This window comes from Flavivirga spongiicola (genome assembly GCF_030540825.1).
GTDB lineage: Bacteria > Bacteroidota > Bacteroidia > Flavobacteriales > Flavobacteriaceae > Flavivirga > Flavivirga spongiicola.
In genome coordinates this window covers 150,343-381,028 of record NZ_JAUOEO010000001.1, presented here as the reverse complement: position 1 = coordinate 381,028, position 230,686 = coordinate 150,343, and the positions used below count along the sequence as shown (strand labels likewise).

At 33.6% G+C, this 230,686-nt stretch carries 144 protein-coding genes and 1 tRNA gene (1 of these 145 cut by a window edge); 117 read left to right on the top strand and 28 right to left on the bottom strand.

Annotation, left to right across the window (positions count from 1 at the left end; genetic code table 11):
* Nucleotides 1–54 precede the first annotated feature (54 nt).
* The 8 genes from fsa to Q4Q47_RS01280 all read right to left on the bottom strand — a co-directional run bounded on the left by fsa (nt 55) and on the right by Q4Q47_RS01280 (nt 12,840).
* A complete protein-coding gene (gene fsa / locus Q4Q47_RS01315) occupies nt 55–708 on the bottom strand; it encodes a fructose-6-phosphate aldolase (RefSeq protein ID WP_303304851.1) in 654 nt (217 codons plus the stop codon).
* 267 nt (nt 709–975) lie between these two features.
* Nucleotides 976–1,974: a GRP family sugar transporter gene (locus tag Q4Q47_RS01310; protein ID WP_303304850.1), complete on the bottom strand. Its 999-nt coding sequence runs from the start codon at nt 1,972–1,974 to the stop codon at nt 976–978.
* A gap of 286 nt (nt 1,975–2,260) precedes the next feature.
* A complete protein-coding gene (locus tag Q4Q47_RS01305; RefSeq protein ID WP_303304849.1) occupies nt 2,261–3,829 on the bottom strand; it encodes an ADP-ribosylglycohydrolase family protein in 1,569 nt (522 codons plus the stop codon).
* Nucleotides 3,830–3,848: 19 nt separating this feature from the next.
* Complete coding sequence (gene rbsK / locus Q4Q47_RS01300) at nt 3,849–4,790, bottom strand: ribokinase (protein ID WP_303304848.1); 942 nt, start codon at nt 4,788–4,790, stop codon at nt 3,849–3,851.
* 121 nt (nt 4,791–4,911) lie between these two features.
* Nucleotides 4,912–6,279 (bottom strand): right-handed parallel beta-helix repeat-containing protein, encoded by a 1,368-nt coding sequence (locus Q4Q47_RS01295; protein ID WP_303304847.1) that lies wholly within the window; start codon nt 6,277–6,279, stop codon nt 4,912–4,914.
* Between the two features lie 11 nt (nt 6,280–6,290).
* Nucleotides 6,291–7,949 carry a carboxylesterase/lipase family protein gene (locus tag Q4Q47_RS01290; protein ID WP_303304846.1) on the bottom strand — a complete coding sequence of 553 codons (1,659 nt, stop codon included), beginning with the start codon at nt 7,947–7,949 and terminating at the stop codon, nt 6,291–6,293.
* Nucleotides 7,950–8,274: 325 nt separating this feature from the next.
* On the bottom strand, nt 8,275–9,807 hold the full coding sequence (locus Q4Q47_RS01285; RefSeq protein ID WP_303304845.1) for a RagB/SusD family nutrient uptake outer membrane protein: 1,533 nt from the start codon (nt 9,805–9,807) through the stop codon (nt 8,275–8,277).
* A 12-nt stretch (nt 9,808–9,819) separates the two neighbouring features.
* Complete coding sequence (locus Q4Q47_RS01280) at nt 9,820–12,840, bottom strand: SusC/RagA family TonB-linked outer membrane protein (RefSeq protein WP_303304844.1); 3,021 nt, start codon at nt 12,838–12,840, stop codon at nt 9,820–9,822.
* Nucleotides 12,841–13,096: 256 nt separating this feature from the next.
* Between Q4Q47_RS01280 and Q4Q47_RS01275 the strand changes: the two genes are divergently transcribed.
* Nucleotides 13,097–14,122 (top strand): LacI family DNA-binding transcriptional regulator, encoded by a 1,026-nt coding sequence (locus tag Q4Q47_RS01275; protein ID WP_303304843.1) that lies wholly within the window; start codon nt 13,097–13,099, stop codon nt 14,120–14,122.
* Nucleotides 14,123–14,356: 234 nt separating this feature from the next.
* Here the strand turns inward: Q4Q47_RS01275 and Q4Q47_RS01270 are convergent, their stop codons facing one another.
* The 10 genes from Q4Q47_RS01270 to Q4Q47_RS01225 all read right to left on the bottom strand — a co-directional run bounded on the left by Q4Q47_RS01270 (nt 14,357) and on the right by Q4Q47_RS01225 (nt 22,540).
* A complete protein-coding gene (locus tag Q4Q47_RS01270) occupies nt 14,357–14,956 on the bottom strand; it encodes a TlpA family protein disulfide reductase (protein ID WP_303304842.1) in 600 nt (199 codons plus the stop codon).
* 304 nt (nt 14,957–15,260) lie between these two features.
* On the bottom strand, nt 15,261–15,953 hold the full coding sequence (locus Q4Q47_RS01265; protein ID WP_303304841.1) for a lycopene cyclase domain-containing protein: 693 nt from the start codon (nt 15,951–15,953) through the stop codon (nt 15,261–15,263).
* Between the two features lie 3 nt (nt 15,954–15,956).
* The gene (locus Q4Q47_RS01260; RefSeq protein WP_303304840.1) at nt 15,957–16,406 is read right to left on the bottom strand and encodes a sterol desaturase family protein; all 450 of its coding nucleotides are present in this window, start codon (nt 16,404–16,406) and stop codon (nt 15,957–15,959) included.
* Nucleotides 16,407–16,415: 9 nt separating this feature from the next.
* A complete protein-coding gene (locus Q4Q47_RS01255) occupies nt 16,416–17,255 on the bottom strand; it encodes a phytoene/squalene synthase family protein (protein ID WP_303304839.1) in 840 nt (279 codons plus the stop codon).
* A gap of 2 nt (nt 17,256–17,257) precedes the next feature.
* On the bottom strand, nt 17,258–18,721 hold the full coding sequence (locus Q4Q47_RS01250) for a phytoene desaturase family protein (protein ID WP_303304838.1): 1,464 nt from the start codon (nt 18,719–18,721) through the stop codon (nt 17,258–17,260).
* Nucleotides 18,722–18,765: 44 nt separating this feature from the next.
* On the bottom strand, nt 18,766–19,665 hold the full coding sequence (locus Q4Q47_RS01245; protein WP_303304837.1) for a MerR family transcriptional regulator: 900 nt from the start codon (nt 19,663–19,665) through the stop codon (nt 18,766–18,768).
* Between the two features lie 277 nt (nt 19,666–19,942).
* On the bottom strand, nt 19,943–20,458 hold the full coding sequence (locus Q4Q47_RS01240) for a cupin domain-containing protein (RefSeq protein ID WP_303304836.1): 516 nt from the start codon (nt 20,456–20,458) through the stop codon (nt 19,943–19,945).
* Nucleotides 20,455–21,078 carry an FMN-dependent NADH-azoreductase gene (locus tag Q4Q47_RS01235; protein ID WP_303304835.1) on the bottom strand — a complete coding sequence of 208 codons (624 nt, stop codon included), beginning with the start codon at nt 21,076–21,078 and terminating at the stop codon, nt 20,455–20,457. Before Q4Q47_RS01235 ends, Q4Q47_RS01240 begins: the two co-directional genes overlap by 4 nt.
* Before the next feature lie 56 nt (nt 21,079–21,134).
* Nucleotides 21,135–21,968 carry a sigma-70 family RNA polymerase sigma factor gene (locus Q4Q47_RS01230; RefSeq protein WP_303304834.1) on the bottom strand — a complete coding sequence of 278 codons (834 nt, stop codon included), beginning with the start codon at nt 21,966–21,968 and terminating at the stop codon, nt 21,135–21,137.
* A gap of 125 nt (nt 21,969–22,093) precedes the next feature.
* On the bottom strand, nt 22,094–22,540 hold the full coding sequence (locus tag Q4Q47_RS01225) for a PaaI family thioesterase (protein WP_303304833.1): 447 nt from the start codon (nt 22,538–22,540) through the stop codon (nt 22,094–22,096).
* A 172-nt stretch (nt 22,541–22,712) separates the two neighbouring features.
* Here Q4Q47_RS01225 and Q4Q47_RS01220 point away from each other — a divergent pair, with 172 nt between their 5' ends.
* The 6 genes from Q4Q47_RS01220 to Q4Q47_RS01195 all read left to right on the top strand — a co-directional run bounded on the left by Q4Q47_RS01220 (nt 22,713) and on the right by Q4Q47_RS01195 (nt 27,287).
* Nucleotides 22,713–24,089 carry an NAD(P)/FAD-dependent oxidoreductase gene (locus tag Q4Q47_RS01220; protein ID WP_303304832.1) on the top strand — a complete coding sequence of 459 codons (1,377 nt, stop codon included), beginning with the start codon at nt 22,713–22,715 and terminating at the stop codon, nt 24,087–24,089.
* Nucleotides 24,090–24,175: 86 nt separating this feature from the next.
* Nucleotides 24,176–24,364, top strand: coding sequence for a hypothetical protein (locus Q4Q47_RS01215; protein WP_303304831.1), 189 nt, complete (start codon nt 24,176–24,178; stop codon nt 24,362–24,364).
* Nucleotides 24,358–25,527 (top strand): MFS transporter, encoded by a 1,170-nt coding sequence (locus tag Q4Q47_RS01210; protein WP_303304830.1) that lies wholly within the window; start codon nt 24,358–24,360, stop codon nt 25,525–25,527. Before Q4Q47_RS01215 ends, Q4Q47_RS01210 begins: the two co-directional genes overlap by 7 nt.
* On the top strand, nt 25,499–26,041 hold the full coding sequence (locus Q4Q47_RS01205; RefSeq protein ID WP_303304829.1) for a sigma-70 family RNA polymerase sigma factor: 543 nt from the start codon (nt 25,499–25,501) through the stop codon (nt 26,039–26,041). The genes Q4Q47_RS01210 and Q4Q47_RS01205 overlap by 29 nt, the downstream gene beginning before the upstream one ends.
* Before the next feature lie 155 nt (nt 26,042–26,196).
* Nucleotides 26,197–26,709 (top strand): Crp/Fnr family transcriptional regulator, encoded by a 513-nt coding sequence (locus Q4Q47_RS01200; protein ID WP_303304828.1) that lies wholly within the window; start codon nt 26,197–26,199, stop codon nt 26,707–26,709.
* A gap of 164 nt (nt 26,710–26,873) precedes the next feature.
* Entirely contained in the window at nt 26,874–27,287 is a 414-nt protein-coding gene (locus Q4Q47_RS01195) for a hypothetical protein (RefSeq protein WP_303304827.1), read from the top strand.
* 137 nt (nt 27,288–27,424) lie between these two features.
* Here the strand turns inward: Q4Q47_RS01195 and Q4Q47_RS01190 are convergent.
* Both Q4Q47_RS01190 and Q4Q47_RS01185 read right to left on the bottom strand, forming a co-directional pair.
* A tRNA-Leu gene (locus Q4Q47_RS01190) sits at nt 27,425–27,509 on the bottom strand.
* 391 nt (nt 27,510–27,900) lie between these two features.
* On the bottom strand, nt 27,901–28,746 hold the full coding sequence (locus tag Q4Q47_RS01185; protein ID WP_303304826.1) for an AraC family transcriptional regulator: 846 nt from the start codon (nt 28,744–28,746) through the stop codon (nt 27,901–27,903).
* 411 nt (nt 28,747–29,157) lie between these two features.
* On the opposite strand from Q4Q47_RS01185, the gene Q4Q47_RS01180 reads away from it, so the two are divergent.
* The 30 genes from Q4Q47_RS01180 (at nt 29,158) to Q4Q47_RS01035 (ending at nt 75,654) form a co-directional block, all read left to right on the top strand.
* The gene (locus Q4Q47_RS01180) at nt 29,158–30,087 is read left to right on the top strand and encodes a dihydrodipicolinate synthase family protein (RefSeq protein ID WP_303304825.1); all 930 of its coding nucleotides are present in this window, start codon (nt 29,158–29,160) and stop codon (nt 30,085–30,087) included.
* Between the two features lie 25 nt (nt 30,088–30,112).
* Nucleotides 30,113–30,244 (top strand): DUF1272 domain-containing protein, encoded by a 132-nt coding sequence (locus Q4Q47_RS23760; protein ID WP_303304824.1) that lies wholly within the window; start codon nt 30,113–30,115, stop codon nt 30,242–30,244.
* Between the two features lie 75 nt (nt 30,245–30,319).
* Nucleotides 30,320–31,846, top strand: coding sequence for an aldehyde dehydrogenase (NADP(+)) (locus Q4Q47_RS01170; protein ID WP_303304823.1), 1,527 nt, complete (start codon nt 30,320–30,322; stop codon nt 31,844–31,846).
* A gap of 132 nt (nt 31,847–31,978) precedes the next feature.
* The gene (locus Q4Q47_RS01165; protein WP_303304822.1) at nt 31,979–33,709 is read left to right on the top strand and encodes a DUF885 domain-containing protein; all 1,731 of its coding nucleotides are present in this window, start codon (nt 31,979–31,981) and stop codon (nt 33,707–33,709) included.
* Entirely contained in the window at nt 33,702–34,712 is a 1,011-nt protein-coding gene (locus tag Q4Q47_RS01160; protein WP_303304821.1) for a 4-hydroxyproline epimerase, read from the top strand. The genes Q4Q47_RS01165 and Q4Q47_RS01160 overlap by 8 nt, the downstream gene beginning before the upstream one ends.
* 10 nt (nt 34,713–34,722) lie before the next feature.
* Entirely contained in the window at nt 34,723–36,984 is a 2,262-nt protein-coding gene (locus Q4Q47_RS01155) for a S9 family peptidase (RefSeq protein ID WP_303304820.1), read from the top strand.
* On the top strand, nt 36,985–38,232 hold the full coding sequence (locus Q4Q47_RS01150; RefSeq protein ID WP_303304819.1) for an NAD(P)/FAD-dependent oxidoreductase: 1,248 nt from the start codon (nt 36,985–36,987) through the stop codon (nt 38,230–38,232).
* Between the two features lie 13 nt (nt 38,233–38,245).
* Nucleotides 38,246–39,475 carry a M24 family metallopeptidase gene (locus Q4Q47_RS01145; protein WP_303304818.1) on the top strand — a complete coding sequence of 410 codons (1,230 nt, stop codon included), beginning with the start codon at nt 38,246–38,248 and terminating at the stop codon, nt 39,473–39,475.
* 597 nt (nt 39,476–40,072) lie between these two features.
* Entirely contained in the window at nt 40,073–42,400 is a 2,328-nt protein-coding gene (locus Q4Q47_RS01140) for a glycoside hydrolase family 95 protein (RefSeq protein ID WP_303304817.1), read from the top strand.
* Nucleotides 42,401–42,540: 140 nt separating this feature from the next.
* A complete protein-coding gene (locus Q4Q47_RS01135; protein WP_303304816.1) occupies nt 42,541–45,834 on the top strand; it encodes a glycoside hydrolase family 2 TIM barrel-domain containing protein in 3,294 nt (1,097 codons plus the stop codon).
* Nucleotides 45,835–46,370: 536 nt separating this feature from the next.
* Entirely contained in the window at nt 46,371–48,632 is a 2,262-nt protein-coding gene (locus Q4Q47_RS01130; protein WP_303304815.1) for a GH92 family glycosyl hydrolase, read from the top strand.
* Complete coding sequence (locus Q4Q47_RS01125) at nt 48,632–50,509, top strand: sodium:solute symporter family protein (protein WP_303304814.1); 1,878 nt, start codon at nt 48,632–48,634, stop codon at nt 50,507–50,509. Before Q4Q47_RS01130 ends, Q4Q47_RS01125 begins: the two co-directional genes overlap by 1 nt.
* Before the next feature lie 345 nt (nt 50,510–50,854).
* Nucleotides 50,855–51,919, top strand: a complete 1,065-nt coding sequence (locus tag Q4Q47_RS01120) for a carbohydrate-binding family 9-like protein (protein ID WP_303304813.1) — start codon at nt 50,855–50,857, stop codon at nt 51,917–51,919.
* 7 nt (nt 51,920–51,926) lie between these two features.
* The gene (locus Q4Q47_RS01115) at nt 51,927–53,045 is read left to right on the top strand and encodes a putative glycoside hydrolase (protein WP_303304812.1); all 1,119 of its coding nucleotides are present in this window, start codon (nt 51,927–51,929) and stop codon (nt 53,043–53,045) included.
* A gap of 7 nt (nt 53,046–53,052) precedes the next feature.
* Entirely contained in the window at nt 53,053–54,072 is a 1,020-nt protein-coding gene (locus tag Q4Q47_RS01110; RefSeq protein WP_303304811.1) for an isoaspartyl peptidase/L-asparaginase family protein, read from the top strand.
* A gap of 77 nt (nt 54,073–54,149) precedes the next feature.
* Complete coding sequence (locus Q4Q47_RS01105; protein WP_303304810.1) at nt 54,150–56,468, top strand: glycoside hydrolase family 20 protein; 2,319 nt, start codon at nt 54,150–54,152, stop codon at nt 56,466–56,468.
* A gap of 104 nt (nt 56,469–56,572) precedes the next feature.
* Nucleotides 56,573–57,898 (top strand): alpha-L-fucosidase, encoded by a 1,326-nt coding sequence (locus tag Q4Q47_RS01100; protein WP_303304809.1) that lies wholly within the window; start codon nt 56,573–56,575, stop codon nt 57,896–57,898.
* A 229-nt stretch (nt 57,899–58,127) separates the two neighbouring features.
* Nucleotides 58,128–59,603 carry an alpha-L-fucosidase gene (locus Q4Q47_RS01095; RefSeq protein ID WP_303304808.1) on the top strand — a complete coding sequence of 492 codons (1,476 nt, stop codon included), beginning with the start codon at nt 58,128–58,130 and terminating at the stop codon, nt 59,601–59,603.
* 19 nt (nt 59,604–59,622) lie between these two features.
* Nucleotides 59,623–61,893: a GH92 family glycosyl hydrolase gene (locus tag Q4Q47_RS01090; protein ID WP_331497667.1), complete on the top strand. Its 2,271-nt coding sequence runs from the start codon at nt 59,623–59,625 to the stop codon at nt 61,891–61,893.
* Nucleotides 61,894–62,457: 564 nt separating this feature from the next.
* Complete coding sequence (locus Q4Q47_RS01085) at nt 62,458–63,321, top strand: AraC family transcriptional regulator (protein ID WP_303304807.1); 864 nt, start codon at nt 62,458–62,460, stop codon at nt 63,319–63,321.
* 265 nt (nt 63,322–63,586) lie between these two features.
* On the top strand, nt 63,587–64,924 hold the full coding sequence (locus Q4Q47_RS01080) for an L-fuconate dehydratase (RefSeq protein WP_303304806.1): 1,338 nt from the start codon (nt 63,587–63,589) through the stop codon (nt 64,922–64,924).
* Nucleotides 64,925–65,030: 106 nt separating this feature from the next.
* Nucleotides 65,031–65,798 (top strand): SDR family NAD(P)-dependent oxidoreductase, encoded by a 768-nt coding sequence (locus tag Q4Q47_RS01075; protein ID WP_303304805.1) that lies wholly within the window; start codon nt 65,031–65,033, stop codon nt 65,796–65,798.
* 95 nt (nt 65,799–65,893) lie between these two features.
* A complete protein-coding gene (locus Q4Q47_RS01070) occupies nt 65,894–66,754 on the top strand; it encodes a fumarylacetoacetate hydrolase family protein (RefSeq protein WP_303304804.1) in 861 nt (286 codons plus the stop codon).
* 3 nt (nt 66,755–66,757) lie between these two features.
* Nucleotides 66,758–68,218 (top strand): sulfatase-like hydrolase/transferase, encoded by a 1,461-nt coding sequence (locus Q4Q47_RS01065; RefSeq protein ID WP_303304803.1) that lies wholly within the window; start codon nt 66,758–66,760, stop codon nt 68,216–68,218.
* 174 nt (nt 68,219–68,392) lie between these two features.
* Entirely contained in the window at nt 68,393–69,811 is a 1,419-nt protein-coding gene (locus tag Q4Q47_RS01060; RefSeq protein WP_303304802.1) for an alpha-L-fucosidase, read from the top strand.
* Nucleotides 69,812–69,820: 9 nt separating this feature from the next.
* A complete protein-coding gene (locus Q4Q47_RS01055) occupies nt 69,821–71,923 on the top strand; it encodes an alpha-L-fucosidase (protein ID WP_303304801.1) in 2,103 nt (700 codons plus the stop codon).
* A gap of 22 nt (nt 71,924–71,945) precedes the next feature.
* Nucleotides 71,946–72,725, top strand: coding sequence for an L-fucose dehydrogenase (locus tag Q4Q47_RS01050; protein ID WP_303304800.1), 780 nt, complete (start codon nt 71,946–71,948; stop codon nt 72,723–72,725).
* 76 nt (nt 72,726–72,801) lie between these two features.
* Nucleotides 72,802–74,133 (top strand): L-fucose:H+ symporter permease, encoded by a 1,332-nt coding sequence (fucP, locus tag Q4Q47_RS01045; RefSeq protein ID WP_303304799.1) that lies wholly within the window; start codon nt 72,802–72,804, stop codon nt 74,131–74,133.
* Nucleotides 74,134–74,142: 9 nt separating this feature from the next.
* Nucleotides 74,143–74,484, top strand: a complete 342-nt coding sequence (locus Q4Q47_RS01040; protein ID WP_303304798.1) for an L-rhamnose mutarotase — start codon at nt 74,143–74,145, stop codon at nt 74,482–74,484.
* A gap of 18 nt (nt 74,485–74,502) precedes the next feature.
* Nucleotides 74,503–75,654, top strand: coding sequence for an alpha-hydroxy acid oxidase (locus Q4Q47_RS01035; RefSeq protein ID WP_303304797.1), 1,152 nt, complete (start codon nt 74,503–74,505; stop codon nt 75,652–75,654).
* Nucleotides 75,655–75,782: 128 nt separating this feature from the next.
* Here the strand turns inward: Q4Q47_RS01035 and Q4Q47_RS01030 are convergent, their stop codons facing one another.
* Nucleotides 75,783–76,418: an RNA polymerase sigma factor gene (locus Q4Q47_RS01030; protein WP_303308430.1), complete on the bottom strand. Its 636-nt coding sequence runs from the start codon at nt 76,416–76,418 to the stop codon at nt 75,783–75,785.
* A 139-nt stretch (nt 76,419–76,557) separates the two neighbouring features.
* Between Q4Q47_RS01030 and Q4Q47_RS01025 the strand changes: the two genes are divergently transcribed.
* From Q4Q47_RS01025 to Q4Q47_RS01000, 6 genes are all read left to right on the top strand, one after another.
* A complete protein-coding gene (locus Q4Q47_RS01025; protein ID WP_303304796.1) occupies nt 76,558–77,709 on the top strand; it encodes a FecR family protein in 1,152 nt (383 codons plus the stop codon).
* A 257-nt stretch (nt 77,710–77,966) separates the two neighbouring features.
* The gene (locus Q4Q47_RS01020; RefSeq protein ID WP_303304795.1) at nt 77,967–81,404 is read left to right on the top strand and encodes a SusC/RagA family TonB-linked outer membrane protein; all 3,438 of its coding nucleotides are present in this window, start codon (nt 77,967–77,969) and stop codon (nt 81,402–81,404) included.
* Nucleotides 81,405–81,422: 18 nt separating this feature from the next.
* The gene (locus Q4Q47_RS01015) at nt 81,423–82,880 is read left to right on the top strand and encodes a RagB/SusD family nutrient uptake outer membrane protein (protein ID WP_303304794.1); all 1,458 of its coding nucleotides are present in this window, start codon (nt 81,423–81,425) and stop codon (nt 82,878–82,880) included.
* A 149-nt stretch (nt 82,881–83,029) separates the two neighbouring features.
* On the top strand, nt 83,030–83,974 hold the full coding sequence (locus tag Q4Q47_RS01010) for a glycerophosphodiester phosphodiesterase family protein (protein WP_303304793.1): 945 nt from the start codon (nt 83,030–83,032) through the stop codon (nt 83,972–83,974).
* 92 nt (nt 83,975–84,066) lie between these two features.
* Entirely contained in the window at nt 84,067–85,410 is a 1,344-nt protein-coding gene (locus Q4Q47_RS01005) for an MFS transporter (RefSeq protein WP_303304792.1), read from the top strand.
* A 72-nt stretch (nt 85,411–85,482) separates the two neighbouring features.
* Nucleotides 85,483–86,712 carry a ComEC/Rec2 family competence protein gene (locus tag Q4Q47_RS01000; protein WP_303304791.1) on the top strand — a complete coding sequence of 410 codons (1,230 nt, stop codon included), beginning with the start codon at nt 85,483–85,485 and terminating at the stop codon, nt 86,710–86,712.
* Nucleotides 86,713–87,053: 341 nt separating this feature from the next.
* On the opposite strand, the gene Q4Q47_RS00995 is transcribed toward Q4Q47_RS01000, so the two are convergent.
* The 5 genes from Q4Q47_RS00995 to phnA all read right to left on the bottom strand — a co-directional run bounded on the left by Q4Q47_RS00995 (nt 87,054) and on the right by phnA (nt 92,783).
* Nucleotides 87,054–88,334, bottom strand: coding sequence for an MFS transporter (locus Q4Q47_RS00995; RefSeq protein ID WP_303304790.1), 1,281 nt, complete (start codon nt 88,332–88,334; stop codon nt 87,054–87,056).
* Nucleotides 88,335–88,338: 4 nt separating this feature from the next.
* Nucleotides 88,339–88,908, bottom strand: coding sequence for a helix-turn-helix domain-containing protein (locus Q4Q47_RS00990; RefSeq protein WP_303304789.1), 570 nt, complete (start codon nt 88,906–88,908; stop codon nt 88,339–88,341).
* Between the two features lie 12 nt (nt 88,909–88,920).
* A complete protein-coding gene (locus tag Q4Q47_RS00985; protein WP_303304788.1) occupies nt 88,921–90,036 on the bottom strand; it encodes a 2-aminoethylphosphonate aminotransferase in 1,116 nt (371 codons plus the stop codon).
* A gap of 83 nt (nt 90,037–90,119) precedes the next feature.
* The gene (gene phnY, locus Q4Q47_RS00980) at nt 90,120–91,547 is read right to left on the bottom strand and encodes a phosphonoacetaldehyde dehydrogenase (protein WP_303304787.1); all 1,428 of its coding nucleotides are present in this window, start codon (nt 91,545–91,547) and stop codon (nt 90,120–90,122) included.
* A gap of 24 nt (nt 91,548–91,571) precedes the next feature.
* Nucleotides 91,572–92,783: a phosphonoacetate hydrolase gene (gene phnA, locus Q4Q47_RS00975; protein WP_303304786.1), complete on the bottom strand. Its 1,212-nt coding sequence runs from the start codon at nt 92,781–92,783 to the stop codon at nt 91,572–91,574.
* Between the two features lie 155 nt (nt 92,784–92,938).
* On the opposite strand from phnA, the gene Q4Q47_RS00970 reads away from it, so the two are divergent.
* From Q4Q47_RS00970 to Q4Q47_RS00890, 17 genes are all read left to right on the top strand, one after another.
* The gene (locus Q4Q47_RS00970) at nt 92,939–94,156 is read left to right on the top strand and encodes an NAD(P)/FAD-dependent oxidoreductase (protein WP_303304785.1); all 1,218 of its coding nucleotides are present in this window, start codon (nt 92,939–92,941) and stop codon (nt 94,154–94,156) included.
* A gap of 348 nt (nt 94,157–94,504) precedes the next feature.
* Complete coding sequence (locus Q4Q47_RS00965) at nt 94,505–95,059, top strand: sigma-70 family RNA polymerase sigma factor (RefSeq protein WP_331497763.1); 555 nt, start codon at nt 94,505–94,507, stop codon at nt 95,057–95,059.
* A gap of 88 nt (nt 95,060–95,147) precedes the next feature.
* Nucleotides 95,148–96,329, top strand: a complete 1,182-nt coding sequence (locus Q4Q47_RS00960) for a FecR family protein (RefSeq protein WP_303304784.1) — start codon at nt 95,148–95,150, stop codon at nt 96,327–96,329.
* A 114-nt stretch (nt 96,330–96,443) separates the two neighbouring features.
* A complete protein-coding gene (locus tag Q4Q47_RS00955) occupies nt 96,444–99,953 on the top strand; it encodes a SusC/RagA family TonB-linked outer membrane protein (RefSeq protein WP_303304783.1) in 3,510 nt (1,169 codons plus the stop codon).
* 6 nt (nt 99,954–99,959) lie between these two features.
* Nucleotides 99,960–101,462, top strand: coding sequence for a SusD/RagB family nutrient-binding outer membrane lipoprotein (locus Q4Q47_RS00950; protein WP_303304782.1), 1,503 nt, complete (start codon nt 99,960–99,962; stop codon nt 101,460–101,462).
* Nucleotides 101,463–101,483: 21 nt separating this feature from the next.
* The gene (locus Q4Q47_RS00945; protein WP_303304781.1) at nt 101,484–103,211 is read left to right on the top strand and encodes a LamG domain-containing protein; all 1,728 of its coding nucleotides are present in this window, start codon (nt 101,484–101,486) and stop codon (nt 103,209–103,211) included.
* A 128-nt stretch (nt 103,212–103,339) separates the two neighbouring features.
* Nucleotides 103,340–103,999 carry an MORN repeat-containing protein gene (locus Q4Q47_RS00940; RefSeq protein ID WP_303304780.1) on the top strand — a complete coding sequence of 220 codons (660 nt, stop codon included), beginning with the start codon at nt 103,340–103,342 and terminating at the stop codon, nt 103,997–103,999.
* A gap of 27 nt (nt 104,000–104,026) precedes the next feature.
* On the top strand, nt 104,027–105,673 hold the full coding sequence (locus Q4Q47_RS00935; RefSeq protein ID WP_303304779.1) for an alkaline phosphatase family protein: 1,647 nt from the start codon (nt 104,027–104,029) through the stop codon (nt 105,671–105,673).
* Nucleotides 105,674–105,900: 227 nt separating this feature from the next.
* The gene (locus Q4Q47_RS00930; RefSeq protein ID WP_303304778.1) at nt 105,901–109,995 is read left to right on the top strand and encodes a T9SS type B sorting domain-containing protein; all 4,095 of its coding nucleotides are present in this window, start codon (nt 105,901–105,903) and stop codon (nt 109,993–109,995) included.
* Between the two features lie 154 nt (nt 109,996–110,149).
* Nucleotides 110,150–111,589, top strand: a complete 1,440-nt coding sequence (locus Q4Q47_RS00925; protein ID WP_303304777.1) for a sulfatase — start codon at nt 110,150–110,152, stop codon at nt 111,587–111,589.
* Nucleotides 111,590–112,859: 1,270 nt separating this feature from the next.
* On the top strand, nt 112,860–116,132 hold the full coding sequence (locus Q4Q47_RS00920) for a SusC/RagA family TonB-linked outer membrane protein (protein WP_303304776.1): 3,273 nt from the start codon (nt 112,860–112,862) through the stop codon (nt 116,130–116,132).
* Nucleotides 116,133–116,254: 122 nt separating this feature from the next.
* Nucleotides 116,255–116,839 (top strand): RNA polymerase sigma-70 factor, encoded by a 585-nt coding sequence (locus Q4Q47_RS00915; protein WP_303304775.1) that lies wholly within the window; start codon nt 116,255–116,257, stop codon nt 116,837–116,839.
* Between the two features lie 488 nt (nt 116,840–117,327).
* The gene (locus tag Q4Q47_RS00910) at nt 117,328–118,494 is read left to right on the top strand and encodes a FecR family protein (protein ID WP_303304774.1); all 1,167 of its coding nucleotides are present in this window, start codon (nt 117,328–117,330) and stop codon (nt 118,492–118,494) included.
* Nucleotides 118,495–119,031: 537 nt separating this feature from the next.
* Entirely contained in the window at nt 119,032–120,861 is a 1,830-nt protein-coding gene (locus Q4Q47_RS00905; protein ID WP_303304773.1) for a LamG-like jellyroll fold domain-containing protein, read from the top strand.
* A gap of 36 nt (nt 120,862–120,897) precedes the next feature.
* On the top strand, nt 120,898–124,158 hold the full coding sequence (locus Q4Q47_RS00900; protein WP_303304772.1) for a SusC/RagA family TonB-linked outer membrane protein: 3,261 nt from the start codon (nt 120,898–120,900) through the stop codon (nt 124,156–124,158).
* Nucleotides 124,159–124,169: 11 nt separating this feature from the next.
* On the top strand, nt 124,170–125,942 hold the full coding sequence (locus tag Q4Q47_RS00895; RefSeq protein ID WP_303304771.1) for a RagB/SusD family nutrient uptake outer membrane protein: 1,773 nt from the start codon (nt 124,170–124,172) through the stop codon (nt 125,940–125,942).
* Nucleotides 125,943–126,373: 431 nt separating this feature from the next.
* Nucleotides 126,374–130,480, top strand: coding sequence for a T9SS type B sorting domain-containing protein (locus Q4Q47_RS00890; RefSeq protein WP_303304770.1), 4,107 nt, complete (start codon nt 126,374–126,376; stop codon nt 130,478–130,480).
* Between the two features lie 287 nt (nt 130,481–130,767).
* Here Q4Q47_RS00890 and Q4Q47_RS00885 read toward each other — a convergent pair whose 3' ends face one another.
* Entirely contained in the window at nt 130,768–131,331 is a 564-nt protein-coding gene (locus Q4Q47_RS00885; RefSeq protein WP_303304769.1) for a helix-turn-helix domain-containing protein, read from the bottom strand.
* Nucleotides 131,332–131,552: 221 nt separating this feature from the next.
* Between Q4Q47_RS00885 and Q4Q47_RS00880 the strand changes: the two genes are divergently transcribed.
* From Q4Q47_RS00880 to purU, 5 genes are all read left to right on the top strand, one after another.
* On the top strand, nt 131,553–134,006 hold the full coding sequence (locus Q4Q47_RS00880; RefSeq protein WP_303304768.1) for a GcvT family protein: 2,454 nt from the start codon (nt 131,553–131,555) through the stop codon (nt 134,004–134,006).
* A gap of 90 nt (nt 134,007–134,096) precedes the next feature.
* Nucleotides 134,097–134,858, top strand: coding sequence for an electron transfer flavoprotein subunit beta/FixA family protein (locus tag Q4Q47_RS00875; protein ID WP_303304767.1), 762 nt, complete (start codon nt 134,097–134,099; stop codon nt 134,856–134,858).
* 18 nt (nt 134,859–134,876) lie between these two features.
* Nucleotides 134,877–135,830: an electron transfer flavoprotein subunit alpha/FixB family protein gene (locus tag Q4Q47_RS00870; RefSeq protein ID WP_303304766.1), complete on the top strand. Its 954-nt coding sequence runs from the start codon at nt 134,877–134,879 to the stop codon at nt 135,828–135,830.
* Nucleotides 135,831–135,926: 96 nt separating this feature from the next.
* Nucleotides 135,927–138,041, top strand: coding sequence for a heterodisulfide reductase-related iron-sulfur binding cluster (locus tag Q4Q47_RS00865; protein WP_303304765.1), 2,115 nt, complete (start codon nt 135,927–135,929; stop codon nt 138,039–138,041).
* A 51-nt stretch (nt 138,042–138,092) separates the two neighbouring features.
* The gene (purU, locus tag Q4Q47_RS00860) at nt 138,093–138,965 is read left to right on the top strand and encodes a formyltetrahydrofolate deformylase (protein WP_303304764.1); all 873 of its coding nucleotides are present in this window, start codon (nt 138,093–138,095) and stop codon (nt 138,963–138,965) included.
* 566 nt (nt 138,966–139,531) lie between these two features.
* Here the strand turns inward: purU and Q4Q47_RS00855 are convergent.
* Nucleotides 139,532–140,092: an RNA polymerase sigma factor gene (locus tag Q4Q47_RS00855; protein WP_303304763.1), complete on the bottom strand. Its 561-nt coding sequence runs from the start codon at nt 140,090–140,092 to the stop codon at nt 139,532–139,534.
* Between the two features lie 105 nt (nt 140,093–140,197).
* On the opposite strand from Q4Q47_RS00855, the gene Q4Q47_RS00850 reads away from it, so the two are divergent.
* The 52 genes from Q4Q47_RS00850 to Q4Q47_RS00595 form a co-directional block, all read left to right on the top strand.
* On the top strand, nt 140,198–141,388 hold the full coding sequence (locus Q4Q47_RS00850; RefSeq protein WP_303304762.1) for a FecR family protein: 1,191 nt from the start codon (nt 140,198–140,200) through the stop codon (nt 141,386–141,388).
* 215 nt (nt 141,389–141,603) lie between these two features.
* Nucleotides 141,604–145,248, top strand: coding sequence for a SusC/RagA family TonB-linked outer membrane protein (locus Q4Q47_RS00845; protein ID WP_303304761.1), 3,645 nt, complete (start codon nt 141,604–141,606; stop codon nt 145,246–145,248).
* Nucleotides 145,249–145,260: 12 nt separating this feature from the next.
* A complete protein-coding gene (locus Q4Q47_RS00840; protein WP_303304760.1) occupies nt 145,261–146,757 on the top strand; it encodes a SusD/RagB family nutrient-binding outer membrane lipoprotein in 1,497 nt (498 codons plus the stop codon).
* A 29-nt stretch (nt 146,758–146,786) separates the two neighbouring features.
* Nucleotides 146,787–147,818: a LamG domain-containing protein gene (locus tag Q4Q47_RS00835; RefSeq protein ID WP_303304759.1), complete on the top strand. Its 1,032-nt coding sequence runs from the start codon at nt 146,787–146,789 to the stop codon at nt 147,816–147,818.
* 38 nt (nt 147,819–147,856) lie between these two features.
* On the top strand, nt 147,857–149,065 hold the full coding sequence (locus Q4Q47_RS00830) for an IPT/TIG domain-containing protein (protein WP_303304758.1): 1,209 nt from the start codon (nt 147,857–147,859) through the stop codon (nt 149,063–149,065).
* 304 nt (nt 149,066–149,369) lie between these two features.
* On the top strand, nt 149,370–151,778 hold the full coding sequence (locus Q4Q47_RS00825; protein WP_303304757.1) for a hypothetical protein: 2,409 nt from the start codon (nt 149,370–149,372) through the stop codon (nt 151,776–151,778).
* Nucleotides 151,779–151,790: 12 nt separating this feature from the next.
* Nucleotides 151,791–152,720: an endonuclease/exonuclease/phosphatase family protein gene (locus Q4Q47_RS00820; RefSeq protein ID WP_303304756.1), complete on the top strand. Its 930-nt coding sequence runs from the start codon at nt 151,791–151,793 to the stop codon at nt 152,718–152,720.
* Nucleotides 152,707–152,832, top strand: coding sequence for a hypothetical protein (locus tag Q4Q47_RS00815; protein WP_303304755.1), 126 nt, complete (start codon nt 152,707–152,709; stop codon nt 152,830–152,832). Before Q4Q47_RS00820 ends, Q4Q47_RS00815 begins: the two co-directional genes overlap by 14 nt.
* Nucleotides 152,833–152,899: 67 nt before the next feature.
* Nucleotides 152,900–154,126, top strand: coding sequence for a purple acid phosphatase family protein (locus Q4Q47_RS00810; protein WP_303304754.1), 1,227 nt, complete (start codon nt 152,900–152,902; stop codon nt 154,124–154,126).
* Between the two features lie 97 nt (nt 154,127–154,223).
* Complete coding sequence (locus Q4Q47_RS00805; RefSeq protein WP_303304753.1) at nt 154,224–155,342, top strand: acyltransferase family protein; 1,119 nt, start codon at nt 154,224–154,226, stop codon at nt 155,340–155,342.
* Between the two features lie 262 nt (nt 155,343–155,604).
* Complete coding sequence (locus tag Q4Q47_RS00800) at nt 155,605–157,275, top strand: beta-N-acetylhexosaminidase (RefSeq protein WP_303304752.1); 1,671 nt, start codon at nt 155,605–155,607, stop codon at nt 157,273–157,275.
* Nucleotides 157,276–157,307: 32 nt separating this feature from the next.
* Complete coding sequence (locus Q4Q47_RS00795) at nt 157,308–159,605, top strand: family 20 glycosylhydrolase (RefSeq protein WP_303304751.1); 2,298 nt, start codon at nt 157,308–157,310, stop codon at nt 159,603–159,605.
* 16 nt (nt 159,606–159,621) lie between these two features.
* Entirely contained in the window at nt 159,622–160,665 is a 1,044-nt protein-coding gene (locus Q4Q47_RS00790) for a family 43 glycosylhydrolase (RefSeq protein ID WP_303304750.1), read from the top strand.
* 301 nt (nt 160,666–160,966) lie between these two features.
* Entirely contained in the window at nt 160,967–162,541 is a 1,575-nt protein-coding gene (locus tag Q4Q47_RS00785; RefSeq protein ID WP_303304749.1) for a sulfatase, read from the top strand.
* A gap of 10 nt (nt 162,542–162,551) precedes the next feature.
* On the top strand, nt 162,552–164,309 hold the full coding sequence (locus Q4Q47_RS00780) for a DUF4091 domain-containing protein (protein WP_303304748.1): 1,758 nt from the start codon (nt 162,552–162,554) through the stop codon (nt 164,307–164,309).
* Between the two features lie 176 nt (nt 164,310–164,485).
* Nucleotides 164,486–166,126: a DUF4091 domain-containing protein gene (locus Q4Q47_RS00775; protein WP_303304747.1), complete on the top strand. Its 1,641-nt coding sequence runs from the start codon at nt 164,486–164,488 to the stop codon at nt 166,124–166,126.
* Between the two features lie 59 nt (nt 166,127–166,185).
* A complete protein-coding gene (moeB, locus tag Q4Q47_RS00770; protein WP_303304746.1) occupies nt 166,186–167,355 on the top strand; it encodes a molybdopterin-synthase adenylyltransferase MoeB in 1,170 nt (389 codons plus the stop codon).
* Nucleotides 167,356–167,434: 79 nt separating this feature from the next.
* A complete protein-coding gene (gene modA / locus Q4Q47_RS00765; RefSeq protein ID WP_303304745.1) occupies nt 167,435–168,910 on the top strand; it encodes a molybdate ABC transporter substrate-binding protein in 1,476 nt (491 codons plus the stop codon).
* Between the two features lie 66 nt (nt 168,911–168,976).
* Entirely contained in the window at nt 168,977–169,735 is a 759-nt protein-coding gene (locus Q4Q47_RS00760) for an ABC transporter permease (protein WP_303304744.1), read from the top strand.
* Nucleotides 169,736–170,389 (top strand): ATP-binding cassette domain-containing protein, encoded by a 654-nt coding sequence (locus Q4Q47_RS00755; RefSeq protein ID WP_303304743.1) that lies wholly within the window; start codon nt 169,736–169,738, stop codon nt 170,387–170,389.
* Nucleotides 170,390–170,391: 2 nt separating this feature from the next.
* The gene (locus Q4Q47_RS00750; protein ID WP_303304742.1) at nt 170,392–170,670 is read left to right on the top strand and encodes a MoaD/ThiS family protein; all 279 of its coding nucleotides are present in this window, start codon (nt 170,392–170,394) and stop codon (nt 170,668–170,670) included.
* The gene (locus tag Q4Q47_RS00745; protein WP_303304741.1) at nt 170,670–171,410 is read left to right on the top strand and encodes a HesA/MoeB/ThiF family protein; all 741 of its coding nucleotides are present in this window, start codon (nt 170,670–170,672) and stop codon (nt 171,408–171,410) included. The genes Q4Q47_RS00750 and Q4Q47_RS00745 overlap by 1 nt, the downstream gene beginning before the upstream one ends.
* Before the next feature lie 18 nt (nt 171,411–171,428).
* On the top strand, nt 171,429–172,568 hold the full coding sequence (locus tag Q4Q47_RS00740) for an ABC transporter permease (RefSeq protein ID WP_303304740.1): 1,140 nt from the start codon (nt 171,429–171,431) through the stop codon (nt 172,566–172,568).
* Nucleotide 172,569: 1 nt separating this feature from the next.
* The gene (locus tag Q4Q47_RS00735; RefSeq protein ID WP_303304739.1) at nt 172,570–173,229 is read left to right on the top strand and encodes an ABC transporter ATP-binding protein; all 660 of its coding nucleotides are present in this window, start codon (nt 172,570–172,572) and stop codon (nt 173,227–173,229) included.
* A gap of 125 nt (nt 173,230–173,354) precedes the next feature.
* Entirely contained in the window at nt 173,355–177,749 is a 4,395-nt protein-coding gene (locus Q4Q47_RS00730) for an outer membrane protein assembly factor BamB family protein (RefSeq protein ID WP_303304738.1), read from the top strand.
* A 128-nt stretch (nt 177,750–177,877) separates the two neighbouring features.
* Nucleotides 177,878–179,458, top strand: coding sequence for an endonuclease/exonuclease/phosphatase family protein (locus tag Q4Q47_RS00725; protein WP_303304737.1), 1,581 nt, complete (start codon nt 177,878–177,880; stop codon nt 179,456–179,458).
* Nucleotides 179,459–179,531: 73 nt separating this feature from the next.
* Nucleotides 179,532–180,620: a hypothetical protein gene (locus Q4Q47_RS00720; RefSeq protein WP_303304736.1), complete on the top strand. Its 1,089-nt coding sequence runs from the start codon at nt 179,532–179,534 to the stop codon at nt 180,618–180,620.
* A 2-nt stretch (nt 180,621–180,622) separates the two neighbouring features.
* Nucleotides 180,623–181,528 carry an endonuclease/exonuclease/phosphatase family protein gene (locus tag Q4Q47_RS00715; RefSeq protein ID WP_303304735.1) on the top strand — a complete coding sequence of 302 codons (906 nt, stop codon included), beginning with the start codon at nt 180,623–180,625 and terminating at the stop codon, nt 181,526–181,528.
* A gap of 104 nt (nt 181,529–181,632) precedes the next feature.
* Nucleotides 181,633–183,414 (top strand): SGNH/GDSL hydrolase family protein, encoded by a 1,782-nt coding sequence (locus Q4Q47_RS00710; RefSeq protein ID WP_303304734.1) that lies wholly within the window; start codon nt 181,633–181,635, stop codon nt 183,412–183,414.
* A gap of 403 nt (nt 183,415–183,817) precedes the next feature.
* Nucleotides 183,818–186,625, top strand: a complete 2,808-nt coding sequence (locus Q4Q47_RS00705) for a GH116 family glycosyl-hydrolase (protein WP_303304733.1) — start codon at nt 183,818–183,820, stop codon at nt 186,623–186,625.
* A 44-nt stretch (nt 186,626–186,669) separates the two neighbouring features.
* Entirely contained in the window at nt 186,670–187,923 is a 1,254-nt protein-coding gene (locus tag Q4Q47_RS00700; RefSeq protein WP_303304732.1) for a DUF6786 family protein, read from the top strand.
* Nucleotides 187,924–187,992: 69 nt separating this feature from the next.
* Nucleotides 187,993–188,832 (top strand): fumarylacetoacetate hydrolase family protein, encoded by an 840-nt coding sequence (locus Q4Q47_RS00695; RefSeq protein ID WP_303304731.1) that lies wholly within the window; start codon nt 187,993–187,995, stop codon nt 188,830–188,832.
* A 4-nt stretch (nt 188,833–188,836) separates the two neighbouring features.
* A complete protein-coding gene (locus Q4Q47_RS00690) occupies nt 188,837–190,900 on the top strand; it encodes an alpha-amylase family protein (protein ID WP_303304730.1) in 2,064 nt (687 codons plus the stop codon).
* A gap of 19 nt (nt 190,901–190,919) precedes the next feature.
* On the top strand, nt 190,920–192,464 hold the full coding sequence (locus Q4Q47_RS00685; RefSeq protein WP_303304729.1) for an aldehyde dehydrogenase (NADP(+)): 1,545 nt from the start codon (nt 190,920–190,922) through the stop codon (nt 192,462–192,464).
* A gap of 14 nt (nt 192,465–192,478) precedes the next feature.
* Complete coding sequence (locus Q4Q47_RS00680; RefSeq protein ID WP_303304728.1) at nt 192,479–193,483, top strand: glycoside hydrolase family protein; 1,005 nt, start codon at nt 192,479–192,481, stop codon at nt 193,481–193,483.
* A 15-nt stretch (nt 193,484–193,498) separates the two neighbouring features.
* A complete protein-coding gene (locus tag Q4Q47_RS00675; RefSeq protein WP_303304727.1) occupies nt 193,499–194,770 on the top strand; it encodes a glycoside hydrolase family 172 protein in 1,272 nt (423 codons plus the stop codon).
* Nucleotides 194,771–194,801: 31 nt separating this feature from the next.
* The gene (locus Q4Q47_RS00670) at nt 194,802–196,541 is read left to right on the top strand and encodes a glycoside hydrolase family 172 protein (RefSeq protein WP_303304726.1); all 1,740 of its coding nucleotides are present in this window, start codon (nt 194,802–194,804) and stop codon (nt 196,539–196,541) included.
* Between the two features lie 91 nt (nt 196,542–196,632).
* On the top strand, nt 196,633–198,621 hold the full coding sequence (locus Q4Q47_RS00665; RefSeq protein WP_303304725.1) for a glycoside hydrolase family 172 protein: 1,989 nt from the start codon (nt 196,633–196,635) through the stop codon (nt 198,619–198,621).
* Nucleotides 198,622–198,649: 28 nt separating this feature from the next.
* Entirely contained in the window at nt 198,650–200,866 is a 2,217-nt protein-coding gene (locus Q4Q47_RS00660) for an alpha-L-fucosidase (protein ID WP_303304724.1), read from the top strand.
* A 50-nt stretch (nt 200,867–200,916) separates the two neighbouring features.
* On the top strand, nt 200,917–203,148 hold the full coding sequence (locus tag Q4Q47_RS00655) for an alpha-L-fucosidase (protein WP_303304723.1): 2,232 nt from the start codon (nt 200,917–200,919) through the stop codon (nt 203,146–203,148).
* A gap of 52 nt (nt 203,149–203,200) precedes the next feature.
* Nucleotides 203,201–204,193, top strand: coding sequence for a family 43 glycosylhydrolase (locus Q4Q47_RS00650; RefSeq protein WP_303304722.1), 993 nt, complete (start codon nt 203,201–203,203; stop codon nt 204,191–204,193).
* A gap of 27 nt (nt 204,194–204,220) precedes the next feature.
* Complete coding sequence (locus Q4Q47_RS00645; protein WP_303304721.1) at nt 204,221–206,851, top strand: GH116 family glycosyl-hydrolase; 2,631 nt, start codon at nt 204,221–204,223, stop codon at nt 206,849–206,851.
* 55 nt (nt 206,852–206,906) lie between these two features.
* The gene (locus Q4Q47_RS00640) at nt 206,907–209,816 is read left to right on the top strand and encodes a GH116 family glycosyl-hydrolase (protein ID WP_303304720.1); all 2,910 of its coding nucleotides are present in this window, start codon (nt 206,907–206,909) and stop codon (nt 209,814–209,816) included.
* A gap of 897 nt (nt 209,817–210,713) precedes the next feature.
* Nucleotides 210,714–211,577 carry an AraC family transcriptional regulator gene (locus Q4Q47_RS00635; protein WP_303304719.1) on the top strand — a complete coding sequence of 288 codons (864 nt, stop codon included), beginning with the start codon at nt 210,714–210,716 and terminating at the stop codon, nt 211,575–211,577.
* A 728-nt stretch (nt 211,578–212,305) separates the two neighbouring features.
* Entirely contained in the window at nt 212,306–212,899 is a 594-nt protein-coding gene (locus Q4Q47_RS00630; RefSeq protein WP_303304718.1) for an RNA polymerase sigma factor, read from the top strand.
* A 332-nt stretch (nt 212,900–213,231) separates the two neighbouring features.
* A complete protein-coding gene (locus Q4Q47_RS00625; protein ID WP_303304717.1) occupies nt 213,232–214,449 on the top strand; it encodes a FecR family protein in 1,218 nt (405 codons plus the stop codon).
* Between the two features lie 154 nt (nt 214,450–214,603).
* Complete coding sequence (locus tag Q4Q47_RS00620; protein WP_303304716.1) at nt 214,604–218,086, top strand: TonB-dependent receptor; 3,483 nt, start codon at nt 214,604–214,606, stop codon at nt 218,084–218,086.
* A 16-nt stretch (nt 218,087–218,102) separates the two neighbouring features.
* Nucleotides 218,103–219,923, top strand: a complete 1,821-nt coding sequence (locus Q4Q47_RS00615; RefSeq protein WP_303304715.1) for a RagB/SusD family nutrient uptake outer membrane protein — start codon at nt 218,103–218,105, stop codon at nt 219,921–219,923.
* A 135-nt stretch (nt 219,924–220,058) separates the two neighbouring features.
* Nucleotides 220,059–223,454: a VCBS repeat-containing protein gene (locus Q4Q47_RS00610; protein WP_303304714.1), complete on the top strand. Its 3,396-nt coding sequence runs from the start codon at nt 220,059–220,061 to the stop codon at nt 223,452–223,454.
* A 13-nt stretch (nt 223,455–223,467) separates the two neighbouring features.
* Nucleotides 223,468–226,791 carry a VCBS repeat-containing protein gene (locus Q4Q47_RS00605; RefSeq protein ID WP_303304713.1) on the top strand — a complete coding sequence of 1,108 codons (3,324 nt, stop codon included), beginning with the start codon at nt 223,468–223,470 and terminating at the stop codon, nt 226,789–226,791.
* Nucleotides 226,792–227,032: 241 nt separating this feature from the next.
* A complete protein-coding gene (locus tag Q4Q47_RS00600) occupies nt 227,033–228,688 on the top strand; it encodes a LamG-like jellyroll fold domain-containing protein (RefSeq protein WP_303304712.1) in 1,656 nt (551 codons plus the stop codon).
* A 138-nt stretch (nt 228,689–228,826) separates the two neighbouring features.
* On the top strand, nt 228,827–230,686 hold the 5' portion of the coding sequence (locus tag Q4Q47_RS00595) for an alpha-galactosidase (RefSeq protein ID WP_303304711.1). Its footprint extends 252 nt past the window's final position; 1,860 of the gene's 2,112 nt are visible here — the first part of the coding sequence; it begins with the start codon at nt 228,827–228,829; its stop codon lies off the right edge, out of view.

Here is a 230,686-nt window from a genome sequence, read left to right as displayed (position 1 = left end):
CGTTTTCGGAATGGCTCTTTATCCGAATATTTCAGAACCAATCAATCCTAACTATTAATTTCCTTTTTTATAATCTTCTAAAAATTTAGCTAAACCAATATCAGTTAAAGGGTGCTTTAATAAGTCCTTAATTGATGATAGTGGTCCTGTCATAATATCGCTGCCAATCTTAGCACAATGAATTACGTGCATGGTGTGACGAATTGATGCTGCTAATATTTGTGTTTCAAAACCATAATTATCATAAATCTGTCTAATTTCTGAAATAAGATGTAATCCATCAGTAGAAACATCATCCAATCGTCCTAAAAATGGTGACACATAAGTTGCTCCCACTTTTGCAGCTAATAAAGCCTGCCCTGCAGAAAACACCAAGGTCATATTAGTTTTAATACCCTGGCCTGAAAAATATTTACATGCTTTAATACCATCAGCAATCAATGGCAGCTTTACAACTATTTGAGAATTCAAACCTGCCAAAGCTTCACCTTCTTTTACCATATCTTCAAAATCAGTTGAAATAACCTCAGCACTTACATTTCCTTCTACTATTTCACATATCTTTTTGTAATGAGCTATTATGTTATCATCTCCTGTAATGCCTTCTTTAGCCATTAATGACGGGTTGGTTGTTACACCATCTAGAATACCAAAAGCTTGTGCTTCTGCTATATCTTCAAGGTTTGCAGTATCAATAAAAAAATTCATATCTATTATCTATCTTTATTTTTGTAATTTAAATATTCTAATATTTGTTGGCTTATTTTTTTACCTGTAAAGTCAAGTTCATCGTCTAATGCCGTAGCCGTTGTAGAGTATCTAAAGTAATCTAACCTGAATACTTTTCATTACAACTTACAAGATCTTCTAAGCTTACTATTATACCAAATAATGGTATATTTTTTGGAATGATCCTATTTTGATAATGAAGCCTCCTTGGCTTCTATGCTATAAATTATAAGGTATCAATAATCCCTATACGTTTTTAGCCATAATAATTAATGACAAGCCAACAATAAATAACAAAAACATCAAACCTATTAAGGTATTGGTTCCCTTTGGCGCATTTTTAAATTCTTTCCAAATAAATATCCCCCAAATGGCAGCGACCATTGTAGCTCCCTGACCTAACCCATATGAAATTGCGAAACCAGCTTCTCCCGCTGCTATCATATTTAAGAGGAAACCAATACACCAAATGACACCACCTAAGATTCCAATAATATGTAGCTTTGGTGTTCCAACTTTAAAATAGTCCTTATAGGTTACTTTTTCGCCATTTAATGGACGATACATAAAAAAGGTGTTAAATAAGAAATTAGAAATAAATATCCCAATGGAGAATACAAATACAGCTGTATAAGGAGTTAAGAGGCCTGTAGTAGGGTTTGAAAAATCTTCTGACATGGAAGCTGCAACGAATCTATAGAAAAACCCCATTAATACTCCTGCTGCCAAAGAAATCATAATTCCTTTGGTGGTTGCTGCTCCACTTGATATTTTCTTATAAGCCAATGCATCTACTACAATTGCCAAAGCCACAAGGCCTACGCCAGCAAACAATAACATAGGATCCCCAACTGGTGCTGCTATATAATTTACAAGTACCCCCAACACTAAAGCAATTCCAATCCCAACTGGAAAAGCTATGGCCATACCAGCAATATCAATTGCCGCCACTAACAACAAATTAGCGATGTTAAATATAATACCACCTAATAGTGCGTAAAAAATGGCATTTAATGAGGCATCTCCAAGGTTTGGCAGAAATGCTTGCCCACTATTTCCATTGCTCCCTAAAGTTAGTCCAAACACAAGAGATAATAAAATTACTCCCAAGGTATAGTCCCAATAGAAAAGAGGAAAACCCCATTTTTTCGATGCCAATTTTTGTGTATTGGCCCAAGAGCCCCAACATAGCATTGTAATTACACAAAGAAATACTGCTAATTGATAATTTTCGATAATAAACATAATCTTTATTTTGGTTGATACTATTTTTAGTTATTTTTTATTTGAGATGTAAGCTACTATAGCTCCCTGATCTTTTAAATAAAAGAAAATGTCTAAACAAATAAAACTAGTCGGGTGCGCATCAAATGTAATCTCTTTGTCATCGGGGTTTACCTTTTTTGTCAATCCTTTATGACCATACAATCCTTTCTTAACTGACGTGCACAATTCCAATTATAAAAAATAGGATTAGAGCTAGATTCTCTAGGTTTATTTTTTGTTTTAGACTTCATTAATTTATGATACTTTAGAGATTCACCTTAAATGGTTTGTCATCATAAACAATAACATGATTCAATTGAACATATACAAAATCAACAGGATTTAAAATTTTAATTAATACTTTATGTTTCCCTTTTGGCAATTGATACTTCCAGAAAGGCGTAAATCTTCGTTTATTTCTTTCTGTAGGTAAATTAATTTTTTCAACAAGCTTCCCATCAATATACATTTCAGTTTGAAATACATGGTTTTTCCCTCCTGGATTTCTTAAATTGGATGGACCAGCTAATGCAAACCCAATACCTTCGAATTCGAAAGAAATTTCATCCTTAGTTTGAACAGGATATAATTTTTCTTTTGGATAGTGACCTTCAAACGATACTTCCAAGGGTATGGTTTTAGGTTGCTGAATCTTTATAGTAATATCATTGTTAGTGACATTTCCTCCATTTTTAACGATCATATCAAGTGCATGCTTTTCTGATAGTGCATAGGCGTCAATTAGTGAGTAATCGGTTCCCATGAAAGGCAAGTTTTCTACCTTTGTCAAGCCTTGTTTCCAGAAATCAGGAATTTTATTAAACCCAACTATAGAGGCCAAAACACCTCCAGCTGTTGCAGGATTGCAATCAGCATCGTCCCCACATCTAGTTGCAATTTCAAATGTTCGCGTAAAATCACCATCTCCATACAAAAGACCCATTACAACCCACGCAGCATTTATTTTCGCATCAATATTAAAGGGTTGGAATACTCCCAATGGTGACCCAATCTCAGAACTCCATTTACCATTTACTTTATGCCAGGTTGATTTCCAATCATTTGGATCTTCTTTATGCCATTTGATTACATCATTAATACATTTTGAAAAATTACTTTCTGATGGAATCACCTTTATAGATTTATTTACAATGCCTTCTATATCATTAACATCATCAGACACCAGCGCTAAAGCATATAAACTTGCAACAAAAACACCCCCGTAGTACCCATCTCCATAATTCATGATATGTCCTACTTTATCACAAATCTCTACTGCAGAGTTTACCATTCCAGGGTTCATTAGTCCCGCAAAATCGGCTTCAATTTGAAAATCTATATCATCAGCACATGGATTATTTGTCCAATGTCCCGATTCCGGTGGTGTCAGTCCATTTAATATATTATACCTTGCTGATTGATTGGCAAACCAAAGTTTATAATTTGCATTAGCAAAAGAAAGTGCAAACGATTGCGCAGGAGCATCTACACCCTCTTCTTCTATAACTTTCATAAACGACAAATCCATATAAATATCATCATAAGTTCCAGGACGTTCTCTATATTCCACTTCAAGGGAGTTCTCATCCCAATTTAGTTTCTGGTAATCTTGGATCATTGTTGAATTGTATTTAAACTCGGCTGGTAGTCCAAAGGTTACACCAACGGTTTGAGCAACCCAAGCTCCTTTAATTTTGTCTTTAAAAGCATCTTTACTTATTACTTTTTCTTGTCCAATATCTATTGTACTAGATATCTTATTATTCGCTTTTTCTCCACATCCTATTCCAAATAGCAGACCGGAAAACAATACAATTATTGTTGGTTTTTTCATGATTTATGCCTTTTATATTTTATTTTATTTCATTTTGAATGGATAATTTATTCTTACTTAGAAATGCACGAACTTCATCTTCTTTTGGAATAGAAGGTTGCGCACCCATTTTCGTAATGCAAATTGCCGATGCAGCTGAAGCAAATATTAAAGAGTTTTCCCAACTATTCCCACGTGCAATTTCAGCTGCCAAAGCTCCGCAGAATGTATCTCCGGCAGCTGTGGTGTCTACTGCATCAACTTCAAAAGCTCCTAAAGACATACGCTCCTCTCTATTTTTATAAAAGCAACCATTTTTTCCAAGTGTTAATACAACAGCTTTTACTCCCTTGTCTAAAAGTATATTGACAACAGCCTCTTCTCCTATATTTTCAATCTTTCCTCCTGATAATGTTTCGGCCTCAGTTTCATTCACCACTAATATATCAACATTATTCAGAAATGCGTTATCTATCGGCATTGCTGGCGCAACATTTAATATTACTTGGGTTTGATTCTTTTTAGCTAGTGCGCAAGCTTTTTTAACCGTTTCATAAGGTGTTTCCATTTGAAGAACCAATATATCAGCTTCTTTAATGATATTTTCAATACTTAAAAGGTAAGTTGGATCGAGCTTATTGTTTGCACCAGGAGTTATAATAATACTGTTTTCTCCATGCTCGTCTACCATAATTATTGCAGTACCCGAAGCTACCTCATTGACTATTAGTGAAGATGACACATCCAATCCTTCCTTTTTATAATATGCTAAGGCATTCTTCCCGTTTTCATCACCTCCCATGCAAGTTATAAATTGTACATTTGCTCCTAATCTATGAGCTGCCATAGCCTGATTAGCTCCTTTTCCGCCCATGGCCTCCATATATTCTTTTCCAACAATCGTTTCTCCTGGCGCGGGAAATTTTTTAACTTTGGTAATCAAATCTGTGTTTGAACTTCCAAGTATCACTATTTTTTTCATTGTCTACTTTATTATTTTATGGTCACATGCTGTTTGTAATTGATCATCTCTATGGATGACAAGTGTTTTAGCATACTAGTTTTATCTAATTTTATTATATAACCTCAACTTCCTTTTTATTTTAGAGTGCGCCCAGACCTATCGCTGGACTATTTATTTTTAATAAAAAATCCTTTCTGCTAGTTGCATTATCATAATTCAAAAACATAGGATCAGAAAATAAAGGTGAATCACCTGGCCCTTCAAAACCAATATCCAATTCCTCAGCATATGACCAATAAAGATTATTCTCGATGATAGTATTTGGCGTCGCACTTTTTTGTCTACCAACATTAAATACAACCACATTATTTTCAGTAATAATAATATTGTTTCGAACCCTATTCCTAGAATTAGTTTGTGTAATATTAAATACACCCCATTCATTTTCATTAACTTTTCTTCTGATGATCGTATTATTTTCTATACTGAAGTTTGCTCCCTGCCATAAAGCAATAAACTGCTGATAGTCATCACTTACATTATGATGGATCGAAAAATCGAGATACAGTGGGTTTTGATCAATATCAGCCCAAGTTACTTCTATAAACCCCTGACAATCGCGAGAATAATTATGATGGATAGAAATATTTGATTTTGCATACCGAGCATCGTCGATTTCAATAGCGCCACCATCGGCTCCCTCTCCATAACCATCTGGCCCCCAGTTGATATTTGGGTTAACTGCACTGTAATTTATAATCCTGTTATAACTTACTTCCTGATTATCACCACCAAGCCATATAGCAATAGGTCCCCATCCCCATTTTTTTAATACCCGGTTACAATCATGTATATAATTATTTTCAATTTTGGCATAAGGACCATAACTTTTAATTCCGACACCACAATCGTACAGTTCATTATTCCTGACAATGCAATTTTGTGCATTTTTGTCGATGTATATTGCACCTAATTCCCACATGGTTAAAAAGCTTCCCGCATTTTGGGGCAAATTGGCTACTGTATGGTGGAAATACATGTTTTCAACAATAATAAAACTTCCTTTTAACCTAATACAATTTCCATATTGATTGCTTTGTGGTTTAAAAACGGGGTTTGTGAAAGCCGGTGATGGTAGGTTTTTATTGCCATAACTGGTCAATAAGATCGGATTTTCGGCAGTTCCTGAATTATTAATTACTAATACGTCACTGAATTCTGAGCCACGCTTAATCTGTATTTCATCGCCAGGATTTAGTTCTGTCTTCATCACCCTATCTAGTGATTTCCAGGCATTGTCTTCAGATAAACCATCACTTTCATCGTTTCCATTGTTTGAGTCTAGGTAATAGGTGACTGGAGTTTTATCTTTACCCTGTTCAATCCTGTCGGAACAGGCACCACAAAGATTTAAACTCAAAAAAGTAAAAATCAGAATTGTTGAAAATCGTTTATAGAGAGCTGTGTATTTTTTATTTTTTCTTAATTTTTGAAGTAGTTCTAACATATAGAAATAATTTATAATAATTCTCGCGCTTCTCTATCTGGATCAACTTTTAATTCGCTTATATCGTCAAGAATCATTGTTACTCTGTTCTTTTCCGAATATTTTTCCCAAACTGGTAATTTATCACAGTTAGGATTACCAGTTTTCATAAACTGTACCAATGAACTTGCCATTTTCTCTGATAGTTTTCGTGGTCTTGCTCCTCCGCCAGTATGTGTGAGCATCAAATCTGTATTATAAAACCAAAAAGAAATATCGAGACAATGAAATGCACGTAAACGGTTGTTAAATAGTGGAGGTTGCCACCAAAACCAAGCTATATAAACTGGTGCAGATTGTTTCGATTTTATATTGGCCAACTCAACGCTTGGTTTTCTGAACCCATTACTATATATGATCGTCAAAAGCTCGGCAGGTGACTTATTTGGGAATATTTTTGCATAAGCATCCACCATTTTATCTGTTTTGTCTCCTGTATTGGATTTAAGCCTCTCTTTTAGTCCGCCCATAGTTAATTTGTCCAACTCTGATTCATGCATTATAGCTTCATTCATGGTAGAACATATTAGCATAGGAATATCGGCCGCAGTTGGTGCTGCTTCGGGTGAGTATGGGTGCTGTGGTAGATAATATCCATCAACTACAGGGCTGAATCCTCTTCTGTTACCTTGCGTTATTTTTAATCTTAGTTTTTTAGAGGCATTATTGGCTAACTGTATATAATCAAGCCATGGAATATCTTGAAGTTTGTTAATCTCTTTCTTTGAAAGTTGAGCTTCACGAAGTATATAAAGTCCGAGCTTTTCCGAGTATTCTTTTTCGCCCGATTTAATTCCAGCACCACTAAGTACCACTGCTTTGTGAAATAATCCTTTTGCTTTGGGCATAGCGGTCAAGGTTGTAACTTTTGCACCTCCACCTGATTGTCCCATAATAGTGACATTATTGGGGTCGCCGCCAAAGTATGCTATGTTATCTCTCACCCATTCCAGGGCTGCCACAATATCTAGCATCCCAACATTTCCGGAAGCTGCATATTTTTTGCCACCTGCGGATGCAAGGTTAGTAAAGCCTAAAGGCCCTAACCTGTGATTGATTGAACAAAATACAACATCTCCAAAACGGCAAAAATTTTCACCGTTATATTCATCTTGCTCAATGCCATTTCCGTTAGTAAATCCACCTCCATGCAACCACACCATCACTGGTCTCTTTTTTCCGTCATTGTACCCGGGTGTAAACACATTTAATTTAAGGCAATCTTCACTTAAATCGGCATAATTAAGGTGACTTAGAAAGCCGTTAAAAAATGATGCGTATTTTTTTTCCATTATTTGAGGTGCTGAATCTCCCCACCAGATTGCCTGAAACACATCGTCCCACGGTTTGGGTTTTTGAGGAGGCATAAATCTGTTTTTACCAGAAGTATCGGCACCATAGGGCATGCCCAAGAAATAATAAATATTCCTTAGCTTATAACCTTTAACTTTTCCGTATTGGGTTTTGGTTAAAGCAATATTGTCTCCAATTAAAAGCAACTGATCATCTTCATTTTTATTACTCTTATTATCTAATACTGTTTCTGTTACTGGAATCTTTGAAAAACCTAATGTCATTCCTGCGGCACCAGCACCCAATGTAGCTATGAAATTTCGCCTATTTTTTTTCATTTTATATTTTTTTCGTTATCACGATTACAGAATAAAGTCCCGAGTTAAATTACAAGAGTCATAAGCTGTTAAGAAGTTTGTGAATTCTCAGAAACATTTATTCCTAAAATACTTTTTACTTTCTGCTTATGATCTACAATAATCAGAGACATTCCTGAAAATAAACAAAACTGAATGACATCTTTATCTCAGATCATCTCTAATTGTTTATTATCATCAAAACCTTCCAAATTGAAATTTAGACTGTAAAAGCGTACTACTCACAGAGTATCGTGTTAATACGTTTTTTACAGTATTAAATCAATTTTCAACAAACCTTTAATATTTAATAACCTGGATTTTGTTGAAGGTTTGTATTGGCATTAAGCACATTATTAGGAATTGGGAATAACTCCTTATAAGGTTCGGATGCAGGTTTGAATTTCCATGCATCTCCCCACTTGCCAAACCGGATCAGGTCTTGTCTTCTGATTTCTTCAAATGCTAACTCCCGACCTCTTTCTGCTAATAATTCATCTAATGTTAGGGTAGCAGTTGTGTAATTAAAATTACTATTACCATAAGCACGCTCTCTTACCTGATTTACTAAACCTAATGCTTCTTCAGATGCAACACCTCCATTGACTCGCATATTGGCTTCTGCTTTCATTAACAATATATCAGCATACCTAAAGAGGGCAAAATCATTATCCATAGTTTCCCATCCGCTTAATCCTTGAGGTATTTCCCATTTAAAACAGCGTACACCTTCTCCTTCAGGAGATTGATCTAGATTGGTTACTGTTTTTGTAAAGGTTAATTGTCCGCCTTCATATCCCCAAACAGGATCTCCATTGAAATAGAACTGTGGCCCGATTTCCCAACCTTCTATACGCTTATCATTTTGGTCAAACGAATCGTACATCGCTTCAGTCATATTTATACCATTCCAGCACCATGTTCCCTGAAGATCATATTTTTCTAATAATGCCCAATGTAAAGTGTACATATGCATTTGAAAACCGAAATCACCAATAACTCTATCGTGTGGCATTGCCCATATAACCTCTCTAGAGCCTTCGTTTTCAATTATAAAATTATCTGCATAGTTACCTTCTAAAATGTAATTCCCTCCATTTACAATATTATCACACATAGCTATGGCTTCATTATACTTTGGCGTTCCAATCCATTTCTCTGCATTCAAATACATTTTGGCTAATATGGCAAAAGCTACTGGACGAGTACACCTTCCGTAATAATCTGTACTGGGTTTTTCTTGTAACAAAGGGTAGGATTCTAACAATTCTTTTTCTATAATATTGAAAGCTTCTGTGCGAGTAATTTGTTTTGGCAAAGAGGTATCCTCAAAGTCTAAATTAACTGGAATATTACCAAATAAATCAAGCGCTTTATATAAAGCCCAAGCTCTTAAAGTTCTTAATTCTGCAATCATACCCTCCTTCCCGTCAAACTGAGCAGGAGAATTTTTTATCTGATAAATAATTTGATTGCAGTTTGCTACTGTATTAAAACAAATCTCCCAGGATGCACTAATGGAGGCTTGATATGGAGTGAAATTGTGCTTATGAAGATCTCTCCATACACCATTATTGTCTAACGACGAACCGTTTGTGTGAACTGGGAGGACTGCTTCATCAGTTGTTACGACTTCTGTTCCGTACAATCCCCAAAGACTTGTGCCTCTATATCTTAGCCCTGCATATGCACTACCCATCGCTAATGCACATTCATTTTCGGTACTATACCATTCATTGGAATCTATTGATGAATATAACGTTTCATCCAAATTTGTACATGCATTACTAAATAGCATAAGTACAAGTATTGCAATCGTAAATTTTATTGATTGTTTCATATTAAATATCTTTTAAAAATTAAATTTTAAGCCTAATAAATAAGTTCTGCTGTATGGATAGCTTAAATTATCCCCTCCGTATTTTTCATAATCAGTATTGATACCAACAGGCACTTGCTCAGGATCATTCCCTTTAAAATTGGTAATGGTCAACAGGTTTCTTCCACTTACATATAATTTCAACATGTTTTGACCAAACTTAAAGTCATATCCAAATACAATATTATCCAGCTTAACAAATGTGCCATCGTCCACGAACCTATCATCAAAACGGTATTCCCCAACGTATTCAGGATGATCTAATATCGATTTCATGGCATTCCGTCCATCTGTCAGACGCTTGACATTTTCATTATTTAATCTATCCCAGTTTATAAGACTCTGACCGAACATTGCCCTGAAAGAAAATGTCAAGAAGAATTTATTATAGGTTAGACTATTTTGCCACCCCATTTCAAAATCAGGATATTCATTACCGACATTTCGTCTATCTCCAATAGAGTTCTCATCAACGGAACCATCACCATCCAAATCTTCATAAATTATTGAGCCGTCTTCTGCTGTCCCTACATATATGGGCACCCAAAAATTACCAACTGCATCTCCTTCTCGTAATAGTTGCGCCCAACTAGTAGCAGCTGGTGTATATTTAATAAACTCAAGTTCATACCCTCTTGACGGATCAGACAATTTAACCATTTCATTCACATTTTTACTCCACGTAACCGAACTGTTCCAATTAAATTTTGGTGTTTTTACAATATCCCCCTTCAACAATATTTCAATTCCCTTGTTTGTCATTTCACCCACATTTGCATATATATTATCATATACATTTGGAGGAACAGGCACATTGTAATACCATAACAAATCGGAAATTGTTCTTTTGTACATGTCAATAGATCCCGAAACTCTATTGAATAAACCAAAATCGAGTCCTATATTATATTCTGTCTTTGTTTCCCATTTTAAATCCGGGTTTGGATTATTGTCTGGAACATATACATTTTGCCAGTTTCCTAAATAATAAAACAATCCACTGCTATCTCCAATTCTGGTGGAAAGTCGGGGAATGGATTGATAGTTTGGTATACTCTGATTACCAGTTACGCCAACACCAGCTCTAATTTTCAGTTCATTAATAAAACCAATATCTTCCATAAAGCTTTCTTGGTTCAGTCTCCAACCCAAACTTAATGCAGGAAAAGTACCCCATTTATTATTTTCTCCAAACCTTGAACTTCCTTCATGTCTTACAGAAGCAGACACCAAATACTTATCTTTGAAATTGTACGAAACCCTTCCATAAAAGGAAATCAATTTGTTTGATTCTTTATAAGTGGAAATATTTGCTAAGCCCTCAATAAGGTCATTACCAGCTGCAATGTTATTATAGCTAAAATTGTCTGTATCATAATTTGCATTTGTAATACTCATATTGCTGCTTACAGATTCATTAAAGGAGTACCCTACAATAGCATTGAAACGATGATCCTCTCCTAAACCGAAGCGATAACGAATACTTGGCTCGAGAATGTAGCTTTTAGTATTCCAAGAACCCACAGAAGCCTGACCTGATTTGCCCAGCAAGGGATAAAATTTCGTAAGATAACTTCCATTTGTTCCCAACCAGCTGTTGTAAGAACCGTTAACATTCAAGGATAAACTTTCCATTAACTTATAATCTGCATTTACCACTCCATTAATAAAATTAACCTCTCTATCAAAGGTACTTTCATTGACCATGGCTACAGGATTCCTACTACCTTGTATGAGATTATCATAGTACCCATTACCTATAATATTTTCAGGATCGTAGATGGGTTCAGTTGGATTTCGTGTTATTGTTTGGCCATATAGACCACCAGGTATATCTGAGCTCGTTGTGCGTGAAAAAAGTAATTTATAATCCAGTGTCAGACGATCACCAAAAGCCTTTTGTGTAACAAAAATAGATGGTGATACTACATTAGAGTAATTTTTTTCAAACAATCCTTCATTGTTTTTATACGTTATATTTGCTCTGAATGCTAGATTTGCTTTGCCTCCTGTTATAGAAAGATTGTAATTCTGATTAATTGGGTTTCTGGAAACTTCATCTAACCAATCTGTGCTGCTCCCTTTGTCAAGATCTGTATAATCAGGTATGAGTGTGTTAGTGGCGTCTCTGTATTCATCCGCTGTGAACCAAAGATCATTTTTTTCAACTACTTCATAAGAAACAAATGAAGAAAATTCAAACTTCACATCTCCCTGCTCTGGCTCTTTTAACGTAATGAGCACCACACCATTTGTGCCTCTTGTACCATAAATAGCGGCTGCAGAGCCGTCCTTCAGGATATCAAAGGTTTTAATCTGTTCAGGATCAATCATTTTCAATGAACCACTCCATACAGCTCCATCAACTATAATTAAAGGTGCTTTTCCGCCGGATAGCGAATTTAATCCTCTTATCCTAATGGTATAATCACTGTTTGGATCACTACCATTACTACTAACAATAGACAATCCAGCCACTTTACCTTGAACAGCTCCTAGTGGAGATGTCATAACTCCTTGTATAAACTCTTCTGAGCGAACACTAGCAACAGAGCCCGTAACTTCTTTCCTTGTAGTTGTACCGTATCCAATTACAACAACCTCATCCAATTTAGCAGCATCTTCCTCTAAAGTTACGACAATGTTAGTCTGGCTCCCTACGATTATTTCCTTTGAAGAGTAGCCTACATAAGAAAATAACAATATTGAATTTTCAGATTGAAGCTTAATACTGAAATTCCCATCAAAATCAGAAGAGACTCCATTCTTAGTCCCTTTTTCCAAAATACTTGCTCCTGGTAATGGCACCCCATTAACATCTATTACTTTGCCATTAGCTACATCACCACTCTGTGCATAAGAGCCGATGCCAATAAAAAATAAGCAAAGTACAACTAAAGCAACGTTCCCAAATCTTTTTTTTTGAGTTGCCTCATCCATTAAATATAAATCTGATACCCGATTTATTTCATTCTTTTTTTGGTTTTGTTTCATGTCCTAGAAGTATTATTTAATTTAGTTTGGGACCAAAATATATAAAAACATTTATTTGCACAAACGTTTGTGCAAATATTTTGATATTTTAACATATTTACAATTAGTAGAAATACATATTAAATACTCTTAATTACATTTAAAAGAAGGGTATACTCTTTATTTATGGTACTTAAAAACACTTTGCTATTGGTTTAAACAATTAATTAAAAATTTATATATTAGCACAAACGTTATTTCATACAAAATAAAGTAGATGTCAAAAAAAACAACAATCAAAGACATAGCTAAAAAAACCAGTCTTTCGACTACAACGGTTTCCCGTGTATTGAATGGAAAGTCTGAAAAATATAGAATTGCTAAAACATCCCAAGAAATAATAGAAGCAGCAGCATTAGAATTAAATTATGTCGCAAATCATTTTGCAGCCAATTTAAAATCAGGTAAAAGCAACACCATAGGGCTAATCATACCATCATTAAGCAACCCCTTTTTTGCTAATATTGCAAGTAAAATAAATTCTGAAGTTCGGAAATTTGGATACACAACTATAATAGCTGATAGCGATGAGAATGTTGAAATAGAAAAAACAGAATTGCAACAATTTGTCTCGCGCAATATTGAAGGCTTGATAATTATTCCTTGTGGGAAAGAAATGGAACATATTGAACAAGTTTACCAAAAAGGCTTGCCTATGGTTTTATTAGACCGATATTTTGAAGGCATAGAAATCCCTTTCGTTTCAACTGATAATTTTGAAGGTGCTTTTATGGCTGCAAACTTACTTATAAACCATGGTCATAATTCTATTTTATGTATACAAGGAGTCATTGATTCTACTCCGAATAAAATGCGAATAAAGGGCTTTAAACAGGCAATGAAGGATGCTGGTATTGATGATTTCAAAGTAGTTGGAGATGCGTTTAGCTCAGAAAACGGCTATTTAGAAACTAAAATGTTACTTCAAAATAAAATTAGACCTACTGCCATTTTTACTTTAAGCAACACTATTGCAATGGGCTGCCTAAAAGCTCTTAAAGAAGAAAACATCAGAATTCCTCAAGACATTTCGCTAATAACTTTTGATGACCATCTGTATCTCGATTATTTAGCAACTCCTATTACCAGTGTTGCTCAACCCGTTGAAATAATATGCAAACTAGCTATGAAAAATCTAATGTCAGCCCTAAGTAATAAAGAGGAAAAAACGATCAAACAAGTTATTTTAAAACCAGAAATAAAATATAGGGAATCCGTCTCTAGGATTAACATTATTGTTTAATAACCCATAACTAGATTCTGTTGCATATAAAAGAGAAAAATCTCATCGTTAAAAATCATTTTCAAATATTAAATAATTTGTGTTCAATTAAAATCAACTAAAAATAAAAACAATTATAGTCTATTTTATAAATGGGTTTATCCAGTGGATGAAGCCATTTATAACACAGACGGTGCGTTGGAGAAATTATGACAACTTTAGATAAATGCAATCCATCATTTTATAGTGGTTTTATTATCCTTCAATTAATTTTTTTAAATGATCTAGGTTTGTAATAGACAACCTAACTATAGCTCCTTTTTTGTGATTTCCTTTTATATCAAAAAAAGCATAGTTTGGAAAACCACTAACTGAGAGCTTCTTCATAAGTTCGTGTTCAATACCAGCTTCTACATATAAATGTGTGCCAGAAAGTTGATACTTATTGATTAATTCCTTCCATTGTTCTATATTAGAAGATATTGTGGTACATAGATAAATAAACTCTACTGGTTTATCCTTAAGATCATGATGAAATTTTTTACTATACGGCATATCCGTTTTGCAAGGGCCACACCAAGTTGCCCAAAAGTCTAAAAGAAGTGCTTTGTCTTTAAAGGCAGATTTTATATTAGACAAAAGCTCTTCGGCTTTTATATCATCAACTTTATACAATTTTGCTCCAAATGGGGTTTCCCCTATTGGTTTTCCTAAACCTATATTTATAACGTTAGAATCTTTAGTAACTATTTCAGCAGTGCTGTTGTTTTTTTCTATTGAAGTACTTTGTGCATAACTGAATCCTATCTGAGCAATTACTATAAAAAATACAGCTTTAAATTTTTTTAGTTTCATCGATATAATTTTTAGCTTAAATATAAGCTATCTAAAATAACAAGTATATCATGTAAAATAGTTAATGTTTTTTTAAAATTTTTAAAATGCGGCTTAAATAAGATTTATGTTAACTTAGAAATAAATTTGTTATTTTAAAGTTATCTCCTTTTCACTATTTAACTTACAATTAGGAATTAATTGATTATTTTCAATTTTAATAGATAAACAAGGGCATATTGTAATGTAATTGGTAAAACTGTTGTTGCAAACTGGAATAGTGCTAGGCTTAGAAAGACTATTGATGTTTTGTTGAAGAAGTCATCTATTTAAGGTTTCTTTTGGCCTCTAAACGATTCATTATAAATAAATTCAAAAGAATAAGCGTAAATGCGTATACAGTATCTTCAATTGGAATGGTGAATAATCTAATATTCAAATTTTCTGAATTATTATACCAAACGACTTCGTCTACAATAAAACTACCCGTTAATATACCATTTACTATAAAAAAAGGAATAAGAATGACTAAAAACGTTAAATAGAAACTACTTAATAAATTAGGATTCTTTTTAATTACAGTGGTAATTAAAATAGTCGCTAACATAAAATTTATAAAAGTATACCATTTAGTGCTATTATAGATAGCAAGTATTAACAGTAGCAATATAAGTAAGTAACTAATTGTTTTAGTTACAGCTGGTGATAATTTTAGATTTGGAAAATAATGCAACAGCGCATAGTGTGTAAAGGTACAAGCATAAGGAATGCATATAAAAAAGAGCCATTCTTCAATAGGTAAAGAAAATAGCTTGAAGCCTAAAAAATAAGTTTCATTAAATCCCCAAATACCATTTATAGTAAAAATAATATCCCAGGGAATAAATACGAGCATACTTATTAGTATACTTATAAATAAAGATTTCCAGCGTTTATAGAATTTTAATTTAGGATGGAAACTAAATAAAAAGGGAACAGATACCGACCCTAAATTTAGTAACAGATATAAATAATCCATCTGTTATTTTTTGAAATATTTAAAGGGAACAAAGAGCATTCCGAAACATTCTCCATCTTCTTTACCCAGATGTTTATGATGCATTTTATGAGCGCGTCTTACACCTTTAGCATACCAATTGTTAGCATTTCTAAATAATTTAAAACGTTGATGAATAAAAATATCATGCACCATAAAATAAGACAATCCGTAAGCAAATATCCCTAAACCAATTGGTAAACCAGCCCAAAAACTAGTGTATTTCCATAGCAGAAAAAAAACAATGCTAACAATGGCATAAAAAATAAAGAAGGCATCGTTTCTTTCAAACCAACTATCGTGATCTTTTTTATGATGATCCTTATGTAAGGACCATAGAAAACCATGCATTATATATTTATGGGTAAACCAGGCCATAAATTCCATAAAGCAATAGGTTCCTAAAAAAATCAATATCCAAAACAGGGTATGCATACTATAAAATTACATTAAATTTAATTGATATTTTACATAACTACGCATCAAGAGTTCTATTTTTTTAGGATTAGAAACCCGTATTCGAGTGTTTTTTATTTGAAGAGCCGGTGTCCTTTTTAGTTTTTTTAATAATTGACGATAGTATCTATAGGCAATAAAAACACCGAATTTAGCCTCAATAGGTAATTTTTTAATGCCACATAAACCTTTAGCAAAGTCAGCTTCAATATCGTCTATGATGTTTTGTTTTGAAGCTTCATCTAAATTGTTTAAATCTGTTTTAGGAAAATAAGTTCTGTTTAAACCATCAAAGTCAGCTTTCAAATCTCTTAAAAAGTTTACTTTTTGAAAAGCTGAGCCTAGCGACATGGCGGTATCTTTAAGAGCTTCATATTTAATACGGTCTCCTTTTACAAAAACTTTTAAGCACATAAGCCCCACCACATCGGCAGACCCGTAAATATAAGATTTGTATTCTTCTTCGGTAAGATATTTGGTTTTGCGCAAGTCTAAGCGCATACTTTTCATAAAAGCATCTACTAAACTTTTATCTAAATTATATTTATGGAATGTATGTTGAAATGAGTTGAGTATAGGGTTTAGACTAATTTTATCTTTTAATGCAAGTTCCAGATCATCTGAAAACTTATTGAAGAGTAGCTCTTTGTTATAATCATGAAAAGAATCAACAATCTCATCTGCAAAACGAACAAATCCGTAGATATTATAAATATCCATTCTAATAGATTTTGCGAGCATTTTTGTCGCTAATGAAAAGGATGTGCTGTAAGTCTTTGTAACAAGCTTGCTACAATTATAAGAGACCGTATCAAATAATAATTTCATAATTAATGATGGTATTTTGTTACTAAATCTGCTACTAATTTTCCTGATATTAATGAAGGAGGGACTCCAGGACCAGGTACTGTTAATTGACCAGTAAAAAACAAGTTTTTTACTTTTCTACTTTTTAATTTAGGCCTTAAAAAAGCAGTTTGTGTTAATGTATTTGCCATCCCGTATGCATTTCCTTTATATGAATTATAGTCTTTAACAAAATCATTAATACAAAAACTCTTTTTAAAGATAACATGTTTTTTTACATTTTGAGAGGTTAAACTTTCAAAACGATCCATAATTTTATTAAAATATGATTCTCTTAATTTAGGAGTATCATCTAGCCCAGGAGCTAATGGAATTAAAAATATACCGGCTTCTTTTCCTTCCGGAGCAGAATTCGTATCAGTTTTACTGGGGAAACTTGCATAAAATAATGGGTTTTCTGGCCATTCAGGGTGGTCGTAAATAGCCTCTGCATGTGTATCAAAGTCCACATCAAAGAATAGTGTATGGTGATCTACATTTTTTAGTTTTTTATTAAATCCAATATAAAATAGGAGCGAAGAAGGTGCAAATGTTTTTCTGTTCCAATAATTTTCTGAGTATTGTCTATAAGGTTTTTCTAAAAGTGTTTCAGTATGATGGTAATCGGCGCCACTTACAACAATATCTGATGTATATGTTTCTCCTTTAGAGATGACACCCTTAGATTCACCATTTTCTACGATAATCTTCTCTATGGGTACATCTGTTTTAATGGTAACCCCTAATTCTTTTGCCAGATTTTCCAAAGCTAAAATCACTTGATACATTCCTTTTTTTGGATGAAATGTGCCTAAGCCAAAATCAGCATAATTCATAAAACTATAAAAAGAAGGTGTGTCGCTTGGTTTTGCTCCTAAAAACAAAACTGGAAACTCAAGAATTTTAATGAGTCTTTCATTCTTAAATTCTTTTCTAACATCTCTTTTTATATTACTAAAAAATTGATTTAACTTTTTAATAGTTACGGGAGTTACTAATTCTAAAGGAGAAACTCCTGGGTTATAGACCAAATCCTTAATAGCGATATCGTAGTTGCTTTCTGCTTGTTTGATGAATTTTTTGAGTTTCTTAGAACTTCCAGTTTCTTCTTTTTCAAAAGCTATAGCTATTTTTTCTAGAGTATCTTCTATGGTTATATAGTCATCTTTTCCAAAATAGACACTATAAGCTGGGTTTAATTTTTTTAAGGAATAATAGTCTTGAGGAGACTTATTAAAGTCTGAAAAAAAGCGCTCAAATACATCAGGCATCCAGTACCATGTTGGTCCAATATCAAAAGTAAAACCTTCCTTAATAAGCTGCCTTGCTCTACCACCAATGGTTTTATTTTTTTCAAAAATGGTGACTTTATATCCAGCTTGAGCCAGATAACATGAAGCTGCCAAAGAAGAGAACCCCGAACCTATTATATTTATAGATAATCTCATATTGTTTAACAAATATAGTTAAAAGTTAAACAAAATAAAAATATTTATAAATCTTTTACTAAATCTTCAATAGAATTAAAGGTATTTACTTTTTTGGGAAGATCTTGAATACTTAAATCAGATATCTTTTTTCCTAATAATAAAAGGTTCGTATTTTCCTTGTTTAGTAATAACTCATTAAACCTATTAATATAGTCAGGGATGTCCTGTTCTGGTGGATATACTGTGAAGTATGATATAAAAGTAACATCATCAAAGAAGTCTAACAAATCCGTAAGACTTTGCATAGGGACACTTTCGCCAAGAAAAATAGTATGATACCCTTTACTTCTTAGTTGATAATTAATGAATAAAAGCCCAATATCGTGAATCTCATTATCTGGTAGAAATAAAACAAAGGTTTTAGAAACAGGTTTGGGTTCTAAAATTTGTAACCTCTCAGTATTTAAAAGTATTTTTTGTTTAATATGAATAGATAAAAAATGCTCATGAGCAGGCGTGATTGTATTTGTTTGCCACAAAAGACCTATTTCATTTAATAGTGGTAAAAAAACGGTATAGAAAATTTCACTGAAAGATTTATTTTCTAGTAAATTATTATAAGTACTGTAAAATAGTACCTGGTCAAAGTTTATCATGGCCATTTTGAATGCATTAATGGCGTGATCTTCAATTTTTGCTCTTGAAGCTATTTCTCTAACCTTAATTGGTATTTCATCTTCTTTAAGATTAGCAATTTTCGAGATTTTTAACCCGTTATTATTTAAGTATGATATATTTAATAGCTTTTGAAAACTAGCTAAACTATAATTTCTAATATTAGTATCAGATCTGTTTGGACTTAGTAAGTCATAACGTTTTTCCCAAATTCTTATAGTATGAGCTTTGATACCTGTAAGGTTTTCTAAGTCTTTAATACTAAAGTTAGCTCTAATATTGTTCATCAATATTTAATTTAAGTTAAACAAAAGTATGTAAATTAATCGATAAAGAGTGAGAAAAGAATAAAAACTATTCTAAAGCTTATAGAAATAGTGAGTGGATTTTAACTGATTTTAATGTATTAGAATTTGTATGAAATGTGTATAAATACTCTAAACAACCACATTGTAGAAGCAGATTTAAAACAGATTACCTACAAGTGTAGTCATTTAAAAATATAAAAGAATAGTGACTTAAATTAAAACTCAAGTCACTATTACTCTTACTTATTTCTATGTCTTACTCTCTTATTGGTAGCATGTTGGAAGTGTCTACAGGAAAGCTATCATACTTATTATATAATTTTAAATACTTTTCAGGATCAATAGGAGCTTCATTTAATGTTTCGTGTAATCCTTTAAAAAAACCTTCACGTTTTTGAGACGGATTGAAAATCAATGTGAGTTTTACCGTTTCATTTGTATCATTTTTAAATCCATGAGGTGTAAATTTTGGTATATAAGCAATGGTTCCCGGTTCTGCATGAAACTCTTTATCTGCAACCTGCATGGTTAAAACACCTTCATTCACTATAAAGGTTTCGTCCATAAATCTGTGGTAGTGTAATTTTGCACCAATAGCCATTGGCGGAAGATAAATCTCATAAATACCTAATTGGTCGTTAGACATTTCACTAGTAACTTTAAATGTTATTGAAATGGTATTTAATTCTAGTTTTTCACCTTCGCTACCTTTAATTATGGATGCGTTATTTTCTAATTTATCTTCAAAGTAATTTTCTTTTTGAGTGATCATGTTTTTATTTGTTTTTTAAATGATTGATTAATTGTTTTTTCTAACATGTTCTTGTTTAGTTTCAGAGTTTGTTTTTCGCTTGATCCTTCAAGCGAAAATATTTCTTGAACTTTAATACCCATGTGCCCGAGAATAGTTTTTAAATAAGGTTCCTGGAAATCATACTGTTCCATGAAAGTACCTTTGTACACACCTCCTTTTACTGTTACTAGATAGGCTAATTTGTTTTCTAATAAACCGTAATAACCATTTTCATTGATATTAAATGTATACCCGATTCTTACTACCTGATCTAAATATGCTTTGAGGTTTGACGGAATATTTAAATTGTATAAAGGGCTGCTAATTAGAATGTCATCAGCAGATTTCAACTCTACGATTAATTCATCTGATAAAGCAGTTGCCCTTTTATTTTCAAGAGTCATATGCTCTATGGGTGTATAAAACCCCTCAATCGTATTGTTTTGAATATGCGGTAACTGGTGTTTTACTAAATCCCTGTAAAGGATCACTCCTTTTGGATTTGCTACTTTCCAATTTTTCTCAAAATAATCAGCTAATGCTCTAGAATGTGAGCCTTTGGTTCTGGAACTACAATCTATTCTTAATAATGTTTTCATTTATTGATTTTTAATTTCAATAGAATGACAAAACAGATCAAGAAAACGTGACAGGTTTATTGAGAAAGTGATTTTAATTTATTAGGATCGACGATAGAAAATATGTTTTTTATTTTATTGTTTTCAAAATCAAACACTTGACAATTGATTAAAGTGTCTTCGTTATAAAACAACAAAGCTATTTGATGATTAATATGCGTGATCTTGATCGTTAAAAATTCTAAATAGGTTTTATAAACGTAAAATAATAATTTTAAAGAAGCTGATTTTCCGATTGTCAATTCTCTTACTACTTTGATATTTTCTCCGCCATCAGCATATAATGAAATGTCTTCAGAAAGCATTTTTTCTAAAAGTTTTACATCACCGTTTTTAATTGTTTGGACGTAATTTTCCATATAAGAAGGTAGGGGAGAGGAATAGTTACTATGGCTTACTGTTTTATTGTTAGCTAATTTAGTTTTTCCTCTACTTAACAATTTTCGGGAATTTTCAATGGTAAGACCGATGGTCTTTGCAATGTCTTTATGTGAATAATCAAATGCTTCTTTTAAAATAAAAACAGCACGTTCCTGAGCTGTTAATTTTTCAAGAAGTACCAGCATAGAGTATGATATAATTTCATCACTATCAATATGATCATCTGCTTTTTCTGTAGATAAAGGTTCAGGCAACCATACCATATTAACTGTGATTTTACTATGTCTCTTTTTAATATTGATCGATTGGTTTATAACCGATTTGATTAAATATCCAATGTCATTTTTTATATGGCTCCTTTTAGCAGAAAGATGTTTGGTTAAAACATCTTGGATAGCGTCTTTAGCATCTTCAGCCGACCCTAAAATGTTATAGGCGTAAGGGAATAATATATTTTGATAATTTTTCAATTGTAAATTTTTTAAGTTCTATAGAAATGACAAATTGTACGACAAAAACGTGACATTTTAATTAAAAATAGCATTTCAATAAAATTGAGCACTATGTAGTTTGCGCTTTGTTAAAATAGTTTTGATTATTTATCAGACTTATTCTTTAACTCAATTAAAGTTGTTTGAGAAGCTGCACAAAGTTTTTCTACGCCATTTTTTCTTATAAAGACTTCTGATCTACAAATTGTTAATGTGCGTCCGTTTTTTAGAACATTTGCCTTAGCGATTAACAGGTCTCCATCACCAGGAGACATAAGGTTTAATTTAAATTCAACGGTTAATACAGATGAATCTTCTTCCATTAATGAAAAACCGGCATAACCGGCGGCATTATCTGCAATGGTGCTTATGATACCGGCATGAAAAAAACCATGTTGTTGTGTTAAAGTTGAATTATATGGTATCTGAATTTCGCAATAACCCGGTTTTACATCAATCAATTTAGCATGGATTAATTCCATAAACTTTTGCCTTTGAAAGCTTTCTTCAACTTTCTTTTTGAAATTGGTGAATTTTGGTTTAAAATTCATTGCTCTAATTGGTAAAGGCTTTGAAAGCGAAGATACAAAAAGGAAAAAATAATTAAATGTGTATTAAATGGTAAATGATTTGTACACAAATGATTTTTGTGGCTTATATTTTGTAACGAATGCATCATTTTTTTAACACGTCGTCCTAGAGAATGAATTAAAATTTAGAAAGATGCAAAATAATAATTTACCCATAGCAATTATAGGAGGTGGACCAGTAGGTTTGTCAGCTGCTGCACACTTAACAAAACAAAATCTATCATTTATTGTATTTGAGGCTGGCCAATCTGTTGGACAAAATATGCTGTCTTGGAGTCACGTTCGTGTATTCTCTCCCTGGAAGTATAATATTGATTCTGCAGCCAAAGAGTTATTACTACCAACTGATTGGAAAGAACCAAATGAGAATGAATTACCAACTGGAAGAGAATTGGTTGAAGACTATTTTCATCCGTTAGCAAACCTTCCAGAACTTAAACCTCATATTCATTTAAACAGCAAAGTGCTTTCTATAGGAAGGAAAGGGCTGGATAAAATGAAAACCTTGGGGCGTGAGGATAAGCAGTTTTCAATTAAGGTTGAAGAAAATGGAACCATTAATTATTACGAAGCAAAAGCAGTAATTGATGCTACAGGAACTTGGAATCAACCAAACCCAATAGGTTCTGGCGGAGTACATGCAGAAGGAGAACAAGAATTAGAAAACCATATTTTTTATGGTATCCCTAATGTAAAAGCTTACCATTTAGAACGTTACAGGAATAAAAATGTAGTCGTTGTGGGTGGCGGGCATTCTGCTATTAATGCTTTATTAGATTTAGCAGATGTTCAAAAAGAATATCCAAAAACACAGCTTAATTGGGTCTTAAGAAAAGACAATATGGACAAGGTGTATGGCGGAAAAAAAGATGACGCTTTAGAAGCAAGAGGTGCCTTAGGAATTAGGATAGAACAATTGGTTAATAGCGGAAAACTAAACGTTTATACACCTTTCCATATTTTAAAATTAATCAAAGATGATAATGGAATTCAAATTATAGGTGATTTAAGTGGGAATAAGGAGACTATTAAAAATGTAGATGAAATTATTAGTAATACAGGTTCTCGTCCTAATTTAGATATGATTCGAGAGGTTCGTGTAGATTTAGATTCATCATTAGAATCCGTATTTGATTTAGCTGAACTTATTGATCCAAATGTTCATAGCTGTGGAACTGTAAGACCACATGGTGAAAAAGAATTACGACACCCAGATAAAGGCTTTTACATAGTGGGTTCTAAAAGTTATGGTAGAGCACCGACATTTTTAATGGCCACAGGATATGAACAAGTGCGCTCTATTGTAGCTTATATGGCTGGTGATAAAGAAGTGGCTGAACGTGTAGAACTTAATTTACCAGAAACAGGCGTGTGTAGTACCGATTTTGGCGATGCAAAGGGAGGCAATGCCGGTGGATGCTGTAGTTCGGAACCTGACTTGGCAGACGCATCTAAATCAAGCTGTGACTCTGAAATAAAAAAAAATGAAAAGACAGGTTCTTGTTGCTAAAAAAACAAAACAGATGTGCATCATTTTTAAAAGAGTACGTCTTAATAAGTGAAAACAATAAATAACGAAATATAAATTTTAATATTATGAAAACAAGAAATTCAAACACGGGAATAGAAACAGTTAAACAAGATGGAGGCTGTTGTGGTTCATTATTAGATGTTGTAGAAACTTCTAACCAAGCTTGTTGTGAACAAACGACAGATGATGGATCACCTTGCTGTGATAAAAATGAGAGTAAAGAAGTAAATATTGAAAAAACAGGTTGTTGTTAGCAGCACAGACAAAAATTAATAAAAAAGAAAGCTCCTCATTTAGAGGAGCTTTACGTGCTAGTGGTGTCATGGCATTTGCAGGTTTAGGGGATGCGCTTCTATATCCTGTTTTACCTGTTTATGGAAAAGAATTAGGTTTTTCTGTTTTTTTTATTGGCGTATTGCTTTCTATAAATCGATTTGTTAGGATTCTTACAAATACGCATATCGCAAATCTGGTAAAACAAATAGGTATGCGAAACATGTTATTAATTACTTCTTCATTGGCTGTGATAACTACTTTTATGTATGGTTTAAAACTAGGATTAATCTCTTTTTTAATAGCCAGAATTCTTTGGGGATTAAGCTATTCAGGTTTAAAAATAGCAACACTTAAATATGCTTCACAAGCTAAAAAGAAAACGGGTTTGGCATTCGGGCTATCGCAAAGTATCAAATCACTTGGAGCATTATTTGTACTTTGGTTTGGACCAATTGTTATAATGGAGTATGGTATTCAAAATGGCTTGTTTATTGTCGCTTCTATTAGCTTGTTAGGGATTGTATTAGCATGTTCGTTGCCAATTATTGCCAATGAAAAGCCATACAATAAGGTTAGAAATAGAATAACATTCTATCCAAGCGCAATGAACCTTTTAGTACTAATACTATCTATTTCCATCGACGGCGTTTTGGTTGTTACATTAGCATATTTATTAAGTTCAAATAGTATGAGTTCAAGTCAATTACTCATGTTATTAGGTTTCTATCTATTGTTAAAAAGATTATTTGTAATTCTATTCTCGTTTGTAGGAGGGATGCTTTCTTTGCGTTATTCTCCATCAAAGTTATTTATAATTGCAGTTTTTTGGTGCTTAATAGCTTTACTTTTAATTGCAGTTAATGTTACAATATTGGGTATTATATTAGCTTTTTTGTTCAACACTATTGTAGTGACTTTTTCACCTTTAGTAGCTATTAAACAACAACAAAACGCTTTGCAGTCAATCTCTAGTGTTAGTACATGGTGGGATTTAGGTGCTGCCATTGGAGCTTTTGTGGGCATCTATGCTATCGAGCTTTTAGGAGTACAAAATCTATACCTATCTTTGTGTATGGCAGGCACTATTTTATTCATGAATTATTATATAAAAAATGCAAAATCAAGTTACACAACTATATAATCCATTACTAGGCTATGTTAAAAAACGTGTTCGCAATCTGGAAGATGCAGAAGATTTAACTCAAGACGTGTTTTTAAAATTATCCAAATCAAATAACAATGGTGTTGATAATCTTAAAAGTTGGGTATATACTATTGCCAAAAATACCATTACTGATTACTATAGAAAGAAACAATTACAAACAAATACAATTGAAGAAGACCGTTTTTTTGATTCTGAAACCAATGAAGGTGCAGGTATGGAGTTAAGTAAATGTGTTAACTCTTTTATAAATCAGTTGCCGGAAGAATATATAGAGCTAATGACATTATCAGAACTAAAGGAGATCCCTCAAAAAGAAATTGCTGAACGGCTTGATATGAACTATGTAACGGTACGTTCTAAAATTCAACGAGGCCGTAAAAAATTGAAGAAGCTGTTCGAGGATTGTTGTACAATTTTACAAGGGGGTAAAGGAAGTATTTTAGATTTTCAGTCTAAAGATGCATGTGATAATCAATCATCCTGTTCCTAATAATTTTTATCATTATAACTAGGTAGCCGTTTTAAACAATAAGGAACCTCATAAAGCTTTGACCCTAACAATAGTCGTGTAAACAGGTTTTATTTAACCTTCTATTTTAAATCATATATTTGCTTGTATAATTAATTTTAAGGCTAAAAAGCAAAATGTTTGTAGAATCTTTACATCATGAAGAGATAATAAAGAAAGGAGATCTTTTTCTTAGATATGGACAAAAGAATTGGAAAATAGGAAAAGTTGTATCTGGAGTATTAAGAGGTTATGCCATAGATGAAATGGGGAATGAAATGACCACTCATTTTTATCGAGAAGGAGACATGGTTTTTGGTAACTATATACCTGATGTTGCTTGTTCTATGAATATTGAAGCCATTGAAGAATCAATAATTACAACAGCAATTTTTAGTGAAATAATGTCACATGTAAATAAAAATGAAGAGATTACTAAAATAATGAATACTTCTTTTCACAAATTAAATACACAATTACAATCAAGACTTATTGCTCTTTCCAATTTAAAATCTATTGAAAAATATACTTTGTTTTTAAAAGAATATCCTAATCTTCTAAATAGGGTGCCTCACTATCATATCGCTAACTTTTTGGGAATAACGCCAACACAATTAAGTAGAGCAAGAAAAGAATTCGCGGAAAAATAATTTTCCATTTCAACATTTATCCATTAAAGAGACCTGAGTTTATACTCAAGTCACTTTTTTCATTTCACATGCTTTCTCAACAAATGTAAATGAAACCAAAGTTTTATGCCTTCATCTTTGCATCAACAAACAATAATCGTATAAATATTATAAAAGTTTAAATTATGCAAAAACATTTTAATCTATCAGATTCAGAATTTAAAGCTCAATTTATTAATTGTGAATTTAATCCCGCTAATTTTTCACATGAAGCACATTTGAGATTGGCTTGGATACATATTAATGAATATGGATTTGATAAAGGAGTAGAGGAATTTCAAAAACAACTATTGAAGTTTGTTGATTTTTCAGGAGTAAAAGATAAGTATAATAAAACATTAACAATTGCGGCCCTGCAGGCTGTGTACCATTTTATGCAAATGTCGGATAAAGATAATTTTAAGGACTTTATAGATGAGCACCAGCAATTAAATGATAATTTTAAAGAATTAATGGCTTCTCATTATAGTTTTGATATTTTTAATTCAGATAAAGCAAAAACAGAATTTATTGAACCTGATTTATTACCTTTTGTTTGAATGAGTTACTTAAAAATAATTAAAATTTGTTCAAGTATATATGTGTATAAACAAAGCCAGGAGGGGAATATTGAGGATAAAAGTAATAACAAATTCTTTACAGGTAATATGAATAAAGAATTTGTTTAAATTAATTGTGCGCACGAGAAGATTCGAACTTCCACATCCTAAACGGATACTGGCCCCTCAAGCCAGCGCGTCTACCAATTCCGCCACGTGCGCATAAATGAACTGTGTAAAAATAGAAAAAGTTAAGCAATGTTGTTTAACTTTTTCTTAGTGACCAGGCTGGGGCTTGAATCTATAGTTCAAACACTAGCAGTGGTCAGATATTAGTTAGTGTATTCTCACAATTGTTGTTGACGAATTGTGAACCTTACTTCAGTGTAAATATGTCAAATTAATTTTCGTTGGCACAAATATAAAATAATATGAATTTTTAATCTTATTAATACTAAAATATATTCAATTTTTATTTGAAGCAAAAACTTAGTTAAGAAGATTCGTTTTTTTTTTGGTATCATAGCATCGCTATAATGTAATAAAAATAAGGGAATAAAGTGGCTCACTCGCTTGCAGAATGAGAATGTGGAGGCTAGCAAATCATAAAAGATTAATTTCTGTTTTTCCTAAAATCAGATGGTGAAAGTTGTTTTAGTATTTTAAACTGTCTATTAAAATTTGATAAATTTTTATAACCAGATAAATCCGCTATTTCATTAATTTGCAGTTCTTCTTTATAAATTAAAAGCTTACAGGCGTGTTCTATTCTTAATTCATTTAAGAACTGAAAATATGTTTTATTTGTCCGTTTCTTAAAGTACTTACAGAATGCATTTTTAGTCATGTTTGCTACGTCGGCAACAGAATTTAAAGTAATATCATCATTGAAATGAGTCATGGTGTATTCAAAAATGTCACGCATTCTTTTTCCTTCAATTTCAGAATATTTTTTATCATAAATAAAAGAGGATAAACTAGTATAGTTAGCAGTTGAACATATTTTTAATATTTCTAGAAATATTAAAAATTGATCAAACTTTGTATTGTTATCAAACTTATTATATAAATTTAGAAGCTGCTCTTTGTTTGATGTTATTTTAAACCCATATTTTGCGCGTTTAAAAAAAGCGTCTACTTCTTTTAATTCCTCAAGATCGAAAAAATAGTCTCCAAAAGCAGACTTTATAAAAAAAAGAGAAAGCATTTTAGAGGTTTTTGATGCTTTTGTATCACTTTTAAAAACATGCGGTAAATGACTTCCAATAACTAAAACATCCCCTTTACTATAATAATTTACAGTGTCACCAATAACAAGTGTGCCTTCTCCTTCAATAATTAGACTTAGTTGGATTTCTTCATGTTGGTGCAATTTATCATAAAAAGACTCGTTAATATCTGTTTGAAAGATAAAAGCTGCGTGCTTAGGTTTTGGTATTTTAAAGGGTAAAACTTTCATTTAAAAAAGTATTGATATCTAAGATATATAAATATTATTCATTTTGTTGTGTCGAAATACTAAAACGGATAATATTGTATCATTTATGAATAAAAAAATATTATCTTTTTTATAAAAACTAGGCTAATTTTACCTCATCCCCCATTGTACAATTAATATTGAGAACCTTTATCTATAGCATGATATGTTGTATTTAAGAATAAAGAAACATGCGAGGATGTTATTCAAAAATTGTTCATTAATTTTTTATTTAATAAAAGTGCCTTTTGTATGTTATTATTATGTAAATAATATTCAATTAAATTAAAAAGTGTAATCATTTGGATTATATAGTATCAATCGTGGATAACGTTTTATTGTTTAAATAAGTGTATTCCATTTAATTTTGCCAGCAAACAAAAATTATAATTTATGAGTATTCAATGGAAGGGAGTAATGCCCGCAGTAACAACACAATTCACAGTTGATGATGCGTTGGATTTAGATTTATTTAAAGTAAATATTAAAACACAGTTAGATGCAGGTGTTAACGGTATTGTATTAGGCGGAACACTTGGTGAAGCAAGTACCTTAACTGATGAAGAAAGACGCATTCTTACAAGAGAGACTGTGGCTTTGGTAAATGGAAAAGTGCCAGTATTAATGAATATTGCAGAACAAACTACCAAAGCAGCTATTAATTTAGCAAAAGCAGCAGAAGAAGATGGTGCTAAAGGTTTGATGATGTTGCCGCCAATGCGTTATAAAGCAAGTGATGAAGAGGTTATAGAATATTTTAAAACAGTTGCAAATAGTACAACTTTGCCAATCATGATTTATAACAATCCAGTTGACTATAAAATTGAAGTAACCTTAGACATGTTTGCTGAATTATTAGAAACATGCCCTAATATTCAGGCGGTAAAAGAATCTACTAGGGATACTACAAATATCACTAGAATAAAAAACAGATTTGGAGATAGATTAGCAATCATGACTGGCGTAGATACTTTAGCATTAGAAAGCTTGTTAATTGGAGCGGATGGATGGGTAGCAGGTTTAGTAGATGCATTTCCGGCTGAAACTGTTGCTATTTACGAATTGCAAAAAGTAGGAAGAATTCAAGAAGCTATTGAAATTTACAGATGGTTTATGCCTTTATTAGAGTTAGATATTAGCCCTAAATTAGTGCAGTATATTAAAATGGCATCTGTTTATACAGGAATAGGGTCAGAGTATGTAAGAGCACCAAGATTGGTATTAGAAGGTCACGAGAGAGAGAGAGTTGTGAAAATAATTAAAGATGCACTTGAGGTAAGACCAATATTACCAGAATATAAAAATTTAGCTGTTTTAACATAAATAATTTAGATGTTACCATAAAAACATGTTAGAAAAAATACCAACATGTAGAATTTGTAACAAGTCATTACCATTTGATTCTCAAGAGGAAATGATTTGTACGTTTTGTAAAGAATGTGTTGAAACTACTTTACAGCAAGCGTGTTTGAACAAATAGCGTGATAATTGCATAACACAATATACGTTTATAAACCAATAAACTTAGAAGTACATTTAAAAAAATAAAGGCAATATGATAACAGGAAAAAATTATATAGGTAACACGCTTAAAGCAAGTGGAAATGTGACACATAAAACGGTAAATCCCAAGCTAAATATTGAGAATCCAACGCCTTTTTATGAGGCTACGGCAGAAGAGGTCGATGAGGCTGTTCAATTGGCATGGTCTGCTTTTAAAACGTATAGAAGAATATCAGGAGAAAAAAGAGCTGCATTTCTAAATGCCATTGCCGATGAAATTTTGGCCTTAGACCAAGAACTATTAGATGTTTATACTACAGAATCCGGATTGCCGGAAGGAAGGGCGATTGGAGAACGTGGTAGAACTATATTTCAGTTACGTTCTTTTGCAGAATTAGTAGCTAACGAAGATTGGAGGGAAAATACCATAGATGAAGCCATCCCGGATAGAACACCACTACCCAAAGATGACTTGAGACGCACACTAATCCCATTAGGACCAGTTGTTGTTTTTGCAGCAAGTAATTTTCCTTTGGCGTTTTCAACAGCAGGGGGGGATACTGCTAGTGCATTAGCTTCAGGGTGTCCGGTTATAGTTAAAGCACATGCAATGCATTCGGGAACTGCCGAATTAGTGGCATCGGCGATTATTAAAGCTGCTGAAAAAACAGGCATGACAAATGGTATATTTTCAAATATTATGGGGCGCGGAAGAACCGTTGGTACGACGTTAGTAAAGCATACTAAAATAAAAGCTGTTGGTTTTACAGGAAGTATATCTGGCGGTAGAGCCCTTTTTGATGTAGCATCTCAACGAGAAGAGCCTATTCCGGTTTTTGCTGAAATGGGAAGTATAAATCCTGTTATTATCACATCAAAAGCCATAGAAAACAGGTCGGAAGCCATTGCAACGACCTATGCAGGTTCTATTACCCTAGGCGCAGGACAATTTTGTACCAACCCAGGTTTAATACTAACAGTTGAGGGCGATAAAACGCAACAGTTCATTAAAGATTTAGCTGAAAAAACGGTAGCCATCAATCCGCAATGTATGCTGCATCCAAATATAAAAAGCGGATTTGTTGAAAACAGCAATAGCGTGTCTTCCCAGACAGGAGCAAAAGTTGTTGGAAAAGTTGAAGGGGCTATTGAAGCTAACTATGCTGCATCACAAATAGCGAGTGTTATGGGGAAGGATTTTTTAGCAAATCCTAAATTACATCAAGAAGTTTTTGGACCATTTTCATTGGTGGTAAGAGCTGAAAATGAAGATGAATTAATCCAAATCATAAACGGATTAGAAGGGCAATTAACAGGAACCATTATTGCCGAAGAAGAAGATTATGCAAATCTTCATGATGTCATAGATGCACTTGAAAACCGAGTTGGAAGAATCATTTTTAATGGCGTTCCTACAGGGGTAGAGGTGTGTCCATCTATGCAACACGGTGGACCATATCCAGCATCAACAGATTCAAGATTTACGGCAGTTGGAACCAATTCCATAAAACGATGGGTACGACCAGTAAGTTATCAATCGTTCCCTAATGAATTGTTACCGACAGCTTTAAAGCGATAGTTTTTAAAAGGATAAAGATATAAGTGAAACCAATATTGAGTGTAAAATGTTGTATTAAAGGTAGGGATTGATAAATGATGACGTATGACATTTTAAATCAAAATTGATATAAACCTAAAGATTATATATTCTATGAATTATTTTAAATGTTATACACTCATATTGCTATGCGTTATATATAGTTGCAATAAAAAAAAAGTAGCTAATCATCCTGAAAGTTTACAAGCTCTGATCAATAGCAATCAAGACCATAAAGGGTATGACGAAGAAACATACCCTTTAGGTCTTTTTACTAAAAATTATTACAAAGCTGAAGCTGAATATGCGGAATCAAAATTAGACGAATTATCTAAAATAGAAGTTTCTGGTTTAAATGAAACAGAACAAATTTCATTAGACCTTTTAAAGTTTATTCTTCAAGATAAAATAGACTATTACACGTTTGAGTGCTATTTAAACCCTTTACTTTCCGATGCTGGTTTTCATGTGGATTTAACTTACAACGTTAAACCTTTTGCCAATTACGAACAAATAAAAGAATATTTGAATAAATTACGTGCCATTCCAGAATTTGTAAATCAACATATTACAAATTTGCGTGAAGGCTTAGAAAAAGGGGTTTCTCAATCGCTGGTTATTTTCAAAGGGTATGAATCTTCATATAACGATCATATTGTTGATAATTATGAGGATAGTTTTTATTATTCGCCATTTAAAAATCTGCCTGAAAATTTAACTATAGCACAAAAAGATTCTGTATTGTTAGTTGCAAAAGGCACTATTGAAACTGTTGTTACACCTCAATTTAAAAGAATAAAAAACTTTTTTGAAACCGAATACCTGCCAAAAACAAGAATCTCATTAGGCGCATTAAATTTACCTAACGGAAGGGCATTTTATCAAAACCGGATCAACTTTTATACTACAAGCACAACATATACTGCTGATGCTATTCATCAAATTGGTTTAACCGAAGTTGCTCGTATAAAGGCAGAAATGCAAAAAATTATTAATGCGTTAAATTTTAAAGGAAGCTTTGCGGATTTTTTGCAATTTTTAAGAACCGATCCGCAGTTTTATGCTAAAAGTCCAAAGCAATTATTAGTGATTGCCAGAGATATAGCGAAACGCGCAGATGCACAATTGCCAAAATTCTTTAAAACCTTACCGAGGAAGCCTTATGGCGTAGCTCCTGTACCAGATGCGATTGCACCAAAATATACAGGTGGGCGTTATGTAGGGACCTCAAAAAACAGCACAGAACCTGGGTATTACTGGGTAAATACCTACGATTTGCCAAGCAGACCTTTGTATACTTTACCGGCATTAACAGTTCACGAAGCGGTTCCAGGACATCATTTACAAGGGAGTTTAAATAATGAGTTAGGAGATAGTATCCCGCAGTTTAGAAAAGATTTGTATTTGTCTGCCTATGGCGAAGGCTGGGGATTATATTCAGAATTTCTTGCCGAAGACATGGCATTGTACACGACACCTTATGAGCAATTTGGTAAATTAACCTATGAAATGTGGCGCGCCTGCCGTTTGGTAGTCGATACCGGTATTCATGCCAAAGGTTGGACACGGCAACAAGTAGTGGATTATCTAGCATCAAATACTGCCTTATCAATACATGAGGTAAATACAGAAACAGACCGTTATATATCATGGCCAGGACAGGCGTTATCCTATAAAATAGGAGAACTTAAAATTAGGGAATTAAGGAAAAAAGCCAAAGAAATATTAGGCGCTAAATTTGATATTCGTGAATTTCATGAAATTATTTTAGAACAAGGCACGGTGACTTTGGCTATCCTAGAAAAAAGAATACATAAATATATTGATGAAGTAAAGAATGAGTAGAAACACATTTGTTTGTATCGATGCGCATACCTGTGGAAACCCGGTAAGAGTTATTAAAGAGGGTGGTCCCGATTTAAAGGGAGACACCATGAGTGAAAAACGACAACATTTTTTAAAGGAATACGATTGGATTCGTAAGGGCTTGATGTTTGAACCTCGTGGACATGATATGATGAGCGGTAGTATTCTGTATCCGCCACACAATCCAGAAAACGATTTTGCTATTTTGTTTATTGAAACATCTGGATGTTTGCCCATGTGTGGGCATGGAACTATTGGCACCATAACGATTGCTATCGAAGAAGGGTTAATCACACCAAAAACAAAGGGAAAAATCAAAATGGAAGCCCCGGCAGGTTTGGTGGAAATTGAATATCAGCAAACGAAAAATAAAGTAGATTGGGTAAAACTAACCAATGTAAAAAGCTATTTAGCTGCTGAAAACTTAACGATTGATTGTCCGGAATTGGGTGAATTGACTTTTGACGTGTCTTATGGTGGAAATTATTATGCGATCATAGACCCACAACAAAATTTTTCAGGCGTTCAGGATTTTACAGCAGGTAAGTTGATACAATATTCTCAAATACTAAGGGATAAAATCAACCAAAAATACCCCAACAAGTTTGTGCATCCAGAGAATGAAACCATTAGAGATGTTTCACATTTGTTATGGACAGGCGAGCCAATGGATTCAACATCAACAGCAAGAAATGCGGTGTTTTATGGTGATAAGGCTATTGATAGAAGTCCTTGCGGTACAGGAACATCAGCGGTTATAGCACAACGTTATGCCAAAGGCAGATTGAAAAAAGGAGATGAATTTATTCACGAAAGTTTTATAGGAAGTAAGTTCATTGGGCGTGTTGTAGAAGAAACCACTTTAAATGGTAAACCCGCCATTATACCAAGTATACAAGGGTGGGCAAAAGTATTTGGATACAACACCATTATTATTGATGATGAAGACGACCCGTATGCACATGGATTTCAAGTCATTTAAAAATAAACAGATGAAACATTTTTATTATTTAGTATATGTGTTAAGTATGGTGACTGCAACGTTGCAGTCACAAAATTTATCACAGGAAGACTACAAACGGGCAGTAAGTTATATGTACAATAACTACAATAATAAAACAGTTTTCAACCTTGACACACCCGTTGACTGGTTTAAAGATGGCTCAGGAATATGGTTTATAGAATATTCTAAAAAAGGAAAAACCTATAAAACAGTACATTTCAAAAAAGATCAAGAAGCTACACTATTATTTGATCATGAAAAGTTGGCAAAAGCGTTTCTGGAAACTTTCAAAGAAGAAATAAAACCGACAGACCTTTCGCTTTCAAAGATTGAATATGAAAACGAAAAAAAACTATCTTTTAATACTTTAGGAAAGTCTTATGTTTTAAATTTAGAATCCTATAAGCTTGAACTTAAAGAAGAAAAGAAAGCAGAAAATAATCCTTTAGAAAGTAAATCGCCTAATGGTAAATGGGTGGCTTATTCAAAAGATTATAACCTTTATATTAAATCTACCGAAACGAACAACGTACACCAATTAAGTTTCGACGGCAAAAAAAATTACGAGTATGCCAGCTATTATGGTTGGTATGATATTATGGAAGGAGAAAACGGCGAACGTCCAAAACGCTTTACAGTTAGCTGGTCTCCAGATTCTAAATGGTTAGCAACCAAAGTTATTGACCTTAGTAATGCTGAAAAAATGTATTTGCTCGATTGGAGTAAAGATTCCTTATACAAGCCGAAATTATTATCCTATTATCGAGGATCACCAGGCGATACAACGATGGTATATGAAAAACCTGTTTTTTATAATATTGACACTAAAAAAGAAGTAAAAACAAGCCTGCCTAAAGGTACACATATAAATTCAATTTCTACAAATTGGTCTGATAAAAGCGGTGTCTTGTTTGCTAATTACTTGGAGCGGGGCTTTCAAAAAGAGTATGTAAAACAAATTGATTTAAATACCAATACAGAGCGTACATTAATAACCGAAACCAGTAATACAAATATTGATAATTTCAGATATTTTAATTTAGAAGAAAAAGGAAAAATCATTTTTCTTTCCGAAAGAAGTGGATGGAGGCAGTTATATAGTTTGGATTTAAAAACCTATAAAATAACAGCACTTACAAAAGGCGATTATTATATTAATGATGTAAACCATATTGATAAATCTAGTGGCGATGTTTACTTTTTAGCATCGGGAAAAGAAACGAGTAATAACCCATACCATCAACAAGTATACAAAGTCACTTTAAAAGGAAAAACCACTTTATTAACTCCCGAAAACAAACATCATGCTGTGTCATTTTCAAAAGATGGTAAGTACTTTGTAGATAATTATTCTACAGTACATATTCCAACAAAAACGATTTTAAGAGCCTCAAAAACTGGTAAGATTTTAACTGAATTAACCCAAGCTGATGTTTCTGAAGTTGTTTCAAAAGGGTGGAAGTCTCCAGAAGTTTTTAGTCTTCTTGCTAAAGATGAAAAAACCACTATTTATGGCGTTATATGGAAACCAACCAATTTTGATGCTTCAAAATCATACCCCATAATTGATGCTACATACACGGGCCCCCATACGCAGGTTTTTTCAAAGTCATTTGATAGAGCATTTCGTAATCAATCGTTGGCAGAGCTGGGGTTTATTGTGATGAATGTAGATGGTTTAGGAACTTCGGGACGTTCAAAAGCGTTTCATAACCATTCTTATAAAAACATGGGAAACAATTTAGAGGACCATATATTAGCCATTAAATATCTGGGCAAAAAATATAGTTGGATAAATACCGATAAAGTTGGTATTTTTGGACATTCGGCAGGTGGTTTTGATACGGGGCGTGCTATGGTTGTTTTTCCAGATTTTTATAAAGTAGGTGTTGCTAGTTCTGGAGATCACGACTTTAGAATGGAAAAAGCGTGGTGGCCGGAAATGTATCAAGGGTGGCCTGTAGATGAATCTTATCAAGAGGTCTCAAACATTACCAATGCTAAAAATTTAAAAGGGAAATTGTTGTTAGTTCATGGTGGGTTAGACGATAATGTAAACCCTTCTGCAACCTTTAAATTTGCTGAAGCTTTAATAAATGCCGATAAAGAATTTGATTTGTTAATACTACCAAGCCAACGGCATGGTTATGTGGGTAAGCATAGAAATTATTTTATTAAAAAACGATGGAATTATTTTGTTGAACACCTTTTAGGAGTAAAACCTATTTGGAATTTTTCTTTAGGACAATAAATGAGTAAAAATATTATAATCATAGGCGGTGGTATCATTGGTTTGTGTTCTGCTTACTACCTTCAAAAAGAGGGGCATAAAGTTTCTATTATAGACCAATCCAATTTAGATGCGGGAGCATCTTATGTAAATGCAGGGTATTTATCGCCAAGTCATATTATCCCATTATCAGCACCGGGTGTGATGAAAAAAGGCATTAAATGGATGTTCGATAAATCGAGTCCGTTGTATATTAAACCACGCTTGGATGTTGATTTTTTAAAATGGACTTGGGCGTTTAATAAATCGTGTACAGCAAAACATGTTAATAAAACAATTCCTGTAATTAAAGCTATTGCATTGTTAAGTCAAGAACTGTATAGTAATATAAAACAAGATGAAGACTTCAAATTTCATTATGAAAAAAAAGGCTTGCTGATGTTGTGTCAATCTGATAAGATGCTTGAAGAAGAAATTGAGGTAGTACATATTGCTAAACAAAATGGATTGGATGCTTCAGAAATTAGTTTAGAAGACTTAAAAAAACTAGAGCCTAATGTCGCATTTAATGTGAAAGGAGCGACCTATTTTAAATGTGATTCGCACATGACGCCACATGAGTTTATGGAAGATATGAAAGCGTATTTAAAAATATCTGGAGTGACATTTTTTACCAATGAAACAGCAAATGATATGGTCTTAGAAAAAGGGCATATCACATCTATTACAACAAATAAGCAATCTCATAAAGCAGATGAATTTGTCTTGGCAGCAGGATCTTGGAGTGCATTATTGAGTAAAAAATTAGATTTACAATTATTGTTGCAAGCGGGGAAAGGTTATCGCATTAATTCTGAACAAGAAACAGGGATAACAATACCAGCTATATTAGCCGAAGCTAAAGTAGCCATTACACCTATGAATGGTTTTACACGTTTTGCTGGTACTATGGAAATTGCGGGTATTAACCATAACATTAATAGAGTAAGAGTTGATGCCATTGCTAATGCTGTAACAAACTATTACCCGGAAATCGCATTAAATCAAGAGGAAAAAAATGACGCAGAAGCAGGATTGCGTCCAGTATCACCAGACGGGTTGCCATACATTGGAAAGTCTAAAAAATGTTTTAACTTGACCATGGCAACAGGACATGCTATGATGGGTTGGGGTATGGGCTCTGCCACGGGTAAGTTGGTTTCAGAGGTGATTTCAAATAAAAAGCCTTCATTAGACCTACAACCTTTTCACCCAGATAGAACCTTTTAAAATTATATAGTTTATGAGTACATTCGGAATAGGTGGGTCTACCATCGAAGCAGAGTTAAATGCTATAACACCAAGGGCACATTTAGTTAACCCTATTCAAAAGGACGAGTTTCTTGCACGTATTGATAAAGCTTGTAAATTAATGCAAGCTCAAAAGGCACAAGTGATGTATTTGCATGCAGGAACTAATCTGTATTATTTTACAGGATTACGATGGGGGTCTAGTGAGCGTATGGTTGGTGCTTTGTTATTTCCGAATGGTACATTACACTATATTGCTCCTGAATTCGAAAAAGGAACCGTGTTAGATTTTATGTGCATTGAAGGCACAGTTAACTGCTGGAATGAACATGAAAACCCTTATAAATTATTTGTTCAAATATGTTCTGAAAACAGTGTGAATAGTGGTGCTATTTTTATAGATGAAGCAACGCCTTTTTTTATAACAGATGGTATTTTAAAAGCAAATTTAAAATTTGAGTTGGTTAATGCCAAACCTATTACCGCTGGGTGCAGAATGATAAAATCTGAAGCGGAAATCGCTATCATACAATATGTTATGGATATTACTTTAGAGGTGCAAAAAGCCGCTGCTAGAATTTTAAGGGTCGGTATCAGTGCTAAAGAAGTCACCGACTTTATTCATGAAGCTCATAAACGTTATGGTATTTCTTCAGGCTCTTATTTTTGTATTGTGTTGTTTGGCGTAGATACATCATTTCCACATGGCGTAAAAGCCCCCAAGGATCTAGAAGATGGCGATGTTGTGCTTATTGATACAGGATGTGTATTACATGATTATATCTCAGATATTACCCGAACATACGTTTTTGGTGAAGCAACCGAATTACAAAAACGTATTTGGAGTATTGAAAAAGAAACCCAACAAGCCGCATTTAGTGCAGCACAGTTAGGAAAAACCTGTGCCTCTGTGGATGATGCTTCAAGAGTTGTTTTAGAATCGCATGGCTTAGGACCTGATTATAATTTACCGGGGCTACCACACCGTACAGGACATGGTATTGGTTTGGATATTCACGAATGGCCATACATTGTTAGAAATGATGATACTATTTTAGAGCCTGGCATGTGTTTTAGTAACGAACCTATGATTTGTGTACCCAATGAATTTGGTGTTCGTCACGAAGATCATATTTACATGTCTAAAGAAGGTCCTAAATGGTTTACAAATCCAATGCATTCTATTGAAAATCCTTTTGGAATTATAACAGAAGTGGTATAATAGACTTCATTGATCTTGATTAAAAGTCTTGAAGATTACTTGATGGCTCTTTCTTAAAAAAATAACGAATAAAAACAATTCCAAACAAAAAAGAAACTGTCTAATAGGACAGTTTCTTTACTCCCAAATCTAAATCCATAAATTTAAACCTACTTACTCTTATGGAGATATACTACAAATATAACTTTGTAGTTGGTTAAAAAAACATTGAAAGTAATAACTGCGTTATTTAAGTATTATATGGTTTAATGTAGGTTATAAATGATACCTATATCCATGCCAAATAGCATGAAAAAAATAGGTTCGATTTAGTCCTAAATTTATGTTATAAAAAGTACCTGATGTAACTAAAAAATAGTGAGAGAACCCAAAAAACAAAAGAAGTCTTTAAAAATAATACTTTCCAGAGTTTTCTATTTTAAAATTAAACTTCCACAACGGGTGAATAAAAATGGTAGTTGGGCAAAAATAGTATTACAGTATGTGGCTTTTGAAGTAGACATTTTTTAGAAGAAAGAATAACTTGCGAACTAATCAAAGCGCTTTTATATGGTCTATTTGAAAACCAAAAAATATACAGTATAAATACTATAAGGAATGATAACTATTACAAATATTAAAAGAACGGTTTTCCTTCTGTTCGCACTTCTCAATTTATCGTTTGTTTTTACACAGACACCTCAAAATCTAAAATTGTGGTACAACCGACCAGCTTCAAATTGGAATGAAGCATTGCCTATTGGCAACGGACGCTTGGGGGCTATGGTTTTTGGCGGAATTACCACGGAAAGACTTCAGCTTAATGAAGAAACCATTTGGAGCAAAGGAGGAGAATTGACTGATAAAAAAGGAGGCTATAAATATATCAAAGAGATTAGAAATCTGTTATTTCAAGGAAACTATAAAGAAGCCGAAAGATTATCCCAAGAAAAATTAATGGGAAAGAGATTGCCAAGTGGTACAAATACCTACCAAACCATGGGCGATCTTGAAATTCATTATGAAGGCGTTGAAAGGTATTCCGATTATACCAGAGAATTGAATTTACAGGATGCCACGGTATCTACTAAATTTAAGGTAGGCAGAAATTGGCATTATAGAAAAGTCTTTTCATCGGCGATAGATCAAGCTATTGTCATGCAAGCTTCGTCAGATGCAAAAGAAGCCATTTCTTGCGCCCTGTTACTTACAAGACCAGGAGAAGGTGAAATAGTGCAAGTCAGAGACAACGAGCTAATTATGACTCAGCACTTGAGCGATGGCAAGGGCGTAAAGTTTGAATGCCGCATTCTGGTAAAAATGGACGGAGGTACAACAAGTGTTGAAAATGGACAATTGGTTGTCCAAAAAGCAAATAGCTTAGAAATAAGAATTATAGCAGGGACAAATTATTCTGGAGGAGACCCAGCTCATATTTGTGATACATATCAGCAAAAACTTGACGATAGAACATACAATGATATCTTAGCAGATCATATTGCTGATTATCAACAGTACTTTCAAAGAATGTCCTTTGAAATCCCCGCAACTGAAGCTTCAAAGTTCGCTACTAACGAAAGAGTGTATGCTCAAAAGAATGGTGTTTATGATCCTTCCCTGGCCGCATTGTATTTTCAGTTTGGGCGTTATCTGCTAATTAGCAGCTCCAGAAAAGGAAATTTACCTTCAAATTTGCAAGGTATTTGGGCAGATGGTTTAAAACCTGCTTGGAACTCTGATTACCATATTAATATTAACGTTCAAATGAATTACTGGCCTTCAGAAATCACAAACCTTTCTGAGTTTCATGAACCCTTTTTAAAGTTTGTTGGTGAGCTTCGTACAAATGGAAGAAAAACGGCTAAAGAATTATATGGAGCAAGAGGTTTTACAGCGCACCACACAACCGATGTATGGCATTTTACAACCTCCTTTGGAGAACCTCAATATGGATTGTGGCCTATGGGAGCTGCCTGGGCGTCAACTCATATTTGGGAACACTATCTTTTTAATGAGAACAAGCAATTTCTTGAAGAATATGGTTACCCTGTAATGAAGGAGGCTGCTCTTTTTCTCTCAGATTTTTTAGTTAAAAATCCAAAAACGGGCCTTTTGGTAACTGGACCTTCAATGTCTCCAGAAAATATATTTATTGCTCCAAATGGAGATAGAGCCTCGGTAACGATGGGACCAGCTATGGATTTGCAAATAGTGAGGCATTTATTTAAAAGTTGTATTGAAGCCTCTAAAGTGTTAAACACAGATTCAAAATTTAGGAACAAATTAATTAATCAATTAAAACAATTAACCCCGGCTATTATTGGAAAAGACGGAAAAATTTTGGAGTGGTCAGATGAAAACTTGAAACAAGCATTACCAGGGCATAGACATATTTCCCATCTGTATGGATTGTATCCATCAAACGAATACAATTGGAATGATAGTCCAGAGTATATGAAAGCTGCCGAAATGGTCCTTGAGGATCGATTATCTAGAGGTGGTGGGCAAACAGGTTGGAGTCGAGGTTGGATCATGAATTTTTATGCCCGTTTGCTAGATGGTGATAAAATTTGGAAAAATCTAACGGAATTATGGGCGCAACGAACCTATCCAAATTTATTCGATGCGCACCCTCCTTTTCAAATTGATGGAAACTTCGGGGCTACAGCTGCGATTGCAGAAATGCTACTGCAATCTCATGCTAACGAAATTAATTTATTGCCAGCTTTACCCAAAGCTTTGCCAACAGGAAAAATATCTGGACTTGTTGCCAGAGGTGGTTTTGAAGTAGATTTAGAATGGAAAGATGGCCATTTAACTAAGGTGAAATTGACATCAAAACTTGGTAATACAGCAAAACTCAGATATGGAGCTAAGGTCGTTTCTTTCGATTTGAAGAAGCTAGAATCTATGACGCTAGATAATAATTTAAGAAAAATAGAATAATGTATTTAAATAGAGCAGGATCTGCTTTAGTTTAGTCATTTTTTCGTTTATTTAAAAAAATATTAAAGACAAAAGAAGATTAATTTACAACAACGTTTCCGATGAAAAGCTACCGTCCAATTATTTGTGAAGAAAAAAAAATGATACGATATTTCTACTTTATACTTCCCTTTTTTTTGTTGTCCACCTTAATATATAGTCAACAAAAGAACCCTATTACAGATTATAAATACTACATTGAAAATGAGCAGGTCATTAGCGAAAACAAATTGCCAGCTCATGCTTCGTTTACTTCATTCTCTACTGTTGATGAACGGAAATCTAATAGGTCTACTTATCACCAATCGTTAAATGGTATTTGGAAGTTTAATTGGGTAAGAAACCCTAAAGACCGTCCAACAACTTTCATGAATCCTCAATTTGATGTTACAAATTGGCAGGACATTAAAGTGCCTGCTAACTGGGAGGTTGAAGGCTTTGGAGTACCTATTTATGTAAATCATCAATATGAGTTTGCGGATTATAAAGCGCCTGTCGCTGATGATATGAAGTTTACGGATAGAATTTATCCCGAAAACCCAGGAAATGTGCCAGATAACTACAATCCCGTTGGTACTTATTTGAGAGATTTTAATCTAGAAAAAGATTGGAAAAATAAAGAAGTGTTTTTGCATATTGGCGCTATGAAATCGGGCGGTTTTGTATGGATTAACGGAAATTACATCGGGTATTCACAAGGCAGTAAATTGCCTGCCGAATTTAATATCAGCAAAGCCCTTAAAACTGGAAAAAATACTATTGCACTTCAAATTTTCCGCTGGACCGATGGTTCTTATTTAGAATGCCAGGATTTTTGGCGTATCAGTGGCATTGAACGTGATGTGTTTATTTATGCGCAACCCAAAGTTCGGATTCAAGATTTTGAAGTGAACTCCATTTTAGATGGCGCCTATAAAAATGGTGAATTATCAATTGATATTGATTTAACAAATCACCTTAATAAAGGGAAAAGTATAACCTTATCTTATCAAGTTTTAGATGTAAATAACAACAGTGTTGCTTCTAATTTCAAAACAGTTAATATTAAAAGTTTTCAAAAAACTTCTACTAATTTTAAAACAACAATACCTGATGTAAAGCCATGGAGTGCAGAACACCCCAGTCTGTATACTTTAATTTTGGAAACAAAAGATAGTAGAGGAAATTTACTGGAAACTACTTCATCAAAAATTGGCTTTCGTTCAGTTGAAATTAAAAACGGGTTACTTTTGGTAAATGGACAACGTATCACATTAAAAGGTGTTAATACCCAAGAGGCCGACCCGGAAACCGGTCATGTGATGTCTGAAGACTTAATAATGAAAGACATTCGTCTTTGGAAAGAGAACAACATTAATGCGGTTCGTTTAAGTCATTATCCTCGAGGTAGACGGTTTTATGAGTTATGTGACATTTATGGGATTTATGTTGTAGACGAAGCAAACATAGAATCCCATGGAATGTATTACGGAAAGTATTCTTTGGCTAAAAAAGCTGAATGGGAAAATGCTCATGTTGACAGAATGGTTCGCATGGTAAAACGTGACAGAAACCATCCATCTGTAATTATTTGGTCAATGGGAAACGAAGCAGGAAATGGGGTTAACTTTTTTAAAGGCTATGATGCCATTAAGGCCAATGACCTTACTAAGCGTCCTGTTCAGTATGAACGTCCTTATAAAGATTATGATGGTAGTTTATACGACATGGATACTAATACCGATATTATTGTGCCTCAATATCCTTCTCCTGCTCGTTTTGAAGAGATTGGCAGGTCCAAAACAGATCGTCCTTTTATCCCAAGTGAATATGCTCATGCTATGGGAAACAGTACTGGGAATTTTCAGGACTATTGGGATATTATTGAACAGTATGATAATCTTCAGGGCGGATTTATTTGGGATTGGGTAGACCAGTCTATTTGGAAAACCAATGAAAGTGGAGAAAGATATTATGCCTATGGAGGTGATTATGGAAAAAATATGCCTACTGATAATACCTTTCTTAACAACGGTATTGTATTTCCAGACCGCACACCACAACCAGCACTTTATGAAGTTAAGAAAGCTCATGAGTTCATCAATTTTAAATATAAAGGCATAAACAGACACAACGAGTTAAGGCTACTTGTAGAGAATCTATATGATTTTACTAATCTTAATATATTTGATTTTAAAGCTCAAATAAAAGCAGATGGAAACGTTTTAAAAACCATTTCACTTGAAGATATTTCTGTTGAGACACATACAGGGAAGCTTATTCGTATCCCTTTAAAAGATGTTGAATTTAAAGAAAATACCGAATATTTCGTAGAAATAGCTGCAACCACCAAAAAGGAATGGGGGATTTTGCCTTCAGGATATGAGCTGGCTCATGAACAAATAGAGCTAGTAAGTAAATTCAAAAAAGCAAAAACGAGTATGACAACAGATTCAAAATTATCTGTTAAAAATTCCAACGGAAAAATTACCATTTCTAGTAAGAGTCTAAAAATTGTTTTCAGTAAAAATGAAGGAAGAATGACATCTTATCAATATAAAAATAAGGAATTATTAATAGATGGTAAAGGGCCTAAACCAAATTTTTGGAGAGCGGTGACCGATAACGATTTTGGAAACCAGATGGACAAGAGAAATATTGGATGGAAAATTGCTTCAAACAATCTTAAAGTTACCGATTTAAATACTACAGAATCTACAGATGGGAGTATATTAATGACAGTTACATATACGCTTCCGTCAGTTGAAACAAGCTTCACATCCATCTATACAATTTATGGTAATGGCGTTGTTCAAATAAACAATACATTAAATACTACAACATACAAAGGCGATATTCCGAGAATAGGAATGCGCTTGCAACTCGCAAAAACCTATGACAACTTGAACTATTATGGTAGAGGCCCATGGGAGAATTATCAAGATCGAAATGCTTCAACTTTTATTGATTTATACACTTCAAAAGTTGCTGATCAATATGTGCCATACATTCGTCCTCAAGACAATGGTTATAAAACAGATACGCGATGGATTGCTCTTTCTGATGAAAATAATAGCGGTTTGTTATTCGTCTCTGGAGATAAAAAAGGATTAAGCTTTAGTGCGCTTCATATGGAAAATGAAGATTTTGATACTACAGGTGGTACGGATTATAAAACATCAAATAAGAGTAAGCATACTATAGATATAAAAGAGAAGAATTTAGTGCAATTAAATATTGATTTGGGGCAACGTGGTGTTGGTGGGGACGATAGTTGGTATTCTAAACCACAAGAACAATATAGGTATAAAGGAAATGAAAAACATTCATACAGTTTCTATATGATTCCATTTAAAAATGGCACTTCAGACGAGAAATTTGAGATTAGCAAACTGTATAGAAATCTAAACGATTAATAATGAACTCGTTTAAACTACCCAATCAAGCTGTATACATGTTTTTGGATGTAGCGAAAATTAACAATTTCATTTCCATTTGTAGTTTTTTTGATTTGCATAGAGCTGTTTTGTAAGGAATAAAGACAAGAACAGGTGTGCACGTGATATATATAAAAGAGGCATTTTAGCCAATTGAAAAAATTTAGATGAGTTCAATAAGTATTTATTGATTCGCTTAGGGATATTTAAAACCTCAAAAAGGTTTCGTTTTATAGTAACATAATAAATATTTAAAATAGACATTAACCCTATGAAAAGGAAAGCCTACTAATGTTGTCTTTGTTGAATATAAATAGCTTCCGTGAATCCCGGCCCCTTAGAATTACGGTAATAATAAAATAGACTAGTCAAAATATAACATGTCATTGTTATACAATAAAGTTGAATGGATTTTTTTGATGTTTGACTGAGTTCACACGTCATCCGTCTAAATTTATTTTATTTCATGTTAAAATTATGAACTTTTATATGGTTATCGATACTAAATTATTTTTATGAAAAAAAAATACTTATACCTTTTAGTGGTAGTTTCAATATTTGGTTGCTCTAAAAAAGTAGATAAATCAAATAAAGAAAATGGGTCATTGGATTTAACAGCACAGGTAGGCCCTTTTATTGGTACAGGAGGGCATGGGCATACATATCCAGGTGCAACGGTTCCTTTTGGCATGTTGCAAGTTAGCCCTGTAAACGGAATTAGTTCATGGGATTGGTGTTCTGGTTATCATTATTCAGATTCTATTGCAATCGGGTTTTCTCATTTAAATTTAAGTGGAACTGGTATTGGTGATTTGGCAGATATATTGTTTATGCCAATTAATAAAGAAGTAGATTTATCTTTATACCCTAAATCTCGCGATAGTTTACCTTATAAATCTTCTTATAGTCATAAAAATGAAAGTGCTACTCCGGGGTATTATCAAACGTTTCTTAAAGATCACAACGTTAATGTAGAACTCACGACATCACAGCGTACGGCAAGCCATAAATATACATTTGCCAAAGGAGATGAACAATCTGTTGTAGTCGATCTTGGATTTGAGATGAACTGGGATAGAGTACAAAAAACATCTTTAGCTATTGAAGATACATATACACTTAGTGGGTATCGTTTTAGTAAAGGATGGGCAAGAAATCAGAAAGTATTTTTTGTAGCCAAATTTTCTAAACCCATTTCAAAACACAATCTTTTTACTGACGGAATTAGAATTGAAAAAGATAATGCAGAAGGAAAAAAGTCAACAGTACAATTGTTTTTTGAAGCCGATAATACTAATGAACTACAAGTAAAAGTTGCTTTGTCGTCGGTTAGTGTAAACAATGCTAGAGAAAATTTAGAAGCAGGAGCATTCAATTTTGAAACTATAAAAGTAGAAGCAGAAAAGAATTGGAACAAGGCACTTTCAAACATCGTAGTTGAAACACCTATAGATTCTTTAAAAACAATATTTTATACGGCATTATACCATTCACAACTAGCTCCAGTTACTTTTAGTGATAAGAATGGGCAATTTAGAATGGAAAATGACAGTATTGTTAGGGCTCAAAATTATACGGCGTATTCAACACTGTCACTTTGGGATACTTTTAGAGCCGAACAACCATTACTTACATTAATAGCACCGGATAAGGTTTCAGATATCATTAACAGTATGTTGGCATATTACGAAACTAAAAAGATACTTCCTGTCTGGACACTGTATGGTAATGAAACGAATACCATGACAGGGTATCATTCTATCCCGGTAATAGTTGAAGCTTATTTAAAAGGGATTAAAGGATTTGATGCAGAAAAAGTTTATGAAGCTATGAAAGGAACTATGATGCAAGATGAACGCGGATTAAATCATTATAAAAAGTACGGATACATTCCTTATAACTTATTAGATGAATCTGTAACTATAACTTTAGAGTATGCTTATAACGATTGGTGTGTAGCACAAATGGCAAAAGCTTTAGGAAAAGAAGAAGATTATACTCTTTTCTTAAACCGATCAAAAGCCTATCAATATTTATTTGATAATGAAACAGGCTTCATGCGCGGAAAATATGAAGATGGAAAATTGTGGAATGAACCTTTTGATGCCAAATATTCTAATCATAGAGAGCATACAGATTATACAGAAGGTAATGCGTGGCAACATAGTTGGTTTGTGCCTCACGCCGTTGAAGATTTTATTTCGCTTCATGGAAATAATGAAGTATTTACTAATAAGTTAGAGCAACTTTTTACTGAAAGCTCAGAAATTACCGGGGATAATACGTCCGCAGATATATCCGGGTTAATTGGTCAATATGCGCATGGTAACGAACCTAGTCATCATATCGCTTATTTATTTAATCACGCAAACAAACCATGGAGGACACAATATTGGGCTAGAAAAATAATGGATACACAATACAACACAACTCCAAATGGATTAAGTGGTAATGAAGATTGTGGTCAAATGTCAGCATGGTATGTCTTAAGCTCTATAGGGCTGTATCCATTAAACCCAGCATCGGCTACATATGAAATAGGAAGTCCTGTATTTGAAAAGACAACTATTAATCTTTCAGGAGGAAAATCTTTTGTGATCGAAGCAGAAAATGTTTCAGATAAAAACATATATATACAATCAGCAACATTAAATAACCAAATCTTCAATAAAACATCTATAACACATCAAACCTTAATAAAAGGTGGGAAATTACATTTTGTTATGGGATCTGAACCTAACAAAAACTGGGGTGTAATTAAAAGTATAGAGGAATAATGGACAATATTGATGTGTCAATTATAATAGCTTATGTCATTTTAACACTAGCTATTGGGATATGGGTTTCAAAAAGAGCTTCAAAAGGATTAGATTCTTATTTTCTTGGAGGTAAAACTATTAAATGGTATTATTTAGGACTAAGTAATGGGTCTGGTATGTTCGATGTTTCGGGTACTGCCTGGATGGTGGGCATACTATTTCTTTACGGTGTAAAGAGCTTTATGTTTATGTGGCTATGGCCCATTTGGAATCAGATTTTTGTTATGATGTTTTTGGCTGTTTGGATCAGACGATCAAATATCATGACAGGCTCAGAATGGATTTTAACACGTTTTGGGGATGCTAAGGCTGGCAGAGCTTCACATATCATTGTAGCTGTTTTTGCTATAGTCGCAGCCATTGGGTTCATTGCTTACTTTTTTGAAGGGGTCGGTAAATTTATGACTATAATTTTGCCATGGGATTTAGGCCTTCAGTTTAATAACATGCATTTACTAACTTCTGAGCAGTCTTATGCACTTATAATTATATTTTTAACAACTGTTTACACTGTAAAAGGAGGCATGTTTTCTGTGGTGGCAACCGAAGTTTTACAATATGGTATTATGGTTATTGCAGGCCTTTTAGTAGCTGTTTATGCTTTTATTACTGTTACAGATATTGAGATAGCTAATGTTATTTCCGAAGAATGGAAAAACGTTTTCTTTGATTGGGAATTGGGTCAACATTGGAATGAAAAATACGTAGCTTTTGATAATTTAATTAATGCAGAAGGTTTTAAAATGTTTGGCGCCTTTATTGGAATGTCGCTTTTTAAAGGGTTTTTTGCAAGTATCGCAGGCCCAACACCAAGCTTTGATTTACAACGAATTCTTTCTACAAAAACAGTTAAAGAAGCTGCATATATGAGTGGTTTTACAAATCTCATTCTGTTTATTCCCAGATATTTATTAATTTCTGGAATCGTTGTTATTGCTTTAGTTACTTTAAGCCCGGAAATGAATAGTAATCCCCTTTTAAATGGTAACGATTTAGAAATTCTATTACCTAAAGTGATTAACTTTCACATCCCAGTAGGCATTAAAGGGCTTTTGTTAGCAGGGTTATTAGCTGCTTTTATGAGTACATTCTCAGCTTTTGTTAATGCTGGTCCAGCATATATTGTAAACGATATATATAAGAAATATTTTAAGCCAAATGCAGACAGTAAACATTATATTAAGGCCAGTCATTTAGCATCCTTTATAGTTGTTGCTCTTGGTGTTTTTATGGGTTTCTTTGCAGACTCCATAAATTCATTAACATTATGGATTACAAGTGCTCTTTTTGGAGGTTATGTTGCTGCTAATTTTTTAAAATGGATTTGGTGGCGTTTTAATGGATGGGGGTATTTTTGGGGTATGCTATCGGGTTTAATTGTAGCTACTTTACAGTTTGTATTAGATCAGAATAAAGGTGATTTTGAAACAGGGTCACTGTTATATGATTTGGGTAATATACATGCCATTTACTTATTTCCTATTATATTTTCTGTGTCGCTTTTAGGATCATTTTTAGGCACTTTTTTAACCCAACCAACATCTATGGAAGTATTAAAATCTTTTTACAAAGATGTGCGTCCATGGGGGTGGTGGCATCCTGTATTTAAAGAATTGAAAAATGAAGACAAAAACTTTGCTAAAAATAAAGGATTTGCTTTAGATATGTTAAACTGTATGGTTGGTATCATATGGCAATCCAGCATGATTGTTTTACCAATTTATTTTATGATCAGAGATTATCCAAAAGCATTAATAGCCCTTGTAGTATTTATAATCACATCTGTTATACTTAAATTTACATGGTTAGATAAAGTAAAGAAGTTACCGAATTAGAATAATAAAATTTGATTAAGTGAGTACAATTCCTTGGCAAAATAGACCTGTAAACAATAAAGAAATTATTTGGAGCTATTCTGAAAATCTAATGATAGAATAGGAATGTTGTACTCACATCAAATAGTATTTTTAATAGTACTGTAGTTCCTGTTGGCAATATGTTTGCTGAAGTTTTTTGATGTGACAATATAGTAGTATAAAATGAATGTTTTTACAGGATTTAGTGAAATATTGGTATAGATAGAAATCGCAGATACAGTAGTTGCTCTGGTATTTAGTAAATTGATTGGAATCATTCAGTTTACAAAAGATAATTGTTTATAAGTATTGAAGTTTAATATTATGAAATTTAATTTTTTTCTCACTTTTATTTATTGTTTTTCTATCATTAGTTGTGCTCAAACTAAAAAAGAAATGATTCCTCAAACGTATGTGGCTCATAAGACCACGGAAATTATGACTATTGATGGGGAAGCAAACGAGCCGGCTTGGGAAAAAGCAAAATGGACTCATGATTTTATTGACATTGAAGGGGATAAAACACCCAAATACATAACCAATGTGAAAATGCTTTGGGATGAAAACTATTATTATATTTTGGCAAAAATGAAAGAACCGCATATTTGGGCGGATATAGAATTACATGACGAAATAATTTTTTATAATAATGATTTTGAAGTGTTTATAGATCCAGATGGAGATACGCATAATTATTACGAATTAGAAATAAATGCGCTTAATACTGCCTGGGACTTATTTATAGGAAAGCCTTATAGAGAGTCTAATAATCCTGTATTAAATGATTGGAATTTTACGGGGTTAAAATCGGCGGTAAGTATTGATGGTACTTTAAATAACCCTAATGATACAGATAAAAGTTGGACTCTTGAAATTGCTATTCCTTTTAAAGATCTAAGAACAGCATATAACCAAGATAATGTACCAAGAGATCAGTTTTGGCGTGTGAATTTTTCGAGAGTAAACTGGCAACATGATATTAATAATGGTATTTACTCGAGAAAAAAGGGAAAAGATGGTAAGTTCTTACCCGAATATAATTGGGTGTGGTCTCCAATGGGCGTTATTAATATGCATGAACCAGAGAAATGGGGGTATGTGTACTTTTCTTCAAATGCCGCTGATGATGAAACATTTATAATTCCGCAAGACGAAAAAATAAAATGGAAATTATATACCTTGTATAGAGCGCAAAAAGCACACTATGCTAAACATGGGAAGTATGCGACAAGTATTGATAGTTTAAATGCATCGGCAATAATTATAGATGGCAAAAAATTAGAACTAAAACTTGAAAATCATAGTATGGGTTACAATATGACTGTAAAAAGCCCTTTTTCAAATAAAATTTTAAACCTTAAAGAAGATGGTAAATTCATTTCAAAATAAATTAATAATGAAAACAAATTACATATGCCTTGTTGTATTGCTTTTAAGTTTTATGGCTTGTAATCAGAAAAAAGAGGAAAACAATAATTCTCAAATAGCTCAATTAGAACCTGCATTAGAAACATTTAAATTCGGTACTTGGATAACCTCTCAAAAGGAGAAATCGAATGAAGATTATGCTGCAGAATTTGAAAAATACAGTAATGCTGGAATAGATGAAATTTTAATAAACACAGAAACAGACCCAAAAGAGTTAGAACGTTTAGTACCAATAGCTGCTAAGGCAGGTTTAAAAGTGCACGCATGGATTATGGCTATGAATCGTCCAGGAGATACTGTGGCTTTGAAACACCCAGAGTGGTATATTGTAAGTAGAGATGGGAAATCGTGTTTCGATACCCGCCCTTATGTAGATTATTACCAATGGTTGTGTCCAACGCGAGAAGCGTCTCGTAATCATGTTTTAAGTTTGGTTGAAGGCTTGGCTAAAGTAGACGGTATTGAGAGTGTGCATTTAGATTATATTCGTTTTCCAGATATCTTTTTACCTATTGGTTTGTTACCAAAATATAATTTAGAGCAAGATACAGAGATGGCTGAATTCGATTTTTGTTATTGTGATGCATGTATTAATGCATTCGAAAAAATACATCACAAGAACCCTAAAGAAAGTAAAAATACTGCGATTGATATGGAATGGAAAAATTTCAGATTAAATGCCATAAAATCGGTAGTCGATGATGCCTATAAAATTGTAGGTAAACACAATAAAAAATTAACCGCTGCGGTATTTCCTTACCCAGAGATGGCAGACCATATGGTGCGTCAACGTTGGGACAAATGGAACATAGATGAAGTATATCCTATGATATATCACGGTTTTTATAATGAAGAAATAGATTGGATTGGATATGCTACCAAGCAAGGCGTCAATGATGTAAAGGCTAAAAATATTGGTATAAATACAGGTGTATATTTGCCTCCTTTTAAATCTGCGGCAGAATTAAAACAAGCCATATTATTAGCTAAAGAAAATGGTGCTAAAGGTGTTACATTTTTTGATGGACCAGCTTTAACCGATGATTATTTACAAGTTATTAAAGAAACCAAAGCATCATTAAAATAGTTAGTTTATGTCAGATAGAAGGGATTTTATAAAAAAAGCAGCTTTAGGTACCATTGGAGTTAGTACTGTGATGGGGTGTAATCAACTAGCTAAGGAAGAGCCCCAAGAGGAGAGTAAAGCAATACCTCAAGCTGGCATGAAGCCTCTAATTATTTCTACATGGAAACATGGGTTGCCAGCTAATGAAGAAGCTTGGAAGTTTCTGAAAAATGGCAGTTCAGCCTTAGATGCTGTTGAAGCTGGAGTAAAAATACCAGAAGCCGACCCTAAGGAGCGTAGTGTAGGTTATGGAGGTTTACCAGATAGAGAAGGAAAAGTGACTTTAGATGCGTGTATTATGGACCATAATAGCGACTGTGGATCTGTTTCCTTTTTACAAGGAATCAAACATCCCATATCTGTCGCTAAAAAAGTATTAGAAGATACACCTCATGTTATGTTATCCGGTAAAGGAGCTTTACAGTTTGCTTTATCTAAAGGATTTAAAGAAGAGAATCTTTTAACACCTGAATCTGAAAAAGATTGGAAAAAATGGCTGGAAGAATCGAAATATAAACCAGTAATCAATATCGAAAATCATGATACAATAAGTATGCTGATTTTAGATGAAAGTGGAAATTTAACAGGCGCATGTACTACCAGTGGCGCAGCATGGAAAATGCATGGACGGGTTGGTGATTCTCCCATTATTGGAGCCGGTTTGTTTTTAGATAATGAAGTTGGTGCAGCTGCTGCAACAGGTTTAGGAGAAGCAGTCATTAGAACAGCTGGAAGTGCTATGGTTGTTGAGCAAATGAGGTTGGGGAAATCTCCTGCCGAAGCTTGTAAGGAAATCGTAGAACGTATTTACAGTAAGCATAAAAACCATAGGGATATGGAATATTTACAAGTTGGATTTATTGCCGTGAATAAGCAAGGTGAATATGGCGGGTATAGTTTGCGTTCAGGCTTTAATTATGCTGTTTGTGATGATGAAAAAGGTCATAGAATGGAAGATGCAAAATTTAAAATGACTTGGGATAAATAAAAAATTTCTTGAAACGAACCATCCTTTAGGCTGAGCCTCGAGGAATTCTTTTTGATTAAAACAGTAAAAACCCTCAGATGAAAGTATTTAATAAAATAACGATCCTATTAATAATTGCTTTAAGTTCATGTACAAAAGAAAAAGTGTTTTCTGAAAGCGATATTCAAATTATTCCAAAACCAACAGAATTAATATTAAATAAAGGTACTTTTCAATTTACAAAAGACACTAAATTCATTATAGCCAATGAAACACAAAAAGAGTTATTAAATATTTTTATTAGTAAGTTTAGTACAGTAGCAGGTTGGAATCTTGAAGTTTTAGAAACGACACCTCAAAAAAATTATGTTCAATTTTTAATAGATGAACGTTTAGAGAACGAATCTTATAATTTAGAGGTAAACACAGACAAAATTAGTATAGTAGCAAACGGAAATTCGGGCTTTATTTATGCTTTAGAATCCATTAGACAATTGCTTCCGATAGATATAGAACGCTCAGAAATGGTTTCTGATGTTGCGTGGATAATTCCAAATTTAAAAATTAAAGATAACCCTAGATTTAAATGGCGCGGGCTCATGTTGGACTTATCACGTCATTTTTTTGACAAAGAGTATATTAAAAAAGTGATTGATGGTTTAGCAATGCATAAAATGAATGTATTGCATTTACATTTAGTAGATGATCAAGGTTGGCGTATAGAAATTAAGAAATACCCTAAGTTAACAACCATTGGAGGATGGAGAGTAGACCAGGAAGATAAACATTGGAATGCCAGAGAAGCTGTAAAAGCAAATGAAAAAGGAACTTACGGAGGGTTTTTAACACAAGCAGATTTAAAAGAATTGGTTGCCTATGCGCAATTAAAAAATGTTGAGATTGTTCCGGAAATTGAAATGCCTGCACATGTTAGTAGTGCTATTGCTGCGTATCCGGAATTATCTTGTTTTGAAACCCCTATTGGAGTGCCATCAGGAGGAGTATGGCCCATAACAGACATTTATTGTGCTGGTAAAGAAAACACATTTCAGTTTTTAGAAAATGTACTTTTAGAAGTCATGGATATATTTCCTTCTAAGTATATTCATATTGGAGGTGATGAAGCTACCAAAACAAATTGGAAAACTTGTCCGCACTGTAAAAAGAGGATGAAAAAAGAAGGCTTACATGAGGTAGAAGAATTACAGAGCTATTTTGTTAAAAGAATGGAGAAATTTATTAACTCAAAAGGAAAAAAATTAATAGGCTGGGATGAAATTTTAGAAGGCGGATTAGCTCCAGATGCTACCGTTATGAGTTGGAGAGGTATTAAAGGAGGGCTAGAAGCAGCAAAACAGGGACACGATGTTATTATGACACCGAATTCTCATTGTTATTTTGACCATTACCAAGGGCCTCAAAACGAAGAACCACTCGCAATAGGAGGTTATCTTCCACTGAGTAAAGTCTATCAGTTTGATCCTGTTGTAGATACTATGAGCGCAGAAGAAGCATCACATGTATTAGGAGGTCAAGCTAATTTATGGGCAGAATATATACCTACGCCCGAACATTCTCAATATATGATCTTTCCAAGGCTAGCAGCTTTAGCAGAAACGGTTTGGAGCCCTAAAGCATTAAGAAATTGGGATGATTTTTCTAAGAGAATAGCGACTATGTTTAAGCGCTATGATTATTTAGGAATAAATTATGCTAAAAGCACCAATTTGGTAACTGCAAATACGACGGTTAATTTAGAAGATAAATCGGTGAGTTTATCATTGCAAAATGAATTTACGAATACCGATATTCGTTATGTACTGGGGAGCTCTAATATTGATGAAAACCCGATAAAATATAATAATCCAATAGAACTGAATAAAACGACCATAGTGAAAGCCTCTTTATTCAAAGCAGGTAAGCCAATTGGTAAAGTATTTATTGATACTATTAAATTTCATAAAGGTGTAGCTCATAAAACAGAATATTTGACCCTTTACAGTAACAGTTATCAAGGGGCAGGTGCTTACAATATGGTTAACAGTTTAAGAGGTACCAAAAATTTTCACGATGGTCAATGGCAAGCATGGCTAGGAGAAGATATGGAAATTGTCATCGATTTGGAAAATAAAGAAGAAATAAGTGAAGTTATTCTTGGATCGATGGAAAACCAAGGCCCTGATATTTATTTCCCTACATCAGTTTCAGTATTTGTTTCAAATGATGGTAACTCTTATAAAGAAGCGGGTAAAATCGAACGTCCTTTTCAACATAATTCAAAAGCAGAATTAAGAGATTTTAGAATAAAATTTAAAGAACAAGCCGTAAGATTTGTAAAAGTAAGAGCAACCTGTTTGGAAAAATCTCCTAAAGGAGGAAGAGCTTGGTTGTTTGTTGATGAAATTTTAATTAATTAAAAATGAAACTGACATAATTAAAATAATCTTTAAATATACAGAACAATGATTATTTTAATTATCAAAGATTACATATGACCGTTGAAAAACAATAAAATAAACAGATGAAAAATTATAAGAAAGCTTTAGTGCTACTATTATTAGTTAGTAGTCAAATATTTAGTCAGGAAAATAAGCTCACTAAAGAAGAACGACTAGAATGGTTTAAGGATGCTAAGTTAGGTGTCTTTATACATTGGGGTATTTATGCGGTTAATGGTATAGATGAATCCTGGTCGTTTTTTAACAATTATATTTCATATCCTGATTATATGAAACAACTAAACGGTTTTACCGCTAAAAAATATGACCCGGAATATTGGAGTAAACTAATAAAAGAAAGCGGTGCGAAATATACGATTATAACAACAAAACATCATGATGGTGTTGCACTTTGGAATACCAAATATGGCAATTTGAATGTGGTAGATAAGACTAAAGCGAAGCGAGATTTAATTACCCCGTTTGTAAATGCAGTACGTAAAGAAAATTTAAAAATTGGATTATATTATTCTTTATTAGATTGGTCTCACCCAGATTATCCTAACTTTTTGCGACACGAAAAGCGCTATACCGGAGACGCTAAAAGATGGAAGGCTTTTACAAAATTCAATTTTGGACAAATAGAAGAACTAACAGCGTTTAATCCAGATTTATATTGGTTTGATGGTGATTGGGAACAATCAGCAGACATGTGGAAGGCTAAAGAAATTCGTGAATTGTTATTAGAAAGAACGCCTACAACTATTATAAACTCTCGTCTGCAAGGTTATGGCGATTATGCAACTCCAGAACAAGGTGTGCCCATTACGAAACCAGATAATAATTATTGGGAGTTATGTATGACCATGAATAACTCGTGGGGCTATCAGCCAAACGACACAAATTATAAAACAACGAATCAGCTTATTCGCATTTTAGTAGATTGTATTAGTATGGGCGGCAATTTATTATTAGATATCGGTCCAAAAGCTGATGGCACTATTCCGAAAGAACAAATAGATATTTTAAAAGGTATTGGCAGATGGACAAGTAAGCATAAAGATGCTATTTATGGTACTAGAGCAGGCATTCCTCACGGGCATTTTAACGGATATACAGCTTTATCAAAAGATAAAAAGATATTGTATTTGTATGTAGATAACAAGCCTAATGGACCATTATTAATTAAAGGGCTAAAAAATAAGATTAATAGGATTTGGGTTGTTGGTAACGGCACAAAACTATCTCATAAAGTTGTTGGAAAACAGTATTGGAGTGCTGTGCCAGGTTTGCTATATATAGATGTTCCTGAAAAAGTTCAAGATAAGGATGTGACTGTAATTGCCGTATTATTAGATGGAGAAGTAGATTTATACAGAGAAAAGGGACAAGTTATTGAAAGTAATTAGATAGGCGTATTCGACTTTATGAAGAAGATTAAATTCGGCTACCAATGTTTAAAAAGGAGGTGTTTATTTTACAAAATAAAACACATTTGAAAAAATAAAAACAACTTTAATACTAGTGTCTTTATACAAACAGTCCATTTAAAAGAAAAATCAGATAGCAATACATTTAAAAATCAGAGTAAAAAATATTTATATCCATTAAATAATTCAAAATAAAAATAATAATCAGATGAAAAAAGTAATTGTAGCCATAGTCCTTTTGTTTTCAGTTCAAGGCTTTTCCCAGGCTATTTATGAAGAAGAACGTTATGTCCCGGAAACAGACCCTTTAGTTTTAGAAAAATTGTCGGAATGGCAAGATATAAAATTTGGATTATTGATGCACTGGGGGGCATATAGTCAATGGGGGATTGTAGAATCATGGTCACTCAGTCCAGAAGAGTACGATTGGTGTAGAAGAACAAAAGGAAGCAATCCAAATGATTATTTTGTATATAAAAAGGAATATGAAGCACTTCAGAATACTTTTAACCCCACTCAGTTTAATCCAGAAAAATGGGCAAAGGCAGCAAAAGGAGCAGGTATGAAGTATGTGGTGTTTACAACGAAGCATCATGATGGTTTTAGCATGTTTGATTCAAAATATACAGACTATAAAGTCACAGACCCAAGTACGCCTTTTTCGTCAAACCCAAAATCTAATATTGCCAAAGAAATATTTAATTCGTTTAGAAATGAAGGGTTATGGACGGGAGCTTACTTTTCAAAACCTGATTGGCATTCAGAATATTATTGGGATCCAAAATACCCTCCAATGGATAGAAATGTAAACTATTCCCCAGAAGAGAATCCAGAGAAGTGGAACAAGTTTGTCGAATTTACCCATAACCAAATTATGGAACTCATGACAGATTATGGTAAAATGGACATTTTATGGTTAGATGGTGGTTGGGTTTCAAAAGCTCCAAAGAAAGAAATTATTAACTGGTACGATAAAACTTTAAATAAAGATAACGAAGCTTATTTAAAACATCGCATGGTCAATCAGGATATCAAAATGGATGAATTGGTTATTAAAGCCAGACAAAAACAACCAGGGTTAATTGTTGTCGATAGAGCTGTTCATGGTAAAAACCAGAATTATTTAACACCAGAAAACAGAGTGCCGGAAAAAACGTTGCCATACCCTTGGGAATCCTGTATTATTTCTGGAGGTGGATGGTCTTATACGCCTAATGCGACTTATATGAGTGGCAGACAGGGAGTTCATACCCTTATAGATGTCGTGGCTAAAGGAGGAAACTTATTATTGAACATTGCCCCAGGACCAGACGGAACATGGCAGCAAGGCGCTTACGACTTATTAAAAGAATATGAAGACTGGATGCATGTAAATAGTTCTGCCATTTATGAAACAAAACCAATAGCTCCATTTAAAGAGAATAATATTTGTTTTACTCAAAATAAGAACGGTCAGGTTTATTTTATGTACTTAGCAGAGGAAAACCAAAATACAATCCCTTCTGAAATTGTTGTAGCCTCTATAACTCCAAAAAAAGGTGCTAAAATACGTTTGTTGGGTTCTAAAAAGAATTTAAAATGGGTAGCTCTTGAAAAGGGTTTTAAAGTCATAATTCCAGAGAACATGCAAAATAACCCGGCATCTAAATACGCTTGGGCTTTTAAGATTTCAGCAGTAAATTAATAAAATAATGTGCCTTATTATGTGTTTTAATAGTTCAATAAATTGGTGTAAAAGAGAAGCAAGATGGTTTCTATTAATGCTTTTAATGCTATTTAATTATTTAATAAGTTTTTCTCAAAACCCAGTTAATTATGTAAATCCATTTATTGGCACATCAAATTTTGGAGCTACAAACCCTGGAGCGATAGCGCCTAGAGGTATGGTAAGTGTTTCTCCTTTCAATGTGGCAGGAGCACCAAATTTACCTTTAGAAAAAGATAGTCGGTGGTTGTCTAATCCGTATATTAACGAAAATACATTTTTAACAGGTTTTAGCCATGTTAATTTAAGTGGTGTCGGTTGCCCGGATTTGGGAGTTATTTTAACCATGCCAACTACAGGAGCACTTAAAACGAATCACTTAGAGTATGGAACAACTTATACTAACGAAGTGTCTAAGCCTGGGTATTACAGCGTAAACCTTTCTAAATATAACGTAAAAACCGAAGTAACAGCTAGTACGAGAACCGGTGTAAGTCGTTATTCATTCCCTAAAGGCCAATCTAACATTCTTATAAATTTAGGTTTAGGTTTGACTAATGAAGAAGGAGCCGTTATTAAAATTGTCTCTGATACCGAAATTGAAGGTATGCGTAATGTTGGTTCTTTTTGTTATTATAAACCAGAAGAAGCATATCCTGTTTATTTTGTAGCTAAATTTAGCCATCCTGCGGATGATTTTGGTGTATGGAATACGCCTAAAAAAACGAAAGGGATTGAAAGCCAATGGATGGGATATAATGGAAAAACACGTTTGTATAAACAATATAAAAAAGAGGTTATAGGAGATAGTATTGGGAGTTACTTTACCTATCATTTTAAAGAACCGACTACTGTAGAAGTTAAAATTGGAGTTTCGTATGTTAGCATAGAAAATGCTCGTGAAAATCTGGAAAAAGAAACACAGGGGTTAACATTTGATGCTATTTATAATAAAACTGCTGCGACTTGGAATGATTTATTATCTAAAATAGAAGTTGAAGGCGGTACAGAAGATGACAAAACTATTTTTTATACAGCATTGTACCATACGCTTATTCATCCAAATACATTAAACGATATAAATGGTGAATATCCAACCATGGCTAAACGGGAAACAGCAAAAACCAAAGGCACCCGATTTACGGTGTTTTCCTTTTGGGATACTTATAGAAACCTGCATGCATTAATGTCTTTGGTATATCCTAAGCAACAATCTGATATGGTAAAAAGTATGCTTAATATTTATGATGAAAGTGGTTGGTTACCAAAATGGGAATTAAATGCTACGGAAACGACTACTATGGTTGGAGACCCTGCAGGGATTATATTAGCAGATACCTATTTAAGGGGTATTCAGGACTTTGATATTGAAAAAGCGTACGAAGCCATGCGTAAAAGTGCCTTGCAGTTAGAAAACAACCCTTTAAGGCCAGGAATAAAAGATTATATAGAAAAGGGCTATTTAACAACGACTACCACCAAAAGCGGATCGGTTTCTACGACACAGGAATACAATATTACTGATTTTGCAATTGCTCAACTAGCCAAAAAACTAAACAAGAAACAGGATTATGAATTGTTCTCTAAGCGTTCTATCACATATCGAAATTTATTTGATAAAAAATTTAATCTTTTAAGACCAAAAAACCATGATGGTTCCTGGTTCTCTCCTTTTAATCCAAATACTGGCGCCAATTTTGAAAAAAATCTAGGTTTTATTGAAGGTAATTCTTGGCAGTATACTTTTATGGTTTCTCATGATATTAAAATGCTTATGAAACTAATGGGAGGAAAAAAACAGTTTGTAAAACAATTAGACCTTGTTTTTAATAATAAACAATTCGACATGGCGAATGAGCCAGATATAAACTACCCTTTTTTATATAATTATGCAAAGGGGTATGAGTGGAAAACACAGGATCGTGTTTCTAGTTTAATAAAGGAATATTTTACTAACAAACCAGCTGGTTTGCCAGGAAATGATGATACAGGAACGATGTCTGCGTGGTTAATTTATAGTATGATGGGGATATACCCGAGCTCTCCAGCTGAACCTAATTATACCATTACGTCGCCACACTTTAACAAAATTACAATTCATTTAAATCCTAATTATTATAAAAATGATAAACTAATTATTACATCTAATACTTCAAAAGATAAAAATCACATTAAGAACATTCGTATTGATGGTAAACCATATAAAGATTATTTTATTTCACATAAAGAATTGGTGAATTCCAGAAGCATTGAGTTTACTTTAGAATAATACCATTTCTTATTTGAAATAATCGTAAAAAGCTCTTTTTTGCTTTCTATTTCAATATGAAAACATGTGTTCAGCATGACTGGGTGGGGCGTTTAAGCGTGTTCTTTCTTACAAATATTTGAAGTTAAAAAAGCATACAAACTTCTGTCTATTTAGCCATGTCATTAGTCGAAATAAATTCGTGCTATTCTAGTCTTTCCTTTTCTTAGCGGAAAGAAAAATAAACCGAACCCTTAATTTTATATTGATTAAGTTTTTATTTGTTATTTGTTTATTTTGAATTAGTCGTTAGTTTAGAGAAAAACTTGAGAAATCAAGTTTTTCTTTTTAGTAGTAACTTATAACTCTGCGTCTATCTATTTTAGGAATACTGTGGATCGAATTTAATTCCCCTGATATACTTCATTTTTTAATTTTAGAATAGTATTTTTGAATTAATTAAACTATAGAAGTGCTTTTTACAATCACTACATGATTAGGTTGTTAAACCTGATAGTGCACAGCCAGAATTTTTTAGTTAAAATAAATCAAATAAGAGTTTCAAGTTAAAAAAGTTAAATTATAATGAAGCCAAAACTTCTTAATAGGAGTAATCTCCAAAATAACTCCTTTGCAATTAGTTATAATAGCTACCCATATTTTTTAAAGGTTTGGCATTATCATACTGAGTTAGAATTGGTAGTTTTATTAGAAAGCACAGGTACTCGATTTATTGGAGATAGTGTTGAGAAATTTGATAAAGGTGAAATTGTTTTAATCGGGAAAAACCTTCCTCATATGTGGTTGAACGATGATAAATATTTTGAAGAGTCATCAACATTAAAGGCCGAAGCAATAGCGATACATTTTAAAGAAGGTTTTTTAGGCGATAATTTTTTTCAGAATCCAGAAATGAAACGCATTTTAGACTTACTAGATAGAGCATCATATGGCATTAAATTTGAAGAAAAAAATGCAAAAATCATTGAGAAAATTAAAGAATTATTATCTACTGGTGATGATTTTAAAAAAGTGATTCAATTTTTAGAAATTTTAAACGATTTATCACAATGTAAAAACTATAAGTTATTGTCTAGTACTGGGTTTGTAGATACCTTTAAAAAATCAGATAATAAAAATTTGTATAAACCTTATGAGTACATTTTCAATAACTTTAATAAATCAATATCTTTAAATGATGTAGCAGAAATAGCCAACATGAACCCTTCTTCTTTTAGTCGTTTTTTTAAGCGCGTGAATCGAAAAACATTTTCAAGATATTTAAATGAAATTAGAATTGGATACGCCTGCAAACTACTTATAGAAAATAAATATAGTATCACAGTTATTTGTTACGAATCAGGATTTAATAATGTGTCTAATTTTAATAGACAATTTAAAACAATAACTGGGTTCTCACCAACAGAATATCTTAAAAAACATATATAGCTAAATCAATATAAAATAACATGAATCTTCAGAGTAAAAAACCGAATTTCTTCGTTAAAAATACTCACCGTAACTAGGCTATGCTTACGTTTTTTGCCTTGAACTTTCTAAATATTCTATGCATTTTATATCGGCTTAGCTATATAAAAAACACAGTAAATTGATGGGTTTATATATCAAGGCAAAAAAAATATTAGTATAAGCACGATTATTGGTGGTTATATGAAAAGGTAAAAACTAATTTTGGCATAATAAATTTTTATATATGTCAAATTCAATCACAATTGTTGATATTCTAATTAAAGATATTCGCTTTCCAACGAGTAAATCTTTAGATGGATCAGACGCTATGAATCCTGATCCCGATTATTCTGCCGCTTATGTAATTTTAAAAACAGACCACCCTAGCAATATTGAAGGTCATGGATTGACTTTTACGATTGGTAGAGGTAATGAATTATGTGTTGCTGCGATACAATCATTATCTCATTTAATTGTTGGAAAGAAGTTGAATGAATTTACTTCTAACATGGGGGCATTCTGGAAAATGATTACAGGAGATAGCCAGTTACGTTGGTTAGGGCCGGAAAAAGGAGTTATTCATTTAGCAACTGGAGCTATTGTAAATGCTGTTTGGGATTTGTATGCTAAAGTAGAAGAAAAACCGCTTTGGAAGTTACTAGCAGATATGACTTCAGAAGAATTGGTAAAATGCATAGATTTCACGTATATTACTGATGCCATTACTCCAGAGGAAGCTTTGATATTATTGCAACAAAATGAAGCTACAAAAAAAGATAGAATTGATGTTTTATTAGAAAAAGGATATCCAGCATATACCACATCTGCAGGTTGGTTAGGTTATTCTGATAATAAGATGAGACGTTTATGTCAAGAAGCCAAAGTTGAAGGTTTCAAGCATATGAAAATAAAAGTGGGTTCGGATTTAGAAGACGATATGAGAAGAGCTGCTATTATTCGTGAAGAAATTGGAGATGATATACAATTAATGATGGATGCCAATCAAAAATGGGACGTAAACGAAGCGATCATCAATATGGAATCCTTAAAAAAGTTTAATCCTTATTGGATTGAAGAACCTACAAGTCCAGATGATGTTCTAGGACATGCCAAAATTGCCAAAGCAGTAGCTCCTATAAAAGTAGCTACAGGAGAACATTGTCAAAATAGAGTGGTATTTAAACAGTTAATGCAAGCCGGAGCCATTGAAATATGTCAGATAGATAGTTGTAGAGTTGGTGGTGTAAACGAGGTGTTGGCCATTTTATTAATGGCAGCAAAATTTAAAATTCCAGTTTGTCCACATGCAGGAGGTGTTGGATTGTGTGAATATGTACAACACCTTTCTATGATAGACTATATTGCAATAAGCGGATCTATGGAGCATAGAATTATTGAATATGTAGATCATTTACACGAACATTTTTTAGACCCAGTTGTAATAAAAGATGGGGCATATATGCCACCTAAATTGCCAGGGTATAGTATAACAATGAAAAAACAATCTTTGATAGATTACGAATTTCCAAAAGGAAAAGTTTGGCAAGAAATACAAAAAGAGGAATCATTAATAAGTAAGTAATAACATGAAACCGACATGATTAAAATAATTATTAAACTCTCTAGGGAATGATTATTTAAATCATCAAAGGTTGCATGTGATCAATAAAAACAGTAAATAAAAACACATGAAATTTAGTTTAAAAGAAAAAATAGCTATTGTAACTGGTGGTGGCAGTGGTATTGGTAAAGCAATCTCATTAGCATTGGCAGGACAGGGAGCTGTAGTACATGTTTTAGAGCTTAATTCAGATAATGCGAATGCAACAGTAAAAGAAATTGAAAATAATGGAGGCAAAGCAATAGCACACGGCTGTGATGTTTCTGATCAAAAAGATGTACAAAATGTATTAGGGTCTATAAATAATACCATAGATATTTTAGTCAATAATGCTGGAATTGCACATGTAGGAAATATAGAAGGCACTGAAGAATCAGATATGGATCGGATTTACAATGTAAATATAAAAGGTGTTTACAATTGTATGTATGCAGTTATTAGCAAGATGAAAGAAAAAGGAGGCGTTATTTTAAATATGGCTTCCATAGCATCATCAGTAGGAATTAAAGATCGATTTGCTTATTCAATGTCTAAAGGAGCCGTATTAACTATGACTTATTCCATAGCTAAAGATTATTTAGAATATGGAATTCGTTGTAATAGTATTTCTCCAGCAAGAATTCATACACCATTTGTAGATGGGTTTATCAATAAAAATTACCCAGGCAAAGAGGCAGAAATGTTTGAGAATTTATCAAAAACACAACCTATAGGCCGAATGGGTAAACCAGAAGAAGTAGGTAATCTAGCTTTGTATTTATGTTCAGATGAAGCCTCTTTTATAACAGGAACAGATTTTCCTATAGATGGGGGATTCATCAAACTAAATGGTTAATGAAACATTTAAGCTGCGTTTAAAAAGTCAAAAAAGATAAAATATTTTAGGCATCGACCATGCCAAGGTATAAGGTAAAATAAAAATATAAACAGATGAAATTAATAAGATTTGGAGTAGCAGGTAATGAAAAGCCAGGTATTCAATTGGCGAATGGTTCAAGAATAGATGTTTCAGCTTTTGGAGAAGATTTTGATGAAAATTTCTTCGGAACAGAAGGAACAGAGCGTTTAGCAACATGGTTGAAAACTAATGAGGCTAACTGTCCAACAGTAAGTGAAGATGTCCGTTTAGGATCACCATTTTGTCGCCCTTCAAAATTAGTATGTGTCGGGTTAAATTATGCAAAACACGCTGCAGAAGCTGGTATGGCAGTACCAAAAGAACCTGTGTTGTTTTTTAAATCTACTACAGCGATATGTGGACCTAATGATGATGTTATTATTCCTAAAAATTCAGAAAAAACAGATTGGGAAGTCGAATTAGCCATAGTAATTGGTAAAAAAGCATCATATGTTGAAGAAGCCGATGCTTTTAATCACATCGCTGGTTATGTACTTCATAATGACGTTTCAGAAAGAGCTTTTCAAATTGAAAAAGAAGGACAGTGGTGTAAAGGAAAAGGCTGTGATACTTTTGCTCCTGTAGGCCCATTTATTGTAACAAAAGATGAAATAAAAAACCCTAATAATTTAGAATTATGGTTAGATGTAAATGGAGAACGTTTACAACACTCATCAACGTCAGATTTTATTTTTAATGTACAAGAAGTGGTTTCGTACATTAGTCAATATATGACCTTGCTCCCTGGTGATGTTATTTCAACCGGAACACCTTTTGGTGTGGGATTAGGATTCAATCCTCCTAAATATTTAAAACCTGGTGATGTTATGGAATTAGGAATTGAAGGTTTAGGTACTTCAAAGCAAATAGCAAAAGCCTACACAGAAAATTAAAAAATGAAAAATTTAAAAAGATTAACAATACTAGTATTTTTTATCTTTTTAGGCTGTAAAGATCAGGCTCAAAAAGAAACGGTTGAAATTGGTATAAGCAAAAAGCCTAATATCATTTTCTTGTTTTCAGACGACCAAAGCTTTAAAGCCGTTCATGCTTTAGGAAATAAAGAAATTATAACCCCTACTATGGATAAATTGGTAGCCGACGGGACTACTTTTACCCATAGTTATAATATGGGTGGATGGAACGGTGCTATATGTCTTGCCTCCAGAGCCATGATGATTAGTGGGCGTTCTGTGTGGAGAGCTGAACAAGTTTCTGGGAATTATTCGAAAAATCAAGATTTAGACAAAACTTGGCCCAGATTAATGCAAACCCAAGGCTATGAAACCTATATGACTGGAAAATGGCACGTTCAGGCTAAGGCTGATTCTATTTTTAATCATGTAGGGCATGTGCTTCGCGGTATGCCTTATGATACGCCTGAAGGATATAACCGTCCACAAAATGTAAACGACACCTTATGGAAACCTTGGAAAAAAGAATTTGGCGGTTATTGGAAAGGTGGTAAACATTGGAGTGAATTGGTAAAAGAAGACGCCGTGTCTTTTATAGATCATGCTGCAAAAAAAGACAACCCGTTTTTTATGTACATTGCTTTTAATGCACCACACGATCCGAGACAATCGCCAAAAAAGTATGTAGATATGTATCCTTTAGATAGCGTTTCTGTGCCGGAAAGTTATATGCCTTTATATCCTTATGCAGAGACTATGGGTGCTGGTAAAAGTTTAAGAGATGAAAAATTAGCGCCATTTCCAAGAACGGAATATTCGGTAAAAGTAAACAGGCAAGAATATTATGCTATTACTACGCATTTAGACGATCAGATTAATGATATTTTAGAAGCGTTGGAGGGTAAAGGGTTAAGAGAGAATACCTATATTTTCTTTACATCAGATCATGGTTTGGCTATTGGAGAACATGGTCTTATGGGGAAACAGAATATGTACGACCACAGTATGAGAGTGCCTTTAATGGTAGTCGGTCCCGACATACCTAAAGGGAAAAAGGTAAACACAGATATCTATTTACAAGATGTTATGGCTACAACATTAGACCTTGCTGGTGTTGAAAAACCAGAATATATTGAGTTTAGTAGTTTTATCAATTTAGCAAAAGGCACACAAAGCCAAAGCAGATACAACAGTATTTATGGGGTTTATGAGAAAGGTTCGCAACGCATGATTAGAAAAAACAACTACAAATTGATTTTATACCCAAAATCAAAACAAGTCTTATTATATAATCTTGGGAAAGATCCTTTAGAATTAAAAGATTTGGCATCCGATCCTGAAAATTCAGCCAAAATAAAATCATTGTTTAAAGATTTAATTCAGTTACAAAAAGAAAAGGGAGATCCTTTAGATTTAGAATCGATTTATGAAAATGTAATATAATATAAAGAGAATAGATAGTCATCAACACATAAAGAAAAACTGAAAGTGCTAACAACAATTTTAACAAATTACCTGAAAACTGTAAAGGCTCAAATGCCTATAAATATAGAACAGATGAACAAGTGCCCTATCCTGCTGAAGTTTTTAATAAAACGTATTAAATAAATTATTTACATGAAAAAAACAATCTATTTTCTGGCTATAATGCTACTAATTTTATCTTGTCAAACCAAGAAAAAAACGGATGCTGTGCAAGTAGAGCAGCAACCAGTTAACTATTTAAAAGAATCGAAAGAAGCTTTTAATGAACGCATGGAATGGTGGCGAAAGGCGCGCTTCGGAATGTTTATTCATTGGGGCGTTTACTCAGTTCCTGCAGGCATTTATAAAGACAAACAAGTTAATGGAATAGGCGAGTGGATTATGCAAAATGGCCAAATTCCAGTAAAAGAATACGAGGCCTTTGCAAAACAATTCAATCCTGAAAAATTCAATGCAGATGCTTGGGCAAAAACCATGAAAGAAGCGGGAATGAAATATGTCGTTATTACTTCTAAGCATCATGACGGATTTGGGCTGTGGGATTCAAAAGTGTCTAATTACGATATTGTAGATTTTGCTCCTTATGGAAAAGATATTTTAAAAGCACTTTCGGAGGCATGTAAAAAGTACGATATTAAATTTGGGCTCTACCATTCTATTATGGATTGGCATCATGAAGATGCCCAGAAGTATTCTTACTTAAAAGACGATCCTAATAAACGAGAGAACAATAGCGAAAACTTCTCGAATTATTTAGAAAATTATATGAAACCTCAAATAAAAGAATTGATTGATAATTATGCCCCGTCTATTATGTGGTTTGATGGAGAATGGGTAGAAGAATTTACACATGATCAAGGAAAAGAACTGTATCAGTATGTACGGTCATTAAAACCCGATATTTTAATTAATAACCGTGTAGACAAAGGGCGTCAAGGTATGCAGGGTATGAACAAAAAAGACAGTGATTATGCTGGTGATTTTGGAACGCCTGAGCAAGAGATTTTAGAAACAGCAGCCGACACTGACTGGGAATCTTGCATGACCATGAATGATACTTGGGGATATAAGAAAAATGATCATAATTGGAAATCTACCGAGGTTTTAATTCATAATTTAATTGATGTCACAGCAAAAGGAGGTAATTATTTATTGAATGTAGGTCCAACTTCAGAAGGTATTATTCCAGAGCCAAGTGTTCAAAGATTGAAAAATATGGGAACATGGCTAAAAACCAATGGTATGGCCATTTATAAAACAGAACGGTTACAAAAAAATTATAAACAGGGAGATCACATTCGATTTACAAAGAAAAAAGGGAGTCATGATTTTTATGCTATGACACTAAAAAAACCTGAAGCTACATTCACATTAAAAAACTTAAAACCTAAAGCTGGTTCTTCTATCTATTTAATAGGAAACGAAACTAAGCTGCAATGGGAATTTGTAGAAGATGAAGGTATAAAAATTACCATCCCTAAAATATTACTAAATACTTGGAATGAAAATTCTTTTGCCTGGACTTTTCATATACAAGGCGAAGAAATTTAATATAGAACGATGAAAAAAAGTTATCTAAAAACCCTTCTAATAGGATTATTATTAGGTTTATGTTACTCATGTGCACAAAACGTTACAAAACCTAAACCATATGGCCCCATACCTACAGAACGTCAATTAGCGTGGCATGATATGGAATATTACGCTTTTATTCATTTCAATATGAATACATTTACAAATATGGAATGGGGTGATGGAAGTGAAAAACCGGCACAATTTAATCCAACAGCATTAGATGCTAAACAATGGGTTAAAACAATTAAAGACGCAGGAATGAAAGGGGTTATTATTACAGCAAAACATCATGATGGTTTTTGCTTATGGCCTTCAAAATACACAGAGCATTCTGTCAAAAATGCTCCTTGGAAAAATGGTCAAGGCGATGTGTTAAAAGATTTATCAGAAGCATGCGCTGCCTATGGATTAAAAATGGGCGTGTATTTATCGCCTTGGGATAGAAATCATGCCCAGTATGGAAAACCGGAATACGTAAGCTATTTTCACAATCAATTGCGAGAACTATTAACGAACTATGGGGACATTTTTGAAGTCTGGTTTGATGGTGCCAATGGTGGATCTGGATATTATGGAGGCGCTAATGAAACTCGTAAAATTGATAATAAAACCTATTACCAGTGGGATAAAGCCATTGAAATTGTAAGAGAATTGCAACCTAATGCAGTTATTTTCGGAGATGGTGGCCCTGGCGTTCGTTGGGTGGGAAATGAAGAAGGATGGGCTAATGAGACCAATTGGAGTTTATTAAGAAAAAAAGAAGTTTACCCTGGTTATTCAAAATATAAAGAGCTTCGTTCTGGTCATGAAGATGGTACACATTGGGTACCTGCAGAATGCGATGTATCTATTAGACCTGGTTGGTATTACCATCCGTCTGAAGATATTCAAGTAAAATCATTATCACATTTAGTAGATATTTATTATCAATCTATAGGTAGAAATGCCTCTTTATTGTTGAATTTACCTGTAGATCATAGAGGATTGGTACATGAAAAAGATGTAGAACAATTAATGGCATTGAAGCAACAAGTAGAGCAAGACTTTTCAAACAACATAGCTAAGAACATTAAAGTTACAGCAACCAATGTTAGAGGTAATAAGGCTTATTTTGAAGCAAGTAATACTATAGATGGTGATAAAAACACCTACTGGGCTACGGAAGATACGGTTACTGAAGCCTCTATGACGCTTGAATTTGAAACACCCACAGAAGTCAATAGAATTTTGCTTCAAGAATATATTAATTTAGGGCAACGCGTTTATGGATTTAATGTAGAAGCGGAAGTAAATGGGAACTGGGTAATCATCGATACGCAAACGACCATTGGGGTGAAAAGAATACTGCGCTTTGATACTATTAAAGCTTCAAAAATAAGAGTAAATATTACTGGTGCTAAAGCGTCTCCTCTTATTTCGAATATAGAACTATATAGAGCTCCAAATCTGTTAACACAGCCTGTCGTTAAAAGGGATAAAAAAGGTTTTGTTAGTATGGATGTTGCAGATAAAAATATTGATATTTATTATACTATCGATGGCACAGAACCTACGTCAAAATCAAATAAGTATAATGAACCTTTTTCGATTGATGCTCCAACTGTTATAAATGTCATTGCCTATGATGCTGAAAAAAGCAAACAGACAGTATCAAAAACAATTCATTATGATATTAGTAAAAAAGATTGGAAAGTTATAAAAGTAAGCTCTGGCAAACTTACTGATGCACATAAAATAATTGATGATAATCCAAATACCAGTTGGGCATCAAACGGTGAGAATACTCCAAATGAAGTTGTAATCGATTTAGGTAAAGTTTATCAACTTGAAGGGTTCACTTATACACCTGTACAGGGAAGGTGGCCTTACGGTATTGTATCAAACTATGAATTCTCCGTGAGTCAAAATAATAAAACATGGACTACCGCAATTACTGGAGAGTTTGGAAATATTAAAAACAGTCCTATTAAACAAACTGTTAGATTTAATACCTTAAAAGGAAGATATATAAAATTAAAAGGACTAAAAATTGTAGACAACGACAAAAGATTCTCTGCAAGTGAAATTGGCGTCATAACAAAACAATAATTAAATACAGTACTTGTGACCAATGGACTTAAAATTAAAAGATAAAGTTATTATTGTTACCGGAGGCTCTAAAGGCATTGGTAACGGTATTTGTAATGTACTAGCAACAGAAAATGCTATTCCTGTTATTGTAGGGAGAAATAAAAAAAATGTTTTAGATGCTGTGGAGGTCATAAAAAAAAATGGCGGAAATGCTTCTTATGCTTTTGCAGAACTTACCGATAAAGATCAATGTAAAGCAGCAATTGAGAAAGTCGTAGATGAATACGGAAGAATTGATGGCTTAGTAAATAATGCTGGTGTTAATGATGGTGTTGGTTTAGAAAATGGAAATTATGAAGATTTTTTACAGTCTATAAGCCGTAATCTAACACATTATTATTTAATGGCACATTATGCATTACCCGAACTCAAAAAAAGTAAGGGTTCTATAGTCAATATTGGGTCTAAAACGGCTATAACTGGTCAGGGAGGAACTTCTGGTTATGCTGCGGCTAATGGGGGACGTAATGCCCTGACCAGAGAATGGGCCGTAGAATTATTGCCTTACGGTATTCGCACAAATGCTGTTATTGTTGCCGAATGCTATACACCTTTGTATGACAGATGGATTAAGACTTTTGATAATCCTGAAGAAAAACTAAAATCTATTACAGAAAAAATACCTTTAGAAAAGAGGATGACAACCACAGAAGAAATAGCAAACATGGTTGTCTTTTTATTGTCGGAAAAGTCTAGCCATACCACCGGTCAATTAATTCATGTTGATGGAGGCTATACTCATTTAGATAGAAGTATTTGACGCTCGTCGAAAAAATACACTTAGATCTATCGCAAATGATTATTTTAAAAAATTATTAAAATAAAAACTGTTCTATATGAATACCATTAAAAAAATGCCAGTAGTATCTAAAAAGGTACTAATTCCTTTTATTCTAGTCACCTCATTATTTGCCTTATGGGGCTTTGCTAATGCTGTAACCGATCCTATGGTTCAGGCTTTTAAAAAAGTATTAGAATTATCTAACTCTCAGGCTGCTTGGGTCCAAATGGCATTTTATGGTGGTTATTTTTGTATGGCATTACCAGCGGCCATGTTTATGAGAAAATATTCTTATAAAGTGGGTATTTTAATAGGTCTGGCATTGTATGCTACAGGAGCACTTTTATTTTATCCTGCAGCACAATCTGAAAGTTTTATGTTTTTCTGTTTAGGTCTGTACATTCTAACTTTTGGATTAGCGTTTTTAGAAACAGCTGCTAACCCATATATTTTAGCTATGGGTGCCAAGGAAAATGCAACCCAACGCTTAAATCTAGCCCAAGCCTTTAATCCGGTAGGACTTATTGCTGGATTATTTGTAGCTCAACAGTTTGTATTGAAAAATTTGCAATCGGATGATATCGAGGATTTTAGTGCTTTAGATGAAGCTTCAAAAGTTTTAATTAAAACTTCCGACTTATTAGTAATTCGTAATCCTTATGTTATTTTAGGACTCGTGTTAATAGGCGTGTTTGTCTTATTTTTAGTGAGCAAAATGCCACAATCCAAAGACGAAGGCGGGATGCCTAGTATTGGTGATACTTTTGCAACTTTAGGAAAAAACACTAAATATGTTCTTGGCGTTTTAGCCCAAATTTTATATGTAGGAGCTCAAATTATGTGTTGGACTTACATTTATCAATATGCAGAAGCTATTGGTATAGATAGTGTTACTGCCGGATACTATCAAATGGTAGCATTTTTCTTGTTTATTATTGGTCGCGCCATTGGAACTTACATGTTACGTTTTATGAGTTCGGGTAAACTGCTTATGTATTTTGCAGTATTATCAATAGTTTTAATAATAGGTACTATGTACATAACGGGTGTTATAGGCTTATATGCTCTAGTAGGAGTTTCATTCTTTATGTCGTTGATGTTTCCAACCATATACGGAATTGCGTTAGGAGATCTAACCGAAGAACAGTCTAAAGTAGGTTCTGCCGGGTTGGTAATGGCTATTGTTGGAGGTGCTTTAATGCCAAAGCTACAAGGTATGATTATAGATGCTGGTGGTAATGGTGTTGCTGACACAAAAATAATGGGCGTATCTGAAGTTAATTTTTCATTCATTTTACCACTACTATGCTTTATTTATATTGCCTGGTACGGATTAAGAGTTTATAAAAGACATGAAGCTACCGATGATGTTTTACACCATGCCTAAGCATTAAAAATGGAAAAATTAAAGAGACATTGTTTTGCTTTAGATTTGGTCGATGACCCAAAATCGATTGCCGAATATAAAAAATACCATGAAAAAATTTGGCCAGAGATTACGACTAGCATTATAAATTCGGGAATTAAAGTCTTAGAAATTTATTGTATTGGCAATCGACTGTTTATGATTATGGAAGTTGATGATGGCTTTTCTTTTGAAAGAAAATCTAAAATGGATGCCGAGAATAAAAAAGTACAAGAATGGGAAACGTTAATGTGGAAATACCAACAAGCATTACCAATAGCCAACCCAGGTGAAAAATGGCTATTAATGGATAGAATATATAATTTAACATAGAATATAATATTAAAAGATATGAAATTACATTATAATTATAAATATCCATCCATTGAAGATTTAAGGGAAAAGGCAAAGAAAAGAATTCCCAAATTTGCTTTCGAATATCTAGATGGAGGTTGCAATGAAGATGTAAATCTTTATAAGAATACTGCAGAAATTAGAGACGTAGAATTACTTCCTGAATATTTAAGTAAGCATGTCAAATCTGATATGAAAACAGAATTATTTGGTCATGTTTATGATGCCCCTTTTGGAATAGCTCCTGTTGGTTTACAAGGGCTTATGTGGCCTAATTCTCCTGAAATATTAGCGAAAGCAGCTTTTAAACACAATATACCCTTTATATTGAGTACAGTAACAACCAGTTCTATTGAAACGATTGGTGAGCTTACAGAAGGCAAGGCATGGTTTCAATTGTATCATCCAGCCGAAAATAGTTTACGAGACGATATTTTAAAAAGGTGTGAACAAACAGGTTATGATACTTTAGTGATCTTGTGCGACGTACCGACTTTTGGTTACCGCCCAAGAGATATTAGAAACGGATTGGCCATGCCTCCAAAAATGACAATGAAAAACATATTGCAAGTTCTCGGAAAACCTAGCTGGGCCTTGCAGACTCTAAAGCATGGGCAACCAAGCTTTGAAATTCTAAAACCGTATATGCCGAAAAATTTAGATTTAAAACAGTTGGGGAAATTTATGGACCAAACATTTTCCGGCAGATTAAATGAAGAAAAAATAAAGCCTATTCGTGACATGTGGAAAGGTAAATTGGTACTTAAAGGTGTCGCTAATGAAATTGATGCTGAAAAAGCTATTCAGTTAGGATTAGATGGCATTATTGTATCAAATCATGGAGGCAGACAATTAGATGCCGGTGAATCTACAATAAAGCCTTTAACCAGAATTGCAGAAAAGTATAGCAATGACATAAAAGTAATGATGGATAGTGGTATTCGTTCTGGCCCGGACGTTGCAAGGTCTTTAGCAAGTGGTGCCGAGTTTACCTTTATGGGGCGTTCTTTCATGTATGGTGTTGCCGCTTTAGGTAGCCAAGGGGGGGATCATACAATCTCTATTTTAAAAACACAATTGCAACAAGTCATGGAACAAATATGCTGTGAAAAGATAGAAGATTTTCCTGAACATTTAATAACAAAATAATATGTTATACAAGTTATATTTTAAAATGGTACAGAAAACGAGATTGCTTTTGTGTCCCATTTTAAAATATAACTGGTACTATTGAATTTTGAATGAATTTATAAAGATGCGAGTTCTATATTCGAGAGTTAACTTTTAAGAAAAGAATTACTAGAAGTAAAGCTCTGTTTAAGAATATTATGCTTTGAAATCAATTGATTCTGTTTAGGATGCATACCAAATAGTAAAAACAGAATGGTATGCATTTTTTCGCCTACTTTTTTACGAATAATAGAAAAAGCTCTTGTCATCTGACGTTCTACAGCTTTTATAGAAACTTTCAAATATTGCGCAATTTCTACATTTGTTAAACCCTCCTGTTTACTTAATAAGAACATTTCTTTGCATTTAGGAGGTAAGTGTTGAATTTCTTGTTTTACTAAAGTAATTAAATTTGCAATTTCAGTTGTATCCTCTTCTTCCGTAATAGTGTTCAATCTGCTATTATAGTATTCTTCTACTACGGTTAGAGCCATTTTTTTTCGATATTGGTCAATAAACTCATTATAAACAGATCGGTATAAAAAGCCTTTAATAGAAAATTTCGAATTTAATTTTTCTCGTTGCTCCCAAAGTTTTAAAAATACATTTTGAACAATGTCCTCTGCTGTGTGTATATCTCGTGAAAGACTGCCAGCATATACGCAAAGTTCATGATGGTAAATATCAACAAGGTAATTATAAGCCTCTTGATTCCCTTTTTTTAGCTTTTTTAAAAATTCGATGTTATTTGAATGCTTGATTTTCAGAAGTTTGAGAGGTGTGAGTTATTATAAGGATAGCGTAAAGATAAAAAATAATTTTTATAAGAAGCGTGGGGTATTAAAAAGGGCAAACGTTTTATATATAAGAAGCATGTATCAAATGAATGAAAAAATTGAAAATATAATTGTTAAATTTTTGACAAATGGAGCAAATGAAGAAGAATTGGAAAAATTATCAAATTGGCTTAAAATCAAAGATAATGCTCAATTTTTTGATCATTATATAAAGACAAATTATGCACTAGATATGAATATGAACGAGTTTGATAGCAAAGGAGTTAAGAAAGCCTTGATGGAAAAAATTAAGCAAGACAAGCGTATATTTTATAAGCTCAAAATTCATAAAGTGATGAAATATGCTGCTGTGGCAGTTGTTTTTTTGGGGCTAGGCTACTTCTATCAACATGGGGTTTTTGAAAATGATTTAGAAATGACTCCTCCAAGTGAAAATATTACGCTACAACTAGAAAATGGGAATATAGAAATCATAAATGAAGATGGTTCTAGTAAAATAGTCGATGCTCAAGGTAATGTGGTAGGATCTCAAAATGGAACTCAATTAGTATATAACAACGATAATAATTTAGAATCTTTAGTTTATAATACGTTAACAGTCCCTTATGGGAAACGTTCTAAGGTTCATTTATCAGACGGAACTGTTGTAAATCTTAATGCTGGTACGTCCCTAAAATTTCCCGTTAAATTCATTGAAGGTAAAGATCGTGAAGTATTTGTACAAGGAGGAGAGGCTTATTTTGATGTAACTAAAGATATAAAACATCCATTTATCGTTAATGCAAATGAAATAGGCATAAGAGTATTGGGTACAAAGTTTAATATTTCTTCGTATCCGGAAGATGAAGATATTAGTACGGTATTAGTAGAAGGATCGGTAAGTATTTATAACAAAAAAGAATCCTATACCCCTGAGAACGCAACCTTATTAAAACCTGGATTTAAGGCAGATTGGGGTAAAAGTAAAAATGAAATTACAATTGAAGAAGCTGACGTAGAAATGTATACAGCTTGGATTAAAGGAAAAATTATTTTCCGACACATACCATTTAAAAATATCATAAAAAAACTAGAGAGGCACTATAACGTAGTTATTATAAATAATAATAAGAAATTGGATGAAAAATTAATCACGACTAGCTTCGATGTTGAAACAATTGAAGAAGTGTTTAAAATATTAAAAGAAATTAATGATATAGACTATACCATCAATAAAAATCAAATAATAATTAACTAACCAAAAAAACAATTTGCCTATGAAATAAAAACACAATATCATTTACTAGGGTATCTTAATTGAATGATAGAATATATGCCTTAGTTTTAGAAAAGTCACTATTTAAAAGTTGAATGATTAGATTCTATTAGAATTAGATCAACTAACTATTTTGGAAACCCAAAATAGAATTACAAAAAAACGGAAGATGCAGCGAACACCTTCCGATTATAATTGTAGTGATTATATAAATAACCACTTAAAAACATAACAAAAATATGAAAAAAGTACTTAAGTTAAAGAAGCTCGCTTCTTTTTCATTAAAATTTGACTTAAAAATGAAACTAACTACGCTCTTACTGATAGCTTCTTTATTCCAGCTTCAAGCCAATGAGTCGTATGCACAAAAAACAAAAATTACGCTCGATCTTGAAAATGTGAGTTTAGAAAAAGTGTTTGATAAAATAGAATCACTTACAGAATTTAAATTTAGCTATAATGATAATGAGGTCGACTATCAAAAAATAGTTTCTGTAAAAGTAAAAAAGAAACAAATATCATCAGTTTTAGAATTATTATTAAAGAACACTAATATTATATTTAAAGTAGTCGATAGACATATTATTCTTGAGTATAATAATACTTTACCAGTACGTGTAAATGATGCCCCTGTTAATGTCAGAGAGCAGCAAAAACACCCCATTAATGGGACTGTTAATGATAATAATGGGCAGCCTTTGCCAGGAGCAAATATTGCTGAAAAAGGAACCACTAACGGAACACAAACTGATTTTGATGGTAAATTCTCAATTGATTTAAGTAGCGATAATGCGACACTTATAATTTCTTACGTAGGGTTTATAAAACAAGAGGTTTTAGTAAACGGGCAAACAAATATTGCTATTACATTACAAGAAGATACAGCCGCGTTAGATGAAGTGGTGGTAGTTGGATATGGGGCTCAATCCCGTAAAAAAGTAACAGGCGCCATTGCATCAGTGAAATCGGAGCAAATAGAAGATCTTCCGGTAACCAGTTTTGATCAAGCTTTAGCAGGTCAAGTAACGGGAGTTCAGGTTTCTGCAGGAACAGGAAGCCCTGGAGTATCTTCAGATATTAAAGTGAGAGGTGTTGGAACAATAACAGCTGGAACATCACCATTATTAGTTATTGACGGTTTCCCTGCAGAAAGTATTAATTTGAGTGATATAAACCCAAATGATATAGCATCCATTCAGGTATTAAAAGACGCAGCATCTGCTGCAATTTATGGATCAAGAGGATCTAATGGGGTTATTTTGGTATCTACAAAACAAGGAAAACAGGGTAAAACTCAATTTAGTTTTAACGCCTATACTGGGTATCAAAAAGTTTCTAGCACCTATGACTTAGCAAACGCATATCAATGGGCTGAATTTCAAACAGAAAATTTTCAAAATCAAGGCGTATTTGCTCCAGATTATGTCCCAGATGTATATCAACCTTATTTAGCAGGTACTCTTGGACTAACCGATACTGATTGGCAAGATGAGATATATATAACTGCACCTATTAGTAGTTATCAATTTTCAGCAAGAGGTGGTAATGAGGATACTAAGTTTTCTGTGTCAGGAGAATATTTTGACCAAGATGGAATCATTATTAGTACAGATTTTAAAAGGTATAGTTTCAGAACAAATTTAACCTCCAATATTTATAAGAATCCAGAAAGTTCCTTTTTGAAAAATGTTAAATTAGGCGTAAATATCGCTCCTTCTTATTCTACTAATAATAAAGTGTCAGAAAATCATCATGGAGATGACGGTATTGTAATTATAACGCAATTTGCATACCCAAATTTTGCGCCTTATAACCCAGATGGATCTTTCGCTATAAGTGAACAAATCATATTCGGACAATCACCAACGGGGTTACAGAATAATGGAGCTAGATTTGAAAACACTGTGGCTATGGCCATTCAAACAGAACGTGTTCAAAGAAGGTTTAATGTAATTGGAAGTACTTATTTAGATTTTACACTAATAGATAATTTAAATTTTAAAACTTATTTTGGATTAAATTATTCCGATAGTGAGCTAAGTAAGTTTAGACCATCAAGTATTGGTACCAGAAGAAATAGAGCATCAGTTGCAGCAGTGGGAAGATTGGATGAAGGTAATATTTTCAATTATATAACGGAGAACACATTTAATTTTAAGAAAACATTTGGTGAAGATCATAATGTCGATGTTTTGGCTGGATATTCTTTCCAAAAAGAAAGGTTATTTTCAAGTTTTTTAACAAGTACAAACGCTAGTGCTAACGATTTTTCAACATTTAATGGCTCTAATGTTATTACTGGAGGAGATACACTTGAAGAAGAGTGGTCTTTAATTTCATATATCAGTAGGTTGAATTATGACTATAAAGGAAAGTATTTATTAAGTGCTTCTTTTAGACGTGATGGTTCATCAAGATTTGGTGATAACTCAAAATGGGGTAATTTCCCATCAGTTTCACTGGGATGGAGAATGGGTGAAGAAGACTTTTTACAAGATAGTGAAACCATTAGCGATTTAAAGCTTCGAGCAAGTTGGGGTATTACGGGAAATAATTCAATTGGTAATTATGGAGGTATCGCCTTATTAGATGCTGCTAATTATGAAAATCTTGGAGGTCTTTCAGCAGACACATCACCTAATGCTAACCTTTCTTGGGAAGAAACGTCTCAAATTGATATTGGTATAGACTTGGGTCTTTTTAACAATAAAATTTCAATTATTGCCGATTATTACAAGTCTACAACAGATGGGTTGTTATTAGATGTTCCAGTGCCTTCTCAAACGGGTTTCACTTCATCCCTACAAAATTTAGGAGAAGTTGAAAATAAAGGGTTTGAATTTGCAATTTCTGCTAATAATATTAAGCTAGGTGAAGTAGAATGGTCTTCATCATTCAATATTTCTACTAATAAGAACAAGGTCATTTCATTAGGTACAGACCAAACGCAAATCATTTCTAAGCATCATAAAACAGAAGTAGGACGACCATTGGGTGAGTTTTATGGATGGAATATTATAGGCGTTTACGATACACAAGCAGAAATTGATGCATCTGCGCATGTAACATCGGGGCGTGGTACAACTCCAGGAGATTATCAAATTGAGGATGTTAATGGAGATGGGCAGATTGACAATGATGATAGAAAAGTAATAGGTAACCCTAACCCTGATTTTACATATGGGTTTTCAACTACCTTTAAGTATAAAGGTTTTGATTTAACAGCTCTACTACAAGGTACTGTTGGACATGATATTTTAAACTTTAACTATTTCTTTGCAACTTTAGAAGGAGGTTTTGGGAACGCATTGGCTGAGCGTGTAGAAGGACGTTGGCAATCACCTTCAAATCCAGGTACAGGCTTTGCAAGAGCTGGAAATAATGGGGCTTTCTATGACAGGTCGAGCAGAATTATCGAAGACGGGGATTTCTTGAGGTTTAGAAACATTACTCTAGGTTATACCTTAGATTCTAAGATTTCTGAAAAAGTTGGAATCGAAAAAGCAAGAATTTACTTTTCATCAATAAATCCATTTACGTTTACTGACTATTCTGGAAGTAATCCAGAGGTAAATTCAAGTGTTGGTGGTAATGCAAATCCATTGCAACCTGGTCTTGATTGGGGTGGCTATCCTACAGCAAAATCTTTCACAGTAGGACTTAATCTAACATTTTAATCATTAAAAAACAGAATCATGAAAAATATATTAATTATAATAATAGTTGCCTTTTCATTCATTTCATGTAGTAATGAATTGGATTTGGCCCCTATTTCTACACCAAGTGCGGCTGGGTTTTTTACTACTAGTAATGATGTAGAAACAGCCGTAAATGGAGCTTATGACGCTCTACAGCAGCAAGGACAATTTGGCGAGAGTCTTTTTTATTTATTTGAAGTACGCTCAGATAATTCTGAAGAATCGTCATCAGTTGGACAAAGAGGAGGAGCCATTACCAATATGGATCTTTTCGCAGTCCAACCATCAAATTCATTATTAAGTAGCACTTGGGTACATAGTTATGATGGTATTCAACGCTGTAACGCCATATTAAATAATATAGACAATATTGATATGGACGCTTCGATTAAAACAATTAGAAAAGGGGAAGTCCAATTTCTTAGAGCGTTGAGTTATTTTAATTTGGTACGAATTTTTGGAGATGTGCCATTAGTGACCACTCAGACGTCCGATCCTTTTGAAGCTTTCGGAAATGGAAGAGATGCAGCAGCAACTATTTATACGCAAATTATTAATGATTTAACAGATGCTGCAACTAACTTACCAAGTACTCAAAGTGTTGTTGGCAAAGCAACAAAAGGTGCAGCAAATACATTATTAGGTAAGGTGCATTTAACACTAGGAAACTATGGAGAGGCTATATCGGCTCTAGGAAATGTTACAGGATATAATTTGGTACCAAATTATGCAGATATATTTGGTTCAGGAAATGAAAATAATTCTGAATCAATTTTTGAAGTACAATTTACTTCTGGGCAAGGAAGTTCCTTTGAGGTTAATGGAGAAGGAAGTGGAGAAGGAGAAGGAAGTGTCTTTGCTAATCAATTTGCACCATTCGGTGGTGGGGCTCTTGTTGTAAATGGTAGTGCTAACGGTAGCAACAGACCTACTGCTGATCTTTGGAATTCATATGACCCTACCGATTTACGTCGTGATGTAAATATTGGTGATTTTGGAGGGATACTATATCCAAAAAAGTTAGTAGAACAAACTGCTGGACCTTTAGATAGTGACCTTAATGTTATTGTTTTAAGGTATGCTGATGTTTTGTTAATGCACGCTGAAGCTTTAAATGAGCAAGGTTATGTAGCTGATGGACCTGCTTTTGATTTGATAAATCAAATTAGAAATAGAGCCGGTTTAGCCGATTTGACTTCTGCTACAATAACTAATCAAGCCGAATTTAGATTAGCGATAGAAAATGAAAGAAGATGGGAGCTAGCTTTTGAAAACCATAGATGGCCAGACTTGGTAAGAACAGGTAGAGCAGTAGAAGTTATGAATGGTCACGTTACCGAAACTAGTAATATTCCAGTAACATTAAGTGTATCTGCAAATCAGCTACTTTATCCTGTACCACAGAATGAAATAGATACAAACCCTGCTTTATTACCTCAAAATGCAGGGTATTAAGTATTATTCGTAAATTTTTTGAATTAGTTTTTTTGAGTAGTTTGAGCAAGGGGTTGATTTAAATCAGCCTCTTGTTTTCTATACTTATTTTATTACCCTTATTATTAGTTTATAAAGCCATTAATTTTTTTTAATTAAAAAGTCAGGTTATGAAATCCTATATAGTACCCCTATTATTTATATTAAGCTTTTCTTCATGCAAAGAAAGTGTAAAGGAAAAAATAGAAGATTTAAACATTCAAGAACAGCAATTATTCCCTTCGATTCAAGAAAAAATAGCCAATTTAAAAAACTCTAAAAATAAAGACATAATTGTTATAGCCCATAGAGGAGATTGGAGGAATGCGCCAGAAAACTCATTACAAGCTATACAAAGGTGTATTGATATCGATGTAGATATGGTCGAGATTGATATCAGAGAAACTAAAGATGGACATCTAGTTTTAATGCATGATGATACTATTGGGAGAACAACAACCGGTAAAGGGTATGTTAAAGAATGGACTTTAGATTCCTTAAAAACAATACGTTTAATAGACGGTTTAGGTGTTGCTACGCAACATAAAATACCTACACTTCAAGAAGCTTTAGAACTAGCTAAAGGAAAAATACTAATCAATTTAGATAAAAGCTACCAAATATTTGATAAATGTTATGAGGTTATAAAACAAACAAATACTCAGGACCAAGTCATTATTAAAGGCGTTAAAAGAAAACAAGAAGTAGAAAAAGAATTTGGAGCATATTTAGGTAAGGTTCACTTCATGCCTATAATAGTACTTCCTAATCCAGATGCAAAGGAAATTATAGATGACTATTTGGAATCGAAAACACCTCCTGTAGCTTTTGAGTTTGTTTTGAAAGGAGGAGCTGTTAAAGAGGTAATGTCAGAATTCAAAAATATCAGAGCAGCAGGATCTAGCATTTGGGTAAACTCCTTATGGCCACATTTTAATGAAGGCCATGATGATGAAAAGGCAGCTATCAATTCTACCATTTATCAATGGTATATTGATAATGATATAGACATGATCCAAACTGATCGTCCAGCATTGTTATTAGAATATTTACGAGCTAAAGGTTTACATAATTAAAAAGTTTTTTAATCATAGTTTGATTGAGTTTAGTTTGAAAAGCACAGCGGTAGTCGCTGTGTGTTTTTTGAAATTTTTAAAGAATAACAAGAATGATTAAGAAGATAACAAATTTCTACACAGCTCTTACGTTTGGTCCAAAAATAGAAAACCAGGAAAAAATAGACAAAAACTATAAACGCTTAAGATGGTCGGTATTTATATCCGCCACCATAGGCTATAGCTTGTTTTATGTTTGCAGATTAAGCCTAAGTGTGGTAAAAAAGCCCATTGTTGATTCAGGCATATTAACCGATTCAGAAATAGGCATGATCGGTTCAGCATTATTTTTTGCCTATGCCATAGGAAAACTCACAAACGGTTTTTTAGCAGATAGAAGCAACATTTGCCGTTTTATGACAACGGGCCTACTATTGACGGCTCTCATCAATTTAGCATTAGGCTTTACAACTTCCTTTACGGTGTTTGTTACTTTATGGGGGGTAAGCGGTTGGTTCCAATCCATGGGAGCAGCACCAAGTGTAGTGTCCTTATCACGATGGTTTAGCAACAAAGAACGCGGGACCTATTATGGTATCTGGAGTGCCAGTCATGGTCTAGGAAAAGCCATTACCTTTATAGTAGTAGCCTTTATAGTAAGTATTTCAGGCTGGCAATGGGGCTTTTGGGGCGCAGGACTAATAGGATTAGCAGGAGCAATCGTAGTTGCGCTATTCTTACATGATTCTCCAGAAAGCAAAGGCTTACCACCCATAGCCGATTATAAAAATGATCATGCTCCAATTTCAGCAAAAGAAAAATCGGTAGGAACGTTACAAAAGGAGGTGTTGAAGAATCCATATATCTGGATCTTAGCACTAGCTAGTGCCTTAATGTATGTAAGTAGATATGGTATAGAAAGTTGGGGGATTTACTATTTAGAAGCACAAAAAGGCTATACTACTTTAGAAGCGAGTTCTATTGTTTCTGTAAGTGCTGTTAGTGGTATAATTGGTACTATTATTTCGGGTATAATCTCAGATAAATTTTTTAAAGGAAGTCGTAATGTACCAGTATTAATAGCGGGTATTTTAAATGTAACAGCTATTTCCTTATTTCTATTTTACCCAGATGGTTATCCATGGGTAGATACGGTTAGTATGTTATTGTTTGGATTTGCAATAGGAATTTTAATTACTTTTGTTGGAGGTTTAATGGCAGTAGATATAGCTTCAAAAAAAGCATCGGGAGCAGCTTTGGGTCTAATCGGAATTGCTAGTTACATTGGTGCTGGCATTCAAGACATAGTAAGTGGATATCTTATAGGAGATAATCATACAACACTTAATGGGGTTGATAACTATGATTTTTCAACTGTGAAATTATTTTGGTTGGGAGCGGCAATACTCTCTTTAATTTGCGCTTTGTTTGTATGGAATGCTAAATCTAGAGATTGATAAATTATGAACACTTTTAAAATTAGTATTCAAAAATTAATTCACAGAAAGATGGTAAAAACTTCTTTGATAATGCTTTTAGTATGCCCATTTACTATATTATTTTTTTATAGTTGCAATCAAAATAAAAAAATAACAAAAGAAAATCCGGCAATAATTAATGGGTTTCAGCCATGGGAGAAAGGGTTTTTTGATATCCATCATATTAATACGGGGGGAGGAGATGCCACTTTTTTTATACTTCCTGATGGTACAACTATGCTATTCGATGCAGGTCGTTTAGATAAAGATGCATTTGAAGAAAAATATGCACCATTAAAGGCCATTTCTCAAAAACCAAATGATTCATTATCTGTAGCTCAATGGCTTGGCATCTATATTAAAAATATAATTCCAAAAAGCAAAGATCAAAAAATAGATTATGCACTCATATCTCATTTTCATGAAGATCATTATGGTAGTTTAGTTGAATTAGGAAGAGTAATGCCTTTTCGTAAAATAATAGACCGTAACTATCCCGATTATAATTTCCCTTTTGATTTAAAGGAATACTTATCAAAAGATGATGCTTTTATGGAATACCTAACTTATATAGAAGAAAATAAAATTTTGGCTGAAGCATTAAAAACGGGAAGTGATTCTCAAATAAAACTATTGAAAGAAGGAGCTAAATACCCTTCATTTAAAATTCAAAATGTAAAATCGAATGGTACAATCTGGACAGGGAAGGGCAATGAAGCATTCGAATATTTTATCGCCGAAGACATGATTTCATTTTATAAAGGCAAGTATAATGAAAACCCTTTGAGTTTAGCCTTAAAAATATCCTATGGGGATTTCGATTATTTTACTGGAGGCGATAATACGGGATTGCAGGGGTTTGGTCTTCCGGAATGGTTTGATGTTGAAACACCTATAGCAAAAGCAGTAGGTAAAGTAGAAGTTACTACGCTAAACCACCATGGGAATAGAGATGCTACCAATGAGTTTTTTGTAAATTCTTTAGATCCAAAAGTTGTCATTCAACAATCATGGTGTTCAGACCATCCAGGGCAGGAAGTTTATCAACGTCTCATTTATAAAGATAATAATGCTGAAAAACGGGACATTTTTGCTACTGATATGCATGATGAAACTATAGTAACCTATGGCCCTTGGTTTAAGGAAAACTATAAAAGTATGCACGGACATATTGTAGTAAGGGTTTACCCTAACGGGAAAAAATATGAAGTCATCATTTTAAATGACGAATCTATAAAATTAACAGTAAAACAAAGATTTGGACCATATTATTCAAAATAAAATGATCATCCACTTAAAAAGCTTTTAGCACTTTTTTTATTAGTCCACGGATATTGCGTGGCAGGAAAACCCTGTTTTGAAAAGTAACGAAGCAATGCCTAACAGCTAGTTGAGTTAATTCCGCTTGATGTGCCGAACTTACTTCGGTATCTAGCGGGATCTCGGGTTTAATACCTCAATCCTTGAGTCAATTTTCAAGACCCAGGGCTTGTCCTGGGGTTAATACCTTTTATTCTTAGTCAAGTTTCTTATAGTCGTCAACAAAGAGAAAAGCCAAAACGGATTGTTGGTATGTAAAGATGTTTTAATTAATTCTTTTTCAAGGCCTCCTAAAAAACGGCTCATTCATTTGTTATATGAAAATGGGGGCTTTTAAAATTCCATTTCAAAGCAGCTAATCCTCCACCTATTAACGACATGATTACAAAGAAATAAAAAAGATTATCCCAACCAAAAGCTTCATTAATGGCAACAACTATGAAACCTGAAAACATCTGTCCAATTGAGCCCATGCCATTAATAATCCCAGAGGCCATACCTGCTCCTTTTTTTCCACCAACATCCATAGAGCCAGCTGTACAGATAAGTGAATCGGGGCCATAAGTAGCAATACCTATAAGAGCGATGCTTAAAATGACACCCGTTTTACCAAACGCTACCATATAAGGATGAATTAAGCAAACAACAGCTAAACCAATCATCATTATAGATACAGTACTAAATCTTTTTGAATTAAATAACCTATCTGAAGCATAGCCAGCTAGTATAACCCCGAAAAAACCAATTAATTCATATACAGATGATATGTATCCAGCATCACTAACACTATAGTTTAGTGACTTTTCAAGATATATTGGAAGCCAAAAAAGAAAGGCATAACGAGTCATTTTAAGAATCATATAACAACTTGAATAGATCCAGAGGGCTTGATTTTTGATTAATAAACTAAGTATTTTTAAGCTTTCAGATTTACCATCGGAATTTATTTGATACTTATTTTCTATAATAACTGGAAGATCAATGTCTTTAGGGTTATTTCTTGTGAATAATAAATAAAGAAAAGCAATTATTAAAAGAATAATGGAAGGAAAAAAGAATCCGCGTTTCCACCCCATATCAGACATAAAATCCATATCAAAAGCGACATAGGTCGCAAAAATAGTAGCTAAAAATCCACCGGTAACATAACAGGTTGACCACCATGACATAACGATACCTCTCTCATTGCTTCTAAACCAGGGGGTCATGTTTTTTATTAAGCCACTCCAACCAGTTGATTGCCCATAACCATTTAAAGCAATTAAGAAAACAATAATTCCAACGGAAAAAGACATGCCGAGAAAAAAGTTAGCAAAGGCAGCTAAAAACAAACCAATACTAACAATTTTACGAGGTCCAAATTTATCGGATAAATACCCATTTAAAAACTGTCCAATGGTATAAATTAAACTGTAAACAAAAATAATAGAAGCATAATCAGAGTTATCTAAATCTAAATCGCCTTCCATGGAACTCCATGTAACAGCTAAGTTTTTTCTTCCAAAATAAAAGCCGGCATAGGCCATCCATGTTAAGATGAATATTCTCTTTCTCCAGTACTTTTGCTTAGCGTTTAAATTCATATAATTAATATGGTGTTTTTTTTATAAAATACATTTTTAGCATGACAGCTGTAGTTGAGTATTTATTTTGAACGGCATGAGGAATTGAACCATCAAAAAATAAGACATCACCTTCTCCCAGAATTAACAATTCATCATTTAGAATGTAATTTATTGATCCTTGGATAACGTATATAAGTTCGGTTGCATCTGTTGAAATGGGTTCACGATAAACATCTTTATTAACTTTTACAATATAAGTTCTTAAGTTACTTTCAGAAATGCCATCGGAAAATAAAAATGTATATTCTAGACCTCTGGAATCTTCTCGTTCTTCAATTTCTCCCTCACCTTTTTTAATTAAAATATAAGATTCTTTATTATTCGAACTTAAATTTAATTCTGATAAATCAATCTGTAAAGACTGCATTATTTTTAATAATACTGGAAGAGATGGTGTGGTTCTAAAATTTTCAATTTTAGAAATTAATCCAATACTAACATCACTCATTTCAGCGACTTGTTTTAAACTCAAGCTCTTATTTACACGTATTTTTTTTAGCTGTTTTCCGAGGTTTACTAGTATGTCTTCCATTTTTTTAAAATTTTAATTGTTCAAATAATTTATTTGTACAAGATAAGATTTTAAAACTTTTAAGAATGCCTCTATGTCTGTATAATCAATTTGTCCTATGTTTGAAATTCTAAAAGTATCATAATTGTTTACTTTTCCAGGATAAATGGTAAATCCTTTTTCAAAGAAATAATCATGCATTTCATTAAAATTATAGGCATCAACTTTTGGTTCTATAATAGAAGTGATGATTTTTGAATGGTACTTTTTATCAATTAAATATTCTAAACCTAATGCATCTAAACCAGCTATTAAAGTTTCCCAAGATTTTGTGTATCTCGCATAACGACCTTCAATAGTTTCTTCTAAAGTTTCAACAATAGCTTGTTTTAAAGCATAGAAGGTTTGCACTGGTGGTGTAAAACGTGTTTGATGGGTTTTTTCAAAATAGACGTATTGGGCGTATAAATTTAAATATAAGCTACGCATAGGAATAGATGCTGTAGTTTCTAAAGTAGCTTTATTACAAATAGCAAATCCAATACCAGCCATCCCTTGAATATTTTTATTAGAACTTGCTGCTAAATAATCAATATTCATAGCTTTCATATCTACAGGAATGGCTGCAAAACCACTCATGGAATCTACTATGAAACTTACGTTATGTCTTTTACAGATTTCACCAACTGAAGTAATATCGTTTAATAAACCAGTCGTGGTTTCATGATGAATCATTGCCAAATGCGTTAATCCATCTGTGCTTTCAATTAAAGCTTCTAATGCATTTAAATCTATGGGCTCTATGGAAGACGATTCAAAAACAACGGTTGGTATTTTATAAACACTAGTAATTTGACACATACGTTTTCCATAGGCGCCATTATCTATAATTAATACTTTACCGGTATCTGGTATTACAGAGTTTAAAATAGCTTCTACTGTTGCCGTTCCTGAACCACCAAACAACACGGTTGTATATTCATTAGGGTTTCCAACAAACCTTGTAATTTCTGTGGCACAATATTCCATTAAATCACCAAATTCTTGCTCTCTTGGACAAATATCTGGACATGCCTGAGCCAACTTTACAGAATCTGTAGTTGTAGCTGGTCCTGGATTTAATAATATGTTTCGTTTAATTTCTTTCATTTTGATAAGGTTTAGTCTATTTAATCGACTGCAATATTATCGCATAATACTGCAGTCAATTTTAATTTAATATTATGATATTGTTATGCAATGTCCCATGGTAAAGAGTATGTTTTTACATAAGTATACCCTTTCATAGCTTCTATAACACCTTCTTTGTATCCTAAACCGGAATCTTTCACACCCCCAAAAGGCGTCCATTCTAAACGATAACTTGGCGCTTCATTTACGTTTACAGTACCAGTATCTAGTTCTGTGATAACCCGTTGTATTGAAGGCCAGTGGTTACTTACTACACCGCCTGATAATCCGTAAGGAGTATCATTTGCAATGTCTATGGCTTCATCTAAGGTAGAAAATCTGATAATTGGAGCCACAGGACCAAAGGTTTCTTTAGCAACTACGACATGATCGTTTTTAATATGATCTAAAACGGTTGGTGCAAATAAAGCACCATCGCGTTTATGACCTGCTAAAAGAACGGCGCCATTGTCAATCGCATCTTGCACACGTCTTTCCATTTCTTCTGCAGCAGCTTCGGTAATTACAGTTCCCATATCATTTGAAGCATCATAAGGATCACCATATTTTATGGCTTTAACTTTGTCTGCTAATTTTTTTGCATACTCATCTGCAATGCTTTCGTGCACTAAAATTCTTCTAACAGCCGTACAGCGTTGTGCAGAATTCTTAAAAGTACCATTCATGGTTACTTCTACAGCTTCATCAATATCGGCATCGTCTAAAATTAAAAGCGCAGAACTTCCTCCAAGCTCTAAAACTAGTTTTTTATATCCAGCTTTAGATGCGATGATTTTTCCAATTTCACTACCCCCTGTAAAAGAAACCATAGTGATATCTGGATGTACTGTCATCATTTCTGACGTAGCTTGAACATCTTTACCATTAATACAGTTAAGCATGTTTGGTGGTAAACCACAATCTAAAGCCAATTGCGCAAAATAATAAGCAGAAAGTGGTGTTCTTTCAGATGGTTTTAAAACCACGGTATTATTTGTTGCTATTGCAGGGGCTATTTTGTGCACTACTTGATTCATAGGATGGTTAAATGGTGTAATGGCACTAATTAATCCTAAAGGTACACGTGTCGTATAAATTCGTCTTGGTTTTCCGTTTTTTGAAACATCACAAGGAAAAACTTGAGAGTCATCGTCTAATGCTTTCATAGCAGAGAATCTTAACACGTCTGATACCCTACTTGCTTCGTAACGTGTATCTTTTAAACAAAGCCCTGTTTCATCAGTAATCATTTGACTTACTTCATCGACACGTTCTTCAAGTGCATTGGCTATTTTATTTAAAATATCATAACGTTCGTAACGCGTTAGTGTGATTTTAGTGTTTTTTGTGTCTCTTAAAACTTTGTCTAAAGTATCTGTATTAATAGAAGAAACTCTACCTACTAATTTTTTGGTGTAAGGATTATGTACTTCAATCCATTCATCTCCTTTAACTTGTTCTCCGTTAATTATACTTCCAAATTCAATCATAATATTCTTTTTTTGGTTAGTTTCTTAAAACCCGTTACTTAAGAAGTGAAATAAATCGAAGTTTCTGCTTTCACCTGTTGCCAATTTCTCAGCATACTCGTCATTCAATTTTTTATTAAAAACCATTGGTACTACTTGGCAATGTTCGCCTCCATGAGAGCGTAAACCTTCTTTTACTTTATCTAAATCATGCCAATCTGGAGTTCTCCCAATGGTTGTAGCTGCATCAGAAAGCACTACTAAATCTCCAATTCTATCTCCAGGTAATTCATAAGCTTCAACAGCTTCAGCATTGGTTAACACTTTTTCAATACCATCTAAGCTTAATAAATAGGCTTTAGCAGTTTCTAATTGTGATTTATCATCTAAGTATAAAGTACCATAACCACCTAAAGCACCATGATGTACTACATAAGGATCTGTAATAGGTAAAATGACTCTGGTATTAATACCTTGCTCATTTAGTAATTTTTCAATGAACTGAACTTTAGGTGTGCCATCAGCATTAGTTTTTGCTTGCATTCCATGATCGGCTGTAATACCAATGATGGCTCCTAATTTATCTAGTTCTCCAAACCAATAATCTATTTTTGATAAAAAATCGTTTGCTTCTGGATCTCCCGGAGCATATTTATGTTGTACAAAATCTGTGGTTGTTAAATACATGACATCAAAATGCTGTTTTTGTAAAAGTTTTGCACCTGCTTCAATGCAGTAAACTGAAATATAAGGATCATAAATGCCAGGTCTCTCTTTACCCATTAGATCAGTTTCAACATTTTCAATACCATTTCCTTCTAATGTAGCTTCATTAGCAAACTCAGCAGAAAAACAAATACCATCAAGATTATGTGATAGCATGCGTCTTAATTTTTCTTTAGCAGTAACTACAGCTACTTTATTGCCATTTTTACTTTTCTCCGATAAAATAGTAGGCACTTTTAAGTATTTTGGATCACTCATCATGACCTCTTCTTGTAATTCGGTATCCCAATAGAAATTTCCACATATACCATTTACATTTGGTGGTACACCTGTAGTAATTGCCATATTATTAGGGTTTGTAAATGAAGGGATCACACTTTTTACCATTCCTTTTGATCCTTCTTTTATAAAGCGTTGCAAATTTGGCATGACTTCTTTTGCTGCTTCATAATATGGGTATGAAGTACCGTCCATACATATTCCTATTATTGTCTTTTTTTGTTTAGGATAAACCCTGTTATTAATTTCCATTGCGATAGTATATTATTCAATTAAATTTTCACAAATGTAAAATAAATTTACTTATAATATAATTTTATACATTATTTTTTTTACTTATAGTCTAATTATTATATTATAAGTAAAAAAATATTATATATTGCAACGGTAAACCTAAATTTTTTAAATTGAAAAAAGTTGTAATAATTGGAGGAGGTACTATAGGAACTAGCGTTGCATATTATGTAAGTAAACTAGGAGACGCAGATGTGACATTGGTAGATAAAGATTATATAGGAAGTGGCAACACAGCTTCTGCGGCTTCTTTAATTACTCTAGCTAGATCGAAAAAATCGATTATTCCTTTGGTCAAGGAAACAATAGCTGCTATTGGTGATATGGAACAGCTTCTTGGTGAACCTTCTGGAGTTATGAAGGTAGGAAGTATCCATATCGCTGCATCTGAAACCTCAGAAAAAAGTATTAGAAGTTTAATGGATATTGCAGATGAGTTTGGTTTAAAGCAAGAATGGTTGACTTCAGAGAGTATAAAAGAGAAATTACCTTGGATTAATATTGAAAGTGTTAGAGGGGGTGCTTTTATGAAAGACGATTGTTATATGGAGTCTACCGTTTTGGCAAATAATTTTGCTAAAGCTGCCAAAATGCAAGGCGCTAAAATAAAGCAATATACCAATGTTGAGGAAATTTTAAGTGATAACGGAAAAATAACCGGTATTAAAACGAAAGAAGGTGTTATTCCCTGTGATGTGGTTGTTGATGCTGCTGGGGCTTGGAGTAACTTATTATCTATGCAAGCAAGCGAAGCTATTCCTATGGCTCCCGTAAGAAGTATTTATTGGATTACCGGTAACAGACCGGATTTATTTAATCCTAACCAGCCTATGGTTATTTTTCCTGACGCTTCGGCATATTGCAGGCCTGAAGGAGAGTCTTTGCTTTTTGGGATTCGAGACCGTGCTGGAGTACATGTAAACCCTAAAGAATTACCAGATAGTATGCATGGTTATAATCTGATTAATGAAAATGAATATTGGGATATACTATTGGAAGAAGGGCAAGCATTTCAAAAATTCTTTCCCGACTTTGAAAACATGGAAATAGCCCATTGTATTTCGGGCATATCAACCTATACACCAGATGCTTCTTTGGCTATGGGGAGCGCAAAAAATATGGAAGGATTATATATAGCAACAGGTTGTTCTGGTGCTGGTGTAGCAACTTCTGGGGGATATGGTCGTGTTATTGCTGAGTTGATTTACAATAAACAACCTTATACAAATATAGATCCGTTCAAGATAGATAGATTTGGTGATTTTGATCCGTTTGAATATGATTTTAGACAACGGTGTGCCGATGCACGCTCAAATAAAAAAGAAGGATAGTAATCTCTGTAATAGTATTCATATGGGTTTAATCGTAAAGAATTCTCCGTAGGCTTGCCTCGGGGTTTCCGTTGAAATTGTCATTCTCGCGAAAGCGGGAATCTAAATAACAGAATTTCGGTTTTTGACCATTAGGTCATAGCTTGTGCTCAACTTGATTGGGTATGAAACGAACGAAATACCCCTACGGCTTGCCTCGGGGATAGTTTGTTTCAAGAAATTCTTTATTACCATAAAAATTATATTATTATGATATACAGTTGTTTATGATCTAGAGATAAAAAGTGATTAAAATTTCGTATATTTTGATTAATTTTCAAGCTGTAAATTGCCAATTAATTATAATTTATTTCTCATATCAATACATCTGCAAAAAATAACTTAAAAGAGGTTTTCGATACATATTACGAAGCGCTCGTATTATATGCCAACCGCTTTTTGTCTTTGAAAGATGAATGTGAAGATATTGTACAAGATATTTTTGCAGATCTTTGGGAGAAAGATCTAACATTTCCAGATGATTTGTCACTAAAGGTTTATTTATATAAATCTACTCGTAATAAATGTTATAATATCATTAAACACAATAAAGTAAAAGATCTATATAGTGCCAACTATATACAATTACTAGAAGACGATAACTTATTTTTAAAACAAATTTTAGAAGAAGAAATTGTAAGGCAGTTAAATAGTATTATTGAAATTTTGCCCAAAAGAAAAAAAGAAATCATAAAATTAAGCCTTAGAGGTATAAAAAACAAAGAGATTTCTGAAATTATAGGAATAAAACTTCAAACTGTGAAAACTTTAAAATCTCAATCTTATAAAATTTTAAGAGAAGAATTTAAAGAGCTGAAAACTATTATCAATTTCTTATTGTTCAAGAAAAAAAAATATTCTTAACATTTTTTTCATTGCTTAAAAAAAAAAATCAGATTCCAGTAGTACCTTTTCTATACTTGATTGTTCTATTAGTATATAAAGTATAAAAATGGAAGAGATATTTTACATATCTAAACTGATAGTAAAGAAAAAAATAAAAGATTTAGATGCTTCTGAAAAGTTGCATTTAAAAGAGTATTATAAGCAATACCCGTTTTCAAAGAATATTAATTTTGAGGAGATTGTCCAAAAAACTTCAGAATATGAAACTATTAATAAGGAAAAGTCATGGGAAGTTGTATTAAAGAAATCAGATAAACGTTCTAATAAATTTTATATTCCTGTAACCAAACATTCTTGGTTAAAATATGCTATAGCTGCATCTGTAGTCTTATTAATTTCTACAACTTTTTTCTTAATTCAGAATGATGAGGTCATCATTGAAGAGATCCCTGTAATTGCAGATACTAATAATGATATTGAAATAGGTGGAGATAAAGCCGTTTTAACTTTAGGAAACGGTACTAGTATTGTTTTAGGAAATGGTGAAGATTATATTTACAATAATGTAAAAAGCAATGGAGGAAAGATTGTTTATAGTACTGTAAACGATAAAGTTTTAGATAGTTCTAAAATGGTATATAATTATTTAACCATTCCAAGAGGAGGTCAATACTTTATAGAGTTAGAAGATGGCACACAAGTATGGTTAAATTCAGAGTCCAGATTAAAATATCCTACATTTTTTGTAAAGGGGAACGAACGTAAAGTTGAATTGGTATATGGAGAAGCTTATTTTGATGTCTCATCAAGTATGAAGCATGATGGTTCGTCATTTAAAGTTCTTACAGAAGGACAGGAGATTGAAGTTTTAGGAACAGAGTTTAATGTAAAAGCATACCGAGACGAGTCTTATGTTTATACCACTTTAGTAGAAGGAGCGGTTACTGTAGATAATACTATTCAAAAAGAGTCTTTAAGACCAAATGAGCAATCTATTTTAAGTAAAGAAAACAAAAGCGTCATAATTACTGAAGTTGACGTGTTTACTGAAATATCATGGAAAAATGGTTTTTTCAGTTTCAGAAGTAAATCCTTAAAAGATATTATGAAGGTGTTGTCACGATGGTATGATGTAGATATATTATTCTTAAATAAGGATTTAGAAACTATTAATTTTAAAGGTGTATTAAATAAAAATCAAAATTTAGTAGAAATATTAACAATTATAAAAAACACAAAAGATATTAATGCCTATGACATAAACGGAAAAACAGTACTTATAAAATAACCAAAAAAGAAAAGAGAGCAAAGTTTAGACTGTCCAAAGTTAAAACGCTTTACCCTCCTTTTTTAGAATTACTAACTTAATTAATGTTTAACTAAATTAATAACATACAAATTTATGGAAATTAAATCAACCAATGTTCTTTTTTACTTTAAAAAGAAATTATTAATTATCATGATGAGGTCTTTTATCTTCTTATTCTGTACAACGCTTTTTAGCCTTACATCAGGTAATATTTTATCTCAGAATACAAAAATTAAAATAAAAACAGATAAAGTTTTAACTGTAGATGAGGTTTTTGATCTTATTATGGAGCAAACAAGCTACACCTTTATATATCAGGTGGATATGTTTAAGGATTTTCCGAAAATAGGCCTTAAAAAAGGTGTAATTGGAGCTAATAAGCTTTTAAAGAAAAGTCTTTCTAACAAAGATTTTAATTTCAACTTTACAGATAGTAATACCATTATTATTAAAGAGCAAGAAGAAATTCCTATAGAAGAACGACAAGGAAACACTATAACAGGAACAGTTACAGACGAGAGGAATGTTCCTTTGCCAGGAGTAAATATTATAAAGATAGGAACATCTACAGGTGCTCAAACAGATTTTGATGGGAACTATAGTATTAAAGCTGAAAAAGGAGACGTTTTAGAGTTTACCTATATAGGTATGAAAGCTGTAAGAGTTACAGTTGGAGACGAAAATGAAATAGATGTTATACTTAAAGAAGATGCAGCAAAATTAGAAGAAGTTGTTGTTACTGCTCTTGGAATTAGAAAAGAGAAAAAGCGTGTCGGTTATGCGACTCAAGAAGTTAAAGGTGATGCCTTACAAAAAGCAATTTCTCCTAACATAGTAGAGTCTTTAACAGGTAAAATAGCCGGTGTTACAGTAATTACTAATGGCGCTGATTTCTTTTCTGACCCAGGGATTTTCTTAAGAGGAGAAAGACCCTTAATAGTGGTAGACGGTGTCCCACAACCTAATAGTGATTTTTGGGATTTATCATCAGATGATATAGAAAATATTACGGTATTAAAAGGTGCAGGGGCATCCGCTTTATATGGTTCTTTAGGATCTAATGGCGCTATTCAAATTACAATGAAGTCCGGTAGAGGTTTAACCGGAACTCAAATTTCATATAATTCTTCGACGACCTTTCAAAATGGATTCTTAAGAATTCCTAGAGCACAAACTGAATATGGTCCTGGAAATACCGGGAGATATAGATTTGGTGGTGGTTTGGCCGGAGGAGACGGTTTAACTCAAGGTGGTGGAATTAACGATTTTGACTACTCCTTATGGGGGCCTAAGTTCGATGGAAGATTAATAGAACAGTACGACTCACCTATAGATCCTGTTACGGGGTATCGTATTCCCACGCCTTGGATATCGAGAGGAGAAGATAATCTAAAAAACTTTATGGAAGTTGGACATGTTACGTCTCATAACCTTACGGTGCAGTCGGGATCGGATAAAGGAAGTTTTATTATTTCTAATACCTTTAAGAATGCAAAGGCTTCTACGCCGGGACAACGATTAGATATTAATACGTTTAGATTACGAGGTAATCTAATTTTATCTGATGCTATCAGTATTGATGGGTCATTACAGTATAACTACCAATATTCAGACAATAGAATTAGAGGAACGTATGGGCCTACGTCACCAATATATTTATTATCTATTTGGGGAGGTGCACATTTTGATGTACGTAATTTTAAACATGTTTGGCAACCGGGTAAAGAAGGTATAAAGCAGGACTTTGTAGAGAATTGGAGATATAACAACCCTTATGCATTATCTTATGGATGGAAGCGTCCGTGGACAAAAAATAATATTACGACCTATTTAAAAGGGAATTTTAAAATTAATAAAGATTTAAAAGGTTTTGTAAGATCTACTTTGAATTGGTATTCCTTAACTAACAATGAAGAAATCTCTAAGGATATCTATGATTATGATATTAATGATAGGGGAGGACGATTTAGATACAATGCCACACGTTATTTTGAAAATAACACCGATTTTTTATTAATGTATAATAAAGAGTTTTTTAATGGTGATTTTGGTATTGATGCAAATTTAGGAGCTAATCAACGTTACTTAAGAATAGAAAGAGAAAGTGCGGCTACAACGCAATTAATCATTCCGGAGATATTTACTTTAGATAATTCTACAGACCAGGTAACACCTACAAGTTCTAAGGAGTTTAAAGGAGTATACAGTGCATATGCATCTCTGGATTTATCATATAAAAACAGATTGTTTTTCGGTATGACAGGTAGAGTTGATAAATCTTCAACATTACCGGAGGCTAACGATTCTTTTTTCTATCCTTCAGTATATACCAGTGCAGTAATAAGCGATTTTTTCGATCTACCGGATCCAATAAGTTACTTAAAGTTAAGAACCTCATATGCTCAGGTAGGGGGAGATTTAGATATTTATGATGCGGTTAATTCATATGAGACTGATAGATGGAGAAATCAACCAACAGCTAGTTTTCCTAGAGATACAGACGATGATTTTGTTATAAAGAATCCAAATATAAAAGCATCATTTACAAATTCGTTTGAGTACGGTTTTGAAATGAAGTTATTTAAGGGTCGTATAGGTATAGACTTTTCGTATTATGAAAACGAGTTTGGACCTCAGATATATACGCAGCGTTTTTCTGATGCTTCGGGATGGGATGGAATTTTACAGAATGGTAGAACCACGGAACGTAGAGGAATGGATTTTTCACTTACGGCTACGCCGGTTAAATCTGAAACCTTTACCTGGACAACCATCCTTAATTTCGATAAGTATAAGCATTACTTAACATCATTACCTCCGTTGCAAGATGGCACAGTTCCGGAATGGGAAGGAGACCAAGATGCTAGTTTTAAAACCAGAGTGGGTACCCGCCTATCAGACTATTGGTATTATGTATGGGAGCGTTCTCCAGAGGGGCAATTAATTATAAGAGACAACGGTCTGCCAAGAAGAACACCGTTTAAAATAAATACAGGAAATACACAACCGGATTTTACAGCGGGTCTTAGTAATACTTTTACCTATAAAAACCTATCTCTTAATGTATTATTCGATGGAAGTTTTGGAGGGGTTACTCAAGACCGTTACGAAAGAGATTTATGGAGAGCAGGAGGGCATCCGGATGCTATTCACTCGGAAAGAGAGCTATCTAATATAGCTTATGTAAATGGTACAGATCCCAGAACTATGCAAATAGAAGGTGTAAGAATAGCATCCGGAGATGTAACATACGATCCGGATGGTAATATACTGGAAGACACAAGAGTTTTTGAACCTAGTACTTTTAAAGTGGATTATCAAAATTGGGCTTCAGGTTATAAAGCAGATTGGCCTAGCGTTATTAAAGATAAAACATTTGTTAAGCTAAGAGAGGTGACTTTGACGTACAGATTCTCATCTAAGTTGTTAGATAAAACATTTTTAGATGCCGCGACAATATCACTTATTGGTAGAAACCTATTCTATTGGACAAAAGATGATTTTTTCGGAGATTTAGATACCTATAGACTCACTGTTGGAGATACGAATCTGCAACAGCCCTCACAAAGGTCTTACGGATTCAATATTAACTTTCAATTTTAATTAGTTATGATAAAGATATTCAAGTTTGCTATTATAGTAATATGTTTAGGTACCTTTAATAGTTGTTTAGATTATGAGGAGTTAAGGGAAAATCCTAACAATCCTAACCAAGTGCCTCCAAGTTTAATTTTTACAGACTTAACACCCGGACCCGTTGAGTCTTTTGAAGGTGCTTATGAGCGTATGCAATACCATGTAAATATTGGTACAGATAATATTAATGAACCAAGTTTTATTAGCGGTTTTGGAGGAAGTTTTAATTATGGGACATTAAGAAATGTGGCTAAAATGATCGAGGAAGCAGAAAAAGTTGGTGCTCCAGAGTATGCCATTTTAGGAAAATTTTTTAGAGCTAGAACGTATATAGAAATGACCAGACGTATGGGAGATATTCCTTTATCGGAGGCAGAACAAGGAGCTGATATTCCGCAACCTAGATACGATTCTCAAAAATCGATATATATCCAGGCCTTAAATTGGTTGGATGAAGCCAATTCTGAGCTAGGCGATTTTATTGCTGCGAATCCAACTAGACTTTTAGAGGGAGACCTTTATTATAATGGTAATTTAAAGCAGTGGCAAAAGTTGATTAATAGTTATACACTACGAATTTTAGTATCTCTAAGCAAAAAGGAAAATGACACGGATGTTAATGTTAAAGGTCGTTTTCAGGCGATAGTATCAAATGGAACCAAATACCCTTTAATGACAAGCATCGCAGATAATGCTGAGTTTACTTTTAGTAATGAAGATGGTTTTAGACAGGATTATAATCCAAATTGTGCCGTTTGTAGAGAAGCTGAGATTTATGCAAGCACCTATATAGATTTATTGAAGGCTAAACAAGATCCGCGTTTAATGCAAGTAGCAGACCCAACCAGAGATGCGGTAGAAGCTAATCCAGGTGATTTAGCGGCGGTTAAAGCAGATTTTGACTCGTATGCCGGAGCCGATATTTCTGCTGAAGGTATTGTTAATTCTGCAAAGAAATTAGACGGTGATTTTTCATTACCTAATTTTGACAGGTATTGGAACTTTGTTGGTCAACCAGCTGTGTTAATAAGTTATTGGGAACAAGAACTTAATATAGCTGAAGCGGCTCATAGAGGATGGATACCAAATAGCCCAGCTACACATTATAATAATGGAATTACAGCTTCCATGGAGTGGTACGGCGTAGATTCTGCAGATATAGCAGATTATCTGTCTACTAATCAGCCTTACATTGTCGGAGATGCCGGTTTAAAAAGATTGTTGGAGCAAAAATACATTGCTTTTGCTGAAAATTCTGGTCAGGAATCCTTTTTCATGACTCGTAGAACAGGTGTACCAACCTATGTGTTCTCAAGTTTTAATGATATAGATCCAGGTGAAAGCTACCCTATTCGTTGGACCTACCCAGGTTCTGAGGATGTTAATAATAACGAAAATTATAGAGCAGCTTTAGTGTCTCAGTTTGGTGCAGAAGTAGATGATAGAGATCAAATAATCTGGTTACTTAAAGATTAATAAAACTTTAAAAATTTTAAGATGAAAAAAATAAATATATTTAAATATAAAATCATTATTTATTTATTGTTTGGGGTTGTTTTATTAGTAAATAATGCCTGTACAATAGATAAGGGAGATGGTTGGGCAGATGCCAGATACTTAGAAAATTTCGATTTCTACATATATCATACAAATCCTTTGACTGGATTAGATTACACAGAAGAAGAGTTATCTGCATTATTGTATGATCCAAAAGCAAAAGAAGAATATGCAGAAGGTCAACCAGTTGAGATTACTATAGTTTCAGCTAAAATGCCTACAGAAATAAAAGTGCATTCTGGGGTAGATTTATCGGTATTAGCAACCATTACTAATTTTACACAGGTAGATGGAGAATACAGATCCGATATGTTTTCGTCCAGTTTAGAAGATTTAGGCTTGTTAGAAATAGGAGATAAAGGAGCAGTCAAGGTCTACATCTCATTTGTAGATGGTACATTTGGATCGGCTGAGTTTGGTATTAAAAGGGTTAAGTTTTTCGATCCTAATGCCATTGTAGATACGTTTGTATTCTTAAAGAAGAGTACAGGAGAAACGATTCCTTTGCGTATAGATGAAAAGGTTACTTCCAGAGTTAAAGATGGTGCTTATGGATCTATCGTTGAGTTAGATGGAGTAGATGACCAAGTAGAAATTCTGGATATTCCAGAATTGGGTTTTAGATATGATAGCGATTACTCTATAGGATTTTGGGTGAATACCACTTCTACAGATAGTGATCCGGTAATTATTGGAGACCAGGATTGGGGGAGTTCTTCTAATCCGGGGTTAACAATAGCCCATAGAGGGGATAACTGGCGTGTAGCAACAGCAGATGGATCTACAAAAGCTGATACAAATTATGATGGTGCTTATAACGATGGAAATTGGCACTATTTAACTGTTACTTTTGATAGAGATGGGAATATGACTTTATATCAGGATGGCGTTTCTGTTGCAACAGAAAGTATGGCCGGAGTGGGTAATTCGAAAAGTGGAAACCCACTTCGTGTAGGTCAGGACGGTACCGGTGGTTACGGACAATTCTTTCAAGGTAAGATAGGAGAGGTTTCTATTTTTGACTATGCTTTAACAGCAGAGCAAGTTGCTAATGTTTCTACGCCTAAGACTGGAGTTCAGTTGAAAAAGCAAGGTGGTTCGGTAAAAAATGTACCGGTAGTAAATGCTGGTGGGGTTATAAGTGGCGAAGAAGATAGATTTACATATGAGTTTAATGGAACTGATCAATATGCTACGATTAATGACTCAGATTTAGGATTTAGATACGATAGTGATTACTCAATCTCTTTTTGGGTAAATACAACTTCTGGTGATAGTGATCCGGTTATACTTGGTGACCAGGACTGGAATAGTTCTGGAAACACAGGATTAACCATTGCTTTTAGAGGAAGTAATTGGCGAGTTGCTTATTCCGATGGAACTAATAAAGCAGATACAAACCATGACAGTAATTTTAATGATGGTGGTTGGCATTTGGCGACTGTTACTTTTGATAGAGATGGTGATATGAAAATGTATGTTGACGGAGCTGTAGTAGCTAGTGAACCTCTGTCTGCTGTTGGTACTGCAAATAGTGGTAATCCATTGCGTTTAGCTCAAGATGGACCAGCTACATATGGTCAGTTTTTTCAGGGTAAAATAGCTGGAGTCGTAATTTACGATTATGTGCTTACAGATGCAGAAGTTTCTACATTATTTAATCAATAGTAGTAGTATAGTTAGTTTGGTTTAAGTTAGTTTTTAAATGAGGGGGGTGTAATGATAATTATATCCCTCTTTATGTTTTAGCGAATAAACATTATAAGAGATTTGTAGTATAATAAAAGATAAAAATTATGAAACATGTTTTTTTAGTAGGAGTCCTAGTGTTTTTTTGCGCAAATAATATTTTGGCACAATCTGATTGTAAAGTAAAACTAGAAGCATTAAATGTAAATTATAAAGGCGATTGTAAAAAAGGTTATGCTCAAGGTTTTGGAGAGGCCAAAGGAAAAGAAGATTCTTATAAAGGAAACTTTAAAAAAGGATTGCCTCATGGACAAGGAACCTATATTTGGGGTAATGGAACTAAATATCAAGGTAGTTTTGTAAAAGGAAAAATGCATGGTAAAGGTGTTTTAGTTATAAAGAAGGATGGTAAAGAAGAATTTAAAAAAGGATACTTTGAGTGGGGAAAATATATTGGAGCGTATAAAAGCCCTTATGTGGTAACCTCAAAAAGAGAAGTTAAGAACGTATATGTTCAAAAGGATCCATCTTTAGTTAATGGTGAACAGTACCAAATTACTATCAGGGTTAAAAGTAATGGTAATTACATCTTTCCATTAATGACAGTAATTGATGAAAATGCAAGTAATTACAATGGAAAAATTATAAAAAATGTCAAATTCCCATGTAAAAAAATAGATATATCGTTTAATCACGAAGGCTTTTCAAGTCGAGTGGTTTTAGATATTTATAGGAAAGGAAATTGGCTTATAGAAATAACAATTTAAAGAACTTCATTATAAATATATTAATAAATGAGAAAAGCTATATTAATAATAATATTAGGTGTACAGGTTTTATCATGTAGCAAAAAAAGTGTTAAAGAAGAAACACCACCTCCAACACCTGGAGAGGAAATCACTAAAAAAGTATTAATTATAGGGATAGATGGTTGCAGGCCCGATGCCATAACGGCGGCCAATACACCCAATCTGGATGCTTTAATAGCTAACGGCACTTATTCGTTAGATGCCAGAAATATAAAAACAACTTTTAGTGGACCGGGATGGTCATCTATGTTAACAGGCGTATGGGAAGATAAGCATGGAGTGACTGATAATTCCTTTAATGGTTCCAATTTTTCGAATTACCCACACTTTTTTAAATATATAGAAGAAAGCAATCCCGTTTATCGCACAGTATCGGTATCACAATGGCACCCTATTAATGATAAGATTGTGCTTGCTCATGCAGATGCAACCAGTAATGCGCAAGACTCTAGTGAGGATGTTAAAAATAAAGCAGTAACAGAGTTGGGCGTTGAAGATTTAACAACACTATTTGTCCATTTTGATGATGTAGACCATGCAGGGCATGGTTCTGGATTTAGTCCAACAAACCCTAATTATTTAACTGCTATAGAAACGGTAGACCATGCCATTGGCAGTGTTATAACAGCCCTAAAAGGACGTGCTAATTATAGTAAAGAAAACTGGTTGATACTTGTTAGTACAGACCATGGAGGTTTAGGCACTAGCCATGGAGGAAATAGTGAGGAAGAGCGTACTATATTTGTAATAGCCAGTGGAGATACGGTTCCTAAAAAAGAAATAGCAAAAACCACCACACAAACAACAGTTCCTCCGGCAGAGAATTGTTTAAATAGTACCACAGAGCTTGAGTTTAAAGGAAACGCAAGTATTAGTATTCCAAACAATACTTCGCATAGTTTTGGAACGTCTCAAGATTTTTCAATCGAGTGCCGTTTTAGGTCAGATGCACCCAATGATGTAAGCATTGTTGCAAAGAAAGATTGGGGCAGCGGTTTATTGCCGGGGTATGTGTTTTCATTTAAGCCCAGTACTAAAAAATTTAAAGTCAATGTAGGTGACAGCACCAACAGGGTAGATGTAGAAACAGAAGAGATCACAGATAATAAATGGCATACCGTAAGTGCTACATTTGACCGAGATGGCATGCTCGATGTATATATAGACGGCGTTTTAAAGAACAGCGCATCAATGGCTGGCATAGGAAATATAGATAATACTTTCCCTTTTACCATAGGAGCCGATGGGAACAATGCCTATAAGTATAATGGCTATATTGCAGAAGTAAGGGTTTTTAACACCTTATTGAGTGCTGATGATGTTGGTACATGGACATGCAAGGTTCTAGACAATACACATTCTAAATATGCAAATTTACAAGGGCATTGGAAGTTGACCGAAGGAACAGGCAATACCATTACAGATTCAAGTATGAATTTGGCACATGGAACATTAGCAGAAGGAGTATGGAAAGACGCTACAGTTAGCGAAGTGATAGATGTGCATAATTATGATAATACCCCCAGAATAGTTGATGTTGCGGTAACAGCATTAAACCATTTGTGTATTCCTGTACAGAGTAGTTGGGATTTAGATGGGAGTTCCATTATTAATACCGACTGTTCAGAATAACTATTGTTTTATGAACTCATTTTGACTTTTTTTATTGAAGCTAAAAATTAGGCTTTTGTTCTCAGATTGAGGTTTTTTGCACTTCAAAGTAGTGTTACGAAGTAATAGATCTATTAAAGCAAACTATAAAAAAATCTAGGTATAAGAAATATTTATAAATAAAATATCAATTATAACGATTAACATAAAAAAATTAATAATCTTTGAGGTACTATAATTTGGTAATATTGAAATACATTTTAAAACTATCATTATTTTTATTTGCATATAGTGCTTTGTCTCAAACGTGCCAAACTATAGATTTACAATTAGATAGTTACTCACCAGCCAAAAATGCTAGTGGGATTATTAGAGTTTGTGTAAACCAAACCATCACGCTTGAAGGGAGTGCTACATTTTCAAGTAATTCAACTGGAGCTATTTATGAATGGGATTTAGGAGATGGGAACACCATAGCAGGAACAACAGCATCATTTTCGTATACAACACCTGGGGTTTATATCGCTAATTTAAGAGTTAAAGGTACTACACCTACGCGATGCACAACATCAAAAAACATAGATCAGGTTATTCAAGTGTCAACTGAGCCTACCTTCTCTAAAACAGAAGCGCGAGATACGGTACTTTGTTTTGGAGAATCAACGACTATTGAAGGCCATGTCAATACTACTAAATTTGACGATAATTGCACCCCTCCTGTTGGATCTAACACTGTATTGCCTGATGGAAATGGAGTTTCTTATGAAACCTCTGTTTTTGTTGATTGTTTTAATTCTGGAGAAACCTTATCGAACATTAATCAGCTAAAAAGTATATGCTTGAACATGGAGCATTCTTTTGTTGGAGATTTGCATATTGACATCATTTCTCCTAGCGGGCAAACGGTTAGAATATTATCCAGTCAAGGAGGGATTACGGCAAATTTTGGACACCCTTGGGCTGATGGACATAGGGGAGATAATACAGGAAACCTTACACCCGGCATAGGTAGTGAGTACTGTATTGTCCCGGATAATAGTTTACCAACGTTAAAACAAGGCATTGTTAGTGGAGGAATTTTTACACTGGAAAACGGTCCGGGTACCTATATCGACGACTACGTGCCGGCTGGAAATTATAGATCTGAAAACCCTTTAAATGGTTTGGTAGGATCTCCTTTAAATGGCCAATGGAAAATACGAATAATTGATAATATTGGAGGAGATAATGGAACTATTTTCAGTTGGAGTATTGATTTTGATCCTAGTATTTTACCAGTAGACTATTCGTTTACACCAAGTATTGTTTCTGAAACTTGGGATGTGGATGCATCTATCATAAATACTTCAGGTAATGATATTATTGTGCAACCAACTACTGCAGGAACACATTGTTATACATATAGAGTAGTTGATGATTTTGGTTGTGAATATACTAAGGAGGTTTGTATAGAAATGATTAGAGAAGTTCTGGTAACATCACCACCTATAGATATTTTTAATTGTGATGTTGGAAGTGATGGTATAGAAGTTTTCGACTTTGCTAATAATAAAAACTTGGTTTTAGGGAGTCAACCAGCTTCTGAAGTAGTGGTCTCATTTCATCCTGCAGAAGCTGATGCTAGAGATAATAAAGGTGCTTTACCTACTTTGTACACCAATACATTAATTACAGAAACTATATGGGTACGGATAGCTGATCTTACACAAACATGTTTTGAGATAGCAAGTTTTAATATTAATGTAGTACCAATTCCTATAGCGAATCAGCCAGTTGATTACGAGTTATGTGATGATGGATTAGATGGCAGTGATATTAATGGAAAGGTTCTTTTTAATCTTTCAACCAAAACTAATGAGGTTTTAGGGGGGCAATCTGGAGTAGACTTTGCAGTAAAATTCTATGATACAGAAAATAAAGCCGATGTAGGTGTTTTGGGAACTGAAATTATAGGAGATATTTCTAATACAACGAACTCTCAACCTATATATGCTCGTATTGAAAATAGGCTTAACAACACTTGTTATGATACAACGTCTTTTAATTTAATTGTCCATCCATTGCCTATAGTAACCCCGGTTGTTGAATTAAAGCAATGTGATGATGATTCTGATGGACGAAGTTTATTTAATTTAACAGAAGCCAATCAGTTAATTTCTACCGATTATTTAAACGAGACTTTCACGTATTATTTAAGTGATGCCCAAGCCAAAACAGGTTTAGTTACAGATCAGATAACAAATTTCATAGCTTATCAAAACCCTACTCCTATAACTGGGAGTTCCATTTACGCTAGAATAGAAACTGCCAATGGTTGTTATAGAACATCTAGGGTAAATTTAGTAGTTGGCGTGTCTCAAATACCAGCATCATTTAATACCTTAGAGTATTATATATGTGATGATAAACAAATAGACAACGATAATACTAATGGTATAGCTGCCTTTGATTTTAGTGATGCTGAACAAAAAATAAAAGATATCTTCCCATTACCACATAATTTTACTGTAACGTTTTACAACAATGAAGCCGATGCTTTAGCAGAAATAAATCCGATAGTAGATATTAGTAATCATAGAAACGAAGGTTATCCTAATATCCAAAATATTTATGTAAGATTGGATAGTGATGCTGTAAATGCCTGTTTAGGGTTGGGACATCATATCACTTTAAACGTTGACTCACTACCAATTAAAAATACCATAGTAGATTATATTCTGTGTAGTGATACCAATGAAGCAACTTTCGATTTAAGTACTAAGCTGCCTGAGGTAATAGGAACACAAACACGCCCTATAATTGTTACTTACCATGAAAGCAAACAAGATGCTATAGATAATAACCCTATAACAACAACGCCTAATACATATTTAAGTGAAGCTAAAACCATTTATGTACGCGCTCAGTTTGACGATAACAACGACGGAATTTTAGATCCACAAGAATGTGTAAGTACAGATATGTCGTTCAATTTGGTGGTAAGTCCTAATCCGGTCATCTTTACTCCAGATCCAATTAGAATATGCAATAATCAAGTCGATACGTTTTACGATTTAACAGTTAGAGAAGATCAAATTACAGGAGGAGACACTTCAATAGTGCTGCAATATTTTAAAACACAAACAGACTTAGATACCAATAACTCAATAGCAGATCCAACCCAATTTAATAACGCCTTGCTAGATAATACTGTTTTGGTTTTGGCGACAGGCACAAATACCTGTACATCGGTTATTACAATGGAATTGAAAACCATTATATATGATGTATTAAATGTAACCCCAACACCAATAGAAGAATGCGAAATAGATAATAATGGTTTTGATAATTTTGATGTTCGCAGGAGAGAGATCGATATATTAAACGGATTAAATCCCTTAGACTTTGACTTCTTTTATTATGAACAAGAAACCGATGCTATAGCAGGAAATAATAATGCGATACAAACTCCCGGAAACTTTATCAATACAGTAAAAGGCACCCAAACCATATATGTTAATGTAAAACCAAAAGCAAACGAATGTTCTCAAGTCGTTCCTATAACCTTGATAGTAAACCCCGTACCAGAGATTGGTATAGAAGACGAATATGTAATATGCCTATCAGCAAATAGTACATCCATTCCTCCGGTATTAAGTACGTTCTTAGCGAACCCTCCTATAGACACCAAATTAAATATAGTTGAGTACTCCTTTCAATGGTATAAAGATAAAGAAGGCTTAGCAGTAAATCTTATAGCAGGTGCTACAGGTGCTACATACACTCCAACTGAAGAAGGCGATTATACAGTAATAGCAACCAATAGAATTACAGGCTGTACGATCCCGGCAACAACATTAGTTATAGGATCTTATCCTCCAGAGCGTATTACTATAGAATTGGGCTCAGATGCCTTTTCTGGGAATAATATATTGGAGGTAACTGTAACGGGGAATGGTGATTATGAATATCAATTAGATTCCGGAGAATGGCAAAGAGAAAACAGATTTGAAAACGTACCTGGTGGTACGCGCACAGTTTATGTACGAGACCTGTACAATTGTGATAAGGTATCAGCAATGCAAATTGTGATAGACTATCCGAAGTATTTCACACCCAACGGGGATGGTATAAACGATACATGGAATATAAGAGGTATTGCGACACAACCCAATGCCAAGATTTATATATATGATAGATACGGTAAGCTGCTAAAACAATTAAGCCCTATAAATTCAGGATGGGATGGTACTTTTAATGGAAAATTAATGCCAACAAATGGTTATTGGTTTACAGTTGAGTACACAGAACCTAGAGATGATGTTATACGGGTATTTAAGGCACATTTTACACTTAAGAAATAAATGATGATTTGATTAACCCTATATAACCATTACAACCCTATGCAGATAATTTTAATCGAAAAGAATTTTCTCGAGGCTTGCCTCTGGGGAGTTCATTAAAATTATTAAAACGATAGTTAAATATAGATAAATAATGTTTAATTTTAAAATAAAAATGAACGGGAAATTTTATTTATATATAGGTATAGCTTTATTTTTTTTCACGTCATGTGCAAAACAAGAGCAGCAGAAAAAAACAAATTTTGTTTTTATTCTTGTTGATGATTTGGGGTGGACAGACCTAGGATATAGTGGTAGTGATTTTTACGAAACACCAAATATTGACTCTCTAAGTAAGAAAAGTATTTTGTTTACTAATGCCTACGCTTCTGGTTCAGTGTGTTCTCCATCTAGAGCCTCAATCATGTCAGGAAAACACCCGGCGAGAAGTAATATGACTGATTGGATACCAGGAGATGATCCTGATAATAAGATGTTATTGGGTCCTAAAGATTTAGATGAACTTCCTTTAGAAGAAAAAACAATAGCAGAAGTATTAAAAGAAAATGGATATGCCACCTTTTTTGCAGGTAAATGGCATTTAGGTCGAGATGGGTTTTTTCCTGAAGATCAAGGTTTTGAGATAAATAAAGGAGGTTACCACAGAGGTAGTCCAAATAGTTACTACTCCCCTTATAATAATCCAAAACTGGCAGACGGTTCCAATGGAGAATACCTTACAGATAGACTTACTAATGAATCTATAAAATTTATTAATGAAAGGAATAACAATCCTTTTTTTCTTATGCTCTCATATTATTCAGTGCACACCCCCATACAGCCAAGTAAAAGAAATATTGAAAAGTTTAATGATAAATTGAAGCGTATGGGGGGTGAAAAAGTAGAAATAATAGATGAAGGTATTGCTCAAACAACGATTAACCAAAGAAACCCTGCTTATGCTTCTATGGTTTATGCGCTTGACGAAAATATTGGAAAGTTAATAAAAGCACTTAAAGACAAAGGAATATATGATAATACTACGGTCATTTTTACTTCAGATAATGGAGGGCTTAGTACATTAAATAAAAATAGTAATTGGGTTGGTCCTACATCTACACTTCCATTAAGAGGAGGTAAAGGGTGGTTATACGAAGGAGGAATACGAGTACCTTTACTTGTAAAGCCTGCAAAACATAATGACAAACAAAGAATTGTTGATGCGCCAGTTATAGGACATGATTTTTACCCTACAATTTTATCTCAAGCCAAAATTCAGAAACCGAAAGATTATGTACTAGACGGATATGACATATCAAAACTATTTAATAAAAATACTGAATTAGATAGAAAAGAAATATTTTGGCATTATCCACATTATCATGGTAGTGGTTGGGCTCCTGGAGCAGCTATAAGACAGGGGCATTGGAAATTAATTGAATTTTATGAAACCAACTCTGTGGAACTGTATGATTTATCAAAAGACATTTCTGAAAAGAATGAACTTTCTTCTCAATATCCAGAAAAAGTAAAATCTCTTAGAGATAAACTTCATCACTTGCAAAAATCAATGAATGCTAAAGCAGCAACTCTCAATCCGAAATATAAAATATAAATCATTTACTTCCAAATAGTATTACTTTAGCTCTAAACCACTTTAAATGGCATTGTTTTTTTGTAATTTAATAATGCTAAAAAACGGATAAAATTTATATTTAAAAGTTGCTTTTTTATAAAAGTTTCTAAAATAGGATTCTATTTTCTTCCATGGTTAGATAAGAGCCAAATCTATTTGGATTTATAATTTAAGCTCAAAGGGAATTGACCCGACTCTACATTTTCATATAATTGGTATTACATAACACTATTAATTTTTTTGATTTTCAGCATTTTGTGTTTTTTATGAAATTGGAAGAGCACAAACCATGATTTAAATATTTAGTGAACTCATAGGAATTATAAAGAGTGCTTTTAAAATAATCTTTAAAAAGGAACAAGATAATTTACAGTAACATTGTGTAGTGTATTATACTATTATTTTTCCTTTTTGAGTTTTTATTTTTCATAAATGCTTTTATAATCAATTCCGATGGTACCCCCAGTAGTTTACTATAATATGCTTCTGTATGCTTAAGTACATTTGGATATGCATTTTATATATGTGGTTGCTTTGTAAATGTATCTGTGTCGTTCTGTATACTCGTGAGTGTTAAAAAGCATATTTGTGAGCTCATGGAATTTCTACTCTAGGAGATAATGAATGTAGCTTCATTTCTTAATTTTTTAACTATCCATAATATATTGTAAATTGAAATTCAATAATTTATTTTTGATATATTCAGAATATTTCGAAAAGAGTGAGTCATAAATTAATTGATAACATTATAAATGAATAATTTATTTTTTTACATTTGCTATAATTATTTTACAAATATTAAAATTAATTAATGCTTTTTAAATAAAAAAGTTAAATAGATAGGAAGTATTGTAGGTATTTAGTTTTTTCTAAAAATCAACCTTATTAATTAAAATATTAGGTATGCTTATGTCTCTTTTTAAGATAAGAACTCTACTCTAATGCAGCTAATAACAGTAATAATATTATAACTTTGTAGTTATAGCTTTGTTTTTATCGGTAGTGATAAGATAAAAATGTACCAATGTGTTTAAAAAAGGGCCAATAGTGCTTCGTGAATAAACTTAACTTGTTTTGAACAAGTTAAGATGAGATAATGTTTATATATTTGAATTTTTAAGCGTGAAAATATCAATGTAATTAGAAAATGAGGGGTAGTATATTTTTCTTTTTTATTATTTTCTTTCAGTGCCATTTTTCAGGATATTCACAGAATGAAACAATAACCCTTGATTTGAAAAATGTTAGCGTGGAGGAAGTCATAAACGCTATAGAAACATTGACCGATTACAAATTTTTTGTAAACACCCAAGAAGTTGATTTAAAGCGTTTAGTATCCATTCAAGAGGCAGATAAATTTGTTCCTACAATATTGGAAAAGTTGTTTTTTGATACGCCTGTATCTTATGAAATACTTGGTAAACAGATTGTTTTAAAAAAAACTAAAGCCATATTATATCATGAAATCTCAGGAATAGTTAACGATGCGCACGGAGACCCATTATCCGGAACAAATGTTATAATTGAAAACACCTATACAGGAGTCGTTACAGACTTTGATGGAAAATTTACTATTAGAGTTCCAAATGGAAATGTTCTAGTGTTTTCTTATATAGGAATGAGTACCAAAAAAGTTAAAATTGAAGAGAATCAAATTTTAAATATCAAACTTATACAAATCGGTACTGAATTAGAAGAAGTTATAATTGTTGGCTATGGGTTTAAAAAGAAGATTAACTTATCTGGAGCAGTAGCAAGTGTAAATGAAGAGGTTCTTGAAAATAGGGGAAATTATATTACGGGAGAGGCCTTACAAGGCACTATAGCAAACTTAAATATTGTTAGTACAGGAAATCCTAATACAGTTCCTAGTTTTAATATTAGAGGTTTTACGTCCATCTCTGGAGGCAAACCTTTAGTAGTCATTGATGGCGTGGCAGGGACAGAGAAAGATTTGGCAAGAATGGCTTCCAATGATATTGCTTCAATATCTGTTTTAAAAGATGCTGCTTCTGCTTCTATTTTTGGTTCCAGAGCATCATTTGGCGTTATTTTAATTGAAACTAAAAAAGGGGTTTCAGATAAAATGCAAGTCAACGTTAATGTTAATGCAAGCGTAAAAACTTTAGGAAGAACACCAGAAATGGAATTAGATCCATATAAAGTTGCTAGTTTTAAGGATCTTATGGCTGTACCTTGGTACGATTTTTACAGTGTTGAAGATTTGGAATATGCCAAACAAGTAAGCCTAGGAAATGCAGATCCTACTAGGATTAATCCGGCACGTTTAGATAGATACCAGTACTTCCATAGTACAAACTGGAAAGAGATAATATTAAAAAAAATAAGCAGTACTAATACCATTAATATGAATATTTCCCAAAAATTTGAGAAAGGAAGCTATTATTTTGGTGTAGAAGGAATAAAAAGTGCTGGGGTATATGCTTATAATAATGATATTCATAAAAGAACGAATTTAAGACTTAAGTCCAGTTATGAATTAGCCGATTGGCTCAATTTTAGTAATAATACATGGATTTACAATAATAATTATGACGAGTCTAATGCAGCTGGATCGGAGTTTTTTAGGGAGATTATTAATAGATTCACTTTAGACCCATTATATAATCCGGATGGGTCTCCAACTTATAGTTATGCTCGAATGATTGGCCGTTTGGAAGCTGGAAATTATACTACTAATGAGATCAATTATCAATCTAAGTTTGGATTAGACATGAATTTTTTTGATAATCGATTAAAAGTAGTTGCAGTTGCAAGCTATAAACGATTACTAACCAGTCGTGATGCTTTTGATAACCCTGTTCGGTATTCTGAAGGACCTGGACATAGTGCTTTAACGGGGCCGTCAGAACCTTGGGCAGGATTCGTGAATTGGAAAGAAGAATATAACAATTATAATATTCATGCAACATTTACTGATGTTTTTAATGACAAACATAAATTAACACTATTGACTGGGTACAATCAAGAAGAGTTTAATTATAAACGTACCAGCGGAGAAAGAGCGGGTTTAATATCTGAAGGACTCCCTTCTGTTAATTTAGCAACTGGAAATCAGACAGTTTCTGAAAATAGGGAGTCATGGGCTCTACAAGGAATATTTTCTAGAGCTAACTATATTTTTGATGATAAATACATATTTGAAATTAATGTGCGTTACGATGGTAGTTCAAGGTATTTTAAAAATGACCGCTGGGTTTTAAATCCGTCAGCTTCAGTATCATGGATTGCTTCTAAAGAAGGCTTTTTAGAAGATTCATTTGTTGAATTATTAAAGTTTAGAGCCTCTTATGGATCTCTGGGAAATCAAAATGCAGACCCCTATGCTAGCTATTCTTTTTTACCTACCGGAAATGCTTCAGCATTAATAAATGGGAAAAATATAGTAGAAGCAAGTGCTCCCGGTTTAGTAGCACCCTCTTTTACTTGGGAAACAATTCAAACAAGGAATATAGGAATAGATTTGGCTTTTTTAAATAACAGACTAACTTCTAATTTTGATTATTATCATAGACTTACATTAAACATGTTTGCACCGGGTAAAGAATTACCTGCAGTTTTGGGTACAGCAGTACCTAATGAAAATGCTACAGATTTGATTACTAAAGGATGGGAATTTAATTTAGTATGGAGAGATAAATTTGATTTATGGAATAAGTCTTTTAGATATAGTATAGATTTTAACCTTGGAGATAGTCAAACATGGATAACAAAATTTCCAAACTCTACTGGTGATTTGGATCAATTTTATAAGGGGCAAAAAATTGGTGAATTATGGGGGTTTGTTACAGACGGCTATTATCAAACTCAAGAAGAAATTGATTTTGGACCTGATAATACAGATGTAGCCTCTTACCCAAGTACACGGCCAACTCTTCCAGGGGATGTAAAGTTTACAGATTTAAATGGTGATGGAAAAATAAGCTATGGAAACAACACTTTAACCGATCCGGGTGATCGTAGAATTATTGGAAATTCTAGCGCACGCTATAACTTTGGTTTAAATCTGAATGTGGCATGGAATGGTTTCGATTTTAGAACCTTTTTTCAGGGTGTAGGTAAAAGAGATTTTTATCCTGGAGGTAATGCCTCTAGATATTATTTCTGGTCTGCCTATGCCTTTCCTTGGGCTAGTGTAACAAAGGAAAATTATAATAACCATTGGACACCAAATACAAGAAATGCTTTTTACCCCAGACCAAAATCTTATGTTGCTGAAGGAGCTGGAGCCCCTGGGGGTGGACCAGCCGAAGTTTCACTAGCTCAAACACGTTGGTTGCAAGATGCTTCTTATGTAAGATTAAAAAATGTAACTATTGGATATTCGATACCTTCGGATGTGTGTGAAAATATTGGTGTCACAAAATTAAGACTATATTTAAGTGGCGAAAATTTGTACGAAATCACAAAACTATTCAAGTATCTAGATCCTGAAAATTTAGAAGGAGATGGCTACCCGTTTCGTCGAACTTTTTCTTTAGGGCTTTCCTTAGCTTTTTAATTGTTAGTCTCTAAGGATTTTTTTTAAAATTTATAATAACTTAGAGAGATTTAAGGCTTCAAAAAATAAAATAAATAGTTTACTTTTGAATTCTATAAACATTCAAATAGCCATATTTTTTAATGCCAAAAAAAGTAATCACTTTAGATGAAGCACGTTTTTATCGTTTTAAAAAAGGAGATGAACGGGCTTTTGAATATTTTTTTAACACCTATTTTAATGCCATAGTAGGTTTTACTATGCAGTTTTTGGGCGATGAAGATAAATCTAGAAGTATTGCTCAAGAAGCCTTTATAAAATTATGGCAGAATAGAGAAAAAGTAAAAAAAACAAATGGCATTAAAGCCTTTCTCTATACATCAGCAAAATCAGATTGTTTAAATATTATTAGACATAACAAAGTTGTTTATAAATATAATAATCGTCAATTACAAGAAAGAGAAAACCAAATAAACTTAGAAGTTTTAAATTCCTTAGAGTTTGATGCAATGTCATTCACCGAGTTAGAAAGGTTGATAGAAAAATCTATTGATGCTTTGCCGGAGAAATGTAAATTGATATTCAGAAAAAGAAGAAACGAAAATAAAAAGAATAAAGAAATTGCTGAAGAATTAGGTATTTCTGTTAAAGCGGTTGAAGCAAATATGACACGAGCTTTAAAAATTCTTAAGGTAAACCTTGCTAATTATCTATCCGTTTTATTATAATACCAATTGAACTCCAAAATAATCGATTAAATCTGTTTAGTTTACTATCTTTTATTTTTTAAATAGAGTTCATGAATCTTCGATTTTTATTTCTTTTATATTCAATACTTCGACTTTAGTCTGTCTAAAGGAGCGAAGTCAAAAGGCTCAGTATAAACTTCAAATAGAACCGTAACTAAAGCTATGATTATTTTTCTATTTCATCTAAAGAAAATATAATACCAAATTAACCATAAAATGTCGCATTATAACTTGTTCATTTTCCGTTTAAATTCCTTAATCACAATTTTTATAGCTAAGGCTATACAAATCATTCATGGTGTTTTTAAACAAAAAAGCAACGTCGTTATCTATACGACATTTCATAATTAAATTGGTATAACCCAAATTTATTATCAATCATTTTGAAATTCAATTGGTGTAATTCCTATTATTTCTGCAAATAATAATTATTTCATATAGGGTAAAAAAGGTTTAAGGTGTACAATATGTATACACGATTAAATCAAGTAATGGATTACACCCGAATTAATAAATATTTATCTCATAAAGCAACCGAAGAAGAAGTTGCTGAAATTTTTGAATGGATAAATAAGTCTTCTGAAAACAAAGCATTATTTATAAAATATAAAAAAGCTTGGGCGCTTACAGCTACCAGTAAAGAAAATACTGCCCTAAATTTGAAACAAGTTCAAAATACTATCCAAAGAAACAAACGCAAAAATCCATTCAATAACATACTAAAATATGCAGCCATTTTTGTTGGTTTAATAGGGATAGGCTATTTAGTTAATAAAGAAAGTAGTACAGTTCAAAAATTAAAAATCGATGAGACTGTAATTACTCTAAAGTTGGATAATGGAGAGGTTGAAACATTAACTCCTAATGGTTCAAAAAAAATCCTGACTCAAAGAGGGGCAGTTGTTGGAATTCAAGAAGGAGCAGCTCTTAATTATGAGCATGAGACTGAAGGCATATCTACATTGGCCACTGAAACCCTGGAGTATAACGAGATAAATATTCCCTTTGGCAAAATGTTTAAACTAATTTTATCTGATGGAACTCAAGTGTCTTTAAATGCTGGGTCATCATTAAAATATCCTGTTAAATTTATAGAAGGTAAAAATAGACAAGTCTTTTTAAAAGGAGAGGCTAATTTTGATGTTTCTAAAGATGCTAATCATCCTTTTGTAGTAAATGTAAATGAGATGAATGTTAGAGTTTTAGGAACGAAATTTAATATGTCATCGTATCCAGAAGACAGTGATTATACCACAGTTTTAATTGAAGGCTCTGTTGGTATTTATAAAAATGAAGCCGAATTTAATATAAACAATTCTACATTATTAGAACCGGGGTATAGAGCGCGTTGGAATAAAAATAGTGAAGAAATAACTTTAGATAAAGTGAACACTGACATTTATACGGGATGGCTTTATGGAAAGCTTATTTTTAAAAATGCACCTTTTAAGAACATTAGAAAAAAATTAGAACGACACTATAATGTGACCATTATAAATAACAATAAAGTGTTAGATGAAAAAACATATAATGCAACTTTTGATATTGAAAGTATTGAAGAAGTATTGGAGATTTTAAATAAAAACTATGCCATAGAGTATAGTATTAAAAACAACCAAATTATTATTAATTAACTTAAAAAACATTAATAAAACTATAAGTATGAAATGACAGAATAACTCAACTCAAAGTCACTTTAAAAAAAAACCGGAAAATGGTTGCAACATTTCCCGATTATATAAAGTGATTTAAATTAAAATTTAAACCATTAAACTAATTAACAAAGATATGAAAAACCTTTCTATTATGGATGCTTATTCTTCCGCATCTCAATATTTTACTCATAATTTTTAATAGAACAACAATACCTTCAAAATAAAGGTATTGGAGTATTTGTAAATAATTGATAATCTAGTTTAATACGATTTTTGAGTCTTAACAAAGAGACAAGAATTATTGCTAAAAGAATTAATTATTAACCATAAACAACTATTAAAATATGATAAAATGACTACTCTTTAATTATTATTAAAACTCTAGGAATCAATCTGATAATCCTAGAAAGTGTAAAATAATTCATGATGCTATCATGATGTGCTTCTTAATTGAAGGCACATGATTTTTTAACAAATAATTAGACAAACTTTAATTAACCAAACAAAACTTAAGAAATGAAAAAAAATCAATTTTTTAGGAGGTTTAAATCTCAACTAAAGCAAATAACTCTCATGGTTTTTGCTGTTTTTACTTTCGCATCTTGCGATAAAGATGACTCCGTTGGTCCAACAGGACCAGATACTAGACTAGAAGGAAGGGATAAAGTGATTATATTACATGATAATCCAAACACAAAAGCACCATATACTGTAGATGAACTAGCAGCTTTAGGATATGATCCTGCTGTTCAAGATTCTTTCCCTTCTTCTTATAAGGCAGAGATTTTTATCTGGGCTCAACAAAAACCTTTAAGGATAGAAATTACTAAAGATGGCGTGGATGAAACACCTATGTTAATAGCATCTTTTACGAGAGATGATCGTCCAGATTTATCAGATTATAAAGAAGGCTATGGTTATTCGGCTAAATGGAAATTCAAAACAGGAGAAACAGATATTCCTCTTGGAGGCTCTCAAGTTTATAATATAAAAGTGGTTTATCATGATCAAGGTATCGATGGTTTTACCACAAACTCTGTAAGAGAGACAAAATTCACGGTATTTCATATAGAGGACAAAACAGTAGGAACGCTAGCCGATTTTCTCGTAGGATATTGGAGGTTTGATGATCCTTCAAATTTATTAAAAGCTACAGTAGGAAATGATCTAGTGCTTAACGGTGCTGCTTCTCATTCTGCGATTGGTGGTATTGCTGCTGGAGATGGCGCTGCACATGTGGATGTTGGTACTTGGTATGATGTTTTAGATCATGGAATATCCGATTCTTTTACGATGGTATGGGATGTTATGGTAGCTTCAGCAGATTTAGGTAAATACATTTGTTTGTTTCAAAATTTAGCAGCAAATGATTCTGATGGATCTTTATATATTCACCCAGATGCAGGATTTTGGTTGAATGGTGGTGGTACACCCGGAGAGAATATTATTCAAGCAGATACATGGCATAGAATATCTGCCTCTTATGATAGTGGAGACGTACTTGTGTACGTAGATGGTGTTGAAGTAATTGCAACTACAGTAAATTGGCCTATTGACCCAGCAAAGTTTATCATATTAGGAGAAAATAGTAGCAACAATGGGAATGGTGAAGATAATCCAATCTCAATTTCAGAGTTTATGGTATTTAGTACAGCTTTTTCGGCTGAAGAACTTACTACATTACCAGCACTTGGTACACCAGCAGTAGAAACTATAGCAAGTGCTTTAAAAGGAAGATGGAAATTTGATGATTCAGGAAACTTACTAAAAGCCGAATGTGGTAATAGTTTAGTTCTTGGTGGAGCTGCTTCTCATTCTGCTACAGCTGGTAATCCTGCTATTACTGGAGATGGCGCTGCACATTTAGATGTTGGTACTTGGTACGATGTTGTAAATCATGGTGTTGGAGCTGGAGAATTCTCAATGATATGGGATGTTAAAGTTAATGACGGAGATTTAGGAACATACATTTGCTTGCTACAAGAAAATCCTGCCAACGACTCTGATGGGTCTATATACATTCATCCAGATGCAGGATTTTGGTTGAAAGGTTCGGGAACACCAGGTGATGGCATTTTTATAGCAGATCAATGGCATAGAGTTGTAGTATCTTTTAATGCAGCTGGAGACTCATTCGTTTATGTAGATGGTCAAGAAATATGGGTAGGTGCAACAACGGTTTGGGCCTTAGACCCAGCTAAATTTATCATTTTAGGTGAAAATAGTAGTAATGCAGGTAATGGTGAAGATAACCCTATAACTATATCTGATTTCATGGTATTTGATAAAGCATTCACAGCAGATCAAATTGAAGCTATACCCTTAATAGATAAACCAGCCTTATAAAAATTAATTAACCAACAAAATAATACTTAAAAGTATATGAAAAATTATATAAAATTAAGATATTTTAGATTTGGTAGCTTGAAACAAGCTTCAGTGATAAAAATGGCAATATTGCTATTAGTAGCTAGCTTGTTTCAAGTACAAGCTTACGCTAGTAATCTAAATAATTCTTTAAATTCAGAAATAGAAGTAATAATACCACAACAAACAATTTCGGGTGTTGTGACAGATGAAAACGGAGCACCATTACCAGGTGTTAACGTTTTAGTAGAAGGCACTATTAATGGTGTTAGTACAGGATTTGATGGGGAATATAGTATTAAGGCTCCTAAAGGGGCGGTATTAATATTTTCTTATCTGGGTATGATAACTCAAAAAGCAACTATAGGAGATAATGCTACAATAAATATTGTGCTTAAAGAAGATGCGGCACAACTTGATGAAGTAGTAGTCGTTGGTTATGGTACTAAAAAGAAAATTAACTTATCTGGAGCTGTATCGGTTGTTGGAGAAGATTTGTTTGAAAGCAGACCAGTAACCAATACAGGGCAAGCATTACAAGGAGCAGTGGCAAATTTAAATATAAGCATGACTGCGAGCCCTAATGCGGTGCCAGACTTTAATATTAGAGGTATTACTTCAATTGAAGCAGATGGTGATATTATTGCGGCTTCACCTTTATTTATTATTGATGGTATTTCTGCAACTGCAGAAGACTTTGGTAGAATGAATGCTAATGATGTAGAATCGATATCTGTGTTAAAAGATGCAGCGGCAGCTTCTATATATGGATCTAGAGCATCATTTGGAGTTGTTTTAGTAACTACAAAGAGGGGGAAATCGGATGTCATGAGTGTAAGTGTTGGAGTAAATACAAGAATCCAAACCCTAGGTAGAACTCCAGAGTTTGAATTAGATCCATATATATCTCTTTCATTCCAGAATGAAATGGCAAAACCTTGGTATAATTTATTTAATCCAGAGCAATTAGAATATGCAAGGCAAGTAAGTTTGGGTAATGCAGCACCAACTAGAATTAGTCCTACAAATCCTAATAGTTACGAGTATTATCATTCAACAGATTGGAGAAAAGAGATATTAAACTCAGCTAGTTTCTCTACGTCTTCTAATGTAAGCATTTCTCAAAGGCTAGATAAAGGGAGTTATTATTTTTCTGTTGAGGCTCAAAAAAATAGTGGGATTTATAAGTATAATAACGATGTGCAAGAGCGTTATAATATTAGATTAAAGTCTGATTATGACATTACAGATTGGTTAAACATTAAGAATAGTACATGGGTTTACAATAATGAATATGATGAATCTAATGCCACAGGATCTAGCTTTATGCGTAATGTAATATCAACATGGACAGCAAGACCTATTTACAATCCTGATGGATCGTACACTTCAGATGGTGCAGATTTAGTTGGAGAGCTCTTAGGAAGTAATTATACAACGAACTCTTTAAATGCACAAACATCATTTGCGTTAACTGCAAAATTCTTTGATGATAAACTAACAGTTGTTGGTGATGCCACCTATAAAAAGCTATTTACAGATAGAGATGCATATGCTACACCGGTTCCTTATTCTAATGGACCAGGGCATAAAGCTTTTCAAGGACCCTCACAGGCTTGGGCTTATTTTAGAAATTGGAAAGAAGAATGGAATACGTATAATTTTTATGCAACATTTAATGAGACTTTCAAAGAAAAACATAATCTAACCGTTTTGGCTGGATACAATCAGGAAGAGTATTTTTATAAACATACTCGAGGTGATCGATCAGCATTAATATCACCAAGTTTACCATCAGTAAGTTTAGCTACTGGTGATCAAACAGTTGAAAATCAAAATGAATCTTGGGCAACTCAAGGTTTGTTTGGCAGAATAAATTATATTTTTGATGATAAATATATTTTAGAACTTAACGGGCGTTATGATGGTAGTTCAAGATATTATAAAGATGATCGATGGGCATTCAATCCGTCAGGATCATTAGCTTGGGTAGTTTCTAAAGAAAACTTTTTAAAGGATAGTTTTGTAGATTTATTTAAGTTAAGGGCATCTTATGGATCTTTAGGAAATCAAAACGCTGGTGCTTATGCAACATACCCGTTTTTAGTATCTAAAGATGATGATAGAAATGCCGATGCATTAATTGGAGGAGCAAATATTGTACAACTACAATCTCCAAATTTAATTGCGCCTTCGTTTACATGGGAAACGATTCAAACTAAAAATGCTGGTATAGATTTGGCTTTTTTAAACAATAGGTTAAGTACTAGTTTTGATTATTATCATAGATTGACGTTAGGGATGTTTGCACCAGGATTAGAATTGCCAAGTGTTTTAGGGACTGATGAACCAGAAGAAAATGCTACAGATATGATTACTAAAGGTTGGGAGTTTAATTTAAGATGGAAAGATCAATTAAAAGTAGGAGGAAAACCATTTAATTATGCTGTATCTTTTAATTTAGGTGATAGTAGATCTTTTGTTACTAAATTCCCTAATCCAACAGGAAGTTTAGGACAGTTTTATAAAGATAAAGAAATAGGAGAAATTTGGGGATTTGAAACAGATGGTTATTTCCAAACTCAAGAAGAAATTGATTTTGGACCAGATCAAACAGATGTATCTTCATATCCAAGTACAAGACCGGTAGAACCAGGTGATGTTAAGTTTAAAGATTTAAATGGAGACGGAAAGATTGGGTTTGGTAATAATACCTTAGACGATCCAGGTGATAGAAAGCGAATAGGTAATTCTTTACCTCGTTATAATTTTGGTTTAAACTTAAGTGCCGATTGGAATGGGTTTGATTTTAGAGCCTTTATACAAGGTGTAGGGAAAAGAGATTACTACCCTAATTCAAATAATGCTAGATATTATTTCTGGTCAGCATTTTCATTCCCTTGGTCTGCAGTTACCAAAGAGAATATAAACAACCATTGGACACCAACTAATAGAGATGCTTTTTATCCAAGAGCCAAAGCCTATGTTGCAGAAAATGCTGGAAGACCTGGTGGAGGTAGAGCAGAAGTGTCTTTAACACAAACTCGTTGGTTACAAGATGCGTCTTATGCTAGATTAAAAAACGTTACTTTAGGCTATACTATACCAAGTGATGTGACAGAAAAAATAGGTATTAATAAACTACGCTTATATGTAAGTGGAGAAAATTTATTTGAAATTACTAATTTATTTAAATATTTAGATCCAGAAAATTTACAAGGAGATGGTTATCCATTCAGAAGAACATTTTCTTTAGGTGCAACATTAAATTTTTAAAAAAAATGAAGATGAAAAAATATATTTTTATAACAATTGTAGCAGCTTTACTTTTTAGCTGCGAAAAAGACTTTTTGGATAGGGTTCCGGAAACAGATATTACAGCTGCAGGATTTTTTAATTCAACATCAGATTTAGAGATTTATACCAATACTTTTTATGATTATTTTGGAGCTAGTACCAGAGATTTATCAACAGATGATCAAACACGTCATTCTGAGGGTGATGGCTTAAATAGTTTGCTTAAAGGAAACTTAACACTTTCTAATGCTGATAATTGGGACGGTTGGGATGTTTTAAGAGATATAAACTATTTCTTAGCTAATTATAATAACAATAATATTTCCGAAAATGGGAACATGACCGAGATAAACCATTATATTGCTTTTGCACGTTTTTCTAGAGCACGGTGGTATATCAGTAAAATTAAAGATTATGGTATGGTACCATGGATTGATAAACCATTGAATGTAGATTCTGAAGAACTTTTTAAAACACAAGACTCTAGAGATTTTGTGGTTGAAAAAATCATGGAAGATTTAGAGTTTGCTGTTGCTAATTTAAAAGAGTCAACTAATTTTAAATCACAAATATCAAAATGGTCTGCACTAGCTGAAATGTCCAGATTTTGTTTATACGAAGGGACATTTAGAAAGTATCATGACTATACAGGATTGTCTAATGCTAATACGTATTTAACAAAATCTGCCGAAGCAAGCCAGCAAATTATTGATAGTGGTAATTATTCCATTTGGACTAATGGAAACCCTAATACGGCTTACAATGAATTTTTTATTCAAGAAAGTTACAATGGCAATAGCGAGGTTATCCAATCCATAGAATACAGTTATGATGAACCAAGACGTACATATGGTGTCGTAGTGTATTTTTATTGGGGATTAAGCAAAAACTTAGTCGATAGTTATTTAATGACGGACGGCACACGTTTTACTGATGTGTCAGGATTTGATGAAAAAGGGTTTGTTGAAGTTTTCGAAAATAGAGACCCGCGTATGGCACAAACTATAGCTTATCCAGGCTATAAGTTCCCTAATACTGAGAATGACTACTTAATTGTAGCTACCTACGGAGGTTACACGCAGCAAAAGTTTTTACATAATGATGAAAACGAAAGCCTATGGAATTCACAAAACGATTTAGCTGCATATCGCTATGCGGAGGTTTTGTTAAACCATGCAGAAGCTAAAGCAGAATTAGGAACACTTTCTCAAGGAGATATAGATGCCACAATTAATGCCATTAGAGCTAGAGTAGGTATGCCAGGTTTAAATATGGCAGCGGCAAACGCAAACCCTGACCCAGTGCAAACGGTTCAATACCCTAATGTATCTGGAGCAAATGTTGGTGTTATTATGGAAATTAGAAGAGAACGTCGTATAGAATTAGCTTGTGAAGGGTTTAGAAGAGGGGATATGGTCCGTTGGAAAAATGGCATAACTTTAGCACAACCGCAAGTTGGGATGTATGTACCAGCTTTTGGAGGTATAGATGTAACAGGAGATGGGACTCCAGATATTGCGATTTTAAATTCACCATCAGAAACTGGACCAATTGATGCATTGCCTAATGCGGCTGAATTAGTTAAATATTATGTAAGCGATGGTAGTTTCTATTTAACCGATGGTGATAGTGGTTATATAGCTATGACAGGTGATGTAGCTCAGCCTAAATCATTTGTAGAACCTAAATACTATTATTACCCTATGGGAATTAACGATTTACTTGTTAACCCAAATCTGGTGCAGGTGCCATATTGGGAATAAATAAAAGAGACTAATTAGTTTTTAAGTTAGTAATTAGTTTTTTAGACACCTGTCTTTCATGGTTGATTAGGCAGGTGTTTTTTTAAACTAGGTTAATTTCTTTTACCCATATAGTTAGCCTAAAAACGAACATGTTTATCAAACACCATATGAGATTATTCTCGGATTATTAATTCACGGCTATTATTTGTTATGCAATTCAAACCGATTGTATTTATACCATTTCTCATTTGAAATGACCGTAATAAAACACCCCTTTTTACTTTATACTTCAATAAAAAAAGAAACCGTAACTAGGCTATGCTTTATTTTTCAATTTTGTATAAAGCAAAAAACCATCATTTTCTTTTACAGTAATTTCAAATGAGAAATGGTATTATAAATAAAAGCTTAGAAGATTAATATTAAGTATAGGAACCAAGTACCTCGCCATGAAACTCATCTTTAGTAAGTTAATTTTATTAGTAATATTCCAGTCTTATTCACAAACTATCGATAATCATTTTTTCTTTTTAAATAATTCATTGATGGAATCTGATCCTGTAACTTATGCACCCGGAAGCAAACTTCTATATAGTGTCGATTACAACGAAGGGGCAAATTCGGGATATCCTAATGCTTCGGGAAATTACTATTCATCAAATATTTCAATGAACCCATTTTGCTCTTCTGCAAGAAAAACAGTTTATAATTTTCGTCAAAAAACAGGATTAAAATATTTTGGAAGTGCAAGTAATTTTGATAGTTATACCATTACTATAATTATAAAATTCAATAATGTAATACCAAATACATATTATAGAGTGATTGATTTTTCTAGTGGTGGTTCTGATAATGGTATTTATGCTTATGGAAATAATTTAAATTTTTACCCTACAGGCAATGTGGCCACTAATGTATTTAGCGGAGGAAATTTTACATTTTTAACACTAACTAGAGATGCGACCACTAATGTTATAGAGGTTTATGTTAATGATAATTTAGTAACCTCTTATACTGATACTAATAATTATTATACTTTTTCCAATGGGAATGTGGTCTTTGCAAGGGATAATATTCCGCCTTCTCCTGCTCCAAATGAAGATACCAATGGACAAATAGCATATATACATGTTACCAACACAAAATCATCTGCTGCAGAAGTAAAAGATGTTTATGATAATATTTGTAGTTTGATTCCGCCTAATATTGATGCGGTAAATGATACAGAACCAGATGCTAATTGGAAAGTAGGAGGGACTGTTTTAAACATTTTTGATAATGATGAACGAGAAAATGCAACATTAAATCCAAGTGACATTACTATGTCAGTTGTCTCTCCAGATCCAACAGGTAACATAACTCTAAATCCAGATGGTAGTGTAGACTTAACACCTAATGCACTAACAGGAACATATACATTATCATATAGAATTTGTGATAACGCGTATCCTTCAATTTGTGATACCGCTACAGTAACAGTTACTTTGCTACCTATACCACAGATTGTAAATACTACAGGCACATTAATTTGTGACAGTGGGACAGCAACTTTAAATGCAACAGCTTCGGCTGGAACTATAAATTGGTATAGTACTACAACAGGAGGATTCTCATTAGGCACAGGAACCTCATTGACCTCTCCTCTATTAACAAATACAACAACGTATTATGTTGATGCCACAGATAATTGGCGGGTTACAGAAACTAGAACTCCAATTACAGTAACCGTCCAGAAAACACCTTTACCAATAGCAATAACGCCTCAAACATTTTGCGATATAGATAATGCTACTATTTCAAATCTAACAATTTCTGGTACTGATATACAATGGTATGCTGCAGCAACAGGTGGTACACCTATAGCTACTACAGATATTTTAGCAACAACGACTTACTATGCTACACAAACTTTAAATACTTGTGAATCTTCTAGTAGGTTACCTGTCGATGTTATTGTTTATGAATCTGTTGTATTACCAACAATAATACCCGATTTATTTGAATGCGATACAAATGTAAGCGGAAGTGATACAGATGGTTTGTCAACATTTGATTTAACATCAAATGAAACTATTTTACTAAATGGAAAAACATCTGCAAATTTTGTATTTTCATATTTTGAAGATGCCGCACATACTATTTCAATTGCTACTCCAAATGCATTTGTAAATAATATAACAAATGGTCAACCTATTTTTGTACGTATTGAGAATATAACTGACAATTCATGTTATACTGATGCGTTGTTTAACCTAATAGTGCATCCCAAACCAATCATAACCTCTATAGTAGATTTAAGACAATGTGATGATGATGCCAATGGGTTCGCGCCATTTAATTTAACCGAAGCTAATGTGTTAATATCAACAAATCATTTAAATGAAGTTTTTACGTATTATAATACTCTATCAGAAGCAAACAGCGGGTTAGTGGCAAATCAAATCACCAATTTCACAGCTTATACCAATATTATTCCTTTAAGCGATGTGGTTTATGCTAGAGTAGAAACTGTAAATGATTGTTATAGAGTAGCACAAATAAATATAACCGTTGGTGTGTCGCAAATACCAATATCTTTTACCACTTTACAATATTATGAATGTGATAACAAAATAACAGACAACGATAACACAAACGGAATAGCTACTTTTGATTTTAGTGATGCAAAATCCCAAATAGAAGCTTTATTCCCAGGAGGAGTAACCGTTACTTTTTATAATAATGAAGCTGATGCGTTAGCAGAGTTGAATGCTATACCAGATTTGACTAACCATAGAAATGAAGGCTACCCTAACACTCAAAACATATATGTAAGAGTAGATAGCGATGCTGTTAATGCTTGTTTAGGGTTGGGACATCATGTAACACTTCATGTAGATCCGTTGCCAATAAAACAAACGATTACTTCATATATACTTTGTAGTGATACGAACGAAGCAACCTTCGATTTGTCAATAAAAGCATCAGAAGTTATAGGGGCTCAAATAAGATCCATATTGGTAACTTATCATGAAAGTGAACAAGATGCTATCAATAATATCTCTATTGTTAATCCAACAAGCTATACATCAACGTCTAAAACTATTTATGTGAGAGCCCAGTTTGATGATAATGCTAACGGTATGTTAGACATCAGAGAATGTGTTAATACCGATATGACATTCGAACTTAAGGTTAATTCTAATCCAGTATTAGTAGTTCCAGACCCTATTCGCATTTGTAGCGAACAAGTTAGTATCGTTTACGATTTAACTATAAGGGCTAATCAAATAATAAATAATGATTCTAGTATAACCTTAGAATATTTTGAATCAGTAGCAGATATAACCAATAATATACCAATAGTAACGCCAGATAGCTATCTAAATACTCAATTAGATAGAGATATAATAGTAGTAGCCACAGGGACTAATGGATGTACAAGCAGAACAACGTTATCTTTAAAAACCATATTGTACACCAATTTAAATCAAAATCCATTACCTATTGAAGAATGTGAAATTGATAACAATGGCTTTGATAATTTTGATACCCGAAGAAGAGAGGTAGATATTTTAAATGGCCTAAATACAGCAGATTTTACATTTACCTATTACGAGCAAGAAGCTGATGCTATAGCAGGAAATAATAATGCCATACAGAGTCCAGGAAACTTTTTAAACACTGTTATAAATACTCAGACTATTTATGCAAGAGTATTGCCGATAACTAATGAATGTTTTATAGTAGTTCCTATAGCTTTAATTGTAAATCCTGTTCCGGAGATAGCTATTGAGGAAGAATATGTTATTTGTTTAAATGCTGCAAGTCAATCTATACAGCCTGAATTGAGCACATTTTTACCAAACCCACCTATAGACACTCTATTAAATATAACAGAATATAGTTTTCAATGGTATAATGGTTCAGAAGCAGAAGTTACAGCTGATCCATCAAGCGTTATTATAACAGGTGCTATAGATGCAATATATACACCGCAAGTCGCAGGAGATTATACGGTAATAGCGACTAATAGAACAACAGGTTGTACTATCCCAGCATCAACAAAAGTAGTAGGCTCATATCCACCAGAAAGCATCACCGTAGAATTAGGTTCAGATGCGTTTTCGAGGAACAATATTTTAGATATTACAGTAGTAGGAAATGGAGAATATGAATACAAATTAGATACTACCGATTGGCAACGCGAACCACGATTTGAAATGGTAAGAGGTGGTGAACGCATTATTTATGTAAGAGATATTTATAATTGCAACGAAATAATAACCATGCAAATTATAATAGATTATCCAAAATATTTCACTCCAAATGGAGATGGAACTAACGATACATGGAATATTAGAGGTATTGCGAACCAACCCAATGCAAAGATTTATATTTATGATAGGTATGGAAAACTATTAAAACAATTAAGACCAACAAGTCCTGGGTGGGATGGGACTTTTAATGGCACATTAATGCCAACAAATGGCTACTGGTTTACAGTAGAATATACTGAACCAAGAGGCAATACCATTAAAATATTTAAAGCGCATTTTACTTTAAAAAGGCGATAGGGGGATAATGGTAATTACAAAATTATCTCGATAGCTATCGGGACAGAATTTCACTAGAAGAGACATTTTAACTCTTAAACTCTATTTGCGTTAGTTAGGTATTTATACCAAATTAACCATAAAAAGACGCATTATAACTTGTTCATTTTTCGTTTAAATTCCTTAATCACTATTTCTATAGAAGGCTATACAAATCATTTATGATGTTTTTAAACGAAAAAGCAACGTCGTTATCTATACGACATTTCATAATTAAATTGGTATTATATCAATTAAAAAACCTCTCATTAAATTTTAATCAAATACATTTTAAGTAAGGTGGCATTGGTATCATATTTCGTATTCCAACCTAATGGTAATAAACCATCATAAAATATAGTATCACCTTCATTTAAGGTAATTATTTCCCCATCAAGAATATAATCTAATTTGCCTTGGAGAACATATGCCATTTCATATGTGTCTCCAGAAACAGGTTTTCTATAAATGTTATCTTCTATTGTAATAAGATAAGTTCTTAAATTGCTTTCAGGAACATGATTTGAGAAAAGAAGTTTGTATTTTAGACCTTCAGAATCTTCTCGATCTTCAGTTTTACCTTTACCTTTTTTGACTAGGATGTATTTTTTTTTCTTCTTTGATTTAGATAAATTTAACTCTAATAAGTTTATTTCTAAAGAGCTCATTATTTTTAAAAGAACAGTTAAAGAAGGAGTCGTTCTGTAATTTTCAATTTTTGAAATTAACCCTATACTAACACCAGACAATTTTGCAACTTCTCTTAAGCTTAATTTTCTTTTTTTTCTAACTGTTTTAATTTGTTTGCCAAGATTTATTAGTATATCGTCCATTGTATTTTTATGGTTTGAAATTTAGATTTACAAGATACAATTTTTAAATATTCAATAAAAACTAGTGTTTCATATATGTAAAAAAATTTCATATAAGTACAATTTTTTAAGTTTTTTTTATATTTTTACAAAGTTTTACGTATATGAAATTTTTTTACATATATGAAACTAATCAATTATCAGAGATTTAATTAAAAACCTTAAAATACAATAATATTTAAATGAGCACAGAAGCAGCATCCAAAACATCATTACCAACCAAAGCTCCAGTAGTCATTGTTGGTGGAGGGGTTGTAGGAACTAGTGTTCTTTATCACCTTGCAGAAAGAGGTGTTAAAGCAATTCTTATTGAAAAAAACGATTTAACAAATGGTGCAACATGGCACGCAGCAGGTCTTGTAGGTCAGCTGCGTTCATCACGTAATGTTACCAGACTTGTTCAATATTCAGCAGAGCTTTATCGCCAGTTAGAAGAAATCACTGGGCAGCCAGCAGGTTGGAACGAAGTAGGCTCGCTACGTTTGGCATCTTCAGAAGAACGCATGATGGAACTTCGTAAAATTGCCACTCAAGGAAAGTCATACGGTTTAGAAGTAGAGATTTTAACTCCTGAACAATGTCAAGAGAAATTTCCAATTATGGAACTTGACGGTTGTGTTGGTGGTGTTTATTGTGCAACAGACGGTTATGCCGATCCATCCATGCTTACCCAAGCGCTTGCTCGTGGAGCTCGTGCAAATGGAGGGCAAATCTTCACTGACACAATGGTTGAAGGATTCGAAAAGAAAAACGGCAAAGTAACTGCTGTTATAACAAATAAAGGTACGGTAGAATGTGATACCGTTGTAAACTGTGCAGGAATGTGGGCACGTCGTGTTGGTAAAATGGCTGGCGTAAACGTACCTATTGCAATTATGGAGCATCAGTATATGGTGACTAAAGAAATGGAAGGGGTTCCTAGAAACCTTCCTGTAACACGTGACCCAGATAAGGCTGTGTATTACCGTTCAGAGGTAGGAGGACTTATTTTTGGTGGTTTCGAACTTTCACCAATTTTATATAACCATGGAGACATGCCATGGGATTTCGTATCACAACTTTTTGAGCCAAATTATGATCAATTTGAGCAACTTTTCATTCCAGGATTAGAGCGTACGCCTATTCTTGAAAAAGCAGAAGTTCGTCAAATGATTAATGGACCAGATGGATATACACCAGATTCTCACTATTTACTGGGACCAACACCAGAAGTTTCTAACTTCTTCTTGGCTACAGGTATGAACTGTTTCGGTATCGCTGGTGCAGGTGGGGTTGGAAAAGCAGTTTCAGAATGGATACTTGATGGTCGTCCAAAACTGTATATCTATTCAGAAGATATTCGTCGGTTTGGTGCACCCCACTATGCAGCAGATAAATATGTTGGTGCTCGTACAAACGAACACTATCCAAAACACTATACTTTAGCATGGCCGCACGAACAAGACAAAGCGGAACGTAGCCTGCGTCGTAGCCCGCTTTATGACAAATTAAAAGAACAAGGTGCTTGTTTTGGTGAAAAGTCAGGTTGGGAACGTGCTCTTTGGTTTGCGCCAGAAGGTGTAGAAGCAAAAGAAGACATGGCATGGGGACGTCCTCATTGGCATGAGCATGTAGGCCGTGAAGTAAAAGCTATTCGTGAAAACGTAGCTATTTTAGACCAATCCTCATTTGGTAAGATTGAAATAAGAGGTAAAGATTCATTACAAGTACTTCAACGTTTATGTACACGTAATATGGATAAGCCGGTAGGCACGCTTTCTTATACACAAATGTGTAATAAAGATGGTGGTATAGAGTGTGATGTAACTATTGCACGTCTTGGAGAAAACCATTTTTATATGATTACAGGAACATCTTTTACTACTCACGATTTAGACTGGGTAAACACAAACATTAAAGGTGATGAAGCATGTGTAGCATTCGATTGTACATCTTCAAGAGGTGTTCTAAACCTTTGTGGACCAAATGCTCGTAAAGTTCTTGAGAAAACATTAATTACAAAATTCGATGATGTTTCAAATGAAGGATTTAAATTCGGAACTTGTAAACAAATCCATATTGGTGCAGCGCCAGTTCAAGCATTACGTGTAAGTTATCATGGAGAGCTTGGTTGGGAGCTTCACATACCAGTAGAATATGCGGCATATGTTTATGAAAAACTAATGGAAGCTGGTCAAGAATATGACATTTCTAATGTTGGTTACCGTGCTCTAGAGTGTTGTCGCATTGAAAAAGGATACTTCTACTGGAGTGGTGATCTTACAGCAGATTACGATCCTTACTGTGTGGGCCTTGGCTTTAACGTACACCTTAAGAAAAAGGTTGATTTTATAGGCAAAGATGCACTTACTAAAATTAAGGCTGAGGGACCACGTTTCAAAATGTGTTTCTTCGAGCTTGAAGAAGAGACAGAACTTTACGGTTCTGAGCCACTTTACTGTGATGGTGAAGTTGTAGAGATTGTTACTTCTGGTGCTTTTTCTCATACGATTGGAAAAACAATAGCCTTTGCCTATGTGCCAACAGCAAACTTAGGAGCAAAGACATACGAAATCGAATCATTCGGTAAACGCATCAAAGCGAAGCGTCACGACAGGTGTCTATATGACTTCGAAAGAGCTCGTGTACTAAGTTAAAAATATTTTAGATTCAAAGCCCTCACAAATTGTGAAGACTTTGAATCTAGCTTTTTAAAATAAATTTTAAATTAATATTACATTCATAAAATGAAAATTTTAGTTCCAACTAAGCGAGTTCCAGATCCGGATCAACCAATCCACTTGAACGCAGATAAAACAGCTGCAGATCTTACAGGTATCCCTTGTGTTATAAACCCATTTGATGCCATTGCTTTGGAAGAAGCACTTCGTATTCGTGAGGAAGAACGTAGTTCAGCAGGTAGTGACATTGAAATAGTTGCTGTTGGTATTGGACCACAGGCATGTGAAAAAGAAATCCGAATTGCACTCGCTATGGGAGCAGATCGTGCTGTACATGTTGTTTCAGACGAATATATCGATTCTTGGATAGCTTCAAACCTTCTTAAAGCAGTTGTTGATAAAGAGCAACCAGACCTTATTATTATGGGTAAGCAAGCGATTGATGCTGATAATAATCAAGCAGGACAATTTCTTGCACATCACTTAAACTGGCCACAAGCAACATTTGCTTCTGAAATTAGTTTTGAAGGAGATCGTGTAAAAGTAGCACGTGAAACAGATACAGGTATTGAGAATGTTTCTATGGAACTTCCGGCAGTTATTACTACAGACCTTCGTTTAAACGAACCTCGCTACGCCTCATTGCCAGCAATGATGAAGGCTAAGCGTAAACAGGTTGATGCTTACACTCCAGCGGACCTTAGTGTTGCTGTAGATCCTAAAGTAGAAATTATTTCTATGGAGACACTTAGTGCTAAACGTAATTGCGTTCGCGTAAACAACGTTGATGAACTTATTGTTAAACTTAAAGAGGCAAGTGTGCTCTAATCTTAAATTTATATCAAAATGAAAATTCTAATTATAGCAGAGGCACAGGGGGCAGAAGTTCGTCACGCAAGTCGTAGCGCAATCACCCTTGCTAAAAATGCAGCTGCTGCTGCAAACGGAGACATAGAAATTGCCATGATTGGTGATGACATTGCAGCCGCAGCAACAGCAGCATCAGCATACGCACCAACATTTACACTTAGTGATGCATCATTAGCTCATCCAACAGCAGACCGTTATGGTGCTGCTATTGCACAAATAGTGAAACAACGTGGTGCAGGTTTAGTAATTGCAGCGTCTACCTCACAAGGTAAAGATTGTGTTGCTCGTGCTGCCGCTCAACTTGGAGGGACGATGGTGACAGATGCAACAGCTTGTGAAAACCGTGATGGTAAATTAGTATGGCAACGTACTATGCACGCAGGTGGTGTTGCCGCTTGGGTGGCTGCACATGGAGATACAGTAGTCGTTACTGCACTTCAATCAGCTTGCGAGCCAGCTGAACCAACAGAAAAAACAAGTGTAACTGCACTAGATATAGATGTGGCATCACTTCCTTCGGCAATTCAATTTGAATCGGTTTCTACTAAGCAAAGCAATCGTCCAGATGTAACAGAAGCAGCAGTAGTAATTTCTGGTGGTCGTGCATTTAAAACAGCAGACGATTATGAACGCCTTATAGGCGGTTTAGCAGATAAAGTAGGTGGAGGCACTGGTAGTTCTCGAGCTGCGGTAGATGCAGGTATTGCACCAAATGAAAATCAAGTTGGGCAAACAGGCAAGATTATTGCTCCAGACCTTTATTTAGGTATCGGTATCTCAGGAGCTGTACAGCACCTAGCTGGTATGAAGAACTCAAAAATTATTGCAGCGATAAATACTGACGATGAAGCACCACTTCTCGATTATGCAGATTTTGCGCTTATTGCAGATGCTTATGAAGCCATTCCTGAACTGATAGCAAAACTCTAATAAAAAAAAATGAACTTATTAAGCCCAAAGTTAATTCCAAAAACGGATTTTACTTCGGGCTTTTATTATACTAAATAACTAACTAACACCCACTGTATGGAGGACTTATCAAGAGAACTATATGGCAATATTGGAGTTATTTCCAAAATCTTATTTTATATATGTGCCTTTACTTCAATGGGCATTTTCGCCTACGGAATATATAAACGTCGTCAGTTATGGAAATTAGGAAAAGACACAGGCGAAAAAATCGATTTTAAAGCATCATTTAAAGCGTTAATTTCTAGAGTGCTTTCCCAAAAGACCGTTCGTAGTGGTGTTCGTAAGAAGAAAGCAGGACGTTTTCATACCTTGATGTTTTTCGGATTTATCATCCTTTTTATAGGAACATGTTTAGTAGCGGTTGAAGAATACGGTCACATTCTATTTGGGGTAGAAGGCGAAAATCTTTTCCATAAAGGAATTTATTTCGCTGTTTATGAGGTCTTTCTTGATTCTTTTGGGCTTCTTTATACCCTAGGAGCTGCTTGGTTTTTGGCTCGAATGATTCAAAAAGGAAGAGGAGGTAGCGTTCGTTATCGAAAGTCGGATTACTTTCTTGTTAGCGCACTTTTTGTTATTGGTTGGTCAGGTTACTGGCTTGAAGGCCTTCGTATTATTCGAGAAAATACAGCATATCCATGGCTCTCTTATGTTGGTAATAGTCATGCACATCTTTTTCGTTTTCTTGGAGTAAATGAAGGAAATGTGGATGCGGTTCATCTTACAGTTTGGTGGGGACATGGACTCCTTGTTTTCGCATTCATCGCTTCATTTCCATTTACTCGACTGCTTCATGTTATTGCAGGCTCATTCAATCTTATCCTTGTTCGTAGAAAACCAGGATATATGATCCCTGTTACGGTTGAAGAACTTGAAGAGACAGGAAAAGTTGGAGTAGAAAACGTACAGGATTTCTCGTACAGACAATTACTTTCACTTGACGCATGTGTGGCTTGTGGCAGGTGTACTGATGCTTGTCCAGCGACTGAAGCTGGTAAACCTCTATCTCCACGGGATGTGGTTCAAGATATTCGTAGTCATTTTAATGAAGTTGGCCCACTAATTCAAGATGCTCGAAAGAACGGTCGTGACGAACTTGAAGATAAAGCTTTAGCTGCCGCACCAAAACTACACGGTGATATTATTTCTGCAGAAACGCTCTGGTCATGTACTACATGTAATGCTTGTCATGAGGTTTGTCCGTTGGATGTTTCTCCAGTTAGCATTATTACCGATATGCGCCGTTTTCTTATTGGAGAAGGAGCACTTAGTGGTCCACCTGCTGCCTCACTTCAAAAAGTACAGCGTTCAGGGAATCCATGGGGCTTACCAGCACGAGACCGTTTTAATTGGTCTGAAGGATTAGATGTTCCAACGGTACAATCTAATCCAGGTTTTGAAGTATTGTATTGGATTGGTTGTTCAGCAACTTACGATCGTCGTATTCAAAAAGTAGCACATGCAGTTGTAAAACTGTTAGAGCATGCTGGCGTTAATTATGCGACTCTTGGACCAGAAGAACGTTGTACAGGAGAATTTGCTCGCCGTATGGGAGATGAATTCTTGTTTCAAGAATCTGCCGAAAATAACATTGAAGTACTTAAAAAATATAATGTTAAGTCTATCATTACACACTGTCCTCATTGTCTTAATTCATTGAGCAAAGATTATCCCCAATTTGGTGGGAATTATGATGTCATGCATCACACACAGTTCCTATCTACACTTATTAAGGATGATAAACTTAAAGTAGATGAAAAGGCAATAAAAGGAGAAGATGGTTCAATTACATATCATGATCCATGTTATTTAGCACGTATAAATGGTATAAGCGAAGAACCCCGTTTCCTTATTGAAGAAGCTGTCGGGGAGCATGCTCTTGAAGAAGTTAAACGAAGTGGTTGCGAATCTTCTTGCTGTGGAGCAGGTGGCGGGCGCATGTGGTTTGATGACGAGCCTGAAGAACGTATTGGAAGAACACGTGTTGAAGAACTTCTTGCTACCAAGGCAAAAACAGTAGCGGTCTCTTGCCCTTTCTGTCTTACCATGATGACCGACGGTATTGCCGCTAAGACCGACCAGGTTGAAGTAAAAGATCTTTCTGAAATTCTTGCAGATGCTATAGAAATGACAAATAACATCACTAGTTACTCTAAAAATATTGAATAGAGAATCTTGAACTTAATAAGTATAAAAAATAGGAACTTAATTTAAAAAAGCATGAATCCACAAATAATAACCTTTCTAATTAAATGTCCAGACCAGAAAGGAATCATAACGAAGCTAACCCGTTTTTTTTATGAAGAAGGTTTTAATATAATTAGCTCTCAGCAATACACCAACTCTGAAGAAGAAAAGTTTTTTATGCGTGTTCGCTTATCATCAGACGATTCTGTGATTATAAGTAAGATCGAATTGGAGGGTAAATTTAAAAAACTTGCCGAATTATATCATATAACTTGGAAGGTTGATTACGGAAGCAAAAAACATAAAGTCGCCATTATGGTATCGCACACTAGTCATAATCTATACGATTTACTGCATAGGCACAAGGAAGGAAAACTTAATTGTGAAGTAAGTATGGTGGTTAGTAACCATTTAAAGTTGAAACCTATTGCGGAAATGTTTAAAATTCCATTTCATTATGCACCAATTACTAAGGAGACAAAAACGCAACAAGAACAGAGTTTGATCTCGTTGTATGATCAACATGAAATTGATTTGATCATTATGGCGAGGTATATGCAAATATTATCGGAGGATTTTATCAATCATTTTTCAGAGAGAATTATCAATATTCATCATTCATTTTTACCTGCTTTTCAAGGAGCAAATCCATATAAAAGAGCCCATGAAAGAGGAGTTAAACTAATAGGAGCTACGGCACATTATGCTACTCAAGATTTAGATGAAGGCCCTATCATTGAACAAGGCGTTGAGCGCGTATCTCATGAAAGTACTGTAAGTTCTTTAAAAAGTATAGGAGCCGAAATAGAGACGTTTGTTTTGGCTAAGGCAGTTAATTTTCATTTAAATGACCAAATAATTGTAGATGGAAATAAAGCAATCGTTTTTCCTGAAACAGGAGAATAATTGATGTTCATTAAGGTTTAACTAAAAAAATGCAAATGGTTGCCTTTCGAGTTTTATTTTTTTATCTAAATATTGATAATGCTTTCTCTTTTACCATAGGAGCTGATGGGAACCATGGCTATATTGTCGAGGTAGGGGTTTTTAACACCTTATTGAGTGTGGTACATGGACATGCAAGGTGCTAGACGGTACACATTCTAAATATGTAAATTTACAAGACCATTGGAAGTTAACTGAGGGAATGGGCAATATCATTACAGATTCAAGTATTAATGTGACACATTAGCAGGTGGTGCATGGAAAGATGCTGCAAATAGCGAAGTGATAGATGTGCATAATTATGATAACACCCCCAGAGCGGTAGATGTAGCGGTAACAGCATTAAACCATTTGTGTATTTCTATACAGAGCAGTTGGGATTTAAATGGGAATTCAATTATTAATACCGATTGTTCAAAATCAACACAAAAAAGGAATGCCTTTTCCCTATTTATTATAGCCTTCTCTGCTTAGTATTAAGTTTTCAGGAAATTTTTAGATTAAAAGCATAAGAAAAAGTGTTACACTTAAGACGTTTTATCATTAATAGAGAATATTTCCGCCCTAATTTTAGATAGAGCATTACTTATATGGTTTTCGACTGTATTTTTAGATATGCTTAAAATGTCTGCTATTTCTTCGTAGCTATACCCTTCCTTTTTATTCAAAATAAAGACTTCTCTACATTTTTTTGGTAAGTTCTCAATGGCTTTATCAAGACGTATAAGATTTTCCTTTATTATAGAATTGTCTTGTTCTATAGATTTGTTTAAAGTATCCAAATATATAGTATCCAAAACATTATTTTTCTTCTCAATTTTAACGTATTCATTTATAAAACCATAATATACAGCTTTATATAGATAGCTTTTAATAGATGTGTGAATTTTTAATTTTTCTCGCTTTTTCCATATTTTAACAAAAGTATTTTGAACAATATCTTCCGAAAACACTTTGCTTTTAGATAAAGAAGCACAATAAATGCATAAGGGCTTATAATAGGTTTTAAATAGAAATGTAAACGCAGCTTTATTACCGGACTTAAGCTCTTTAATTAAAGTTTTGTCATTTTTAAACAACATGCTCATTACAGGATTCTATTATTTTTTTTGCAAAGTAGAAAAAAAACCATTAAAAATTAGTGGTATGGTATTTTTAAACTGTCTTAGATTAAATATACAATGACAAACGTGATGAATTCAAACATAGAATTTATAATTCAAAAGTATTTAGAAGGAAGCGCTTCAGAAGAAGATATTATCCTTTTAAAAAACTGGATCTCAATAGATAACAATAGAAAAGTATTTCAAGAGCATATAGAAATACAATATTTATTAGACCATAAATTCGAAGCATATAATATAGACCTGGCTCATGAAAAATTAATGCGATTAATAGAGGATACCTCTGTAATTCCTTTAAATAAAAAATGGAAGTACACGGCTTTATTAAAATACGCAGCGCTTTTTGTAGGGCTAATAGGTCTTTCATTTTTTCTTAAAAATGAGTTTTTTGGAAATAAAAAATTACAAATAAATAATGATGCCATTACCATTCAATTAGATAATGGAAATGTTGAAATTATTTCAGCATCAGGAGAGAAAACAATTTTAGATAAAAACGGTTATGTGGTTGGTGTTCAGGAGGGTAATGCCCTAAACTATAAAACAAGCCCTTCATCAGATATAGCCCAAACAGATTTAGAAAATCAAGCCCCAAATGAAAATTTAAAGTATAATGAATTAAACATTCCATATGGTAAAACATTTAAGTTAATGTTATCAGATGGAACGATAGTGCATTTAAATGCGGGAACCACACTTAAATATCCTGTAAAATTTTTAAACGGAAAATATAGAAAAGTATTTTTAAAAGGAGAAGCCTATTTTGAGATTGCTAAAGATGCAAAACATCCGTTTATTGTTAATACAAATGATATTAATGTAAGAGCTTTAGGCACTCAGTTTAATGTGTCTTCATACACAGATGATCAAAATATTAACACGGTCTTGGTTGAAGGTTCCGTGGGTGTTTATAAAAGTAATGAAGATTTTAATTTAAAAAAATCTACAATATTAACACCCGGATTAAAAGCAGGTTTTAATAAAACTAACAAAAATATTTTAGTAGAATCCGTAGATACTAATATTTATACGGGTTGGGTGCATGGTAAAATGATTTTCAATCATATGCCTTTTAAAAACATCATAAAAAAATTAGAAAGACATTATAATGTTTCGATACAAAATAATAATAAGCAATTAGATGACGAAACATTTACTGCAACTTTTGATGTTGAAACTATTGAGCAAGTAATAGAGTCTTTTAGCAAAAATTATGAAATAGAATTTAGTATTGTAAACAATCAGATAATTATTAATTAACCTTAAAAAAAAAAGCCTATGACATAGCTAGACACAAAAAACAATTACCAAGCTCACTTTATATAAAAAAAATCGGAAAATGCTGGAACATTTCCCGATCATGTTTAAAGTGGCTAAAACTTTATTAATTAACCACATAAATTCAAAACAAAAGTATGAAAAATCTAATGAAGTTAAAGGGGCTCTCTCTTTATCCTTTGAAACTTGATTTAAAAATGAAACTTTCAATTTATTTATTTATAATCACATTATTCCAGGTTCAAGCAAACACGTACTCTCAAAACACAAAAATCACTTTAGATTTAGAAAATGTAACTATAGAGAATGTACTTCGCAAAATTGAATCACTTACCGAATTTAAAATCTTATATAATGATAAAGAGGTAGATTATAAAAGACGTATTGATGCTAAATTTAATAAGCAAAAAATATCAAAAATTTTGAAAGACATATTCTCAAATACACCTATAGTTTTTGATGTATTTGAGAAACAAATTATTTTAAAGCATAGTTTAGAAAAGGAAGTGTTACAACCTCCTATTGTAAATACAACAAAATTGCTGCTACAACAGAATACGGTTTCTGGAAACGTTAAAGATCAATTTGGATCACCGCTGCCTGGTGTAAACATTATTCAAGCAGGAACTACTAACGGAACCCAAACAGATTTTGATGGGAATTATAGCATAAGTATAGAAAAAGGAGCTGTTTTACAGTTTAGCTATATAGGCATGATTTCTCAAAATATAACCGTTGGAGATGGCACAACTATCAATGTTGTTTTATTAGAGTCTCAAGAAGCACTTGATGAAATTGTTGTAACAGCTTTAGGAATAAAACGAGAAAAGAAAGCATTAGGATATTCTGTTACCGAATTAAAAGGTGATGAATTTAATGATAATAAAGACTCTAACGTATTAAACAGTTTTCAAGGTAAAGTAGCGGGAGTACAAATAAATACAACATCTAATGGAATAGGGAGTTCTAGTCGTGTAGTTATTAGAGGAAATAGCTCTTTTACTGGTAACAATCAACCCTTATATGTTGTAGATGGTATTCCAATACGCAGTAGCTCATCAACTGTTAGTTTTAGTGATGAGTTCGGAAGTAATGGTAGTGACGCAGGTAATGACCATGCTGCTAATATAAACCCGGAAGACATAGCCTCAGTATCTGTCCTTAAAGGACCTTCTGCAGCTGCACTCTATGGGTCTAGAGCTGCGAATGGTGTTATTGTTATCACAACAAAAAAAGGATCTTCGGAAAGAGGTTTAGGAATTACTATTAATTCTAATACGACCTTTGAAGATGCTTATGTTTTTCCAAGATTTCAGAATGAATTTGGAGGAGGTCGTGTAGGAGAAATTTCTGGTAAAGTATGGAATTTAGACCCAGCATTAGCCTATGTAGATAATAACGGTATTGAAATACAAAGACTTGATGATGATAAAAACTGGGGGGCACGTCTTAATGGACAAACCTACAGGCAATGGGATTCGCAGTACACGCTAGGTACTTATTCACCTAACCCGAATTTCGCAAAAAACTTTTATAATACGGGGGTAAATATTACCAATTCTATTGCTATAGATGGCGGTAATGAAACCACACAGGTAAGAGCATCATTTACGAATGTTGACGAACAAGGGATTGTGCCGGAGAGTACCCAAAAAAGAAACACGGTAACCTTACGATTATCTTCTAAAATAGCAGATAAGCTAACATTAGATGGTAGAATTACTTATGTAAACCAGAAAGTACATAACAGAACTACTGCGGGTGGTTTATCAAGTATTCCATGGGTTATCAATCATTCACAAAGAAATCTTACCAATGAGTTTTTGGCAGATTTTTTAAATCCTGAATATAATCCTACAACATGGCCTCCAGCAAATATTTCTGCATTTGTGTTAGGTGTAGAAAGAAGAGATCCTTTAAATCCTTTTAGACAAGGGTTATTTGAATCATTAGGACCAAAAACACCATGGAACGGGAATCCTTACTGGTTAGTAAAAAATTATACAAATGATGATGAGCGTCATAACTATACGGGTTTTGTATCACTTAAATATGATATTATGGATGGTTTGAGTGCCATGGCACGTATAGGACTAGATCAATCAGCACTCTTTTCAAATAGAAAGAATAGAGCAGGATCTCGTATAGATTTTTTAGGAAGCTATAGCGAATCGACTCGATTTAATTCAGACTTAAATGCAGACTTCTTATTAGCCTATAATAAAAACATATCTGATGATGTGTCAGTAGCATTAAATGTTGGGGGTAATCATTTTAAGACAACTTCAAGATCAACTTCTGCAAGCGGTAGTCAGTTTATAATTCCTGATTTTTTCGCTATAAATAACTTTAAAGAAATTAGTGATGGAAATCTATCAAGAAGTAGACTAGATGTGAATTCACTTTATTTTTCTGGACAAATAGGTTATAAAAACTATGCGTTTTTAGATGTTACCGGTCGTAACGATTGGTCTTCAAGCTTACCGGCTGCTAACAGATCATTCTTTTATCCATCGGTAGCAGGAAGTTTAGTATTTTCTGAAGCATTACAATTAAATAAAGATGTATTGAGTTTTGGTAAACTAAGAGCTTCTTGGGCAGAAGTAGGTAATGGTACAGACCCTTATAGATTAGTGTCTGGAGTTAGTGATAATAGATTTGGAAGCTTATTAACGCTTGGTTTAGATGGCACAATTCCTTTAGCCAATTTAAAACCAGAAATAACTACATCTATAGAATTTGGTACCGATTTAAGGTTCTTTAAAAACAGATTAGGCCTTGATTTTACATGGTATAAATCCAACACTGTAAATCAAATAGTAAGTGTAGGAGTACCTTCATCAACTGGTTTTGGAAGTAGAATCGTTAATGCTGGAGATATTGAAAACAAGGGATTTGAGGTGTTGCTAACAGGAACGCCTATAGAAACAAAAGATTTTTCATGGGATGCTTCCATTAATTTTACCAAGAATACATCAGAAGTGATAGATGTATTGAGCGAAGAAAATGTAAGTTTTGTAAATGTTGGTTCTGTAACGCTGTCTGGAGATAATGGTCTTAGCTTTAGAGCAGAAAAAGGAATGCCTTATGGTGTTATATACGGTAGGAAATTTCTAAGAAATTCTGATGGATTGGTAGTGGTAGATAATAAAGGAAATCCATTAGGAACAGACCAGGTTTTAATTGGTGATCCTAACCCAGAATGGTTGGCAGGTATTAGTAACTCATTTAAATATAAAAACTTTAGACTTAGTTTTTTAATTGATGTTAGAAAAGGAGGTATTATTATTAATAATACAGCAAGAACCATGTCTAGGGCAGGTACCAATACGTTATCATTAGAAGGTAGAGATGCTTTTTATAATTCACCGGAGTTTTTAGCATTATCTACAGGTTCAGCACGTAGCTCTTTACCAGGATCCTTTACAGGAGGTGTGAGTACTTGGGTGAATAACAATGCAGTAGTTCAAGATGGCAATTTGCCAACAGATGCCAATGGTAATCAAATAGGAGGTGAGATTAATACGTTTTATGGCAGCCCAAGAATATACCAAGAGAATTTGTTTAAAAGTGGTATTGTAGAACCATTTGTTGAGGATGCTAGTTTTGTAAAGTTAAGAGAAGTATCCTTGTCTTATACCTTACCTAAAAAGACCTTAGATAAATTACCTTTTTCTAATGTATCATTCTCATTAATAGGTAGAAACTTGTTTATTCTTCATAGAAACACGAAAGATTTTGATCCGGAATCAAATGTAAGTAGTGGTAATGGACAAGGTATAGAGGGTAATGCATTACCGGGAACCAGAAGGTATGGGTTTAACATAAAATTAGAACTTTAAAATTAAAAACACATGAAAACATTTATAATAAATATGAGTAAAATAGGAATACTATTGTGTTTTATCTTTTTATCAAGTTGTGATAAGGGGTTCGATGAAATTAATATAGATCCTGATGAAACGACTGCAGAAACTGCTCCAGCTAGTAATATTTTTTTACGAGTAATAGAAGACATTGCAGATGAAACCTATGATGAAGATCTAGCTGTTATAGCAGATCTAGTTGGTTTTGTATTTGGAGATGGTATAGCGCTTTATGAAAAAGGGTCAGCAGGAAAGTGGGGCAGTTTTTATGGAGAATTAAAAAATGTCAATCAGATTTTAACTCTCACAGCACCAGATGGTCGTGAGGCTAATAGTATTAACCATGGTGTTGCTAGAATATTAAGAGTTATTTATTATCAACGTCTTGTAGATCTTTTTGGAGCCATTCCTTATACAGAAGGAGCACAAGGGTTACAATTTCCTAAACCTAAATACGATAGTGAAGAAACTATTTATAAAGATCTGGTAAAAGAGTTAGATGCTGCTATAGCTGAGATAAATACAGGCACAGGATTAGTTTTTAATGCTGAGGTAGATTTAGTATATGGTGGTAATGCAGCTAATTGGGCATTATTTGCCAATTCATTAAAACTACGTATAGGTATGCGTATGCGTTTTGTAGACCAAGCGGCTGCAAGTACTATTATTACTAACGCGTTAAGTGGTAGCTTAATAAACTCGAACGAAGCATCTTGGGCATTTAAATACCCAGGGACTGAAGCTAATAATTCAAGTGATTTGTTTAGTATAAATAAACCTACTAGCAGATTTGTAAGCGAGTTATTACTTAAGGAATTAAGAGATACAAATGATCCACGAAAATTTGTATATGCTGACCCTACAGGTAATAGTAATGACCTTTACCAAGGACAAGTTAATGGTTTAAATATAAATTTTGGTGATGCGACTCAGTCTATTAGAGGTTCGTATATATGGCAAAATAGAGCATTTCCATCGTATTTAATGACTCATGCAGAAGTAAATTTTCTTAAGGCTGAAGCGGCATTAGCCAATATTGGTGGTGGAGATGCTAATACAGCGTTTAGAGCGGGTATTAGAGCCAGTATGGAGCAATGGGACGTTGCCGAAGCAGATATTGTAACGTTTTTAGCAACACCTACAGCCACATTAACTGGTACAGACGAAGAAAAATTAGAGCAAATCGCCATTCAAAAATGGATTGCCCTATATACAAATGGACATGAAGCTTATGCAGAAATGAGACGAACAGGATATCCTGCAATTGCTCAGCGTGTTGCAACTACAGATATAGACAGATTTGATGCCGATGGAAATTTAACCACTGTAAGTGTGGGGTATCGTTTAGGTATTACAGAAGGCGTATTTCCTAGAAGAGTTGAATACCCTAATAATGAGAAAGAGTTGAACCCGGATAATTTTAATGCAGCGGTAAGTGCATATGGAGATGGATTACTCGATAGAGTTTGGTGGGATGTTAGATAATCTGTTTTTAAATATATAAATATTAAATTATGAAAAAAATAAAATATATCACATTAGTATTTGTATTCTCTCTCTTATATGTGGGATGCGAAGTAGATAGTCATGAGGTTGTAAATGCATACTATGTGCAACCAGAAGCTGAAATGTTGTATTCTAATAATCCTAAAACGGAACTTCCTTATACCGCAGATGAGTTATTAGCGCTGGATTTTAATCCTTCGAAGGAAAATTTTTATACAAAAGACCAATCGGTTGTTTTAAAAGTAAAAACAACAACTAAACCAGAAAGTGTTTCATTAATTAATGGTTCAACAGATAATAGAACAGCATTAACTGATATTTCTGAAGATAATGGAGCATACATTATTACTTTAAATACGACAGTTTTAGATTTAGGTGTTGAGCAAGGCAAGGCCAGAGGTCTTGCATTCGAGATTACATATCCTGCTGTAAGTTCGAGAGGTTTAATGGTGGAAAATGTAACCTATAAAGTCCATAGATTATTAGATCCACGTGAGTTTAAATCCTTTACATTTTTTGATGGCTTGGTACAAACTTTTAATGGCATAGGTGAAAAAGCACTCATAGATGAATCTGCTGTGGATTTGAGTTTTAGATATGATGAAGATTTTACTGTAAGTGTTTGGGTTAATTCAACAACAGATAATAGTGATCCTTCAATTTTAGGTGATAAAGATTGGGGAAGTGGAGGAAACAAAGGGTTTGTTTTCGCGTATAGAGGTAATAGTGGTTGGAAAATAAATATTGGAGATGGAGCAGGTAATCGTGTAGATATTAGTGGTAATGCTATTAATGATGGTAATTGGCATTTGCTTACGGTAACATTCGATAGAGATGGTGATGCCGTTCTGTACGAGGATTTAGTTGAAATTGAACGAAAAGATATGTCGGCTGTTGGAAACATGGATAGCGGATTGCCAATCTACGTTGCCCAAGATGGGACAGGAACTTATGGAATCCCTTATTTAGGAATGACTAGAGAAGTCTATTTCCATGATGTTGCTATGTCTAAAGAAGAACTTTTAGATTTTTATCAATAACCAACCTTTTACAAAATATAATTTTAAAAAATATACAAATGAAAAATTCAATTATAAAATACAATAAATTATGGGCATTTAGCACCTTAGTATTAACTCTGGCTTTTGTTTTCTCATGTACAGAAGATGATGCTCAAAGTGGTCCTAATGACAATTTGGGGCAGGCAACAGTTACGGTTTACAATCCAGATAATGGTAAAGAAGGTGCCGGTGTTATTATTTCTGGGACTAACTTTAGTACGATTGCATCAGATAATAAAGTATGGTTTAACGGGGTAGAAGCTACCGTTAGATCGGTAAGTAATACAACCATACTAACCTCAGTACCAGTGGGCGCTACTACAGGTTCTGTAACAGTTTCTGTAAAAGGTAAAGAGGCCGCTGCGGGCCCAGATTTCACAGTACTACTTCCTACTATTACTGCGTTAAATCCAGTTAAAGGAGGTGTAGGAGAAACAGTTGTATTAACAGGAGCTAATTATAGCACCACTCCAGAAGAGAATAAAGTATGGTTTAATGGTGTTGAAGCTACTGTTTCAGCAGCAACTGCTACGAGTATCACAGTAACAGTACCAGCAGGTGCAACAACAGGAACAGTATCTGTTCAAGTTAAAGACGGTACCGTAATTACAGGCCCTAGTTTTGAAGTAACAACAGAAGTTACATTCGAAATGCAACTAACAGAATTAAATGATGATGTTGAGGAGACTGTTGGTCCTTCAGCAGATCTTACTAGATGGCCAATAGGTTATATGGATTTAAATAGTAGCGATTTAGAGCTTGGAGAACGTGACGGAGATTTTGGAGTGCAAATTATAGGTATGCGTTATAGAAATGTAACTATTCCAAAAAACGCAACTATTATTAGTGCTGCTATTCAATTTGAATGTGACGATACAGGAGCAGGTCCAGTAAATCTTCGTATCCATGGAGAGAATGTAGGAAATTCACCTGAGAATACAGATGCTTTATTTAATACATCTTCTAGACCAAAAACAACCGCAAGCGTACTTTGGACTGTAGAGCCTTGGTTAGCTGCTGGAGATCGTCTTCCTGCTCAAAAAACGGTAGATTTAAAAGACATTGTACAAGAAATTGTAAATAGAGGCGATTGGACGGCCAACAATGCTATGAACTTTATTTTTACTCAAGAAGGAGCTAATTCATCTACTGGTGGAGATGGTAGAGAAGCAGAAACTTCTAAATCAACAGGAAAAGGAGCTACTTTAACTATAGTTTACGAATAAAAATTATTTGAGTTAATTTTTTTAGTACTTAAAGAGGTTGTTGAAAATTACTTTTCTTCAACCTCTTTATTTTTTCTAAGATGCAAACAGTAAATTTTTAATGGTTAAAATAATTTTTATTGTCTCATTAAAAAGAATAAGTCTATGCAAACCTTTGCATGACGTTTGGGCCTTCATTCTTTTTTAAAATTAAAATTTTATTGTTTCTTTGATTGTGCCTGTACGACTATAAGGCTTGTTTATCGTGGCATAGACCAAAATATCATGAACTCATTTTGAACATCCTAAAATAAAATTAAAAATAATGCTAAAACACAAAATAACGTTATGGTCATTGCTTGTCGCATCCATAACTTTAAATGCACAAAATACTATAAAAGTATTCCCTGGAGCTGATGAGAAAACACCAGCTAAATCGCAGTACTTTTCTTGGATTAATAACACCAATGAAGGAAGTACCGAAGAAAATACGCTTATTAACTTTAGTTTCTTTAAATGGTTAAAGGATGAATACGGTATGCAATTAGATATTTATGCTTTTGATGCCGGTGCAATAGATGGAAAGCGCTTTTATGGCAGCATGGATTCTGACAGATTTAAAAAACAATTTCCAAATGGGTTTGAACCCATTCATAAAGAAGCCAAAGACATAGGTTTTACTTTAGGATTATGGGGAGGGCCCGATGGTTTTGGAGATACACCCAAAGAAGAAAAAGCACGAACAGATATGATGGTTAAATTGGTAAGAGATTACGATTTTAATCTGTTTAAGTTTGATCGTGTTTGTGGGCAACTACGCCCGGATAAAGAAGATGCTTTTGTAAACATGATGATAGAAGCACGAATGCATAGACCCGATTTAATTTTACTAAATCATCGTTTAGCATTAACCGAAAAAGGATTGCCTCATGCCACTACGTTTTTATGGGAAGGTGTAGAAACCTATGTTGACGGGCATATAAAAAATGATAGAACGGCTACGCATCATCGTGTAGGTAATTTGTTAAGAGGGTATACACCAGATATGAAACGTTTAACAGAAGATCATGGTGTTTGCTTATCCTCTTGTTTGGATTATTGGGAAGATGATTTGATTTTACAAGCCTTTCATAGAAACCTAATATTAGCTCCGGAAATCTACGGTAACCCATGGTTGCTGAGAGATGAAGAATTTCCACGGTTAGCAAGAATCTTTAATTTACATAAACAATACAGAGATATTTTAGTTGAAGGAATAAAACTTCCTGAGTCTCAATACGGCATGCATGCTATTTCTAGAGGCGATAAAAACACCCGATTATTAGTACTTAAAAATTTAAGCTGGGAACCTGTTACATATCAAATCGATTTAAATAAAAGTATAGGTTTAGAAGCATCAAACAGTAAAGTACAAGTAAAGCAATACCATCCGTTTGAAAGTGTAATAGGAAATTTCAATTATAACAATAAAGCGAGCATTACCGTACTGCCTTTTAGATCGTGTTTAATTAAAGTTTCTAATACAGAAAAACAAGATTTAAGTTTAGAAGGTGTAAACTACGAAGTGGTAAAAAATATTGAAGGAGAACCTGTGGAAATTGATGTTTTGGGGTATCAAGGTACAACCGCAAGTTTCAAACTAAATGATTTTAAGAACTACAAATTGGCAACTATTGATGGTAAAAATGCATCGAAATTAGTAAAAGGGAAATCATTGAAAGTCACTTTTGATGGTGAAAAAATAAATGAATTTTGGCACAGAAAACTAACTGATTTAAAACCAGTTGATTTTCCTAATGATGCCGAAAACTTGTACGAAGCGACTTGTTTTGCTACTGATAATAATGCGTTTGAAGTCCGTTCATTATTCCGTTCGGGCGAAACCAACATTCCTCAAGTAAAAGCGGCTCGCGATGCGTTTTTTAATCAACAAGTGTTTGTAGATCGTGGTGTGTGGGATAAAAATTTATTTGATGATGATTATAACACTTCTTTTTACGTTGGTAAACACCGAGATAAAGTGGTAAAAATAAAAGAAGCTGCTTTTCGATTGGATTTTGGTGAACCTATTTTTATAGATGAGCTAAAAATTACGTCACCAGACGATTATTCCTTTATGCCAAAAAAGCCAGAAGAAGCGATTATAGCAGAAGTATCTTCAGATTTAAAAACATGGAAACCAATTATATTTATGGGAAATCTTAATATGACCATTGAGATGCCTAAAGATAAAAAAATAAGATACGTTCGTATTGCCGATTTTGCCGATAGACTTTCAGAAGTTCAAGGTTTTTACAACGGCAAAAAATTAAATTCAACAAAATGGAAAGCTTCAAACCTATTAGGTGCTTACCAAGAAATGGAGTTTGATAAAGCGTTTTCTGCAACATTTACTTTAAACGATGCACATAAAAACAGTTATCTAGCTGTTGCTCTTAATGGCTATCATGGTGAAGAAGGTGCTTATGCCGCTTTAAGAGTTGATGGAAAAATAATTGGAGCACCAGACAGAAGTATATCTTATCCTGTAAACTCTTGGGAAGCAGCAGTGTGTGATGAATGTGTATTTGATAAGAATTTTACATACTACTTTCCTATAACAAAAGATTTGATTGGTAAACAAATAGAAGTGGTCGTATTAGGGACAACAGCATGCGATGCAAACCTTAAAAGTGATGTTTGGATAACAAGTTACCCTATTCCTTTTCAAAAGAAGCGTTTGATTTTAAAATAGTAGTATAATTCAATGAAAACGAAATGTTTTATAATAGTGTTTTTAGCAGTATTTGCACAGTCAATAACTTCTTGTGCCCAACAAAAATTAAGCGTACTTACGTTTAATATTTGGGATCCGAACGACGAGCCATTTTGGGGAAAATATGGCGACTTCCCGGAAGATGATATTGTAATCTATTTATCTGAAGATAAAGCCGATATTTTATTACTACAAGAAGTATCTTTAGAAAACGGGCGAAAAAATCAGACCTATCAGCAAATTAAAACTAAATTAGAAAAAAAAGGGTACATATATTCTGCATATTACAAGCCTAATTATAAAACTGGTAAGGGCGATATTGGTTATTATGATGGTATGAAAAACTCGGGCTATCCATTAGCTATATTAAGTAAGTACCCTATTCTCGAAACTTTTGCGAATCAGACTGATGGCAATATAATTATGAGTAAAGGTGTGTTGGGTATAAAAATTAGTTTTAACAAAGAGCCTTTGTATATTTTTAATACTCATTTTACAATTGGTGCTAAAGGTACGGATGCCGAAATGGAAAAAGTAACCATTCCTTTTATAAATAATATAGCAGGTAATAACCCTGTTATTTTGGGTGGTGATTTTAATTCTCCTTCAGCTACAGATTATCCTAACTCAGAACAAACTATAGGTGAATACACCTATTCATCTACAACAGATCAATTTTTATTAGATGATGGTTTTGTAGATGTTTATCCTATAGCAGTAAAAGAAAGAGGTCTCGTAAAAGATGCTACCTGTCCAGGGCAAGACGATTATATAAAGCGTGTAGATAGAGTGTATTCTCGCAATACCGATTTATATCCAATAAAAGCTTTCGTTAAAAACAATCCTTGGGAGTATGTAAATTTGGTAGATCATAGAGGGGTTTATATAGAATTTAAAATAAAAAAAAATGAACCTAATTAATTACGACATGAACTTTGTTTTTACTCAAAAAGGTGCTTATGCAGCTATTCGTGTAGATGGAGATATTATTGGAGCATCAGACAGAAGTATTTCATTTCCTTCAAACACATAGGAAGTAGCAGTCTGTGATGAGAAGTTAATAAATATGATACTAGTTCAATGAATGTAAAATGGATTTGATGAAAAAGAATGATAACAATAGAAGGGAGTTTATAAAAGACGTAACTAAAGTTAGTGCTTTAACAACTATTGGGCTAATGGTACCAACGACACCCGTTTTAGCTAATAATGATAGTTCTGTACCTGAAGCAATTAAAACACCTCATGCCTTTCTAACACCACCGTATTTACAATCATTGACTCCAAATTCGGTAGACATTATGTTCATTACGAAGAATAGAGCTTATAGTTGGGTGTTATTTGGTGAAGGAGGTTTAATTCATAAAGCTCAGACAATTTCAGATGGTTTTGTAACAGCTTATAATCGAGTTAACTGTATTAAATTAAGCAATTTAAAACCCAATACGACATATACCTATAAAATTATATCAAAAGAAATTGTTTTATTTGAACCTTATGATTTAAAGTATGGTACGAAAATCGAGACCGATGAATTTTCGTTTAAAACACCGGCACTAAAAGAAGAAGAGGTTAAGTGTATTATTTTTAATGATATACATGACAGACCAGAATCATTTGGAGAATTAATGAAGGTTAATGGCGAAAAACCTTTTGACTTTGCATTGTTAAACGGTGACATGTTTGATTATCAGGAAGATGAGGAACAAATAATTAGAAACCTTTTAACCCCTTGCACCAGTTTGTTTGCAAAGAGTACTCCTTTTTTAATGATGCGAGGTAATCATGAAACCAGAGGGAAATTTAGAGGTGAGTTAAAAGATTATTTTTCATACCCTACAAATGAATATTACTTCACTTTTAATTGGGGGCCAGTACACTGGACTATTTTAGATACCGGAGAAGATAAACCAGATGGTACCGAAGTATATGCCGGTATAGTCAATTTTGATGCTTTTCGCGAAAAACAAGCTATTTGGCTAGAAAAGGAAATGCAAAAATCAACATATAAAAACGCCCTCTATAAAGTGGTTGTTATGCATATTCCACCTTTTTATTCGGGAGATTGGCACGGGACATTACATTGCAGAAAAATATTTAGTCCACTGTTCGAAAAATATAAAGTGGATATGGTTATAGCAGGACACACACATAGTTATGGTATTCACAAACCTGATAAGGAGCATTCGTATCCTATTATTATAGGAGGAGGTCCAAAAAATGGTTCCAGAACAATTACAAATCTAGAAGCAAATTCTAAAAAGCTTGAAATAAGTATGATAGATGATGGTGGAAAACAAGTAGGTCATTATGTTATAAAAAAATAGTTCAGATTAATAATTTAAACATTTGAAATATAATAATATTATTGGGAGTTTAATTATGAATATTTTTGTTATGGACTAAATTAAAGCATGAAATTTAATGAAACAAGTTATAGGTAAGCCCCACCAACGTTTATATTCCCTTGATGCCATTCGTGGTTTTGATATGTTTTGGATTATGGGAGCGGAAGGTATTTTTCATCGTCTTTCAAAAATAACAAACGTCCCGGTTTGGAATGTGTTATCAAACCAATTTAATCATGTGGAGTGGCATGGTTTTACTTTTTATGATTTAGTTTTTCCGTTGTTTCTGTTTCTGGCAGGAGTATCTACGCCTTTTTCCATTGGAAAAAAAATAGAAAAAGGACATACTAAAAAAGAATTGCTATTGTCTATCATAAAGCGAGCATTAATTCTAATAATCTTAGGTGTTATATATAATAATGGACTTCAAATTAGAGCACTTTCGGAGATTCGTTTTCCAAGCGTTCTAGGGCGTATAGCTTTAGCTTATATGTTTGCTAATATTATTTATCTTTATACTAAACAACGCGCACAAATTATTTGGTTTGCTGCATTATTAATTGGTTATTGGATATTATTATCTTTTGCTTCTGCTCCAGGGTATCCTATAGGTGACTTAACAATGCATGGTAATATAGCGTCTTATATAGATTCTTTAATAGTACCTGGTAAACTTTATCTGGGGGTACATGATCCAGAAGGTATTGTATCTACAATACCAGCAATAGCAACGGGACTTCTGGGAATATACACGGGTAATTTATTAAAAAACACCATTATAGAAAATAAAAAGAAAACAGCAATAAAAATAGCAACAATAGGTGCGGCTCTTTTAATAGTAGCTCAAATTTGGAATCTGGTTTTTCCAATTAATAAAAACCTGTGGACAAGTTCTTTTACCTTGCATTGTGGTGGTTTAAGCATGTTATTAATGGCTTTGTTTTATTATATTATTGATGTTTTAGAATACAAAAAATGGGCGTTTTTCTTTAAAGTTATTGGCATGAACTCTATTTTGATTTACATGTCAGGAAGATTTATTGATTGGTCTTATACTACAAATGCCATATTCAAATGGTTAGGGCAAATGGTTGGAGAGCCTTATAATGTGGTTGTTCTTGCTTTTTGTTTTGTTTTGACACAATGGCTATTTTTATATATCCTGTATAAAGGAAGGCTTTTTTTACGTGTATAGGCTTTAATTTTGTTAGTTGTTAGTTGTTGGTTTTGTCTCATGGATTTCTAAGCTGTTCTTTTACATGATCGAATGATTTTTTATGGGTCGATTCCAATTATTGAACTTAAGTCTTGCACAAAGGTTTGATATCTTTCATTTAAAAACATCGTTTTAAGGTATAAAAAGGATAATTATGTGTTAATTATTTGATTTTGATCGTATCTATTTATAAATTTGTGTTCGTACACACCAATTTATTAATCTTCTAAAACAAATCTCAATGCGTTCAATTTTTTATCTATTCATTTTCATCATACTGGTAAGTAGCTGCTCAGAAAAAAACAAAACATTTTTGACTTCAGAAGTTACATTACTGCCTAAACCAACAACCTTAACTTTAGGAGAGGAATCTTTCGCTTTCAAAGAAGGTTATTCAGTTTCAATTGAATCTGATGAACAAAAATCTGCAGCGAATTATTTAATTAATTTAATTAAAAACACGACAGGTTTTCAATTAGAATTAAAAGAAGAAGGAAAAGCTTTAATAACATTTTCTAAAGTAGAAGGATTAGAGGCTGAAGGTTATCAATTAGATATAACACCAAAGCAAATAGTCATAAAAGCTAGTGATGCTGCTGGTTATTTTTACGGAGTACAATCCATTCAACAGTTGCTATCAAAAGAAGTTTCTACAGAAACAAATAAAGAAAAATGGCTTGTTCCTTCTGTTGTTATTGAAGATGCACCACGCTTTAAATGGCGTGCTTATATGCTAGATGAGTCTCGCTATTTTCATGGTGAAACTTTTGTAAAACAAATGCTAGACCAAATGGCTTTGCTTAAAATGAATGTGTTTCATTGGCATTTAATAGACGACGCAGGTTGGAGAATTGAAATAAAAAAGTATCCGTTACTTACCGAGGTTGGTTCTAAAAGAGCAGATTCAGAAATAGAGACTTGGAAAAGCGGAAAAACATCAGGAGTACCGCATAGCGGCTTTTATACTCAAGAACAAATAAAAGATATTGTGGCCTATGCTGCAGAGCGAAATATAACGGTAGTTCCCGAATTTGAAATGCCAGGACATTCTAGTGCGGCCATTGCATCATATACGTGGTTGGGTACAGCAGGAAAAGATATAGATGTGCCAATAAAATTTGGTCGTCTATATGATAATTATGATGTGACTAAGCCAGAAGTTATTCAATTTATAAAAGATGTATTAACAGAAATGTTCGCGTTGTTTCCCTCTGAAGTAATTCATATTGGAGGTGATGAAGTCGGTTACAAAGTATGGGAAGAGTCAGCATCGGTTCAAAAGTATATGAAAGAAAATGGCATTAAAACACCAGCCGATTTGCAGATAGACTTCACTAATAAGATATCACAATTTATGGAACAAAACGGAAGAAGAATGATGGGTTGGAACGAGATTATGGGAGTAAATATTCATAAAGGGTTTGAAGAAAAAAAGGATGATAAAGCAGCAGAAACCGAGTTAGCTAAAAATGTTGTAGTACACTTTTGGAAAGGTAATTTGGCATTAGCACAAGATGCAGCTAAAAAAGGATATGGCATAGTAAATTCATTGCATAGTAACACTTATTTAGACTATAGTTATAAAGGTATTAGTCTAAAAAAAGCCTATAATTTTAATCCAATCCCTGAAGGTTTAGAAGAAAAATATCATAAAAATATTTATGGTTTGGGTTGTCAAATGTGGAGTGAATGGACACCTACTAACCCAGATGTTGAACGTCAAACATTTCCAAGAATTGCTGCTTATGCAGAAGTAGGGTGGACACAACTTGAAAACAAAGATTATGAAAGTTTTAAAGTAGCTCTTAAAAAAATACAAAAGCATTGGGATAGCTTAAATATAAATTACTTTAAAGATTACGAAAAAGTTGAAGCTGAAATAGAGGCAGCAAGAAAGAAGAAGGCAGAATAAATTAAAAATACAAATAGAACAGTAAAAAAGAAATGAAAAAAAGTTATTTAAGGGTATTACTTGGTTTAGTTTTATGTTTTTCTTGTGCTAAACAAACAAAAACCTTTACAAAAGAAGAAATTTCTATGGTTCCTAAACCTACAAAATTGGTTTTAGGCGAACAATCTTTTTCCTTTTCTAAAAATACGACGATCTCTATTAGTGATGACACTCAAAAAATGGCAGCAAATTATCTGTCAGATTTATTTAAAAAAGCGGTCTCTTATAATTTTGAAATAGCAACTTCCAATAACGCATCCATTCAATTTTTAAAAGCTGAAAACTTAAAACCTGAAGGGTATCAATTGGAAGTGACTCCACAAAAAATTATTATTAAAGCAAGCGGTGCTGCAGGTTATTTTTATGGTGTTCAAACTTTACGGCAATTGTTGCCTCCAGAAATAGAAAAATCTGCAAATACGCAAACCAATAATTGGTTAGTGCCTTGTGTGAAAATAGAAGATAGTCCAAGGTTTTCATGGCGAGGAATGCATATGGATTTTAGCAGACATTTTTTTAGCATAAATGAGGTTAAAACCTTTTTAGACTATATGGCAATGTATAAGTTAAATACATATCATATGCATTTAACAGACGATCAAGGGTGGCGTGTTGAAATCAAAAAATATCCTTTACTTACAGAAAAAGGGGCGTGGCGTGTTGAAAGTAAGCAGGACAGAGAATGTAAAGAGTTGGCAAAAACCGATCCTTCTTATATTATTGATGAGCAACATTATCACGAGCGCGATGGCAGAAAAATGTACGGAGGTTTCTTTACACAAGAACAAATTAAAGATATAGTAGCCTATGCTGCCGACAGGCATATTGAAGTGATTCCAGAAATAGATATGCCAGGGCATTTTAAATCTGCAATAGACAATTATCCGTTTTTATCCTGTACAAATGAAGCTGGTTGGGGTGAGCTTTTTTCCAGACCAGCCTGCTTAGGAAAAAAAGCATCTTATGAGTTTGTTAAAGATATATTAGGTGAGATAGCTGATTTGTTTCCTTCTAAATATATACATATTGGCGGAGACGAAGTGAATATTCAATCATGGAAAGAATGTTCACATTGTCAAAAAGCAATTAAAGATAATCATTTAAAAGATGAACATGAATTACAATCGTTTTTTAATAGAGATGTTGAGAAATTTTTAAATTCAAAAGGAAAAAAACTTATTGGTTGGGACGAAATTGTTGAAGGCGGTTTGAGCGAAAATGCGACTATGATGTGGTGGCGTAATTGGGCGCCAAAAATGCGAAATATTGCAGCAGAAAATGGGAATGATATCATTATTACGCCAGATTTTGAATATTATTTTGATTTTAAAAACGAGGCGACACCTTTAGAAAAAGTATACAACTATGAACCTATTCCGGTTAATTTTACAGAAGCTCAGGCCAAACATATACTAGGTGTTCAAGCCAATTTGTGGTCAGAAACAATACCAAACTTTAAACGATTACAATATCAGGCGTTTCCGAGAATGTTAGCTTTAGCAGAAACGGGATGGACTTCAAAAGAAGATAAAAATCTTGAAGATTTTCAAGAACGTATGAGTATGCAATATAAACGATTTGATGCTTTAAACATTCAGTATTATATTCCATCTGTGGTAGGGTTGAAAAATAAAGTGGCCTTTTTGGACAAAGCAACTGTTGCATTAAAAACGCCTCTAGAAAACATGGATATCTATTATACTTTAGATGGAAGTACACCATCAAAGGCGTCAACAAAATACACAACTCCTATAGAATTTTTAGAAACAGCAACGTTAAATACCATTGCATATAGAGGCGATATTGCAAGTGAAATAAAATCTGCTTTAGTAGAAAAACAAACTTATATAGAACCAGTAAGTGTTACTCCAAATAATGGAGGTTTAAATCGTTGGCTGGGCATTAAAAAGTTTAATATAGTTGAAGCTGTTGAACTTCCGAAAAAACCTAAATGGGAAACTGTAAATCAAATTGATGCCGTTGGATATGAAAATGACGATCATGTTTCTATGGTTTTTAAAGGTTATTTTAATGCCGAAGCGGATGGTTTATATGAGTTTGCTACAAAATCAGACGATGGTAGTTTGCTTTTTATAGGCACTAAATTAGTGGTTGATAATGGTGGAAATCATTCTGCTATTTTAAGAGACGGTATGGTTGCTTTAAAAAAAGGATGGCATCCTATTACTATTAAGTTTCATGAAGCTACTGGTGGTAGTGAGTTAACAGTTTGGTATAAAGCACCTAATAGAAAAAAACAAGTCTTAAAAGGAAGCGTAATTGGTAAATGATATAATTTAATTTAGAATGAAAAATAGTAATCTTATACTCATTATTATGACGCTTTTAGTATCAAATAGCTGTAAAAAGTATCAACAAGAAGAAAAAGCATCAGATATAAAAGAAGAAGTTTTAAAAACGGTTGCGTATAAATACACGAATTTAACTAATATTGGAGCAGAACAAGGTATTACGCGTAGAGATCCAAGTGATATTATTTTTGCAAACAATCAATATTATATATGGTACACAAAAACAGACAAAGGGTTTAGTGGTTACAATGCATCTATTTGGTATGCTATTTCTAAAGATGGCATTAGTTGGGAAGAAAAAGGAGAGGCGATTCCAAAAGGAACACAAGGTACTTGGGACGCTTTTAGTGTATTTACGCCCAATGTTTTAAAAGCAAATAACAAATATTATTTGTTTTATACAGGTGTAAAATCAACTCCAGGAAATCCTGATGGCAATTTTGAGAATAATGCAATCAATGATATTACGGCACTAGGCTTAATGGTATCAGATTCACCAGAGGGACCATTTGTAAAAGTTTCAAATAAACCTATTTTGGAAATAAGTAATAATGAAGATGATTTTGATAGTTACAGAATAGACGATGCATGTATATTGTATAGAAACAAAAAGTATTGGTTGTACTACAAAGGGAGATCTTCAAAATATGGAGTCGATGGGCCCAAACATACCAAAATGGGTGTTGCTATTGCCGATAAACCTGACGGACCTTATTTGAAATACGAAAAAAACCCTATTACCAACGGCGGGCACGAAGTGATGGTTTGGCCTTATAAAGAAGGTGTCATGACAATGCTTTCTAATCATGGAGCAGAAGGTAGAACGTTACAATATGCAAAAGATGGTGTTAACTTTTCTATAATAGGAAAAATAGCTGACGAATATCCTAAAGCGCCAGGATATTTTAGGTTTGATGATTTTAAAGGAGAAAAAAATCAAAGAGAAAATATAAAATGGGGTATTTCTATGATTTATGGAGATACAGCTAATAATATTTGGCCATATTTAATACGTTATGAGATTGAAATTAAAGATTGAATATAGAATGCTAATTTGTATTAAATGAAGTAGTTTAAGCTTTTTTGATTGAAGCGAAAAATAGTAATTTCATTCCCAAATGAAGTCTTTTTTGAACAGCATAGCATCGCTACAGAGTAATAAAAAGACAAAATGTGGGGATGAAAGAGCATTTTGCAGCCAATTATAAAAACATGTGCTCAGCTTGACTGGGTAGCTTAAAAGACTTCAATACCATATTGAAAAAAGAGTGTGCCTAAAAAACCAAGAAAAATAAGTTAGTAACAATATGTGCTATTTAATATTAAAATTGCTATAGATAATGAGATATTTTAAGATGCTTTTGCCTGTTAGTTTGTGTTTGTTTTTATTGACATGTAAATATAGTCAGGGTAATGATAAAGTAATAGAAAAAGAGTCCATAAGTAGCCCAAATATTGTTCTATTTATGATAGACGATATGGGGTGGCAGGATACTTCTGTGCCTTTTTGGAAAGAAAAAACAACTTTCAATAACCTGTATCAAACACCTAACATGGAGCGTCTGGCAAGTGAAGGAATGAAATTCACACAGGCATACGCTACGGCAGTGTGCTCACCAACACGAGTAAGCTTAATGTCTGGGATGAATGCCGCAAGACATCGGGTTACCAATTGGACACTTAAAAGAGGAATTTCAGAGGTAAGGCCTCCTAAGGGGTTATCTATGCCGGAATGGAATTTAAATGGTATTCAACCAACAGATTCTATAGAACGTTCTACGCACATTACAGCGTTGCCTCAGGTTTTAAAAGATAATGGTTATTTAACTATTCATGCAGGTAAGGCCCATTTTGGTGCAGCGGATACTCCGGGCGAAGACCCTATCAATTTTGGTTTTGATATCAATATCGCCGGACATGCAGCGGGAGCTCCCGGAAGCTATTATGGCATTCAAAATTTTAAAAAAGATATTAATAAAAATAGTATTTGGGATGTTCCTGGTTTGGAAAAATACTCTGGAAAAGATGTGTTTTTAACTGAAGCTTTAACCCAAGAAGCTATTTCTGCTATGGATAAAGCTATTGACAAAAAAGAGCCTTTTTATTTGTACATGGCACATTACGCAGTGCATACCCCTATACAAGGAGATCCCAGATTCGAACAAAAGTACATAGATCAAGGCCTGCATCCAACAGAAGCAAAATATGCTTCTATGGTTGAAGGTATGGATAAGAGCTTAGGTGATATTATGGATTATCTTGATAAGAAAGGTGTTTCAGATAATACCATTATTTTATTTATGTCAGATAATGGAGGTCTGAGTGCAGTAGCTAGAGGAGGCAAAGTACATACACATAACAAACCGCTTTCAAGTGGAAAAGGTTCTGCTCATGAAGGAGGAATAAGAGAGCCTATGATTGTAAAATGGCCAGGAATTACTAAAAAAAATACAAGTACTGATGATTTTGTAATTATTGAAGATTTCTTCCCTACCATTATTGAGCTAGCTGGAATATCAAATTATAAAACGGTTCAACAGGTTGATGGAAAAAGTTTTTCTTCCATTTTAAAAGGAGAAAAGCAAAATAACAATAATAGAGCTTTGTTTTGGCATTATCCTAATAATTGGGGACCATCTGGACCAGGAATAGGTGCGACAAGTACCATAAGAAAGGGTGATTGGAAATTAATTTATTATCATATGGATAGCCATTTTGAATTATTTAATATTACTAATGATATTGGCGAAACATCAAATTTAGCTTCAAAAGAAATTATAAAGCTTAAAGCATTGGCTCAAGAATTAGGGGACTATTTAAGAAGTGTAAATGCTCAAATGCCAACAAACACTAATACAAATCAAATAGTGCCTTGGCCTGATAACCAAGACGTACTTAATAATTATAATAACTAAATATATCAAGATGAAATATATATTATTTGCTTTATGCATTAGTTTATCCATTAGCTGTCAACAACAAAAAGATATTGTAATAGCCCAAACTTATGTAGAACCACAAGACCCGTCTCCTAAAGCCGATGAAAATTGGCTGACTGTTGAAAAAGGTTTACACGCATCAATCACTTCTAAAGATAACCGTTTTGTAAAAAGTGTCATTCCAAAAATTGAACAACGTAATTCTTGGGAAGATGAAGCCTGGAAAGGTGAGCGAGTTTCTGCCCAAATGGTTTTATGGAGTAACGATTCTATAAATAAAGTTGATTTAGAAATTTCGGATTTTATTTCAGAAGACGGAAGCTCATTACCATCAAGTATTGCCCAATTACGATTTGTAAAATATGTAATTACAGATGAATTTGCTGGAGGTTGTGGCTATAGAAAACCAGAAGATTTTGCATCATCTTTAGCTGCCGATGCTTTAGAACCCGTTAGTTCGTACAAAATTAAAGCACAAGAAACTAGACCAATTTGGGTCACTATGGATGTTCCTCAAGATGCAAAACCTAATACATATACTAGTACAGTAACTTTAAATATTGAGGGGCAAGATTCACAAAAATTTAAATTTCAACTGGATGTTATAGATAAAATATTACCGCTTCCTGCCGATTGGAAGTTTCATTTAGATTTATGGCAAAATCCTTATGCTGTAGCACGTTTTCATAAAGTAGAAACATGGTCTCAAGAGCATTGGGATTTATTAAAACCACTTATGAAAACACTTGCTGATGCAGGTCAAAAAGTAATTACGGTGTCACTAAACAAACGTCCTTGGGGTGGACAAACTTTCGACCAATTTGAAGCCATGATTGATTGGAAAAAGAAAACAGATGGCACATGGGAATACGATTATACTGTTTTTGATAACTGGGTACAATTCATGATGGATTTAGGAGTTAAAAATCAAATTAGCTGTTATTCTATGGTGCCTTGGGGGAATGAGTTTTATTATTTTGATGAGGCCAAAGGTGAAGAGGTAAAGATAAAAGCGCCACCAGGAACAAAAGAATATGAAGATTTATGGATCCCATTTTTAAGTCAGTTTAAAACACATCTGGTAGAAAAAGGATGGAACAATATTACCAGAATGGCTATGGATGAACGTGGACCAAAGGAAATGAAAGCGATGTTCAAGTTATTAAATAAATACGCTCCGGAATTTGGAGCTTCATTTGCAGACAATCATAAAAGTTATAAATTATATCCAAACGAGTTAAAAGATTTATCTGTTGCTTTTGGAGCAACAGTAGATGAGGAAGATTTAAAACTGAGAAAGCAAAACGGTTATATTAGTACACACTATGTATGCTGTTCTGACGGATTCCCTAATGTGTTTACATTTTCGCCACCAGCTGAAGGCGTTTTTATAGGATGGTATAGTATAGCTGCTAATTTTGATGGTTTTTTACGATGGGCATATAATAGTTGGGTAGAAAACCCTTTGCAAGATTCACGTTTTAGAGCGTGGCCTGCAGGCGATACGTATATGGTGTATCCGGATAATAGAAGCTCCATTCGTTTTGAAACTTTAAGAGAAGGTATTCAAGATGCAGAAAAAATTAGAATTCTACGTGAAGATTTTACTAAAAGAGACATGAAGGTAGCATTAGATACTTTAAATAAATTAGTAGCCGAATTTAATATCACTAAAAAGCCGGAAGATTTAGAAGGGATGCTCAGAAATGCTAAAAAGGAATTAAATGGGTTAGCCAAAAAATAAATAGAATTGAAAATCATTTATAAATGCAATGTTCATAATGAATTCCATTGACAAAAAATAAAATCTTGAGAATAAATGATTGTATGGAAACTACATGTTTATGCTGAGTACTCCGACTACGCTCAGCATAAACTAAAGTCGAAGTATGACAATTAAAAAACAATAAATATAGACTTATGAAAAAAACGTTAGTTGTAATTAGTCTAATTTTAGTTCAATATTCAGTTTATGCTCAAAAAATAAGTCTGTTTGATGAGTTGGCACCATTATATCCAGACACTAAAATAATTGAAGAGGTTAATCATATAACATTACATGCACCAAAGGGAGGCGTGTTAAGTGTGAATATCCTTTTGAATAAATTGGAAGAAAAAGATATTATTAAGATCAACCATAATTTAGAAGGGTTATTTTATAAAGTGAAGACATGCAGATTACTTGATGTACCTGTAGAAGAAAACACGGGTTTAGATAGTAGAACCGAGCAGTACACTAACCAAACAAACCCACATGTTTTAAGAAGAGCTCCTTTTCGTGTTTATGAAGTTCTGCAGCCCATAACGTTTCCTTTTTTTAGCGAGCATAAAACAGAAGCATTTAATATAAAATGGGCTATTCCTAAGCAACTTTCAGAAGGAACTTATGAGTCAACACTTGAAATTAAAGGCTTAAATTTTTCCAAAATATTGCATGTTACAACGGTAGTCCACAAAAGTACCGTTCCAGATTCGGGATATAATACCTACGGATATACCAATTGGTTTAGTTTAAAAAGAATGGCTAAAAGTCATGACGTCGATATGTGGAGCCAAAACCATTGGGAGCTTATAAAAAAGTATGCTGAGATTATGGCAGAAGGAAGGCAAAATGTTTTTTGGGTAACGTTGTCTGATATGTTTGAAAAGGTGCAGGAAGTCCCTCAGTTGCAAAGTGCCAGATTGGAAAAATTAATTAAAATATTTTCTGATGCAGGAATCTATTACATTGAATTTTCACCCTTAGCACATAGAACAAAAGGAGATTGGTCTTCTACAACGCTGAGCTCTAATTTAAATTCAGATATGTTGGTAAATTCAGAAGAAGGCTATGCATTTTACGAAACCGTTTTTACCCAACTTAAAAAGATCATCGATAAAAATGAATGGAACGGACGTATCATGTTTCATATTTCTGACGAGCCTACTGATGAAGTTGTTGATGATTATAAATTATTTGTAAAACATTTGAGAAAATATTTTGAAAATGCATCAATTTTAGAAGCAACAATGACATTAGGGCTTTCTGATGCGGTTGATTATTGGTGTCCGCAAGTTCAGGAATATCAAAAACATCAAGAATTTTTTGAGAATAAAAAAAAGGCTGGTGACCAAGTTTGGGTGTATACCTGTTTAATTCCTGGAGGTAAATGGTTGAATCGTTTACTTGATCAGCATAAACTGCGTCAAGTATATTTAGGTTGGAGCTTAGCGAAGTTTGAACTGGGAGGCTATTTACATTGGGGTTTAAATCATTATAACTCGCCAAATCCATTTATAAAAAGCGTTGTAGATCATCCACAGCTACCTAATACAAAGAATAAATTACCGGCAGGAGATACCCATATTATTTATCCGGGAATTAATGAGCCATGGGTTTCCTTACGTTTTAACGCCCATAGGATAGGACTGGAAGATGCAGAACTTTTTAAGATATTAGAGAAAAAAGAAAGAATAAAACTCATGGAGTCCTGTTTTAAACTTTTTGATGATTATAAAACAGACATAGCACTTTACAGAAAAGTTCGAAAAAGATTACTTGAAAAATTAGATAAGAATTAAAATAATCTGCTGTTTTATTATTAATAGTGTTGTTGTAGTTCATATTTTATATACAAAAAATGAAATTAACAAAAAGTGAGCTTAAGAGATATTCCAGACATTTATTATTGTCTGAAGTTGGTGTAGAAGGTCAGTTAAAATTAAAGAACGCCTCAGTACTCGTTGTTGGACTTGGCGGATTAGGTTCGCCTTTAGCTATGTATTTAGCGGCTTCAGGTATTGGTAAACTTGGGCTTGTGGATCATGATACAGTAGATGCCTCTAACTTACAAAGACAAATTATTCATGGCACATCCGATATCGGAAGATTAAAAAATGAATCGGCATCAGAAAAACTGAAAGAAATAAACCCTGAAATTACTATTGTACAACACAATGAAGCCCTAACATCTAAAAATGCTATGGAGATTATTGACAAGTATGATATAGTGGCAGATGGGACCGATAATTTTCAAACACGCTATTTAGTTAACGACGCCTGTGTATTATTAGGAAAGCCAAATGTATATGGTTCTGTATATCGGTTTGAAGGCCAGGTGAGTGTGTTTTGGGCAGAAAAAGGACCATGCTACCGCTGTCTTTTTCCTAATCCTCCAGCACCAGGGACTGTCCCTTCGTGCGAAGAAGCAGGTGTTTTAGGAGTCTTGCCTGGGGTTGTAGGTATGTTACAAGGTACAGAAGTTGTAAAATTAATTTTAGGAAAGGGATCTCTTTTAATAGGTCGATTATTACTTTACGATGCACTTGGTATGACATTTTCTGAAATAAAACTAAAAGCGAATCCAGACTGTCCTGTCTGCGGTGAGCACCCTAAAGTAAAAGCGCTTATAGATTACGATGAATTTTGTGGTGTAAAAAAAACAGAGTATAGTACTACAAACCATCCAAATACTCTGGAAAATTGGGAGCAGGAGCAAGACATGCAACCACAAGTACTTTCAGAACTCATAAAACAAGACCATGATTTATTTATACTCGATGTTCGGGAACCTTACGAATTTGACATTTGCCATATTGAAGGAGCTACATTGCTTCCTTTAAATCAAGTAGTCGATAAACTAGACACATTACCCGAAAATAAAATAATTGTTGTTATGTGCCATCATGGAGGGCGAAGTAGAAGCATAGTTAATTATTTAAACGATAATGGTTTTGAAAAGGTTTACAATTTGGATGGTGGCATCGATAGATTTGCTGTTGAAATTAACCCGGAATTAGACCGCTATTAAGTGTGTTTTTAACGTGTTTTAATTTAATTATTTGTAAAAATAGTTGCATATTTGTATAAAGTATTTTAAAAGCCAAAAAATGTTTGTAAAATGGAATCGTTTGCTACTATTACTTATGGTTATAAGTATAGGCTGCGTTAGTTGTAAACAGAAAGAGGAGCAAAAATCATTACTACTTTATTGTGCAGCCGGTATGAAGCCTGTTGTAGAAAAAGTCACAAAACAATATTATCAGGAATATGGTATTCGTATTGATGTTCAATATGGAGGGTCTGGAACGCTACTTTCAAATTTAAGAGTTGCCAGGCATGGTGATTTGTATTTGGCTGCAGATAAAAGTTATATAAACGAAGCCATTTCATTTGGCTTAGTAAAAGAAACACAATCCTTAGCATTTATTCAGCCTGTGATAGCGGTAGCAAAAGGAAATCCTAAAAAGGTACATAACATTGAAGACTTATGTCAAGATACCATTAAAGTTGCTATTGCAAATCCAGATGCTGCTTCTATAGGACGATTAACAAAAAAAATGCTAACAGAATCTAATCACTGGAATGCCTTAAGCAATAATGTATCGGTGTTAATGCCAACGGTTAATGAGGTTGCCAATACTATTAAGTTGGGTACAACCGATGCCGGTATTATTTGGGACGTGACAGCTAGTCAATATGATGATATAGATATAGTTAATGTACCACTGTTTAAAAATTATATTAAAAACATTACCATTGGCGTCCTAAACTATTCTACACAGGCCACAGAAGCACTTAAATTTATAAGATATATATCGGCTAAAGATAAAGGGCTGCCCGTATTCAAGAAGTTTGCTTATCAACCCATTGTAGGGGATGTTTGGAGCGAAAAACCCAAATTGCTATTTTATAGTGGCGGTGTAAACCGTTTAGCCATAGATAAAACGATACAAGCATTTGAAAAGCGCGAGGGAGTCGAAGTAAATAGAGTTTATAATGGCTGTGGTATTTTGGTGTCTCAAATAAAAGCGGGACAACAACCAGATGCTTATTTATCATGTGATGTGTCATTTATGACACAGGTTGAAGATGAATTTAATACGATTACAGATATTTCGAAAACAAGTATTGTAATAGCTGTAGAAAAAGGAAACCCTAAAAAAATCCAATCCTTAAATGATTTAACTGCCAACGGATTACAATTAGGAATATGTAATCATAATCAAAGTGCTTTAGGAGCCTTAACAAAAAGACTTTTAGAAAGTCAAAATATATGGGAAGCTGTATATAAAAATGTAAGGTCACAAACGCCAACAGCCGATTTGTTGGTAAATCAGATTAGAACAGGATCTTTGGATGCTGTTGTGGTATATGAAGCTAATATAGCTCAGGTAAAGGATAAATTGGATATGATAAGGTTAAGTGAAGACCAAGCCAATGCGATTCAGAATTTTGGAATATCAACAAATTCAGAAAACCAGAATATAATGAAACGTTTATTGAAAGCGCTAACAGACGAAAATTCAAAAAAGAAATACCTTGATAATGGTTTCGAGTGGAAATACAGTAAAACAGAAAAATAAATTATCATAGAAGCAGAAATACATACAAAAAAGTTAAAGGTTAAATCTAATCTTCCGTTTTTTTTAATGATGGGGGTCATAGCTTCAACCTATATTGTATTAATATTAGCGATGATGCTGGCAGATATGTCCTATACATCGCCTGGGCATATCCTAGAAGCATTACAAAGTGAAGAAATTCAATATGCCATAAAGTTAAGTTTAATTACCTGTACCGTGACCATGATTTTAAGTGTGTTGGTAGCCATACCTCTAGGGTATTTTATGGCACGTTTTGAGTTTCGGTTCAAAAAATTTATTGATGCCGTGTTAGACATTCCTATTGTGTTGCCACCACTGGTAATAGGGTTGAGTTTACTTATCCTGTTTCAAACAGCACCAGGACAATTTATAGAAAGCCATATGCGCATTACCTATACAGTCTATAGTGTGGTTATAGCACAATTTATGGTAGCCTGTGCTTTTGCGGTAAGAACCATGTACGTTACATTTATTCAAATAAATAATCGGCAAGAGCAAGTAGCATTAACATTAGGATGCAATCAAAGTCAATCATTTTTTTACATATTGTTGCCACAGGCAAAAAATGGCATTTTAACAGCAGCATCATTAGCGTGGGCAAGAGCCTTAGGGGAATTTGGTCCCATCCTTATTTTCTCTGGAGCAACCAGAATGCGTACCGAAGTGCTGCCAACAACGGTTTTTTTAGAAATGTCTGTTGGTAATATAGAAGCAGCAGTGGCCGTGTCATTAATCATGATAGTCTCAGGTTTTGCCGTGTTAATGATTGTGAGGCTATTTGGAGATAAAAACACCGTTTTATAGATGATAGTATGTGTCAATTTAAATATAGAGCAAGGTGATTTTTCGTTAACCGATGTTAATTTTGAAATTAATAAAGGAGACTATGTGGTGTTAATGGGGAAAACAGGATGTGGAAAAACGACAGTCATGGAATCTATTTGCGGTTTGCGACAAATTAAATCAGGAGAGATTTGGTTAGAAGAACATAATATTTCTGCCGATATGCCTGCCAAAAGAGAAATTGGTTATGTGCCACAAGATGGTGTGTTATTTAAACATATGACGGTTGCCCAAAATATAGGATTTGCGTTAAAAATAAGAAAATGGGACAAACATAAAATAAAGGAACGTGTTAATGAGCTCGCTCAAGTTTTTGGCATTGATTATCTTTTAGATAGAGAAGCCCATGATTTAAGCGGAGGAGAAAAGCAACGTGTTGCTTTGGCCAGAGCTTTAAGTTTTTACCCAAAAGTAATATGTTTAGATGAGCCTTTAAGTGCTTTAGATGAACATACTAAAGACGATATGTTTAATTTATTATCAAGTTTAAAACAAAATTTTGATGTTACGGTTTTACATGTAACACACTCAAAAACGGAAGCCGTTAAATTGGCTGATAAAGTTTTAAAATTTAAGAATGGAGAAGTAAAAGAGTTACAACCAACAGAATTATAACTATGAATATAAAATTAAGATTTACGGCTCAGATAAAAGATGTTGTTGGAAACGGAGCTGACACCATTGTTGTAAATGATGGAGCAAAGCTTCAGGATCTATTAAAAAAAATAGCTGGTAAGTATGGTGAAAAGTTTGAATCTATTTTATTTGATGAAAATAACGGATACCGTCATTCAAATTTAATTGTTATCAATCAATCACAAATAAGCTATGAAGACAATGTAACACTCACCGAAGGTGATGAGGTTACTTTAATGTCACCAATTTCAGGAGGGTAATGAAAAAATTAACAGAAGAAGAATTAGCAACTTACGAATGGCAACTTGATGTACCGGGACATGGTATTGATGGTCAAGAACGTTTAAAAAACAGTACGGTTTTAGTATCACGTTGTGGCGGGTTAGGGAGTGTAGTGGCATACGAACTGGCTGCTGCAGGAGTAGGAACCCTTATTTTGGCGCATGCAGGTAATGTAAAACACAGCGATTTAAATAGGCAGCTTTTAATGACACATGATTGGTTAGGAAAACCTCGTGTTGAATCGGCAGAAAGACGTTTAAAAGAATTAAACCCACACATAAATATAATTAGCGTTCCTGAAAATATCAATGAGCAAAACGCAGAAAAATTAGTAGGTATGGCTGACGTTATTGTGGATGCAGCGCCACTATTTGAAGAACGCTTTTTAATGAACAGGGAAGCCATAAAACAAAGTAAGCCATTAGTAGATTGTGCGATGTATGAACTTGAAGCACAAATAACAACTATTGTTCCAGGAGAAACCGCTTGTTTGTCTTGTTTATATCCAGAACAGCCTGTGGCTTGGAAACGTAGGTTTCCAGTATTCGGAGCCGTTTCTGGAACCATTGCTTGTTTAGGTGCTATGGAAGCAATTAAGTTGATTTCTGGGTTTGGAGAACCTTTAAAGAATAGATTACTAACGATGGATATGAAAACCATGGACGTGCAAACTATTCATATTAAACCTAGAAAAGGATGTGCCATTTGTGGTGGCTAAAAAAATATATAAAGTAAGATGTTGTTAGTCTTTAAAGAAATAGTACATAGAAAGTTCAATTTTTTAATGGGACTTATAGGCATGATAGCCTTGGTGGCATTTGTGGTAGCATTTTACACGATGACACAGGCGACTCAAAAAGAAACCATTCGGCTAACCAGAGACATGGGGTTTAATGTACGTATCATTCCAGGGGAATCAGATATGAATCAATTTTGGGTTGAAGGCTATTCAAATTTAAGCATGTCCCAAAACGTCGTAGATAAGTTGGTTAGTCAAAAATCAGTGAATTATGCGCATTTAACGGCAACGCTTCATAAACGTGTACAATGGCAAGGAAAAGATGTGGTGCTTACAGGCATTTCTAGCAAAGAACGAGAACCGTCTGGTGCTGTAAAATCTAAAATGATTTTTGCTATAGAGGAAAACAAAGTGTATTTGGGCTATGAAGTAGCCAATCAGTTTCACATAAAAGAGGGCGATATTATTACAATTTTTGAAAAAGAATTTCAAGTTTCAAAAACCTTAACAGAATCCGGTAGTGAAGATGATGTACGCATTTATTTCGATTTAAAAACATTGCAAGGTTTAATTAAAATGGAAGGGCGCGTTAATGAGGTGATGGCTATTAACTGTATGTGCTCAACCAAAAATGGAGATCCTTTGAGTGAATTAAGAGCTGAATTAGCTAAAATAGCGCCCGAAGCTAAAGTCATAATGAAATCTAGCGTCGCCGATGCCAGAGAAAAACAACGAAAAATGACTGATAAGTATTTTTCCTTTTTATTTCCAGTAGTATTGATTATTTGTGCTTTACTGTTAGGATCTGTAGTCTTAACCAATGTTAAAACGCGCACTCACGAAATTGGTATCATGAGAGCTATTGGTTTTTCCGGATGGCATATTAGTAAGCAATTCTTTTTACGAGCCTTTATCTTGGGATTCATAGGAGCATTAATAGGTTTTGTTGTGGGAACCCTGTTATCCTACCAACTAGGACCTAATATATTTAAGGTTGCTAAAACCTTTATTTCACCCAATTATAGCTTATTACTTTGGGCTATTTTAATAGGCCCATTATTTGCAGCCATGGTTTCAGTTTTACCGGTGCTATGGTTTGTAAATCAAGATGCGGCACAATTATTAAAAGAGCAATGATATGATAGAAATAAATGCTTTACATAAAAACTTTGCAACTTCTAAAAGTAATGTAGCTGCTTTAAATAATGTTGATTTAAAAATTAATAAATCAGAATTTATACTCATAAAAGGAGAAAGTGGTAGTGGTAAGTCCACATTACTGTTTGCTTTAGGAGGCATGCTGCATCCATCGTCAGGAGACGTTATTGTGAATAATAAAAACCTATTTTCTTTGTCAGAAAAGGAACGAAGAAGCTATAGAGCTAACGACATAGGATTCGTATTTCAATCCTATCACTTATTATCTTACTTAACAGTTTTAGAGAATATTTTGCTTCCGAATACATTGGCTGATATACAATTAAACAAATCAGACGCTATACAATTAGCGACAGAATTAGGCATTGAAAAGCGTTTAAACCATAAACCGTCACAATTAAGTGCTGGTGAAAAACAACGCGTAGCATTAGCAAGAGCATTAATAACAAAACCATCTTTAATTTTGGCCGACGAACCTACAGGCAATTTAGATGAAAGAAATACTATTGAAGTGATGAATTATTTTAAAAAATATCAACAAGAAGGAGGTACCGTAGTTATGGTAACACATGGTAGTTTAGCTGATGATTATGCTACAAGAACAATCAAATTACACCAAGGAAAACTTATAGAAGAATAATAGCAACACAACAAACTTTAAAAGATGAAACCAATATGATTAAAATAATCTTTAAACACGCAGGGTAATGATTATTTTACATCATCAAAGGTTACATGTGACTTAAAAAAAATAAAAATAAACACATGAAAAAAACGCTAAGACATATAATACGTAAAGTATTATTTATAGGATTGATCACGATACTTTTTTATAACTGCGAAGAGCAGAATAAAAGAATACTACCAGAGGAAGTTGCTCAAGATTGGCAACAATTTAAAAAAGACAATTTTAGAAGCGGAAATTCGTCAGTACAACTAGATATCGCAACTTTAGGAGAAGATTGGCATTATAAAGCATCACAATTGCCTTCACCAGCATGGTATGGTCCTGCAAAAGAGGATACCTATGCCAGAAGTGGACCTTTACCTTCTATGCGCGATTACGATTTAGCTTATTACCCAATTATCGCCGGAGACAAATTGTATTATGGATCCACATCAGACCATGCCATTCATTGTTTAGATACTAAAACAGGTAAAGAAATGTGGACATATACCACAGGCGGCCCTATTCGGGTAGCTCCGGTATTTTATTCAGGAAAGCTATATTTTGGTTCAGATGATGGTTTTGCATACTGTATAAAAGCATCAAATGGCGCGTTAGTTTGGAAATATTCTCCTGTTAAAGATCAACCTAAAAAATTAGTAAATAACAATGCACTTATTTCTTTTTGGCCTATTAGAACAGGTATTTTAATTGAAGATGGTATTGCTTATTTTGGAGCATCATTGCTACCTTGGAAAGATTCTTACTTCTGTGCTATAAATGCTAAAACAGGAAAACCTGAAGGCAAAGGCACCTATGTTAATACCTATGAAAACCTAACATTAGAAGGTGCTATGGCATCTACCGGAACTAAAATTATTCAACCACAAGGAAGAATATCTCCTATATTTTTTAATAAAAGTAATGGAGAAAGTAAAGGACAAATAGCCGGAACGGGAGGGTGTTTTGTATTAATTACTCCAGAGAAAAATATAGTGCATACTCAAACATCAAGAAACAAAAGTATTACTGAAACTATAGGAGATTTTGCAGTACCAGGGACTTCTGAAAAGACAAAAAATGCAGAGTATATGTCTTTTAAAGGAGGTAAAGAAATGGTCGTAAATGGTGATGTTAGTTACATTCTTACAGATAATTCTATTTCTGCTTATAACCGAAAAACAAAAAAAATTATTTGGTTAAAACGAGGTTATAATGCTCATAGAATTATTATCTCAGGAGATGTATTATATGCTGGGGCTACAGATGCCGTGTACGCAGTAAGTACTAAAAATGGATTGCCTTTATGGAAAGCTCCTGTAAAAGGCGCTGTGTATGCTTTAGGTATTGCAGATAATGCTTTGTTTGCATCAACAGGAGAAGGCAATATTTACTGTTTTAGAAGTGGAAAAAGTACAAATACCCTTTTGGTAGAAAATAAAGATAAAGAGCCAACTATCGAGAAGGAAATTAAAGCAGAAAAAGAAGATGTTATTGCAACACTAAATTTAGAAGCTGGTCCTTTTGTAAAAACAGTTACCCCTACCAAAGTAGAGGTCTATTTTACTACAGAGAATAAGGAAGTATGTAATATTGCTTGGGGAGATGATGCCGATAAGATTACTTTTGTAAAAGAAGAAGAAGCGACCAAAATACATAGAATAGTTATTGATAATCTTCGTAAAGATTTTATTTATAGATATCAAATAACATCAAACGATAAAAAAACCAAGGTTTATGAATATGATAACTTTTTCAATTTTGAAGAACAATTACCTATAAATTCTAATACTTCAGAGAAGAGTGTGTTATTGTCTGAAATAGATAATTTAGGATTATCGAGTAATGGAATTGCAGTCATTTTTGGAGTTGAAAATAAAGATCAAGCGATCCAAATAGCAAGTCTTTCAGGAGTTAAAGTTATGTTATTTGATACATCTATATCTAAAATTCAAAAGTTAAGAGAAGAGTTGCAAAAAACCGGTTTGTATGGTGGTAAAATAGAATTACATCAAGTAAATAATATATCTAAACTCCCTATAACTTCAGATATCGCAAGTCTGGTTATTGTTAACAACCCATCTAATATTAGCTCAGATGAAGTGATAAGGTTAATTAAACCAAAGGGATATGCCATATTAAATAATAAGAAAGCTAATTTTAAAGACTGGATTGGTAAGTCTGGAAGCAAATGGCAAGTTAGTTATATAAATGAAGAGGCATTTGATGTTCTTAAAAAAGCTGAAGTAGAAACAGCAGGTAAATGGACGCATCAATATGGTTTACCAGATAATACCGCTTTTGGAGGCGAAAGTCTTTGGGGGTCTACATCTACCCAAGATTTTGAAATTCAATGGATGGGGCGTCCGGGACCGCGTTTTCAAACCGACCGTAATGGTAGAAAATCATCACCGTTAGCAGTAAACGGTAAAATGTTTGTACAGGGTAGAGATCGCATAATTGCAGTAGATGCTTTTAATGGCAGTGTGTTATGGTCTAAAGAGATTCCAGATATTAATAGGATGAATATTCTTCGGGATTGCAGTAATTGGACAGCTGACGATAACTTTATTTATATCGCCTTGAAAAATAATGCTTTAAAAGTGAATAGTAATACTGGTAGTATTGAAAAAATAATTCCTGTAATAACAGGAAATAATAACGCTCCAAAAGATTGGGGATATATTAGTGCAGTACAAAACAAAATTATTGGTTCTTCAGTGCCAGAAGGAAGCGCTTATAGAAATTATCATGGTAGCGAAGGTTGGTATGATAATAAAACAGGACCTTTAACAGATAAAGTGGTAAGTTATAATCTATTTGCAAAGTCTTCAAAAGATGGTGAAAATTTATGGGTATATGAAAAACCATCAACATATATCCTAAACACAACAATTACGATACAAAATAATCAAATTAGTTTTGTAGAATCTCGAAATCGTGGATTTAAATTATCAAAAGACCAAAGAGCAGATCCAAGCATTTTTCAAAATTTATATTTAGTATCATTAAACATAGAAACGGGAAAATTAAATTGGGAAAAAGCCATAAATACTAAAGCAGGAGTGACTACCTATTTTATGGCTGGAAATGCTGATCAAAATGTCATTTTAGCTTCAAATGGAGGTAAGTATTATATATATAATTATAACGCCACCAACGGAGAACTTATCTGGCATAAAGAACAAAAATGGTTTTCTGGTGATCATGGAGGGCATTTTTCAAGACCTGCCATTGTAAACAACCGTTTAATTGTAAAACCAGCCATGTATCAATTAAACACGGGAGAATTACTAAAAGAAGAGGTGCCTAAAGCGGGTCATGGCTGTGCTTCATATGCTTTGTCAGAACAATCTATATTCTATAGAGGCGGTAGTGTCACTCAATTTAACTTTGATACTAATAAATTTTCTCAATGGGATCGTTTACGTCCAGATTGTTGGTTAAGTACAATTCCTGCACAGGGTATGATATTGTCTCCTGAAGCAGGTGGAGGCTGTAGCTGTGGTAATTGGTTAGAAACCTCTATGGTATTTGCACCAAAATCCAGAGCACCAATTTCCTTTATTTATGACAATGAGAAATTTATAGATTCTTTGTCAATAGAAATAAAATCCAGAGACAAGGATAATACGGAGATCTATTATACTACAGATGGTAGCGAACCTACTAACCATTCTACAAAATACGCAGAACCAATAATCATAACAAGTACGACAACCTTAAAAACAGTGATTTATGTTAAGAAAAATGGAGACCCTGTAGCGTTTACAAGAACTAAAGAATTTACAAGGTTGCGTCAAACTCCTGTAATTGTCGAAATACCTCAATTAATTAATGGTAAGTGGCAATTTTATATAGAGCGTAATGGCAATACTGGAGACATTCATTATACCATAGATGGTACAGAACCTACGCAAGCATCGCCAAAATATGAGCATTCTGTGGTAATTTCAGATAAGACTTTGATTAAAGCTAAAACGTTTTGGAAAGAAAACCGTGAAATACTTGAAAGTGAAGAAGCTAGTTTTGAAATGTTGATTCCAGAACTAATTGCAGGTGTTAATTTAGAAGCCAAATCTGGTATTATCAGAAATTATTATAAAGAATCTGGTAAAAAAGATAAGATACCAGATTTGAATGAGTTAAAACCAAAAAAGGTAGAAATAATAGACACATTTACTAGCATGCCTTTTGAAAATAAAAACAAGTTTGCACTAAGGTTTAAAGGATACATAAATATTCCTGAAGACGGGATGTATACTTTTACAAGCAAATCAAGTAGAAGTTATGATTTTGTAACCCTTCATAAGGAAAAAGAAATAGAAAGTAAAGGTAATAAAGAAGTGAGTAAAATAGTTCCTTTAAAAAAGGGGTTACATCCTATTATGGTTGATCATTTTGTGGCAGAAGGCCCTTCAGGTTACGATTTGCAAATTGAAGGCCCTAATCTGGAAAAGCAAACAATTCCCTCTACTTTTTTATATCATTAATCATACATGGAGTTTAGTATTGTATAATAGCCTATCATAGAATTGATGCTAAATAATGGAGATAATAATTTGTGATTGAGTTAGTTTAAAACTCACAAAATTGTTTTGTGAAATTGAAATTATTAAAAATGAAAAAAAGTTTATTAATAGTCATACTATTTGTGTCTGCAATAGCTATTTGTCAAGAACCAATTATCAATATTAATTTTGATTCAGGTAAAATAGCCTATCAAGAAAAATCGGTTGAAAGTCCACCCCCTCACATATTGGCAGCGCAGCAATATAATTTTACTAAAGGCTTAAGCGGAAGAGCACTTGATCTTTCAGAAAATGTAGCTTTGCGAATGCCTTTAAAATTGCAAGAGGCAATGGAGCTTGAATATAAAGAAAAACAATCATTTTCAGTTCAAATATGGGTAAAAACCTTGCCTGATGCTCAACAAGGAACACCTATCATAGGCAATAAAAAAAATAGTGATAAAGAACATAAAGGCTGGCTGATTTCCAGCACAGAAAATGGAGGCTGGATATTTTCTATAAGTGATGGAAAGAAACATTATATATACAAACCAAGTGCTGCCAGAATGCCAATCAATGACGGAGAATGGCATCAAATAGCAATTACAGTAAACCAAGATAAAGATGAGGTTTGGATGTATTATGATGGCATTAATGTAGCCATATATAATACCCCCGGATTAAAAGACTTGTCTAGTGAATGGATAACAACCATTGGCGGTACAGCTTCTAATTGGAGTTATTTAGGGCAAATGGAAGCCTTTAACGGATATTTGGATAATATTAAAATATGGGATGATGTTATTACCTCAGATACTGTTAGTAAAGCATACCAACAGTATTTTTCTTTAGAAGCATTAAATAGCAATCCTGTTAATCAAATAAAATTGATGTCTTGGAATATTTGGGGTGGTGGTAGAGAATTTGGCACCCATGTTAATTTAAAGCGGGTCATTGAATCCATAAAAAATACCCATGCAGATGTCATTACACTTATAGAAACCTATGGTTCTGGTGAAAAAATTGCAGATGCTTTAGGGTATCATTTTTATTTAATTAGCTCTAACTTATCCATTATGAGCCGATATCCAATGAAAGAAACCATAAAAGGCTTTGATGCTTTTAATTTTGGAGGAGCTATATTACAATTAGGAGAACAACAAGAAATAGTAATTTTTGATACTTGGCTAGACTATTTACCAGATTATAGTAAAAATGTTCGAATAGGTAAAATGACTGCAAAAGAATTAGAAAAAGATGAAACTAAATCACGATTGGCAGAAATAAAAACAATATTAAAAGATATTAGCACTTATACAGAAAATGCAAATAATACGCCTATTATAATGGCTGGCGATTTTAATACCAATTCACATTTAGATTGGACAGAAGAAACCAAAGGGTCTCACCTGGGTTATGTCATTGATTGGCCTGTTACTAAAGAAATGGATAAAGCAGGTTATATAGACAGCTATAGAAAAGTAAAACCAAGTCCTTTAAAGTATCCTGGTTATTCTTATTGGCCTTATAGTTATGAACAAAAAGATGAAAGATTTGTAAAAGACAGGATAGACTTTATTTTTTATAAAGGAAATAAATTAAGAACGATTTCTTCTGAAGTGGTAGATTATCATCCTGTTATGTTTCCATCAGATCATGCATTTGTTGTAACAACTTTTGGTTTGAAGTAATATAGAATTTGATGAAAGGTTACATTCCGTTATAGTTGGACAGGTGTTCATTAAAAACAATAAAAGTAAACACATGAATAATTTAAAAATAATATTAGGGTTACTTTTTGCCATGTACATTACATCGGCTGAAGCTTGCAGATATACCATTCGTGAAATAGGGTTCTCTACCTTATCTAAAGTAACCTATGTTATTTATCGTGTAGATGAAAATGGAGCTATGTTCCCCAATCAATTAGCAGCACAATTTTCAGAGTCTAATATAAAACCCATTGGATTTCACCTTAAAGAAGATAAAAATAGTGCTATTACCAAATTTGTAGAACAACAGCAATTAAGTTTTCCTGCGTATGTATTGGTAGATCAAGATCATAGAATGATTGCAATAACGGATGCTCATTTAGTAGACAACATCATGTCTTCGCCAGTTCAAAAACAATTGCTAAGCAAACTGCCCAATCAATACGCATCGGTTATTTTAATTGAAGGAACCTCTAAAACCGAAAATGATTTAGCGAAAAGGACTGTTTTAAAAGCTTGCGAACATATCGAAAATATTATGCCTAATATGCCTAAGCAAGTAGAGGTTGGGCCAGATATGATAGTGATACCAAGTTCTCAATTCGATAAAGAAAAAGTACTACTATGGAGCCTCGGTATAGAAAAGAAGCCTGAAAAACCAATAGCTTTTGTGATCTATGGTAAAGGACGAATAATGGGAGAGAAAATTGATTATGAAAGTATAGTAAAAGGGGATGTTTATAAATTATTATCTATTATCGGCGCCGACTGTGAGTGTGGTTTAGATAGAAAATGGATGTTAGGATATCAAATACCACTAAACTGGCCTAAAAAAACACGACAAGGTTTAAGTGATAGACTAGGGTTTGATGTAGATAATCCAATGGTTTTAACAGAAATGAGCAGAATCCTTGCTATTGAAAATAAAGTGCCTAAAGACCCCGATGGAGTCTCTTTTGAACCCGTTGTTATTAATTTAGAAGAAGAATTTAACGATATTCCGGAAATTGAACATACTGAAGTAAAAACTGCTGAAGAAAATAGTAATGGCGGAAATACAATATTGATTTACTCTTTAGTAGTCTTTTTAGTTATAATAAGTATTGGAGTTATAGTACTCTTAAAGAAACAACATAGATAAATATGATACACAGGGCCTTTTTAATTGCTGTAATTGTTGTAATAACCTCATCATTTCAACATAAACCTAATGATCTAGAAGATTCTAAAACCATAAAAATAATGACCTATAATATATGGAATGGTTTTGATTGGGGTAAAGATGAAGCACGTAGAGATGAATTTGTTACATGGGTAGATTTTCATAAACCAGATGTTTTGGCGCTTCAGGAATTATGCGGCTATACCCAAGAGACATTGTTGAGAGAAGCGAAAAAATGGGGACATCCTTATGCCGAGATTTTAAAAACTTCAGGGTATCCAGTAGGTATAACATCTAATAAGCCAATACAAGTAAAGGCAAAAATATTAGATGGTATGCATCATGGGGCATTACATTGTAAAACAAATGGTATTGATTTTTTTGTGATTCATTTTTCTCCTTTTAGTTATAAAAAGAGACATCTTGAAGCAAAAACAATTTTAGAAAAGCTATTCCAAATTTCAAAAGAGCAAAATAAATATATTGTACTAGGGGATTTTAATGCGGTTTCTCCTTTTGATGCAGATTTATATAAAAATAAGGCAAACCTTATAAGTACTATGAAAGCTTCCGAAGTCGAGCATGATCATGTTAGAAATTTATGTCATGGAGACCTTGAGTATGGGGTAATGGGGGCTCTTTTAGGATATCCGTTAATTGATGTAACTCAAAGATATACTACGGGGTGGGATAATAGAATCAGTTGTCCTACCAGAGTTTTTGAAACCAAAAAAGGAGATAAACCAAATGAGAATTCCAAACGGATAGATTATATTTTAGCATCTCCTTTTCTTGCCGAAAAGTGCATTAATGCTAAAGTGCTTAATCAAAAAGAGACCTATTATTTATCCGATCATTATCCTGTCCTGGCAGAGTTTGAATTGTAGTGTCTGAATAATCAACCTTTGACTATAATTTATAAAAAAATAATTATTTTTATACCTGAGTTAGTAAGTGTTGGTTTGCCTAATAATAATAGCGTAAGTAATTTATGAAGTCGAGGTTTTTTTTAATTTCTATTGTTTTAATATTCCAAAGTCAAATCATCAATTCTCAAGAGGACAATGGCTTAAGTTGGTGGCATCCTTTAAATTGTGAGTTTCAAGTAATTGAGGGACAAGGATGGTTTAAGAATTTAGAGTCAGGATTTGATCGTCTTCCATTAGAAGCAAAAGAAAAAGTTAGAAAACCACTTTGGAATCTATCAAAAAATACTGCGGGATTATCCATTCGATTCACAAGTAATGCTTCAGAAATATCAGTAAAATATAAATTAAAAGGCAGTCTTTCTATGCCTCACATGCCTTCAACTGGTGTAAGTGGATTGGATTTATATGCAAAAAACAGTGATGGTCAATGGGTTTGGGTTAAAGGAGATTATTCTTTTGGTGACTATTCTACATACCATTATGTTAAACTCAAACCAAATGATGCCTATCATGCTAAAGGCAGAGAATATAAATTAATTCTACCTCTTTATAATACTGTAGATTCCTTAAAAATTGGTGTGCCTAAAGAATCGCTTTTTATGCCATTACCTATTCGTGAAGAAAAACCAATAGTCGTTTACGGTACTTCCATAGCTCAAGGAGCTTGTGCATCGCGTCCGGGGATGGCCTGGACCTCAATTTTGGAACGAAAAATGGATAGACCGTTAATCAATCTGGGATTTTCGGGTAATGGCAGATTAGAAGAAGAGGTTATAGATTTTGTTGCAGAAATTAGTGCAAAAGTCTATATTTTAGATTGCCTACCCAATTTGGCTGCAAACGAAAATCGTACATTATCCGATGTCAAGAAGCGCATTCTCTCTTCAGTACGCTTGTTAAAGAATGAAAATCCAGAAACCCCTATTTTATTAGTAGAACACGCAGGCTATTCTGATGAAATGATCCATTTAAACCGAAAAAAAGAGGTTTCCGATTTAAATAAAATAATGAAAGAAGCCTATTCACAATTGCTATCTGAAGGAACTAAAAAAATATATCTGTTAACAAAAGAAGAAATCAATTTAACTAAAGACAGTACTGTTGATGGAACGCACCCTAACGATTTAGGAATGCAGTATTACGCTAATGCCTATGAAAAAGCTCTGCGTACTGTTTTTAAGGAACCGATGGGAACAATCTCTACAACAAAACCTGTAACTCAAGATAGGGATGCCGATGTATATAACTGGAATTTAAGACACCAAAGTATATTAGCATCTAACAATAAAAAGGCACCAAAAATTTGTTTCATAGGAAATTCTATAGTACATCAATGGGGAGGCATTCCAGACATGCCTATTGCTAATGGAGCAGACTCTTGGAACCGTAATTTTGAAGCTTTAGGTGTTAAAAATTTTGGATATGGCTGGGATCGTATAGAAAACGTTTTATGGCGTGTGTATCATGGTGAATTGGATGGATTTGATGCTGAACAAATTATTCTTAAAATAGGAACCAATAATTTGCATTTAAATACAGATGATGAAATTATTAAAGGCCTGCATTTTTTAGTAGATGCAATTAAAGAACGCCAACCTAAGGCAAAAATCACTTTAATTGGGATATTACCTAGAAGAGATTATGAAGAACGGATACGAATTTTAAATTTAGAAATACGTAAAGCCACGCAAACTCTTGATGTTAACTATTTATTGATAGGAGATGCCTTATTAACTCCAGATACAAAAATTGATGAAACACTGTTTAGAGATGGGTTACACCCTAATACAAAAGGCTATAATATAATCGCACCACTAATTAGTTCCTATTTGAGAAGTAATTAACGATCGTATTATGATAACTTTCTAAAATAAAGCCTAAATCCCTTAAAATTTACATTTGTCACATTGAGCATTATCAAAAATACAGAATATATTTTGTATTAAAGATAGCAAGTGAAGCTTGTCGAAAGGTTCGACCTGATATTAATGTCTATGTGGTTTAAAATCAAATACATGACATTAAAAGTTGTATGAAAACTTTACATTATCATTATAATGTAAAACATTTGATAAATTTTTAAACAATCCCTGAACTTTTTATACGTCATAAGCTTAAAACTTAGTGTTATCCTACTGCAAAAAAAGTATTAGTTATAGTCGTATAAATGGTTGAAATACGATTGGGAAACTAATAATTTTATAGTTTGAAATCAATTAACGATTAATGCTATAAATGTCTAAGCAAATGTCTAAGCCTAAAGAAGATAATACAAATAGTTTAAGCACAGAATGCTGCGACCCAAACTCAGGATGTTGTAGTCCTTCTGTTGAACAAGAAAGTAAATCAGTTTCGTCACAATTTGATAAAGTACAACGAAGGGATTTTATGAAAGTGATGGGGCTTGGGCTGACTGGTTTAACGATGGGATTGAGCCATCCTTTAAGTGCAACAGGAATTTTTCAAGATACTTACCAAATTCCTATTAATAAAAATTTGCCCCCAGATTGGATAAAATCATTGTATGAAAGAGGAACACCAGAAATTTATACAGGTAAAGATTTGGTGTATATAGGAATGCCTGTTGGTGGTATTTGTGCAGGGCAAGTATACCTTGGAGGTGATGGTAAATTATGGTTATGGGACATTTTTAACGAACAAAAAGAAGGTATTGTTGGCATTACCCATGAGTTAAGTGGTAGAACAGTTAGACCTAGAGATGGCAGTAATTATATTGTTCCAGTGACTCAAGAATATCCTTTTGATCAAGGTTTTGCAATAAAAATTGAACAAGGAGTGTCTAAGTGGACTAAACGATTAGATTATAAAGGCTTTAAGAATATTAGCTTTAAAGGACAATATCCTATTGGAGAAGTAACATATAAAGAAGAAAACACACCTGTTGAGGTGCAATTAAAAGCATACTCTCCATTTATTCCATTAGAAGTATCGTCATCAAATTATCCGGCGACAATAATGCATTATACCGTATCGAATATAAGTGATAAAGCAGTTACTTGCGAGCTATCGGGCTGGTTAGAAAACCCGGTATTAAATCATTCTGGTGTCGAGACCGAAGTACAATTAAAAAACACGATAGTTACTAAAAAAAATAGGGAGACATTACTATGTGAAGCTATTTTAGATGAAAAAGGCTCTGAATTAAATTTTGAATTTTCCGAGAAAAGAGACTATGGGAATATGAGTTTGACATTATTGAATCCTGATGGTTCAATAAAGTCAACAGCTCAAGAAGATCACTATTCAGAACCTTTGTTTCCAAGTGAGCATAACTCTAAAGAATCAGCTAGCGAAGCCTTTGGTGTGAGTTTACGAGGAGGCTTAAGTAAAACAGTTACGTTACAACCTGGTGAAAGCAAAGACATCTCATTTGTGATAAGTTGGTACTTTCCAAATTTAAGTGCTGATGGTAACCGTTTTAAAGGACGCTCATACAGTCAACGTTTTAAAAACTCTATCGAAGTTGCCGACGACATTGTACAAAATTTTGAAAGGCTACATACCAAAACGACGTTATTTAGAGAAGTGTTTTACAATAAATCAACACTTCCTTATTGGTTTTTAAACAGAACGTTTGCTAATACTTCAACATTAGCAACAGAAACCTGTTATTTATTAGAAGATGGTCGTTTTTGGGCATGGGAAGGTATTGGTTGTTGTCCGGGAACTTGCACCCATGTTTGGCATTATGCTCAAGCTGTGGGGCGTGTTTTTCCAGAATTGGAACGAAATTTAAGAGAACACACCGATTTTGCTGTTATAGAAAAGAATGGGAAAATAGATTTTAGAGGTGGAAGAGCAAATAGAGATGCTGCCGATGGTCAAGCTGGGATCGTTTTACGTTCTTATAGGGAACACCAAATGACATCAGACTCTCAGTTTCTCAATAGAAACTGGAAACATATTAAATCGGCATTACAATATTTAATTGATATGGATGCTGAAGACGGAGAAGCCAATGGTATGATTTTCGGAGAGCAGCATAATACTTTAGATGCAGAGTGGTATGGGAACATTCCTGTTATTATATCATTATATATAGCTGCACTTGCAGCAGGGAAAGAAATGGGACATGAAATGAATGATGCCACTTTTTCTCGTTTATGTGATACCATTCTAAAAAAAGGGCAAGAAAATATTAAGACCTTGTTTAATGGCGAGTATTTTATTCAGAAAGAAGATCCTAACCACAAGGATGCCATAGGTATTGGTTCAGGGTGTTATATCGATCAAGTATTTGGACAAAGTTGGGCTTTTCAATTAGGATTGGGTAGACTTTATAATAAAGAGTTGATTAGCAAATCGTTAGATGCTTTGTGGAAATACAATTTTGTACCTAATATGGGACAATTTAGAAAGTCTTTACCTGAGAATTTAGCAGGGCGTCCTTATGCCATTGATGATGATGCTGGTCTAGTTATGTGTACATGGCCGAAAGGTGGAAAAAAAGACGATTGGGAGAAACACTGGCAATTTGGATATTTTAATGAGTGCATGACAGGTTTTGAATACGAAGTTGCAGGGCATATGATTTGGGAAAATAAACTAAAGGAGGGGTTGGCTATTACAAGAGCCATTCACGATAGGTATAATGCCAATAAGCGAAATCCGTATAACGAAGTGGAATGTAGTGACCATTATGCCAGAGCCATGGCAAGTTATGGAGTCTATCTTGCGGCATGTGGATTTGAATATCACGGACCTAAGAAGTATCTGAAATTTGCACCAAAATTAACTCCTGAAAATTTTCAAGCAGGATTTATTGCTGCTGAAGGGTGGGGGACCTATAGCCAAAACCAAACAGATACATTACAAACAGGAGCTATTGAAATCGCCTCAGGAGAGCTGGTTTTAAAGACCATTTCAATGGTAATTCCTAACAATAAAAAAGTGAAGAATATTCAACTAAAATTGAATAATAAACGAATAAAAAATGAATATCTCGTCAATAATGAATCAGAAGTAAAGATCATACTTAAAACAGTTTCGATTAAAGAAAACGATAATCTTAAAGTGAATATCAAATTTGTTTAAAAAGGATCAAGAATAGAATTTATAATAGATAAAAATTTAAAATAATGATAGTTAAAACTCACAAGCAAATAGCAGTAGCACTTTTATGTTTGATGACATTATGTAATTGCAAAAATAAAAACTCAAAAGTGGAAGTTGTTGAAGAGATAGTATTAACAAAAGGAACTTTTGGATATGATAAAGCCTTTCTTCAAAAAAACTACAAAAGCACGATTGTTTTAGAAAGTGAAGATAAAAAAGCTAAGATCGTACTTTCTCCAGAATTACAAGGACGTGTCATGACCAGTACACTCAATGGAGATAAAGGTATGAGTTTTGGCTGGCTGAATTACGATTTAATTGCATCTAAAGAAATTAAAAAGCAATTTAACCCGGTAGGGGGTGAAGAACGCTTTTGGTTGGGACCGGAAGGAGGCCAATTCTCTATATACTTTAAACCAGAAACTACTTTTGATTTTCCAAACTGGAAGGTGCCCTCTTTTATTGATACCGATGCTTTTAAAGTTGTAGAAAGTAATAAAACAAGCGCGCTGTTTCAAAAGGATATGAATTTTATAAATCATTCGGGGACACAGTTTAATCTGGATGTAACCAGAAAAATAACATTGCTTTCCAAAGCGCAAACCAAAGATGCATTGCAATTAGAAACAGATGATTTTTCTGCGGTGGCTTATGAATCTCAAAATACGGTTAAAAATATTGGAGAAGCACAATGGAAAGAGGATTCCGGGCAATTATCTATTTGGATTTTATGTATGCTGAATCCATCTCCGGAAGTTACTGTTGTGGCTCCAATACAACAAGGGAATGAAGAAGAATTTGGGCTAAGAGTTAACGATAATTATTTTGGAAAAGTAAGTGCAGATCGACTTAAAACTAATGAAAGTACAGTATTCTTTAAAGCCGATGGGAAGAGCAGAGGCAAAATCGGGTTTTCACCAAAAAGAGCTACAAAATATATTGGGAGTTATGATGCAGAAAACAAAGTCTTAACAATTTTGGAAATAGATGCTCCTAAGAAGTCAGATAAATATGTGAATTCTGCATGGGAGCTACAAGAAGACCCTTTTTCTGGCGATGTCATTAATTCCTATAACGACGGACCTTTAGAAGATGGCTCACAAATGGGACCTTTTTACGAATTGGAAAGCTCCTCGCCTGCATTAGCACTACAGCCCGGCGAATTATATACACATACGCAGCGCATGTATCATTTTAAAGGAGAAAAAGACGTGATTGATGCCATAGCAAAAAAAATACTGCAGGTTTCAATTGATGATATTGTAGCGATTTTTTAATCGTAAATATCAGGATTTTACACAATATGAATAATTGATTAAAGAAGATAATAAGCAAATAAAGAATAAATGAAAATATATAAAAAGAACAACAAAGCCTTGGTAGAAAACAATGGTCTTTTTTACGAATTGGAAGTACAAGATTGGGATCAGTTCATCAATCGTGAAAACCTATACAATGCCATAAAACTGGATTTGAAACAGATAACATCAATTTCTAATGAACCTTCTTTGGAAACTGTAGATGCTCCTATTGGAAATCAGGAAATTTGGGCTGCAGGAGTCACTTATTTAAGAAGTAAAGAAGCCCGAATGGATGAGGCCAAAGCATCTGGCGGCGATGTATTTTATAATAAAGTTTATGATGCCGATCGACCAGAATTATTCTTTAAAGCGACCTCACAACGCGTTGTAGGTCATGGGGATGATGTTAATATTAGAAAAGATTCATCTTGGGATGTGCCAGAACCGGAACTCACCTTATTAATTAGCTCTAAAGGCACTATTGAAGGCTATACCATTGGTAACGATATGAGTTCAAGAAGTATTGAAGGCGAAAATCCATTGTATTTACCTCAAGCAAAAGTATTTGAGCGTTGTGCAGCATTAGGGCCATGTATCTACTTAAGTGAAAAACCGATATCTCCCGAAACAATAATTGAAATAGAAATCAATAGAAATGGTGTAACACAATATAAAGATGACGTTGCCATAAAAATGATGAAAAGAAGTCATACTGAATTGGTGGAATACCTTTTTAGGGAATGCGATTTTCCTAAAGGTGTATTTCTAATGACAGGCACTTGCTTGGTACCATCAGATGAGTTTACCTTACAAGTAGGCGATGAAGTTAAAATAACAATAGATTCTATAGGAACTTTGGTGAATTTTGTAAACAAAAAACAATAACAGAATGATGCGAATAAAAAAAGCAATTTTTCTAAGTTTTTTATTTAGTACAACCGCTTTATATATTGAGGCTCAACAGCTACCCGAGTATAGGCTTAATGAGGGTACCAGACAGGTTCATTTAGATTTTCACACTACAGAAAAGCTGGAAGATGTTGGGAAGAACTGGAACAAAAAAGAATGGCAGCAGCAGTTAAAGGATGGTCATGTAAACGCTATCAACATTTTTGCAAAAGGGCACCATGGCTGGACCTATTATGATACCAAGGTTGGAAAACGACACCCTAATTTAGATTTTGATTTATTTGGGGCACAGTTAGAAGCCTGTCATGAAATAGGAGTAAGAGCTCAGGCTTATGTAACTATTGGATGGAATGTTTTAGATGCTAAAGAAAACCCTGATTGGGTCTCAACAGGAAAAGATGGCATCAATAAGTTTGCAGAAATGGAAGCTAAAGCAAAAAAAGATGCCCATTTTCCTTGGGGATGGCCAACACTTTCTCCCGAAGGTCCTTACTTAGAGCATTTGTTAAAACATACCGAAGAAATTGCTAAAAATTATGATTTAGATGGCTTTTGGTTTGATATTGTTCCTGTCGGCAGCATTAATTATAACACATGGAGTAAAAAGGATATGGAAGCTAACGGAGTAGACTGGAAAAATGAAAAGGAAGCTTGGTTACATCACTGCAAAAAAATGCATACATTTTTTACAAAAATGAATGCTATTGTAAAAAAACACAGACCTCATGCATCTATCTATTATAATTGGACAACACCTATGAATAATAGTAAAGTGCTAAAAGAAGCGTATCATCAATACAACACCAAACAAGATTTAGAAGATTTACCAACAACTTGGGCTGGTTACGATGTATTTCCTGTTAGAGCAAAATACTATGCCAATACAGGAAAGCCTATTGTAGCCATGAGCGGAAAATTTCATTCTGCCTGGGGCGAGTTTGGAGGGTTTAAGCATAAAGATGCTATTTGGTACGAAGCTGCTAACATGTTGTCATTTGGAGCGATGGCAAATTTTGGAGATCAACTACATCCTACAGGGAAGTTGGAGAAAGCGACCTATGATAACATAGGGCACGCCTACTCCTATATTGAGAAGATAGAAGACTATAGCATTAATGCGAAACATTTAGCAAAAACGGCTGTTTGGTTAAATTTTAGTGGTAGTGATAATGATGTGACTAGAATGTTACTGGAGCATCAGGTTAATTTTGTAGTGGCGAATAATTTAAAAGATTGGACTCCTTTAGAAGTGTTGATTTTGCATAGTAGAGTTGTACTAAATAAAGAAGAAACTAAGAAAATCCAGCAGTTTGTTGATGGAGGAGGAAAACTATTCATTCTGGGAAATAGTGCTTTTGAAAATGGCATAGCAAAATTTGATATAGGAGCCAAATATTTAGGAGAGGCAAATTATAGAAATGACTATACGTACGTAACAGATATTATGACGACCGATTTGGTACAATCTCCATTTCTTAATCGTACACCAGCAATCCGTGTACAACCAGAAGCAGATACAGAAATATTAGCACAAATATATGAGCCTTATTTTGATAGAACCGTTGAGCATTGGACGTCACATGACAATGTACCCTATCAAACCGAACCAGCAACACATCCTGCATTAATAAAAAAAGGAAACATTATTTGGGCAGCACACCCCTTAGAAAAGATATATGCCAAAGAAGGATCTCGTGTGCACCGACAACTTTTTTATAATGCTTTAAGCCAATTGTTAAAAGCACCAATAGTAGAGGTAAATATGCCAAGTTCCGGACGTATGAATTTATTACATCAACCAGAAAACAATAGATACGTAGTTCATTTAACTTATGGTACCCCTCATAAACGGGGACGTGCGCAAGTTATAGAAGACTTAATTCCTTTACAGAATACCATAGTAAAAGTAAGACTACCAGAAAAGGTTCGAAAAGTGTATCTCATTCCTTCCAAAGAAGTATTGCCTATAAAAAGTAATGGTGATGTCATTTCAGTCGAAATAGAAAAATTCAGGTGTCATACAGCAGTAGTTTTTGAATATTAAATAAAAAGACAATAAAAATATGCATAAAGAGAATTATTTTCAAGCCATTAACCCTTCAACAAATCAATTGTTAGGTGGCGAGTTTAAAATTGCCAATATTAATGAGATTGATAACGCAGTAAAAAAAGCCACTGCGGCTTTTGATATATATAGAAAAAAGAGTACGCATAGCATCGCTGATTTTTTAGATTGCGTAGCTGATGAAATTTTAAGTTTAGGAGATGCTTTATTAGAAAGATGTCACTTAGAAACGGCTTTGCCATTAGCCCGATTGCAAGGAGAAAGAGGGAGAACAATAAATCAGTTAAAGTTATTTGCTTCTGTAGTTCGTGAAGGGTCATGGATAGATGCGCGAATTGATACAGCTATTCCAGACAGAAGCCCAATTCCAAAACCTGATATACGCCATATGTTAATTCCATTAGGTCCTGTAGCCGTATTTGGCGCCAGTAATTTTCCTTTGGCATTCTCGGTAGCAGGAGGCGATACAGCATCGGTTTTGGCTGCTGGCTGTACCGTAGTGGTTAAGGGACATCCTGCGCATCCGGGAACATCAGAAATGGTTGCTAGTGCTTTTTATAAAGCGATAGAAAAATGCGATATGCCTGAAGGTACATTTCAATTAGTGCAAGGAAATACGAATGCTGTTGGAGAACATTTGGTAAAACACTCAGGTATAAAAGCTGTAGGCTTTACAGGCTCTTTTGGAGGCGGTAAAGCATTGTTTGATCTGGCTAATGCAAGACCAGAACCTATTCCGGTATTTGCTGAAATGGGAAGCACAAACCCAGTATTTATTTTACCCGGTGCTTTAGAAGGAAAAACCGAAGATATTGCAGCAGGTTTGGCAGGGTCGATTACTTTAGGTGTTGGGCAGTTTTGTACCAACCCAGGGTTATCTTTTGTTCAAAAATCAGAATATACCAATCAATTTTATGAAACATTGAGTGAAAAAATCAATGCGATTTCTACTGGATCTATGCTAACAGGAGGTATAAAAAAAATGTATGATCAAGGTATTCAGAATACCTTGACCAAAGAAGGTGTTGAAGATCTGGCCATAGGAAAATCTAGCACTGAACCAAATAGTGTAGCAGCTAGAATTTTTAGAACAACCATAGAAAATTTTTCAAAAAGCCCCGAGCTGGCTGAAGAAAACTTTGGACCATCCAGTATCTTTGTAGACACTCAGACAAAAGGACAAATACTTGAAGCAGCTAATAACCTTGAAGGGCATATTACGGCTACCGTATTTGGTACGGATGCAGATTTGATGAATTATAAAGGACTTTTTGATATTCTAGAAAAGAAAGTTGGTAGAATAGTAGTTAATGGGTATCCAACTGGTGTAGAAGTATGCCATTCTATGGTACATGGCGGTCCATATCCTGCCACAACTGCATCGCAATCAACATCCGTTGGCACCAACGCAATAAAAAGGTTTGCCAGACCCATATGCTATCAGAATTACTCTGATATATTATTACCTGCAGCTTTGAAAAATGATAATCCATTAAGTATATGGCGCTTATTAAATGGAGAACTTAGTAAAAATAAAAATTAATAAAATAATGAGTTATGAGGTTTAAAAATGGTATTATTTTATGCATAATTTTAGTAATGATTTCATGCAAAAATATAGCACATGATGATAAAAATGTAGCAATAGAAAAGCCACTTTTATTAAGAGCAGAAATTCCATATATAAAAGGAGAAAGCAAGAAAATATTTGATGCCAAACCTTCCAAAGATTTCGATGACAATAAGTGGTTTACTAACGATCACTGTTTTGTTGAAGACCATGATGGCAAATTACATTGGTTCGGTATCAATAATCCTTATCCGCCTAAAGGAAAAGAATTATATAGCTATCACCCTTATTTAGGACATCTAACTTCAGATGATGCTACAAAAAACTGGAAAAGGTTACCCTTTGCACTTGATGAAAGTAGGGATACAGAATATTTAGGTGCCCCGTTTGTGATTTGGCATGAAGAATCAAAGCGATGGGCCATGGTGCTCGAAACCAGAATGGATGATATTAGAAGGCTAGAGGTCTCTTGGTCAAAAGACTTAATTAAATGGGAACGCACATATAAAGCGATATTACCAGACGATCTTTGGATTAGCTCCCGTGATCCACATATTATGAAAGGGCCAGATGGAAAATATTGGATACATATTGTTTCTACAGGAAATGAAGGTGTAAAACAATCTCAGGTATTAAGAATAAGAACCAAAGATTTTGAAACTTTTGATAAACCAGAAACCATTTTGGGAATCAATGACAATACGTTTGCAACATTAATAGAGTCCCCTTCTGTGTTGAAACATAATGGATTATGGTATTTGTTGTTTACGTATGCCCACAGAAGATATACGGAAACCATTGTGGTGGTGTCTGATACTCCAGATCATTTTGATTACTATAATAATGCAGTAACAACGTTATTTGGCCATGCCGCTAAAATATTTAACTACAAAGGAAAATCATACATATCCTCTTGTGGACCTGAAGATCAGCATTATTCTAATCATCAATCAGTATCACTTGCAGAATTGGGGTGGCTGAGTCAGAAATAAAATAAATCTTATAAAATGAAAAACAGTTTAATATTTTTTGTAATCGTATTACTTATGAGTTGTAATAACTCAAAAAAAGATGATACGTTTTTACTTTCAGACATTCAGGAATACTATAAAGCTGCACCGGAAGGTGTGGAAACACGTTGGTATAGTTCAGAAAATAAAACAGGAGAAAAAGGTAAAGGCGGAATAACTAATAAAGGTGCGAAAGGAGATGCTTTTACAATGATTGGGCCAGGTGATAGAACAGTAATTTTAGATTATAAAGGTGCTGGAATTATTACAAAAATATGGTCGGCGAATTCCATGCAATGGGCGGAAGAAGATAGACGAAAACTAAGCATTAATATGTATTGGGATGGAGAAGAAAAACCAGCAGTGTCTGCACCCTTTTTCGATTTTTTTGGTATAGGTCTAGGGTTGACAAGTACTTTTGAAAACGAATTTTTTGCAATGCCAGAGGGGCGTTCTTTTAACTGTGCCATACCCATGCCATTTCGTAAAGCAGCAAAGGTTGAAATTGTAAACGAATCGGATAAATTCATTATGTTTTATTATAAAATAAATATGGTGGAAGTCCCTGAATTACAAGACGACGCTTTGTATTTTCACGCGTATTGGAATAGAGATACGGCAACAACCAAAGGCATCGATTATACAATATTACCAAAAGTAGAAGGTAACGGTAGATATTTGGGAACCAATATAGGCGTTATTGGTAATGAAAAATACAAAGGGTCCTGGTTTGGAGAAGGAGAAGCAAGAATCTTTTTAGATGGTGACACTAAATATCCGACGTTATCGGGTACTGGAACCGAAGATTATATTGGGACTGGTTGGGGACAAGGAGAATATGCCAATAGAATTCAGGGAAGTACAGTCTCTAATAAGGAACGTGATCTTTATACGTTTTATCGTTTTCATACCTACGACCCTGTCTACTTTCATAAAGATTGTAAAGTTACCATTCAACAAATAGGAAATTCAGTAAGAAGAAAAATTATTGAAATGAATAAAAATGGTGCCAATATTACACCGGTATGGTCTTATGTTGAGAAAGATGGTTATGATGCTGCAAAACGATACTTGGATATGGAAAATCCACCGGCTTTAGAAAGTGATGACTTTCCGGATGGGGTATCAACCAACTTTTACAGATCTGATGATGTATCGGCAACGGCCTATTTTTATTTAGACAAACCATCATCTAACCTTCCAACCTTGCCTTCTGTAGACTTAAGAGTTAAGCATATTAAAGAAAAGGTGTTTGATAAATTGAAATAAGGTATCAGTAGGTAACTATAATTATAAACAAATGAAACTCTTAAGGCTTAGTTTTATATCACTTCTATTTTTTAGTTCACTTTTTACAGCTTGTCAAGGAGCAGCTACTCATGTGGTAAGTGTTGCATCTTTATTAAAAGAGATGACCTCAAGAGAACAGCTAACCAAATTTCCTGAACCGCAGTATATAACTAAACATGCCAGTAGTTACGATAGACGAAGTATTTCAGCTAACGATAAGTTTTGGTTTGCTAATTGGGACAATAATCAGTGGACAAGTGTAGAAGAGAATAATGGAAGAACGGAGTATGTATTGCTTGATACAGATCAACCAGGTGCTATTACTCATTTTTGGATGACAGGTATTGGTGAAAATAGAGGACAAGGAACCTTACGGATTTATATAGACGACGTTAAAAAGCCTGTAATTAGCCAAACACTTCGTAGTTTTATTGGTGAAAATAAAGCTGTAGGTTATCCGTTAAGTTGCTCTGTATCTCCGTTGGCGCCTGTTGATGAACGAGGACATAATTTGTACTTCCCAATACCGTATGCCCAATCCTGTAAAATTACATATGAATCTGATTTAATTATTAAAGACGAAAGAGGAAAAGGAGAGGTCTTGTATTATAATATAGATTACCGAACATATATAGAAGATGTAGAAATAGAAAGTTTTACTAAAACATCAATAGCCGATAACAAGGATTTAATAGTAAAAACAAATCAGTTATTATTGAATGGAGGTTCTTCTGACAAGGTAAAGCAAAGCAAAGGGTTTGAAAGTTTTGATATAACATTGAATAAAGATGCAGAAGTTGTTATTTCTCAAAAAAATATAGGGGCAGCCATACATGAAATAAATATGCGGGTGCAAGAAGATAACCCGAGACAATCGATGAGGTCGGCAATATTAAAATGTACGTTTGATAATTCACAGACGGTATGGGTACCTATAGGAGATTTTTTTGGATCCGGATATAAAATTACACCTTACGAAACCCGATACAATAAAGTTTCGGGCAGTGGTAATCTCACTTCAAAATGGATAATGCCCTTTGAGAAAAGTTGTCAGATTTCATTAAAAAATATAGGAGATGTGCCCATTCGTATTAATGGTTCTTTACAATTTAATGCCTATGATTGGACAAATCGATCTATGCATTTCTACACCTCATGGCACCAGTTTACAGGTATAGAAACTGGTAAAGCAGATAAATCGATGGATGGGGGCAATGGCATACAGGATTTAAACTATGTGACACTTTCAGGGCAAGGTGTTTACGTAGGAGATGTATTAACATTGTTTAACGATAATGCACCTTTAGGAAAAACAATCTGGGAAAAAGAGGATGGTACATTCAGACATTGTTGGTGGGGTGAAGGCGATGAGAAAATATATATTGACGGTGAAGCATTCCCCTCTCATTTTGGAACCGGTACCGAAGATTATTATAATTATGCATGGTGCAAACCAGAAACTTTTACACATCCATTTATCGCTCAGCCTTCTGGTGATGGTAATATGACTCCGGGTTATACCGTTAATGCAAAAGTAAGAACCCTCAATGCACTTCCCTTCACAAAAAGCTTGAAGTTCGACATGGAATTATGGCATTGGAATAAAGCAACAATTAATTATGCTCCAACGACATTTTACTATATGAAGCCAGGAGGAAAAAACAATATAGCTCCAGATTATAAAGGAGCTAAAGAAAAGGTGTTGGTAGATTATGAGGAATTGCACAAATCTGAAAAGAACAACTCATAGAGACAAATAAATGATTACACTAGGAGATACTACATCTTTGTGAAGAATACAGTAAAAGGAAGTAATATTAAATAACATTAAGTATAAAAAGATGAAACTTGATACTAGAATTTTAAAAAGCAGAATATACTACTTTTTTGTATTTATAGTATTAACTACAGGTCTAAGTGCACAAAAGAAAGAGACAATAGTAATTGAAGAATTACAACATTTAAGTGATATTAGCCTGTTGCCAATGTATAGACAAAATTCTAAAGTAGCTATGGTATCATCTTATGATACTTCCGGAGGTAACGATGATGGATTTTCTGGAAAATATTCTTTTATAAGGAAAGAAGGCGAAAACAGGTTTGTCATGGCAGATTTGAAAGGCCCGGGAGTTATTCAACGGATATGGACTCCAACTCCTACAGCAAATATTATTGAATTTTATTTTGATGGTGAAAAAACGCCAAGAATAAGCATGAAATTTGAAGATTTGTTTTCATCAAAAGTATTTCCATTTAAAGCACCTTTGGTAGGAAATGAAGTTGGTGGCTATTATAGTTATGTCCCTATTCCATATAAAAAAAGCTGTAAAATTGTCTATGTAGGAGATGGTTTGAAATTTCACCAAATACAGTATAGAACATATCATGATAAAAAGAAAATATCTACATTTTCAATGGCATGGACAGAAGAAGAAAAAAAAGCTTTTAAAAGGGTATCTAATGTATGGGCTAATTCTAAAAAGCATGTTTCAAATTTAAAACAGGAAATAGAAGTCATTAAAAGGAAAGTCTATATAAACCCTGGAGAAAAGATCTCTCTGGCAGAAATTCAAAACGGAGGGCGCATTGTTGGAATGACTTTTAATAATGGTTCACAATTAGAAGGAGAGCATACAGATTTAATATTCAGATCGACGTGGGATGATGATAAAGCGTATGCTATTAATGTTCCTATGGCTAGTTTATTTGGTTATGCTTTTGGTAAACGTGCTATGAATTCTATGCTTATGGGGTCTAATGGAGAAACAAACTATTGTTATTTACCAATGCCTTTTGATAAAAGAGCAGTATTGGAATTGGAATATTTAAAGAGAGGAAAGGAATTTCAACCTAGCTTGAGTTTTCAAATGACGTTATATTATACTAAAGAAAAAAGGAAATCTAGAAAAGAAGGAAAACTATATACCGTCTGGAATAGAGAAATTCCTAAAAAAGGGAGACCTTACAATATAATAAAACAACAAGGTAAGGGGCATCATGTTGGTACGATCCTTTTATGCCAAAGTATAGAAAAGGAAACGTCATTTACGACAGGTTTTTTTGAAGGCGATGATGTCACTATAATAGATGGTGATATGCGAATGCATGGCACAGGTTCAGAAGATTATTTTAACGGAGGATGGTACGGTGTTGCAGATCGTTGGGATGATGGTTTTAGCCTCCCTTTACATGGGTGTCTTGATTATTCTATTCCTTTAGCCAGAACAGGGGGCTATCGGTTTTATTTGGGAGATAAAGTTAATTTTAGTGAAGATTATGAATTAACCATAGAACATGGACCTGAAAACAATCAATGGCAGGTAGATTATGCTTCAATAGCTTTTTATTACGGTGATACGCCAGTTCTAAATGCTATAAATCCCTCACTCGAAACAACAAAAGGCTTTGATGCACCAGAAAAGTTAGAAGTTTATTTGAATTTTTTCAATATACAATCACTGGGGTTTCCATATGCCCCAGTATCTGTAAATTATAAAAAAATTAAGGAAAAAGAAGTTTTTTTATTTCATAGCGAAGAAGATTGGATCTCTGTTAAAACTAGTTTGAACTTACCTGTTTCAGATGGAACTTATAAACTTTACATGTCTTATTTTAAATCTTCAAATAGCAATCAGTTACGTCTTTTTCAAAGGCAAAGACCGATATCTGAATGGGTAGATGTTTCTTCTGATAAAACGGAATTCATAGAGCAACAGTTTATGGGAAATATAAAAGTAGCTAATGGAGAAGCTTTTTTAACTTTTAAAACCAAAGGCAAGTCAGGAAAATGTGATTTTGCATTGTATCGAATATATTTAATTAAAAATTAGAAAATGAATAATGTATAAATTTAAAAATGTGAATAAAATAATTCAACTGATAATCGTTTTATTTTTAATTGTTTCTTGTAATAAAACAAAAGAGGCACGATACCCAACGTCAAATACTATAGAAATAAGTGAGACAGATACCAAGGATTCTATAATCTTAAAGGCAGCCCATGTAGTACCAACACCTAACCAATATGAAGCTCTAAAAAATGAATTTATCGCTTTTATCCATTTTGGTCCCAACACCTTTACAAGAATGGAATGGGGAAATGGTATGGAAGATCCTAAAATATTCAATCTTCAAAATTTAGACACCGATCAATGGTGTAGAGAGATGAATGATGCCGGAATGAAAATGGTTATTATAACAGCAAAGCACCATGATGGTTTTGTATTATGGCAGTCACGTTATACCAAACACGGTATCATGTCATCACCCTTTAAAGATGGAAAAGGCGATGTCGTAAAGGAACTGTCAGAATCGTGCAAAAAATATGGATTAAAACTAGGTGTTTATTTATCTCCGGCCGATCTCTATCAAATAGAAAATCCGAAGGGTTTATACGGAAACCTTAGTACATATTCAGACCGCGTTATCCCACGTCCGGTAGAAGGTCGTCCCTTTGAAAGCAAAACCACTTTTACATTTAATGTAGATGATTATAATGAATACTTTTTAAATCAGTTGTTTGAATTGTTAACAGAATATGGGCCTATCCATGAGGTATGGTTTGATGGCGCGCATCCAAAGAGAAAAGGCGGTCAAAAATATAATTATACAGCTTGGACAGAGCTAATTTCTAAACTGGCTCCAGAAGCTGTTATTTTTGGAGGAAAAGACATTCGTTGGTGTGGTAACGAATCTGGAGCAACAAGAGATACAGAATGGAATGTAAGAGCAGAGCAGGTGAATAAAAATGGCGATATCTCTAAAGAAGACATAGGAAGCAGAAAGCAATTGTATAAAGCTAAATATTTACATTATCAACAAGCAGAAACCAACACGTCTATAAGAGAAGGTTGGTTCTATAGAGACGACACCAAACAAAAAGCACGAAGTACTGATGATGTTTTTGATATGTATGAAAGAACAGTGGGAGGAAACACTACTTTTTTATTAAACATACCTCCAAACAGAGAAGGTGCTTTTTCTCCGGTAGATGCTAAGGTACTTAAAGAAGTAGGGCAGCGTATCAAAGAAACATATGGCACCAATTTATTCAAGGGAGCTAGTGGGCCTACAAAAGTTTTAGACAAAGATATAGCTAGTTTTGAACTGTTAGATGGTGATAAGAACGAAATTATTATAGAAACCAAAGAACCCATTACAATAAATAGAATCATGTTACAGGAAGCCATTACAACCCATAGCGAGCGGATTGAAAAACATGCAGTAGATGCTTGGGTTAATGATGCATGGCAGGAAATTGTAACAGCTACTAATGTTGGTTATAAAAGAATTCTTCGTTTCCCGGAAGTGACATCAAGTAAATTTAGAGTTCGCATATTAGAATCGCGCTTAAGCCCTGCAATATCAAATGTCACGGCCCATTACTATAAATCAAGGCCCCCACAGCTCTCAATAATAAGAGATGTAAACGGCATGCTGAACATCCAACAAAAAAAGCATGAATTTAACTGGAAGGTCCACGGAGAAAATGCAACAAAAAAAACAAATTCAGATTATGAAATTAGGTTTACTACAGATGGTAGTGAACCAACAGTAAATTCAAAATTATTTAATGCACCATTTTTAGTGAATTCAGGAGAAATTAAGGCCGTAGCTGTAAGTAAAGAACAGTTAGGAAGTATAGCCTCCAATACGTTTGGAATCATTAAAGAATCATGGAAAAGTATTGGAACAGATAGCTCTAAAAAGCAACATAACAAAGAACATGCTTTTGATGCAAACCCGGATACCTACTGGCAGTCTGAAGCTAAGGGAAGTTCCCATTATATCGCTATCGATTTAGGAAAAGAATATACACTTAAGGGCTTCGCATATACGCCACAGAAAGAGCACTCTGAGGGTATGGTGGAAAAAGGTATTATAAAAGGAAGTAAGGACGGATTAACATGGAGCACCATTGAAGCGTTTGGGTTTGGAAATTTAATAAACGATCCCGTAACTAGGAGACATTATTTTAAAGTACCAGTATCAACCAGATATATTCGAATAGAATCTAAAGTTATAGCCGGAGGTAAAAAGACCGCAGCCATAGCAGAATTGGACTTTTTTGAATAACAGATAGCAAACTTAAATTTTTTAAAAATTAATAATAACACTAAAAAAACATGAACAAGTTATTTCAACTTCTAATTATTTTGTTTGTCATTGTGTCCTGCGATAAAAAGACAGGAATATTATACACATCCGCAAGTACTATAGAAATAAGTGAGACAGATACTAAGGATTCTATAACCTTAAAAGCAGCCCATGTTGTGCCAACACCTAACCAATATGAAGCTCTAAAAAATGAATTTACCGCTTTTATCCATTTTGGCCCCAACACCTTTACAAGAGAAGAATGGGGAAATGGTATGGAAGACCCTAAAGTATTCAATCTTCAAAATTTAGATACCGATCAGTGGTGTAAATCTATAGTTGAAGCAGGTATGACCATGGTCATTATAACCGCAAAGCACCATGATGGTTTTGTACTATGGCAGTCACGTTATACGGAACATGGTGTGATGTCATCACCATTTAAAGATGGAAAAGGCGATGTAGTAAAAGAACTGTCAGAATCGTGCAAAAAATATGGACTAAAACTAGGTGTTTACCTATCACCTGCAGACCTATACCAAATAGAAAACCCTAAGGGTTTATACGGAAACCTTAGTACATATTCAGACCGCGTTATTCCACGTCCAGTAGAAGGTCGTCCCTTCGAAAACAAAACCACTTTTACATTTAATGTAGATGATTACAATGAGTACTTTTTAAACCAGTTGTTTGAATTGTTAACAGAATATGGACCAATCCATGAAGTATGGTTTGATGGCGCACATCCAAAGAGAAAAGGTGGTCAAAAATACAATTATTTAGCATGGAAAGAACTAATCTCTAAGCTGGCTCCAGAAGCTGTTGTTTTTGGAAAACAAGATGTTCGGTGGTGTGGTAACGAATCTGGTGCAACAAGAGATACCGAATGGAATATCATTCCCTACCAGACAAACCCTCATGAAATGAATAGTTTTGCGGATATTACAATAGAAGATGTAGGAAGTAGAGAGCAATTGTATAAAGCAAAATTTTTGCATTATCAACAAGCAGAAACCGATACATCTATACGAGAAGGTTGGTTTTATAGAGATGATACAGACCAAAAAACAAGAAGCACTGATGATGTTTATGATATTTATGAACGATCGGTAGGCGGTAATGCCACTTTATTATTAAACATTCCTCCAAACAGAGAAGGGATTTTTTCTCCGGTAGATGTTAAGATTCTTAAAGAAGTAGGTGAACGTATCAAAGAAACATATGGCACCAATTTATTCAAGGGAGCAAGGGGATCTGTAAAAGTATTAGATGAAGACCTAACCAGTTTTGAACTGTTAGATGGTGATAAGAACGAAATTATTATAGAAACCAAAGAACCCATTACAACAAATAGAATCACGTTGCAGGAAGCCATTACAACCCATAGCGAGCGGATTGAAAAACATGCAGTAGATGCTTGGATTAATAATGAATGGCAGGAAATAACAACAGCCACCAATGTAGGCTATAAAAGAATCCTTCGTTTCCCAGAAGTGACTTCAGGCAAATTCAGAGTGCGCATATTAGAAACGCGTTTAAGTCCTGCGATATCAAACATTACGGCCCATTACTATAAATCAAGACCCCCACAGCTCTCAATAACCAGAGATGTAAACGGCATGCTGGACATCCAACAAAAAAAGCACGAATTTAATTGGAAGATTCATGGGGAGAATCCTGAGAACAAGCTAAAAGCAGATTATGAAATCAGGTATACTATAGATGGTACTAACCCAACAAAAGTATCTAAATTATATAAAGAACCATTCTTGGTAAATTCAGGAGAAGTAAAGGCAGTAGCAATAAATAAAGAGCAATTGGGTAGTATAGCGGCCAATACCTTTGGAATTATAAAAAAGGGATGGAAAAGCATAGGGGCCGATAGTTCCAAAGAAGACCACGAAAAAGAAGCAGTTTTTGATGCAGACCCGAATACCTATTGGCAGTCAGAAGCCAGAGGAGGATCCCATTATATAACCATTGACTTAGGAAAAGAATATACACTTAAAGGCTTTGCCTATACACCGCAAGGAGAACATTCCGAAGGGATGATAGAAAAAGGTATTATAAAAGGAAGTAAGGACGGTTTAACATGGAACACCATTGAAGCGTTTGGATTTGGAAATTTAATAAACGACCCCGTAACCAGAAGGCATTATTTTAAAGCACCAGTATCAACCAGATATATTCGAATAGAATCTAAAGTTATAGCCGGAGGTAAAAAGACTGCAGCCATAGCTGAACTGGACTTTTTTGAATAGTTATTTATGGTTTAAAAATTAAATTTTCATACAATCAATATCTATAAGCAAGATGAAAAAAAAATATATTTATTTTTTAGTAGGAATGACTTTAATAACCTCGTGCAAATCTAAAGGAGGTGAAGAAACTGTAAAAAAAACAAACGAAAATACAGTAGTCCAAGTTCCAAAAATAGTAGGGGACTGGAAGCACATTTTTAACCCCAATGATACCCGTTTAGAAATTGATACAACCTGGTATACCAATGATCATAGTTTTGTTAAAGGCTCGGATAATAAGTGGCATGCCTATGGTATTATTGGTCATAAACCTATTAATCCGTGGACGGGAGAAAATAAATTTTTCCATGTTTCATCAGATGAATTGTTTAAAGAGAAATGGCAAGACCATGACTATGCATTAAAAACCAAAGAAGGCGTGGAGCGTGTTCTGTGGGCGCCTCATATTTATAAAGAAGCTGATGAATACACGATGTTCTATAATGCTGGTAACTTACAGCCTAATGCACCCCATTATGCTTCTTGGGGAACCTTGCATAAAGCGACTTCTAAAGATATGTTTAACTGGGAACGACATCAATACAACCCCCTTTTTAGTGACCCGGGACATGCGAGAGACTCCTATATCATGAAACATAATGGTGAGTATTATTTTTATTATACACGTACTTTTAGTGAAGTAGATCTTCGCTCTTGTGTAGCTGTGCGTAAAAGCCCAGATTTAGATCATTGGAGTGGCCCTAAAATAGTACATACACAACCATTTGAAATAGATTGGGGAGGTGATGCAGAAAGCCCAACAGTTATTTATAAAAATGGCCTGTTTTACTTATTTATCTGTTTGGCAATGACAGAATATAATTTAACTCATGTTTATTGGTCTGACGATCCTATGAATTTTCCAAAAGAAAATTTAGTAACTACAATGAATGTACATGCCGCAGAAATTATTGATGCAGGTCATGAAGGCTGGTTTATTTCAAATACAGGCTGGGATAAAAAAGGATTATATGTATCTAGAATGATTTGGGAAAATATTAAATAAAGTATAACAATAGAATATTAAATTAAAATGATTAAAAGAGGATTGCAATTGATTTTGTTTTTTATAATTACAAATGGGATTGCTCAAGATTTATCGGAAAAAGTCAAACCGGAAACATATTCTGGAGATCAATTAAAATATATTGGTATGCCAGTTGGAGGTATCAACACAGGCCAAGTATATTTAGGTGGGGACGGACAATTGTGGTATTGGGATATTTTTAATATTCAACGTATAAAACCAGGTGGTCCGGGAGATAAATTTTATATCAACCCTATGGTTCAAGACAATAAATTTGATCAGGGGTTTGCTATAAGAGTTAAAAAGTTATTACCATCGACAATAACCCCAATGGTAAGGCCACTAAATAATAATGGTTTTTCTGATATTACATTTAAAGGAGAATATCCAATAGGTAAAGTGAAATACAGAGATGCAAATTCCCCTGTTTCGGTTGCATTAAATGCTTACACTCCATTTGTTCCTACAGATCATGAATCATCAGACTTTCCAGCTGTTGTTATGGAATATACACTCACAAATGATTCAGATAGTAAATTGTCTGTAGAATTGATTGGATGGTTACAAAATATGTCAAACTTCCAAACAGCAAATTCAACCAAAGGAACACATATTAATACTATTAAAAAATCTGGAAACGTACTGCAATTAATAACATCATCTGGTGTAACCGTAGAAAACAAAGATCTACCGGATTATGGAAATATGGCATTAACCTTATTAGAAGGTAACAATGCTTGGGGAACACCAAAAACATCAAATGATATAGCTTATAATTTAGTCGAGGTAAATGGATCTAAAAATAACATAGCAAAAACAGCTGTTGGAAATAAATTAATAGGCGTTATTGGAAAAGAGGTGGAACTTAAAGCAGGAGAAAGAAAAACACTAACGTTTATAATTTCCTGGTATTTTCCGAATGTTCATAGAACTGAAAGTGGATTTCATGATTTAAAAAACCGAGGCAATTTAAGACAATATTATAGTAAAAAGTTTAGCTCCTCATCAGATGTGGCTAATACAATTATAGCCAATCAGGAAAAGTATCTTACAACTACAAAATTGTGGAATAAAACGTGGTACGATGCATCGCTTCCTAAATGGTTTTTAGATAGAACATTTATTAATACAAGTACTTTGGCGACAACATCTTGTTATAGACTTGACGATCTTACCGATGATCCTGATAATGAAGATCGGTTTTACACCATGGAGGGGGTGTATTTAGGACATGGTACTTGTACCCATGTATTTCATTACGAGCAAGCACTTGGTCGCGTGTTTCCGGGACTCGCCCGTCAATTAAGAACACAAATAGATTATGGTTTGTCGTACAAAGAAAATGGTATTATTGAATATAGAGGAGAGTTAAGTGATATAGGAAGCCATGATGGGAGAGGGTATGCGGTTGATGGTCATGCCGGTACTATTTTAAGAGCATATCGAGAACATACAACATCTTCAAACAGCGATTATTTAAAAGCTTATTGGCCAAAAATCAAGAAAAGCATTGAATATATGATTGCTCATGATGCTGAAAAAACGGGTAAACCTGATGGTATTTTAGAAGGTGTTCAATACAATACCTTAGACAAAATGTGGTATGGAAAAAATGCTTGGCACAGTAGTATGTACAATGCTGCTCTGCGAGCAGGAGAGGCCATGGCTTTAGAAATGAGAGATAAAACATTTGCAAAAAAATGTAATAGAATAGCAACTCTAGGACAAAAAAACATAACCACTCAGCTATTTGATGGAGAGTATTTTATTAATATTCCAGATATAGAAAATAAAGAAAACCCTAATACCAATATAGGGTGTCACATAGATCAGGTTTTAGGACAATCTTGGGCATTACAAGTAGGTTTACCTAGAATTTTACCAAAGAAGGAGACCATAAGTGCTTTGAAATCGATTTATAAATACAACTATCAGGAAGATGTAGGGAAATATCTGGACACAGTGACGATTAAAAATGTTCGTTTTTATGCACTTCCAGGAGAAGCAGGAACCATTATGTGCACATTTCCTAAGGGAGGCGCTTTAGAATCAAAAGGAACTAAAGCTGCAGAATGGGATAACTTAGTAGTCGGTTATTTTAGTGAAAGTATGACGGGTTTTACTTATCAAGCAGCGGCTCATATGATTGCTGAAGGGCTGGTAGATGAAGGGATGACCATGATTAAAGCAATACATGATCGGTATAATCCAAAAAAGCGTAATCCATATAATGAAGTGGAGTACGGTAACCATTATACACGAGCCATGTCTAGTTACGGTGCTTTTATTGCAGCTTCCGGATTTACATATCATGGTCCAAAAGGGGAGATTGGCTTTGATCCTAAAATGGCTCCCGAAAATTTTAAATCGGCTTTTATTACAGGCGAAAGCTGGGGAGCTTTTTCGCAGAAAAGAAGCACAGGCATTCAAGAGAACGAGCTCTTGGTTAGCTATGGAACACTAAGTTTAAGTAATATTAAACTATCTCATAACATGAGAATAGTTAAAAATGTAAAAGTTACATTGAACGGAAAAACGCTAAAGAATAAGTACAAATCAGGTAGTAACGAGCTATCAATAGCTCTAGAAAAAGTAACTCTTAAAAACGGAGATACGCTAGGTGTAATAATTGAATAGAAGGCGTTTTCTTTTAAAGAAGATAGAATATTATTGATTTTTAAAAAAATAAAAAATGAATACTATTAAAAAAAATAACGATACCAATTGTGATCCAACAACTGGTTGCTGTGATGCTGTACCTAAAGAAATAGTAAAGAAAGAAGAAATCATAGAACAGCAAAATGAATCATGCGACCCAGCAACGGGTTGCTGCTCTCCGCCATCTATGAATAAATCAAGAAGAGATTTCATAAAAACAACAGCCTTGAGTATTGGTGCTTTATCATTGCCAACAATGCCTGTTTTTGCGGGACCGTTTATGTATGATAAAAATGGGCATTTAATTCCAGCTGATAAAAAATTGTCAGCAGAATGGATTAAGTCCCTTTATGATCGTGGCGAACCGGAAGTTTATAAAAAAGAACAATTGAAACATATAGGCATGCCAATTGGTGGGATGGCCTGTGGACAACTGTATCTTGGTGGAGACGGAAAATTGTGGTTATGGCATATTTTTAAAACGGAATATAGTAGAGAAAAAGATCATGGACAACGATTTGATGCCATGACTTTAGGAGGGCATTATGCCGATCCGGATAAAGTCTTTACCAGAGAAAAAAGACCTGTAGAGCAAGGAGCAGTTATACGGGTTATCTCCAAAGGGAAGAGTTATACTAAAACACTCGATTCTAAGGGTTTTAAGGATGTTAAATTTAGAGGAGAATACCCCATTGGAAAAATATCTTATGAAGAAGCAGGTTTTCCGGTAAGCATAAAATTAGAGGCTTTTTCACCGTTTATCCCCTTGGAAGAGAAAGATTCTGCATTGCCTGTTACCATTATGAACTATAAGGTAACCAATACCTCTAAGAAAAAAGTTGAAGTTGATATGGCTTCATGGTTAGAAAATGCAGTATGCCCGTTTGTAGATTCAGATGCTTATGGAAAGCGAAAAAATGAATTGATAATAAATGAAGTTTCGGCAAGCATCAATTATACCGTAAATTCAGATACTAGTGCATTGAAAAAACAACACGGTTATGGTTCTATGAATCTAACTGTATTAGACAATAATGGAGAATCAACAGCAAAGTTACTCATTAAAAATGTGGATAGCGCAGAAAAGGTTTTAGATGCATTGAAACCCATAACAGAAATAGCATCACCAAAAACGAATGGTTTTAGTGAAAAATCAATAGGGGTTTTAGGAAAATCGTTTATCCTAAAACCTAATGAAACAAAAGAGGTTACGTTTGTTTTGTCATGGTTTTTTCCGCACTTGAATCAGCAAGAAAAAGAAACAGGACAATTGCTGGCTTTAAAAGATATTAAATATTTAAAGCGACATTATAATAATGATTTCAAATCGGCCCGAGAGGTGTCCAACTATGTTATTTCTAATTACAAAAGACTCTCTGAAACAACCAAGTTATGGAATAAAACATGGTACGATTCTACCTTGCCATATTGGCTATTAGACAGAAGTTTTATTTCCTTAAACTGCTTGGCAACAAACACAGCTTTATGGTTTGATAATGACCGTTTTTGGGGTTGGGAAGGAGTTGAATGTTGTCCGGGAACTTGCCAGCATGTATGGCAATATGCACAGGGAATGGCACGTATTTTTCCATCTATTGAAATGGGCTTGAGAGAAAATATCGATTATGGTAGAAGTTTAAATGCTGACGGTTCTTTAGGGCATAGAGATGAAACCGCTGGAGGATATGGATTGCAAGTTGCCCATGACGGACATTGCGGAACGATTATGAGAGCGTACAGAGAGCATAAGATGTCAGCGGATAACAGATTCTTAAAAGCAAACTATGAAAAAATTAAAAAGTCTATACAATTTATAATTAATGAAGATAAGGACAAAGACGGTTTGTTAGAAGGAGGTCAACACAATACACTTGATGCATCTTGGTATGGCATAATGGGATGGATAAGCTCTTTGTATTTAGGAGCATTAGCATCAGGAAAAGAAATGGCCCTAGAAGTTGGTGACAAAGATTTTTCAAAAACTTGTGACGCTTTACTAATAAAGGGAAGGGAAAATATGGTGAAAGAATTATATAATGGCGAATACTTTATTCACAAGCCAGACCCTAAATATCCAAAGGCAATTAACACAAATGATGGGTGCCATATAGATCAGGTTTTAGGACAGAGTTTTGCCTGGCAAGTGGGCTTGTCTGAAAGAGTAATTCCAGAAGAAGAATGTAAATCTGCTCTAAAATCTATATGGAAATATAATTTTGCTCCCGATGCATTTTTGTATCAGGAACAAAATAAACCCATTAAAGGCGTTAGAATTTATGCCACTAAAGGAGAAGCAGGAACTATTATGTGCACATGGCCTAAAGGAGGTGTAGAAAAGGCAGTTCCAGGAATGGATAAGCGACCGGATGAATCTGAAACATGGTTAGGCCCTGGAGGTTATTTTGATGAAGCAATGAATGGATTTGAATATCAAGTTGCTTCTCATATGATAAGTGAAGGCATGCTCTTAGAAGGTTTGGCAACTATGAAAGCAGTGCATGACAGATACCACCCTGCACTTCGAAACCCTTTTAACGAAATAGAATGCAGTGATCATTATAGTCGATCTATGGCAAGTTATGGGGTGTTTTTGTCAGTATGTGGCTTTGATTACCACGGGCCAAAAGGGTATTTGTCCTTTAATCCAAAATTAACCCCAAACAATTTTAAAGCACCTTTTACAGTTGCCGAAGGCTGGGGAACCTTTTCACAGAAACGACTTGGAAATACCCAAGAAAATGGAATAGAAATTACATATGGAAAATTATCACTTTCAACTATTTCTTTAAACATAAAAAGCGATGTTGTAAAAAACGTTACCTTAAAATTAAATGATAAACACATAGATATATCTTCTAAAATAGTTAATGGAAGTAACCTCAATATTAAGTTTGAATCAATAGTAGTAAATAAAAAAGATAAAATAGATATTTTAATAGGATAAAGAATGTGGAATTAATCAAGCAAGATAGTTGAAATGACATGTATTAGTCCACACTTATTGCGTGTCAGGAAAAATCTGTTTTGAAAAGCTGAGAAGCAATGTATTCAGAACAGCTAGTTGAACCTGCCTGTCTAGGCAGGTCTCACCAACATTCCTGTCTATCGACGGGTTTTGCAGACTGAAAGTCTGATTCGTGTTCATGTTGAGTATAATAATCCTCAACCTTAAGGGATTCTATTTGTGCATATTTGTGAAATTCGTGGCTTAGTACCAGTAGATCCTCAAGGTTTAGAGAACGATCACAGTTTATAATGGTTAAACTAACAGGAATAATTGCTTAAAATATGAGTATACCGTAGATCTGATGATATTTCCTTCTGATCATGCTGTAGTCATGACCGTTTTTAAGGTTATCTTTTAAAACATTTAAGAGCTGGTAATTACCAGCTCTTAAACTAAAAACTAACTCAAAATAATTTTAAATCTAAAACTAAGGATTTGTATTTTAAAAAAACACACTAAAACAATTTCCTTTAAATTTTACATTATCTCCTTACAGATTACGAGACTGTTTAGACAGTGCTAAATTAATTTGGTTAAAAATAAGTTTCAACCAATTATTAAACTTAATGTGATACTTTTTTTGCAGTTTAACAAAAAAGACTACCAATTTTTAATTTTTAAGATTAAATTTGCATTAAACTCATCTTGATTTTTTGTGTTTAACCGAAAAAGAGATAAAATTTGTCCAGATAAGTCTCTTTTTGAAAGGCATAGCACCGCTACGGATAATAAAAGTAGCGAAATATGGGTGGATTTTGGCCATTCCTGCCTACGGTAGGTTTTAGGAAATAAAAAAATCAAGATGAGTTCATTAATTCATGTATAATAAAACAGATGAAGCTTCATTTATTAGATCGAAGTAGTTTAGAGAATAATTCCTTTACAATAAAAAAAAATAATCACCCTTATTTTTTAAAGGTATGGCACTATCATCCGGAATTAGAGTTGGTTATTATATTAAAAAGTACAGGAACTCGATTTATTGGTGATGATATTGACAAATTTCAAGAAGGAGATGTTGTTTTGGTAGGTAAAAACCTACCCCACATGTTGCTTAATGATGATGAATACTTTAATGCTTCATCTAATTTGAGGGCAGAAGCTATAGCAGTTCATTTTAAAAAAGAGTTTCTAGGATTTGATTTTTTTAATACCCCCGAGATGAAACATATTTCAGATCTTTTTGAAAGAGCAAACCAAGGAATTAAATTTAATGCTATTGGAACAGATATTATTGAAGACATAGAGCAAATTTTTACACTAAACGATTTTGATAGAACAATGAAACTTATTAATATCTTAAATGTATTAGCTAAGCATAAAGATTATCATTTATTGTCAAGTATTGGTTTTGTAAATTCCTTTGGTAAGTCCGAAAGCAAAGACTTAGATAAGATTTACGAATATATTTTTAAAAATTTCACTAAAGAAATTACACTAAAAGATGTGGCAGATATAGCTAAGATGAATCCTTCATCATTTAGCAGACTTTTTAAGCGAATTAACAGAAAAACATTTAAAAGGTACCTTAATGAAATTAGAATTGGTTATGCTTGCAAATTATTAATGGAAAAGAAATATAATATATCTTATGTTTGCTACGAATCCGGATTTAATAATATATCTAATTTTAACAGACAATTTAAAATAATAACTAAAATGCCCCCTTCTCAATATATTTCCAAACATTTAAATTGAAATCATTAGCTTTTAACGGTTACATTTTATTAGTCTACGCATAATGCGTGGTATGAAAACTCGATTTTGCGAATTAGTATGACAGAGAACTCAAAATTGTAAGTTGAACTAGAGGCTGTCTAAAAAGTAATATATTTTGTCATTCAGAGCATAGCGAAGAATCTTATGATTTTATAAATTAGTATATTATGTTTTAAAGAGATTCTTCACAGTTTCGCTGCTACCTTCTAAACAAAATATATTTTGTTTCTCGGTAATATTCAGAATGGCACTTTTTAGACAGCCTCTAGTTTTAACACCTCAACCTTATGAATCGATCACTATTTAGGAGCTGAGGCTCACCCTAAAGCTTAATACTTTATATAGCTGAAAATTTGTATAATGAGAGGATAAACTTTCAATATTGTATTTAATGTCAACTTTATAGTATTTCAATTTTAGAATATGCAAAAATAGTATCACATTAAGTCAATTTATTAGTAGTAGTAAGTTTTTAGTTATATTATATTTGAATTGATAATATTTTGTCTGAAGTGTGTTTTGATATAAAACATATTATAAATATCTAAAATAAACCTTTGTAGAAATAGAATAAAAGTTTAGCAAAAGTGTGATAAAAATAATAATTAATCACAAATTCAATTATCTAGGATACTTTTAATGGCTTTTGAAGCTTAGTATACAGCTTCTAAATTTCTAAACTTTTTAATAATTAAATTTAGCCTTTTTTGAAAAATTCAGAAACAAGTATGGAAGAGACACTCATTTCTTTAAAAAAAGGAAATAAAGAGTCTTTTAATGTTATTTTTAATACCTATCAAAAAGGATTATATTATTTTATATATGCTATTACAAAATCAAAATATAATACAGAGGAAATTCTTCAAGCTGTTTTTATTAAAGTTTGGACCAAAAGAGCTACTATAGACTGTTCAAAATCATTTGAGTCATTTATTTTTACTATTGCAAAAAATTTAACTTATAATCACCTTAGAGCCATTTCTAACAGAGAATCTTTAAGACAAGAAGTATGGCAAAATATAACTCATATTTCAAAACAAACTGAAGATGAATTGGTTTTTTCTGAATATACAGATATAGTAAATGATATATTATTAGGAATTCCAAAACAAAAGCGTTCTATCTATATTCTGTCGAGAGAAGAAGGTAAAAGCAATCAAGAGATTGCCGATTTGCTAGGCATTTCCCAAAAGACTGTAAAAAATCATTTGTGGAAAACATTACAGATTATTAAAGAACAGCTTCACCCGCATATAAGTACTTACCTGTTTGCTTACTTTACGACTTCTTTCTTTTTTTAATACCCGACACCCCTACCATGTCTATAAGTTAAGGACTGAATGTGTCAATTTTGTTATTCTGACCTTTCAGCTTCACTCAAGGTAAACTTTAGGAGAAATCCCATTAAGCGAATCATATTATGAGATTCCTCCTTCGTCGGAATGACAACTAAATCATTTTACTTATTGTCATAGAGTTACCCTATTACCTGTTTTTTTAACCTAAAGAATTCCCTTAATGTTTTAACTGGGGTGTTAGCTTTTAATACCTTCTTACTTGATTAAAAAACATCCATTTGGGACTTTTCTAGTTTTAAAGTGTATTACTTATATACCTACCCATAAAGGCTATAATGAAAACACCAAAATACATAGAGGATATTTTTAAAAAGTATGTTAATAACACTTTAACTAAGAATGAGTTTAATACCCTTTTAGAGTTTGTTAGAAATTCAGAGTCTAAAGACAACGTTAAGGAACTATTTGACATGTACCGGAAAAACTTAGATGTTTCTAAAGAAAATATTAAAGAAGATCTTGATTATGAATCTGAGCTTCTTTTTTACCAAATTATGAACGAAATAGAGAACGATGATAAAAAAAAGGACTCTAAAAAAAGAATAGGGCTTATATTTAAGGTAGCGGCTACCTTTGCATTATTTTTAGTTGGGACTTTTTATTTTTATCAAAACAACTTTTTTTCTAAAAACAAAGTGGTTTCATCACCTGCCGTTATTGATACTAATGCCATAACGCTTACTTTAAGCGATGGGAATATAAAAGTTATTTCTGAAACTGGAGAAGAAAAAATTATAGATCAAAAAGGAAATGTCATTGGAACCCAAGAAGGAAACCAAATAAGTTATTCTAATGCAAACAAAAATAGTACAGAAGCACTTGTTTATAATGAATTAACAATTCCTTATGGAAAGCTCTTTGATTTGGAATTATCTGATGGGACCAAAATAAAATTAAATGCAGGAACATCAATAAGATACCCCGTAAAGTTCATAAAGGGATTACAAAGAAAAGTATTTTTAAAAGGAGAAGCCTATTTTGAAGTAGCTAAAGACAAAACACATCCTTTTATAGTCAATGCTAATGATATTAATGTTGAGGTATTAGGTACCGAATTTAATATGTCCTATTACCCGGAAGATACAAATATAAATACCGTTTTGGTAGAAGGTTCTGTAAGACTCTATGGAGAAACTGGATTGAATTCACCAAAAATAGAAACATTGCTTACTCCGGGACACAAAGCTGCGTGGAATAAAAACAATAAAGAAATGGCTGTTAATAAAGTTGATACCCAATTGTATACAGCTTGGAAAGATGGTATTTTACTGTTTAGGAAATCTGCTTACGAAAACATTGTAAAAAAGTTAGAACGGCATTATGACGTGATTATTGAAAATCACTATCAATTTTTAGATAGCCAAGTATATACAGCAACGTTTAGTAGTAGTGAAGAAACTATTGAAGATGTTTTAGATGCGTTTAAAGAGGATACACCATTTAGGTATACCAGACTAAACGGCAACAAAATTATAATTACTGAACCCCTTTAAATATAAACCTTAAAAACCATATGCGTATGTAAAAACTAACTACTATTTATTAAGACCAAAAATTACTTTATATAAAAAACCGGAAAATGCGCGAACATTTCCCGATTAATAAAGTGATCTAAACTAAGTTAAATCACAAAACCAAAACAAAAGTATGAAAAAATTCAACTTTAGTAAGCTTTCACCATGTGGAAAATTATTTAAATTCGATTTAAAAATGAAACTTACAACACTTCTCTTTATTGTTGCACTATTTCAAATTCAAGCGAATAATACATATTCACAGAATACAAAAATTACTTTAAAACTTGATAATGTATCAATAGAAGATGTTTTTAAAAACATTGAAACTCTATCTGAGTTTAAGTTTTTATACAATCATAAGAGAATAGACGCAGGCAGAAAAGTATCTATAAATTTTAATAAAGAACGTATTTCTGATATTTTAGAATCCTTATTTTTAGATACCGATATCTACTTTAAGGTTAAGAAGAAACAGATTATTTTAAAAACAGGAAAAAATAAAAAACCTGTTTTAAAAATAGAAACCTCCATACTTCAACAAACGGAGATAAAAGGAACAATTACAGACCCCAATGGCGTGCCTATTCCTGGAGTAAACATTTTAGTTATTGGCACAAACAAAGGTACTCAAACCGATTTTGATGGTAATTATAGCATTAGTGCTAATGATGGAGACACTTTAAGATTCTCATTTTTAGGTTATTCAAGTGTAGATGTTGTTGTGGGACCGCAAGCTGTTTATGATCTTTCCATGAAAGAAAATGTTAGCGATTTAGAAGAAGTAGTGGTTGTAGGATATAGTACCGCGATTAAAAAAACAATTACGAGTTCTGTTGCATCTATTAAAGCGGAAAAACTTAATGAAATTCCAAACACCTCATTAGGTGGTGCTATTGCTGGTAGAATAGCCGGTGTTCGCGTAGATAGAACAAGTGGTAAACCAGGTAGGTCATCTAATATTAATGTTAGGGGTGCAGACCAAACTGGTTTTGGTGGAAGTACAGAGCCTTTATATGTTATAGACGGTATTGCTTTAGATAAGGCAAATTTTGATCGTTTAGACGTTAGTGAAGTAGAAACAGTAACGGTATTAAAAGATGCAGCATCCGCAGCTGTTTATGGGGCAAGAGCGGCCAATGGTGTGGTTTTGGTAACAACTAAGAAAGGTAAAAGAGGAGCCCCTGTTTTAAATTTCACTTCGAATATTGGTACCACATCCCCAGTGAGGCAACCTAAATTTACGTCGGCTTATGAAACAGCATTATTAATTAATCAAGATAAAGATTTTAATAATGCAGCTCCAGATGATGGAGGTCGTATTAATCCTGAAGAATTAGAGTTTTTAAGAACAGCAGGTTTTAAAAACTTTTCTGAAGAAGTACAAGAAACACCTGTGCTTAATAGGTATGCATTAACGGCATCTGGTGCAACAGAAAATGTGAATTATTTTATTTCCGGATCACATGTTAAAGAATCGGGAACAGTACCTAATTTAGATTATAAAAAAACGACGTTTAGGGCAAAAGTAAATGTAGCACTTTCCGATAATTTAGATGTATCATTAAATATAAGTACCAGTAACGATTTAAGAGAGGAATTCTATTGGAGATGGAATCAAGGTGATGAAGATTTTGGAGATTTTTATAGAACATTTGGACGTAATGGAGCATGGGGCAATGCTACAAGAAATGGCGAATTTGTAGCAAATAATAATGGTTGGAATGCTGCGAATTTAGTAAATGAAGGAGGAGGGCATAACGATAGAAAAGCTTCAAATACAAATTATATTATTGATGCAAATTATAAAATCCCTAAAGTTAAAGGTTTAGTGGCTGGATTTACTTACAGTCAAATAAACGAGAGCACAGAAAGAGAATTATTTAGAAGACCAATGACTGCAGTTGTCTTTGGTACTGTGCCAGGGAACAGGTTTGAATTGACTGACGAGATTGTTGGAACACGTGTACGTACAGATGGTGGTAATACACCAAGGCTAAACCAGATTAATGGTACAACGGAAACGGTTCAAATAAATGCCAGATTAAAATATGATAATACCTTTGGAAACCATAAAGTAAATGCCTTTTTTAATTACGAACAGACTGAGATAGAGAGTGCTGGTATCAATGCATTTGTAAGAAATTTATTATCTGAAGATATATTGGTATTAAACGCTATTAGTGGAGCAGATGATGAACAGTTTGTTGGTGGAAGTAAAAGTGAAGATGGAAGACAATCTTATATTGGAGCAGTTGGTTATAACTTTAAAGATAAGTATTTGTTAAATGCCTCTTTTAGGTATGACGGTTCTGTGCAGTTTTTACCAGAACAACAATTTGGTTTTTTTCCATCTATATCTGCAGGATGGATTGCTAGTGAAGAGGGGTTCTTTAAGGAAAAACTTGGTTTTTTCGACTTCTTCAAAGTTAGATATTCTTGGGGTAAAACGGGTAATGATGATATAGGAGATGGCTTTAATTTTGAGTTTATTCAAAACTATAACCTTTTAGGTGCTTCAGGCCCAATTTTTGGAACTGGAACTTCACAATCAAATAGATTAAGTATTCAAGGGTTACCTAATAGGTTTTTAACTTGGTCAACTCAAGAGTCCTATAATTTTGGTATAGATTTTAAAATGTTGTCTAATAAATTATCAACAACCTTAGACATATTTACAAATAAAAGAACAGATTTATTTGGTAATAGAATACAAACCACACCAACAACCTTTGGAGATAGTCCACCAAGGGTTAATTATGGAGCAAATACAACTAAAGGATTTGAAATATTATTGAACTATAACGATAATATTAGTAACAATCTCTCGTATGAGGTTGGATTGAATTTTAGTAAAGCCACCACGAAGTTTGATATTTTTGATGAAGCAGACGATACGAGACCTCACTTAGTTCGTACTGGGCAATTTACAGGGAGAAATGACTTGTTAGGATACAGGGCATTAGGTATTATTAGAACACAAGAACAATTAGATGGCTTAATTGCTGATGGGTATTCTTTTAATGGACAAACACCTGTACTTGGGGAATTGTATTATGCAGACCTTAGAGGGCCGGCTGCAACAGACCCACAAGCTAATACACCTGATGGTATAATAGATGATAATGATAGGGAGGTTCTTGCAAACCATTCAAGTGCTCCTTATAATTATGGGATGACATTAGGTTTAAATTATAAAGGATTTAAGCTTCAAGCATTTTTACAAGGTACGGCAGGAGCTCATCAATACAGACCGCAGAATTCAAGATTTACATTTGCTGGTGCTGGAGAATCATCGTGGACAGCTTGGAATGATTCCTGGACTCCAGATAACCCTAACGCATCGTATCCAAGATATAATTCTAGAAATAATCTAACCAATTCTTCATTTTGGCTTGAAAAAGCAGATTTCATAAGATTAAAAAATCTGAATATCGGATATACATTACCAGATAATGTGGTTAATAAAATTGGAGTTGAAGATATTACACTTTTTGCAAATGGTACAAATCTGTTTATGGTCTATAGCGCGGTTAAGGATTACGATCCTGAAACTACAGGGAGAGTAATTCCATTAAATAAGTCATATACTTTTGGAGTTAATATAACATTTTAACAAAATTTAAACAATTATGATGAATACAAAATATAAAAGTATACTTTTAATGATATGCATATTTATATATGCAAGTTGTGATGATGTTTTAGACAAAGAAAACTTATCCGATGCAGGACCTGATCTTGTTTGGAATGATGAAGTTCTGGCAAATGGTTTTTTAAGTGATATTTACAGTGATAATATAGATGGGTGGCCTACTGGGGCTGCTGGTATTACAGATAATGATGAGGGCGGAGGCTCTTTATTGTATGGAGAGTTATCGCCGGGTTCGGTTGGTGGAAATTTTATTAGTAATTCTTATGAAGCTTTAAGAAATATTCATATTTTATTAGAGAATGTTGGTACCGGGTCTATTTCTGTTGAAGCACAAAACTTAATGAGAGGGCAGGCATTATTTTTTAGAGCAAAAATATATTTTGAGTTAGTAAATACGTTTGGAGGTGTACCTATCATATTAAAAGTATTAGATTTAAATAATGATGATCTTAATATACCAAGAAGTAAAACGTCTGAATGCATCGCTCAAATTTTGACAGATTTAGATGAAGCAATAACTTTGCTGCCAGATAATTATGCAGATCAAGGGGCTGATTATGGTAGAATAACAAAAGGGGCAGCCATGGCTTATAAAGGGCGTGTATTGTTGCATTATGCTAGTGAACTGTTTGATCCTACACAAAGTGCGGGGCGTTGGCAAGCTGCTTATGATGCTAATAAAGCCGCACTAACCTATTTAGAAGGACAAGGAAAAGGTTTACACCCTAGTTATTCAGGTATGTGGTTTGATGAAGGGCCTGGTAACCCTGAGGCAATTATGGTTACACAGTATAGTGTTGATGCTGGTCATGCAAATGATGCGGGACAAAGACCGTGGGTTGTGGCATTAGGGACAGGTTATTATTTTAATAAGGGAACTATTGGTTTGTTCGATGCTTACCCAATGAAAGATGGTAAGATGATTAATGACCCTACTTCAGCATATACATATAATTCGACTGCGTTTTGGTTAAATAGAGACCCTAGATTTACAGATACATTTTCTTGGAATGGAGATCTTTGGCCTTTAAATACTGGAAGCCCAACTAGAACGAGTGATATACAGTGGTCATTCCAGGAATCTCGTATAGAAAGTCAAGGTAATGGTTTTATAACAAGATCTGGACTTGATACTAGAAAAGCAGTTGATGGTTCGATAGTCGATACCGAAGCAAACAGTTCACCAACGGATTGGATGGAAATTCGATTTACAGAGGTTTTATTAAACACTATAGAAGCAGCAAATGAAATTGGAAATACGGCAGAAGCATATGCTGCTTTGCAAGACATTCGTGAACGCGCTGGAGTAGAGGCAGGTGGAGATGGTTTATACGGTTTACAAGTAGGTATGGATGTAGACCAAATGAGAGACGCTATTTTATTGGAAAGACGTATAGAACTTGTTTTTGAAGGTAAAAGAGCTCAAGATTTAAAACGACGTAGATTGTATGCAACTGTTATGAATGGTAATGTTAGACGCGGGTATGTTATTAAAAAAACAGCAGCATTTGATGCATTAGAACCTGCAAATGACAATATATTGGATGACAGAAAAATCCTTGAAGGCCTTGTACTTTCAGGAACAGTAGATTTAAATGATCCAGTTGATTACAATACTTACTTTACAACAACATTTAGAAGTATTGAAAGACTAGGAAGTGAAATTGCTGATGGAGATACTGTAAATTATTTGGATCATTATTATTTTAGAGATATTCCTCAAAATGATTTGGATAGAAATCCTGCTTTAGAGCAAACTGAGGGTTGGCCAAATGGTACTTTCAACCCTTTAGACTAAAAAAGAATTAGTGAAACGTTTTAGTGGTTTTACTTTTTAATTACTTTTTAAGTTAGTAATTTGTAATGAGGCTGTTTTTTTAACAGCCTCATTTTTAAATAATACCCTAGTGAATTTGTGAAAAGTATAATAAAAATGAATTTAATTTTAAAAAAACCGAGATATAAGTTTATAATTCTTTTTTATTTAATTACAATGTTGAGTCGTTGTGATAAACCAAAACAATTAAGGGAATTAAAAGAAGAAACAGTTGAATTTAAAGAGTCCGTATCTACATTCACTTTACTAGACGCTTCTAGTACAAAAATCAATTTTAAAAATACATTACAACAAACAACTGAAAACAACATATTTGTTTATAAAGGTTTCTATAAAGGAGGCGGAGTAGCTATTGGAGATATTAATAATGATGGACTTCAGGATATTTATTTTACAGGAAATCAGGTCTCAGATAAATTATACCTCAATAAAGGGAATCTGGGATTTGAAGACATTACGGAGAAAGCAGGTATACTAAACAAAGGAGGTTGGTCAACATATGTTACTATTGTAGATGTAAACAACGATGGATTTAAAGATATATATGTATGCAAAAGTTTGTATGATGATAAAGTAACTCTTAGAGAAAATGAATTATACATTAATAATGGAGATACAAGCTTTACCGAATCTGCTAAAGCATTTGGTTTAAATGATAATCATAGAACGACACAAGCTAATTTTTTTGATTTTGATAGAGATGGCGATTTGGATGTTTTTATGATAAATCAACCCAAAAACGCTTCCATACTAGCTCCTCGAAAAGATGAAAAGTTAATTGAACCCTATGAAAATTATAGGTTGCTTGAAAATGTAAACGGAAAGTTTATTCAAAAATCAGATAACGGTAATCTATCCAATTATGGATATGGATTAAGCTCAACCATTGCCGATTTTAATAATGACGGTTGGCAGGATATTTATGTAGCGAACGATTATAAAGGACCAGACTTTTTTTATATAAATAATAAGGACGGAACCTTCAGTAATAAAATTTATAAAAACATTAAACATACATCCTACTTTAGTATGGGCTCTGATGTTGGAGACGTTAACAATGATGGTTTATTAGATTTTGTAGAACTAGATATGGTGGCTGAAGATAATTTTAAGCTGAAAAGTAATATGAGTGCCATGAATCCAAATGAATTTTGGACGAATGTTAGTAAAGGCGGACATTATCAATACATGTTTAACACTTTGCAATTAAACAATGGTACTGACTCAAATGGAAATATGCTATTTAGCGAAATAGGTCAAATAGCAGGCATTGCTAGCACCGATTGGAGTTGGTCCCCATTGCTGGCCGATTTTGATAATGATGGTTTACTAGATTTATTTGTCACTAACGGAATTCGTCATGAAATTGGTAATACAGATGCGCTAAAAAAATTAGACACTTATATTGGAAATACTCTACAAAAGCATCAACTAAATAATCAAAAAGATGCTGATATATGGAAGTATTTAGATTTAGAAACCATACTATCCTTTTTTCCTTCAAATAAGATAAAAAATTACATGTATAAAAACAGTAATGGATTAAAATTTGAAAACAAAACAGACGATTGGGGCTTAGGCCATAGTAGGTTTTCTACAGGTGCAGCTTATGCGGATTTAGATAATGATGGCGATTTGGATTTGGTAATTAATAATATAGATGATGTGGTAGATGTATATGAAAATAATACAAATCAAAAAAACGATAATAATTATCTAAGAATTCTTTTTACAAGTAAAGGGAAACAGAAAAGTTTTATAGGAACAAGAGTGACTATATTCCATAAAAATGGTATTCAAACCTCACAATTAACCAACGCAAGAGGTATTAATTCGAGCAGTGAAGAGGTCATACACTTTGGACTTGGAAAAATAAAACATATTGATAGTTTAAAGATAGACTGGAGTCATGGTAAATCCTCAATTTTAAAAGACATAAAGGCAAATCAAACATTAAAGGTTGAAGTAGATAATTTAAAAAAACACCCTTCTAAGAACCTTAAAAAACAATATTATTTTGAAGATATTACAGAAAGATCTAATGTAACATATATACATCGAGAAAATAGGTTTGATGATTATGAACGAGAAGTATTATTGCCTCATAGAATGTCTACTTTGGGGTCTGGTATTGCTATAGCAGATGTTAATAGAGATGGGTTAGAAGATTTTTATATTGGAGGCCCGTTAAATTGTGATGGTAAGCTACTAATCCAAACTAGTCATGGTACATTTAATGAAAAGAGTTTAGCACTACCACAGCTTAATAGAGAAGACATGGGGAGTGTCTTTTTTGATGCCGATAACGATGGCGATCAAGATATTTATGTGGTTTCTGGCGGAAATGAATCAGAAATTAATTCGCTAAATTATCAAGATAGATTATATATCAATTCGGGGAATGGAAGTTTTAGGTTGTCAATAAATACGCTACCTGAAATTACGGCTAGCGGTTCTAGAGTAAAATCGGCTGATTTTGATAATGATGGTGACATGGATTTGTTTGTGGGAGGTAGGCAAGTACCAGGGAAATATCCTGAGCCTGCACAAAGTTATATCTTGAAGAATCAATTGGTAGAAACCGGAAAGCTTAGTTTTTTAAATACTAATAATGACGTATTAAATAAATTGGGTATGGTAACAGATGCGGTTTGGACTGATTTTGATGGAGACAAAGATTTAGATTTGTTAGTAGTGGGTATGTGGATGCCCATAACCGTTTTAGAGAATACAAACGGTATATTTTCTAACAGTACGACTAAATTTAATTTTGAAAACACAGCAGGATGGTGGTTTAGTATAACCAAAGGCGATATAGATAATGATGGAGACGAAGATTTTGTTTTGGGTAACCTTGGACTAAACTATAAATATAAAACAACAGAAAAAGAACCCTTTTCCGTTCATTACGGTGATTTTGACAACAGTGGAAAAAATGATATTGTATTAAGTTATTACAACTACGGTCAGCAATACCCTGTAAGAGGTAAGTCCTGTTCTACGCAACAAATACCCGAAATAAAAAATAAGTTTAAAACATATAATGATTTTGCAGCATCAAGTTTGGTAGATGTATATGGAGAAACATCATTAAGTAATTCTCTTTTACATTATCAAGCTAAGACCTTTGAAAGTATTACTATTGAAAACAAGGGAAAAGGAAATTATGAAATAAGGCCTTTGCCCGATTTAGCACAAATATCAAATATAAACAGTTCAGTAATTTACGATGTCGATAAAGATGGTATAAATGATTTAATAATTGCTGGGAATTTATACGGATCAGAGATTGAAACACCAAGAAACGATGCTAGTTTAGGCTTGTTTTTAAAAGGAAAAGGGGCATTTCAATTTTCACCAATTTTGATGCAAAATAGTGGTTTAAATATTTCGTACGATGTTAAAGAAATTAAGCTTATAAACCATCTACAGGGAAAAGCTTTAGTTGTTGGTGTTAATAATGGAAAGACAAAACTGATAAAAATAAATTAGTAGAATGAACAGAATGACGCACTATATATTTTTAATAAGTATGACGTATTTTGCTCAAATTACTTTTGGACAAAAGGAGCAACAAGTATTCAGACAAATAACAGCTGAACATTCTAAGTTGCTTTTTAATAATAAAATAGAAGAAACATCTCAATTCAATTATTACCTTTTTATGCATATGTATATGGGAGCAGGTGTGGCTACTGCCGATTTTAATAATGATGGTTTAGTAGATGTTTATTTTACTTCCAGTATGGGAGAGAACAAATTGTATCTTAATAAAGGAAATTTACAATTTGAAGATATTACAGAAAAAGCAAAGGTGAAAGGAGAAGGGGGCTTTTATACAGGGGTAACAACAGTAGATATAAATAATGATGGTTGGTTAGATCTTTATGTTTGTAGATCTGGACCAGAAAGTGATGCCATTCAAAAAAACCTGTTGTATATAAATAATAAAGATTTAACTTTTAAAGAATCATCGATAATGTATGGTCTGTCAGAAATTACAAGCCATTCTATTCAATCTAATTTTTTTGATTATGATAATGATGGCGATTTAGATGTGTATATAGCAAATACACCAGTTAAGTTTAAACTAGCCAACGAAATTGTTGATGTTGAAAAAATATATAGCGACCCAGCTAGTAAGCTATACGGAGGTTCAGATAAGTTATATAGAAATAATGGAGATTTAACGTTTACTGATGTGTCGAAAGAAGCAGGAATTAAACCAGATATTTTCTTCGGACTTACAACATCTGTAGGCGATTTTAATAATGACGGCTGGAAGGATATTTTTGTGACAAATGATTTTGCAGGACCAGATTTTCTCTATATGAATAATGGAGATGGGACTTTTAATAATAAAGCTAAAGAGTTTTTTCAACATACTTCAAATTATAGTATGGGAGCAGACGTCGCAGACATAAATAATGATGGATATCAAGATATTTTTGCATTAGATATGTTGCCACAAGATTATAAACGCTCTAAGGTTTCAATGAGTATGATGCCTAGAGACGTTATGTACAACATGGTAAAATCTGGTTACCATTGGCAGTATATGCATAATGTTATGCAAATTAATAATGGGGTTTTTACTAAGAACAAACCTCTTTTTAAAGATCTCAGTTATTTTGCAGGTATTGAGAGTACAGATTGGAGTTGGTCATGTTTAATTGCCGATTTTGATTTAGACGGATTTAATGATATTCATGTAACAAATGGCATATTGAGAGATGTTACTAATATGGATGCACGTATTGATGAAAAGAAATACGTTAAAAGTTTAAAAGAAAAAAAGGACATAAATGTTGGTGAGAATGAACTTAAAAAAGTAAGAGCACTTTACCCTTCCGTTAAGCTAAAAAACTATCTATTTAAAAATAATGGAGACATTACATTTAAGAATATTAGTTCAGAAGAGAATGTTGGTCAACCATCATTTTCTAATGGTTCGGCTTATGCGGATTTTGATAATGATGGCGATTTAGATTTAATATGTAATAATATAAATGACCATGCTTTTTTATTTGAAAACCTATCGGCCAATAAAGGAAATCACTATTTAAAAATTGGCTTTAAAGGGCAAAAAAATAATCACTTTGGCTATGGAGCTAAAGTGAAAATTTTTAATAAAAAAACAATACAAGTAAAAGAAATGCAAACCACGCGTGGTTATTTTTCAGCATCAGAGCCTTTGATACATTTCGGGCTGGGAAAAGCAAAAATGATAGATAGCTTAGAGGTAACTTGGTCAGATGGAAAACGGCAGAAACTTTACAATGTAAAGGCAGATAAAAAGTTATTATTAAATTATAAGGATGCAACTGAATTCTCAAATAAGAGCGAATTAGTTAAAACGTATTTCACAAAAACTAACGATATCTTATCAGAAGAATATAAGCATATTGATTTTTCTTATGATGATTTTAAAGATCAATTATTATTGCCTCATAAGTTATCTTCAAAAGGACCATGTTTAGCTGTTGGCGATATTAATAAAGATGGTTTACAGGATTTTTTTGTTGGAGGAGCAACACTGTTTTCTGGAGCAATTTATGTGCAGCAACAGTCGGGAAAATTTAGTTTCTCCCCGCAACTTGATTTTGATTTAGATAAGAAAAGTGAAGATATGGCGGCTCTTTTTTTTGATGTAAATAATGATGGATTTGATGACCTATATGTTGTAAGTGGTAGCTATGAAAAAGATGAAAATAGTGAAGATTTATTTGATAGGTTATATTTAAATGATGGAACGGGGCAATTTAAAAAAAGTTTAAATGCCCTTCCTGTATTAAAAAACTATGGATCTTGTATCACAACACTTGACTATGACAAGGATGGTGATTTGGATGTGTTTATTGGAGGTGATGCAGCCAAAGGAAAATATCCCTATCCTGCCTCTAGTCATTTATTAGAAAATGTTAATGGTGTATTTAAGAAAGTTTTAAATATAGAGGCTATTGCAGAATTAGGAATGGTTACTGATGCCATTTCAACTGATTTTGATGAAGATGGGGACACAGATTTAATTGTTGTGGGCGAGTGGATGCCGATTACTTTTTTGGAAAACAGTGATGGAAACTTTAAAAATACCACAAAAAAACTTGGATTTTCAAAAACTTCAGGATGGTGGAATGTTATTGTAAAGGCAGATGTTGATAATGATGGAGATTTTGATTATATAGCTGGAAACCTGGGGTTAAATTATAAGTTTCATGCTAATAAAGAAAAACCATTTCATATTTATGGTAGTGATTTTGACAAAACAGGATCTGTTGATATCGTATTAGCTAAAGATATAAATAACAAACTTTTTCCAGTAAGAGGTAAAATGTGCTCAACAGAGCAAATGCCTTTCATTAAAGATAAATTCCCTACGTTCACAGGTTTTGCAGAAGCTAATCTAATAGATATTTATGGTGTTTCTTCTTTAGAAGAAGCATTACATCTTAAGGCAGATGAATTTAGATCATCAATTATTAGAAATAAAGGAAAAGGAAAGTTTAGTATAGAGCCTTTACCAAATGAAGCTCAATATGCCTTAGTGAATGGTATTGTCTGTGATGATTTTGATGATGACGGATATTTAGATATACTATTAGCAGGAAATAAATATGAAGCAGAAGTAGAAACGAGTAGAGCAGATGCTGGTACAGGAGTTTTCTTAAGGGGAAATGCAAATGGAGAGTTTGAGGCCATGCCTTCATGGAAAAGTGGTTTTTTTGTTCCGGGAAATATAAAAGCATTAAAAGGTATACAAACCAAACGAGGAAAAATACTCCTTGTTGGTGAAAATAATGCATTGTTGCATGTATTTAAAGGCTATTAAAAAAGTATGAATATGCTAAATTGTTTCAACTCAAAAAGCTTAGATTAGTTCAATACGATTCTTTCAATAACCCATCAGATAACATCTACAATTTGAATTTTGATTGTCAATTTCAAAACAGGTTAGATTTACCAGAAGAAAAAGAGCCTAAAATAATAAGTAACGACGATAAGATAAAATTGTAAATTGTATTTTTACCACTATAACTTAACATAGATTGAGGACGGTTCCAAAAATATTTTTGAGTACATGGTGTATGCTTTTGTTTTGTGAACTGACTTTTGCAAATAAGCAAGAGCCATTGCCTATTAATATTTCCGAAATACAATCATTTATACCACACCATGTTAAGATAAAAAATCACGAAAAAACAGGAACTTCATACCTATTTAATGGAGCGGACTCGTATATAGAGTTTAATGAACAATTCGATAATACGTTTTCTTTTTGTGCCTGGATAAAACCTGCTGATTTGCTAAAAAAAAATATGGCAATTGTTGGTATTCCAGAAGCCTTTTGGTTAAGGACAACAACTAATAGAGAGTTACAATTTACCCAACCGAGTGTGCGTGACGATAATACCGAAGGACTTTTATTAAGTGCAGATAATTGGATTTTTGTATCATTTGTTATTGATTTCCCAAGTACAAAAATTTATCTAAACACCAAATTAGTTGGTGAGTTCCAATGGGGGAGAGAAAAAGGTGAATGGCAAAATCAGGTTTTAATTGGAAAGGACAATTGGCGTGAAGATTTTCATGGTTCCATGCAAAATATTCAAATTTACAAAGAAGCCATTGGTGAAAATACCATAAAAAAATTATTCGAAAAACGCCCTTATTCAGAATCGATAACAGATGGAATTGTACTGTATCATTCATTTAATACTCCTAAAAGATTTTATTCTGCGGGCGAGTATTCAGAAACTTTTAATGTTAGTTTTTTGAGAGATTCATTAAAAGGAAATGTTGCCGAGTTTAATGGGAAGGACAGTTACATTGATTTTGGAAAACTGCCGATTGACAATGCTGTAACAATTTCTGCCTGGGTAAAACAAAATGAATTTAATCGCGATTATGGTGCCATTGCAGCTCTGGGGCATGCCTATGCATTCAGAATAACAACCGATGGAGCTTTGCTTTTCACAATCCCTCAGATAATTGATATAACTGATAGCGATGCCAGAATTGTTCAAGATAAATGGCAACATATAGCAGTGACTTTTAAAGAACAGCAAGGAGTTACATTTTATCTGAATGGAGAAAAAATAGATTTCTTTGAGATTAAAGAATATCAGCCAGTAGTTAAAGAGTTGCAAGTTGGAACCAATCTTTGGAATGATTTCTATAAAGGACAAATCGATGATCTGGTTGTTTGGAATAAACCCCTTTCTGATATAGAAGTAAAAAAAGTTTTTGAGAAAGAAAGTAGCTTTTGGGAAGTAAATATTAAAGAAAAACAGACAAGAACACCTGATGTATTTGTGTTAGTAATTATTTTGTTTATTCTGGGGCTAGCTTATGTTTTTTATAATAGGAAAAAGAGAAAACAAGTTGTTGATATTGCCTCTTCTACAGATCCTTTTGAGCAAAAAATTCGTGAAATAGTTTTTCAGAACTTATCTGATTCGAAATTTTCAGTAAATGAATTTGCTGAGGCAATGAATATGAGCAAGACAAAACTGTACAATGAAATTAAGACTTCAATAAACAAATCACCCAAAGAATACATTCGTGAGATTCGAATAATTGAAGCTGCTCGTTTATTAAAAGAAACAAATATTCCAGTTACAGAAGTTATTTTTGAAACTGGTTTTGAAAGTCGTGCCTATTTTAACAAATGTTTTAAGGAAATATACAATTTAACGCCATCCGAATACCGAAAAAATACGCTGTAAGCATCTGGATATTAGTTTTTTGAATTATTGAGTACATTTAATAATTTTCTGAACACACCATTTTCTAATCACTTTATAAACTTTGATGCTTAACATTATTAACATCAAAAAATGCATTATCGTTTTTATCTTTTTTTATTGCCATTAGTAATAGCTTTAGTATCCTGTCAGAAGAAATCGGAGTTTATAATTGAAAATGAGTTTCTTTCAAGAACCATGAGTTTGGAAAATGGAAAACTATATACAAAATGTATTTATAATAAGATTGCTGATAAAAAACTTATACCCGAAAATAAAAAAGAATTCAAACTACGTATTTCTAAAGGAACTCATAAAGAAGGCACCAGTGTTGAACTGACTTCTAATGATTTTAAATATGTAAAAGTAACCAAAGACGAGAGTCATATAAAAGGATTTCTATTAGAGAATAAAGAATATCAGTTACAAGTTGAGGTTACTTATGAATTGAAAAATACTGCTTTTTATATCCATAAATTTTTAGAAATAAAATCAGAAAACACTATTACATTAGAACGAGTAGATGTAGAAGAGTTGGAGGTTCAAGATGCATTCCAACCTTATAAATTAAAGCAGATCACAACACAATCTCTAAATAAAATCCAAACAAAACCGGGCTATGCTCCAGAAAGAGCAGAAAACACAACCGATTATAAACCGGGTTTAGGCCAACCATTATATACAAAACAAAGTGCTACTTTTTGGGGCATTGAATTTCCAGCGGCAACAAATTTTGTAAAAAGTAATGTACTCAACTGTGGATATCTTTGGGGAAAAGAAATAAAAGCCGGGGAAACCTACCTTACATATAAAGCCGTAGTAGGAGTAGCAGATGACTATCAGTATATAGACGATGCATTTTATAAATATATTGATGACATACGCATAAGACCTTTAAGATTGCAAGTACAATACAATTCATGGTTTGATTTTTATCAAGGTGTAACACGTGAGAAATTTCAAAAAAGTGCTAAGAAAATATATCAAGAGCTGGTTATAGAGCGTAAAACAAAAGCCATAAATGCCTATGTGATTGATGATGGCTGGCAAGATAGTTTTTCAGATGATGCAGATTGGTCTGATAAGTTGTGGAAGGTGAATACAGATAGATTTGATGGAGACTTCAAAAGTAGTTATGAATTGGTGAAATCTCAAGGCGGAAAATTAGGATTATGGTATAGCCCAGGGTGCTTTTTTGGAGCCAATAAAATGGTAAAGAAATTAGGAGAACAAGGTTTTGAAAGTCTTGATTTCTCTATGTCCATGGCTGGTCCAAAATATATGGATGCTTTTGAAGAACGTACATTGGAATTAGCAAACCAAGGCATCTCTTATTTTAAATTTGATGGTGTTTTTGGGCATCTATATACCCGTGCATTTGAAATAAATGGTAGAGGAACCCCAAAAATGCCACAATTAGAAACAAAGGGTTTTACTTCTACGGATACGCGATTGAACGATAGTAAATATGACGAATTAAAAACATATTACTTAGTAGCAGGTACAGAACGTCTCATTGATATTTTTACCAAAGTATCTAAGATCAATCCAGAAGTATTTATGGCTATAACTAATGGCGCTTATTTAAGTCCGTGGTGGTTACAACACGTTGACTTGGTATGGTTGATTAATGCAGACGATGGGGCCATAGGAGAAGGAAGATCAGGTGAACTTGTATATCGCGATGGCGTATACCACGACATTTGGGTAAAAGAAAACACCAAATTTCCTATGAATGCTATTTTCAATCATGAGCCCAAGAAAGTAAAGACAGGAGAGTCCAAGGAACAGTTCAGCGAATACCTCTTCATGAATCTTTCCCGCGGAACCGGATTCATAGAATTCTACATTAAAACCGAAAACCTATCAGAACAAGACTGGGATGTTATGGCTAAAGGTCTTAAATGGGTTTATGACGTATTTCCAACCTTCCAAAATGTGAAAATGCATGGAGGAGATCCAAGAAGTGGTGATGTTTAT

Bases quoted from the DNA above. Each gene is read 5' to 3' on its own strand.
- Q4Q47_RS01065 (WP_303304803.1), top strand. From the start codon at position 66,758: ATGAAAAATTTAAAAAGATTAACAATACTAGTATTTTTTATCTTTTTA.
- Q4Q47_RS00870 (WP_303304766.1), top strand. From the start codon at position 134,877: ATGAAAATTCTAATTATAGCAGAGGCACAGGGGGCAGAAGTTCGTCAC.
- Q4Q47_RS00995 (WP_303304790.1), bottom strand. From the start codon at position 88,334: ATGAATTTAAACGCTAAGCAAAAGTACTGGAGAAAGAGAATATTCATC.
- Q4Q47_RS00745 (WP_303304741.1), top strand. From the start codon at position 170,670: ATGAAAAAATTAACAGAAGAAGAATTAGCAACTTACGAATGGCAACTT.
- Q4Q47_RS01105 (WP_303304810.1), top strand. From the start codon at position 54,150: ATGAAAGTATTTAATAAAATAACGATCCTATTAATAATTGCTTTAAGT.
- Q4Q47_RS01010 (WP_303304793.1), top strand. From the start codon at position 83,030: ATGAAATCCTATATAGTACCCCTATTATTTATATTAAGCTTTTCTTCA.
- Q4Q47_RS01080 (WP_303304806.1), top strand. From the start codon at position 63,587: ATGTCAAATTCAATCACAATTGTTGATATTCTAATTAAAGATATTCGC.
- Q4Q47_RS00990 (WP_303304789.1), bottom strand. From the start codon at position 88,908: ATGGAAGACATACTAGTAAACCTCGGAAAACAGCTAAAAAAAATACGT.
- Q4Q47_RS00690 (WP_303304730.1), top strand. From the start codon at position 188,837: ATGATGCGAATAAAAAAAGCAATTTTTCTAAGTTTTTTATTTAGTACA.
- Q4Q47_RS00650 (WP_303304722.1), top strand. From the start codon at position 203,201: ATGAAAAAAAAATATATTTATTTTTTAGTAGGAATGACTTTAATAACC.
- Q4Q47_RS01155 (WP_303304820.1), top strand. From the start codon at position 34,723: ATGAAACATTTTTATTATTTAGTATATGTGTTAAGTATGGTGACTGCA.
- Q4Q47_RS01170 (WP_303304823.1), top strand. From the start codon at position 30,320: ATGATAACAGGAAAAAATTATATAGGTAACACGCTTAAAGCAAGTGGA.
- Q4Q47_RS01050 (WP_303304800.1), top strand. From the start codon at position 71,946: ATGGACTTAAAATTAAAAGATAAAGTTATTATTGTTACCGGAGGCTCT.
- Q4Q47_RS00935 (WP_303304779.1), top strand. From the start codon at position 104,027: ATGAGAAAAGCTATATTAATAATAATATTAGGTGTACAGGTTTTATCA.
- Q4Q47_RS00680 (WP_303304728.1), top strand. From the start codon at position 192,479: ATGAGGTTTAAAAATGGTATTATTTTATGCATAATTTTAGTAATGATT.
- Q4Q47_RS01005 (WP_303304792.1), top strand. From the start codon at position 84,067: ATGATTAAGAAGATAACAAATTTCTACACAGCTCTTACGTTTGGTCCA.
- Q4Q47_RS01085 (WP_303304807.1), top strand. From the start codon at position 62,458: ATGAAGCCAAAACTTCTTAATAGGAGTAATCTCCAAAATAACTCCTTT.
- Q4Q47_RS00960 (WP_303304784.1), top strand. From the start codon at position 95,148: ATGGAAGAGATATTTTACATATCTAAACTGATAGTAAAGAAAAAAATA.
- Q4Q47_RS01125 (WP_303304814.1), top strand. From the start codon at position 48,632: ATGGACAATATTGATGTGTCAATTATAATAGCTTATGTCATTTTAACA.
- Q4Q47_RS00845 (WP_303304761.1), top strand. From the start codon at position 141,604: ATGAAACTTTCAATTTATTTATTTATAATCACATTATTCCAGGTTCAA.
- Q4Q47_RS01015 (WP_303304794.1), top strand. From the start codon at position 81,423: ATGAAAAATATATTAATTATAATAATAGTTGCCTTTTCATTCATTTCA.
- Q4Q47_RS01060 (WP_303304802.1), top strand. From the start codon at position 68,393: ATGAAAAAAACAATCTATTTTCTGGCTATAATGCTACTAATTTTATCT.
- Q4Q47_RS01070 (WP_303304804.1), top strand. From the start codon at position 65,894: ATGAAATTAATAAGATTTGGAGTAGCAGGTAATGAAAAGCCAGGTATT.
- Q4Q47_RS00910 (WP_303304774.1), top strand. From the start codon at position 117,328: ATGTATACACGATTAAATCAAGTAATGGATTACACCCGAATTAATAAA.
- Q4Q47_RS00720 (WP_303304736.1), top strand. From the start codon at position 179,532: ATGAATAATTTAAAAATAATATTAGGGTTACTTTTTGCCATGTACATT.
- Q4Q47_RS01195 (WP_303304827.1), top strand. From the start codon at position 26,874: ATGCAAAAACATTTTAATCTATCAGATTCAGAATTTAAAGCTCAATTT.
- Q4Q47_RS00925 (WP_303304777.1), top strand. From the start codon at position 110,150: ATGAACGGGAAATTTTATTTATATATAGGTATAGCTTTATTTTTTTTC.
- Q4Q47_RS00880 (WP_303304768.1), top strand. From the start codon at position 131,553: ATGAGCACAGAAGCAGCATCCAAAACATCATTACCAACCAAAGCTCCA.
- Q4Q47_RS00780 (WP_303304748.1), top strand. From the start codon at position 162,552: ATGAAATATATATTATTTGCTTTATGCATTAGTTTATCCATTAGCTGT.
- Q4Q47_RS00835 (WP_303304759.1), top strand. From the start codon at position 146,787: ATGAAAAAAATAAAATATATCACATTAGTATTTGTATTCTCTCTCTTA.
- Q4Q47_RS00915 (WP_303304775.1), top strand. From the start codon at position 116,255: ATGCCAAAAAAAGTAATCACTTTAGATGAAGCACGTTTTTATCGTTTT.
- Q4Q47_RS01115 (WP_303304812.1), top strand. From the start codon at position 51,927: ATGAAAACAAATTACATATGCCTTGTTGTATTGCTTTTAAGTTTTATG.
- Q4Q47_RS00645 (WP_303304721.1), top strand. From the start codon at position 204,221: ATGATTAAAAGAGGATTGCAATTGATTTTGTTTTTTATAATTACAAAT.
- Q4Q47_RS00615 (WP_303304715.1), top strand. From the start codon at position 218,103: ATGATGAATACAAAATATAAAAGTATACTTTTAATGATATGCATATTT.
- Q4Q47_RS00710 (WP_303304734.1), top strand. From the start codon at position 181,633: ATGAAGTCGAGGTTTTTTTTAATTTCTATTGTTTTAATATTCCAAAGT.
- Q4Q47_RS01040 (WP_303304798.1), top strand. From the start codon at position 74,143: ATGGAAAAATTAAAGAGACATTGTTTTGCTTTAGATTTGGTCGATGAC.
- Q4Q47_RS00735 (WP_303304739.1), top strand. From the start codon at position 172,570: ATGATAGAAATAAATGCTTTACATAAAAACTTTGCAACTTCTAAAAGT.
- Q4Q47_RS00685 (WP_303304729.1), top strand. From the start codon at position 190,920: ATGCATAAAGAGAATTATTTTCAAGCCATTAACCCTTCAACAAATCAA.
- Q4Q47_RS01220 (WP_303304832.1), top strand. From the start codon at position 22,713: ATGCAAAATAATAATTTACCCATAGCAATTATAGGAGGTGGACCAGTA.
- Q4Q47_RS01130 (WP_303304815.1), top strand. From the start codon at position 46,371: ATGAAAAAAAAATACTTATACCTTTTAGTGGTAGTTTCAATATTTGGT.
- Q4Q47_RS00820 (WP_303304756.1), top strand. From the start codon at position 151,791: ATGAAAACGAAATGTTTTATAATAGTGTTTTTAGCAGTATTTGCACAG.
- Q4Q47_RS01240 (WP_303304836.1), bottom strand. From the start codon at position 20,458: ATGATCACTCAAAAAGAAAATTACTTTGAAGATAAATTAGAAAATAAC.
- Q4Q47_RS01235 (WP_303304835.1), bottom strand. From the start codon at position 21,078: ATGAAAACATTATTAAGAATAGATTGTAGTTCCAGAACCAAAGGCTCA.
- Q4Q47_RS01020 (WP_303304795.1), top strand. From the start codon at position 77,967: ATGAAAAAAGTACTTAAGTTAAAGAAGCTCGCTTCTTTTTCATTAAAA.
- Q4Q47_RS00885 (WP_303304769.1), bottom strand. From the start codon at position 131,331: ATGGACGATATACTAATAAATCTTGGCAAACAAATTAAAACAGTTAGA.
- Q4Q47_RS00810 (WP_303304754.1), top strand. From the start codon at position 152,900: ATGAAAAAGAATGATAACAATAGAAGGGAGTTTATAAAAGACGTAACT.
- Q4Q47_RS01270 (WP_303304842.1), bottom strand. From the start codon at position 14,956: ATGAAACTAAAAAAATTTAAAGCTGTATTTTTTATAGTAATTGCTCAG.
- Q4Q47_RS00950 (WP_303304782.1), top strand. From the start codon at position 99,960: ATGATAAAGATATTCAAGTTTGCTATTATAGTAATATGTTTAGGTACC.
- Q4Q47_RS01135 (WP_303304816.1), top strand. From the start codon at position 42,541: ATGATACGATATTTCTACTTTATACTTCCCTTTTTTTTGTTGTCCACC.
- Q4Q47_RS01025 (WP_303304796.1), top strand. From the start codon at position 76,558: ATGAATGAAAAAATTGAAAATATAATTGTTAAATTTTTGACAAATGGA.
- Q4Q47_RS01150 (WP_303304819.1), top strand. From the start codon at position 36,985: ATGAGTAAAAATATTATAATCATAGGCGGTGGTATCATTGGTTTGTGT.
- moeB (WP_303304746.1), top strand. From the start codon at position 166,186: ATGAAATTAACAAAAAGTGAGCTTAAGAGATATTCCAGACATTTATTA.
- Q4Q47_RS00715 (WP_303304735.1), top strand. From the start codon at position 180,623: ATGATACACAGGGCCTTTTTAATTGCTGTAATTGTTGTAATAACCTCA.
- Q4Q47_RS00905 (WP_303304773.1), top strand. From the start codon at position 119,032: ATGAAAAAAAATCAATTTTTTAGGAGGTTTAAATCTCAACTAAAGCAA.
- Q4Q47_RS00775 (WP_303304747.1), top strand. From the start codon at position 164,486: ATGAAAAAAACGTTAGTTGTAATTAGTCTAATTTTAGTTCAATATTCA.
- Q4Q47_RS00655 (WP_303304723.1), top strand. From the start codon at position 200,917: ATGAACAAGTTATTTCAACTTCTAATTATTTTGTTTGTCATTGTGTCC.
- Q4Q47_RS01180 (WP_303304825.1), top strand. From the start codon at position 29,158: ATGAGTATTCAATGGAAGGGAGTAATGCCCGCAGTAACAACACAATTC.
- Q4Q47_RS00830 (WP_303304758.1), top strand. From the start codon at position 147,857: ATGAAAAATTCAATTATAAAATACAATAAATTATGGGCATTTAGCACC.
- Q4Q47_RS00700 (WP_303304732.1), top strand. From the start codon at position 186,670: ATGATAGTTAAAACTCACAAGCAAATAGCAGTAGCACTTTTATGTTTG.
- Q4Q47_RS00865 (WP_303304765.1), top strand. From the start codon at position 135,927: ATGGAGGACTTATCAAGAGAACTATATGGCAATATTGGAGTTATTTCC.
- Q4Q47_RS00760 (WP_303304744.1), top strand. From the start codon at position 168,977: ATGATGGGGGTCATAGCTTCAACCTATATTGTATTAATATTAGCGATG.
- Q4Q47_RS00665 (WP_303304725.1), top strand. From the start codon at position 196,633: ATGAAACTTGATACTAGAATTTTAAAAAGCAGAATATACTACTTTTTT.
- Q4Q47_RS01165 (WP_303304822.1), top strand. From the start codon at position 31,979: ATGAATTATTTTAAATGTTATACACTCATATTGCTATGCGTTATATAT.
- Q4Q47_RS00850 (WP_303304762.1), top strand. From the start codon at position 140,198: ATGAATTCAAACATAGAATTTATAATTCAAAAGTATTTAGAAGGAAGC.
- Q4Q47_RS01215 (WP_303304831.1), top strand. From the start codon at position 24,176: ATGAAAACAAGAAATTCAAACACGGGAATAGAAACAGTTAAACAAGAT.
- Q4Q47_RS00725 (WP_303304737.1), top strand. From the start codon at position 177,878: ATGAAAAAAAGTTTATTAATAGTCATACTATTTGTGTCTGCAATAGCT.
- Q4Q47_RS00635 (WP_303304719.1), top strand. From the start codon at position 210,714: ATGAAGCTTCATTTATTAGATCGAAGTAGTTTAGAGAATAATTCCTTT.
- Q4Q47_RS01145 (WP_303304818.1), top strand. From the start codon at position 38,246: ATGAGTACATTCGGAATAGGTGGGTCTACCATCGAAGCAGAGTTAAAT.
- fucP (WP_303304799.1), top strand. From the start codon at position 72,802: ATGAATACCATTAAAAAAATGCCAGTAGTATCTAAAAAGGTACTAATT.
- Q4Q47_RS01260 (WP_303304840.1), bottom strand. From the start codon at position 16,406: ATGCATACCCTGTTTTGGATATTGATTTTTTTAGGAACCTATTGCTTT.
- Q4Q47_RS00610 (WP_303304714.1), top strand. From the start codon at position 220,059: ATGAATTTAATTTTAAAAAAACCGAGATATAAGTTTATAATTCTTTTT.
- rbsK (WP_303304848.1), bottom strand. From the start codon at position 4,790: ATGAAAAAAATAGTGATACTTGGAAGTTCAAACACAGATTTGATTACC.
- Q4Q47_RS00730 (WP_303304738.1), top strand. From the start codon at position 173,355: ATGAAAAAAACGCTAAGACATATAATACGTAAAGTATTATTTATAGGA.
- Q4Q47_RS00790 (WP_303304750.1), top strand. From the start codon at position 159,622: ATGAAAAATAGTAATCTTATACTCATTATTATGACGCTTTTAGTATCA.
- Q4Q47_RS01160 (WP_303304821.1), top strand. From the start codon at position 33,702: ATGAGTAGAAACACATTTGTTTGTATCGATGCGCATACCTGTGGAAAC.
- Q4Q47_RS00985 (WP_303304788.1), bottom strand. From the start codon at position 90,036: ATGAAAGAAATTAAACGAAACATATTATTAAATCCAGGACCAGCTACA.
- Q4Q47_RS00625 (WP_303304717.1), top strand. From the start codon at position 213,232: ATGAAAACACCAAAATACATAGAGGATATTTTTAAAAAGTATGTTAAT.
- Q4Q47_RS00640 (WP_303304720.1), top strand. From the start codon at position 206,907: ATGAATACTATTAAAAAAAATAACGATACCAATTGTGATCCAACAACT.
- Q4Q47_RS01310 (WP_303304850.1), bottom strand. From the start codon at position 1,974: ATGTTTATTATCGAAAATTATCAATTAGCAGTATTTCTTTGTGTAATT.
- Q4Q47_RS01280 (WP_303304844.1), bottom strand. From the start codon at position 12,840: ATGAAACAAAACCAAAAAAAGAATGAAATAAATCGGGTATCAGATTTA.
- Q4Q47_RS01245 (WP_303304837.1), bottom strand. From the start codon at position 19,665: ATGAACAATATTAGAGCTAACTTTAGTATTAAAGACTTAGAAAACCTT.
- phnA (WP_303304786.1), bottom strand. From the start codon at position 92,783: ATGGAAATTAATAACAGGGTTTATCCTAAACAAAAAAAGACAATAATA.
- Q4Q47_RS00955 (WP_303304783.1), top strand. From the start codon at position 96,444: ATGGAAATTAAATCAACCAATGTTCTTTTTTACTTTAAAAAGAAATTA.
- Q4Q47_RS00900 (WP_303304772.1), top strand. From the start codon at position 120,898: ATGAAAAATTATATAAAATTAAGATATTTTAGATTTGGTAGCTTGAAA.
- Q4Q47_RS01205 (WP_303304829.1), top strand. From the start codon at position 25,499: ATGCAAAATCAAGTTACACAACTATATAATCCATTACTAGGCTATGTT.
- Q4Q47_RS00825 (WP_303304757.1), top strand. From the start codon at position 149,370: ATGCTAAAACACAAAATAACGTTATGGTCATTGCTTGTCGCATCCATA.
- Q4Q47_RS01055 (WP_303304801.1), top strand. From the start codon at position 69,821: ATGAAAAAAAGTTATCTAAAAACCCTTCTAATAGGATTATTATTAGGT.
- Q4Q47_RS01095 (WP_303304808.1), top strand. From the start codon at position 58,128: ATGAAAAAAGTAATTGTAGCCATAGTCCTTTTGTTTTCAGTTCAAGGC.
- Q4Q47_RS01255 (WP_303304839.1), bottom strand. From the start codon at position 17,255: ATGAAATTATTATTTGATACGGTCTCTTATAATTGTAGCAAGCTTGTT.
- Q4Q47_RS00750 (WP_303304742.1), top strand. From the start codon at position 170,392: ATGAATATAAAATTAAGATTTACGGCTCAGATAAAAGATGTTGTTGGA.
- Q4Q47_RS01250 (WP_303304838.1), bottom strand. From the start codon at position 18,721: ATGAGATTATCTATAAATATAATAGGTTCGGGGTTCTCTTCTTTGGCA.
- Q4Q47_RS00815 (WP_303304755.1), top strand. From the start codon at position 152,707: ATGAACCTAATTAATTACGACATGAACTTTGTTTTTACTCAAAAAGGT.
- Q4Q47_RS00895 (WP_303304771.1), top strand. From the start codon at position 124,170: ATGAAAAAATATATTTTTATAACAATTGTAGCAGCTTTACTTTTTAGC.
- Q4Q47_RS00755 (WP_303304743.1), top strand. From the start codon at position 169,736: ATGATAGTATGTGTCAATTTAAATATAGAGCAAGGTGATTTTTCGTTA.
- Q4Q47_RS23760 (WP_303304824.1), top strand. From the start codon at position 30,113: ATGTTAGAAAAAATACCAACATGTAGAATTTGTAACAAGTCATTACCA.
- Q4Q47_RS00890 (WP_303304770.1), top strand. From the start codon at position 126,374: ATGAAACTCATCTTTAGTAAGTTAATTTTATTAGTAATATTCCAGTCT.
- Q4Q47_RS01100 (WP_303304809.1), top strand. From the start codon at position 56,573: ATGAAAAATTATAAGAAAGCTTTAGTGCTACTATTATTAGTTAGTAGT.
- Q4Q47_RS01140 (WP_303304817.1), top strand. From the start codon at position 40,073: ATGATAACTATTACAAATATTAAAAGAACGGTTTTCCTTCTGTTCGCA.
- Q4Q47_RS01225 (WP_303304833.1), bottom strand. From the start codon at position 22,540: ATGAATTTTAAACCAAAATTCACCAATTTCAAAAAGAAAGTTGAAGAA.
- Q4Q47_RS00945 (WP_303304781.1), top strand. From the start codon at position 101,484: ATGAAAAAAATAAATATATTTAAATATAAAATCATTATTTATTTATTG.
- Q4Q47_RS00940 (WP_303304780.1), top strand. From the start codon at position 103,340: ATGAAACATGTTTTTTTAGTAGGAGTCCTAGTGTTTTTTTGCGCAAAT.
- phnY (WP_303304787.1), bottom strand. From the start codon at position 91,547: ATGATTGAATTTGGAAGTATAATTAACGGAGAACAAGTTAAAGGAGAT.
- Q4Q47_RS01075 (WP_303304805.1), top strand. From the start codon at position 65,031: ATGAAATTTAGTTTAAAAGAAAAAATAGCTATTGTAACTGGTGGTGGC.
- Q4Q47_RS00875 (WP_303304767.1), top strand. From the start codon at position 134,097: ATGAAAATTTTAGTTCCAACTAAGCGAGTTCCAGATCCGGATCAACCA.
- Q4Q47_RS01035 (WP_303304797.1), top strand. From the start codon at position 74,503: ATGAAATTACATTATAATTATAAATATCCATCCATTGAAGATTTAAGG.
- Q4Q47_RS01285 (WP_303304845.1), bottom strand. From the start codon at position 9,807: ATGAAACAATCAATAAAATTTACGATTGCAATACTTGTACTTATGCTA.
- Q4Q47_RS00675 (WP_303304727.1), top strand. From the start codon at position 193,499: ATGAAAAACAGTTTAATATTTTTTGTAATCGTATTACTTATGAGTTGT.
- Q4Q47_RS00840 (WP_303304760.1), top strand. From the start codon at position 145,261: ATGAAAACATTTATAATAAATATGAGTAAAATAGGAATACTATTGTGT.
- Q4Q47_RS01290 (WP_303304846.1), bottom strand. From the start codon at position 7,949: ATGAAAAAAAATAGGCGAAATTTCATAGCTACATTGGGTGCTGGTGCC.
- Q4Q47_RS00620 (WP_303304716.1), top strand. From the start codon at position 214,604: ATGAAAAAATTCAACTTTAGTAAGCTTTCACCATGTGGAAAATTATTT.
- purU (WP_303304764.1), top strand. From the start codon at position 138,093: ATGAATCCACAAATAATAACCTTTCTAATTAAATGTCCAGACCAGAAA.
- Q4Q47_RS00855 (WP_303304763.1), bottom strand. From the start codon at position 140,092: ATGAGCATGTTGTTTAAAAATGACAAAACTTTAATTAAAGAGCTTAAG.
- Q4Q47_RS01295 (WP_303304847.1), bottom strand. From the start codon at position 6,279: ATGTTAGAACTACTTCAAAAATTAAGAAAAAATAAAAAATACACAGCT.
- Q4Q47_RS00795 (WP_303304751.1), top strand. From the start codon at position 157,308: ATGAAAAAAAGTTATTTAAGGGTATTACTTGGTTTAGTTTTATGTTTT.
- Q4Q47_RS01265 (WP_303304841.1), bottom strand. From the start codon at position 15,953: ATGGATTATTTATATCTGTTACTAAATTTAGGGTCGGTATCTGTTCCC.
- Q4Q47_RS01000 (WP_303304791.1), top strand. From the start codon at position 85,483: ATGCTTTTAGTATGCCCATTTACTATATTATTTTTTTATAGTTGCAAT.
- Q4Q47_RS01275 (WP_303304843.1), top strand. From the start codon at position 13,097: ATGTCAAAAAAAACAACAATCAAAGACATAGCTAAAAAAACCAGTCTT.
- Q4Q47_RS01200 (WP_303304828.1), top strand. From the start codon at position 26,197: ATGTTTGTAGAATCTTTACATCATGAAGAGATAATAAAGAAAGGAGAT.
- Q4Q47_RS00785 (WP_303304749.1), top strand. From the start codon at position 160,967: ATGAGATATTTTAAGATGCTTTTGCCTGTTAGTTTGTGTTTGTTTTTA.
- Q4Q47_RS01185 (WP_303304826.1), bottom strand. From the start codon at position 28,746: ATGAAAGTTTTACCCTTTAAAATACCAAAACCTAAGCACGCAGCTTTT.
- Q4Q47_RS01110 (WP_303304811.1), top strand. From the start codon at position 53,053: ATGTCAGATAGAAGGGATTTTATAAAAAAAGCAGCTTTAGGTACCATT.
- Q4Q47_RS01090 (WP_331497667.1), top strand. From the start codon at position 59,623: ATGTGTTTTAATAGTTCAATAAATTGGTGTAAAAGAGAAGCAAGATGG.
- fsa (WP_303304851.1), bottom strand. From the start codon at position 708: ATGAATTTTTTTATTGATACTGCAAACCTTGAAGATATAGCAGAAGCA.
- Q4Q47_RS01120 (WP_303304813.1), top strand. From the start codon at position 50,855: ATGAAATTTAATTTTTTTCTCACTTTTATTTATTGTTTTTCTATCATT.
- modA (WP_303304745.1), top strand. From the start codon at position 167,435: ATGTTTGTAAAATGGAATCGTTTGCTACTATTACTTATGGTTATAAGT.
- Q4Q47_RS00605 (WP_303304713.1), top strand. From the start codon at position 223,468: ATGACGCACTATATATTTTTAATAAGTATGACGTATTTTGCTCAAATT.
- Q4Q47_RS00695 (WP_303304731.1), top strand. From the start codon at position 187,993: ATGAAAATATATAAAAAGAACAACAAAGCCTTGGTAGAAAACAATGGT.
- Q4Q47_RS00670 (WP_303304726.1), top strand. From the start codon at position 194,802: ATGAAACTCTTAAGGCTTAGTTTTATATCACTTCTATTTTTTAGTTCA.
- Q4Q47_RS00740 (WP_303304740.1), top strand. From the start codon at position 171,429: ATGTTGTTAGTCTTTAAAGAAATAGTACATAGAAAGTTCAATTTTTTA.
- Q4Q47_RS00705 (WP_303304733.1), top strand. From the start codon at position 183,818: ATGTCTAAGCCTAAAGAAGATAATACAAATAGTTTAAGCACAGAATGC.
- Q4Q47_RS00805 (WP_303304753.1), top strand. From the start codon at position 154,224: ATGAAACAAGTTATAGGTAAGCCCCACCAACGTTTATATTCCCTTGAT.
- Q4Q47_RS00800 (WP_303304752.1), top strand. From the start codon at position 155,605: ATGCGTTCAATTTTTTATCTATTCATTTTCATCATACTGGTAAGTAGC.
- Q4Q47_RS01305 (WP_303304849.1), bottom strand. From the start codon at position 3,829: ATGAAAAAACCAACAATAATTGTATTGTTTTCCGGTCTGCTATTTGGA.